At 33.4% G+C, this 223,247-nt stretch carries 195 protein-coding genes, 1 tRNA gene, 1 pseudogene, 2 riboswitches and 1 other annotated feature; of the genes and pseudogenes, 168 read left to right on the top strand and 29 right to left on the bottom strand.

The window, feature by feature from the left end; genetic code table 11:
• Positions 1 to 78: 78 nt before the first annotated feature.
• On the bottom strand, positions 79 to 909 hold the full coding sequence (locus DWV06_RS07210; RefSeq protein WP_408608141.1) for a beta-propeller fold lactonase family protein: 831 nt from the start codon (positions 907 to 909) through the stop codon (positions 79 to 81).
• Between DWV06_RS07210 and DWV06_RS18520 the strand changes: the two genes are divergently transcribed.
• The 24 genes from DWV06_RS18520 to DWV06_RS07095 all read left to right on the top strand — a co-directional run bounded on the left by DWV06_RS18520 (position 842) and on the right by DWV06_RS07095 (position 27,724).
• On the top strand, positions 842 to 1,135 hold the full coding sequence (locus tag DWV06_RS18520; protein WP_162300597.1) for a hypothetical protein: 294 nt from the start codon (positions 842 to 844) through the stop codon (positions 1,133 to 1,135). The two genes, DWV06_RS07210 and DWV06_RS18520, sit on opposite strands and share 68 nt — an antisense overlap.
• Positions 1,136 to 1,269: 134 nt before the next feature.
• On the top strand, positions 1,270 to 2,274 hold the full coding sequence (locus DWV06_RS07205) for a LacI family DNA-binding transcriptional regulator (protein ID WP_115481504.1): 1,005 nt from the start codon (positions 1,270 to 1,272) through the stop codon (positions 2,272 to 2,274).
• Between the two features lie 202 nt (positions 2,275 to 2,476).
• Positions 2,477 to 3,787, top strand: coding sequence for an ABC transporter substrate-binding protein (locus DWV06_RS07200; protein WP_115481503.1), 1,311 nt, complete (start codon positions 2,477 to 2,479; stop codon positions 3,785 to 3,787).
• Positions 3,788 to 3,851: 64 nt separating this feature from the next.
• Positions 3,852 to 4,742: a carbohydrate ABC transporter permease gene (locus DWV06_RS07195; protein ID WP_115481502.1), complete on the top strand. Its 891-nt coding sequence runs from the start codon at positions 3,852 to 3,854 to the stop codon at positions 4,740 to 4,742.
• 1 nt (position 4,743) lies between these two features.
• Positions 4,744 to 5,577: a carbohydrate ABC transporter permease gene (locus DWV06_RS07190; RefSeq protein ID WP_115481501.1), complete on the top strand. Its 834-nt coding sequence runs from the start codon at positions 4,744 to 4,746 to the stop codon at positions 5,575 to 5,577.
• Positions 5,578 to 5,589: 12 nt separating this feature from the next.
• Positions 5,590 to 6,615, top strand: a complete 1,026-nt coding sequence (locus DWV06_RS07185) for a glycoside hydrolase family 130 protein (protein WP_115481500.1) — start codon at positions 5,590 to 5,592, stop codon at positions 6,613 to 6,615.
• Between the two features lie 27 nt (positions 6,616 to 6,642).
• Positions 6,643 to 7,833 carry an AGE family epimerase/isomerase gene (locus DWV06_RS07180; RefSeq protein WP_115481499.1) on the top strand — a complete coding sequence of 397 codons (1,191 nt, stop codon included), beginning with the start codon at positions 6,643 to 6,645 and terminating at the stop codon, positions 7,831 to 7,833.
• Positions 7,823 to 8,989 (top strand): glycoside hydrolase family 130 protein, encoded by a 1,167-nt coding sequence (locus tag DWV06_RS07175; protein WP_115481498.1) that lies wholly within the window; start codon positions 7,823 to 7,825, stop codon positions 8,987 to 8,989. The genes DWV06_RS07180 and DWV06_RS07175 overlap by 11 nt, the downstream gene beginning before the upstream one ends.
• The gene (locus DWV06_RS07170; protein ID WP_115481497.1) at positions 8,986 to 10,059 is read left to right on the top strand and encodes an SGNH/GDSL hydrolase family protein; all 1,074 of its coding nucleotides are present in this window, start codon (positions 8,986 to 8,988) and stop codon (positions 10,057 to 10,059) included. Before DWV06_RS07175 ends, DWV06_RS07170 begins: the two co-directional genes overlap by 4 nt.
• Positions 10,060 to 10,061: 2 nt before the next feature.
• On the top strand, positions 10,062 to 11,144 hold the full coding sequence (locus tag DWV06_RS07165) for an SGNH/GDSL hydrolase family protein (RefSeq protein ID WP_162300596.1): 1,083 nt from the start codon (positions 10,062 to 10,064) through the stop codon (positions 11,142 to 11,144).
• A 14-nt stretch (positions 11,145 to 11,158) separates the two neighbouring features.
• Positions 11,159 to 12,532, top strand: a complete 1,374-nt coding sequence (locus tag DWV06_RS07160; protein WP_115481495.1) for a GH1 family beta-glucosidase — start codon at positions 11,159 to 11,161, stop codon at positions 12,530 to 12,532.
• Entirely contained in the window at positions 12,529 to 14,256 is a 1,728-nt protein-coding gene (locus DWV06_RS07155) for a phospho-sugar mutase (protein ID WP_115481494.1), read from the top strand. Before DWV06_RS07160 ends, DWV06_RS07155 begins: the two co-directional genes overlap by 4 nt.
• A gap of 10 nt (positions 14,257 to 14,266) precedes the next feature.
• Complete coding sequence (locus DWV06_RS07150; RefSeq protein WP_115481493.1) at positions 14,267 to 15,232, top strand: type I phosphomannose isomerase catalytic subunit; 966 nt, start codon at positions 14,267 to 14,269, stop codon at positions 15,230 to 15,232.
• Positions 15,233 to 15,420: 188 nt separating this feature from the next.
• A complete protein-coding gene (locus tag DWV06_RS07145; RefSeq protein ID WP_115481492.1) occupies positions 15,421 to 16,425 on the top strand; it encodes a glycoside hydrolase family 5 protein in 1,005 nt (334 codons plus the stop codon).
• A gap of 178 nt (positions 16,426 to 16,603) precedes the next feature.
• Positions 16,604 to 17,644, top strand: coding sequence for a LacI family DNA-binding transcriptional regulator (locus tag DWV06_RS07140; protein WP_115481491.1), 1,041 nt, complete (start codon positions 16,604 to 16,606; stop codon positions 17,642 to 17,644).
• Between the two features lie 328 nt (positions 17,645 to 17,972).
• A complete protein-coding gene (locus DWV06_RS07135) occupies positions 17,973 to 19,937 on the top strand; it encodes a glycoside hydrolase family 127 protein (RefSeq protein WP_115481490.1) in 1,965 nt (654 codons plus the stop codon).
• Between the two features lie 88 nt (positions 19,938 to 20,025).
• Entirely contained in the window at positions 20,026 to 21,372 is a 1,347-nt protein-coding gene (locus tag DWV06_RS07130) for an ABC transporter substrate-binding protein (RefSeq protein ID WP_235828912.1), read from the top strand.
• Between the two features lie 29 nt (positions 21,373 to 21,401).
• Positions 21,402 to 22,289 (top strand): carbohydrate ABC transporter permease, encoded by an 888-nt coding sequence (locus DWV06_RS07125; protein WP_115481489.1) that lies wholly within the window; start codon positions 21,402 to 21,404, stop codon positions 22,287 to 22,289.
• A gap of 1 nt (position 22,290) precedes the next feature.
• Positions 22,291 to 23,130 carry a carbohydrate ABC transporter permease gene (locus tag DWV06_RS07120; protein ID WP_115481488.1) on the top strand — a complete coding sequence of 280 codons (840 nt, stop codon included), beginning with the start codon at positions 22,291 to 22,293 and terminating at the stop codon, positions 23,128 to 23,130.
• 27 nt (positions 23,131 to 23,157) lie between these two features.
• Positions 23,158 to 24,672, top strand: a complete 1,515-nt coding sequence (arfA, locus tag DWV06_RS07115) for an arabinosylfuranosidase ArfA (protein WP_115481517.1) — start codon at positions 23,158 to 23,160, stop codon at positions 24,670 to 24,672.
• 225 nt (positions 24,673 to 24,897) lie between these two features.
• Positions 24,898 to 25,188: a GNAT family N-acetyltransferase gene (locus tag DWV06_RS07110; protein WP_115481487.1), complete on the top strand. Its 291-nt coding sequence runs from the start codon at positions 24,898 to 24,900 to the stop codon at positions 25,186 to 25,188.
• Positions 25,189 to 25,473: 285 nt separating this feature from the next.
• Positions 25,474 to 25,773 carry a hypothetical protein gene (locus DWV06_RS07105; protein ID WP_115481486.1) on the top strand — a complete coding sequence of 100 codons (300 nt, stop codon included), beginning with the start codon at positions 25,474 to 25,476 and terminating at the stop codon, positions 25,771 to 25,773.
• Between the two features lie 20 nt (positions 25,774 to 25,793).
• Positions 25,794 to 27,371, top strand: a complete 1,578-nt coding sequence (locus tag DWV06_RS07100) for an ammonium transporter (protein WP_115481485.1) — start codon at positions 25,794 to 25,796, stop codon at positions 27,369 to 27,371.
• A 14-nt stretch (positions 27,372 to 27,385) separates the two neighbouring features.
• Positions 27,386 to 27,724, top strand: coding sequence for a P-II family nitrogen regulator (locus DWV06_RS07095; protein ID WP_115481484.1), 339 nt, complete (start codon positions 27,386 to 27,388; stop codon positions 27,722 to 27,724).
• A gap of 89 nt (positions 27,725 to 27,813) precedes the next feature.
• On the opposite strand, the gene DWV06_RS07090 is transcribed toward DWV06_RS07095, so the two are convergent.
• Positions 27,814 to 28,548, bottom strand: a complete 735-nt coding sequence (locus DWV06_RS07090) for a GntR family transcriptional regulator (RefSeq protein ID WP_115481483.1) — start codon at positions 28,546 to 28,548, stop codon at positions 27,814 to 27,816.
• Between the two features lie 250 nt (positions 28,549 to 28,798).
• On the opposite strand from DWV06_RS07090, the gene DWV06_RS07085 reads away from it, so the two are divergent.
• The 16 genes from DWV06_RS07085 (at position 28,799) to nadC (ending at position 45,773) form a co-directional block, all read left to right on the top strand.
• Entirely contained in the window at positions 28,799 to 30,376 is a 1,578-nt protein-coding gene (locus DWV06_RS07085; protein ID WP_115481482.1) for an amidohydrolase, read from the top strand.
• Positions 30,373 to 31,206, top strand: coding sequence for a sugar phosphate isomerase/epimerase family protein (locus DWV06_RS07080; RefSeq protein WP_115481481.1), 834 nt, complete (start codon positions 30,373 to 30,375; stop codon positions 31,204 to 31,206). The genes DWV06_RS07085 and DWV06_RS07080 overlap by 4 nt, the downstream gene beginning before the upstream one ends.
• A 16-nt stretch (positions 31,207 to 31,222) precedes the next feature.
• On the top strand, positions 31,223 to 32,641 hold the full coding sequence (locus tag DWV06_RS07075; RefSeq protein WP_115481480.1) for a YfcC family protein: 1,419 nt from the start codon (positions 31,223 to 31,225) through the stop codon (positions 32,639 to 32,641).
• Between the two features lie 28 nt (positions 32,642 to 32,669).
• Positions 32,670 to 33,638, top strand: a complete 969-nt coding sequence (locus DWV06_RS07070) for an SIS domain-containing protein (RefSeq protein WP_115481479.1) — start codon at positions 32,670 to 32,672, stop codon at positions 33,636 to 33,638.
• Positions 33,639 to 33,656: 18 nt separating this feature from the next.
• Positions 33,657 to 34,514, top strand: coding sequence for a PfkB family carbohydrate kinase (locus DWV06_RS07065; protein ID WP_115481478.1), 858 nt, complete (start codon positions 33,657 to 33,659; stop codon positions 34,512 to 34,514).
• Complete coding sequence (gene frlD / locus DWV06_RS07060; RefSeq protein ID WP_235828911.1) at positions 34,495 to 35,310, top strand: fructoselysine 6-kinase; 816 nt, start codon at positions 34,495 to 34,497, stop codon at positions 35,308 to 35,310. The genes DWV06_RS07065 and frlD overlap by 20 nt, the downstream gene beginning before the upstream one ends.
• A 98-nt stretch (positions 35,311 to 35,408) precedes the next feature.
• Positions 35,409 to 36,263: an amidohydrolase family protein gene (locus DWV06_RS07055; protein ID WP_115481477.1), complete on the top strand. Its 855-nt coding sequence runs from the start codon at positions 35,409 to 35,411 to the stop codon at positions 36,261 to 36,263.
• Positions 36,264 to 36,692 carry a secondary thiamine-phosphate synthase enzyme YjbQ gene (locus tag DWV06_RS07050; RefSeq protein WP_115481476.1) on the top strand — a complete coding sequence of 143 codons (429 nt, stop codon included), beginning with the start codon at positions 36,264 to 36,266 and terminating at the stop codon, positions 36,690 to 36,692.
• Positions 36,693 to 36,774: 82 nt separating this feature from the next.
• Positions 36,775 to 37,596 (top strand): MerR family transcriptional regulator, encoded by an 822-nt coding sequence (locus DWV06_RS07045; protein ID WP_115481475.1) that lies wholly within the window; start codon positions 36,775 to 36,777, stop codon positions 37,594 to 37,596.
• A 60-nt stretch (positions 37,597 to 37,656) separates the two neighbouring features.
• A complete protein-coding gene (tsaA, locus tag DWV06_RS07040; protein WP_115481474.1) occupies positions 37,657 to 38,133 on the top strand; it encodes a tRNA (N6-threonylcarbamoyladenosine(37)-N6)-methyltransferase TrmO in 477 nt (158 codons plus the stop codon).
• A gap of 152 nt (positions 38,134 to 38,285) precedes the next feature.
• Positions 38,286 to 39,827, top strand: a complete 1,542-nt coding sequence (locus tag DWV06_RS07035) for an FMN-binding protein (protein ID WP_115481473.1) — start codon at positions 38,286 to 38,288, stop codon at positions 39,825 to 39,827.
• 48 nt (positions 39,828 to 39,875) lie between these two features.
• Complete coding sequence (locus DWV06_RS07030) at positions 39,876 to 41,057, top strand: cation:proton antiporter (protein WP_115481472.1); 1,182 nt, start codon at positions 39,876 to 39,878, stop codon at positions 41,055 to 41,057.
• A 40-nt stretch (positions 41,058 to 41,097) separates the two neighbouring features.
• Positions 41,098 to 41,171, top strand: a riboswitch (Fluoride riboswitch).
• A gap of 47 nt (positions 41,172 to 41,218) precedes the next feature.
• Complete coding sequence (locus DWV06_RS07025) at positions 41,219 to 42,409, top strand: cation:proton antiporter (RefSeq protein ID WP_115481471.1); 1,191 nt, start codon at positions 41,219 to 41,221, stop codon at positions 42,407 to 42,409.
• A gap of 303 nt (positions 42,410 to 42,712) precedes the next feature.
• Positions 42,713 to 43,621 (top strand): quinolinate synthase NadA, encoded by a 909-nt coding sequence (nadA, locus tag DWV06_RS07020; RefSeq protein ID WP_115481470.1) that lies wholly within the window; start codon positions 42,713 to 42,715, stop codon positions 43,619 to 43,621.
• Positions 43,622 to 43,636: 15 nt separating this feature from the next.
• Positions 43,637 to 44,944, top strand: a complete 1,308-nt coding sequence (locus DWV06_RS07015) for an L-aspartate oxidase (RefSeq protein ID WP_115481469.1) — start codon at positions 43,637 to 43,639, stop codon at positions 44,942 to 44,944.
• On the top strand, positions 44,919 to 45,773 hold the full coding sequence (nadC, locus tag DWV06_RS07010; protein ID WP_334294004.1) for a carboxylating nicotinate-nucleotide diphosphorylase: 855 nt from the start codon (positions 44,919 to 44,921) through the stop codon (positions 45,771 to 45,773). Before DWV06_RS07015 ends, nadC begins: the two co-directional genes overlap by 26 nt.
• Positions 45,774 to 45,895: 122 nt before the next feature.
• On the opposite strand, the gene DWV06_RS07005 is transcribed toward nadC, so the two are convergent.
• Entirely contained in the window at positions 45,896 to 46,090 is a 195-nt protein-coding gene (locus DWV06_RS07005) for a hypothetical protein (RefSeq protein WP_115481467.1), read from the bottom strand.
• A 264-nt stretch (positions 46,091 to 46,354) separates the two neighbouring features.
• Here DWV06_RS07005 and DWV06_RS07000 point away from each other — a divergent pair, with 264 nt between their 5' ends.
• The 3 genes from DWV06_RS07000 to DWV06_RS06990 all read left to right on the top strand — a co-directional run bounded on the left by DWV06_RS07000 (position 46,355) and on the right by DWV06_RS06990 (position 48,790).
• Entirely contained in the window at positions 46,355 to 46,750 is a 396-nt protein-coding gene (locus DWV06_RS07000; RefSeq protein WP_115481466.1) for a hypothetical protein, read from the top strand.
• Positions 46,751 to 47,190: 440 nt separating this feature from the next.
• Complete coding sequence (locus tag DWV06_RS06995) at positions 47,191 to 48,363, top strand: MFS transporter (protein WP_115481465.1); 1,173 nt, start codon at positions 47,191 to 47,193, stop codon at positions 48,361 to 48,363.
• Between the two features lie 64 nt (positions 48,364 to 48,427).
• A complete protein-coding gene (locus tag DWV06_RS06990) occupies positions 48,428 to 48,790 on the top strand; it encodes a hypothetical protein (protein ID WP_115481464.1) in 363 nt (120 codons plus the stop codon).
• Between the two features lie 108 nt (positions 48,791 to 48,898).
• Here the strand turns inward: DWV06_RS06990 and DWV06_RS06985 are convergent, their stop codons facing one another.
• Complete coding sequence (locus DWV06_RS06985) at positions 48,899 to 50,692, bottom strand: ABC-F family ATP-binding cassette domain-containing protein (RefSeq protein ID WP_115481463.1); 1,794 nt, start codon at positions 50,690 to 50,692, stop codon at positions 48,899 to 48,901.
• A 133-nt stretch (positions 50,693 to 50,825) separates the two neighbouring features.
• Between DWV06_RS06985 and DWV06_RS06980 the strand changes: the two genes are divergently transcribed.
• From DWV06_RS06980 to DWV06_RS06965, 4 genes are all read left to right on the top strand, one after another.
• Positions 50,826 to 51,752: a DUF4474 domain-containing protein gene (locus DWV06_RS06980; protein WP_115481462.1), complete on the top strand. Its 927-nt coding sequence runs from the start codon at positions 50,826 to 50,828 to the stop codon at positions 51,750 to 51,752.
• An 11-nt stretch (positions 51,753 to 51,763) separates the two neighbouring features.
• Positions 51,764 to 52,597 (top strand): metallophosphoesterase, encoded by an 834-nt coding sequence (locus DWV06_RS06975; RefSeq protein ID WP_115481461.1) that lies wholly within the window; start codon positions 51,764 to 51,766, stop codon positions 52,595 to 52,597.
• A gap of 116 nt (positions 52,598 to 52,713) precedes the next feature.
• Positions 52,714 to 53,850, top strand: a complete 1,137-nt coding sequence (locus tag DWV06_RS06970; RefSeq protein WP_408608140.1) for an iron-containing alcohol dehydrogenase — start codon at positions 52,714 to 52,716, stop codon at positions 53,848 to 53,850.
• Positions 53,851 to 54,033: 183 nt separating this feature from the next.
• Positions 54,034 to 55,704, top strand: coding sequence for a GGDEF domain-containing protein (locus tag DWV06_RS06965; protein WP_162300595.1), 1,671 nt, complete (start codon positions 54,034 to 54,036; stop codon positions 55,702 to 55,704).
• A gap of 43 nt (positions 55,705 to 55,747) precedes the next feature.
• On the opposite strand, the gene DWV06_RS06960 is transcribed toward DWV06_RS06965, so the two are convergent.
• Complete coding sequence (locus DWV06_RS06960) at positions 55,748 to 57,304, bottom strand: acyl CoA:acetate/3-ketoacid CoA transferase (RefSeq protein ID WP_115481458.1); 1,557 nt, start codon at positions 57,302 to 57,304, stop codon at positions 55,748 to 55,750.
• Positions 57,305 to 57,325: 21 nt separating this feature from the next.
• Positions 57,326 to 58,105: an enoyl-CoA hydratase-related protein gene (locus DWV06_RS06955; RefSeq protein ID WP_115481457.1), complete on the bottom strand. Its 780-nt coding sequence runs from the start codon at positions 58,103 to 58,105 to the stop codon at positions 57,326 to 57,328.
• A 433-nt stretch (positions 58,106 to 58,538) separates the two neighbouring features.
• Between DWV06_RS06955 and DWV06_RS06950 the strand changes: the two genes are divergently transcribed.
• From DWV06_RS06950 to DWV06_RS06900, 11 genes are all read left to right on the top strand, one after another.
• Positions 58,539 to 58,955, top strand: coding sequence for a MarR family winged helix-turn-helix transcriptional regulator (locus tag DWV06_RS06950; protein ID WP_115481456.1), 417 nt, complete (start codon positions 58,539 to 58,541; stop codon positions 58,953 to 58,955).
• 161 nt (positions 58,956 to 59,116) lie between these two features.
• Positions 59,117 to 59,890, top strand: coding sequence for a transporter substrate-binding domain-containing protein (locus tag DWV06_RS06945; RefSeq protein WP_115481455.1), 774 nt, complete (start codon positions 59,117 to 59,119; stop codon positions 59,888 to 59,890).
• 102 nt (positions 59,891 to 59,992) lie between these two features.
• A complete protein-coding gene (locus DWV06_RS06940; protein ID WP_115481454.1) occupies positions 59,993 to 60,685 on the top strand; it encodes an amino acid ABC transporter permease in 693 nt (230 codons plus the stop codon).
• Positions 60,675 to 61,421: an amino acid ABC transporter ATP-binding protein gene (locus tag DWV06_RS06935; RefSeq protein WP_115481453.1), complete on the top strand. Its 747-nt coding sequence runs from the start codon at positions 60,675 to 60,677 to the stop codon at positions 61,419 to 61,421. Before DWV06_RS06940 ends, DWV06_RS06935 begins: the two co-directional genes overlap by 11 nt.
• A 100-nt stretch (positions 61,422 to 61,521) precedes the next feature.
• Positions 61,522 to 62,589 carry an A/G-specific adenine glycosylase gene (mutY, locus tag DWV06_RS06930; protein WP_115481452.1) on the top strand — a complete coding sequence of 356 codons (1,068 nt, stop codon included), beginning with the start codon at positions 61,522 to 61,524 and terminating at the stop codon, positions 62,587 to 62,589.
• 76 nt (positions 62,590 to 62,665) lie between these two features.
• Positions 62,666 to 63,418 carry a nickel pincer cofactor biosynthesis protein LarB gene (gene larB / locus DWV06_RS06925; RefSeq protein ID WP_115481451.1) on the top strand — a complete coding sequence of 251 codons (753 nt, stop codon included), beginning with the start codon at positions 62,666 to 62,668 and terminating at the stop codon, positions 63,416 to 63,418.
• Positions 63,411 to 64,601, top strand: coding sequence for a nickel pincer cofactor biosynthesis protein LarC (larC, locus tag DWV06_RS06920; RefSeq protein ID WP_268877873.1), 1,191 nt, complete (start codon positions 63,411 to 63,413; stop codon positions 64,599 to 64,601). Before larB ends, larC begins: the two co-directional genes overlap by 8 nt.
• Positions 64,598 to 65,425, top strand: a complete 828-nt coding sequence (gene larE, locus DWV06_RS06915; protein ID WP_115481450.1) for an ATP-dependent sacrificial sulfur transferase LarE — start codon at positions 64,598 to 64,600, stop codon at positions 65,423 to 65,425. The genes larC and larE overlap by 4 nt, the downstream gene beginning before the upstream one ends.
• 98 nt (positions 65,426 to 65,523) lie before the next feature.
• The gene (locus DWV06_RS06910) at positions 65,524 to 67,134 is read left to right on the top strand and encodes an ASKHA domain-containing protein (protein ID WP_162300594.1); all 1,611 of its coding nucleotides are present in this window, start codon (positions 65,524 to 65,526) and stop codon (positions 67,132 to 67,134) included.
• 60 nt (positions 67,135 to 67,194) lie between these two features.
• Complete coding sequence (gene glf / locus DWV06_RS06905; protein WP_115481448.1) at positions 67,195 to 68,331, top strand: UDP-galactopyranose mutase; 1,137 nt, start codon at positions 67,195 to 67,197, stop codon at positions 68,329 to 68,331.
• A 1-nt stretch (position 68,332) separates the two neighbouring features.
• Complete coding sequence (locus DWV06_RS06900) at positions 68,333 to 69,349, top strand: glycosyltransferase family 2 protein (protein ID WP_115481447.1); 1,017 nt, start codon at positions 68,333 to 68,335, stop codon at positions 69,347 to 69,349.
• An 85-nt stretch (positions 69,350 to 69,434) separates the two neighbouring features.
• On the opposite strand, the gene DWV06_RS06895 is transcribed toward DWV06_RS06900, so the two are convergent.
• The gene (locus tag DWV06_RS06895) at positions 69,435 to 70,115 is read right to left on the bottom strand and encodes a phosphatase PAP2 family protein (protein ID WP_115481446.1); all 681 of its coding nucleotides are present in this window, start codon (positions 70,113 to 70,115) and stop codon (positions 69,435 to 69,437) included.
• A gap of 95 nt (positions 70,116 to 70,210) precedes the next feature.
• Positions 70,211 to 71,128 (bottom strand): diacylglycerol/lipid kinase family protein, encoded by a 918-nt coding sequence (locus tag DWV06_RS06890; protein WP_115481445.1) that lies wholly within the window; start codon positions 71,126 to 71,128, stop codon positions 70,211 to 70,213.
• 154 nt (positions 71,129 to 71,282) lie between these two features.
• On the opposite strand from DWV06_RS06890, the gene DWV06_RS06885 reads away from it, so the two are divergent.
• On the top strand, positions 71,283 to 72,212 hold the full coding sequence (locus tag DWV06_RS06885) for an ArsR/SmtB family transcription factor (protein ID WP_115481444.1): 930 nt from the start codon (positions 71,283 to 71,285) through the stop codon (positions 72,210 to 72,212).
• Positions 72,213 to 72,278: 66 nt separating this feature from the next.
• Here the strand turns inward: DWV06_RS06885 and DWV06_RS06880 are convergent, their stop codons facing one another.
• Entirely contained in the window at positions 72,279 to 73,202 is a 924-nt protein-coding gene (locus tag DWV06_RS06880) for a calcium/sodium antiporter (RefSeq protein ID WP_115481443.1), read from the bottom strand.
• A 200-nt stretch (positions 73,203 to 73,402) separates the two neighbouring features.
• Between DWV06_RS06880 and DWV06_RS06875 the strand changes: the two genes are divergently transcribed.
• The 17 genes and pseudogenes from DWV06_RS06875 to DWV06_RS06785 all read left to right on the top strand — a co-directional run bounded on the left by DWV06_RS06875 (position 73,403) and on the right by DWV06_RS06785 (position 93,888).
• Positions 73,403 to 74,566 (top strand): galactokinase, encoded by a 1,164-nt coding sequence (locus tag DWV06_RS06875; RefSeq protein ID WP_115481442.1) that lies wholly within the window; start codon positions 73,403 to 73,405, stop codon positions 74,564 to 74,566.
• Positions 74,567 to 74,591: 25 nt separating this feature from the next.
• Positions 74,592 to 76,091: a UDP-glucose--hexose-1-phosphate uridylyltransferase gene (gene galT / locus DWV06_RS06870; RefSeq protein WP_115481514.1), complete on the top strand. Its 1,500-nt coding sequence runs from the start codon at positions 74,592 to 74,594 to the stop codon at positions 76,089 to 76,091.
• A gap of 70 nt (positions 76,092 to 76,161) precedes the next feature.
• On the top strand, positions 76,162 to 76,914 hold the full coding sequence (locus DWV06_RS06865) for an N-acetylmuramoyl-L-alanine amidase (protein WP_115481441.1): 753 nt from the start codon (positions 76,162 to 76,164) through the stop codon (positions 76,912 to 76,914).
• Between the two features lie 149 nt (positions 76,915 to 77,063).
• A complete protein-coding gene (locus DWV06_RS06860; RefSeq protein ID WP_115481440.1) occupies positions 77,064 to 77,438 on the top strand; it encodes a TIGR04086 family membrane protein in 375 nt (124 codons plus the stop codon).
• Positions 77,439 to 77,522: 84 nt separating this feature from the next.
• A complete protein-coding gene (gene scfA, locus DWV06_RS06855) occupies positions 77,523 to 77,663 on the top strand; it encodes a six-cysteine ranthipeptide SCIFF (protein WP_115481439.1) in 141 nt (46 codons plus the stop codon).
• Between the two features lie 273 nt (positions 77,664 to 77,936).
• Positions 77,937 to 79,289 (top strand): thioether cross-link-forming SCIFF peptide maturase, encoded by a 1,353-nt coding sequence (scfB, locus tag DWV06_RS06850; protein WP_115481438.1) that lies wholly within the window; start codon positions 77,937 to 77,939, stop codon positions 79,287 to 79,289.
• Positions 79,290 to 79,323: 34 nt separating this feature from the next.
• A complete protein-coding gene (secD, locus tag DWV06_RS06845) occupies positions 79,324 to 81,468 on the top strand; it encodes a protein translocase subunit SecD (protein WP_115481437.1) in 2,145 nt (714 codons plus the stop codon).
• Between the two features lie 68 nt (positions 81,469 to 81,536).
• On the top strand, positions 81,537 to 83,297 hold the full coding sequence (gene recJ, locus DWV06_RS06840) for a single-stranded-DNA-specific exonuclease RecJ (protein ID WP_115481436.1): 1,761 nt from the start codon (positions 81,537 to 81,539) through the stop codon (positions 83,295 to 83,297).
• Positions 83,298 to 83,318: 21 nt separating this feature from the next.
• Positions 83,319 to 83,990 carry a peptidoglycan recognition protein family protein gene (locus tag DWV06_RS06835; protein ID WP_115481435.1) on the top strand — a complete coding sequence of 224 codons (672 nt, stop codon included), beginning with the start codon at positions 83,319 to 83,321 and terminating at the stop codon, positions 83,988 to 83,990.
• A gap of 85 nt (positions 83,991 to 84,075) precedes the next feature.
• On the top strand, positions 84,076 to 85,557 hold the full coding sequence (locus tag DWV06_RS06830) for a methyltransferase (protein ID WP_115481434.1): 1,482 nt from the start codon (positions 84,076 to 84,078) through the stop codon (positions 85,555 to 85,557).
• Between the two features lie 5 nt (positions 85,558 to 85,562).
• Positions 85,563 to 88,232: a sensor domain-containing phosphodiesterase gene (locus tag DWV06_RS06825; RefSeq protein ID WP_115481433.1), complete on the top strand. Its 2,670-nt coding sequence runs from the start codon at positions 85,563 to 85,565 to the stop codon at positions 88,230 to 88,232.
• A gap of 249 nt (positions 88,233 to 88,481) precedes the next feature.
• Complete coding sequence (locus tag DWV06_RS06820; RefSeq protein WP_115481513.1) at positions 88,482 to 88,997, top strand: dihydrofolate reductase; 516 nt, start codon at positions 88,482 to 88,484, stop codon at positions 88,995 to 88,997.
• Between the two features lie 304 nt (positions 88,998 to 89,301).
• A complete protein-coding gene (locus tag DWV06_RS06810; RefSeq protein ID WP_115481431.1) occupies positions 89,302 to 89,970 on the top strand; it encodes a hypothetical protein in 669 nt (222 codons plus the stop codon).
• A 1-nt stretch (position 89,971) separates the two neighbouring features.
• A pseudogene (locus tag DWV06_RS06805) lies at positions 89,972 to 90,199 on the top strand (DUF4176 domain-containing protein).
• Positions 90,200 to 90,646: 447 nt separating this feature from the next.
• Complete coding sequence (locus DWV06_RS06800; protein WP_115481430.1) at positions 90,647 to 90,826, top strand: hypothetical protein; 180 nt, start codon at positions 90,647 to 90,649, stop codon at positions 90,824 to 90,826.
• Between the two features lie 858 nt (positions 90,827 to 91,684).
• Complete coding sequence (locus DWV06_RS06790) at positions 91,685 to 92,437, top strand: C39 family peptidase (RefSeq protein ID WP_235828909.1); 753 nt, start codon at positions 91,685 to 91,687, stop codon at positions 92,435 to 92,437.
• Positions 92,438 to 92,610: 173 nt separating this feature from the next.
• Complete coding sequence (locus DWV06_RS06785) at positions 92,611 to 93,888, top strand: hypothetical protein (RefSeq protein WP_115481428.1); 1,278 nt, start codon at positions 92,611 to 92,613, stop codon at positions 93,886 to 93,888.
• A gap of 58 nt (positions 93,889 to 93,946) precedes the next feature.
• Here DWV06_RS06785 and DWV06_RS06780 read toward each other — a convergent pair whose 3' ends face one another.
• Entirely contained in the window at positions 93,947 to 95,170 is a 1,224-nt protein-coding gene (locus DWV06_RS06780) for an argininosuccinate synthase (protein WP_115481427.1), read from the bottom strand.
• A gap of 399 nt (positions 95,171 to 95,569) precedes the next feature.
• On the opposite strand from DWV06_RS06780, the gene argC reads away from it, so the two are divergent.
• The 12 genes from argC to holA all read left to right on the top strand — a co-directional run bounded on the left by argC (position 95,570) and on the right by holA (position 108,199).
• Complete coding sequence (gene argC / locus DWV06_RS06775; RefSeq protein WP_115481426.1) at positions 95,570 to 96,610, top strand: N-acetyl-gamma-glutamyl-phosphate reductase; 1,041 nt, start codon at positions 95,570 to 95,572, stop codon at positions 96,608 to 96,610.
• Positions 96,611 to 96,638: 28 nt separating this feature from the next.
• Entirely contained in the window at positions 96,639 to 97,085 is a 447-nt protein-coding gene (locus tag DWV06_RS06770; protein ID WP_115481425.1) for a GNAT family N-acetyltransferase, read from the top strand.
• A gap of 14 nt (positions 97,086 to 97,099) precedes the next feature.
• Positions 97,100 to 98,323 (top strand): bifunctional glutamate N-acetyltransferase/amino-acid acetyltransferase ArgJ, encoded by a 1,224-nt coding sequence (argJ, locus tag DWV06_RS06765; protein WP_115481424.1) that lies wholly within the window; start codon positions 97,100 to 97,102, stop codon positions 98,321 to 98,323.
• A 29-nt stretch (positions 98,324 to 98,352) separates the two neighbouring features.
• Positions 98,353 to 99,249 carry an acetylglutamate kinase gene (gene argB / locus DWV06_RS06760; RefSeq protein ID WP_115481423.1) on the top strand — a complete coding sequence of 299 codons (897 nt, stop codon included), beginning with the start codon at positions 98,353 to 98,355 and terminating at the stop codon, positions 99,247 to 99,249.
• The gene (locus DWV06_RS06755) at positions 99,236 to 100,423 is read left to right on the top strand and encodes an aspartate aminotransferase family protein (RefSeq protein WP_115481422.1); all 1,188 of its coding nucleotides are present in this window, start codon (positions 99,236 to 99,238) and stop codon (positions 100,421 to 100,423) included. Before argB ends, DWV06_RS06755 begins: the two co-directional genes overlap by 14 nt.
• Positions 100,424 to 100,500: 77 nt before the next feature.
• Positions 100,501 to 100,935, top strand: a complete 435-nt coding sequence (locus DWV06_RS06750) for a DMT family transporter (RefSeq protein WP_115481421.1) — start codon at positions 100,501 to 100,503, stop codon at positions 100,933 to 100,935.
• 102 nt (positions 100,936 to 101,037) lie between these two features.
• Positions 101,038 to 101,712: a helix-hairpin-helix domain-containing protein gene (locus DWV06_RS06745; RefSeq protein WP_115481420.1), complete on the top strand. Its 675-nt coding sequence runs from the start codon at positions 101,038 to 101,040 to the stop codon at positions 101,710 to 101,712.
• A gap of 10 nt (positions 101,713 to 101,722) precedes the next feature.
• Positions 101,723 to 102,412, top strand: a complete 690-nt coding sequence (locus DWV06_RS06740; protein ID WP_115481419.1) for a response regulator transcription factor — start codon at positions 101,723 to 101,725, stop codon at positions 102,410 to 102,412.
• Positions 102,342 to 103,829: a sensor histidine kinase gene (locus tag DWV06_RS06735; RefSeq protein ID WP_235828908.1), complete on the top strand. Its 1,488-nt coding sequence runs from the start codon at positions 102,342 to 102,344 to the stop codon at positions 103,827 to 103,829. The genes DWV06_RS06740 and DWV06_RS06735 overlap by 71 nt, the downstream gene beginning before the upstream one ends.
• 20 nt (positions 103,830 to 103,849) lie before the next feature.
• Complete coding sequence (locus DWV06_RS06730; protein WP_115481418.1) at positions 103,850 to 104,800, top strand: GerMN domain-containing protein; 951 nt, start codon at positions 103,850 to 103,852, stop codon at positions 104,798 to 104,800.
• Between the two features lie 99 nt (positions 104,801 to 104,899).
• Positions 104,900 to 107,197, top strand: a complete 2,298-nt coding sequence (locus tag DWV06_RS06725; RefSeq protein ID WP_162300593.1) for a DNA internalization-related competence protein ComEC/Rec2 — start codon at positions 104,900 to 104,902, stop codon at positions 107,195 to 107,197.
• A 21-nt stretch (positions 107,198 to 107,218) separates the two neighbouring features.
• Entirely contained in the window at positions 107,219 to 108,199 is a 981-nt protein-coding gene (gene holA, locus DWV06_RS06720) for a DNA polymerase III subunit delta (RefSeq protein ID WP_115481416.1), read from the top strand.
• Positions 108,200 to 108,256: 57 nt separating this feature from the next.
• Here holA and rpsT read toward each other — a convergent pair whose 3' ends face one another.
• On the bottom strand, positions 108,257 to 108,520 hold the full coding sequence (rpsT, locus tag DWV06_RS06715) for a 30S ribosomal protein S20 (RefSeq protein WP_115481415.1): 264 nt from the start codon (positions 108,518 to 108,520) through the stop codon (positions 108,257 to 108,259).
• A gap of 195 nt (positions 108,521 to 108,715) precedes the next feature.
• On the opposite strand from rpsT, the gene gpr reads away from it, so the two are divergent.
• The 6 genes from gpr to DWV06_RS06685 all read left to right on the top strand — a co-directional run bounded on the left by gpr (position 108,716) and on the right by DWV06_RS06685 (position 118,293).
• Positions 108,716 to 109,669, top strand: coding sequence for a GPR endopeptidase (gene gpr / locus DWV06_RS06710; RefSeq protein ID WP_115481414.1), 954 nt, complete (start codon positions 108,716 to 108,718; stop codon positions 109,667 to 109,669).
• Positions 109,670 to 109,781: 112 nt separating this feature from the next.
• Entirely contained in the window at positions 109,782 to 110,987 is a 1,206-nt protein-coding gene (gene spoIIP, locus DWV06_RS06705; protein WP_115481413.1) for a stage II sporulation protein P, read from the top strand.
• Positions 110,988 to 111,119: 132 nt separating this feature from the next.
• On the top strand, positions 111,120 to 113,174 hold the full coding sequence (locus DWV06_RS06700) for a methyl-accepting chemotaxis protein (RefSeq protein ID WP_115481412.1): 2,055 nt from the start codon (positions 111,120 to 111,122) through the stop codon (positions 113,172 to 113,174).
• Positions 113,175 to 113,350: 176 nt separating this feature from the next.
• Positions 113,351 to 115,438: a molecular chaperone HtpG gene (gene htpG / locus DWV06_RS06695; RefSeq protein ID WP_115481411.1), complete on the top strand. Its 2,088-nt coding sequence runs from the start codon at positions 113,351 to 113,353 to the stop codon at positions 115,436 to 115,438.
• 158 nt (positions 115,439 to 115,596) lie between these two features.
• On the top strand, positions 115,597 to 116,973 hold the full coding sequence (locus tag DWV06_RS06690) for an MATE family efflux transporter (RefSeq protein WP_115481410.1): 1,377 nt from the start codon (positions 115,597 to 115,599) through the stop codon (positions 116,971 to 116,973).
• Between the two features lie 21 nt (positions 116,974 to 116,994).
• Positions 116,995 to 118,293 carry a bifunctional folylpolyglutamate synthase/dihydrofolate synthase gene (locus tag DWV06_RS06685; protein WP_115481409.1) on the top strand — a complete coding sequence of 433 codons (1,299 nt, stop codon included), beginning with the start codon at positions 116,995 to 116,997 and terminating at the stop codon, positions 118,291 to 118,293.
• A gap of 34 nt (positions 118,294 to 118,327) precedes the next feature.
• On the opposite strand, the gene DWV06_RS06680 is transcribed toward DWV06_RS06685, so the two are convergent.
• Entirely contained in the window at positions 118,328 to 119,005 is a 678-nt protein-coding gene (locus DWV06_RS06680) for an energy-coupled thiamine transporter ThiT (RefSeq protein WP_115481408.1), read from the bottom strand.
• A 203-nt stretch (positions 119,006 to 119,208) separates the two neighbouring features.
• Positions 119,209 to 120,804: a CvpA family protein gene (locus tag DWV06_RS06675; RefSeq protein WP_115481407.1), complete on the bottom strand. Its 1,596-nt coding sequence runs from the start codon at positions 120,802 to 120,804 to the stop codon at positions 119,209 to 119,211.
• Positions 120,805 to 121,029: 225 nt separating this feature from the next.
• Between DWV06_RS06675 and DWV06_RS06670 the strand changes: the two genes are divergently transcribed.
• From DWV06_RS06670 to guaB, 14 genes are all read left to right on the top strand, one after another.
• Complete coding sequence (locus tag DWV06_RS06670; protein ID WP_115481406.1) at positions 121,030 to 121,692, top strand: HAD family hydrolase; 663 nt, start codon at positions 121,030 to 121,032, stop codon at positions 121,690 to 121,692.
• 15 nt (positions 121,693 to 121,707) lie between these two features.
• Complete coding sequence (locus DWV06_RS06665) at positions 121,708 to 122,580, top strand: CPBP family intramembrane glutamic endopeptidase (RefSeq protein WP_115481405.1); 873 nt, start codon at positions 121,708 to 121,710, stop codon at positions 122,578 to 122,580.
• A 211-nt stretch (positions 122,581 to 122,791) separates the two neighbouring features.
• Positions 122,792 to 124,006, top strand: a complete 1,215-nt coding sequence (tig, locus tag DWV06_RS06660; RefSeq protein ID WP_115481404.1) for a trigger factor — start codon at positions 122,792 to 122,794, stop codon at positions 124,004 to 124,006.
• A 170-nt stretch (positions 124,007 to 124,176) separates the two neighbouring features.
• Complete coding sequence (locus DWV06_RS06655; RefSeq protein WP_115481403.1) at positions 124,177 to 124,848, top strand: polyphosphate polymerase domain-containing protein; 672 nt, start codon at positions 124,177 to 124,179, stop codon at positions 124,846 to 124,848.
• A 33-nt stretch (positions 124,849 to 124,881) separates the two neighbouring features.
• Entirely contained in the window at positions 124,882 to 125,553 is a 672-nt protein-coding gene (locus DWV06_RS06650; protein WP_115481402.1) for a DUF4956 domain-containing protein, read from the top strand.
• Between the two features lie 10 nt (positions 125,554 to 125,563).
• Positions 125,564 to 127,258, top strand: coding sequence for a CotH kinase family protein (locus tag DWV06_RS06645; RefSeq protein WP_115481401.1), 1,695 nt, complete (start codon positions 125,564 to 125,566; stop codon positions 127,256 to 127,258).
• 279 nt (positions 127,259 to 127,537) lie between these two features.
• Positions 127,538 to 132,091: a glutamate synthase large subunit gene (gene gltB / locus DWV06_RS06640; protein ID WP_115481400.1), complete on the top strand. Its 4,554-nt coding sequence runs from the start codon at positions 127,538 to 127,540 to the stop codon at positions 132,089 to 132,091.
• 14 nt (positions 132,092 to 132,105) lie between these two features.
• The gene (locus DWV06_RS06635; protein ID WP_115481399.1) at positions 132,106 to 133,599 is read left to right on the top strand and encodes a glutamate synthase subunit beta; all 1,494 of its coding nucleotides are present in this window, start codon (positions 132,106 to 132,108) and stop codon (positions 133,597 to 133,599) included.
• A 302-nt stretch (positions 133,600 to 133,901) separates the two neighbouring features.
• Positions 133,902 to 135,842, top strand: coding sequence for a 3D-(3,5/4)-trihydroxycyclohexane-1,2-dione acylhydrolase (decyclizing) (gene iolD / locus DWV06_RS06630; protein ID WP_115481398.1), 1,941 nt, complete (start codon positions 133,902 to 133,904; stop codon positions 135,840 to 135,842).
• 121 nt (positions 135,843 to 135,963) lie between these two features.
• Complete coding sequence (locus DWV06_RS06625) at positions 135,964 to 136,926, top strand: DUF4349 domain-containing protein (protein ID WP_115481397.1); 963 nt, start codon at positions 135,964 to 135,966, stop codon at positions 136,924 to 136,926.
• An 11-nt stretch (positions 136,927 to 136,937) separates the two neighbouring features.
• The gene (locus tag DWV06_RS06620) at positions 136,938 to 137,939 is read left to right on the top strand and encodes a zinc dependent phospholipase C family protein (protein ID WP_115481396.1); all 1,002 of its coding nucleotides are present in this window, start codon (positions 136,938 to 136,940) and stop codon (positions 137,937 to 137,939) included.
• A gap of 192 nt (positions 137,940 to 138,131) precedes the next feature.
• Positions 138,132 to 138,416 carry a co-chaperone GroES gene (locus DWV06_RS06615; RefSeq protein ID WP_115481395.1) on the top strand — a complete coding sequence of 95 codons (285 nt, stop codon included), beginning with the start codon at positions 138,132 to 138,134 and terminating at the stop codon, positions 138,414 to 138,416.
• Positions 138,417 to 138,493: 77 nt separating this feature from the next.
• Complete coding sequence (gene groL / locus DWV06_RS06610) at positions 138,494 to 140,116, top strand: chaperonin GroEL (RefSeq protein ID WP_115481394.1); 1,623 nt, start codon at positions 138,494 to 138,496, stop codon at positions 140,114 to 140,116.
• A 224-nt stretch (positions 140,117 to 140,340) separates the two neighbouring features.
• Complete coding sequence (gene guaB / locus DWV06_RS06605; protein WP_115481393.1) at positions 140,341 to 141,795, top strand: IMP dehydrogenase; 1,455 nt, start codon at positions 140,341 to 140,343, stop codon at positions 141,793 to 141,795.
• A 61-nt stretch (positions 141,796 to 141,856) separates the two neighbouring features.
• On the opposite strand, the gene DWV06_RS06600 is transcribed toward guaB, so the two are convergent.
• Together DWV06_RS06600 and DWV06_RS06595 are read right to left on the bottom strand one after the other, a co-directional pair.
• Entirely contained in the window at positions 141,857 to 142,492 is a 636-nt protein-coding gene (locus tag DWV06_RS06600; protein WP_115481392.1) for a lactate utilization protein, read from the bottom strand.
• 61 nt (positions 142,493 to 142,553) lie between these two features.
• Entirely contained in the window at positions 142,554 to 143,423 is an 870-nt protein-coding gene (locus DWV06_RS06595) for a DegV family protein (protein ID WP_115481391.1), read from the bottom strand.
• A gap of 223 nt (positions 143,424 to 143,646) precedes the next feature.
• On the opposite strand from DWV06_RS06595, the gene DWV06_RS06590 reads away from it, so the two are divergent.
• The 17 genes from DWV06_RS06590 (at position 143,647) to DWV06_RS06510 (ending at position 165,965) form a co-directional block, all read left to right on the top strand.
• On the top strand, positions 143,647 to 145,389 hold the full coding sequence (locus tag DWV06_RS06590) for an ABC transporter ATP-binding protein (RefSeq protein WP_115481390.1): 1,743 nt from the start codon (positions 143,647 to 143,649) through the stop codon (positions 145,387 to 145,389).
• Between the two features lie 23 nt (positions 145,390 to 145,412).
• A complete protein-coding gene (locus DWV06_RS06585; RefSeq protein WP_115481389.1) occupies positions 145,413 to 146,861 on the top strand; it encodes a right-handed parallel beta-helix repeat-containing protein in 1,449 nt (482 codons plus the stop codon).
• Between the two features lie 215 nt (positions 146,862 to 147,076).
• Positions 147,077 to 148,138 (top strand): transaldolase family protein, encoded by a 1,062-nt coding sequence (locus DWV06_RS06580; protein ID WP_115481388.1) that lies wholly within the window; start codon positions 147,077 to 147,079, stop codon positions 148,136 to 148,138.
• 151 nt (positions 148,139 to 148,289) lie between these two features.
• Positions 148,290 to 149,474, top strand: coding sequence for a pyridoxal phosphate-dependent aminotransferase (locus tag DWV06_RS06575; RefSeq protein WP_115481387.1), 1,185 nt, complete (start codon positions 148,290 to 148,292; stop codon positions 149,472 to 149,474).
• Between the two features lie 29 nt (positions 149,475 to 149,503).
• On the top strand, positions 149,504 to 150,562 hold the full coding sequence (gene hisC, locus DWV06_RS06570; RefSeq protein ID WP_115481386.1) for a histidinol-phosphate transaminase: 1,059 nt from the start codon (positions 149,504 to 149,506) through the stop codon (positions 150,560 to 150,562).
• A 150-nt stretch (positions 150,563 to 150,712) separates the two neighbouring features.
• The gene (locus DWV06_RS06565; RefSeq protein WP_115481385.1) at positions 150,713 to 151,474 is read left to right on the top strand and encodes a class I SAM-dependent DNA methyltransferase; all 762 of its coding nucleotides are present in this window, start codon (positions 150,713 to 150,715) and stop codon (positions 151,472 to 151,474) included.
• Position 151,475: 1 nt separating this feature from the next.
• Positions 151,476 to 152,345 carry an Hsp33 family molecular chaperone HslO gene (hslO, locus tag DWV06_RS06560; protein ID WP_115481384.1) on the top strand — a complete coding sequence of 290 codons (870 nt, stop codon included), beginning with the start codon at positions 151,476 to 151,478 and terminating at the stop codon, positions 152,343 to 152,345.
• Positions 152,342 to 154,267, top strand: a complete 1,926-nt coding sequence (locus DWV06_RS06555) for an NAD(+) synthase (protein WP_115481383.1) — start codon at positions 152,342 to 152,344, stop codon at positions 154,265 to 154,267. Before hslO ends, DWV06_RS06555 begins: the two co-directional genes overlap by 4 nt.
• Positions 154,268 to 154,283: 16 nt before the next feature.
• A complete protein-coding gene (locus tag DWV06_RS06550) occupies positions 154,284 to 155,294 on the top strand; it encodes a GNAT family N-acetyltransferase (protein WP_115481382.1) in 1,011 nt (336 codons plus the stop codon).
• A 45-nt stretch (positions 155,295 to 155,339) separates the two neighbouring features.
• Positions 155,340 to 156,044, top strand: coding sequence for a LytR/AlgR family response regulator transcription factor (locus DWV06_RS06545; RefSeq protein ID WP_162300592.1), 705 nt, complete (start codon positions 155,340 to 155,342; stop codon positions 156,042 to 156,044).
• Positions 156,045 to 156,436: 392 nt separating this feature from the next.
• Positions 156,437 to 156,958, top strand: a complete 522-nt coding sequence (locus tag DWV06_RS06540; protein ID WP_115481380.1) for an adenine phosphoribosyltransferase — start codon at positions 156,437 to 156,439, stop codon at positions 156,956 to 156,958.
• A gap of 53 nt (positions 156,959 to 157,011) precedes the next feature.
• Positions 157,012 to 159,297, top strand: a complete 2,286-nt coding sequence (locus tag DWV06_RS06535; RefSeq protein WP_115481379.1) for a RelA/SpoT family protein — start codon at positions 157,012 to 157,014, stop codon at positions 159,295 to 159,297.
• A gap of 6 nt (positions 159,298 to 159,303) precedes the next feature.
• Positions 159,304 to 159,936 carry an MBL fold metallo-hydrolase gene (locus DWV06_RS06530; protein WP_115481378.1) on the top strand — a complete coding sequence of 211 codons (633 nt, stop codon included), beginning with the start codon at positions 159,304 to 159,306 and terminating at the stop codon, positions 159,934 to 159,936.
• A 10-nt stretch (positions 159,937 to 159,946) separates the two neighbouring features.
• Positions 159,947 to 161,407, top strand: a complete 1,461-nt coding sequence (hemZ, locus tag DWV06_RS06525; protein WP_115481377.1) for a coproporphyrinogen dehydrogenase HemZ — start codon at positions 159,947 to 159,949, stop codon at positions 161,405 to 161,407.
• An 11-nt stretch (positions 161,408 to 161,418) separates the two neighbouring features.
• Entirely contained in the window at positions 161,419 to 162,660 is a 1,242-nt protein-coding gene (hisS, locus tag DWV06_RS06520; RefSeq protein ID WP_115481376.1) for a histidine--tRNA ligase, read from the top strand.
• Between the two features lie 13 nt (positions 162,661 to 162,673).
• Positions 162,674 to 164,482, top strand: coding sequence for an aspartate--tRNA ligase (gene aspS / locus DWV06_RS06515; protein WP_115481375.1), 1,809 nt, complete (start codon positions 162,674 to 162,676; stop codon positions 164,480 to 164,482).
• Between the two features lie 106 nt (positions 164,483 to 164,588).
• A complete protein-coding gene (locus DWV06_RS06510; RefSeq protein ID WP_162300591.1) occupies positions 164,589 to 165,965 on the top strand; it encodes a S1C family serine protease in 1,377 nt (458 codons plus the stop codon).
• Here the strand turns inward: DWV06_RS06510 and DWV06_RS06505 are convergent.
• Positions 165,939 to 166,229 (bottom strand): DUF1294 domain-containing protein, encoded by a 291-nt coding sequence (locus tag DWV06_RS06505; protein WP_115481373.1) that lies wholly within the window; start codon positions 166,227 to 166,229, stop codon positions 165,939 to 165,941. The genes DWV06_RS06510 and DWV06_RS06505 overlap by 27 nt on opposite strands.
• 148 nt (positions 166,230 to 166,377) lie before the next feature.
• Here DWV06_RS06505 and glyA point away from each other — a divergent pair, with 148 nt between their 5' ends.
• The 5 genes from glyA (at position 166,378) to DWV06_RS06480 (ending at position 172,821) form a co-directional block, all read left to right on the top strand.
• Complete coding sequence (gene glyA, locus DWV06_RS06500) at positions 166,378 to 167,616, top strand: serine hydroxymethyltransferase (RefSeq protein WP_115481372.1); 1,239 nt, start codon at positions 166,378 to 166,380, stop codon at positions 167,614 to 167,616.
• Between the two features lie 215 nt (positions 167,617 to 167,831).
• Complete coding sequence (locus tag DWV06_RS06495) at positions 167,832 to 169,232, top strand: efflux RND transporter periplasmic adaptor subunit (RefSeq protein ID WP_115481371.1); 1,401 nt, start codon at positions 167,832 to 167,834, stop codon at positions 169,230 to 169,232.
• Positions 169,229 to 169,918 carry an ABC transporter ATP-binding protein gene (locus DWV06_RS06490; RefSeq protein ID WP_115481370.1) on the top strand — a complete coding sequence of 230 codons (690 nt, stop codon included), beginning with the start codon at positions 169,229 to 169,231 and terminating at the stop codon, positions 169,916 to 169,918. Before DWV06_RS06495 ends, DWV06_RS06490 begins: the two co-directional genes overlap by 4 nt.
• Positions 169,915 to 171,549 carry an efflux RND transporter periplasmic adaptor subunit gene (locus DWV06_RS06485; protein ID WP_115481369.1) on the top strand — a complete coding sequence of 545 codons (1,635 nt, stop codon included), beginning with the start codon at positions 169,915 to 169,917 and terminating at the stop codon, positions 171,547 to 171,549. Before DWV06_RS06490 ends, DWV06_RS06485 begins: the two co-directional genes overlap by 4 nt.
• A gap of 12 nt (positions 171,550 to 171,561) precedes the next feature.
• A complete protein-coding gene (locus DWV06_RS06480) occupies positions 171,562 to 172,821 on the top strand; it encodes an ABC transporter permease (protein WP_115481368.1) in 1,260 nt (419 codons plus the stop codon).
• A gap of 31 nt (positions 172,822 to 172,852) precedes the next feature.
• Here the strand turns inward: DWV06_RS06480 and DWV06_RS06475 are convergent, their stop codons facing one another.
• A complete protein-coding gene (locus DWV06_RS06475; protein ID WP_115481367.1) occupies positions 172,853 to 173,290 on the bottom strand; it encodes a hypothetical protein in 438 nt (145 codons plus the stop codon).
• Between the two features lie 181 nt (positions 173,291 to 173,471).
• Here DWV06_RS06475 and DWV06_RS06470 point away from each other — a divergent pair, with 181 nt between their 5' ends.
• The 9 genes from DWV06_RS06470 (at position 173,472) to DWV06_RS06430 (ending at position 181,921) form a co-directional block, all read left to right on the top strand.
• The gene (locus DWV06_RS06470; protein ID WP_115481366.1) at positions 173,472 to 174,233 is read left to right on the top strand and encodes a nitroreductase family protein; all 762 of its coding nucleotides are present in this window, start codon (positions 173,472 to 173,474) and stop codon (positions 174,231 to 174,233) included.
• Between the two features lie 93 nt (positions 174,234 to 174,326).
• Positions 174,327 to 174,398, top strand: a tRNA-Gly gene (locus tag DWV06_RS06465).
• A 727-nt stretch (positions 174,399 to 175,125) separates the two neighbouring features.
• Complete coding sequence (greA, locus tag DWV06_RS06460) at positions 175,126 to 175,629, top strand: transcription elongation factor GreA (RefSeq protein WP_115481365.1); 504 nt, start codon at positions 175,126 to 175,128, stop codon at positions 175,627 to 175,629.
• Positions 175,630 to 175,712: 83 nt separating this feature from the next.
• Complete coding sequence (locus tag DWV06_RS06455; protein WP_162300590.1) at positions 175,713 to 176,789, top strand: alpha/beta hydrolase family protein; 1,077 nt, start codon at positions 175,713 to 175,715, stop codon at positions 176,787 to 176,789.
• Positions 176,790 to 177,007: 218 nt separating this feature from the next.
• A complete protein-coding gene (locus DWV06_RS06450) occupies positions 177,008 to 178,312 on the top strand; it encodes a UDP-glucose dehydrogenase family protein (protein WP_115481363.1) in 1,305 nt (434 codons plus the stop codon).
• Positions 178,306 to 179,307, top strand: a complete 1,002-nt coding sequence (locus DWV06_RS06445) for an SDR family NAD(P)-dependent oxidoreductase (protein WP_115481362.1) — start codon at positions 178,306 to 178,308, stop codon at positions 179,305 to 179,307. The genes DWV06_RS06450 and DWV06_RS06445 overlap by 7 nt, the downstream gene beginning before the upstream one ends.
• A 39-nt stretch (positions 179,308 to 179,346) precedes the next feature.
• Entirely contained in the window at positions 179,347 to 179,766 is a 420-nt protein-coding gene (locus DWV06_RS06440) for an acyl-CoA thioesterase (protein ID WP_334294003.1), read from the top strand.
• Positions 179,767 to 179,891: 125 nt separating this feature from the next.
• Complete coding sequence (locus DWV06_RS06435; RefSeq protein ID WP_115481510.1) at positions 179,892 to 180,365, top strand: methylglyoxal synthase; 474 nt, start codon at positions 179,892 to 179,894, stop codon at positions 180,363 to 180,365.
• 188 nt (positions 180,366 to 180,553) lie between these two features.
• Entirely contained in the window at positions 180,554 to 181,921 is a 1,368-nt protein-coding gene (locus DWV06_RS06430) for an aldehyde dehydrogenase (protein WP_115481360.1), read from the top strand.
• A gap of 79 nt (positions 181,922 to 182,000) precedes the next feature.
• Here the strand turns inward: DWV06_RS06430 and DWV06_RS06425 are convergent, their stop codons facing one another.
• Positions 182,001 to 183,038, bottom strand: a complete 1,038-nt coding sequence (locus tag DWV06_RS06425; protein WP_115481359.1) for a PPC domain-containing protein — start codon at positions 183,036 to 183,038, stop codon at positions 182,001 to 182,003.
• A gap of 206 nt (positions 183,039 to 183,244) precedes the next feature.
• Between DWV06_RS06425 and DWV06_RS06420 the strand changes: the two genes are divergently transcribed.
• The 7 genes from DWV06_RS06420 to DWV06_RS06390 all read left to right on the top strand — a co-directional run bounded on the left by DWV06_RS06420 (position 183,245) and on the right by DWV06_RS06390 (position 189,898).
• Complete coding sequence (locus DWV06_RS06420) at positions 183,245 to 184,399, top strand: hypothetical protein (RefSeq protein ID WP_115481358.1); 1,155 nt, start codon at positions 183,245 to 183,247, stop codon at positions 184,397 to 184,399.
• Positions 184,400 to 184,428: 29 nt separating this feature from the next.
• Positions 184,429 to 185,277 (top strand): thymidylate synthase, encoded by an 849-nt coding sequence (thyA, locus tag DWV06_RS06415; RefSeq protein WP_115481357.1) that lies wholly within the window; start codon positions 184,429 to 184,431, stop codon positions 185,275 to 185,277.
• Positions 185,278 to 185,289: 12 nt separating this feature from the next.
• Entirely contained in the window at positions 185,290 to 185,781 is a 492-nt protein-coding gene (locus tag DWV06_RS06410) for a dihydrofolate reductase (protein ID WP_115481356.1), read from the top strand.
• Between the two features lie 45 nt (positions 185,782 to 185,826).
• Positions 185,827 to 186,082 (top strand) — a binding site (T-box leader).
• Between the two features lie 96 nt (positions 186,083 to 186,178).
• Positions 186,179 to 187,912, top strand: coding sequence for a biosynthetic-type acetolactate synthase large subunit (ilvB, locus tag DWV06_RS06405; protein ID WP_115481355.1), 1,734 nt, complete (start codon positions 186,179 to 186,181; stop codon positions 187,910 to 187,912).
• A gap of 9 nt (positions 187,913 to 187,921) precedes the next feature.
• The gene (gene ilvN, locus DWV06_RS06400; protein ID WP_115481354.1) at positions 187,922 to 188,419 is read left to right on the top strand and encodes an acetolactate synthase small subunit; all 498 of its coding nucleotides are present in this window, start codon (positions 187,922 to 187,924) and stop codon (positions 188,417 to 188,419) included.
• A 109-nt stretch (positions 188,420 to 188,528) separates the two neighbouring features.
• On the top strand, positions 188,529 to 189,599 hold the full coding sequence (locus DWV06_RS06395; RefSeq protein WP_115481353.1) for a branched-chain amino acid aminotransferase: 1,071 nt from the start codon (positions 188,529 to 188,531) through the stop codon (positions 189,597 to 189,599).
• 113 nt (positions 189,600 to 189,712) lie between these two features.
• Positions 189,713 to 189,898, top strand: coding sequence for a hypothetical protein (locus DWV06_RS06390; RefSeq protein ID WP_115481352.1), 186 nt, complete (start codon positions 189,713 to 189,715; stop codon positions 189,896 to 189,898).
• A 91-nt stretch (positions 189,899 to 189,989) separates the two neighbouring features.
• Here the strand turns inward: DWV06_RS06390 and DWV06_RS06385 are convergent, their stop codons facing one another.
• Together DWV06_RS06385 and DWV06_RS06380 are read right to left on the bottom strand one after the other, a co-directional pair.
• On the bottom strand, positions 189,990 to 191,255 hold the full coding sequence (locus DWV06_RS06385; protein WP_235828907.1) for a peptidoglycan-binding domain-containing protein: 1,266 nt from the start codon (positions 191,253 to 191,255) through the stop codon (positions 189,990 to 189,992).
• Between the two features lie 67 nt (positions 191,256 to 191,322).
• Positions 191,323 to 191,679, bottom strand: coding sequence for a PilZ domain-containing protein (locus DWV06_RS06380; protein WP_115481351.1), 357 nt, complete (start codon positions 191,677 to 191,679; stop codon positions 191,323 to 191,325).
• 481 nt (positions 191,680 to 192,160) lie between these two features.
• On the opposite strand from DWV06_RS06380, the gene DWV06_RS06375 reads away from it, so the two are divergent.
• From DWV06_RS06375 to DWV06_RS06365, 3 genes are all read left to right on the top strand, one after another.
• A complete protein-coding gene (locus tag DWV06_RS06375; protein ID WP_115481350.1) occupies positions 192,161 to 193,570 on the top strand; it encodes a 6-phospho-beta-glucosidase in 1,410 nt (469 codons plus the stop codon).
• Positions 193,571 to 193,672: 102 nt separating this feature from the next.
• Positions 193,673 to 195,583, top strand: a complete 1,911-nt coding sequence (locus tag DWV06_RS06370; protein WP_115481349.1) for a beta-glucoside-specific PTS transporter subunit IIABC — start codon at positions 193,673 to 193,675, stop codon at positions 195,581 to 195,583.
• A 35-nt stretch (positions 195,584 to 195,618) separates the two neighbouring features.
• A complete protein-coding gene (locus DWV06_RS06365) occupies positions 195,619 to 195,876 on the top strand; it encodes an HPr family phosphocarrier protein (protein WP_115481348.1) in 258 nt (85 codons plus the stop codon).
• Positions 195,877 to 196,053: 177 nt separating this feature from the next.
• On the opposite strand, the gene licT is transcribed toward DWV06_RS06365, so the two are convergent.
• A complete protein-coding gene (licT, locus tag DWV06_RS06360; protein ID WP_115481347.1) occupies positions 196,054 to 196,908 on the bottom strand; it encodes a BglG family transcription antiterminator LicT in 855 nt (284 codons plus the stop codon).
• Positions 196,909 to 197,413: 505 nt separating this feature from the next.
• On the opposite strand from licT, the gene purC reads away from it, so the two are divergent.
• From purC to DWV06_RS06340, 4 genes are read left to right on the top strand one after another with little or no spacing between them, the layout of a single operon-like run.
• Positions 197,414 to 198,118 carry a phosphoribosylaminoimidazolesuccinocarboxamide synthase gene (purC, locus tag DWV06_RS06355; protein WP_115481508.1) on the top strand — a complete coding sequence of 235 codons (705 nt, stop codon included), beginning with the start codon at positions 197,414 to 197,416 and terminating at the stop codon, positions 198,116 to 198,118.
• A 26-nt stretch (positions 198,119 to 198,144) separates the two neighbouring features.
• On the top strand, positions 198,145 to 199,602 hold the full coding sequence (gene purF, locus DWV06_RS06350; protein ID WP_115481346.1) for an amidophosphoribosyltransferase: 1,458 nt from the start codon (positions 198,145 to 198,147) through the stop codon (positions 199,600 to 199,602).
• A gap of 23 nt (positions 199,603 to 199,625) precedes the next feature.
• Positions 199,626 to 201,059 carry an adenylosuccinate lyase gene (gene purB / locus DWV06_RS06345; protein WP_115481345.1) on the top strand — a complete coding sequence of 478 codons (1,434 nt, stop codon included), beginning with the start codon at positions 199,626 to 199,628 and terminating at the stop codon, positions 201,057 to 201,059.
• A gap of 50 nt (positions 201,060 to 201,109) precedes the next feature.
• Positions 201,110 to 201,568 carry a beta-class carbonic anhydrase gene (locus tag DWV06_RS06340; RefSeq protein ID WP_115481344.1) on the top strand — a complete coding sequence of 153 codons (459 nt, stop codon included), beginning with the start codon at positions 201,110 to 201,112 and terminating at the stop codon, positions 201,566 to 201,568.
• A 48-nt stretch (positions 201,569 to 201,616) separates the two neighbouring features.
• Here DWV06_RS06340 and DWV06_RS06335 read toward each other — a convergent pair whose 3' ends face one another.
• Entirely contained in the window at positions 201,617 to 202,954 is a 1,338-nt protein-coding gene (locus DWV06_RS06335; RefSeq protein WP_115481343.1) for a sensor histidine kinase, read from the bottom strand.
• A gap of 3 nt (positions 202,955 to 202,957) precedes the next feature.
• The gene (locus DWV06_RS06330; RefSeq protein ID WP_115481342.1) at positions 202,958 to 203,665 is read right to left on the bottom strand and encodes a response regulator transcription factor; all 708 of its coding nucleotides are present in this window, start codon (positions 203,663 to 203,665) and stop codon (positions 202,958 to 202,960) included.
• A 166-nt stretch (positions 203,666 to 203,831) separates the two neighbouring features.
• On the opposite strand from DWV06_RS06330, the gene DWV06_RS06325 reads away from it, so the two are divergent.
• The 3 genes from DWV06_RS06325 to DWV06_RS06315 are packed head-to-tail and all read left to right on the top strand — an operon-like array spanning position 203,832 to position 206,226.
• Positions 203,832 to 204,746: an ABC transporter ATP-binding protein gene (locus DWV06_RS06325; RefSeq protein ID WP_115481341.1), complete on the top strand. Its 915-nt coding sequence runs from the start codon at positions 203,832 to 203,834 to the stop codon at positions 204,744 to 204,746.
• Positions 204,743 to 205,489 carry an ABC transporter permease gene (locus tag DWV06_RS06320; RefSeq protein ID WP_162300589.1) on the top strand — a complete coding sequence of 249 codons (747 nt, stop codon included), beginning with the start codon at positions 204,743 to 204,745 and terminating at the stop codon, positions 205,487 to 205,489. Before DWV06_RS06325 ends, DWV06_RS06320 begins: the two co-directional genes overlap by 4 nt.
• Positions 205,490 to 205,491: 2 nt before the next feature.
• Positions 205,492 to 206,226 carry an ABC transporter permease gene (locus DWV06_RS06315; protein WP_115481339.1) on the top strand — a complete coding sequence of 245 codons (735 nt, stop codon included), beginning with the start codon at positions 205,492 to 205,494 and terminating at the stop codon, positions 206,224 to 206,226.
• A 56-nt stretch (positions 206,227 to 206,282) separates the two neighbouring features.
• Here DWV06_RS06315 and DWV06_RS06310 read toward each other — a convergent pair whose 3' ends face one another.
• Positions 206,283 to 207,002, bottom strand: a complete 720-nt coding sequence (locus DWV06_RS06310) for an expansin EXLX1 family cellulose-binding protein (RefSeq protein ID WP_328587639.1) — start codon at positions 207,000 to 207,002, stop codon at positions 206,283 to 206,285.
• A 262-nt stretch (positions 207,003 to 207,264) separates the two neighbouring features.
• Between DWV06_RS06310 and DWV06_RS06305 the strand changes: the two genes are divergently transcribed.
• The 3 genes from DWV06_RS06305 to DWV06_RS06295 all read left to right on the top strand — a co-directional run bounded on the left by DWV06_RS06305 (position 207,265) and on the right by DWV06_RS06295 (position 210,156).
• Positions 207,265 to 207,471 carry a helix-turn-helix transcriptional regulator gene (locus tag DWV06_RS06305; protein ID WP_115481338.1) on the top strand — a complete coding sequence of 69 codons (207 nt, stop codon included), beginning with the start codon at positions 207,265 to 207,267 and terminating at the stop codon, positions 207,469 to 207,471.
• Entirely contained in the window at positions 207,465 to 207,887 is a 423-nt protein-coding gene (locus DWV06_RS06300; protein WP_115481337.1) for a hypothetical protein, read from the top strand. The genes DWV06_RS06305 and DWV06_RS06300 overlap by 7 nt, the downstream gene beginning before the upstream one ends.
• A 91-nt stretch (positions 207,888 to 207,978) precedes the next feature.
• Positions 207,979 to 210,156, top strand: coding sequence for a serine hydrolase domain-containing protein (locus DWV06_RS06295; RefSeq protein WP_235828905.1), 2,178 nt, complete (start codon positions 207,979 to 207,981; stop codon positions 210,154 to 210,156).
• A 60-nt stretch (positions 210,157 to 210,216) separates the two neighbouring features.
• Here DWV06_RS06295 and DWV06_RS06290 read toward each other — a convergent pair whose 3' ends face one another.
• On the bottom strand, positions 210,217 to 211,248 hold the full coding sequence (locus tag DWV06_RS06290) for a permease prefix domain 1-containing protein (RefSeq protein ID WP_115481336.1): 1,032 nt from the start codon (positions 211,246 to 211,248) through the stop codon (positions 210,217 to 210,219).
• A 1-nt stretch (position 211,249) separates the two neighbouring features.
• Positions 211,250 to 211,579, bottom strand: coding sequence for a PadR family transcriptional regulator (locus DWV06_RS06285; protein ID WP_115481335.1), 330 nt, complete (start codon positions 211,577 to 211,579; stop codon positions 211,250 to 211,252).
• A 168-nt stretch (positions 211,580 to 211,747) separates the two neighbouring features.
• On the opposite strand from DWV06_RS06285, the gene DWV06_RS06280 reads away from it, so the two are divergent.
• The 7 genes from DWV06_RS06280 to DWV06_RS06250 all read left to right on the top strand — a co-directional run bounded on the left by DWV06_RS06280 (position 211,748) and on the right by DWV06_RS06250 (position 218,521).
• Complete coding sequence (locus tag DWV06_RS06280; RefSeq protein WP_115481334.1) at positions 211,748 to 212,926, top strand: YibE/F family protein; 1,179 nt, start codon at positions 211,748 to 211,750, stop codon at positions 212,924 to 212,926.
• Positions 212,859 to 213,647 (top strand): YibE/F family protein, encoded by a 789-nt coding sequence (locus DWV06_RS06275; protein WP_115481333.1) that lies wholly within the window; start codon positions 212,859 to 212,861, stop codon positions 213,645 to 213,647. The genes DWV06_RS06280 and DWV06_RS06275 overlap by 68 nt, the downstream gene beginning before the upstream one ends.
• A gap of 108 nt (positions 213,648 to 213,755) precedes the next feature.
• Positions 213,756 to 213,869, top strand: a riboswitch (FMN riboswitch).
• Positions 213,870 to 214,097: 228 nt separating this feature from the next.
• Positions 214,098 to 215,183, top strand: coding sequence for a bifunctional diaminohydroxyphosphoribosylaminopyrimidine deaminase/5-amino-6-(5-phosphoribosylamino)uracil reductase RibD (ribD, locus tag DWV06_RS06270; RefSeq protein ID WP_115481332.1), 1,086 nt, complete (start codon positions 214,098 to 214,100; stop codon positions 215,181 to 215,183).
• Positions 215,184 to 215,187: 4 nt separating this feature from the next.
• On the top strand, positions 215,188 to 215,835 hold the full coding sequence (locus tag DWV06_RS06265; protein ID WP_115481331.1) for a riboflavin synthase: 648 nt from the start codon (positions 215,188 to 215,190) through the stop codon (positions 215,833 to 215,835).
• 12 nt (positions 215,836 to 215,847) lie between these two features.
• Positions 215,848 to 217,083, top strand: a complete 1,236-nt coding sequence (locus DWV06_RS06260; RefSeq protein WP_115481330.1) for a bifunctional 3,4-dihydroxy-2-butanone-4-phosphate synthase/GTP cyclohydrolase II — start codon at positions 215,848 to 215,850, stop codon at positions 217,081 to 217,083.
• Between the two features lie 66 nt (positions 217,084 to 217,149).
• Complete coding sequence (gene ribH, locus DWV06_RS06255) at positions 217,150 to 217,611, top strand: 6,7-dimethyl-8-ribityllumazine synthase (RefSeq protein WP_115481329.1); 462 nt, start codon at positions 217,150 to 217,152, stop codon at positions 217,609 to 217,611.
• A 28-nt stretch (positions 217,612 to 217,639) separates the two neighbouring features.
• Positions 217,640 to 218,521 (top strand): LysR family transcriptional regulator, encoded by an 882-nt coding sequence (locus tag DWV06_RS06250; protein WP_115481328.1) that lies wholly within the window; start codon positions 217,640 to 217,642, stop codon positions 218,519 to 218,521.
• Positions 218,522 to 218,573: 52 nt separating this feature from the next.
• Here DWV06_RS06250 and DWV06_RS06245 read toward each other — a convergent pair whose 3' ends face one another.
• Positions 218,574 to 219,950, bottom strand: coding sequence for a phytase (locus DWV06_RS06245; RefSeq protein WP_115481327.1), 1,377 nt, complete (start codon positions 219,948 to 219,950; stop codon positions 218,574 to 218,576).
• Positions 219,951 to 220,355: 405 nt separating this feature from the next.
• Between DWV06_RS06245 and DWV06_RS06240 the strand changes: the two genes are divergently transcribed.
• Both DWV06_RS06240 and DWV06_RS06235 read left to right on the top strand, forming a co-directional pair.
• Entirely contained in the window at positions 220,356 to 221,630 is a 1,275-nt protein-coding gene (locus DWV06_RS06240) for an adenylosuccinate synthase (protein WP_115481326.1), read from the top strand.
• Positions 221,631 to 221,644: 14 nt separating this feature from the next.
• Positions 221,645 to 222,250: an HAD family hydrolase gene (locus DWV06_RS06235; RefSeq protein WP_115481325.1), complete on the top strand. Its 606-nt coding sequence runs from the start codon at positions 221,645 to 221,647 to the stop codon at positions 222,248 to 222,250.
• Positions 222,251 to 222,255: 5 nt separating this feature from the next.
• Here the strand turns inward: DWV06_RS06235 and DWV06_RS06230 are convergent, their stop codons facing one another.
• The gene (locus tag DWV06_RS06230) at positions 222,256 to 222,489 is read right to left on the bottom strand and encodes a hypothetical protein (RefSeq protein ID WP_115481324.1); all 234 of its coding nucleotides are present in this window, start codon (positions 222,487 to 222,489) and stop codon (positions 222,256 to 222,258) included.
• Between the two features lie 97 nt (positions 222,490 to 222,586).
• Positions 222,587 to 223,135 carry a DUF6512 family protein gene (locus DWV06_RS06225; protein WP_115481323.1) on the bottom strand — a complete coding sequence of 183 codons (549 nt, stop codon included), beginning with the start codon at positions 223,133 to 223,135 and terminating at the stop codon, positions 222,587 to 222,589.
• Positions 223,136 to 223,247 lie beyond the last annotated feature (112 nt).

The following is a 223,247-nucleotide window of genomic DNA, read 5'->3' as shown; positions in this document are numbered from 1 at the left end:
ACTACTTTATAATACGAGGACAAATGGATAAAAGTGCAAAAGATTAAGCTCTTGCACTTTTATATAGGAATTTCAAAGTTACATAATGGCGACTCCATAAGGATTGTGTCCTACAGAGATTTTGACACAAACTGTATTAACAGCTGTATCTACAACATAGATGTAATCTGAATTTATAGAGGTCACATAAACAGATTTTCCGTCAGGTGTAATGGCTGCTTTCAAAGGTCCGTTGCCCATTGGTATTGTATGAATGATTTCAAAATTAGATATGTCAATAACTGTCAAGTTATTAGATAAATAATTTGTAACATAAGCTGTGCTGCCGTCAGGTGTGATAGCGATACCTCTGGGATGCTTATTAACGGGGATTATATTGGCCAGTGTATTGGTTTGGATATTTATGATATAAATATTATCAGTGTTTGTATTTGTAACGAAAAGAAAGTTGTTATCAGGAGTAACTGCTAAGCCTGCAGGGCCAAAACCGGCAGGTAAGTTGGTTGAAATGGTATTTGTTGCTGTATCAATTACGGATATATTATTATGATCGTAGTTTGCCACGTAGACAAATCTGCCGTCCGGTCTAATGGCAATACCTTCAGGTCCGCTTCCGACAGGAATTGTAAAGGTGACTTTGTTTAAGCAGGTATCAATGACAGAGACAGTATTGGAATTAAAATTTGCAACATATACATTTTTACCGTTTGGTGTAATTGCAATTCCCATAGGATTTTTTCCAACATCGATAGTACTTATCACAAGGTTGCTGTGCGTATCAATAACCGATACATTATCTGAACAACTGTTGACAGCATAGATAAATTTATGATCGGGAGTAGTGGCTAACACAGTAGGACGGACATTACTATTAATTGTTGCCGATACCTTATTGGTATTGGTATCAATTACGGAAATAGTATTTGAGTCAAAGTTTGCAACATATGCGATTTTTTCTGCCGTAGACATTCTGCTTAAAAATCTCATAAAAATCTATTCCTTTCCTTGTATTAAATTGATACAGGAGTTATTGTATGTTTCGGTTTTTATGATGGACTTTTCTCTTAAATTACTTGTACTTCATATTACAATTTATGCAGGAGAAAGAATAAAGTTCTTAAAAATAATAAATTAGTTGATTTTATAGGGGGCGATAGGACAAAATAATAGATTACTTAACAAAATGTGATTTGTAACTTAAATATCTTGCAAAGTTTAATTAGGCGTACTATAATAAATTATCATGTTTAAAACGAAGGGATAAGATTTATGAAAAAAAATATTACCATGCGAGATATAGCGAAAGAACTGAACAAAAGTACTGTTACCGTATCAAAAGCCCTTTCGGGCAGGGAAGGTGTCAGTGAAGAATTACGGGAAATAATTAAGGTAAAAGCACAGGAGATGGGGTATCGTTACAATTCAGCCGCTAAAAGTATGAAAGAAGGTGTGAATTATAATATAGGTATTTTAGTATCTAATAAATTCTTTGAAGATAATTCTTTTTATTCAAATTTATATCGACATATTGTATTAAAGTTAAATGGTACCAATTTCTTTGGCATTTTGGAAATTTTAACAGAAGAACAAGAATTATCAGCAGAACTTCCTGCTATTATTGAGAATAATAAAATAGATGGATTGATTGTAATGGGAGAGATGAGCAAGAAGTATTTGAAGCTTCTTAAAGAAACTGAAATCCCGTATGTGCTATTAGACTTTTATAATGATTCAGATATGGAATCTATTGTCAGCGATAATATATTTGGATGCTATATGCTTACTAATTACTTGATTCAGAAAGGTCATAGAGAAATTGCATTTGTAGGAAATATTTATGCAACCAGTAGTATTATGGATCGGTATCTGGGTACGCTGAAGAGTCTGTTGCAGCATCATATTCCATTCCAAAATGAGTGGCTGATTTGTGATAGAGATGAAAAAGGCAGATTTATAAAAATAGAATTACCAAGAATTTTACCGACAGCATTTGTTTGCAATTGTGATCAGATCGCTTATACATTAATACAACAGTTGAAAGAGAAAGGGTATCGTGTCCCGGAAGATATCTCGGTAGTCGGATTTGATGATTATATATATTCTACAATAAGTAAACCGCAATTGACAACATATAGGGTTGATGTAGAGCAGATGGCAGTTACAGCTGTAAAATCTATTGTTAAAAAGATAAAGAATCCGGATTACAAAATAGGACGAAAGGTTGTTTGTGGAAAAGTAATCATAAGAGATTCCGTAGCAGATATTAAACAGTAAAGGTATTTGTAAGGGCGTTTGTAACTTAACAAACGTCTTTTTTTATTTAGTGTTAAAGTTTGAGAGGTTAATATTAACAAAAAACGGACAATTTTGTTGTGCAAAACGTCAAAACCGCAAAATCTATTTGACAATTGTTAGGTTAAAATATATAATTTGATTAAAGTTAACGTTAACTTTATATTAGAGTGGAGGTTAAGATATGAAAAAGAAAAATCTTGCTGTACTTATGTGTACAGTAATAGTTGCAACTTCATTGATTGGATGCAAAGGGGCGAAGCGTACAACGAATCAAAGCCCGGATGAAATTGGTGGAGAAATCACAGTAATTACTCACAGAACAGATATTATTGATACCAAAATGGCAGATTATAAAAAGGCATTTGAAAAGAAGTATCCGGGAACAACGGTGAAGTTTGAAGCGGTTACTGATTACGAGACCGATATAGCGATACGTTTACAGACGGAAGAATATGGTGATGTTTTAATGCTGCCAAGTTCAATTAAGAATACTGATTTTCCTAATTACTTTGAATCTCTTGGAACGGTGGATGAACTAAAGAAGAAGTATGATGAAAGATTTTTATATTCAAAATTTTATGATGGAAAAGTATATGGTCTTGCATCCAACTGTAATGTGCAAGGTATGGTTTATAATAAAAAGGTCTTTAAGGAAGCGGGTATTACAAAAATGCCTACAACACCAGAAGAGTTTTTAAATTGTTTAAAACAAGTGAAACAAAAAACAAAAGCGATTCCTTATTATACTAATTTTGCAGCAGGCTGGCCTTTGGTTCAATGGCAGGATCAGTGCTGGGGGTCTGTATCGGGTGATAAAGACTATCATAACAATACAATTGTTCATGAAAAAGATCCATTTAGTGAAGGGAAACCGAATTACGTTGTACATAAACTTTTATATGATATTGTGAAACAGGGATTGTGCGAAAATGACCCTGTAACTTCAGATTGGGAACAATCAAAAGTCATGTTAAATAATGGAGAAATAGCAGTAATGGATTTGGGCTCATGGGCGATTAGTCAGATAAAAGCTGCAGGTTCTCATCCGGATGATGTGGGATATATGCCATTTCCTTGGAATATTAATGGAAAACAATATGCAACGGCCGGTGCTGATTATTGTTATGCAATTAATACTCACAGTGAAAATAAAGCAACAGCCAGAGCTTGGATTGACTATATGATAGATGAAACAGGTTTTGCATTAAGCGAAGGAAGTATTTCAATTCTGAAATCAGACCCACTACCGGATACTTTGAAAGATTTTACAAAAGCAGAGTTAGTGGTTGACGCTCCTGCCACTACAGAGAACGATGGTTTGTTTGATGTGCTGAACAATGAGTCTGAAATCGCTTTGACTTCAGATATTGAAAAGAAGCGTATTGTAGAAGCGGCATTAGGTTCTTCGGGAGAATCTTTTGATAATATTATGAAAGATTGGAATGCTAGATGGGCACAGGCGCAAAAAGATAATGATGTGGAAGTCAAATAGTAATTAGGATTTCTAAACATAATGAAATGGAACGCCTAATTATCAGAGAGAGGGGATCCTATTTATGACCTTAAGACAAAAGTTAAGTACGAGAAAATATCAGCAGAAAATTATTATTATAACATTTTTACTTGTTCCTATGTTACTCCTTATTATATTTACGTATTTACCCTTTGTAGATATGGTTAAATTCAGCTTTTTTAAGTGGAATGGAACAAGTCCAACAATGAAATTTATAGGACTAAAGAATTATAAAGATATATTCACAAAACCAGAGTATTTAGAGATGTTTAAAACCAGTTTATATTATTTGATTGGTTCTTTTATACAAATTGCTATCGCGTTATACTTTGCCACGGTCTTAAATTATAAGTTAAGGGCGAAGAACTTTTTTAAAGGAGTTATCTTTTTTCCATATTTAATTAATGGGGTTGCGATTGGTTTTGCATTTATGTATTTCTTCAGAGAGTTTGGAACTTTAGACACGTTATTGACTAGTTTGGGGATTGCGAAAAGCAATCTCCCTCTATGGCTTGGTAATCCAAAAGTGGTTAATTATTCCCTTGCTTCTGTATCGGTTTGGAGATATCTGGGACAGAACATGGTTATGTTCTCGGGCGCGATTGCATCGGTCAGTCCTGATCTTTATGAGGCAGCATCAATTGATGGAGCAAATCGTTGGCAGCAATTTAAATATATTATTTTTCCGAATATCAAAATAATAATCAGTTTAAACTTGATTCTGGCAGTGAAAGGAGCAATAAGTGTTTTCGAAATACCAAAAATTATGACAGATGGAGCGAATGGTTCCTCTACATTTGTTTTGAAAACCTTAGATACAGCGTTTACAGTGCATAAAGTAGGTCTTGCATCTGCAATGGGTGTGATTTTACTGTTAATTATAATGATTATTACATTTGTACAAAAACGTTTCTTTGAAGGAAAGGAGGCATAACATGAAGAAAAAGTTTTCAATATCAAATTTATTTATTTACCTATCTTTAATTATTTCGGCTGCGATTGCAATTGTGCCATTGCTTGTTGTGCTGATTGGGTCCTTCAAGACAGGGGAAGAATTGAATTCTACCGGTGTATTAGAATTACCAAGAAATTTTACGAATATTTCCAATTATGTAAAAGCATTTGTAGATGGTAAAATGCTTCTGGGTTTTGCTAATACATTTTTTATTCTGGCTTTTTCGATTATTGCGACTTTATTAACAGGGACAATGACAGCTTATGTTCTGAGTCGTTTTAAGTTTAAGTTCAGAAAAATTGTTAGTTCGCTATTCTTGATAGCGTCTTTAGTACCAAGCATTACGATGCAGATGAGTACTTTTCAGATTATTAATGGTATGGGATTGTTTAACACCCCGTGGTCTACCATTATTTTGTTCGCAGGAACAGATATTATTTCTATTTATATTTTTCTACAGTTTTTGGATAATATTTCTTTTAGTATTGATGAATCGGCTATTATGGATGGAGCTTCCTATTTTACAATTTTTTATAGGCTGATGATTCCACTTTTAAAGCCAGCGATCATGACTGTTTTAATACTAAAAGGAGTTACATTTTATAATGACTTTTATACACCGTATTTGTATATGCCAAAACCTGAACTGGCAGTCATTTCAACAGCATTATTCCGATTTAAAGGCCCTTATGGGACACAATGGGAAGTAATTTGTGCCGGTGTAATAATAACAATGCTTCCCGCTTTCATTTTGTTTCTTTTGTTACAAAAACAAATTTATAGTGGTATGACAGCAGGAGCAGTAAAAGAATAGAGGAGAACGATTATGATGCAAATAAAAATAACGAATGGAGAAAATCTTCCAAATATTCCATGGCAGGAGAAGCCGGAAGGATTGACAGGAGCTCCTGTATGGAGATATACAGAAAATCCTGTTATTAAGAGAAACCCAGTAGAAGGGGTGGCGAGGATATTTAATAGCGCTGTAGTCCCTTATGAAGGAGCATTTATTGGAGTGTTCCGAGGAGAACAGGTGAATGGAATACCGTACATATATTTGGGACGTAGTGAAAATGGTATTGACTGGACCTTTGATAAGGAAAAAATACATTTTGTAAATGAAAAAGGTGAAGAATTTGAACCTGTTTATGCTTATGATCCGAGGTTAGTGAAAATTGAGGATGTGTATTACATTATCTGGTGTGGTGATTTTTATGGAGCGTCGATTGGATTGGCAAAAACGACAGATTTTAAAACGTTTACCAGATTAGAAAATCCTTTTATACCATTTAACAGAAATGCAGTTTTATTTCCCAGGAAAATGAATGGGAATTTTGTAATGATGTCTCGTCCGAGTGATAGTGGTCATACACCTTTTGGAGATATTTTCTTGAGTGAAAGTCCGGATATGGTCTATTGGGGAAAGCACCGGCATGTCATGGGAAAAGGTAATGAATGGTGGGATGCAGTGAAAATAGGCGGAGGTTCGGCGCCGATTGAAACAAGTGAAGGATGGTTATTATTCTTCCATGGAGTAACAGGAACTTGTAATGGACTTGTTTATAGCATTGGTGGAGCGATCTTGGATGTGGATAATCCGTCTATTGTGAAATACCGTTGTGAGAATTTCCTGTTAACTCCACAAGAGTGGTATGAAGAGCGCGGATTCGTAGGAAATGTTTGTTTCCCTTGTGCGACTTTACAGGATTCTGATACAGGAAGGATAGCGATTTATTACGGTGCAGCAGATACTTATGTTGCTATGGCGTTTACCAAAGTGGATGAAGTGGTAGATTATATAAAAACGCATTCAAAATTGACGGAAAGTGATATAGAATTAGGAATTCGTTAAAAGAAACTAGTAAATGAGGGAAAATAAATGAATGAGAACGCGATTTTAGCAGGAGAAATAAAAAGTCATTTGACACAAAAACTGCTTCCGTTTTGGAAGCGTATGAAGGATGAAACCTATGGTGGTTATTACGGCCATATGGATTACAATCTGGAAATACAAAAAGACGCAGCTAAGGGCTGTATTTTAAACAGTAGAATTCTTTGGTTTTTCTCCAATGCATATCAGGTTTTGGGCCAGGAAGAATTACTTTTATATGCTGCCCATGCTTATCGATTTTTAAGAGAACACTTTTTGGATGAAAAGTGTGGAGGTGTTTATTGGTCTTTAAATTATGATGGAACTGTTTTGGACAGCAGTAAACATACATATAATCAGGCATTCGCCATCTATGGATTGGCATCCTATTTTGAGGTTTCGAAAGATAAAAAAGCTCTTGAAACAGCTTTTCTATTATTTGAGCTGATTGAAGAAAAGTGCAGTGATGACACAGGATATTTAGAAGCGTTTACCCGAAATTTTTGTTTGGAAGACAATGAAAAATTGTCAGAAAATGGTGTACTTGCAGAGCGGACGATGAATACACTCCTGCATGTGTTTGAAGCTTATACGGAGTTATATCGGGTCTCTGGTGAAGAAAAAGTGGCGGAAAGAATGAAGGTCATATTAGATATCTTTGCTCAGGATGTATATAATCCGATTCTAAGACGTCTGGAAGTATTTTTTGATAATAAGATGAACAGTTTGATTGATTTGCATTCCTTTGGACACGATATTGAGGCATCGTGGCTGATTGATTTGGGATGTCAGATTTTAAAAGACGAGAAATATCATAAAAAGATGTCTCCAATTACACGGACTTTGGCTGAACAAGTTTACGAAACTGCATTTGATGGAACGTCTTTAAGTAACGAATCTTGTAATGGGGGCGTAGATGATGCAAGAATATGGTGGGTTCAGGCAGAAGCGGTTGTCGGATTTTTGAATGAATATAATAAGAACCAGACCAATGCTAAATATTATGAGGCAGTTAATCATCTGTGGAATTATATAAAAAACAATCTTGTTGACAAAAGAGATGGATCGGAATGGTTTTGGAATACAGATGAGAAGAGCCGTTCTGATGATCAAAAAGGAATCGTTAGTATGTGGAAGTGTCCCTATCATAATGGGCGTATGTGTATTGAATTGTTAAGGAGATTAGGGAATGATAAGTAAAAAATATTTTGAAGAATTAGAAAAACAGGAGGCATTGATTGCCAGAAAGAATAAAAAGAAAGATTTATATAATGGAATTTTTGATCGATATATAAATCCGGTTCTGACAAGAAATCATATTCCATTATTTTGGAAGTATGACCTGAATGAAGAGACGAATCCATATTTTATGGAACGTCTTGGTGTCAATGCAGTTATGAATTCAGGAGCAATAGAATTAAATGGAAAATACTATCTGGTTGTCAGGGTAGAAGGCAGTGATAGAAAGTCCTTTTTTGCAGTGGCAGAAAGTGAAACAGGTATTGATGAGTTCCGGTTCTGGGATTATCCCATTCTTCTTCCGGACATAGAAGAAGAGACGAATGTTTATGATATGCGTCTGACGAAACATGAAGATGGCTATATTTATGGAGTTTTTTGTTCAGAGAGTAAGGATACTTCGGTAAACGATTTGTCTGCGGCTGTTGCGGCAGCAGGTATTGTTAGGACAAAAGATTTAAAGACTTGGGAAAGACTTGACAACTTGGTAACCCTAAAATCACCACAACAGCGAAATGTGGTGCTGCATCCTGAATTTGTGAAAGGGCAATATGCTTTTTATACAAGACCTATGGATGGTTTTATAGATACTGGTTCCGGCGGTGGTATAGGTTTTGGATTGTGTAAGGATATCACTCATGCTGTTATTGAGGAAGAAATGATTACCAGTGAACGCAAATATCATACCATTACAGAAGCAAAAAATGGCGCTGGAGCTGTTCCTATAAAAACAGAAAAAGGGTGGATTCATATTGCTCATGGTGTGAGAAATACGGCAGCAGGTCTCCGGTATGTACTCTATGTATTTGCAACGGACTTAAAGGAACCGTCAAAAGTGATAGCACAGCCATCGGGGTTGTTCCTTGCTCCGTTAGGTGAAGAGAGAGTTGGAGATGTATCCAATGTTGTATTTACCAATGGAGCAATAGTGAAAGAAGATGGCAGAATATTTATCTATTATGCATCTTCAGACACGAGAATGCATGTAGCGACAACGACAAAAGATAAGTTAATGGACTATGTATTTCAAACTCCGGAAGATCCGCTAAGATCCGCTTTGTGCGTAAAGCAAAGATGTGAATTGATTTCAAAGAATTTGGAGATGCTTGGCCAATGATACGTTTCGTAAAAAATGGCCGTTTGATTTTGCCTGATAATAGTAATTTGCAATATTCAGGCAGAATTGATGATACAGATAATAAAAATCCGATGTTTCTTTATCCGGCCAGCTACGTGAAGATAAAATTCAATGGTACCAGTCTACGGGTTTTATTAAAAAATCATCATAAATACTGGAATAATTATATTGGCGTAATCATTGATGGGAAGCAGAGTAAGCACAAATTATCAAATAAAGGGCATAGAGAAATACATATTCTGGGCGAAGGATTAGAAGATACTGTACATGAAGTACTACTATTTAAGCGAATGGATGGATGTCATTTTTTTGAGTTTTATGGTTTTGTTATTGATAAAGAAGCACAGGTATTTCAGGCTGAGCAGGCTAGTAAACGTAGAATTGAAGTGTACGGAGATTCTGTAAGTGCCGGAGAGGTTGCAGAAATTGAGGGATATGATGGGATAGAAGATCCAGTCCATACGGGCGAGTATTCCAACGCCTGGTTCTCATATGCATGGTTTGCTGCAAGGGAATTAAAGGCTGAGCTTCATGATATAGCGCAAGGGGGAATTGCTCTTTTGGATCATACCGGATATTTTTCGGCTCCCAATCAGTTAGGAATGGTATCTGTTTATGATAAGCTGCGATTTAATCCTGAATTAGGGGAACTTACGTATTGGAATTTTGAAAAATATACGCCCCATGTAGTGATAATAGCCATTGGTCAAAATGACAGTTTCCCTATTGATGTTATGAAAGATAATTTTTATGGAGAAAGAGCAGACCATTGGAGAAATAAATACAAAGAATTTGTGTTAATGATAAGAGGACGTTATCCCAAAGCGTTGATCATATTGACCACAACAATTATAGAACATCATGATGGATGGGATAAATCCATAGAATTGATCTGTAACGAGGTGAATGATTCAAAGATTGTACATTTTATGTATGAAAATAATGGAAAAGGAACCAAAGGTCATGTTCGTATAAAAGAAGCGCAAAAAATGGGAAAAGAATTAGCTGATTACATAGACAGTTTTGGAGATGGGATCTGGAGGAATTAATTGTGGAAGGTCTGATAAATGTAGGTAATTTATACCGTTTTAAAAAGGTATTTGAAAAAGCAGAGAAGGGGCGGAATATTTCTGTAGGATTTATTGGCGGTTCCATTACAAGAGGAGCATTATCAAGTTCCCCTGAGAAATGTTATGCCCATTTAGTGTGGCGTTGGTGGGGGAGCAAGTTCCCCACAATTACTGTCAAATATATAAATGCAGGGATTGGAGCTACTACATCGCAGTTTGGTGTTGCGCGTGTAGAGAAAGATCTGTTGGTAGAGAATCCGGATATCGTGTTTGTGGAATTTAGTGTTAATGATGAAGGAAATGAATTTTTTCAGGAAACCTATGAAGGGTTGATACGAAAGATATATGGTTATAAGAGTAAGCCTGCTATTATATTGATTAACAATATGTACTATGATACAGGAAAAACAGCTCAGGAATTTCATAATAGCGTTGGCAAAGCATATCAACTGCCGATTGTCAGTATTAAAGAAAGTCTTTATAAGGAAGTAGTAAAAGGAACTTTTCAAGTCCGGGATTTGACAAATGATATGCTTCATCCCAATGATCTAGGGCACTATTTAGTAGCTAAAATCATTTGTGAATTCCTTGAGGAGTTAGTTGAAAATACGGATAAGGAGTGGGTGGAAATGGAAATACCTGCTGTTATTACTCCGAATCGATTTGAAAACTCCATTATAATCAATAATTTATCAATACAGGCAAAAATGAAAGGATTTAAAATAGATTTACAAGAACAAATAGATATGTCAGATGTTTTTAGAAAAGGTTGGTATGCAGATGAAAAAGGGGCTTATATTGAGTTGGAAGTATATGGTTCCAATGTAGCGGTTCAATATAGAAAGACCATTAATAAACCGGCTCCTGTGGCCAGTGTTTCTTTAGATGGATGTGAAGTGTGTGAATTGGATGGCAATTATGAGGAAGATTGGGGAGATTGTTTGTATTTGCAAATGATTTCAACTGATTTAGAAAGGTGCAATCACAAAGTGCGATTTGAAATAAAGAATGTTAATAAAGAAAATATTACGCCATTTTATATCGTCTCGCTGATTGTTTCGTGAAAGGAGGAATAAGTATGTTTTCAAAAGATTTTGCATGGGGCGCAGCGACCAGTGCTTATCAGATTGAAGGCACAGCACCAGCAGATGGGAAAGGAATGCATATCTGGGATGTGTTTTGTGCAGAACCGAATAAAATATTTGATAATCATGTTGGAAAATATGCGTGTGATCATTATCACCGCTATAAAGAAGATGTTCAAATTATGAAGAAATTAGGAATTAAGAGCTATCGATTTTCTATAGATTGGACCAGGATTCTGCCAAATGGCACGGGAAAAGTAAATGATGAGGGGATCCGATTTTATAATAATTTAATAGAGGAGTTGTTAGAGAATGGAATTGAACCTTACCTCACGCTATTTCATTGGGAATTTCCTTATGAACTTTATAAAAAGGGAGGTTGGCTCAATAGTGAATGCGTGAATTGGTTTTCAGAATATGCGAAAATTGTGGTACAAAATTTCTCGGATAAGGTAACAAAATTTATTACAATGAATGAGCCGCAGTGCTTTCTTGGATTAAGCTATCTTAGAGGAGAGCATGCTCCAGGACTTTTGCTTCCTCTTCGGGATACGTTTCATATGGCGCATAATGTGTTAAAAGCACATGGAATGGCGGTTAAAGTATTACGGGAGTATGCGAAGCAGCCGATTCAAATAGGAATAGCTCCGACTTGTGGGATGACGATTCCATATTCCGATAAGGAAGAAGATATTAATGCCGCCAGAAAAGCTTTGTTTTCAATGAATCAAGATATCTATAATTGGACTTGGAACGTTTCTTGGTTCAGCGACCCGATCTTTCTAGGGCATTATCCGGAAGAAGGGATGGAAAAGTACGCATCCTATCTGCCTGAAATAAGTAAAGACGATATGGAGTTGATTTCTCAACCATTAGATTTTATGGGTGAAAACATTTATAATGGCGTACTGATAAAAGCCAAAGACAATGGAGAGTTTGAAGTAGCAGGCCGGGAACCGGGATATGTGAGAACGGCAAATAATTGGCCGGTTACACCAGAATGTCTTTATTGGGGACCCAAATTTTTATATGAAAGGTATCAAAAACCGATTTATATTACTGAGAACGGCTTTTGTTGTCATGATGTGGTTTCGGCAGATGGAGAAGTTCATGATCCCAATCGGATTGAATTCACAACTCGTTATCTTCGTTACCTGAAAAAAGCAGTAGAAGAAGGAGTCGATGTCAGAGGCTATTTCCATTGGAGTTTGTTAGATAATTTTGAATGGTGCCAAGGTTATAAAGATAGGTTCGGTTTGGTTCATGTAGATTTCAAAACGCAAGAACGCATTATAAAAGATTCGGGATATTGGTATCAGAAAATCATTGAAAGTAATGGAGAAATTCTGGAGGATAACAACATATGAAGGATTACATAAAAGAGTATGAAAACTGGTGTTTTGATGAATATTTTGAGGAAGAAGACCGAAAAGAATTGTTAGGCTTAAAAGGACAGCAGGAAGAAATTCAAGACCGGTTTTATAAAGACTTAGAATTTGGAACAGGTGGGCTTAGAGGAATCATAGGAGCCGGAACTAATAGGATAAATATTTATACGGTTCGCAAAGCGACTCAGGGCTTGGCAAATTATATTTTGAAGCAGGAAAAAGAAGAGAAAAGTGTGGCCATAGCCTTTGACTCTAGGAGAATGTCTTCTGAGTTTGCTATGGAAGCGGCTCTATGTCTTGCGGGAAATGGAATTAAGGTCTATTTGTTTGAAGAATTGAGGCCAACACCGGAATTATCGTTTGCAGTACGCCATCTTGGGTGTATTGCAGGTATCGTCATTACAGCAAGTCATAATCCGCCAGAATATAATGGCTATAAAGTTTATTGGGAGGATGGGGCTCAGATAACGTATCCCAAAGATGTTGAAATTATTGCAGAAGTAAATAAGGTGAATGATTATAAAACAGTAAAAATAATAGATAAAAATGAAGCTTTGGATTCGGGTTTGCTAATTTTCATAGGTAATGAAATCGATTCCTTATATATGCAGGCTTTGAAAAGGCTGGTAATAAATCCCGATTTAGTAGAACAAGTAGGAAAAAAACTAAAAATTGTTTACACTCCAATTCATGGAACAGGAAATGTGCCAGTAAGAAGAATTCTCAAAGAGCTGGGTTTTGAACATGTTTATGTAGTACCTGAACAGGAAATGCCGGATGAGAATTTTTCAACTGTAAAATATCCCAATCCAGAAGATAAAGAAGTATTCAAACTGGCTCTCGAGTTGGCAAAGAAAGTTGATGCGGATATCATACTGGCAACAGATCCTGATGCGGATCGGTTAGGAGTATATGCCAAGGATAGTAAAACAGGCCAATTTAAAGCCTTTACAGGCAACATGTCCGGTGCACTTATTTGTGAATATCTATTTTCACAGAAAAGAGAGAAAGGAAGATTGTCTTCCAAGGGAGCATTGGTTAAAACTATTGTTACTACGAATATGGCAGATGCCATTGCTAAAAGATATGGGGCAACGTTAATTGAAACATTAACAGGATTTAAATATATTGGAGAACAGATAAAGTTATTTGAGCAAAACAAAAAATATGAATTTGAATTTGGTTTTGAGGAAAGTTATGGATGTCTTTTAGGAACGCACGCAAGAGATAAGGATGCTGTTGTTGCGGTGATGACATTGTGTGAAGCCGCAGCTTATTATAAAAACTTGGGAATTACGTTGTGGGATCAGATGATTCGTATGTATGAGACCTACGGTTACTTTCGGGAGGATTTGCATACAAAGACATTCAAAGGCGCAGAAGGGGCAGTGCAGATACAATCTTTACTGGATTCTCTTAGAGAAAACCCTCTTAAAGAAGTAGGGGGGTATCAGGTTAAAAGTATCTCAGATTTTTTGACGGGAGAAAAAAAGTATCTCGGTGATGGGAAAGCTGAAAAAATCAAATTGTTAAAATCGAATGTATTGTACTATGAATTAGAGAATGATGCTTGGTTTTGCGTACGTCCTTCCGGAACTGAACCAAAGATCAAATATTATTTTGGTGTAAATGGATTCGGATTCGAAGATTCCGAAAAAAAATTGGAGCAATTAAAACAAGGCGTTTTGTCCTTGGGTGAATAGGAGGTAGCATATGGCTGTTATTAAACTGACACCTTGTTATAAGGATTACATATGGGGCGGAAATCGTTTGAAACAAGATTATCATAAAAAGTTTGATGGGGATGTACTGGCTGAATCATGGGAATTATCCTGTCATGTTGATGGAAAATCTATAATTTCACAGGGCAGTTTTGCAGGCAAGACATTACAGGAATATATAGAATGGGAAGGGAAGAAAATACTCGGAAAAAACTGTATGCAGTTCCAAAACTTTCCGATCTTAATTAAATTTATAGATGCAAAAGATAATCTGTCCATTCAGGTTCATCCAAGTGATGAGTATGCGTTATCGAATGAAGGACAAAATGGAAAAACAGAAATGTGGTATGTAGTGGATTGTTCTGAGGAAGCCTTTTTATACTATGGATTTTCAAAGAAGATAGATAAGAACGAATTCGCTAAAAGGATCAAGGAAGATACGCTTCTTGAAGTCTTGAATAAAGTGCCGGTAAAAAAAGGGGATGTATTCTTTATAGAAGCCGGGACGATTCATGCAATTGGTAAGGATATTGTAGTGGCGGAGATACAACAAAATTCAAATGTAACGTATCGGGTATATGATTATGGGCGTGTAGGTGCAGATGGGAAACAAAGGGATCTGCATATTGAAAAAGCTCTTGAGGTAACGAATCGCAATCCCAAAGTTCGAAGTGATTCTTTTGAACCGCATTTGGGAAGCTGTAAATATTTCACAGTAGATAAACTGGTTCTGGATGGGAAATTTATGCGGAAAATGTTTGGTAAGGTAGATGAAGATTCTTTTCTACACATTTTGGTGATTAATGGAAATGGAACGATTGTAAATACAGAGGAAGTTTCTTTTGAAAAAGGGGATAGTATTCTACTTACTGCTTCGACCGGCGAATTCGAGATATCTGGAAATTGTGAAGCTTTATTAACAACAATTCCTTATGAAAAAAGTGGTATAAAAAAGTAATCTAATGCGAAAGGGGGTTTAGCATTACGATAGATAAATCAAATAAGATTGGGGTTTGCTAAAAACGATTGAAAGGAGGTTAATTTACAAAGGATAAATTGATAAAGAAAGGGGGTATTGCATTTATAATTCAAAATGACACCTTGTAAACGTATTATAAATGAGCTTAAAAGAGAGGGTATGATTTTATGAGTAAAAATGGGATGTTACGTTTTGTTTTAGCAATACTATTTACTGTAAGTAGCTTTTTGGGGTTTTTGTCAACAGAAAAAGGCAATATTGTTATGGCTGCTGAGCCTGGTTTTCATGTAAATGGAACAAAACTTTATGATGCGAATGGGAAAGCGTTTGTAATGAGAGGGGTGAATTATCCTCATGCATGGTATCGTGATAAGTATCAAACTGCGATTCCTGCAATTGCATCGAAAGGTTTTAACAGTGTCCGTATTGTATTATCAGACGGACAGCAGTGGGGAAAAACCAGTCTACAGGAAATAAACACCTTGGTAGAATATTGCAAAAGGTACAAAATGATAGCTGTTTTGGAAGTTCATGATGCAACCGGTAGTGATGATTTTAATAAGCTTAATCAAACAGTTAATTATTGGAAAGAGATGAAAAGAGCTCTGATAGGTAATGAAAAATATGTAATCTTAAATATTGCAAATGAGTGGTATGGTACTTGGGATGACGGGAACAATTGGAAAAACGGTTACATTTCAGCAATTAGAAGTTTAAGAAATGAAGGCATTAAAAATACGATTATGGTAGATTGTGCTGGTTGGGGGCAGCAGCCAAAAAGTATTTTTGATCATGGCAAGGAAGTGGCGAATGCAGATAATTTAAGAAATACAATGTTCGCAATCCATATGTATGAATACGCCGGAGGGAATGCAGATACTGTTTATTCCAATATAAGCAATGTATTGAACCAAAATCTTTGCTTGTCTATTTCGGAATTTGGTGGATACCATACAAACGGAGATGTGGATGAAGATGCTATTATGAGATGTTGTCAAGAAAAAGGTGTTGGCTGGCAGGCATGGTCATGGACTGGAAATAGTGGTAATTTAAGCTTTTTGGATCTTTCTAAAGATTGGGAAGGCAAAAACCTTACTGAGTTTGGCCAACGTATCATATTTGGTGCGAATGGAGTGAAATCGACTTCTCAAATTTGTTCCGTATTCAAATAGAAAAAATGAAATAATGTTTAAGTAGTTTAAGTAGTTAGAACAAGCTGATCTTTCTTAGAATGAAAGGTCAGCTTGTTGTTTTTTATTGACAGAATGACACTTGTTATGGCACAATGTCAATAAGGTTAAACGTTTTATATAAAATATGTTAAATATTAAAGATAGAGGAAATAGTAAGATGGCGACAATTAAAGAAGTTGCGAAAGCATGTAATGTTTCTACGGCTACCGTTTCAAATATATTAAATGGAAAACCGGGAGCAAGTGAAAAAACCATAGAAATGGTAAAAAAAGCAATTAAAGAACTTGATTATACCCCGAATCATGTAGCTAAAAATTTAAAGATGAAAAATACAAGAAGTATTGGTGTAATTGCAGAGGATATGACGATTTTCAGTATTCCGGATATCATTGATGGTATAACAGAATATTGTGAGGAAGTAAATTATCAAATATTGCTAACAAACCTGAGATTATTCAAGAAATACGAAGATAGTTATTATAATCGTAAGGATTATTTTGAAGTTGTGCAGCAAGAAATACGAAAATTAATGTCAAAACAGGTGGAAGGAATTATTTATGTAGCAGCCCACGAGCGCGTGATCCAATGTATACCGGATAATTTATCGATTCCTGCCGTGATGGCATATGGATATACAAAAAGTGCGAAGATTCCTTCTGTAGTTGTAGATGAAGTGGATGGAGCCTATCAAATCGTGCAGCATCTTATTGAGAATGGACATACTAGGATAGGCGTTATAAAAGGAAAAAGTGATAGTATTCATGCCCAGAATAGATTGAAAGGCTATCAAAAAGCTTTGTTTGAAAATCAAATTCTGTATAATCCGGATTTGATCTGTGAAGGGGATTGGACGAGGCATTCTGGATATGATAAAGTAGATTTTTTGCTTAATAAAAGTATTACTGCTATATTTTGTATGAATGATATTATGGCAGGTGGTGTTTATGATCGGTTGGATGAACTGAAACTAGAAATTGGTAAGGATATTTCTGTAGCAGGATATGATAACCGTGAATTATCAAGTTATTATCATCCACCTCTGACAACTGTGAATCTGCCACTTCACGATATTGGTTATTGTGCAAGTGACGTTTTGATTAAAATGTTGGAAGGTGACAAAACGTTACAAGAAAATGAACGTATATTTGAAGTTAAGTGTGAAAAATTATTACGTAAATCAGTAAAATTAATGAATTAAAAAAACTGCTCAATATAATCAAATTTGATATTGAGCAGTTTTTTTATGTTTTAAGCAGTTTTAGGCACCGAAATAATTATCATTTCAATTAGATTGTATAAAATGACATGTTAAACGTTTTAAAAAAGTATTAATATTGTGAAAAAATACTTTACAAACAAAAGATAGTGTGTTATAACAAAGTAAATAGACGTAAAAATGATACTATAGTTAAATCGAACAATAAAAAAGTGTCGATAATGTAACATGAATCGTATAAAAAAAGAAGATAAATATAGTTTTGCTACTTATATGTTAAACGATTAATAAAATCAAAGGGGAAAGAAATATGATAAATAGTGACTATAAAAAATTAGAAAGTATAACTTTAGATCCTATTCAAATTAAAGATTTAATTTGGAAACATTATGTCCGTCTTGTGAAAGATGTCATTATTCCATATCAATGGGGCATTTTAAATGATAGGGAAGATATTGAAGAACCGAGTCATTGTATAAGTAACTTTAAAATTGCGGCAGGAGAAATGAAAGGTGAATTTCAAGGGGCAGTCTTTCAAGATACCGATATCGCAAAGTGGTTAGAAGCAGTAGCTTATGTTTTGGCAGGTGACAGGGATGAGGAACTTGAAAGAATTGCAGATGAAACAATCGATTTGATAGGCAGGGCACAAGAAAAGGATGGATATTTAAATACATATTTTACGATAAAAGAACCTGAACAAAAGTGGAAAAATTTAAAAGAAGGTCATGAATTATATACGGCAGGGCATATGATTGAAGCTGCTGTAGCTTATTATCAGACGACAGGAAAGGATAAGTTTATTAAAATTGTCTCCAAGTTAGCGGATTTGATTTCAGAGAAGTTTGGTCCCCTAAAAGGACAATGCCATGGTTATCCGGGTCATCAGGAGATAGAATTGGCATTAGTGAAATTATACAGAGTCACTAAAAACTTAAAATACTTAGAAACTGCAAAATATTTTATTGATCAGCGTGGTATAGGAGATAATTATTTTTTGCAGGAAGAAAAGAAAGAGTCTTATAAACAAATTTTTCCGGACTTTCATAATTATGATGTGAAATATTCTCAATCTCATCAACCTGTTAGGGAGCAGCAGTCTGCTGAGGGGCATGCAGTCAGGGCAGTGTATATGTATAGTGCAATGGTAGATTTAGCTTATGAATATAACGATAAAGAGCTTTTAAGCGCGTGTCAGAATCTTTGGAATAATATTGTTCAAAAGAGAATGTATATAACAGGTGGAATCGGTTCCTCTGGTATATTGGAAAGATTTACAACAGATTACGATCTTCCAAACGATTCTAATTATTCAGAATCTTGTGCTTCCATAGGTTTAGCATTGTTTGGTCTGAGAATGGCTCAAATTACAAGAGATGCAAGATATTATGATGTTGTTGAAAGAGCTTTATACAATACGGTTTTATCTGGTATTGGAATGGATGGAAAGAGCTTTTTTTATGTGAATCCTTTAGAAGTATGGCCCGACAATTGTTTGGAACGTACATCAAAAGAACATATTAAAGCTAGGCGCCAAAAGTGGTTTGGAGTTGCATGTTGTCCCCCGAATATAGCCAGAACGCTGGCATCCTTAGGTCAATACATATATGGTATCGATGATTCTTCACTTTATGTAAATTTATATATAAGTAACCAGGTAACGGCAGATTTAAATGGAAACAGATATCAGATAGAAATGGAAAGTGAGTTTCCAAAGGACGGTTTAATTAGATTTACGATAGAAAGAATAGCAGGTGAACAAAAAGAAATTAAAATTGCATTTCGGATTGTGGGTGAGGCTAGAGATTTCCAGGTCTTTCGTTGCGGTAAAGAATTAGAGAGTATCAAAATAGAGAAAGGTTACATGGAAATTGAAGATTGCTTTATAAAAGAAACAATTACGATAAAATATAATGCAAAAGCCAGGTTCATACGTGCAAATCCCTCTGTACGAGAGGATGCGGGTAAAGTAGCTGTTATGAAAGGACCTTTTGTTTATTGTTTTGAGGAAGTAGATAATGGTACAAATCTAGCATCTATTTATATTGATACAAAGCAGAAACCAATGGAACGTTTTGAATCAGAATTAATGAATGGAATATGTGTAATTACCTGTAAAGGAAAGAAAATATCAAAAGCAAATTGGAAGGAACAAGAACTTTATGCTTCCAGGGAAGTGGAATTTGAAGACATTGAATTAAAAGCTGTTCCTTATTATTCGTGGGGAAATCGAAAAGGCGGAGAAATGATGGTCTGGATGAAAGAAATACTATAATGTATCAGGCAGATGGGGAGTTTAGGAAAATTGGTCATCTGATTTGATAGAAGTAACTGTCAATAGGTTAAAGATTGGAGGAGAAGGTTTGAAAAGGAGAGTATTAGCAGCATTATTAAGTGTAACTATGACAGCAGCATTTCTCATGGGGTGTGGGAAAGATGCAAAACGGGAGACCGTAGCGACGAATGAAATGGAGGTTGAAGGGGATGATGTGACAACATTAAAAGTCTGGACTTTCATAGAATTTCATCAAAAATTCTACACAGACATGGCAAAGAAATGGAATCAGGAGCATCCTGATAAGAAGGTTAAATTGGTATTAAGCAATTTGTCTTATGATGATATGCACAATAAATTATCACTTGCATTGGAATCGAAAGAAGGAGCACCTGATGTCGTAGATATTGAACTTGGAAAATTTCCGGCATTTATGGTAGGTGAAGTTGGTCTTAGGGATTTGACAGATGTAATTGAACCTTATAAAAAAAGTATCGTAAAGTCAAGACTTGATATTTATTCAAAAGAGGGAAAAATTTACGGACTTCCTACTCATGTTGGAGCAACGGTAGCTTTTTACAATACAGATTTATTGAAAACTGCAGGTATCAATTATGAAGATATTAAAACCTGGGATGACTTTAAAGAAGCAGGGGTCAAATATTATAAGGCTACCGGAAAATCTTTTGCCACGATTGAAACGACGGCACAGTGGATGATTAATTTAATGCTTGCCCAAAAAGGAGGAGACTATTTAAAAGAAGATGGTAGTTTGAATGTGAATAATGAAATTATGGCAGAAGTACTTGAGTACATAAAAGGAATGCAGGATACAGGTGCATTTTCTGTAATACCTGGGGGGCAGCCGGATAATGAAGAAGCTTATCCTTGTTATAACAATGGTGAGTATGCGGTTCAGATCATGCCGTTTTGGAATACTTCACGTTTTGTAAATTACATGACAGATTTAGCAGGGAAAGTAGCGATTGCACCAACGCCAGTTTGGAAAACATCAGACAAAGAATTTGCTTCTATTGGAGGCGGAGGTACAGGTACTGCAATTGTCGCTTCTGGAAAGCATGCAGATCTTGCAGCAGAGGTCATGGCCTATATTAAATTGTCTGAAGAAGCGAACAAAGAAGTTTGGAATGTATTAGGATTTGATCCGGTAAATACTGAGGTTTGGTCTGATACTGAGATTACTCAAAACGCAGATAATCAATATGTAAAATATTTTTCTAATTATCCATTTGATACGTTAAATAAAATAAAAGATAATATAGGGTCACTTGGAAGTTTGACAGATGAAAAATGGCCTTCTATAAATAATGAATTTTGCACGGTCACATTAAACAATATTTTTGAAAATGGTATGGAAGTAAAAGAGGCATTGAAAGAATCTCAGGCAACCCTTGAGAATGAATTTAAAAAATGAGACGCTAAAGAAGAGAGGAGTACGATTGTATGCTGAAAAGATTCTTTTACTCAAAAAAAATTGCACCATACATTTTTGTATTGCCTTTTATCATAACAGTACTTTTATTTTGGGCAGCTCCAATAAGCAATGGAATTTTATTAAGTTTCCAAGATATTCTAAAAGACCAATGGGTTGGAACTCAAAATTACGAAAGGCTGTTAAGTGACAAAATATTTCTAAAGGCAATTTTTAATAGTGTGAAATATATGCTGGGTACTTTGATATTACTGATACCATTTCCATTACTTTTTGCCAGCTTATTAAATAGTAAACTGATGAAAAAGCCTGGACTATTTAAATCAGCTTATTTTATTCCGGCATTAACATCAGTTGTAGTTGCAGGAACTGTATTTCGATTAATGTTCGGGGAAGCCGCTGGTTCTTTAGCGAATCAGGTAATTGGATTTTTTGGTTTTTCTCCAATAAAATGGCTTAAAAATGCAGAAACAAGTTATTTTATATTACTGCTTGTTGCTTGTTGGAGATGGACTGGAGTTAATATTCTTTATTTTCTGGCAGGACTTCAAAGCATTCCTTCAGAACTATATGAAGCAGCAGCAATAGATGGTGCAAGTAAATGGCAGCAGTTTACGAAAATTTCAATACCATTAGTGAAACCAACGTCGGTTTATGTACTTACAATTAGTATATATGCAGGTCTGTCCATGTTTCTTGAGAGTTATATGTTGTTTAAAGGGAATAATTCACCGAATAACATTGGTTTGACGATTGTTGGTTATCTTTACAGGCAGGGGATTGAAAAGAGAGCTATGGGTTATGCGTGTGCAGTGGGCTGTATTCTTCTGCTTATTATAATGGCAGTTAATTTAATTCAATTAAAATTAACAGGTGCCTTTGGCAAGGAGGAGAAATAGTATGGGTTCAAGAAAAAAGAAAGATAAGGCTGCCTCCATTGCGATGATTATACTATTTTCAGTGTTAGCAATTCTTATTGTTCTTCCTGTTTTTACACTCTTTATAGCGAGTTTTAAGCCGGGAGGAGATTTATTACAGTATGGCTTGAATCTGGATTTAAAATTAGAAAGAATGAGTCTGGATAATTATGTTCTGCTGTTTACAGGAAATCATGATTATTGGAGGTGGTTTTTAAACAGTATTGTTTTAACAGTATTAACAGTTTTTTGCACTTTGTTTGTTAGTGCATTTGTTGGATATGGTTTTGCAGTTTATGATTTCAAAGGAAAAAATTTTCTATTTATTATTGTATTAATTATTCTTTCCATACCTCTTGAAGTTGTAATGCTGCCTCTATATAAACAAATATCCGGCTGGGGAGACAATTATGCTGCGATAATACTGCCATTTATGGCACATGCATCTACGATTTTCTTTTTTAGGCAGTATTTATTTGGAATACCCCAATCAATACTGGAAGCAGGGAGAATTGATGGAGCAACAGAGTTTGGGATTTTCTTCCGCTTGATTATCCCGGTCATGAAGCCGGCATTTGCGGCTATGGCAATTTTAAATGGTATGAATGCATGGAATAATTATTTATGGCCGTTATTGGTAATCCGTTCTTCTAGCAAGTATACATTAACTTTGGGATTAAATACGTTGATTAATCCTTACGGAGATAATTATAGTCTCCTGATTGTAGGATCATTTTTCTCGATTGTTCCGATATTTATATTATTCGTATGCTTCCAGAAGTATTTTGTTGAAGGTATGACAGCAGGGGCAGTAAAAGGCTAAAAAAATTGAAGGAGACATGATATGACGATGAAAAAAGCAAAAATGGTGATTGACAGAGAGTATAATATTTCAAAAGTAGATGAGAGAGTCTATGGTTCTTTTATTGAACATCTGGGGAGGGCTGTATACGATGGGATCTATTGTCCGAAACATAAGACTACGGATGAAATGGGATTTCGAACAGATGTTATTGAGTTAGTGAAGGAATTAAATGTACCGATCATCCGTTATCCAGGAGGTAATTTTGTTTCTAATTTTTTCTGGGAAGACAGTGTAGGACCAGTTGAAGAAAGACCAAAACGTTTAGATTTAGCATGGAAAAGTCTGGAAGAAAATAAAGTAGGTCTTAATGAATTTATTTCCTGGTCAAAAAAGGCAAATTCCGATGTGATGATGGCTGTCAATCTTGGGACTCGTGGGATAGCAGATGCTTGTAATATTTTGGAATATTGTAACCATCCAGGTGGAACAAAATATAGCGATCTACGAATAAAACATGGATTTAAGGATTCACATAATATTAAAACATGGTGTCTTGGGAATGAGATGGATGGACCTTGGCAGATTGGTCATAAAACAATGGATGAATATGGCCGTTTAGCAGAAGAAACAGCCAAAGCAATGAAAATTATTGATCCGACAATTGAATTAGTTTCATGTGGAAGTTCTGCGCTTGATATGCCTACATTTCCGAAATGGGAGGCTACAACACTAGAGTATACATACGATCATGTAGATTATGTATCATTACATCAATATTATGGAAATAGAGAGGAAGATACAGCAGATTATCTGGCAAAATCTGATGATATGGATGCTTTTATTCGTACAGTGATAGCAACCTGCGATTATGTAAAAGCAAAAAAACGAGGAAAGAAAAATATAAATTTGAGTTTTGATGAATGGAATGTCTGGTTCCATTCCAATGCATCAGATGAAGATATTATTCACAATCATCCATGGCAGGTGGCACCCCCAATGCTGGAAGATATCTATACATTTGAAGATGCATTATTAGTGGGCTTAATGCTTATTACATTATTGAAACATGCAGATCGGGTAAAAATGGCTTGTTTAGCACAGCTTGTTAATGTAATTGCTCCGATTATGACAGATGAAGACGGTGGTGGTGCATGGAAGCAAACGATATTTTATCCATTCATGTATACCTCCAAATATGGAAGGGGAGTAGCACTTCTTCCAGTAATGAATTCACCAAAACATGATACAGCAAATCATGAAAATGTTACCGACGTAGAATCTGTTGCTGTATTTAATGAAGAAAAAGAAGAAGTGACAATATTTGCAGTAAATCGAAATATAGAAGAAAATATAGAACTTGAAACAGATATTAGAAGTTTTGAAGGATATCAGGTTGTAGAGCATCTGGTTTTAGAATCGGATGATTTCAAGGTGGTAAATGGTTTTGGAGCTGAAAGAATTAAGCCAATCGAAACCACACGTTCCTCAATAGATGACGGTATACTAAGAAGTCTGCTTCATAAAGCTTCTTGGAATATGATTCGTTTTGCAAAACGGTAGAATCCATAATTTGGTTTAAAGTTGTGCCAGCCTCAAAAGTAATTGACTTTTGGGGCTGTTGTACTTTAAACTAAAATTAAATTCATATTTATTTCGTAATTGTGAAACCATATTTTAGTATTCATTTATTTTTGAAATATGAGCCTATTAGAGCAATATTAAAAAAGAATCTTAGTAATATTAAAAAAGAATTTTAGTAATATTTAAGAAGAAGGGAGAATTACGATGGAATGGAACGTTGAAGAAAATAGATTATATAGTCAAGAGGAAAATGGTGAATTAATAGCTGAAGCTACATTTGAGCGTAAAGAAAATGGAGATATCAATATAAATCATGTTTATGTAAATCCCAAAATGAGAGGTCAATCTCTGGCAGATAAAACGATGAAAGCAATGGTCGATTATCTAAGAGAAGAAGGTTGCAAAGCAACAGCTACCTGTACTTATGCGGATTCGTGGTTTGATAAGAACAAAGAATTATGCAAGGACATTCTTTCAAAGTATAAAGAAATGTAGTTATTTTCCTACTGCTTAATAATTTAAGGAATTAAACGACAAATAATCTGATAAAACGACAAAATTATAAAATTTAACTATTGCAATTATAAAAAAAATATGCTATAGTCATACTAAATTATTAAAACATTGAATTAGACGACGAAGTCAAATCCATTTTGGGTTTGACTTTTTTTAATAATTTGAATACTCTGCAGAGTTTTATAATAATTATATTAACAACCCCAACAAAGAAGTTGAAGCGGATTAGCTTTAACTTTTTTTTAATTTTTAGGAGGGATGAGTGTGAACAAGAAATCAAATGTATCCTTTATGGATAAACATAAGAATCTCTTTATTAAGGTTCTATACGCAATTGCTGTGCTTATAATGTTTTTAGGCTTATTTTTCAGTTTCTATAGCATTATTAACCATATAGCAATTCCAATTTTAAGTACATCGGTCCATGGAATGGTTTTAGGACTATTAGTATTTTATCTTGGACTAAGAAATTATTTGTCAGTAAGTAAGCTTCAGAAAAAGCTCAGTTTAAATACATCAAAATTCTTATGGCAGAATTTTAGAAAAAATATTAAAGAAAAATAGAAATATTCGGAGGTAGTTTTATGAAAAATTCAAAAAGTATTATTGGAATTATAGTTGGTATAGCCATTGTTGCCCTTATACTTGCACTTTCTGTTTCTTCTAAAAATGGTGCAGATCCAACAGGTGCTTCCTATACAGCAGTAACTGGGAATGAAACATTAGGTGAAGTAGCATCTGTGGCTAATAAAGCGTATTATGGTACGAATTATGTTTGGATCATGATCACAGGATTTATGGTATTCTTTTTTCAATGTGGTTTTGCTATGGTGGAGACCGGTTTCTGCAGGGGGAAAAACGCAGCTCATACAATGACTATGAATTTTATGGTTTTTTTGGTGGGCGCAATTGGTTACTTTTTGGTTGGTTTTGCAATTCAATTTGGAGGCAGTGGAGGTGCTGCCGGACTGGGAAGTGGTGGCAGTGCTCTGGATGCGTTGTTAACAATACCCGGATTTGGCGGCATTATGGGATATAAAGGTTTTTTACTATCTAGTGGTGGAATTTATGATGCAGGAATTTATGCATTATTCTTTTTCCAAATGGTATTTATGGATACAACAGTAACAATACCAACAGGTTCGATGGCAGAACGTGTTAAATATTCAGCATATATATTTATTGCATTATTCATTTCTATGTTTCTATATCCATTCTTTGGAAATTGGATGTGGGGCGGTGGATGGTTATCAACATTAGGTCAGAATTTTGGTCTGGGTCATGGTGCAGTTGATTTTGCCGGATCAGCAGTAGTCCATGCAATGGGAGGCATGATCGCTTTATCTGGTGCCATCGTGCTTGGACCAAGAATTGGTAAGTTTAAAAAAGATGGAACAAGCAGAGCTTTTCCAGGGCATGATATTCCTATGGCCATTATTGGGACGATTATTTTGTTTTTCTGCTGGTTCGCATTTAATGCTGGTTCGACTTTAAATGCAACTGATTTCCGAATTGCAATCGTAGCAACAAATACTATGATAGCCGGTGCTGTTGGTGGGTTAGTAGCTATGTTTTATATGTGGGTCGCATATGGAAAGCCGGATCCTTCTATGACAGCAAATGGTGCGCTTGCCGGGTTGGTCGCGATAACAGCCCCATGTGCTTTTGTTAACGTAGTATCTGCATTTTTTATTGGAATTGTAGGTGGTTTGTTCGTATGTCTTGCTGTACCATTTGTTGAAAATAAATTAAAAATCGATGATCCTGTCGGAGCTATTTCAGTTCACTGTGTAAATGGTGTATGGGGAATTATTGCTTTGGGATTGTTTGCAGATGGAACGTATGGTGACGGAGTTAATGGGATTTCAGGTGGAGTAAAAGGTTTATTCTATGGTGACGCATCTCAATTAGCTGCACAGTTCATTGTAGTACTGGTTCTGATTATCTGGGGATTTGGAGTATCATATGTATTTTTCAAGGTTCTTGATAAAGTCTGGGGATTACGTGTGGATCCGGAAGCAGAACTGGAAGGTTTAGATATACCTGAAATGGGAGTCTTAGCTTACCCGGATATTCAATTGGTTAAAAATGATTTGGATTTTGAATCAGAAGATGATTTACCCATAAAGCAGCTCGCCAGATTCCAAAAAAATAAAAATTAAGGAGGAGATTATTTATGAAAAAATTAGAGATTATCATAAAACCCGAACGTTTAGATGATTTGAAAAAGATTTTGGATGCTAATAATACAAATGGTCTTATGATTACAAATATTATGGGGTATGGAAATCAGAAAGGATATAAACATATTTATAGAGGAACAGAATATAATGTCAATCTACTATCTAAATTAAAAGTAGAATCTGTAGTTTCATCAGAGGATGCAGAAAAAATTATTGAAGAGGTTTTAAAAGAAATCAATACAGGGCATTATGGTGATGGTAAAATTTTTGTTTATGATGTGGAAGATGTCATCCGTATCCGTACCGGTGAACGTGGACCGGATGCATTATAAAGAAGAGGATTTGAAATTTTTTAAAGGAAGTAAAGACTGCTTATTTCAAAAAGAAATGAAAATAAGCGGTCTTTTTTATTGGTATCATTTTATTCATGTGTATAGTCTTCCAGATAGAAGCGGTATCTTTCGCTTATTATATACTGTTTTCCAATGTGGATAAGGTTTTTATCGGCATCATAAATTTGACAATGAAGATAAAACAAAGGCTCTCCATTTGAGACCTGAAGGCTTCTTGCAATTTCACCACTTGCCCTGACGACATCGATAAAAGAGTTTGTAGAAATTTTTACTTTAATCTTATATTTTTCTTCCAAAAGACGATAAAGAGATCCATCTAATGATTCATTTAGTAAAAAAGAAAACCTTTCATAAGGAAAAATGTTATTTTCACACATAATGGGAACTCCATCAGCAAGGCGCAGACGTTGAGTAAAGACAGCCCGGCTGCCGCTGGCTGATCCCATTTCTTTTGCCTGTTCATCTGATAATAGAATTACTTCCTTTTTGGTAATAATGCTGGAAGGTACCATGCCATTTGCTTCACAAGCTTCACTAAAACTCATTAAATGTTCAATTTTTCGTTGTATTTTATGTTCCTGTACAAAAGTGCCTTTTCCTTGTTTTTTAGAAAGATAGCCCTCTCGAGCCAATTCTTCAATAGCACGTCTGACCGTTATTCGACTCACTTTATATTGTGAACTTAATTCAGGTTCTGTAGGTATTTTTTCTCCATACCTTAATTGACCTGTTCGAATCGAGTTTTTAATATCTTCCTTTAATTGTTGATATAAAGGAATAGAATTATCTGGGTTCAATTTCATTACTTATTCTCCATTAACCTTAAATTAAAAATGTACTTTCTTTGGTAACTATACTATATAAAAAAAAAAATAACAAGTCCTAAAATGTTGTTTGTTAAAAAAGAAAATTATTGAAAATTGTATAAAATGCACAAAATAATCGTATATAAATTATAAAAAACATAGAATCGTCATAAAACATCATGCTCGTATTGTATATAACGTTATAATATGATATAGTCATTTTAAGAAACAGAAAGGAGCGTAAGAAATGAAATATGAGAAGGCAGATATTGTTCTTATCTCTAATAACATCTTTACTGGTAGAGATGACAGCCCTATCAAAGGTTACATTGTAATTCAAGGTAACAAAATCAAAAAAGTAGGTACAGGGAATCAATATCAAGAATATGTTCAGGAAGACACACAAGTAATTAATGTAGGCGATCGACTCATCACTGCCGGATTTGCAGATGTTCATACCTTTTTTACAGGGTATGCCATTTATCACATTGGTGTAGATTTTAGCGGAATTGAAACGATTTCTCAATTTATCGAGCATTTAGAAAAAAATGTAAAAGCCAAAGAAAATCATGCAACTATTTTCGGCCATGGTTGGAATCATCAAAAAGCAAAATTAGATGGATTAGAAAAATTACTGAATCAGGAATACCCTGATCGTGGAATCATTGTTTTTGCAGCGGATAGAAGTACTTGCATTATGAATAAAAAAGCAAGAGAACAATATCTATTTACTCCAGATGAATGTTATCCGGAAGCATATTATAGAATCATGAAAGAATATTTAAATGACGCGTCATTTATAGAAAAAGAATGGAAAGATTACATGTTTCTATTAAATAGCAAGGGTGTTACCAGTGTCAAAGAGATGGGATTCGATGATTTTTATGGATTCGATGATTTCTTAAAACAGAAGGAAGAGAAGGAAGAATTGAATCTAAGAGTGCACTTTATGTCTCAGCCGGTAGGAGAAGGAATGAATATCCAGCATGGTAAGAAAATGCGAGAGAAATTTAGAGGAGACTTTGTCCGTTTTTCTGGCTATAACAGGATGACAGACGGTACAATTTCTAGTATGCAGGGAGATTTACTGGAACCTTATGAAAACACAAATATAAATTGCAGTATAGAAATTGATTATGATTTGCTTACAAAAGAAGTATTAGAAGCGGATAAGAATGATTTCAGATTTTCTTTACACGCACAAGGAGATGGGGCAGTACGAAAAGCTTTAGATATCTATGATAAATGTAAGAAAATAGATGGAAAACTGGTAAACAGACATGCAATTACAGATATGGAATTTTCCAACCCAATCGATCTAAAAAGAATGGGACAACTAGGTGCAATAGGAGAAATTTATTTTCAAATAATGTCTTTAGATCCTGCTGAAATAGTAAAAAGTAATATTGATAGAACCATAGGAAGGGTAAGGAGTCAATATTATTGGAATAGGCGGGGAATGATTGACAGTGGAGTGGTTTTAAGTGGAGCGACTGATTTACCATTAATGATTCCAGATATTCCTGAAGCAGTTTATCATAGCTGTGGCGGATATTTTCCGGAAGGAGGAGAGGCGTTTAATAAGAATAATACGATTGAACTTTCTGAGTTGTTAAAAGCATTTACGATTGGCGGACAAATCAACTTAGGAATGGAAGACAAGCTTGGCACACTTGAAGAAGGAAAATTAGCAGATATTGCAGTACTGGAAAAGAACCTTTTTGAGGTAGCGATGGAAGAAATAAGAGATGTAAATGTTGTTTTAACAATTGTAGATGGAAAAGTTGTATATGACAACCTGAAAAATGGGGGAAATGAATTATGAAATTGTTAAACATAGACCAGATTGCAGCTATGAATATCCATTATCTATATTACTCATTTGAATATTTTCTTAATACACAGGAACGGCTTGGAGTAAAAACAATTGAATTGTGGACAGGCTCCCCTCATTTTTTTCTGGATTCCATGACTTATTCTGATTGTAAAAGAATCAGACATTTAATAGAAGAAAGAGGAATGCAGGTCAAAATTATTACGCCAGAAAATTGTATTTATCAGTATCAGTTCGCATCACAGGAAGCCGATATTTATGAAAAGAGTTTTCAATATTTTTCAAATGCGTTGAAAGCAGGAGCAGAATTGGGTTGTGAAACAATGGCAGTCAATTCTGGCTGGGGCTATTGGCATGAAGATAGGAAAGAAGCCTTAAAACGTTCTGCAAATATGCTTGCCAGATTATCTGATGTGGCACAACAAGAAGGCTTAAACCTTGCAATGGAATCCTTGAGGCCACAAGAATCACAATTAGTTACAACATTAACAGATGCTAAAAAAATGTATGATGAGATTAATCACAAGAATTTTAAAATAATGATTGATACGACAGCAATGGGGGTTGCAGGAGAAACAATCGATCAATGGTTTGATGTATTTGGAGATGAGATTGTTCACATGCATTTTATAGATGGAAATCCTTATGGTCATCTAATCTGGGGGGATGGGAATCATAATTTAGAGGCATGGTTGAAGACATTGGCTGAAAAGGGTTATAAAGGTTACTTGGGTCAGGAAATAACAGATTTTGAATATTATAATGATCCTGCGTCACATGATGTTAGAAATATGATGGCGTATCAAAAATTTTTCGATTGATTGAGAGGTAATGATTATGGAGCAAAAAGCAAAAAAGTTTAGTTTACCACACGTTTATACATTAGCATTTATATTAATTATATTGTTTGCAGTAATGACATGGATAATACCAAGTGGTCAATTTGAAAGAGAGACCATTGAAACTCCAGCAGGAGAAAGAGATGTTGCAATTGCAGGCAGTTATTCTACGGTAGAAAAAATTGATGATGAGGGTGTTGACCTTCGTCAGGGAATTATGGAAGTATTGATGGCGCCGACCAAAGGAGTTCAAGCAGCAGCAGATGTTGTGGCATTTATTCTTTTACTGGGTGGTACCTTTCAAATATTAGCAAAAACGAACGCGATGAATGCGGGTATTAAGAAATTGATAGTTAGACTGAAAGGAAAAGAAACGCTGATTATCCCGTTACTAATGCTCTTATTAGGATTGGGAGGTTCTACTTATGGTATGTCAGAAGAGGTACTGCCTTTCTATATTATGCTGATGCCGATTATGTTTACCATGGGATACGATTCTATGACAACTTTCCTCGTATGCTTTTTGGCACCGCAGATGGGATATGCAGCTTCTACAACGAACCCATTTAATGTATTGATTGCGCAAGGAGTTGCAGGCATTCAGGGAAATCCGCAATTAGGTTTCCGATTTATACAATGGATCGTAATGATGGGTCTTACAATTGGTTTCGTATGTTGGTATGCAGCCAGAGTGAAAAAGAATCCGAAGAAGTCAATTACATATCTGGATGATTTGAAGAAGCGGGAAACGTTCAAAGAAGAAGAAGGAGCCAATGATGAATTTTCTATCAGACAAAAACTGGTTCTAGGCGTTTTTGCTTTAGGAATGGGAATTATTGTGTATGGACTTTTGAAGTACGGCTGGTATATGGATGAAATCTCCATGGTATTCCTTGGCATGGGTATTGTAATGGGTATTGTTGGTGGATTAAGAGAAAAAGAAATTGCTGAAGAATTTGTTCTTGGAGTTAAAGATATTGCATTTGCAGCAGTTATTGTTGGTGTTTGTAGAGGTATTTTAGTAATTGCAGAGAACGGAATGATTATTGATACCATATTAAATAATTTATCCAATGCATTAGGCAACGTAGGAAGCTTTGCATTTACATCAATTATGTATGTAGTTCAATCCCTGATTACTATTCTTGTACCATCTTCATCAGGTTTGGCATCTTTGACAATTCCAGTTATGTCACCACTTTGTGATTTACAGGGATTAAATCCGGAAGCTAGTGTTACTGTTTTACAATATGCTAACCAATTGACAAATATGATCAGCCCAACAGCTGGGATGACAGTAGCCGGACTTGCTGTATGTAAAATCAGTTTTGGACAATGGTGGAAAACGATTTGGAAATTCTTCCTTGTTGTAACTGTAGTTGCATTAGTATTCTGTGCAATTTCAGCTCAGCTATAAAAAAATAACATTCAGAGGAGAGAAAGAAATGAACGCAAAAAAAACTATTTTAGAAATATTAGAGAAACATGATGAAATAAAAGATGTATATTTTTTAGCTTGTGGAGGTTCGTTAGTTGATCTGTATCCGGGATTTTACTTTATTCAGGCTGAATCGGCTACGATGCATGCAGCTTGGCTTCCGGCTAGAGAATTTACGATTGCACCACCGAAACATTTAGGGAAGCATAGTTTGATTATTGCCTGCTCTCATGGTGGGAATACGAAAGAGACCGTGGATGCGGTAAGATTTGCTCATGAAAAAGGGGCAGCAGTAATTACGCTTACCCATAATAAAGATTCTGCTTGTAATGACAGTACAATGAATCCAATTATTTATGATTGGGCAGAGGAAGTAGATGAAAAGGAAAAACCACAGGGCATCGTTCTTGATTTATTGAATGAATTAATGAAGGCACAAGAACCTGATTATAAACTCTATGATACGATTGCGGAAGGTCTCTTAAAAATAGACAGAATAGTAAAAGCCGCTGTTAAAAAGGTTCAAAACCGCACATGGGTGTTTGCAGAGAAGTATTATAAAGAACCGTTCCTATATATTATGGGATCAGGAGCTTCATTTTCACAGGCTTATGGATTTTCTATCTGCTCTTTACAGGAAATGCAATGGATGGATTGCTGCTATTTACATTCAGGCGAATATTTCCATGGACCATTCGAGGTAACAGACGAAGATCATTTATACATATTATTAATGAGTAAAGGCTCCAACCGCATTATGGACGAAAGAGCATTAACATTTTTACAAAAATATGCAAATAAATATGAAGTTATCGATGCCGAAGAACTTGGAATTGGGGAAATTGATGACTCATGTGTAGATTATTTCAATCCTATTTTGTTTTATGCAATGAGTGTCGAATACAGAAAAGGATTACAGGACAAACGCCGTCATCCATTAGATATGCGTCGTTATATGGGTGTTGTTGAGTATTAATTAAGGAGACAGAAAATTATGGAAAAATATGATGTGGCAGTATTGGGATTTGGTGATAATGTAGTTGATAAATATGAGCATATAAAGACCATGTATCCGGGCGGAAATTGTGTTAATTTTGCTGTATATGCGAAACGGTTTGGAACAAAACGAAGTGCTTATATGGGATACTTTGGCAATGATGCAGAAGCAGAACATGTTATTGACACTTTGAGAAAAGAGGAGATCGAGACTGTAAAATGTAAACAATTAGAAGGTGAGAATGGATGTGCAAGGGCTACGCTTGTAGATGGCGACAGAGTATTTCTGGGATCAAATGAAGGTGGAATCCGAGGTGAGACACCATTTATTTTAGATCAGTTCGATATTGAATATATGAAGCAGTTTGATATTGTTCATTCAGGTAACTATTGTTTTACAGAAAAAGAATTAAAAAAAATAAAAAAAGCAGGAATTTATATTTCATTTGATTTTTCAGATGATTCTGAAGAGGAATATTATAAACAAGTCTCAAAAGATGTTGATTTTGCCTTCTGTTCTTTTGAAGGAACGGATGAAGAAGTGAAAGAACATTTAAAGAAAATAATATCATATGGGCCTAAATTAGCGACGGCTTCAAGAGGAGCAAAAGGATGTATTTTATATGATGGCAGAGAATTTTTTGAACAACCGGCTGTACCTCTTTCTCAGGTAGTCGATACAATGGGAGCAGGCGATTCTTTAATAACAGCTTTCTTGGTTGGCTATATAGCTCGATTAAAGAATAATGCAGATAGTAAGATTGCTATCCGTGAAAGTCTGAAAGAAGCGGCAGAATTTGCTGCATCCATATGTGGCATTGAGGGGGCTTTCGGTTATGGTAAACTCTATGAATAATGGACCTTCTGCAATTGGAGTTGGCTTTTCCTGTGCTGATGTTTACGCGAAGCTTGCAAAATTTTATCCAACAGGGAATGGTGTGGACTGGGGCGTACATTTAAGTCGTATGGGCATACCTGTCAGCATTCTCAGTGTTGTTGGAACCGATAAGTACGGAAAACTAATGAAAGAAGCACTTATGGAAGAAGGAATTGATATCTCCCATCTTCATGAAAAAGAGGGTGAGACCTGTAAGATGATGATGGACATCAAAAATGGAGTCGACAGAGTACATTTGGAAGAAATTCCGGGAGTTATGGAAGAGTTTGATTTGACAGAAGAAGATAAAGAATATATCAAACACTTTCAGTATATGCATACAGATCTGTTTGGTAAAATATTAGAGTATCTTCCAGAATTCAGGAAAGCCGGTGTAAAGGTAGTGATGGATTTCTCCATTTATAGTGATGATCCGGAGTATTGCAAGGAAGCGTATTTTACGAATGTAGATTATGTATTTTTGTCCTATAAACAGGAAGATGATTATATTATTAATCACATGAAAAAGATAAAAGCACTTGGTCCACAGATCGTAACAGTGACATTAGGAGACAAAGGCAGTATCAGCTACGATGGCAATACATTTTATCGAGAAGGTATTGTTAAGGCAGAAGTAGTGAATACCGTCGGAGCCGGTGATTCTTATATTGCAGGATTTACTTATGGCATCATCAATGGCTATTCTATTCCGGAATGTATGAAACTGGGGGCCCAAATAAGTGCTCAGGTGGTTTCAAAATTTGAACCGTATTAATGGAGTATACGAAGATGTGGTAGATTTTTTACCACATCTTTGTATTATACCAAGGTCATTGAATGAATTTTATTTATGTAAAAGAAGAGAGGTAAACTATGATTATTGATATGCATGTACATCCAATTTATTATAAAGCAATATGTAAAGATGAGAAGGAAGAAGCATTTCGTTCAGAAGCTTTTGGGGTTTTTAAACAATCCCCTTATGATTATGATGAAATATTTGTAGAAATGAAGTATGCAAAAGTTGATATGGCGGCATTATTACCCCTTGATGTTACGACTACAGAGGGTGGCGTTATTGTCAGCAACGAACAAGTAGCCAAAATCGCTGCGGATTATCCTGAACGTTTTATAGGATTTGCCAGTGTGGATCCAAGACGGAGTGATGCTCTCGAAATTTTGGATTATGCTTTCTCCACATTAAAATTAGAAGGATTAAAGTTAAATCCCGCAAAACAACATTTTTATCCCAATGATAAAATGATGGATCCAATTTATAAAAAATGTTTGGAATATAATAAACCAATTATTTTTCATGCGGGTCTTAGCTGGGAACCTAATTCAATAACTGAATATGCACATCCATTAAAATTTGAAGAGGTTGCTGTGAAATTTCCTCAATTACGCATTTGCCTTGCCCATTTTGCCTGGCCGTTTGTAAGAGAAATGGTAATGTTAATGATTAAATATAGTAATGTTTATACGGATACATCAGTTCTCTATTTAGATTCACCTGAAGAATCAATGAAAAGATTGTTTACAGTAGATATGGGATCTCTTTGGGTTGACAGGGCATTGCACAAGCAAATTATGTTTGGGTCCAATGGACCTAGATTCAGGCAGTTCAAACTATTAAGAGCGTTGGAACAGATTCCTATGAGAGAAACTTCTAGAGATAATATCTATTATAGAAACGCATTAAGATTTATTGGAAGGGAGGAATTCTAAATGGTGGAATTACATACGATTAATTGGATGAGCGAAAGGCCGGAACAATTTCATATGATTACGAAAGAAGTACATCAAATCGTGGAAAAGAGCAGCATTAAAAATGGGATGGTCTTAATTGTAACGGCTCATACTACAACAGGTATTATGGTGAATGAAGGACTTCCTTGTGTCGAAACTGATATCGCAGATACTCTGGATAGAATTGCACCTGTAGATGCTGAGTATGTACATGCTCATTTTTTACCATCTTATGGTGCCACGGGAAATAATTCTACCGGGCATATAAAAAGTTTGATTTGCGGGAATCACTGTGCTTTTCCAGTAATTAATGGAAAAATAGTATGTGGTGGAGCGCAGGATATATATATAATAGAATTTGATGGTCCACAGACAAGGAAAATATATGTTGAGATTATAGGAGAATAATATTACATTTATATTTACAAGTGGCAGCACTTTACGTTAGTATAGTAATTAGAAAAAATATGCTAATGATAAGGAGGCTGCCATGTTTAAAATTGGAGAATTTTCTAAGCTGACTCAAGTCTCTATACGCATGTTAAGATATTATGATGAGACCGGGCTTTTAAAACCAGCAAAAATTGATCCATTTACCGGTTATCGTTTTTATTCTGTCGAACAGATACCTATTTTGCACAAGATAATATTTTTAAGAGACACTGGCTTTAACGTTGCAGAAATTTTAGATGCATTACATAATTGGGATGACAACTTTATTACGCAACAACTGATAAATAAAAAGCAGAGTATACAGGAGCTAATGAAACAGGAGCAAGAAAAGATCAATAAAATAGATATTGCCATTCATGACATTTGTCAACAAAAGATAGGGATACATTGTAATGTTGTTTTGAAAAATATTCCGAGTTATAAAGTGCTTTCCCTTAGGCGGACGATTCCAAACTATTTTTGTGAAGGATTGCTTTGGCAGGAATTGAGTGCTTATGTTACAAAAGAAGAACTATCGATACCTAGAGATACTATTGAGTTTGCAATTTACCATGATAGTGATTACAAAGAAACAGAAGTTGATGTTGAAGTTTGCATCGTGGTGAAAAAAATAGGAAAGAATAAGTCTTCTTATCGTTATCGAGAGACAGAACAGATAGATACCATGGCTTGTGCAATGGTTTACGGACCATTTGAAAATATTGCATCAGCATATTTAAGTTTTGCGCATTGGTTGATGCAGCATAAACAGTATCGAATGATTGGTCAAAACAGACAGATATGTCATAGAGGACCTTGGAATGAAGTTGATCCAGATAATTATCTTACCGAAATTCAAATTCCTGTAGAAAGTTGTTGACTCTCACACAATGGCAGGTATTACAGTATATCTGTAAAACAAAAAAACGGAGGTTATTGTATGAAAGAATTTAAAGTGAGATCAATTGGAACAATTAGAATCAATAAGGAAGGCATGTTTGTTGAGCTGGATGAAAATTATTTACCGGCACTTAAAGAATTGGAAGGTTTTAGTCATTTGAATGTCATATGGTGGTTTCATGAATTTGATAGTCCGGATGCCAGGAGTATTCTTGAAACAGACTCCCCTTACTGTAAAGGACCGAAAAATATGGGAATATTTGCGACTCGTTCTCCAATCAGACCGAATCCAGTTGCTTTATCAGTAGGACAAATTCTTAAAATCGATTATGAAAAAGGCAGGATTCAGCTGGCATATATTGATGCCAACGATGGTACACCAGTAATTGATTTGAAACCATATACACCAAGTCTGGATAGAGTGGAAGCTCCAAAGGTACCCCAGTGGTGTCAACATTGGCCGAGTAGTATAGAAAAATCAGGAGAATTTGACTGGGAAAACGAGTTTAATTTTTAATTCATTACAAATTTCTATTATGGTTAATCAATATCACTGTCTGTGAAAAAAATACAGCAAAAGTATTTATTTTTACAATCTCCATTAATTCTACACATTTTCTTGATAATATTAGTCAGATAAACTATTATATTTGAAAGGAAAATTATAAAATGTGTAAAAATGTAAAAAATATAAAAATTAATTCCACTTGTAAAATTATACTTCAAATTATATTTTTTTTAACATTACCAGGACTGTACATAAATGCTTTTGCTGGAATTAAAGAAATCTATATTGGCATTTTGAATCAGACATTTCATCTTAGAAATTCACTTCCAATTCTTATTGAAGCCATCTCAATTTTTCCAATTACAATTTTAATGGGAAGATTTTTCTGTGGATGGATGTGTGCTTTTGGCTCTTATGGTGATTTTATTTACTTTATATCTCAAAAAGTATTTCATATTAAATTTAAAATTTCAGAAAAAGCAGATGCCAAACTAAAATATTTTAAATATGCAGTTTTAGTTTTCACTATAATAGCAATATGGACTTTTGATATTAAAGTTTTTGATTCCATCAATCCCAATAATGTATTTGGAACTTTGGCAGATTTTCATGGAATTCTTAATATACAATATGTTTTTAAAGAATTGTTAGTTGGATTTGTAATATTTTTTCTAATAACAGTTGGTTCTCTCTTTGTAGAACGATTTTATTGCAGATATTTTTGTCCGCTTGGAGCTGTTTTTGTTTTAATTTCATCCTTTAGATTTTTCAAGATCAAAAAAACAAGAGATAATTGTGGTTCTTGTACTCTTTGTACAAAATCCTGTAAAATGGGAATTCCGATGTACAAACATGATAAAATATCATCAGGTGAGTGCATTCAATGCAATAAATGTATTTCAGCCTGCCCAAGAAGTAATACGAAATTATCAGTTAGAGATCATAAGTCTCCTTTATGGTTATTCGGTATATTAGTACCAATCACTATAACAATACTGTATGTTGGTGGATTAATAGTTACTAATAAGAGTACAGCTGATTATTCCTCTTCGATGGAAGCGAAAGATACAATTTCTGAGGATGTTACTTCAAAAACACAAGCAAAAATATATAAGAACGGTACTTACGAAGGTTCTGGCAGCGGATTTAGAGGAGGTATCACAAAAGTTAATGTAACCATTTCAGATGACCGGATTACTGATATTGAAGTAGTATCTTATCAAGATGATAAACCTTATTTTGAAAGAGCCTATAGCTCTATTGTAAGCAGTATTTTAGAGTCACAGTCTACTGATACTGACTCTGTTTCAGGAGCCACTTTTAGTTCAGAGGGCATTAAAGATGCAATTGATGATGCATTAAGTAAAGCACAGTCAGGAACCGCCACTACATCAGAAAATACAGATAAAACAAATGGACAAGAATCAACGAAAGAATCTCAAGCTTATGCAGACGGTACTTATGAAGGTAACGGCAGTGCCTCGACCAAATTGAATGTTACTATAAAAAATGGACAAATTACAGTCATAGAACATATTTCACATAATTATGATGAGCCATATTTTAGTAAAGCCTTCAATGAAATAGTAAGTTGTATCATAAAGACACAGACAGATAGAGTAGACTCCGTTTCAGGTGCTACTTCCAGTTCAAAGGGAATTAATGAAGCTATCTCCGATGCTTTAAGTAAAGCGCAAAACTAATAAGTTTAATAGGGTTATCCACTTTTGATTTTGAAGAAAGGAGCATATATGTTAACAAGTCTAGCTCTAATATTTTTAGTAGGATTAACTTTGGGTTCCATTTTTCAGAAGTTAAAGCTTCCAAGTTTAGTAGGGATGATTATTACTGGGATTATTTTAAGTCCCAATGCCTTAAATCTATTGGATGCTTCTCTTATTGAAATCGCACCATCTTTAAGAAAGCTTTCCTTAGTCATTATCTTAACAAGGGCAGGGTTGTCTTTAGAGGTAGAAGATTTAAAAAAGGTAGGAAGACCTGCGATATTGATGTGTTTTGTTCCTGCCTGTTTTGAGATAATAGGAATTATACTGGTAGCTCCTAAACTGTTAGGAATCAGTGTGTTGGATGCAGCGATTCTGGGCTCCGTCATAGCAGCTGTTTCTCTTGCTGTAATTGTCCCTAGAATGCTTAAAATCATGGAAGAAGGATATGGAAAGAAACACAGTATTCCTCAATTAGTTTTGGCAGGAACTGCTTTGGATAATGTTTTTGTTATTGTAGTTTTTTCGGCATTTATTTCTTTAGCAAAGGGTGAAGATATATCACCAATGAGCTTTGTTCAAATTCCTATATCTATAGTGACAGGAATTCTTTTGGGGATTATAGCAGGTGTTATTTTAGCTACATTTTTCAAACGATTTCATATGCGGGATTCTGTAAAAGTCATAATAATACTTAGTCTTTCATTTTTGTTCCTAGAATGTGAAAATCAATTAAAAGGAATCCTGCCTATGTCTGGACTTTTAGCAATTATGAGTATGGGAGTATTCCTGAATCGATCTTACAAAATACTTTCGAAACGTTTATCTGCTAAGTATAATAGGTTGTGGGTGGCAGCTGAAGTTCTGTTGTTTGTCTTAGTAGGTGTAACGGTAGATTTACGATATGTTAGAGAAACTGGTATTTGGGCGGTATTAACTATAGTTGTTGCTTTGCTAATACGAATGGCCGGAGTTTTTGTTTCATTATTAAAAAGTAGATTGTCAAAGAAAGAAAAGTTGTTTTGTATGATGGCATATACACCGAAAGCAACTATGCAGGCAGCGATAGCAGGTATTCCTTTATCATTAGAACTTTCATGCGGGAAAATAGTACTAACAGTAGCAGTAATAGCAATATTAATTACAGCTCCGTTTGGTGCAATTTGTGTGGATAAAAATTATAAAAAATTATTAGAAAAGAATGGCTAAAAATACATTGTTCTTGATTCTGCTAAATAATTGTGTTAAGATTTAGTGAGGGAATGAAGGTCTCCCATGGTATTATACCAAAACCGCAATTTTGCTGATGACTTCTATGATTAAAATCATAGGAGCATCAGCTTTTTTTGTTTTAAAAGAAAGGAGTGTATATGTTAACAAGTTTAGCACTAATATTTTTATTAGGATTAATTTTGGGGTCTATTTTTCAGAAGTTAAAACTGCCAAGTTTATTAGGGATGATTATAACGGGGATTATTTTAAGTCCAAATGCCTTAAATCTATTGGATGTGTCTCTTATTGAAATTGCACCATCTCTAAGGCAGCTTGCATTGGTCATTATTTTAACAAGGGCAGGGTTATCTTTAGATATAGAGGATTTAAAAAAAGTAGGAAGACCTGCGATACTGATGTGTTTTGTACCAGCATGTTTTGAGATATTAGGAGTTATTCTGATAGCCCCTAAACTGCTAGGAATTAGTGTATTGGAAGCAGCGATTCTAGGCTCTGTCATAGCAGCGGTATCTCCTGCGGTAATCGTTCCTAAAATGCTTAAAATTATGGAGGAAGGATATGGAAAGAAACACAGTATTCCTCAATTGGTTTTGGCAGGAGCCTCCGTAGATGATGTTTTTGTTATCGTAATTTTTACGGCATTTATTTCTTTAGCAAAGGGTGAAGACATATCAGCAATGAACTTTGTTCAAATTCCTATTTCTATTGTAATTGGAATTCTTTTGGGAATTATTACAGGCGCAATTTTATCTTTATTTTTCAAACGATTTCATATGCGGGATTCTGTAAAAGTTATAATAATACTTAGTATTTCTTTTTTGTTCCTAGAATGTGAAAATCAATTAAAAGGATTTCTACCTATGTCTGGACTTTTGGCAATTATGAGTATGGGAGTTTTTCTGAATCAATCTTATAACATTCTTGCGAAACGTTTATCTGCTAAGTATAATAGATTGTGGGTTGCAGCTGAAGTTTTACTGTTTGTCTTAGTAGGTGTTACAGTAGATTTACGATATGTTAAAGAAGCTGGTATTTGGGCGGTATTAACTATAGTTCTTGCTCTGGTAATACGAATGGCCGGAGTTTTTGTTTCATTATTAAAAAGTGGATTGCCAAAGAATGAAAAGTTATTTTGTATGTTGGCATACACACCGAAAGCAACTGTGCAAGCAGCGATAGCAGGTATCCCTTTATCGTTGAATCTTTCTTGCGGTAAAATAGTATTAACAGTAGCAGTAATAGCAATATTAATTACAGCCCCATTTGGTGCAATTTGTGTGGATAAAAGTTATAAAAAATTGTTAGAAAACAATAGGCTGAAAGATTAATAAAAATTTAAATATTAAATAAAGAAAAGAATATGATATCAATCTGGGAAAAGTCTGTAAATAGAATAAGGTATATTTAAATTGGTTAAAATACACATATCTAAAGCGAATTCGTAGGTTAGTTCTATTATTTTTTGTAATGACATTTTAGAACAATGATTATTGGGGTAGAGCATAATTGTGTTCTGCCCTTTTAAAATGACAGAAAATTACAATAGGTGACAAGACAGACGATTGACAAAATAAATGATTTGTGACATACTAAAAGCTGTTATCTGTTATTTCGATAAAGGAGAATAAATTATGACATCAATCATAGAAAAGATAGAAAAACTTAAAAAAGAAAGAGACGCAGTGATTGTAGCTCATTACTATGTAAATGATGAAGTACAGGAGATTGCAGATTATATAGGAGATTCCTACTATTTAAGTAAAATTGTTACAACAATTCCTCAAAAAACCATTGTTTTTGCAGGGGTTTCTTTTATGGGCGAAAGTGCTAAAATTCTGAATCCGGAAAAGACAATTCTTTTGCCAGATGAAACAGCAGACTGTCCTATGGCACATATGGTAGATACTGATAGAATAGATGAACTTCGCAAAGAGTATGAAGATTTAGCAGTTGTATGTTATATTAACTCTACTGCAAAAATTAAAGAATACGCAGATGTATGTGTAACCAGTTCTAATGCATTAAAAGTAGTGAAAGCACTTCCTAATAAGCATATTTTATTTATTCCGGATGAACATCTGGGTCGTTATATTGCATCATTAGTTCCTGAAAAGGAATTTATTTTTAACGAAGGATTTTGCCATGTTCACACTAGTATTTCTAGAGAAAACTTAGAAAAAGCAATAGAAATGAGGCCGGATGCTGAAGTTTTGGTACATCCTGAGTGTAAATTAGAAATTTTAGAATTAGCTGATTATATTGGAAGTACATCCGGTATTATAGATTATGCAACAGAAAGTGATCGTAAAGAGTTTATTATTTGTACAGAAATGGGTGTATTCTTTGAATTAAATCAGAAGAATCCGGATAAAAAGTTTTATTCTGTAGGACATAGACAGTTTTGTCCAAACATGAAAAAAATTTCCTTAGAAAAGATTGCACAATGTTTGGAAACAATGAGTCCAACGGTTGAATTGAACGAAGAACAAAGGACAGCATCATATAAGCCTTTGATACGTATGTTGGAACTGGCTAAATAAAGGAGAATATTACAAATGAATAATAGTTATGATGTGATAATTGTCGGTACCGGTGCAGCGGGCCTTTATGCTGCATTGACTTTACCAAATGATTATAACATATTAATGATAACAAAAGATAGTTTGATAAATAGTGATTCTTATTTAGCCCAGGGTGGTATATCTACATTACTTAACGAAAATGACTATGATAGTTATTTTGAGGATACCTTGAAAGCCGGTCATTACAAGAATGATAAAGAGTCTGTAAGAGTAATGATACAAAAATCAAATCAGATCATTGAAAATTTAATTAAATATGGAGTAAAATTTGATCTAAAAAATGGTGAATATGATTATACAAGAGAAGGCGGACATAGTGCAAATCGAATTTTACACAAAAATGATTCTACCGGTGAGGAAATTGTTACAAAGCTGATAGTAAATGCTAAAAAGCGTGACAATATAAACATACTTGAATATGCAACGATGACAGATATTATTCAAGAAGACAATGTATGTTATGGTATATATTTAAAGTATAAAGAGGAATCGATTCAACCAATTTTTGCAAACTATGTAATTTTAGCAACGGGTGGATTAGGAGGTCTTTTTAAAAATTCAACGAATTTCTCTCATATTTCCGGAGATAGTTTTGCTATAGCAATAAAAAATAATATAGAATTAGAAAATATTAATTATATTCAAATACATCCGACTGCGCTTTATTCTAAAAAACATGGAAGACGATTACTGATTTCGGAATCTGTACGAGGTGAAGGTGCTGTTTTGTTGAACGAAAAGAAAGAACGTTTCGTAAATGAATTATTACCCAGGGATGTAGTTGTGGAGGCAATATTTGCAGAAATGAAGAAATATCATGTGGATCATGTTTATCTTAGGCTAGAAAATATGACAAGCGAACAAGCAAAGAAACGATTTCCCAAAATATATGAGTATTGCTTAGAAGAGGGGTATGTACTAGGAAAAGATGATATCCCGGTTACTCCAGCACAACATTATTTAATGGGTGGAATTAAAACGAATCAAAAAGGGGAAACAAGTATGAAACATCTTTATGCAGTCGGCGAAACGGCTTGTAATGGTGTTCACGGAAAAAATAGACTGGCAAGTAATTCGTTGCTAGAAAGCTTGGTTTTCTCCCAAGAAGCGGCGAATGCAATCGTACATTCAGATAAAACCAGAATAGAAAATGACACTGTTATAAAACATCAATTACCCATCACTGATATAGAGACAACAGATTATAATAAAATAGTGTTAGACGAGATTAAGCGAAAGGATATAGATTTTTATGATAAATGGTGTAACGATGAAGACTAATATTGATACCTATCTTTTAAGTGCATTGAAAGAAGATATCACCAGTGAGGATGTAACAACAAATGCTGTCATGAGAGAATCAAAAAATGGGCAGGCGCAATTGATTGCCAAAGAAGATGGAGTCATTTGTGGTCTTTTGGTATTTCAGAGGGTTTTCGAGCTTTTGGATGAAAATACGGTGTTTGAAACACAGTTTAGAGATGGAGATTTTGTTTCAAATAAAACAGTGATTGGTACTATAAAAGGAGACATTCGTGTTTTGCTATCCGGTGAGAGAACAGCGCTTAATTATTTGCAGAGAATGAGTGGAATAGCCACTTATACCAAAACATATGCAGATATATTAAACGGTTATAAAACGAGATTATTGGATACCAGAAAAACGACACCAAATATGAGACCATTTGAAAAGTATGCAGTGACAGTAGGTGGAGGCTGTAATCATCGTTATAATCTTTCAGATGGTGTTTTACTTAAAGATAATCATATAGGAGCTGCAGGAAGTGTTGCTAAGGCTATTAGTATGGCTAGAGAATACGCACCTTTTGTACGGAAAATAGAAGTAGAAGTAGAAAATCTTGAGATGGTGAAAGAAGCTGTTGAAGCAGGTGCGGATATTATTATGTTGGATAATATGGATAATGAAACTATGAAAGAAGCAGTTAAGATCATCGGAAATAAAGCACAGACAGAATGTTCCGGTAATGTAACCAGTGATCGGTTAAAAGAAATTGCAGAAATTGGTGTAGACTTTGTATCAAGTGGAGCTTTAACGCATTCAGCTCCAATTCTGGATTTTTCATTAAAAAATTTAAAACCTGTCAGTTAATATTTCAGTTAATACAGTATAATAGAAAAGTGAGCATCGCTCCTGACTTTTTATAGTCATATAGCGATACTCACTTTTTTAGAGTTCAACTATAGAAAGTTTAAAGATAACACTTTCTATTTTTAGAAAGTTCCATCTTCCTTTAATTTATTTCTTACCGGACGTGGCAGGAAATTATAAAGTTCTTCATATGAATTTATTTCTGAAGAACTTTGAGGAAGAGAAGGGATTAATCCTGTGCAATCCTGTGTTGAATTAGAAACAAAATAATCTTCATCTAATGGATCCACAGTGTCTTTTACTTCGTTATCCTTCATAAATATCACGCCTTTCTATAGGGTTGATAATTTGAATACAGATGTATTCGCATTTATATGAATTCAGTTTACAAATTTCTTTAAAAAGTAAAAGAAAAGTAAGCTGATACTTTAGTATGATTCAAAATTCAACAAATTATTCTTTTTATGTCGTTTTAAATCTGGAATTTAATTAATTTTAATTTTATTTTTAATTTATGGTATTTTTAAACTATTATGTTAAAATAGCAAATAGGCTATCAAGCAATAGAAAGGTTGGGTTATATGAAAGAAAAGTTTGTACGATTTATGCAGGGAAGATATGGAACAGATAAGTTAAATAGATTTCTTTTAGTTAGTGCGGTTGTTGTATCATTAATAAGTACAATTGTAAGATTAGAATTTTTGTTTATAGTCAGCTATATACTGCTTGGTTATATTTTATTTCGTACACTATCAAAGAATACATATAGAAGATATCAAGAAAATCAAAAATTTTTAATGCATTATAATAAAGTAATACAGTGGTTTCAAAAGAAAAAGAAACGTATGCAAGAAAGGAAAACATATAGTTTCTTCAAATGCCCTAAGTGTAAACAAATGGTCCGTGTACCAAAAGGTAAAGGAAAAATTGCTATTACATGTCCCAAATGCAGGGAGGAGTTCATTAAACGGACCTGAACAACAATCATTGTCCAATAAATAAGACACAGAACTTTTTTTATGTAAATTGATGTTTCTATTCCTGAATGTTATGGTATAATATGGAAAGTGGGAACGGTTAGTCCCTCTCTGTGGTTACTCGATAACGATAGCGTTATTTGTTAATCGGGGAAGGGGGTGTTGCCAATGACATATGTAAGCTATAGTGATTTATTCACATTTGTTCTTATGTTAGTTGGTTTTGCGACACTAATAATAGCGTGTTGCAAAAAAAAATAACCGCCCCTCGCTAAAGCCGGCGGTTATTTAAACTTAAGACTAATGCAGAGGGGTACTAACTCAGTACCACTCTTTATATAAGTATTATAGCATATGTCTATTTAAATAACAATATACAACAAAAAAATTTATATGGTTGGAAAGCTGGACAAATAAAGACTCGGGACTTGAGAGACAAAATGAAAAGAAATTTTAATTTTATTATATTTATAATAACTAATATTATATCCTCGTTAGGAGATTATATATACGACATTGGAATTATAATATATTTATATAAAATAACAGGTTCATCGATTGTAATAGGAGGGTATTTTATTTTTCAATTTATACCTTCTTTATTTTTTGTACCTATCATTGGAACACTAATTGATAAGATAAATAATAAATTCATATTATTTACTTCAAATATAATAAGAGCAGTTATATTAATCATACTTTTATTTAACATTTCTAAAATACCAATATTTCTAGCATCGATCATATTAGGAATAAATGATGAACTAAATAGGGCAACCAATAATACGATATTGCCTAAAATTATAAACACAGATGAGATTACAAAAGCTAACTCATTTTTGTCTGTTTCTGATTCGATTACTATGATAATCGGTCCGATTATAGCAACTTTGTTATTAAATGGTTTTGGAATAAAAGGCAGCATAGTAATAAATTCTATATCGTTTATAATTGCTGCTATTCTTGTATTAACATTGAAAGTACATAAAAATATTTCCATTGTAATAAAAAATAATTTTTATAAAGAAGTAAAGTTAGGAATTAAATTTATTTTTACAGATCTATTTATAAGAAAAATTATTTACATTTGGGGCTTATTATTAATGGGAGTAGGGATTAGCAGTTCATTGATTATTGTATTCATTTCTAAGAATATGAATTTAAGACCAGATATGTATGGTTGGATAACTGCTGCCGAAGGTGTTGGAATTATTATTAGTTCTAGTATTATTATCAAAAAAAAATTTATTGATACTAAAAAATTAATTAAATATGGTTTACTAATTTTGGGAGTTGGTACTTTATGCGTATCTCTTACAAGTAACCAATATATTTTACTGTCTAGTTACGTATTAATAGGTATTGGTGCAGGATCAGCACCAAATGGAATACGATCTATGATACAAAAAAATGTAGAACAAACTATGTTAGGAAGAGTTTTTACCAGTGTAAGATTTATAGTAACAAATTTAAGGACTTTATCTATAACAATTTTTAGTATACTTGCTGAAAATTTAAATTTAAGGATTATATTTATAATAGCTGCTATATTTATATTTTTGGCCTGTTTTATTAGTAATCATTTGATAATTGAATCAGCTAAAGAGAAATAATGTACATATCGAATTTATGGTTGCCCTCAATCCAAAGAGAAGGGAGATTTAATAGGTAAGTAAAATGAGAAAAAAAACAATTATCATAAGTGTACTCATAATAATTATAGGAATTATAATATCTATTAAAATTTTTAAAAATGATACTGAAGGTTTTAAAAGGGGTAAATCATCTGATGTATATAGACTTAATTCGAAAGGAACTGTTATAGCCATTGATAAAAAAAAGAAAACATTAGTAGTATCAATAATTAATGATGAATTATTTAAAGATGGTCAAACAACTTTGAATTGTGAAAATGTGTATGGATTTGAAAACTTGGATTTAAAAGTAGGGGATAAAATAATATTTTACTATTTTTCTCATAATAATTATAACAATGAACCTTTTAAAATAGAGGCTATTGAAACAAATAATCAATCATAAGATATTAGCAATTCTTTTATTTAATACTTTTATATAGAGATTCTATAAAATGTTAGACATATCAGTTGTAACACAAAACATTTTATAGAATCCATGAAAAGAATCCCTTTACTTTTCACTATTAATCTTAGCATCTAAATCATTAAGGTACACCCATCTTTCGTATTTAACTTCTAATTGCACCTCTAACTCTTTTTTTTGATTCATAAGTTCATTCAGCTTAGTATATTGACTTGCATATTCTTCCATTTCGGTTTCGAGTTGTTGTATGTTATTTTCTAAGACAGCAATGTCATCATCAATTGTATCAAACTCACGTTGTTCTTGAAAAGTAAATTTCAATTTTTTGACTTTTGGTTTTTGCGTTTTTTCTGACTTTTTCTTTTCTTCTTTTACATTTAAAGTTTCATTATCGTTTCTATTAGCGGTATTATAATAATCTGAATAACCTCCTTCATATTGTTTGAGGTCTCCATTTGCTTCGAAAGCAAAAATACGGTCTACAATACGGTCAAGAAAATAACGGTCATGAGAAATTGTAATAACGATACCTTGAAATGTATCTAAGTAATCTTCAAGAATTGTCAAAGTAGCTATGTCTAAGTCATTGGTAGGCTCATCTAAGATAAGCACATTAGGGGAGGTCATAAGTACTTTTAATAAATATAGACGTCTTTTTTCGCCTCCGGATAGTTTTGAAATTGGTGTCCATTGCATAGATGGGGTAAATAAAAATCTTTCTAACATTTGAGAAGCAGAGATAGTGCCGTTAGAGGTAGTAATATATTCGGCTTCGTTTTTGATGTAATCAATAACTCTTAAATTAGAATCCATATCATCAATTTCCTGGGCAAAATATCCGATTTTTATTGTACTTCCGATTTCAACATTACCAGAATCAGGTGATAAGTTTCCAATTAAAATTTTCATGAGTGTAGATTTACCGCAACCATTTGGCCCAATGAAACCAACACGTTCATCCCTTAAGAAGATATGAGTAAAGTTATGAATCAGTGTTTTGTCAGGGAATGCTTTTGAAATATTAGTCAATTCAATTGTTTTTTTACCTAAGCGACTGCCTAAAGAATCAATTTCCACCTTTTCGTTAGGTTTTGGCGATTCAGTTTGTTGAAGCTCATCAATTCGTTCAATTCTTGCTTTTTGTTTTGTAGAGCGTGCTCTTGCACCACGTTTTAACCATTCCAGTTCCGTTTTTAAAATACTTTGTCGTTTTCGGTCAGAGGCTGCTTCCATTTCCATTCGTTGCCTTCGAAGTTCTACAAAGCCGGAATAGTTTGTATTATAATTGTAGATATTTTGTTGATCAATTTCTACCATTTTATTCGTTACACGGTCAAGAAAATATCGGTCATGTGTAACCATTATGAAAGCACCCCTAAATTTTTTTAAGTAATTTTCAAGCCAATCAATCATTTCTAAATCTAAATGGTTTGTTGGCTCGTCTAAAATAAGTACATCAGATGGCAAAACGATAGCTTTTGCTAGCGCTATTCTCTTTTTTTCTCCACCGGATAAATGTTCTATTGATTGATCGTAGTTCCAAAAACCTAGTTTGTTTAAAATAGATTTAGCTTCACCTTCTACATTCCAATTTTTGGTTTGAATATTCTTATCTGCTAAAATATATTCCAGTATAGTACAGTTAGTTTCAAAAACAGGATTTTGTGGAAGATAGGTTACAGTAATATTGTTGTTATAGATGATATTTCCCGAATCCGTTTGTTCAAGCTTCGCTAAAATCTTTAAAAAAGTTGTTTTTCCGGTACCGTTTATACCGACAACTCCAATTTTATCATTCTGATGTATACCAAAAGTCACTTGATTGAGTAGAATACGGTCTGAGTACCCCTTTACTATATTATCAGCTAATATTATATTCACAATGAAAACTCCTAACTAATTTATGATATTATTTCATCAAGAATCATATCATAGAAAATAGAAAAAACCAATGATTACTTAGAGCAGGATAATCTTTTTTTCATATAGTAATAGTAATAGAGAAGGGAAGAAGATGATTACTGTGAAATCTTATATATATCCTGGGTGCGTTATTATAATAGTAGTACTCTTACTTTTACTTATAAGATTATGGCTTCAAGATAGTAGAAGAAGAAGAGCATTTTATAATTTGCTCCATAATAAAAAATATAGTGAAAAAGTAAATCAGCTTAATGAATTGTTAAAACCATATGGTTATATGTACAATACAATGTGGGATTGCATATCGAGTAGAACGGATGCTTGGCAGAAAGATTTCGGATATTCCAAATTATATGATGAGATGGCACCATTTTTTAATATGATTTTTGATTGCGAGCCAATTCATTTTGAATATGATGAAAAATTATGGCTGGTTGAATTCTGGAAAGGGCAATATGGATTGACAGCTGGTGCAGAAGTAGGAATATATAATAGAAAAAAATCAACGGATGGAATTATTAATAAAAACGTATATAAGTCATTGAATGAAGATGATTTTCTACCCATAGGGATGACTATATGGAACAAAGAAAATATTCTATTTGAACAGAAAAAAAGACATTGGTGGCTGGCAAACTTTGCAGTAGGAGAGTTTGTAGATCCGCAAGATCTACATGGTGAAATTGAAATTGTATTTCCGAATCAAGAGATGTGTATGGCATTTTTAAGGGGAGTTCAGAAGGCAGGATATGAGGGTAAGCAGATTTACATTAAAGGATACACTGTCTTTGTTACTTTTGATGTTCCTTATGCAAAACAACCAAGAGATAATAAGAAATTTTTAGTTAGACTGAAACAAAAAGAGAACAAAAAAAATTGTAAAATTTATAATAGAATCACGAAAGATTATGATAGTACGTTAGATAAAATTTTATATCTAACGATGGAATATCCATTATTATTTGATGTCACAATGAAAATAGGGAAGACCAGGGAAATATTCAAGTTATTGGATTAAAGGGGGCTCTTATGTTTCGAATGCAAAGATTGACCCAAGTGTTTCAAACGGCACCGGAAATTAAAATTGATGAAAAAGAACCTATTGTAATTATGAGTGATTGTCATAGAGGTGTTGGCAATTGGAGTGATAACTTTGCGCATAATCAAAACATTTACAAAGCTGCTTTACAATATTATTATAATAAATATTTCACTTATATTGAATTGGGGGATGGAGATGAACTCTGGGAGAACAGCAATTATCAGGATATAAAAAATCAATATAAGGAAATATTTCAGATATTAGAGAAGTTTTGTAATAAAAATAGAATGTATGTTATATACGGTAATCATGATGAAATTAAAAAAAAGATAGGAATGGGTAAAGAGTTTTGTAATTGTCCGGTTTATGAAGGATTAATTTTAAAAGAAGCTGATTATAGTATTTTTTTGGTTCATGGACATCAGGGGGAATTGTTTAATGATTATCTTTCTGGAATTTCCAAATTTTTAGTGAAAAATTTTTGGAGAAAGCTTGAAAATTTTGGAATGCATGATCCGACAAGTCCTGCACAAAATAATAAGGCTAAAAAAATAACTGAAAACGAGTTGATTAAATGGAGCTCAACACATAATCAAGTAATAATTACAGGACATACCCATAGACCTATGTTACCAAAACCAGGCGAATACAAATATATTAATGCTGGATGTTGTGTACATCCTTATGGTATTACCGCTATAGAGATACATGATAAGTCCATATTTCTTGTTAAATGGAGCTTAGAAATAAACGATAAAGGAGTTATTTGTGTCAGTCGAAAAGTATTAGTAGGACCTGAAAGACTTATGGGCTATTTTTAATTAACTATTGATTAACTATTGACATATGTTTGTCAAATTGATAAAATATAGACAAAGTGATATACAAATTTTATTTGAAAAACATAGGAGGAAATATTGTGGGAAATCAATTTATAATGCCAAAAAAAGTAGTAACTGGAGAAAATGCATTAAAAGACGCTGAACAATTTTTCAAAAGCTATGGTAAAAAGGCTTTGATTGTTACAGATAGTGTAATGGTACAACTGGGAAATTGTGCAAAAGTAGAAGAAGCATTGAACAACCAGGGAGTATCATATGTAGTATATGCTGAAATTAATGGTGAACCTACAGACATAATGATTGAAAAAGGTTTAGAATTATATAAAAATGAGGAATGTGACTTTTTAATTTCTGTAGGTGGCGGCAGTCCAATCGATTCCATGAAAGCTATTGCTGCTTTAGTTACAAGTGGTGGAAAGATTTCTGATTATATGGGTAAAGTTATTGAAAAAGAAACACCTCCAACTGTTGCAATTCCGACTACAGCAGGTACAGGTTCAGAAGCAACGCAGTTCACTATTATTACTGATACAAAGAAAGATATTAAAATGTTACTAAAAGGACCTGTTTTAATGCCAAGTTTAGCAATTAATGATCCACAATTTACAATGACAGCTCCAGATTTTATTACAGCTGCAACAGGTCTAGATGCTTTAACACATGCAGTTGAAGCATATACATCAAGAAAAGCGCAGCCATTATCTGATGTATTTGCTGTTTCTGCAGTTAAGAGAATTTTTAAATATTTACCAATCGCTTATAAAGAAGGTACGAATGCAGAGGCAAGAGAACAAATGGCTATCGCAGCTTTAGAGGCTGGTATAGCATTTAACAACGCGTCTGTAACTGTAATTCATGGTATGAGTAGACCAATTGGAGCATTATTTCATATTGCTCATGGTTTATCAAACGCAATGTTATTAAAAGAAGGGCTTAGCTATGTACTTGATGGTGCATATGATCGCTTTGCAGTTTTAGGTAAGGAAATAGGTGTAGCAACAGATTCAGATTCAGATGAGACAGCAAGTAAGAAATTTTTAGATGCACTTGCAAATATTGTAAAGGAATTAGATACTCCTTCATTAGCTGAAAAAGGCATAGATAAAGATAAATTCTTTGCATCAATTGATAAAATGGCATCAGATGCAATAGCTTCCGGAAGCCCTGGAAATACAAGAAAAGAGCTTACAGCAGAAGATTTAAAAGTGATATATAAAAAACTTTGGGATTAAAAGAAAATATATTTTTTAATATAAAGTGGCACTAGAAGTGAATTTCTAGTGCTATTTTTTCTAATTTATTATTAATTAGCAGAAAATATTTGATGGAAATTGGAAGAAAATGAAAGAAACAATTGAATAATTCTTAAAAATAAATTAATATGTTAATATGAGCGTATGAGAAAGGAAAGGCAAATGAAAGAGATACCTTTAAAGATATTTGGTGCCGAGGTCATAATTACTCTTGTATTACTTGTTATGATTATTTTCTTTAATCAAAGTGAGAGATATGAAAAGTATAATGGGAACATACAAGATTTTAAAAATGGCTGGTCATATGATAATGGTAGTGAAATTTTACCTATAAAAGAGGGAACACAAAAGGTTGAATGGACAGCAGGCAAAACTCTTACCTTATATAACAAAATACCGGAAAATATAAAAGAAGGAAATGCAATTGCTTTTTTTACAGTTCATGAAAACGTAGAAGTTTATGCAGATAATTCTTTGATTTATTCCTTCAAGACTTTGGAGAATAGTTTTGTTAAAAGTCCGGGAAATGCATGGAACATTGTATCAATACCAAGAATGTATTTTGGGAAAGAACTTAAGATTTGCATAACTACCAATTATCCATCAGACGCCGGCATTTTACCAGAGTTTAAAATGGGAACCAAAAATCTTTTAATTAATGATATTTTGAACAGAAATCTGTTGACATTAATTATAGCTTCTACAATTATGATGAGTGGAATTGTACTGCTTGGTGTTTATTTTGCATTAAGAAAAGTCTATGAATGGGATGAGTCTGTATTATATGTAGGAGTATTGGCTCTTTTAATGGGTATCTGGTCAGTTATTGAAACACAGATCCTGCCGATTTATTTAGGGCATAATTTTGCTTTTAGTCAGGCTGCATTCTTAAGTTTAGTTTTAATGCCTTATACATTTATGAGGTTTTTCCGTCTTACGTATGCTGTGGAAAATTATCGTTTTCAGAAAGTAGCTGCTACAATTGTCCAGATATTAACAGCAACAGTATTTATATTAGCAATTTTTAGAATTGCAGATTTTAAGGAAACATTGTTTTTAATTCATTTTTCAATGGGGATATCATTTGTGGTAATGACTTGTGGAATAATAATGAAAATGCGTACTTTTGACCGTGAGCAGAGAAGATTAGGTAAATTTCATTTAATATGTCTTTTCGTAATGTGTTTAAGTTTGGGATTTTATTTTCTTGATTATTACTTAGGAGATAAACAGATGAGCACATTTATAATTGCACCGGTAGCAATGTTAACAATTCTTTTGACCAATATGAAAATACGTAATACCTTATGGTTGGCCCGAGTTGGGAAAGAGGCAGAGCAAATTGAAAAAATAGCTTATCATGATGTTTTGACAAATTTAGAGAATAGAGCCGCGTATACGAAAAAAGTAAACTCAATACCAAAAGAAGAGTACGCTAAATACGGAATTGTAATGATGGATTTAAATAATTTAAAAGGATTTAATGATGTCTATGGTCATAGTATGGGCGACTATTATATTATCATTTGCAGTGAAATTATGTATGATATCTTTGATAGTTATGGAAGTATTTATCGTATAGGTGGAGATGAATTTTGTGCATTGATAAAAGATTGTGATATGGCCACATACAATGTGTTGGGAATGGAAGTGAAAAAGAAATTAGAGAAATTAAAGGTTCCAAACACACAGATGCAAATGGGAATTTCTATAGGATATGCGAAATTTGATTCGGATATAGACAAGAATTTGTTTGATACTATGAATCGAGCAGATGAATTGATGTATGATAATAAACAAAAACTTAAAGTTAATGGATATTATAAAGAATAGAAAAGCTATTGGATCTTATATAGTAAGTTCCAATAGCTTTTTTCTAATTGTTTAAGCCCATTTTTTCATCCTTAAAGATGCGGAGATCCATTAGTTTAGGTTCTCCATCCATTTTAGGTTTAAACTCCATTAAATCAAAGATTTGAGTTTGGATATCTATCCCTGGAGCAACTTCTGTTAAGTAAACGCCGTCATCGCGTAATTCAAATACTGCTCTTTCTGTGATATACATTACCGGTTGACCGGTTTTGTTCGCATATTTGCCACTAAATGTGATCTGTTCTACGTGATCTATGAACTTAATTGACTTACCTTCTTGAAGAATAACAAGTTTACCGTCATTAATTTCAGTTTTTAAACCACCAGCTGTGAAGGTTCCACAGAAGAAGACTTTCTTTGAATTTTGGGTAATATTTATAAATCCACCGCAACCGGCAATTCTTGGACCAAATTTACTAACATTGATATTTCCTTCTTTGTCAGCCTGTGCAAGTCCTAAGAAGGCTAAATCAACGCCGCCGCCATCATAAAAATCGAACTGGGTAGGTTGATCAAGAATTGCTTCTGGATTCACCGCACCTCCAAATTTTGCTCCGCCTTGAGGTACACCACCAATAGGACCGGCTTCAACAGTTAAAGTCATATAGTCACAAATTCCTTCTTCATTTGCAACCATAGAGATGTATTCCGGAATTCCAATACCTAAGTTCACAATAGTGTTAGGGGTTAATTCCATGGCAGCTCTTCGTCCAATGATTTTTTTGGGACTCAAGGAAGGATATCGAATACCACTTAATGGAATTCTATATTCTCCAGTCATGGAAGCATCAAAATCGCAGCCAATGCATTGTTGATGATTTTCCGGAGAATCAGCAATTACGACTGCATCAACATAAATCCCAGGTATTTTTACTGATTTTGGATCCAATGTGCCATTTTGAACAACTTTTTTTACTTGTACGATAACTTTACCACCGCTGTTTTTTACAGCTTGAGCAACTGCAGTCGCTTCAAGGGTAGCAATTTCTTCATCCATAGAGATATTACCTTGTTCATCAGCATATGTGCCACGAAGAAATCCCATATTAAGAGGGAACGATTTATATAATAATCTTTCTTCACCTAAAATATTAACAACTTCTACAATGTTCTCTGTTGTGATACTGTTTAATTTACCACCTTCAATCCTTGGATCGGCAAATGTATTTAAACCAACATGTGTTAAGGTACCTAATTTATGACCGGCAATGTCACGGCAAAGTTGAGAGAGCGTTCCTTGAGGTAAATTGTATGCTTCAATTTTATTTTCTAAAGCTAATTTTCCTAATTCAGGTGCCATGTTATAATGACCGGCAATTACTCTTTTTAGCATTCCTTCGTGAGCGAAGCGATCTGCTCCGCTGCCATCTCTGTTTCCTTGCGCTGCTGCATAAAAAAGTGTCAGGTTCTTAGGAGAACCGGTTTCTAAAAATCTTTTTTCTATTGCCTTAGTTAATGTTTCAGGCATGCCGCTGGCTACAAAACCTGAGGTAGTAACTGTCATGCCATCCTGAATCATTTCAGCAGCTTCAGCGGCAGTAATAATACTTACTTTATTCATAATTTTTTTCGTCTCCTAAAATCAAAAATCTTTGAAATTTTTTTCTTTTCTTTTTTCAAGGAAAGCTGTCATTCCTTCTTTCTTGTCGTAAGTAGAGAAGGAAAGTCCAAATGCATCTGCTTCAAATTTTAAACCACTTGCAAGATCCGTATCTAATCCGGTATTAATAGCAGCTTTTGCTAATGAAACTGCATAACTTCCGTTAGAAATAATTTTAGCAGCCATTTTTTTACAGTAATCTAATAATTCAGCTTGAGGAACTACTTTATTTGCCAGACCAATTCTATAAGCTTCTTGTGCATCGATCATATCACATGTAAAAATCAATTCTTTTGCCCGTCCTTTTCCGACCAAACGAGGAAGTCTTTGTGTACCACCGAATCCAGGCAAGATTCCAAGACCACATTCAGGCTGACCGAATTTTGCATTTTCAGATGCAACACGGATATCACAGGCCATTGATATTTCACAACCACCACCAAGAGCAAAACCATTAACAGCAGCGATTGTAACTTGTGGCATATTTTCTAATTTTGCAAATGATTCTGCAGCCAGAAGAGCCATAGTTCTGCCCTCAGCAGGGGATGCGTTTACCATTTCTGAAATATCTGCGCCTGCAACAAAAGCTTTTTCGCCTGAACCTGTTAAGATAAGAACTTTAACGTCTTTTCTTTTTTCGATGTCAGAGAAAACTTCCCCCAATTCTGCAAGTGTTTCGCTGTTAAGAGCATTAAGTGATTTTGGTCTGTCGATTGTGACTACAGCAACTTCGTTTTCAATTGACAATGTAACGTTGTTCATAATGAAAAACCTCCTAATATAGAATAAAGAATTTAAAAGTTTGGGTTGCATTATTAATGCAATCTCTCTTATTTAATAATGTAAACAATATTAAAGAATATGTCAAGAGTTTATCAAAGATTCTATAGTAGTTTTTGAAAAAAGTAGGTCACATTATGGTGATGTTAACAAATAAATAGAGATAAAAGTAAAAATATGACAACAATTTAACTATAAAGTTGTTAAAATTAAGTTTTATTACAAAAAAATACCAATAAAACGACTAGCATGCAAGATATTTAATAGACAAACTAATAAGAGTCATAAATAACATCTTAACTAATATACCCAATTCTTTTTGAAAATATAAGGAAATAATGAAAAATCTATTGTCTCTTTTCGATTATTCTGCTAAAATAATGTCTGATAGTCACGAAAATTGGAGGAATGACATGTGGAATTAACACAATGTATCAATTATTTACTCACAACTGCTCAACATACGGTCTCACAAAATTTGAGCAATCGTTTAGGAGAATATGATATTACACCAAGTCAATATGCTGTATTGAGATGTTTATGGGATATGAATAAAGCAAATCCGAAAGAAATAGCCGAAGCATTAGGCATCGAAACTTCAACAATCTCTGGGGTCTTAGACCGCATGCAAAAGAAAGGGTTGATTGTCAGAACGATTAGTGAAGAAGATCGACGTTTTATTTTGGTAGAAATTACAGAAAAAGGGAAAGCTTTAGAAGAACCTATTATTAAAATTGTAGATGATGTGAATGAAGAAGTTCTACAGTTCTTGTCACCTGAAGAGAGGGACAAATTGAAAAATAACTTGCGTAGAATTGCATTAGGTGAATAAAAATTAAATTCTAAAGGAGGGAGGATAGTTTAAAATCCCTCTTTTTTAGATTAAAAATACAAAGTTTTTTATTATTTATGCAAAAGCATGCTTGAGTTTTGTGAAAAACATGATAAAATACTTTATAAGATTGTTTATATGATTAGGAGGATATATTTATTATGAAGAAAATATTAGCTACCATGTTAATTGCTGTTATGGCTTTTTCGCTGTCTGCATGTGCTAAAAAAGAAAAAGCAGTGATTAATGGACCAGATGATTTAAGTGGAAAAAAAGTAGGCGTACAGACAGGAACTACTGGAGATTTATTAATTTCTGATGAGGATTCCATTAATGTTGAACGATTCAATAAAGCTGTTGAAGCAGTACAGGCATTAAAACAGGGAAAAATCGATGCAGTTGTTATTGACGATCAACCCGCTCAGGTATTTATTAAAGGAACCAAAGGTCTAAAAATTTTAGATACGGAATATGTAGAGGAAGATTATGCGATTAGTATAGCAAAAGAAAATGAAAATTTATTAAAAGATATCAATAAAGCGATTAAAGAATTAAAAGACGATGGAACATTGGATCGCATTGTAGATTACTATATAGGTCAAAATAAAGATGCGAAAAGATATGAATCTCCAGCAGATATAAAATACAGCGGAACTTTAGTTATGGCTACAAATGCAGAATTTCAACCTTATGAATATTATGAAGGAAAAGAAATTGTGGGGTTAGATGTTGATTTTGCAAAAGCAATTGCGGATAAATTAGGAAAAGAGCTTAAAATTGAAGACATGGCTTTTGATTCAATCATTGCTGCAGTTCAAAGTGGAAAAGCAGATATTGGTTGTGCGGGTATGACTGTTACTGAGGATCGTTTAAAATCAATTAATTTTACGGATAGTTATTATACAGGACGTCAGGTTATTATTGTAGCTGAGTAGTAAGGAAAAGGATTACAATTTAGATGAGGTGCTTTGTCATAAGTGCCTTATTCTTTTTATAGGAGAAGTTTTAGAAGTAGCTATAGCTAAACGGAGGAAGGAATCTTGAGTGGATTTAGAGATAATTTTGTTAATAATTTTATAGATGATCAAAGATGGAGATATATTTGGGATGGATTAGGAGTAACATTACAGGTCACTTTTTTTGCTTTAATATTGGGAGTGATCTTAGGCTTTTTATTAGCTGTTATCAGAGCAACTTATGATAAAACAGGAAAACTAAAAGTATTAAATTTTATTAGTCAATTATATATTACTATAATACGAGGTACACCGGTTGTAGTTCAATTGTTAATTATATTTTTTGTAATATTTGGTTCCGTTAATATTAGTAAAATAATTGTTGCTATTTTAGCTTTTGGATTTAATTCATCCGCATATGTAGCAGAAATCGTTCGATCAGGAATTATGTCAATAGATAAAGGACAGTTCGAGGCAGGAAGAAGCTTAGGATTTAATTATGTACAAACCATGATTTATATTATATTGCCGCAGGCATTTAAAAACATACTTCCCGCTTTGGGAAATGAATTTATTGTATTGTTAAAAGAGACATCCGTTTCAGGTTATATAGCGTTGCAAGACTTAACTAGAGGCGGGGATATAATTAGGAGTCGTACTTATAATGCGTTTATGCCGTTAATAGCGGTAGCACTTATTTATTTAACGATGGTTCTTATCTTTACCAAATTGGTAAATATGCTGGAAAGGAGGCTGCGTAATAGTGAGCACTAATCAAAATACATTATTTAGAGTTGAAAATTTACGAAAAGAATTTGGAAAAGGTTTTTTTGCTTTAGATGGAATTACGGAAGAATTTCACAAAGGTGAAGTAGTGGTCATTATAGGTCCCTCCGGTTCAGGAAAATCTACCTTTCTTCGCTCTTTAAATTTGTTAGAGATACCTACAGAAGGGAAAATTTATTTTGAGGGTGTGGATATTACTGACAGCAAAGTAGATATTAATATTCACCGCCAGAAAATGGGAATGGTTTTTCAGCATTTTAATTTATTTCCGCACATGACAATTCTGAAAAATCTATGCATTGCTCCTATGAAATTGCAAAACAAAAGTAAAGAAGAGGCAGAAGAAAATGCAATGAAATTATTAAAAAGAGTTGGTCTTGAAGGACGTGCGAATGACTTTCCGTCTCAATTATCAGGAGGTCAGAAACAACGTATTGCAATTGTTCGGTCATTAGCGATGAATCCGGATGTTATGTTATTTGATGAACCGACTTCTGCATTAGATCCGGAGATGGTTGGAGAAGTGTTAGAGTTGATGAAAGATCTTGCAAAGGATGGAATGACAATGGTGGTTGTTACTCATGAAATGGGATTTGCAAAAGAAGTAGCGAATCGGATTCTGTTTATTGATAAAGGACAAGTCATAGAACAGAATCAGCCAAAAGAATTTTTTGAAAACCCACAGAACTCCAGATTGAAAGAATTCTTATCAAAAATATTATAAATCCAATAAAAGGAATCCTCATTGAAAACCATTATGTGTTATGATAATACATGATGAGAAACAATGGGGATTTTGTTAGTTTGAAATTGTGAGGTTAAAGATGAAGAAGGAAATAAATTTAAAGCTTGTTGTACAGCCATTACTTGATTGGTATGATGATCATAGAAGGATTCTTCCATGGAGAGAGGAAGCTACGCCTTATCGTGTATGGGTTTCTGAAATAATGCTGCAACAGACGAGAGTAGAGGCAGTGAAACCATATTTTGAAAGATTTGTAGGGGCATTGCCTACCATTGAGCATTTAGCGAACTTAAATGAAGATGCTTTGATGAAACTATGGGAAGGTCTTGGTTATTATAATCGAGTGAGAAATATGCAAAAAGCGGCAAGGGTCATTATTGAAAAGTATAATGGGAAAATGCCGGGTGATTATAAGCAGTTATTAGAATTACCAGGGATTGGTTCCTACACAGCAGGAGCAATTGCATCCATAGCATTTCAAATTCCGGTACCTGCAGTAGATGGAAATGTATTACGGGTCATCTCTAGATTAACGGCTGATGAAAGTGATATCATGAAACAATCGGTTCGAAAAGATATGGAAAATAAACTTCTTCAGGTAATGCCACAAAAAAGAGCCGGAGATTTCAATCAAGCGCTTATGGAACTTGGAGCAATGGTCTGTATCCCCAACGGTATGGCAAAATGTGAAATGTGTCCATGGTATCATTATTGTGAAGCTAGAAAACAAGGGATTGTCATGGAATTGCCCAAAAAGCAGCCTAAGAAAAAGAGAAAAATAGAAGAGCGTACAGTCGTTATACTACAGGACAGAAATAAAGTTATGATACAGAAAAGACCGTCAAAAGGTTTGTTGGCGGGACTTTATGAATTTCCTAATTTTTTAGGAAGTCTGTCAGAGGAAGAAGTACTGAATTGGGTGAAAGAAAAAGGTCTTTTACCAATCCGGATTCAAAAGCTAGAAGACTCGAAACATATTTTTTCTCATATAGAATGGCATATGAAAGGTTTTGTCGTCAGGATTGAAGAACCGCAGGATATGAACTTTAAAGGGTATTTGTTTGTAGATCCGGATCAGACGAAAAAGGAATATTCTATCCCATCTGCTTTTGCTGCCTATACAAAATTCTCTAAATATTTATTTTAACAAGATTGCTTTTTTTTCCAATATATAATATAGTTTTGATAAGTGGGAAGATTCTTCGAGAAAGGAAGAAGGATAATTGAATATTTATGAAATACTAGAAAGAGTAAAAAGGGAAGAGCTTTCAATAGAAGATGCAGAGAAAATTTTGAAAAAACTTCCTTATGAAGATTTAGAATTTGCGAAACTGGATCATCATAGAAAGAGCAGGGCAGGTTACGGAGAAGTTGTGTATTGTGAAGGAAAGACAAAAGAACAGACGGCTTCTATTTTCTATCATCTATCTTTGGAGAATGATAATATTCTTGGAACAAGAGCAAGCGAAGAGCAGTATGAAATTATAAAAGCACAGATTTCGGAGACTGATTATGACCCTCTGTCCAAAATAGTAAAAGTAGTACGAAAGCCTATTGAACAAAAAGGTCTTATTGCTATTTGTACAGCCGGTACAGCAGATATTCCGGTGGCAGAGGAAGCTGTTTTGACAGCCGAGTTTTTTGGGAATAGAGTTTATCGTTGTTATGATGTTGGAGTGGCTGGAATACATAGGCTTTTGAATCATGTGGAGAATTTGAATCAAGCGAATTGTATTATAGCAGTTGCCGGGATGGAGGGAGCATTGGGCAGTGTCTTGGCCGGATTGGTGAACAAACCGGTAGTTGCAGTGCCTACCTCTGTTGGTTATGGGGCCAATTTTGGAGGAGTTTCTGCTCTATTGACTATGATAAATTCATGTGCAAATGGAATCTCAGTGGTAAATATTGATAATGGATATGGAGCTGCTTATGTGGCTTCTCAAATAAACAGATTGGTGGTTGAGGCGAGTGAGTAAAAAAACATTATTTCTTGAGTGTTATTCTGGAATAAGTGGTGATATGACAGTTGGCGCTTTTCTGGATTTAGGGGTAGAAAAAGATTATTTACAAAAAGTGTTAGAAGAACTTCCTTTATCAGGTTATGAAATTGAAATTAAAAAAGAAACTAAAAAATCAATTGAAGGTACCGCTTTCCGGGTAATATTGAAAGAAGAGCCTGTATCTCATAGAAATCTTACAGATATTTATCATATTATTGATGAAGCAAATCTTTCGGACCGTGTAAAACAAAGTGCGAAAGGTATATTTGAAATTGTAGCGAAAGCAGAAGCGAAAGCTCATGGGATTTCAATTGAAAAAGTGCATTTTCATGAAGTTGGAGCAATCGATTCTATTATTGATATCATAGCAGCAGCTGTCTGTGTGGAACGATTGGGAATTGAGCATGTTGCAGTTTCTGTTCTATATGAAGGACAGGGTTATACAGAGTGTCAACATGGTAAGATTCCGGTTCCGGTACCTGCAGTTGTGAATATTATACAAGAATATAACCTTCCTATTCAAATTACAAATTGTCAAGGCGAAATGGTTACACCTACAGGAGCTGCGATAGCGGCCTATTTAAAAAATTTGGAACAACATTCTTATGAAGGAAAGATAGAGAGAGTAGGTATTGGTATTGGATGTAAAGAATTTGAACATGCTAATATTTTGCGTGCGATGATTATAGAAGAAAATAAAAATTCTGAGGGAGATTTATGGATCTTAGAGAGCAATATCGATGACAGTACAGGAGAAACCTTATCCTATACGATGGAAAAGTTGTTTCAGGCAGGGGCAAGAGATGTATATTATATACCAATTTTTATGAAGAAAAATCGTCCTGCATATCTATTAAATGTAATCTGTCAGATGTCAGAAATTGAAACGATGGAAGGTATCATTTTCTATCAAACGACTACGATTGGGATTAGAAAATTCCCTATAAAAAGAAGAATCCTAGATAGAAAGATGTTAACAGTCAATACTCAATTTGGAATCACGAAGGCAAAAATATGCTATTTTGAAGAGCAGACTTTCTGCTATCCGGAATATGAAAGCGTAAGAAATATATGTGAGGCTCATAATATTGACTTTCAGAGTGCATATGCCATGATTCAGGATAATGCAATACAACAGTTAGAGGATAATATAAGATGATAAAGCAAGAAGATTTAGAACAAAAGAAAAACAAATTGGTGCAAATAATTAAAAGTTATAAAAAAGCAGCAATTGCATTTTCAGGCGGTGTTGATTCCACTTTTTTATTAAAAATTGCAAAAATAGCAATTGGTAACAACTGCTTAGCATTCATTATACAAACGAATCATATGCCCAAAAGAGAGTTAAAAGAAGCGGTTGAATTTTTGGAGAAAGAAAATATTCATTATAAAATTTGTGAAATGAATGAATCCGACATCAAAGGATTTTCGGAAAATCCAGAAAATCGTTGTTATCTATGTAAAAAAGAGTTGTTTCTAAAAATGAAACAGGAAGCGTTGCAACATGGTATTCCATATGTATTGGAAGGATCAAATTTAGATGACATGATGGATTACAGACCAGGATTAGCTGCTTTACAAGAATTGGAAATAAAGAGTCCTCTAAGAGATACTGAGTTATCAAAACAAGAAATCCGCCTACTTTCCAAAGAACTAGGATTGAATACATGGCAGAAACCTTCTTATTCCTGTCTTGCAACAAGAATTCCTTATGGAGAGTTGATTACCAAAGAGAAGCTTCATATGATTGAGCAATGCGAAAATTATTTAATGGAGTTAGGCTTCTCACAAATTCGTGTAAGACATCATGGTACATTGGCAAGAATTGAAGTTGAGAGAAATGAAATGGAAAAATTATATGATGAGAAAATTCAAAATGAAATAAGTAATTATTTTAAGAAAATTGGATTTTTATATACGGCTCTTGATTTAGGCGGATATAAGATGGGAAATATGAATCAAGTCCTTCATGAACGTAATTGAGTCGTGTAAATAGAATAGAAGGGTGCCTCATAAAATGAGTCATCCTTTTTTCTTCTAACGATAAGATGCTAATAGTTGTGAAAGGAGGAGCATGTATTATGAGTGGTAAGATAAAAATTTATGTATACAATGAAACTCAAATGAATCAGGGAACATTGATAGAAATAAAAAAAGGACAGAATCTTCTAGAAGGGCTAAGACAAGCTGGTATTGCTCAAGCCACTTATTGTGGAGGGGTGGGTCTATGTGGAAAATGTAAAATTTGTTTATTAGATGGGAAATTAGAAATATCAATGGAAGATAGGAAGTTTTTTAGTTCTGCTGAATTAAAGAAAGGTTACCGTCTGGCTTGTAAGGCAGTACCGGTTGATGAATGTAAAGTATTGCTATTACAGGAACAAGAGCAAGAGTTTTCAATTATTTCTCACTATGAAAAAAAGTCTGAAAAAAATGAATTTGAGTATGATAATGAATATGTGATTGGAATAGATATCGGTACGACTACATTGGTTTTTCAATTAGTTGGAAAAAATACAAAAAAAGTGCTTCATACACATACTGCAATGAACCATCAAAGAGATTTTGGTGCTGATGTGATTTCCAGGATCAAGGCTTCCAATGAAGGAAAAAAGGAGCAATTGTGTAAGATTATTCGCAGTGATTTAAGAAAAGGTATTCAAGAACTATTAAGTAATAAGGAATTTAAGAAGGAAAACGTAAAGTCTATAGCTGTTGGAGCAAATACAACAATGGTTCATCTGCTTATGAATTATTCTTGTGAAAGCTTAGGCGAGTATCCATTTACCCCGGTAAATATTTCAACAATTAGAACAGATTGCAGAGCATTATTGGGTATGGAAGATATAAAAGCTGAAATTATTATACTTCCAGGTATATCAACATTCATTGGAGGAGATATTATATCAGGGTTGTATAAATACAATTTCTATAAAATGGATGAGACATCAGTTTTCATTGATCTTGGTACGAATGGAGAAATAGTAGTTGGTAATAAAAATAGAATTTTATGTACTTCAACAGCAGCAGGTCCTGCTTTTGAGGGCGGCTATATTTCTTGTGGAGTAGGAAGTATTCAAGGAGCAATCTGTAATGTTGATATTACAAAAGAGGGGTTAGACATTAGAACGATTGGAAATAAGCCGGCAGTTGGAATATGCGGAACCGGAGTAGTTGAAATTGTGTCAGAGCTTGTTAGGGCAGGACTAGTGGATGAAACAGGACTTTTAGAAAGTACTTATTTTAAAGAGGGATATCCATTAGGGTCAGACAGACAGAGAAGAAAACTTAATTTTACACAAAAAGATATCAGAGAATTACAATTAGCGAAAGCTGCTGTAAGAGCAGGAATAGAAATACTACTAAAAAGATTTGGTGTAACATATGAACAAATAGATAAGATCTATTTAGCAGGAGGATTTGGGTATAAAATTGACATTAAAAAAGCGATATTAATTGGATTGCTGCCAGCTGAATTTTGTGGGAGAATACAAGCAGTGGGAAATAGTTCTTTGGCAGGAGCGGTGGAATATCTATTTGATGAAGAAGCCGGATTAAAAATCGACAAAATGATTGATGTTGCAGAAGAAATCAGTCTTTCTAAGGACGATGATTTCAATGAGTATTACATGCAATATATGATGTTTGAAACCTGTTGCAGAAAGGTTAAAGAAAATACAGATTTTCTATAGAAATTAATTGGTAAACATTATATAATAGTGGTTAATGTAGAAAATTATGGGAGAAATTAAATGTACGATACGATTATAGCTGGTGCAGGAATTGCGGGCTCTGTTATAGCAAGAGAATTAGCAGAAGGGGATGGACAAAAAGTCTTAGTTTTGGAACAACGGAATCATATTGGAGGGAATTGTTATGATCGGGCGGATGAACATGGTATATGGATTCATCAATACGGACCTCATATCTTTCATACCAATAATGAGGATGTGTTTTCCTATTTATCAAGGTTTACAGAGTGGAATTTGTTTGGACATGAAGTAGCAGCTAATATTTGGGGAACACTAATACCGGTACCTTTTAATCTTAATACGTTATATAAAGTATATAATAGAGAAAAAGCAAATAAATTAGAAAAAAAATTAATTCAATTCTATGGGATGGAGTCAAGAGTTCCCATTCTAGAATTAAGAAAAAATAAAGACAAAGATATCGTTGAGATTGCTGATTATGTTTATAAGAATATTTTTCTATATTATACAATGAAGCAATGGGGGAAGAATCCGGAAGAAATCGATGAGGCTGTTACAGCAAGAGTGCCGATTGTCATCTCATATGATAATCGCTATTTTGCAGATAAATATCAGGGAATGCCTTTACACGGCTATACCAAAATGTTTGAAAATATACTGGATCATCCCAATATTGAGGTGAAATTAAATACAAGGTTTACTGGTCTTGATAGTTTAAGTGAAGGTGCAAATTTAGTATATACAGGTGCTTTGGATGAGTTGCTGAATTATAAATTTGGTACATTGCCTTATCGTTCCTTGGATTTTAAGTTTGAATATTATGAACAAGAATTTTATCAGCAAAATAGTGTAGTAAATTATACTGTAAATGAAGATTTTACAAGGATTACTGAATTTAAACATTTAACGGGACAAATGATAAAAGGTACAACCATTGTAAAAGAATATCCAAAAGCATATACTGGGATGCAAGAAGAAATTCCATATTATGCAATTGAAAATAAAGAAAGCAGAAAAATTTACGAACAATATAATTCGATTGTTAAAGATTTGGATAACTTTTATTTGTTGGGCCGGCTTGCTGAATTTAAATATTATAATATTGATGCAATGGTTGAAAAGGCTATTGAGCTGGCAAAGCGAATGATTCAAAAGAAAAATCATAGGAGGAATTGATATGAAAGTATTATCAATTACAGTTCCATGTTATAATTCGGAACAATATATGACAAAGTGTATTGAGTCATTACTTGTTGGTGGAGAAGAAGTGGAAATTATAATTGTAGATGATGGTTCTAAAGATGGAACCGCCCGGATTGCAGACGAATATGAGGCCAGATATCCTGGTATTGTAAAAGCAATCCATCAGGAAAACGGAGGTCATGGAGAAGCCGTTAATACAGGAATACGTAATGCAACTGGTTTGTTTTTTAAAGTAGTGGATAGTGATGATTGGGTAAAAGAGGAAGCCTATAAAAAAATATTAGAGGTCTTAACTGAGAAAGCAGGTGAAAATCCTGCACTTGATATGTTGATCAGTAATTTCGTTTACGAAAAAGAGGGTGCGAAGCGTAAGAAAGTCATGCATTATCGTAAGGCATTTCCAGTAGAACAAATTTTTTCCTGGGAAGAAGCAGGACAACTGCGCAAGGGGCAATATATATTGATGCATTCTGTAATTTATCGTACAAAGTTATTGCAGGAATGTGAATTAGAATTACCAAAACATACATTTTATGTTGATAATCTGTTCGTTTATAAGCCCTTACCTTTTGTGAAAACGTTGTATTATGTGGATGTGAATTTTTATCGATATTTTATTGGGCGAGATGATCAATCTGTAAATGAAAATATAATGATAGGCAGGATAGACCAGCAAATTAAAGTAAATAAGCTTATGCTGCAATCATTTGATTTAAGAAAAATTGCAAATCGGAAGTTAAAAAAGTATATGTTTAATTATTTGGAAATTGTAACAAGTATATCTTCAATTATGTTGATTCGATCAGGAACCAGTGAAAATTTTGATAAGAAAAAGGAATTATGGAATTATATCAAAACAACAGATCCCTGGTTATATTATAAACTAAGAACCAGTATTATAGGCAGAACCTTAAATTTACCCGGTAAAAGTGGAAGAACGGTTTCAGTAGCAGCCTATAAGTTATGCCAGAAGTTTTTTGGATTTAATTAAAAAACAGCCTTTCCATACCAGAATTAGCTGGTAAGGACAGGCTGTTTCCTCGTTCTACTATAAATTGTAGATCTAAATATATAATTTAAACACGATCTGGTTCACGGGTAGATTTCACACGTAAGAAATCCAAAGCATTACCATATACAATTTGATAAACAACAATAGAAAGCACAATCGAAGCAATTAAGTCAAGTATAGAGTGTTGTTTAATAAATACTGTTGAACAAACGATACTAATCATCAGAATAAATGAACCAATCTGAAGTCCTTTATATTTTTTTAAAGTTTCGTTTCGAGCAATTGCTATATGTGCACCTATAGAATTGTAAGTGTGGATACTTGGAAAAATATTAACCGGCCCATCTGCTGTATATACTTTCTGTATCAGCATAGTGAATATATTTTCATTGGCAAATTCGCTAGGACGTAAATTCTGACCATTTGGATATATGGTAGAAATAATCAAAAATAAAGTCATACCTGAAAATAAGAAGAAGCATAATTTATAGAATCCTTTTACGTCTTTAAAAAAGAAATATGCCATTGTTCCTGCTACATATACAAACCATAAGAGATATGGAAGTATGAAAAAATCAATAAAAGGAATTTTATCATCAATTGGTACATAAATAATATGATATTTTTCTAGAGATATTTTTTCGTTATAAAGAAACCAAGGAAAATAAACAAATCCATATAGGAGCAAAAATGCATGTTTATATTTTTGAAATATTGACTTAATCATAAAAATTAGACCTTTCATTTTTTGTTTTTTAACTATATCATAACACGTTTTAATAAACAACCTATATTTATAAATAAGTAAGAGATTTTTTAATATAATTAATATAAAATTAATTAATTCGTAAGAAATTGTATTTTCTTAGGATTACATGATATATTTATAGAATTCTGCATTCCACAAGGTTCCCCATCTACATGAACAGCAAGTGGTTTTTCCATTTGAATTTCTATCTGACGTCCTTTCATAACATGTACTCCGCGATGTTTTATATGATTTCCTTTAAACGCAGATGGAAGCAAAGATAAAATTTTCAATTTAGGGATATTTTCAATGATACAAACGTCTAGTATTTGATCAACTGCTTTAGCATCCGGGCAAAACATAAATCCACCTCCTTCATATTTATGATTTTGTATCGATATAAATAATATGTTAGAAAATTCAAATTTTTTCATATTATCTAAAGTAATGGTTCCATATTGTGGTTGATAAAACAGAAGCTGCTTTAAAGCTATTCCTACATAAGTTAATTTGCCCAATTTAAGTTTATTAAAAACCTTTTTTATTTTAGAAGTCATGGCTTCGTGACAAATAGCTGCATCAAAGCCAATACCACAGCTAACCATAAAATTTCTTTTTAGTTCATTACATTCTAATTTTCCTATATCATGAAGTAATATATTTTTGGAATTCAAAATAGTCTCTAATGCATTCAATGGAAGAGGAGAAATTGAAAGGCTTCTTGCTAAATCATTACTGGATCCTGCTGGAATATAACCAAGTGTTATATTATCATTTGGTATTAATCCATTAATTACCTCATTCACAGTACCATCTCCGCCGACCGCAATTATATTTCTTGGTTCTGTATGTAAAGAAAGCTGTTTCGCAAGTTCCGACGCATGAGAAGGATATTTTGTAAAATAAGAACAATAAGGAATTCCTTTTTCTTTCAAAGTTTTTTCCACTAAGAACCAAATTTGTTTTCCGCGACCGGAACGTGCTTTTAAATTTATTATAAAATGATACATAATGCAGACTCCTTTATCTAGTATTTATCATTATTTGTTTCGATACTATTGTATCAGGTTATTCATGGTAAAGAAAGAAAAACTTGACTAACATTTTCACTATGATAGAATAAAGTTAAATAAAAAATGACAATTGAATGTAATGGGAAAAGAGATGGAAAAAGGACTAAATAAAAAATTAAATTTATATAAAGAGAAAGAATTGACAAGAATAGGAAAAGCTTTGTCATCACCTGAGAGATTAAAGATTCTAAGATTATTAAACACTGCTATATTTAATGTTAATGAAATTGCAGAGAAGCTTCATATTCCTGCATCGACTACAGCTTTGCACGTGAAAGTATTAGAAGAAGCGGGGTTGATTTATACAGAACTTTTACCGGGTGTACGAGGATCGAAAAAGTTATGTCATAAAAAAGTTGACAAATTAAGTATTGAATTAGGCTGTGAAAAAGAATCTCATGAAGAAATATTTAGCATGCCTATTGGAAATTTCGTTGATTATAAGGTAGAGCCAACTTGTGGTATTGTAAGTGAAACAGGGCATATCGACGAAGAGGATGAACCACGATGTTTTTACAATCCCAATCGTATAGCTGCGAAGTTGATTTGGTTTGGGAATGGTTATGTAGAATATCGATTTCCTAATTATTCCTTCCAAAATAATGAAGTAGAATCTGTAGAAATATCAGCAGAATTATGTTCTGAAACTGCAGATTATGATATGGATTGTCCCTCTGATATCACTTTATTTGTGAATGATTTAGAAGTTGCTACATGGAATTGTCCCAGTGACTTTGGAGGAAGACGCGGGAAATTGAACCCGGATTGGTGGCCTTCAAAGAATACTCAATATGGGAAGTTGAAGAAATGGGAAATAAACAATCAGGGAAGTTTCATTGATGGAAAAAAAGTTTCTGATAATAAATTAGAAGTTTATCATCTGGCTCAAGAACCATATGTTTCTGTACGGATTGGTATCAAAGAAGATGCAAAACATATTGGAGGAGTTAATATTTTCGGAGATGCATTTGGAGATTATCCGCAAAATATAGAAATGAAAATAATATATGATAACAAATAAAATATTGAATAATTACTAAATGGCACTGGTTGATTAGAATCCAGTGCCATTTTTATCATATACAAATTATCTACGAAGATAAATATAAGAAATATAAATTATATATAAAGAAGTTAATATAAACCCTTCAATTCGTGAAACTTTTTTCTGAGTATAACAAAAAACAAATAAAAATAAAGTTAATATAATCATAACAACTAAGTCAATCATAAATTTTGAATTAAACGTAATTGGTGTAATAATAGAAGAAATTGAAAGTATAAATAAAATATTAAATATATTACTGCCTATAATATTACCAACTGCAATACTGTCTTCTTTCTTATAACAAGCAACTAAACATGTGGCTAACTCAGGTAATGAGGTTCCAAATGAAACAACTGTCAAGCCAATAAATGCTTCGCTAAAACCAAGAATTTTGGCAATTTCGACACTGGAATTTAATACTAAACGTCCTCCTAATACTACACCGACAATGCCTATGAGTAAGTTAATGAAAATTCTATGTATTTTTATTTCCTTCTTCTTATTATCTTCCATTTTTTTACAACTTGATTTGCTTAATAACCATAAATAATTTAAATATAAAAAAAGGAGGATTCCTAAAATCAAACCGTCACTTTTTGATAGCCCATCTAAGACAAGAAGGCCAAATATTGTACTACTCATAAAAGCGTATGGAATATCAATACGAATTGCAGACCAGTCTGATTTAACCGTAAAAATTAATCCGGCAATACCTATTACGATTCCAATGTTTGTTATATTGCTTCCAATGATATTCCCGAGTGTAATATCGCTCTTATCATGTAGAGAAGCAATTATATTAATGGCAGCTTCTGGGGCACTGGTTCCAAAGGCTACTACTGTCAAACCAATTACTAATGGAGAAATTCTTAAATAGTAAGCTAATTCTGCAGCTCCATCAATTAGCATATCCGAAGACTTAATTATAAGAATAAAGCTAAAAATTAATATTATAAATAACATTATTGTTTTCTCATTAATTTAACTATTGATATAGAGTATTTTATAACATAAATAATTATTCTAATAAACTATCAAATTTAAATTTTCCTATTGCTTTTTTACAATATAACTTTACAAAATTATTAGATATGATATAATAAAAACATAAAAGCTGTTATAAAACAAGAAAAGTAAAACATATAAAGAAAGAAGGGGAAAAAATGAAGGAAAAATTAATTCGGGAATTTAAAAATATTTTTAAAGAAGAGGAGGGAATTCGTTTATTTTTTGCTCCAGGAAGAGTAAATTTGATAGGAGAGCATACAGACTATAATGGAGGACATGTTTTTCCGTGTGCATTAAACATTGGTACTTATGCAGCAGTAAAAAAACGTGATGATAATAAACTTCGCTTTTTTTCAGGAAACTTTGCAGAATTTGGAATAATAGAGTCTTCGTTAGAAGATTTACTATACAAGAAGGAAGCGTTATGGACGAATTATCCCAAAGGAGTTTTATGGGCATTAAATGAAAAAGGTTTCAAAATTGAGACCGGATTTGATATGTATATCTGGGGTAATATACCGAATGGTTCCGGCCTTTCATCTTCCGCATCGGTTGAAGTTTTAACAGGTTATGCTTGTAAGAATTTATACGGATGTTCTATTACATTAGCTCAGATTGCACATTTGGCTCAATATGCGGAGAATAAATTTAATGGTGTCAATTGTGGTATTATGGATCAGTTCGCGTGTGCAATGGGGAAAAAAGATAATGCTATATTTTTAAATACAAATAACTTGTCTTTTGAATATCTGCCATTTAAATTAGAAAACTCAAAGATCGTTATTGCATGCAGCAATAAGAAAAGAGGGTTGGGAGAATCTCAATATAATAAAAGAAGAGAAGAATGTGAAAAGGCGCTAATAGATATTCAGAGAGTTAAAAAGGCAGATAGTCTTGGTTCCCTTACGGAAGAAGAATTTGAAGAAGTCAAGGAATATATAAAGGATCCGATATGCCGGAAAAGAGCTCGTCATGCTGTTTATGAAAATCAAAGAACTCTTAGAGCAGTAAATGCATTAAAAGCCAGAGATATAAAAGAGTTTGGAAGATTAATGAAAGAATCTCACATTTCCTTAAGAGATGATTATGAAGTTACAGGTATAGAATTAGATACATTGGTTCAATCAGCATGGGAAATAGAAGGAGTCGTAGGTGCACGTATGACGGGAGCAGGATTTGGCGGATGTACAGTTAATATCGTAGAAAATCAAGCAGTGGATACGTTTATAGAAAAAGTAGGAACGAAATATTTTGAAACAGTTGGTTATCGTGCAGATTTTTATACAGTAGATGTAGGCGGAGGGCCAACCGAACTTTAAATTATTAAGAGGAAGGATGATAGTTATGAGACTCTATATAGCAATAAAAAAATTAGTACAATATGGATTGGAAAACCAATTGATTTCTATAGAAGATAAGATTTATACTCAAAACCGTTTGTTAGAATTGTTTCAAGAACAAGAGTATCAAGAACCCGAAGAAGAGTATCATAATATAGATCTGCCTTCTGTTTTAGATGAGTGTATTCAAATTGCTTACGAAAGAAAACTGATACAAGATATGGGAATCGTGAGCCGGGATTTATTTGATACCAAACTGATGGGATGTTTGACAGGAAGACCAAGTGAAATAATAAAAACTTTTTGGGATAAATATAAGATATCTCCGAAAGAAGCAACCGATTTTTATTATAAGTTCAGCCAGGATACCAATTACATTCGAAGAGACCGAATTGAAAAGGATATTAAATGGAAGGTACCGAGTCAATATGGACAAATTGAGATTACCATTAACCTTTCTAAGCCGGAAAAAGATCCAAAAGCTATTGCAAAAGCTCTGCAAATGAACAAAAGTACATATCCAAAATGTCAGTTATGTATGGAAAACGAAGGATATGAAGGTCGTTTGAATCATCCTGCCAGACAGAATCATCGTATTATACCGATAACTATAAAGAACGACAAATGGGGATTTCAATATTCTCCTTATGTTTATTATAATGAACATTGTATCGTATTTAATGGGGAACATGTTCCTATGAAAATAAATAGAGATACATTTGTTAAGCTATTTGATTTTATTAAATACTTTCCACATTATTTCATTGGCTCCAATAGTGATCTGCCAATAGTAGGTGGCTCTATTTTAAGTCATGATCATTTTCAAGGAGGGAATCATGAATTCCCTATGGCTAAGGCTTCTATTGAAAAAAGATATACGATCGAGAAATTTTCAAATGTTGAAGTAGGAATTTTAAATTGGCCTCTTTCTGTCATACGACTTCGTTCAAAAAGTGAAGAAGAACTAATTGAATTAGGAAATTATATATTGGAAAAGTGGAAAGAATATACAGATGAAAGTGCTGGTATTTATGCAAGTACAAATGGTGAAAGACATAATACAATAACTCCAATTGCTAGAAAAAAGAAAGATATGTTTGAGTTGGATCTAGCTCTTAGAAATAATATTACTACAAAAGAGCATCCTATGGGGCTGTATCATCCACATGAAGAAATCCATCATATCAAGAAAGAAAACATTGGTTTGATAGAAGTTATGGGAGTAGCTATCTTACCTTCCAGACTAAGAGATGAAATGAAACTGTTGGAGGAATATATACGCGAGGATAAAGATTTTAGTTCTCATGAATTATTAAAAAAACATGCAGAGTGGGCTCAGAATATTTTGAATAAGTATCCGGATATTAAATCAGAGGATATACAAGATATATTAAAAAGTGAGATTGGAAGGACTTTTATTATCGGATTAGAACATTCCGGAGTATTTAAATGTACCCATAAAGGCAGAGGAGATTTTGATAGATTCATGAAGTTTCTAAAATGATTCTCAAGTACCATTTTACCATTTTTGCATATTTTATTGTAAAGATGTAAAAGGAGCATTTGAGTTTTTTATGGCCAAATTAGTATTAGACGCAGGGCATGGGGGATTTGATACTGGAGCAACTTATAACGATCGTCAAGAGAAAGAAGATAATCTGAATTTAGCGCTTAAGGTTGGAGAAGTCTTGAGTAATATGGGGTATGAGGTTTTATATACAAGAATTTCAGATATTTATCTTTCTCCATTTGAAAGAGCGCAGATTGCAAATAACAGTAATGCAGATTATTTTATAGCGATACACAGAAATTCGTATCCTGAAGATAATGTTTATTCCGGTGTTGAAACCTTAGTATATGATGAATCAGGAATTAAAGCAGAAATGGCGAAAAAAGTTAATCAAGAATTAGAAAAAGTAGGATTTAAGAATCTAGGTATTAATGAGAGACCGGATCTAATCGTTCTTCGAAGAAGTAAGATGCCGTCTATTTTATCAGAAGTTGGATACATTGATTCAGATATAGATAATAAATTGTTTGATGAGAAATTTGATGAAATTGCAGATGGGATAGCAAAAGCAATTAGTGATACGATTCAAATGGGCTCTACGCCAATCTATGGAGTACAGATTGGTCTGTTCCAGAATCTCGGGAATGCTCAATTTTTGGTAGAACAGGTTATGAATCAAGGCTTTAATGCAGAAGTTGTATACCAGGAACCTTTTTATAAAGTATGGGTATTGGACGGAAATACTTTGGATTCAGCAGTAGAATTACAAAGCAGATTAAAAGATTTTGGATATGATACATTAGTCGTTAATCGTTGAAGGATAGAATAAAAGAGGATAACCCTAGAGCAATAGAGATATCCTCTTTTAGAAAACTCTTTCTCCAAGAAAAATTACTTTATTTTTATGCATTTTGCAATTATTAGTTGAATATAGTGCAAGTAGGAATGTATATTAAGGAGGTAGACATGGAGAAAGTAGAAAAAAACAAATCAAGATTATCCATGGTATTTAAAGCATTATTTCTTGCATACATAGTAACAGGGATTTTGTTGATTGTCTTAACTGCATTATTATTTAAAATGGAATTAAGAGAAGGACAGGTTACAGTAGGAATTATGGCTATTTACATTTTTGCCGGATTTGTTGCCGGGTTTGCTATGGGTAAGAGTTCAAAGAGTCAAAAATTCTTATGGGGCCTGATGTTGGGCGGCGCTTATTTTGGTATATTAGTAGCAGCTTCCTACTGTATAAACCGTGGATTAGATGGAGATTTAAAAGAAATTGTAACTACATTTGTGATGTGTGTAGGTTCCGGTATGCTTGGCGGTATGGTCAGCTGATCAGAAGTAAAAAAGGACTTTCTTTTCATAATAAGATATGTTATAATGTCCATTAATTAGAGAACTTAGGAGGATTTGGAAGACATGAAGCATATAAAAACATTAAATACAAAAAGATTACAGAATACAATAAAAAAAGGCGGATGCGGTGAATGTCAGACTTCTTGTCAATCAGCTTGTAAAACTTCCTGTACAGTAGGAAATCAAAGCTGTGAGAACAAATAAGAAGGATTCATTAAGCGTTTTATAAGCAGCGACAGAGTCGCTGCTTATTATTTGTGCAACAGTTCAGCCATGCAGAAATGATTGTACAAACTGACCGTGAGTGCTTGCACTCTAAGGACAGTTTGTATAATCATTTCTATAGGGCGGACGCCCTACATGAATAATGTGCCAGCCCATTAGTAAAAAATGGTAAATTTATATATTCTGGCACATTATGAATGACATAGCTGAGCTGTAACTTATTTGTATAGAATTTTGAAAGGAGAAATTGTCGTGGTACATCAATATAAAAGTAATGGTTACAACATTGTTTTAGATGTAAATAGTGGAGCTGTACATGTAGTAGATGATATTGTTTATGATATGATACCGCTAGCGAAAGAAAGTTCATTTGATGAAATTGCAGATCAATTGAAAAATAAGTATCAGGAAGATGCATTGAAAGAGGCCTTTGAAGAGATTAAAGAGTTGGAAAAAGAAGGTCTGCTTTATACAGAAGATATTTATCAAGACTACATAATGGATTTTAAGAAGAGGGAGACCGTAGTAAAAGCATTATGTCTTCATATTGCACATGATTGTAATCTGGCCTGCAGATATTGTTTTGCAGAAGAAGGAGAATATCATGGAAGAAGAGAATTAATGAGTTTTGAAATTGGGAAAAAAGCATTAGATTTTTTAATCCAAAATTCCGGTAATAGAAGAAATCTTGAAGTAGATTTTTTTGGCGGAGAACCATTAATGAATTTTCAAGTTGTAAAGGATCTCGTAAAATATGGAAGAGAGCAGGAAAAAATTTATAATAAGAATTTTCGATTTACCCTAACGACGAATGGAATTTTATTAAACGATGATATTATGGAATTTGCAAATAAGGAAATGGCAAATGTGGTACTTAGTATTGACGGAAGAAAAGAAGTGAATGATAAAATGCGTCCGTTCCGTAATGGGACAGGCAGTTATGCTCTTATAGTACCTAAGTTCCAAAAGCTGGCAGACAGCCGCAACCAGACAGAATATTATGTTCGAGGGACATTTACACATCATAATCTTGATTTTTCAAAAGATGTACTGCATTTAGCAGATTTAGGTTTTAAACAGATTTCAGTTGAACCGGTGGTCGCACCAGAACAGGAAGCATATGCGATACAAGAAGAGGATGTAAACAGGCTTTTAGAAGAATATGATTCATTGGCAGCTGAAATGTTAAAGAGAAATAAAGAAGGAAAGTCTTTCAATTTCTTTCATTTTATGATAGATTTAGAAGGTGGACCATGTGTTGCAAAAAGATTATCAGGATGTGGTTCCGGAACAGAGTATCTGGCAGTTACACCTTGGGGTGATTTGTATCCTTGTCATCAATTTGTTGGGGAAGAACAGTTTCTGATGGGGAATGTATATGAAGGTGTGACAAAGACGGATATTAGAGATGAATTTAAGCTTTGTAACGTATACGCAAAGGATAAATGCAAGGATTGTTTTGCTAAGTTTTACTGCAGTGGCGGCTGTGCAGCGAATTCGTTTCATTTTCATGGTACAATTACAGATGCCTATGATATAGGATGTGAGTTGCAGAGGAAACGAATCGAATGCGCCATTATGCTGAAAGTTGCCCAGGCAGAATAAAGAATAAGGTATAGACAGAAAGGATGAAAGTAATATGAAGAAGAATAGGGGACGCTTAATTCTTGCTCTTGCAGCAATCGTAATTCTATTTTTTGGTTTTGTAGCAATCAAAGGTATGGGACCTACCGGAACAGGTGCAGCGAAGAACATAAAATTAGGACTAGACCTTTCCGGCGGTGTAAGTATTACATATCAGGTGGAAGGTGTAACTCCGTCTCAATCTGATATGGACGATACGATTTACAAATTGCAAAAACGTGTTGAGGGCTATAGTACGGAGTCTTCCGTTTATCAGGAAGGAAATAATAGAATTAATATTGAGATTCCGGGAAAGACAGATGCGAATGCAATTTTAGAGGAACTTGGAAAACCGGGTTCGTTAGAGTTCCAGTTAGAAGACGGTACAGTAATAATGACAGGTAATCAGGTAGATTCTGCAACGGCTGGTACCGCAAATAATAATATGGGAAATTCTGAATATGTTGTTGATTTAAAACTTAATAAAGATGGAGCAGCAAAGTTTGCCGATGTAACTTCAGCCAATCTTGGAAAGAGAATTGCAATTGTTTATGACAAAGAAGTTATCAGTGCTCCGACAGTAGAATCTGCGATAACAAACGGTCAATGTCAGATTACTGGAATGGAAAGTTTCGAAGCGGCTGATAATCTTGCAAGCCAAATACGTATCGGTTCTTTATCTTTAGAATTGAAAGAATTACGTTCGAATGTAGTAGGAGCTCAATTGGGTGAACAAGCTGTTTCTACCAGTGTAAAAGCCGGTATAGTTGGTTTAGCATTAGTAGCGGTATTTATGTGTGCGGTATACTTAGTACCCGGCTTTGCTGCTTCTATTGCTTTGATTATATATACATTATTAATTCTTATTACGTTAAATGCTTTTAATATTACACTTACTTTACCAGGTATCGCTGGTATCGTTTTATCCATTGGTATGGCAGTGGATGCAAATGTTATTATCTTTGCAAGAATCAGAGAAGAATTGGCATCTGGTAAGTCTGTAAATTCTGCGATTCAATCTGGATTCCATAAAGCCTTATCTGCAATCCTAGATGGAAATATTACAACTTTAATCGCAGCTTTTGTATTGAACATAAAAGGGTATGGAAGTGTAAAAGGTTTTGCACAGACATTAGCAATTGGTGTTGTATTATCAATGTTTTCAGCATTAGTCATTACGAAATTGATTTTAAATGCTCTGTATGCAATAGGATTGCAGGATGCGAAATATTATGGAGTACAAAAAGAAAGAAAAGTTATTAATTTCTTAGGTAAAAGAAAACTTAGCTTTGCCTTGGCAGCCTTGGTAATTATAGGTGGATTTGTTACAATGGGTATTAACAGCTCTCAAGATAAAAGAGAACTTAATTACAGTTTAGATTTCATGGGAGGTACTTCAACCAACGTAACCTTTAAAGAAGATTATACTATTGATGAAATTGATGCAAAAGTCATACCGGTAGTGGAACAAGTAACGAAAGACGGCAATGTTGTGCCTCAGAAGGTAGCCGGTGGAAATCAGGTTATTATTAAGACACGTGAGCTGAATGTGAAAGAAAGAGAACAATTAACTGAATTATTAGTTAAAAATTTTAAAGTAGATAAAAATCTGATAACAGCAGAAAGTATAAGTTCTACCGTTAGTTCAGAAATGAGATACGATGCTTTATGGGCCGTGTTGGGGGCAACATTCTGTATGCTTCTTTATATATGGTTCAGATTTAAGGATATCCGGTTTGCAACGAGTGCTGTATTAGCCTTGCTAATTGATGTATTTGTTGTATTTGCATTTTATGCAATTGCCCGTGTTCCGGTTGGAAATACTTTTGTAGCTTGTATGTTGACGATAGTAGGTTATTCCATTAACTCAACAATTGTTATTTTTGACCGAATCCGTGAAAACATAAAGACAGTTAAGAAAAATGAATCATTAGCTGAGCTGGTTAATCAATGTATTACGCAGACACTTTCAAGAAGTATCTATACCAACTTAACAACATTCATTACCATAGCAGCATTATTTATTATGGGAGTATCTTCTGTTCGTGAATTTGCATCTCCATTGATGGTGGGGATTATCGGAGGAGCATTTTCTTCTATATTTATAACAGGTGCACTATGGTATGTGATGAAGACTAAATTTATTAAAAAAACTACTTAATAAAAATACAAGAAGAATGATGAGAGTGCTGGCCTTGAGCACTCTCATTTTAGAAGGAAGAAATAGATATGGAAAAATGGTTCATAGCAGCGAAAAGAGCTGATTTTAATCAAATAAGTAAACGTTTTGGGATATCTCCGGTAACAGCAAGAATACTACGGAATAGAGATTTGCTGGAAGAAAAAGAAATTGCTTTTTATTTGAACGGTACTTTAGAAGATTTGCATAATCCGAGAGAAATGAAAGATATGGAATTGGCAGTCACTATTTTAAAAGAAAAAATAAAGTCCAAGAAAAAAATCAGAATAATCGGAGATTATGATATTGATGGTGTAAATGCTACACATATTTTATTGACAGGATTACATAAATGCGGAGCTTTGGCAGATATTGAGATACCTGATAGAATGAAAGACGGCTATGGAATAAATGAAAATCTGATTCAGTCAGCTTACGAAAAAGGGATTGATACAATTATAACTTGTGATAACGGGATAGCAGCAATTGATCAAATAGCATTTGCCAAGGAATTGGGTATGACTGTGATTGTTACCGATCATCATGATATTCCTTATATCGAAGTGGCTGGGGAAAAGCAATATTTACGTTCTAAAGCAGATGCAATTGTGAATCCAAAACAGTTGGAATGTTCCTATCCTTTTAAAAATCTTTGCGGTGCAGCAGTTGCATATAAACTGGTTGAAACTTTATATCAAGAATATAAAATTGAGAAAAGCTGCCTTTATGAATTACTGGAATATGTTGCGATAGCTACCGTAGGAGATGTTATGGATCTGCAGGGAGAGAATCGAGTTCTTGTTAAATATGGACTTGAAAACTTGAAACGTACCAGAAATTTGGGATTAAAGGCTTTAATTGGAATCAATCAACTTGATTGTGAAAGATTATCTGCTTATCATATCGGTTTTGTATTGGGACCCTGTATTAATGCAAGCGGTCGTTTAGATACAGCAAAAAGAGCCTTTTCGCTGTTACAGGCAGATAATATGGCAGATGCGAATCGTATTGCCGGAGATTTAAAGGCGCTAAATGACAGTCGTAAAGAAATGACGATGCAGGGGTTAGAGAAAGCGATAGAAATGGTAGAAAATTCTTCGCTTATAGAAGATAAAGTACTGGTAATTTATCTACCCGATTGTCACGAAAGTTTAGCTGGGATAATAGCTGGCAGAGTCAGAGAAAAATATAATAAGCCCGTATTTGTTCTTACCAAAGGAGAAGAGGGAATAAAAGGCTCCGGACGTTCGATAGAAAGCTACCATATGTTTGAAGAAATGAATAAATGCAAAGAGTTATTTACAAAGTTTGGAGGGCATCCGATGGCGGCGGGGCTTTCTATGGAAGAAAAAAATATTGAGTTGTTGAGAGAGACGTTAAATACAAATGCAGCTTTGACAGAGGAAGATTTTGTATCTAAAATTATGATTGATGTTCCTATGCCGATTGATTATATTACAGAAGAATTCATAAAAGAGTTGGAGATTTTAGAGCCTTTTGGAAAAGGAAATACAAAACCTGTTTTTGCAGAAAAAGATTTAAGAATTATTTCTTTGAAAGTTTTGGGGAAGAATAAGAATGTCTTAAAAATGTTAATAGAAAATGGAAAACAAATCAAAATGGAAGCTTTATATTTTGGAAATACAGATGATTTTTATGAATATTTGTGCTGTAAATATTCAAAGGAGAAAGTAGATTTTTTATACGAAGGAAAACCAACAGATTTGTCTTTATCATTAACTTATTATCCTTCAATAAATGAATTTAACGGAAGAAAAACACTTCAAATAATAATCCAAAATTACCAATAACAAAGGATTGAGGAGTTTAAAATGAATACCAAAAGAAGAAAAAAAAGAAAAGTTACAAAATTCCCAATAAAAATAGGAGCAATCGGTTTACTAATAATTGTAATCCTTTGTATAGTACTCTTTTTTTGCAGTAAGTCTGTTAGACAGAAGTTTCTTGGCAAAGAAGTTCCTTTCATTGAAGATAAGCCTCAAATAAATGTACAATTGTTATCAGTCAATGAATATTCCAGACCACAGACACCGTTGAAAAAGATCAAAGGGATTGTAGTTCATTATACAGGCAATCCGGGAACAACAGCTATGCAGAACAGAGATTATTTTGAGGGATTAAAGAAAAGTAAAATTACAAAAGCAAGCAGCCATTTTATTATAGGAATTGAAGGCGAAATTGTACAATGTATTCCTACTTCAGAGATTTCATATGCTTCTAACCATAGGAATTCCGATACAATTTCTATAGAGTGTTGTCATCCGGATGAAACTGGGAAATTCACGAAAGAAACATATGATTCTTTGATAGAACTGACTGCATGGTTGTGTAGTAAGTTCCAAGTACAGGTAGATGATGTTATCCGTCATTATGATATTACAGGTAAAAATTGTCCCAAATATTTTGTGGAAAATACAGATGCATGGAAACAGTTCAAATTAGAGGTAACGAATTATATAAAGAGTCATGGAAAGCAGAAATAAGTTGCATTAATGCCCAAATTAATGTAAAATGAAGTTGTATTTTTGGGTGAACTATCTAAAAAACTAAGTTGATGGGGATGAATTTATGACAAATTATTTAGAAGAAATTCTTGCTGGGAAAAATATCAGAGAAAACTTAATTAAATTAAAGCAAGAATTAAAGATAGAAGACCAAAAGCAGGAATTAGTATGCGAAATTAAAAGTAAAGGGGAAGCTATTCTGCAGTTATTAAAATCAGAAGATGCAAAAGTCAGAAAAAATACAGCTTTCATACTAGGAGAATTAAAAGAACCCGATTATTTAAAAACACTGTTTGATACCTATGTTAAGGAAAGTCAGATGTTTGTAAAGAGTGCATATTTAATTGCTATGAGCAAATATGATTATCGGGTCTATTTAGATAAATTAGAGGAACGTCTTTCTTTTTTACGTGTTTCTGATATCGAAGAAAGTGCAAAGAAACATGTTGCAGAAGAAATGAAGGTTCTTCAAAATATGATATGGAAATATAAAGAACCAAAGAAACATGAATTTGTAGAACCGAAACAGAAATTAGAAATTATATTAACAACTCAAAAGAATTATAGTGAAGTAACATCTGGTCAGTTAAAAGAAACGACTTTTAAAAATTTGAACGCAGGAGTGAAGATTGTTACGAATCGTTTGATGAGTGTTTTGCCCATACGGACTTATAAAGAACTATTATTTACTTTAAATTGTGATAAAAATCTAGAAAAAGATGTTAGTTTCATTGCGGAAAAATTAGTCCAGAGTAATTTAATGTCCATTTTGAAAGACTGTCATAAGGGCGAAGCTCCTTTTTATTTTAGAATTGAATTGAAAAGCAAGATGTCATTGGATAAAAAAAGTAGTTTTGCTAAAAGAGTCGCATTAGAACTGGAGTCTCTTTCAAATGGACAATTGATCAACTCAACTTCTCATTACGAAATTGAAATAAGGCTAATTGAAAGTAATGCAGGGAAGTATTATCCTTGTTTGAAATTATTTACAATACCTGATGATAGATTTTCATATCGTCAAGATGTAATTGCTGCATCCATTCATCCAACGACAGCAGCATTATTAGCTGAAATATCGAAAGAATATATGATGAAGGGAGCACAAATATTAGACCCGTTTTGCGGTGTTGGTACAATGTTGATAGAACGAAATAAAGCCATTGAAGCTGGCACAATGTATGGAATTGATTATTTTGGCGATGCCATAAAGAAAGCCAGAAACAATACAGAACGAGCCGATATGGTAGTGAATTATATTCAAAGAGATTATTTCCAATTTACACATGAATATTTGTTTGATGAAATCTTTACGAATATGCCGGTACAAGGCAGGATGGGAAAAGAGGAATTGAATCTTCTATATGAAAGATTTTTTCAAAAATCAAAAGAAGTTCTAAAGGCGAATGGATTGATTTTTATGTATTCTAATGAGATGGGTTATGTTAAAAAGCATTTAAGAATCAGGAAAGATTATTCGCTTATTCGAGAATTTTGCATTGATGAGAAAAAAGGATTTTATTTATTCTTAATAGCCGTAAAGGAGTAATTTGAATGGCGGAACCTATTAATCCTACGAATATAACCGAATATAGTTCTCAGGGACATTTGTTTGATATTATAGAATTGCAGGAAATACAGGATAAATTCAGTAATTCCTGCGGTGCTCTTGTTGCGTGCGTAGACGCAGATCGTGGAGTTTTGACAAAGTTCTCAGGAACGTATGAAGAACGTCAGCAAATAGAAAAGTTGCTAGGTCTTGATAGCTTTTTTGAACTTTTAAAACAGGCACAAAGCAATGAAATTGAAGAGTTGATAGTGGAAGAAACGCAATATCCAAATGTTAAGATAGCAGCTATTAAAATAGAAGTAGCTAAAAGACAGATTTTATCATGGCTAGTCTGTGGAATCTTAAATGATGTACAAATTTCAAATGAATATGAAAGTGGTTTTGAAGTTTTTACTCACACGATGAAGGAAGAACAATTTTATAAATCCATTGAGTTATTGATGCAGATTTCCAAAAAATATTTCTCTTTGAAGGTGTCCATAATGAGTGCCAGTGCAGAAATACAGAAAAGCAGGCTGGCAGAAAAAAAGATGGAAGATGAATTGAAGCGAAATGAAACAATGGCAGAGGTCGTACAACTTCTTGAATCAGAAATAAGTTTTGAGGATCTGATACGAACGATACTGCAGATTGTAGGAGTTTATTTCGAAATAAGCGATGCTCATGTTTTGCGGGTCAATAAACGGGATGATACGATTGATATGATAGGGGAATGGAACAATGATGATGTGGATTCTCTATTTGATAAATTTCAAGGTATTGCAAGAACGAGTCTCCCGTTTCTAGGAAAAAGACCGTATACCTTATCAAGTGATACCCCATTGCCTGAGAATTTTGCCAAAGTTTTCAAAGAATATGATTTGAAAGCAATTATTACACTACCGATTGAGGTCAATAATCAAGTCATTATGTATGCAAATTTTTTAGAACGCAGGTATTCCCGCATATGGGATATCAATACGATCAAATTCTTAAATGATGTAAAAAAGATTATGCAAAGTATTGTAACGAAAAGGATTACAAAAAATTCTCTTGCAGGTTCTTATGTATCATTAGAAGCAATACTTGAAAATATCGGTTGTGGCATTTTTGTGAAAGATAAAACGACAGAAGAAACATTATTTGTAAACAAAAAAATAAAAAGTTATTTTGCAAAAGCAATACATGCCGGTAAGTTCGACGAACTAATTTTAAAAGGACAAGCAGTCAGTCTTAATAAAGATTATTATGAGATGTTCTATGAAGAAGAAGGACAATGGTATGACGTACGTTTCAAGGATATTGTATGGGTCGATGGAAGAGAAGTTTCCTTATGTACCGTTTATGATGTAACAGACAAAAAATTGTACCAGCAAAAGATTGAACAACAGGCTAATAATGATTTTTTAACAGGTCTATATAATCGGATGAGATGTGAAGCTGATTTGGGAGTTTTTCTGAAAAACGTACAAAGAAAAGGTGGAAATGGAGCATTATTGTACATAGATTTAGATGATTTTAAACATATCAATGATGGCTTGGGTCATCACTATGGAGATGTTCTTTTGAAATCTATTTCACATAGTCTACAAAGAATCAAAGGAATTGAAGATAATTGTTATCGCATGGGTGGAGATGAATTTATCATCTTGGTAACAAGAGAAGAATATAAAAATCTGGATCGGATTTTGAATGAAATCCAGCTTATTTTTAATAAGCCTTGGTTTTTAAAAGGTTCCGATTATTATTGTACTATGAGTATGGGAATTGTATCTTTTCCTAAAGATGGAGAAACAGTACAAGATTTGATACAAAAAGCAGATATAGCTATGTATCAGGCAAAAAAAGACGGAAAGAATCGATTAGAATTTTACGATAATAATTTTGATGGCACATCATACAAAAGACTTGATTTGGAAAAAAATATGAGAGATGCAACTTCTAATGCTTGCAAAGAGTTTGAAGTATATTATCAACCTATCTTTGATGTTGGAAAGGAAGGAAATCAATGTACAGGTGCAGAGGCATTGGTACGCTGGAATAGTGAAAAACTGGGTTTTATTTCTCCTGGAGAGTTCATCCCTTTGGCAGAATATCTTGGATTGATTAATCCAATAGGTCAATATGTTTTGGAGCAGGCCTGTTATAATTGTAAATATTGGAATGATATGGGGCATCCGGATTATAAAGTAAATGTAAATTTATCTGTCGTTCAATTATTGCAAAATGATATTGTAGATGTAGTATCAGATGTAGTTAAAAAAGTAGGTATAAATCCCCAGAATCTGACCTTAGAAGTAACAGAAAGTTTAGCTATCAATGATATGAGCAGAATGAAAAATATTTTAGGAGAAATCAGAAAATTAGGAATAAGAATTGCTTTAGATGATTTTGGAACTGGATATTCTTCATTAAACCATATAAAGGAGATTCCGTTGGATGTAATTAAAGTAGATCAAAGTTTTGTGAATGATATTGAATCAGATGAATATGCTCATTCCTTTGTAAAACTGGTTTCTGAACTAGCAAGTGTGATAGGAGTTAAAGTTTGTATAGAGGGCGTGGAACATGCAGGGCAATATCAGATATTAAAGGATATGAAAGTAAGATTAATTCAAGGATACTACTTTTCAAAACCACTACCTTTGGAAGAATTTGAGATTAAATATTTATAAAAAGCAAAAAATCACGATTATTAAGTAGTGTTTAGGGAAAATTAAAGAAAATTTCAAAAAAATAAGCAAAAAACCAATGGTAATTTTTTGATAATACAAGTATAATACAAGAGACTTAACAATATTAGTAAAAAAAATATGTATTTGCTTAAAAAACAGAAGAATGCGTCGCACCCGCATTCTTCTGTTTTTTTTGATTTTTTTAAATTCAATATGTTTTTGGATGCAACAAATAAAGGAGATTTTAGAATGAAAGCATTAATAGTAGCATATTCAAAAAATAAAGTTATTGGGAAGAATGGAATGATACCTTGGAAAATAAAAGGTGAGCAAAAGAGATTTAAAGAACTTACTACAGACAATGTTGTAATTATGGGTAGAAGATCATACGAAGAAATTGGAAGACCATTGCCAAATCGATTAACAATAGTAATATCAAGAACTATGCATATAAATGAAGAAAATTGTGTAGTAGCACATTCACTAGATGAAGCATTAAAGATAGCAGAAAACAAAAACGTCTACATATCAGGTGGAGCTCGTTTATATGAAGAAGCAATAAATATTGTAGATAAAATGTATATAACACAGATAGATCAGTGCATTGAAGGTGATACATTTTTTCCTGAATTCGATGAAAGTCAGTGGGAAATACAGATTGATGCTGAATTTGTGGGGGATCTATCATATAAATATTTGACCTATACAAGAAAAGGGGACAAGACCAATAGACAAAAAGAGAATTTATACAAAAAAGAAAGGTAATCAATGTTAAATAAAATATCAACAATATTAATAATATTAGGAATTATATTTGGGATATTAGGTTATTTAAGTTCTGAAAATATAATGTTATCAAGAAGTCAAACTTACACTATATGCAATATTTCTTTTATGTTTATGATAATAGGAAATATTTTAGGTCTTATTACTGCGATAATTAAATATAAAAAAGATAAGCAATAAATGTTCACGTTATGGATGAGATTTCTTACTATGTAATTCTGTTGGAAATGCGATTGCTAAGTGGTGCTCTTTTGCATAAAGTATAAAAAAGGAGAGGAAATATATGGTTGTAAATGAAGAAGAAATTGTTATGTTAATGATAATGGCGTATAAAGGAATGTATCCATCACTTAGAGGAATTCCGTCAATTTTGCCTTTTGGTGTAAATAATGTACTAAAAAGGAAAAACCAAATAGGTATGGATAAAGTAGCGGAAAAAGTAAAGAAAAAATTTACTTCTCAAGATTTATGGTGGGGAAAAGAAAAATTTGAAAAAATAATTATGTCTGTAGCAGTACATAAGCTTCAAATTGCATTTAAAAATGGTGAGGGTTATTTAAAATCATTTTTTCAATCTGAGTATGGATATGCATTTTTAGAATTTAAAGAGAGAGGTCTTTTTGAAATTAGAGTAGTAAATAATAAAGAGGAATGGATGGAAGAATTAAAGGAATTTTCTAAAGCCTTTTTTAAGAATTACATATCTGAAATGAAACATACAGAGATAGAAAAACATTTAAAAGAATCAGAAGCAAGGATTTGTTTGAAGAAATTTATTAATAATAAAAGTGTTTATGAAACAATATTTTTAAGTAAAGTTGAAGGAAAAATACCATATAAAAAAGTAAATAAGAAACTATTACATGAAAAGACTATTAGTGAAAATGTAATTGATATTAATAATATTAATGAATTTTTAAAAAAAGAAATTATTTTACAAGGAGATAACTAGTATGAAAGACTATTTACCAATAGGATCTGTTGTATTATTACAGGGTGGCAAGAAAAGAGTAATGATTTATGGACGTAAACAAATTCAGAAAGAAAATGAAAAGGAATGGGATTATATAGGATGCTTATATCCGTAGGGAAATATAAGTGAAGATTATATGTATTTATTCAATCACGAAAATATTGAGAAGGTATATTTCCTTGGTTTTCAAGATGAAGAAGAATTTTAATTTGTGCAGGATAAATTGATGAATTAAGTGGTAAGTAACCCCGTCTGTTTTGTCTTTGTTTTCATACATTAAGGGAATCTAAGTCCTGACTAAAGCATCCATTTTCAGAACTAAGATTCCCTAAATGTATTAAAGAAGGCGAGAAAACAGACGGGGGACTTTTGGTCAGCGGCTGTTGTACTTTTACTTAAAATTACATTTTTAACATTTTTAAATTATCAAAATAGTTAGTTGGAGATAACTTTAGAAAGATAAAACTATTCTTATTAGAAATAAAATATTTTCATAACTGCAACTGTATGATTTCTTTAAGGGGATGCAATATAAACTTAACACAGTCTTAATACATTTTAATATTTGCTTAATGCACTTGACATAAAATGTAATGAATAGTAACCTGACATTGTTAACATAAAACATATAATCATAAATGAAAAGGAGGAAAAAATGATTAAAAAACTAAAGAGACATTTTGCAGGAGCGCTATTAATGACAATGTTAGCAACATTAATGAGTGAATATGCGCCGGTAAATGCAGAAACATTAAAGGAGGCTACATTAAGCTTAAACAGAAGAGATCAAAGTAAAGATCAAAGTAGAGATCAAGCATTGTGCAGGATAAATTGATGGATTAAGTGTTATCCCGTCTGGTTTCTCTTTGTTTTCATACATTAAGGGAATTTATGTCCAGACTAAAGCATCCATTTTTAGAACTAAGATTTTCTAAATGTATATAAGAAGGCGAGAAAACAGACGGGGATACTTTTGGTCTGTGGCTGTTGTACTTTAAATTTTATTTAGATTTATTTTTTAATACTTTATATATTATTAAAATGGTTAACACAAAATAACTTAAAAAAGATAATATTATTCCTAATAGGAATAATATATAATTAAAATCCAATAGAAATGCCCCTATTAAGGCTAATAATGCTAATAAAGGTATTATAGTTAGAATTATCTTTACTAATTTAAAATTCATATTCGTTTCTCCTTTTTCAGTATTTATTTAAGGATTCAATCAATATATTTTAAATAATAGCATAGTCCAATTTAATAATTTGTAGAAAATTGTAGAAAACAGTATTCCCATCTGTTTTCGTGTTGTTTCATGAAGAAGGAAAATTAATTGATGATTATACGTTATGCAGAATCCAATCAAAGTATAACAAAATCGAAAACTTACGATAAATATTCCTGTACAATAGATTGTGGAAACGTTTATGCCATGGAAATGAGACTTAAAACGAATAGAAGGCTTTCCTGATATTCGTTTAGTACTTAAGGCTCATTGGAATGTCTGGCATAATCGTTTCCACAATCTATTGTACGGGAATATTTTCACAACTGAAAACATGCAAGAGTTTTTTTGAAAACGTAATACAATCTTAATATTATCTTAATGCAATTGACATAATATAAATTAAGTAGTAACTTAATATTGTTAACATAAAGCAAAAACAGTAAATGAAAAAGGAGGAGAAAATGATTAAAAAAATACGGGGTCGTTTAACTGGAATGTTCTTAATTATAATGTTAGCAACATTAATCATTGGATACACGCCGGTACATGCAGAAACATTAAAGGCTACTACTAGTACATATAGTACAGCATTAAACTTAAATACTAGTAATCAAACATTAAATCCTAGTTGGGGATTAGGGTATTATCAAACAGAATATGTAAGTAATAATAGGCCGTATGATTGGTATATAGATCAGAAAAATACCGGTACATATGCTAACAATAATTGCGGACCATCTAGTGTTACAATGGCATTAAAATGGAAGAATGGATACTTTAATAAAACTGCTGAAGATGCCAGAAATACATATCCTAGAAATGGTGGTTGGTGGTCCACAGATGACATAGCAAAATATCTTGATTTATATGGTGCAAAATATCAAATACAACCAATAAGTCAAAATAATTTAAAAAGCATTTTAAAGCAAGGTAATATTGCAATACTTTGTATTAATACCTCTTACATCCCATATAATGGAAATACGAATCAAAGAGTAGGCAGATTTTATAACTTCGGAGGAGGACATTTCATTGTAGTTAAGGGGTATCGAGTTGTAGATGGAAAAACTTATTTTGAAACATATGATCCTAATAGTTGGAATGAAAGTTATCAAGATGGTCAACTAAAAGGAAAAGATCGTTATTATCAATCAGATTATTTAATGAATGCAGCAAGAAGATGGTGGAGTTATAGTATTGTAATACAACCTTAACGATAAATGAATAAGGATATATTAGGACTGAATCTGTTTGAAACGGATTTCAGTCCTATTTTCATTATATTAACAACTGTTGGATATTTTGAATATTTTATATAGAGATTGGGTTGTCAATATAGCTTAAGAATTGAGGTGAATACTCAATTAAGTTTTAATTGGGTTAATTAATGAATAAATTAAAAAAAATAATTTTATTGTTTTCTTATTTACCAATAATGTTTCTATTATCCTGTAATGAATTAAAAGCAGCGAATGAATGTCCTGAAAAAGTTTGGGAAAAATTCTATGGTGGAACTGATTACGATGTTTGCGCAGCAAGTACCAAAACAACAGATGGAGGGTATTTGTTTGTGGGTTCAACAAAATCTTACGGCGCAGGAAATTATGATGGTTACTTTATTAAAACAGATAATAATGGTAATCTTTTGTGGAGTAAAACTTATGGAGGAGCAAAAGACGATACTTTTTATGATGTTGAGCAGACCCAAGATGGAGGATTCATCGCTTTCGGAACCAGTACTTCATATGGTTCTGCAAGAGGGAAATTTTATCTTGTTAAAACAGACAGTAATGGAAATATGGAGTGGTTTAAAACTTACGGACATAGTGATTATACACAAGGATTTGGTGTCGAACAGACAACAGATGGAGGATATATTTTAGTTGGTAACAGCACTCAGACTGATCCTTGGCTGGATATTAGATTAACTAAGGTCGATGGTCTGGGGAATGAGCAATGGACAAAGTTTTTTTCTAGAAGTCTTGATGATACAGGGTATGATGTAAAAGAAACGTCAGATGGAGGTTATATCATAACCGGCTTCTCGGGTGGCTGGTCATCTAGTGTAAGGATATGGGTGATTAAAACGGATGGAAGTGGAAATAAGACCTGGGATCGTACTTTTGGTGGTTCACCTGATATATGGGATCGCTCTTATCAAGTAGAAGAACTTAGTGATCATAGTTTTGTTGTAGTTGGTAATATTTATAATGCTGGTAATGTAGATGCGGCTTTGATAAAAATGGATAATACCGGTAATCATATATGGACTAAATTGTATGGTGGAGTTAATAATGATTTTGGCAGGAGATTTGTAGAGCTTAGCACCGGTGGATTTATGATCGCGGGATATACTGACTCTTTTGGCGAAGGAAGTTTTGATGGTTATCTGATAAAAACAGATAATAATGGTAATGAGATATGCAGTAGAACTTTTGGAGGAACGCAACAAGACTATTTTAATAGTATTTTATTACTATCTGATAATGATTTTATTTTGTCAGGACAATCTGATTCATATGGAGAAGGAAGTTTTGATGTATGGATAAGCAAAGTTTCTTCGAGAACACCATATATAAGTATATTTATTTTTAGTTGCGTATTTTTTGGTTTTTGTGGATGTGTAATTGTGTATATAGGTATTAAAATTTGGATTCATAAATAGAACAGATTTTAGATAGTGGTCGGAATACAATCATAATATTCCGACCATTTTTAGTATTTTATTTATTTTTCTCAACGTTCTGCATTTTCATTGCACGAACCTTTAATGGAAGACCGAATAAATTAATGAACCCTTCAGCGTCATGATGATCATAGAGTTCACCAGTAGTGAAGGAAGCTAACGATTCGCTGTATAAGGAATAAGGAGAAGTAGTTCCGGCTTTGATAATATTACCTTTATAAAGTTTAAATTTCACCTCTCCCGTCACATATTGCTGTGTGGATTCAATGAATGCTTGAACAGCTTCACGTAAAGGAGTGAACCATTTTCCTTCATAAACAATGTCTGCAAACTTGTTGCCCATTTCTTTTTTCACAGTATAGGTAGCACGGTCAAGGATTAATTCTTCTAATTGTTGATGCGCTTCCATTAATATCGTTCCGCCCGGAGTTTCATATACTCCACGTGATTTCATACCAACAACACGGTTTTCTACGATGTCAATGATACCAATGCCATGTTTACCGCCAAGTTTATTTAATTCCTTAATAATATCTGAAACTTTCATTTCTTTACCGTTTAAGCTGGTAGGAATTCCTTTTTCAAAAGTCATAGTCACATATTCAGCTTCTTCAGGTGCTTTTTCGGGAGATACACCTAATACTAAAAGATGATCATAATCCGGTTCAGCGGCAGGATCCTCTAATTCTAATCCTTCATGACTGATATGCCACAAGTTTCTATCGCGGCTATAGCTTGAGTCAGCTGAGAATGGTAAGTCAATGCCATGGGCTTTACAGTATTCGATTTCTTCCTCACGGGAATTCATTCCCCAAGTTTCATTACATCTCCAAGGTGCAATGATTTTCAAATCGGGAGCAAGTGCTTTAATACCTAATTCAAAACGAACCTGGTCATTGCCTTTGCCGGTAGCACCGTGACAGATAGCAGTAGCTCCTTCTTTGCGTGCGATTTCAACTAACTTTTTGGCAATGATAGGTCTTGCCATAGAAGTTCCTAGTAAATATTTGTTCTCATAAACAGCATTTGCCTGGACACAAGGCACTACATATTCATCACAGAACTCATCGATAACATCCAAGATATACAATTTTTCTGCGCCTGATAATTTGGCTCTTTCATCTAATCCATCTAATTCACTTTCCTGTCCTACATCAATACAACAGCAAATTACATCATAATCATAGTTTTCTTTTAACCAAGGGATTATTGCAGTGGTATCAAGGCCGCCGGAATATGCCAAAATAACTTTTTCCTTCATAATAAAAACCTCCTAATAAATTACGTTTTTTGTAGTAATAAGATATAAACAATAATGCAATACAAATAATATACATCATTAAATATAATTATGCAAGTGTAATAATATACATAATGATGATTAAACATGCACACAAAATGCATGAAAAGTGCATAAATAGTTATTAAAAGTAAACTTTTGAACAAAAAGACGTAAATAAGTAATTTAAAAAATACAAATTTTGTAAAAAAAACACTTGAATAATATACATACAAGATGTATAATTATACAATATATTTCTTAGGTAGTGAATAGAGTTAAATGCCTTTGCGAATAATTGGAGATATATTAGTGTTAAATAAAAAATATAGAAAGAATATTTATAATAGAAACGAAAGGTTATGAGAAAGGATGAATGATATGATTAAAGTTGGAATTATAGGAGCGACCGGTTATGCAGGCGGTGAGCTGGTACGTTTGTTATTAGGACATAGACAGGCAGAAATCAAATGGTTTGGTTCTAAAAGTTATATTGGGCAGCAATTTAGTCATATTTATCAGAATATGTTTCAGTTAGTTGAGGAGAAATGTCTTGATGATAATATGGATGAACTGGCAAAACAGGTAGATGTCATTTTCACAGCGACACCACAGGGATTGTGCGCTTCCTTATTAAATGAAGATATTTTAAATAAAGTGAAAGTCATAGATCTAAGTGCCGATTATAGAATCAAAGATGTGGAAACTTATGAACAGTGGTATGGATTAAGACATGCCTCTCCCCAATTGATTGAAGAAGCCGTTTATGGATTATGTGAAGTAAACCGTGAATCAATTAAAAATGCTCGATTAATAGCGAATCCGGGCTGTTATCCAACTTGCAGCTTTTTATCTGTTTATCCATTAGTAAAAGAGGGAATTATTCAAACGGAGACTCTTATTATAGATGCAAAATCAGGAACTTCAGGTGCTGGAAGAGGAGCGAAAGTAGATAACCTCTATTGTGAAGTCAATGAGAACATGAAGGCATATTCAGCAGCAAATCATAGACACACACCGGAAATCGAGGAACAATTAAGTTATGCGGCAGGCAAAAAAGTGGTGATGAACTTTACACCGCATTTGGTTCCGATGAACCGGGGGATACTGATAACGGCATATGCTTCTTTAAAAGAGGAGATGACCTACGAAGAAATGAAAGCAGTTTATGATAAATATTATGAAAAAGAGTATTTTGTAAGAGTGTTGGAAAAGGATGTCTATCCTCAGACAAAATGGGTAGAAGGAAGTAATTTTGTGGACGTAAATTTTAAAATTGACACTAGAACAAATCGTGTAATAATGATGGGAGCTATGGACAATTTGGTAAAAGGAGCGGCAGGTCAGGCTGTACAAAATATGAACCTTATGTTTGGGTTGGAAGAAAGTATGGGATTACAATTGGTACCAATGTTTCCATAAGGATTAAATAGAAATAGGAGGAGAACAAATGATCAGAGTTATGACCATGGAAGATTATGACAGCTTGTTTCAATTATGGAACACGATAGAAGGGTTGGGAATTCGAAAAATTGACGATTCCAGAGAAGGTATTGAACGGTTTCTAAAACGAAATCCAACTACAAGTGTAGTCGCGGAAGAAGATGGAAAAATTGTTGGTGGAATTCTTTGTGGTCATGACGGACGAAGAGGCTGCTTTTATCATGTGTGCGTGGCAGAAGATTATCGGCATAAAGGAATAGGAACACAAATGGCATTGAAGGCAGTTGAAGCATTACGAGAAGAGAAAATCAATAAAGTCAGTTTAATTGCATTTCGCAGAAATTTCGGAGGTAATGCGTTTTGGAAAAAAATGAAATGGGAAGAAAGAACGGAATTAAATTATTATGATTATTCATTAGATGAAAATAATGTAACTATATTTGTGGAAGGTTAAATTGGAGGAATAGTATGAAGATTTTAGATGGTGGAGTCACTAGTCCAAAAGGATTCTTGGCTGCGGGTATTTCGGCAGGAATTAAAAATGAAAATAAGAAAGATATGGCTATGATATATAGTGAGAAGCCTTGTGAGTCAGCAGGGACATTTACTACGAACATTGTGCAGGCCGCACCTGTGAAATGGGATAAAGAACGTGTTTATAGCAAAGAAAAGGCACAAGTAGTTGTGATTAATAGTGGTATAGCCAATGCGTGTACCGGTGAAAAAGGTTTCCATTATTGCAGACAGACTGCATTAAAAGCATCGGAAGTTTTACAAGTGAAAGAAGGTAGTGTTTTGGTAGCATCTACAGGTGTGATTGGAAAACAGTTACCAATGGATTGTTTGGCGAAAGGGATAGAGCTGCTGGTTCCGGAATTAAAGGATTCGATCGAAGGAGGAAATAATGCCGCTCAAGCAATTATGACAACAGATACATGTCCAAAAGAAATTGCTGTAGAATTTGAAATTGGTGGAAAAACAGTTACAATTGGTGGAATGTGCAAGGGTTCGGGCATGATACATCCTAATATGTGTACTATGTTAGCATTTGTTACCACTGATTTGGCAATTTGCAAAGAATTACTTCAGGAAGCTTTGAGTGAAGTTGTAAAAGATACTTATAATATGGTTTCTGTTGATGGAGATACCTCTACAAATGACACGGTGCTATTATTAGCGAATGGATTAGCAGGTAATCAAATAATTAAAGAAAAAAATGAAGATTATAATCTGTTTTTAGAAGCTCTGAACTATATAAATACGATATTAGCGAAGAAAATTGCTGGTGACGGGGAAGGGGCAACTGCTCTATTTGAAGTGAAAGTTGTGAATGCTCAGACAAAGGAACAGGCAGTCACATTAAGCAAATCCATTGTTACTTCCAGTCTTACAAAAGCAGCCATTTATGGACATGATGCAAACTGGGGACGCATCTTGTGTGCTATGGGATATGCCGGAGTCACTTTTGAACCGGAAAAGGTAGATTTATTTTTTGAGAGTAAGGCAGGTAGGATAAAGATAATAGAAAATGGTGTTGCAACAGATTATAGTGAAGAAGAAGCAACCAGAATTTTATCTGAAGAAGAAGTTTCTGCAATTGCCGATATAAAAATGGGAGCTGCTGCTGCGACTGCATGGGGATGTGATTTGACTTATGATTATGTCAAGATTAATGCGGATTATCGTTCATAGAGTTATTTTGAGAGAAGAGAGGTAATAAAATGGGAATGGAGAAATATTTAGAAAAAGCGGAAGTATTAATAGAAGCACTTCCTTATATACAACGATTCAAATGTAAGATAATAATTGTGAAATATGGTGGAAGTGCCATGTTGGATGAAGAGTTGAAAAAAAATGTGATTGAAGATGTCACTTTATTAAAATTAGTTGGATTTAAACCGATTATTGTTCATGGAGGCGGAAAAGATATAAATAAATGGGTTAAGAAATCGGGTATGGAGACTCAATTCATAAATGGATTACGTGTTACGGATGATGCTACTATGGAAATTGCTGAGATGGTATTAAATCGAGTAAATAAAAGTCTGGTTCAAAAAATTCAATCTCTTGGAGTAGGAGCTGTTGGTATTTCAGGGAAAGACGGCGGTCTTTTAAAGGTTGAAAAAAAGTATTCAGATGGAAAGGATATTGGATTCGTAGGAGAAATAAAAGAAGTAAATCCTAAAATATTAAATGACTTAATAGAAAAAGATTTTATTCCGATTATTTGTCCAATTGGTTATGATGAAAATTTTGAAACGTATAATATAAATGCAGATGATGCTGCTTGTGCGATCGCAAAATCATTAAAAGCAGAAAAGTTAGCTTTTTTAACGGATATTGAAGGAGTTTATAAAGATCCGAAAGATGCATCTACTTTAATATCAGAACTTACAGTTTCAGAAGGGAAGTGTTTATTAGAAGAAGGAAATATTGGTGGAGGGATGCTGCCAAAGTTGTATAATTGTATGGATGCAATTGAAAATGGTGTTTCTAGAGTGCATATTTTAGATGGTAGAATTCCTCATTGTCTCTTATTGGAAATATTTACGAATCGTGGGATAGGAACAGCAATTTTAGGTGATGAAGAAAGGAGATATTTTAATGGAAAATCATAATTATATAGAAGAAACAGATAAGATATTAGTAAAAACATATAATCGTTATCAGATTGTGATTGAAAAAGGAGAAGACGTTTATCTTTACGATATTAATGGTAAAAAGTATCTCGATTTTGCAGCAGGTATTGCAGTGAATGGATTGGGTTATAGTAATGAAAAGTATAAAAATGCTTTAAAGGAACAGATAGATAAGGTTACACATGTATCGAATTTATATTACAATGTACCGGCTTATGAAGCAGCTCTCAAATTTAAGAAAGCATCTGGTATGGATAGAGTATTTTTTACAAACAGCGGTGCGGAAGCGATCGAAGGTGCCTTAAAAATTGCAAGAAGATACGTATACAAAGAAAACATTACAACAATCCATGAAATTATAACCATGAGAAGATCTTTTCACGGAAGAACACTTGGTGCGTTATCGGTAACACATAGTCCAAAATACCGTTATCCTTTTAAACCGTTAATTCCGGGGGTAAAATTCGCAGATTATAATGATATCTTAAGTGTGAAGGAACAAGTGACGGAGCAGACATGTGCAATTATAGTAGAACCGGTTCAGGGTGAAGGCGGAATCCATCCCGCAAGCCAATACTTTTTAAAAGAGCTTAGAAAGTTGTGTGATCAAAGAAAAATATTACTTATTTTTGATGAAGTCCAGTGTGGAATGGGAAGAACTGGCGATATGTTTGCATGGCAGGGATATGGTGTAAAACCGGATATATTGGTATCGGCCAAAGGATTAGGATGTGGAATTCCGGTCGGTGCATTTGCAATGACGGAAGAAGTTGCTCAAAGATCGTTAAAACCAGGAGACCATGGGACTACTTATGGTGGAAATCCATTTGCCTGTAAAGCTGTCAGTACTATATTTGATATTTTTGAAGAAGAGAATATTTTAAAAAATGTAAAAGAGGTAAGTTCTTATTTAGAAGAAAAATTGGATATGTTAGTAGAAAAATATCCTGAAATCGTGGAACGTCGTGGGAAAGGTTTATTACAAGGATTGGAATTTAATAAACCGGTTGCTCCGATTATTGAAAAAATCATGCAAGAAGGAGCTTTCGTTATACCAGCAGGAGAAAAAGTACTCCGATTTGTACCACCATTAGTAATAAAAAAAGAGCATGTAGAGGAACTGATAGTAATTTTAGAAAAAAGCCTCTCTTAAGCTTAAGTATAAAATCCCAATTATAGAGAAAACTATGAAGTATAACGAAAGATTAGGTTATTGAGGAGGTTTTTTCTATGATTGGGATTTTAATTGCTCTTTTATCGGGAGCACTTATGAGTATACAAGGTGTTTTTAATACACAGGTAACAGACAAAACGAGTTTGTGGGTTGCTAATGGCTGGGTTCAATCAACAGCTTTACTGGTCTGTTTGTTAGCCTGGTTTGTTACAGGTCGTGAGAGTATCGAAGGATTAATGAAAATACAACCAAAATATCTATTGGCAGGCGGGATAATTGGAGCTTTTATTACCCTTACTGTTGTAAAAAGCATGGAGTCCTTAGGTCCTGCAAAAGCTGTAATGTTAATTGTAATATCACAGTTAGTAGTAGCCTATTGTATTGAATTGTTAGGTTTATTTGGTGTTGAAAAGGAATCTTTTGAGTGGAAAAAAGTAGTAGCTGTAGCATTATCAATATTGGGATTTATAATTTTTAAATGGAATTCATGAATTACTATTGTAATAAGAATTAATTTTAGTTACAATAGTATAGTCTAGGTATGTATAAAGGCTCTTAATAATTAATAAATAATTAAGGAGACTTATACAAAAATGAGCGATTCAAAAAAATTCAAAGTATTTTCAGTAATACTGTTTTTGCTTTTATTTTTTTGTATGGGCTGTAATAAAAAGGAAAATGTACTTTTTGAAGAGGAATTTCAAGAGATACGTGAAAAGCAGAATGCCAATACAGAACAAGAAATAAAAGATACGAAAGAGGATACTGAAAAGACAAATGATTTAAAAGAAGATGCCAAAGAGAATCAACAGGATAAAAATCAAAAGGTCTGTGTTTATGTTTGTGGAGCAGTGAATAATCCAGGAGTCTATTGCCTGGAGAAAGGCAAACGAATTGCAGATGTCATCGAAATGGCAGGTGGTCTGAAAGAAGAAGCTGATTTGGATTATATTAACCTCGCAGAAATATTAACAGATGCCCAAATGATCAAAGTCCTGACGGTAGAAGAAGCGCAAAATGAGAAGACAAAAGAAAATACAAATGCGGATTCAGAGTTAAAACAAAAAGAAAAAAGTGTGGTGAACTTGAACACTGCAACTTTGGAACAATTAATGACAATTCCTGGAATCGGTCAGAATAAAGCAGACAGTATCATTGCTTATCGCGAGGAACATGGCAGCTTTCATGCAGTTGAAGATATTATGAACATACCAGGAATTAAAGAAGGAGTTTTAAAAAAAATTAAAGATTATATAACAGTTGATTGAGGTGAAATACATGGGAAAAAGGGTACTCGTTGTTGATGATGAAAAGCTAATTGTAAAAGGAATCCGATTTAGTCTTGAACAAGACGGAATGGATGTTGATTGTGCATACGATGGGGAGGAAGCTTTAAATTTAGCAAAAGAAAATGAATATGATATTATTCTGTTAGACGTAATGCTTCCCAAATTTGATGGATTTGAAGTGTGTCAGCAAATTAGGGATTTTTCTAGTGTTCCAATTGTAATGCTCACTGCAAAAGGTGAGGATATGGATAAAATTCTAGGGTTAGAATACGGTGCAGATGATTACATAACAAAACCATTTAATATTTTAGAAGTAAAAGCCAGAATTAAAGCAATTATGCGCAGGACCAAAAAAGATGTAAAGAAAGAAGAAAATCCAAAGAATATATCTATAGGTGATTTGCGTATGGATTGTGAGAGCCGTCGTGTTTATATTGCAGGAAAAGAAATTAATCTGACTGCAAAAGAATTTGATGTACTCGAATTACTTGTGTTGAATCCAAATAAAGTATACAGCCGTGAAAATTTACTAAATATCGTTTGGGGCTATGAATATCCTGGAGATGTAAGGACCGTGGATGTTCATATACGAAGATTAAGAGAAAAGATTGAAACGAACCCAAGCGAACCAAAATACGTTCATACAAAATGGGGAGTGGGTTATTATTTCCAGAATTAGCATAAAAAATAAATTTTTGAGAAGCCTTCGGTTTCGGATTCTGGTACTTGTGCTTGGAAGTGGTATTATTCCCAGCATACTTGTTTCTATTGGTATGCAGAGTGGTTTTGAAGAGCGTTCTGTATCTTTGAAAATTAAAGAGGTTCAAGTTCAAACAAAAATTTTAGCAAATCAGATAAGCAGCTATGACTATTTAAATGATACTTCTATTGAAGTTATAAATGGGGAATTGGCGCAATTATCAAATTTATATAATGGGCGTATTATGGTCATCGATAAGAGTTTTCGCATAGTGAAAGATACATATTCTCTTGAAAAAGACAAAACGATCATTTCAGAAGAAGTTGTGAAAAGCTTTCAGGGAGAAGATTCATCTTATTATGACAAAAAGAATGGATTTATAGAAGTCACTGTTCCAATTATAGACTCTTTAAAAGATGATAGAATTGGAGTAATGGTGGTATGTGTATCAACCGCAAATATATTAGATAGTATAGAAGCAATGAAGGAGAAAAGTCTGATTGTACAGATTGCAGTTTATATTGTGATATGGGTTGTTGCGGTCTTCTTTTCTACCAAATTGGTAAAACCTTTCGGAAGAATTTCAAGTGCTATCGAGGGACTTTCTGATGGTTACCTGGATGAAAATATTTCAGTTGCAGATTATACAGAAACGGAGCTTATCTCACAAGCATTTAATAAGATGTTGGGACGGATAAAGGTTCTTGATGATTCGAGACAGGAATTTGTTTCCAATGTATCCCATGAACTTAAAACACCGATTACTTCGATGAAGGTATTAGCTGATTCACTTTTAATGCAGGAAGATGTACCGGTAGAGCTTTATAAAGAATTTATGACAGACATAGCAGAAGAAATCGACCGTGAAAGTAAAATAATCAATGATTTGCTTTCATTAGTCCGTATGGATAAATCTTCTGCAAATTTAAATATTAATTTAGTTAATATTAATGAGATGCTTGAGTTAATATTAAAGAGGCTGCGACCTATAGCAGCGAATCGTAATATTGAACTTGTATTTGAAAGTTTCCGCCCGGTTACTGCAGAAGTGGATGAAGTGAAGTTAACACTAGCGTTTTCGAATTTAGTAGAAAATGCAATTAAATATAATAAAGATGATGGATGGGTACATGTTTCGTTAAATTCAGATCATAAATACTTTTTTGTAGAAGTTGCAGATTCTGGAATCGGAATTCCGGAGGAATCTTTAGAACATATTTTTGAAAGGTTCTATCGTGTAGATAAATCTCATTCTACAGAAATCAGTGGCACTGGTTTGGGACTAGCTATTACAAGAAGTGCTATTTTAATGCACCGTGGTGCAGTTAAAGTCTATAGTAAAGAAAATGAGGGTACTACATTTACTGTCAGGGTACCTTTGAATTATATTACTTAGGCATAGAGAAGAGGTGCACAATGAAAAAGTTTAATAAGATAATGATTTTGTTCATTCTGATTAGTATTAGTTGTATTGCCTGCAAAAATCAAAAGACAGAGAAGGCAGGAGCAATTGATATCTATTATATTAATAATCAAATAAGCGGGTTAGTTCCTTATGAACATGTGTTAAAAGGAAAGTCTCAGGAGGAAAAACTGAAAGAAGTCATCAAGATGATACAGGATGATCCAGTCAGTATTGATTGCAAAAGAGCATTTACAGAAAATATTAAAATAGTAGATTATATTTTGGATAATAATCGATTAGAGATTACATTTAATGATGCATATCTTGGTATGGAAACGACAAGAGAAGTACTTTGCAGAGCATCTATTGTGAAAACGGTTACGCAGTTGGATTTTGTGCAATACGTAGTATTTAAAGTTCAAGATGCACCATTAACGGATTATAAAGGGAACCCAATTGGAGTTATGACAAAAGACAGTTTTATTGATAATACCAAAGAACAAATAAATTCTGTTCAAGCAGCCACATTGAAGTTGTATTTCTCGAATAAAAAGGGTGACCAACTGATAGAAGAAATTCAAGATGTCCACTATAGTAGTAATATGCCTATAGAAAAGGTAGTGGTTCAGCAATTAATTGCTGGTCCTGCCGGGGATAACGGATATCAGTCCATTTCACCGGATACCAAGATAATCAGTATTTCTCAAAAGGATGGAGTTTGTTATGTAGATTTTAATGAAAAATTTCTTGAAGGAATTGATGGAGTTTCCAAAGAGATCGGTGTCTACTCCGTAGTGAATTCTCTATCAGAAGTACCGGGCATTAATAAAGTTCAAATATCAATTAATGGAGATACAAAAGTATCTATTAGTGACAAAATAAAATTAAATAATATGCTGGAACGTAATTTAGATTTAATAGAATCAAAAGATTCTATTAAAAATGAAGTGGAATTACCTTAGAAGGGAGCGATTTTTTTCGTAAGTAAAAGACCACTTTTGTTTTGTGGTATTTTTTTCTGCTTTGGTATCCTGATAGCAAAAGAGGATGTAACCATTATTTTGTTTTTCGTATCAATTTTAATGATGATATGGATATATTATAAAAGGAACAAGCTTCCTCTTTTGCTTATTACATTTTTGATAGCTGGTTATATAAGGTATGGACAGGCAATTGAGCTTGAATCACCGTTATATAGAATGAATGATAATCAGAATGTTTTAGCAGCAGGAAAGATATACAAAACAGAAGTAAAAAATAAAAAAGAATATTTATATTTAAATGATGTTCAAATGATGGTAGGAAGTCGAAAGTTTCCTGCAAATTCAATTCTAATTATTTCTAATTATCACGTGAGTTCTCACATTGGAAATCAAATTAAAATAAAAGGAAAATTTAAGAAATGGAAGAATGCAAAAAATCCAGGGGCTTTTAATGAGTCTCAATATTATCATACATTAAACATAGGTGGAAAAGTTTTATTAAATAGTTATACTATGATAGATGATACTACAGATTATTTAGGAGAATGGCTTAAAAAGCTTCGCACTAAAACACGTCAGACATATGAAAAGCTCTGTACAGATAAAGATGCAGGTGTGTTATGTGCTATGATATTAGGAGATACGACTAAACTTGAGGATACGACAAAAGATATATATAAAGATGCAGGAATCATGCATATATTAGCAATTTCGGGGTTACATATTTCAATGTTAGGGCTGCTTTGTTATCGTTTATTTCGAAGACTGGGAATAGGAATCTTAAGTAGTAGTGTGATTGCTAGTTTTATTGTAAGTAGTTATGGGATTCTTACTGGTTCTAGTATTTCTACTCATAGAGCGGTTTTAATGTTTTTAATATTTATGGGAGCTCAATTGTTAGGGAGAACTTTTGATATGTTTACTGCCGTTTCCCTTACAGCGTTAGTTATGTTGTATGGGAATCCTTTTGTAATGTTTCAGGGAGCTTTTTTACTCTCATATGGGGGAGTTATCATAATAGCTTTCTATCAAGAAATTGAGCAGATAAGGACAAGTGATAAATGCGAGCAACCTGAGGAGGTGAAAGTCAAGAAAACCCAAAGAATAAAAAAATGCTTGGATTTTCTTACAGAGGGAATTAAGAGTAGTTTTTTCATTCAAATTGGTCTATTGCCTATTATTGCGAACTTTTATTATGAATCGCCTCGTTATGCAGTTTTTACCAATCTTTTCGTTCTAATTTTGGCTCCTATGATTTTACAGTCAGGGCTTTTGGGCGGTATGGTAGGAAATGTCTGCCCATATCTGGGGAGAGTTATATTACAAGGCTGCTCATTCATGATTGATCTTGTTGAAAATATCTGTAAGTTTTTCCGGTTACTCCCCTTTTCCCAATGGATTATTGGAAAACCACAAAGCTGGCAGATATTCATATATTATTTATTCTTTATTATCTTTATTTCAGGGATTATTTTATGTAAGAAAAAAGTTTTGAGATTTGGAATTTTTGTAATCTTCTCGAATATTCTGTTTCTAATAATCAGTCTGCACATACATTCTGAAGTAGAAGTCACCATTTTATACGTGGGGCAGGGAGATGGGAGTTACATTCGCGGACCTGCTGGTAAGCACTATTTTATTGATGGCGGCAGTAGTGATTTGAAGGAAGTAGGAAAAAATCAAATTTTACCTTTCCTGAAATCGAAAGGAGTAAAACAAATTGATTATTGGTTTATTAGTCATTCGGATGAAGATCATATTTCGGGACTTAAGGAGGTTCTAAAGGATAACTATCATGTTAAGTGTTTATTTCTGCCTAAGATGAAAATAGATAACAGTAAATATAAGGAACTGATTAGTTTAGCAAAAAAAGCGGGAACGAAAGTAATGTATATACAAAAGGGTAATATACTTCAAGAAAAGTACAAGGAGAAAAAGATGGTTCTAAAATGTTTATATCCTTGTATAGATAATTTAATCTCTGAAGAGTCATGTAATGAAAACTCGGCAGTCATGAGTTTGGAATTTTTTAATATAAAAGGTCTGTTTACCGGAGATATTGGTTTTCAAGGAGAAGAGATTTTATTACAGAATAAAAATCTTCTTTCGGATTGTGACTTTTTGAAAGTAGCTCATCATGGATCTAAAAATTCAACTTCAGACAAATTTCTGCAAGTAGTCAAACCAGAGATTTCTCTTATTTCGTGCGGTGAGAATAATTCTTACGGTCATCCACATAAGGAACTGCTCAGTCGCTTATCTAATATGAAAAGCAGGAGTTATATCACATATCAGGAAGGTGCGGTCACAATCAAAATTTTTAAGAGTTATGATAACAAAGTGAAGATGGTAGTTGAAAAGTTTTCCCCACACTGATACAATGGACAGGGTGATAAAATGAAAAGTATAAACGAAGATATAAAAAATAATGATTTTAAGCAAGTTTATTTGTTATATGGAGAAGAAGCCTTCTTAAAAAAACGGTATAAGAAGAAGCTGCGTCAAGCATTGGCGGCAGAGGATGATACGATGAATTGTTCTAGTTTTGAAGGAAAAGGTATTAATCCAAATGAAGTGATAGATCTGGCAGAGACACTACCTTTTTTTTCAGAAAGACGAGTGATTATAATAGAAGATAGTGGTTTTTTTAAGAATCAAAGTCCAGAGATGGCTGAGTATATGAAGGAAATAGCTCCCAGTACATATTTTGTATTTGTGGAAGAGGAAGTTGATAAACGAAGTAAAATGTTCAAGGCAGTTAAAACAGCGGGAAGAATCGTGGAATTTCCGAGGCAGGATGCGCAAACATTGACAAAATGGATCATTGGATTATTGAAAGCTGAAAATAAAAAGATAACGCAGCCTACGATGCATTTGTTTTTAGAAATGGTAGGCAATGATATGGAGAATATTGAAAAAGAAATAGAAAAAATCATTTGTTATATAGGGGACCGGGAAGTCATTGAAAGTGAAGATATTAAAGCAGTATGTACTTATCAGGTAACCAATCAGATTTTTGAAATGATAAGCTCTATTGCAGAGCGAAAGCATAAGAAGGCATTACAGCTTTACTATGATTTGCTTGCATTAAAAGAACCACCAATGAGAATTCTTTTTTTAATCGCAAGACAATTTAATTTACTTATGCAGGTCAAAGAATTGAAAAAATTGGGATATGATTCAAAAACAATCGGACAAAAAACAGGCTTATATGGTTTTGTTGTAGGGAAATATATTTCTCAATCGAAACATTTTACGATAGAACAATTAAAGGAAGCATTGCAAGATTGTGTTGAAATGGAAGAACAGGTAAAGAGTGGAAAGATCATTGACCGTATATGTATTGAACTTCTTATTGTAAAATATAGTCAGGATTAACTGTATAAATTAAAAAAGCAACCAACATGACGGTATTGGTTGCTTTTTATTATTTAATTATGCAATTTTGTTAACCGCTTGTGTTAAACGAGAAATTTTTCTTGAAGATGTGTTTTTATGATAAACACCCTTAGAAGTTGCTTTATCAATTGCTGAAATCGCATTGATTAATGCAGCATTGGCAGCTACCTTATCATTAGCAGTAACGGCAGCATCTACTTTTTTAATCATAGTTTTTACGTTAGATCTGATTGCTTTGTTTCGATCTGCTTTTGTTTTGTTTACTAAAATTCTCTTCTTTGCTGATTTAATATTAGCCAAGATAATACCTCCAAACATAAATGTAAATTTGTTAATTTTGAAATTTATGTTTCATTAAAGCCGGACACGGTCGTTTCTAATGTAAACATACTAATTAATCATAGTCTAATAATGGAAATATGTCAATACATAATTCTGAAAAAAATGCAAAAAATAAGTAAATCAAAAGTTCAAAGAAACGTAGGAGTGAAAAACATGAGTAAATTTCAAATGAGAACAGATCTGGCACTTGAAACACGTGAAAAGTTTCAAGAAGATAATGTGGAAATTAAGGGAGTTACAATCGATGAATATTATATTGATAACTCAGAAATTCAAATTACTGAAGTTAACATTGAAACAGAAAATGCAGCAAAAGCAATGGGAAAGCCCAAAGGGGCTTATATTACATTAGAAGCTCCGAATATGATGGAACCGGATGAAGGGTATCATCGGGAAATATCAGACGAACTTGCAAAACAAATTCAGAAATTATTACCGAATCAGGGAAAAGAACAATCGGTTTTGGTAGTTGGTCTTGGAAATCGCCAAGTGACTCCAGATGCGTTGGGGCCTTATGTGGTTGATAATCTTTTGATAACAAGACATGTAGTAAAAGAATATGGGAAATATGCGATGGGAAAAGAAGAAGTAAATACAGTAAGCAGTATTGTACCTGGTGTAATGGCTCAAACTGGAATGGAACCGGTTGAAGTGATTGGCGGAATTATAAAGGAGACTTCTCCGGATGTTATTATTGTAATCGATGCATTAGCAGCCAGGAATACGAAACGTTTAAACCGCACAATTCAAATTACAGATACAGGAATTAATCCTGGTTCAGGAGTTGGAAATCATAGAAGTGGAATTAATCAGGAAAGTATAGGCATTCCGGTAATTGCCATTGGCATTCCAACTGTAGTAGATGCTGCGACTATCGTTCAAGACACAATGAAAAATCTTGTAGATGCAATGGAAGAAATTCAAGGAGGAGAAAAATTAGGAACTGCATATGATTCTTTAAATGATTTTGAAAAATATCAATTGATACAAGAAGTTATTTCACCACATTTGAATGGGATGTTTGTAACACCAAAAGATATTGATGAGACAATTAAAAGATTAAGCTTTACTTTGTCAGAAGGATTAAATATTGCATTACAGGTATAACTATAAAAATATATAGAGAGAGAATATTATTTTTATCAGGAGAATATAAATAATAAGGTACCATACGAATTAGGACGCAAAGCCTAATAGAAGGTGAAAGGTGGAGCCGGTGATGAAAGTGCAAAAAAAAAGAAGATATTTAGTTCAAAAAACGATACTTTTAATCATGATTATTTATTTTGCCTGGTTTGCATATAGAACAAACGAATCTATACATTATACAAGAACAATTCTACAGGTTTCAAATCATCTGCAGAATAAATTATACCAATCTATTATTCAAAATTATTGTATCGGCATGTATTATGACTTCGAGGCAGAAAAAGACAAGCAGACATTCGACTATTTGGTGATTACTTTAAAAGAAATACTGCCGATATATGATTTTGTTTCAGAGTCGACATCCAATCAAAAAGAAATTGAAAGTGCTTTAACTTATAATATGATAATTGCTCAAGAAGGACAAGATGAAAATCATAAATCAGAGATAAAAGATAAAGAGCAGAAGAAAGAACAAAAAGCGGTAAAGAAGGATAAGGATAAAGAAGAAACGAAAGAAGCAGCGAATTATTCTATTGATAAATTAAGTGATTTTGATTATCTTTTAAGTAGCTTTTATGTTGTGGATAGAACAACAACTATAGATAGTTCACAGTTAAATGCAAAAGCGTTTTTAGAGAAAGATATGAAAATGAGCCATGATAATAAGAACCCACAGATTTTGATTTATCACACGCATTCCCAGGAAGCATTTTCAGATTCAAGACCAGGAGATAAGACTATGTCTGTTGTAGGAGTAGGGGACTATCTTACATCTTTATTAACAGATAAATATGGATATAATGTAATTCATCACAAAGGCGAGTACGATTTAGAAAGCAGAGATTATGCATATACTTTGGCAGCTTCTGCAGTAGAAAAAATATTGAAAGATAATCCTTCTATTGAAGTTGTTATAGATTTACATAGAGATGGAGTAAATGAAAAAACGCATTTGACTACCAATGTTAATGGAAAGTCTACTGCACAATTTATGTTTTTTAATGGTCTTAGCAGAACTACCAAAAACGGAAACATAGATTATTTATATAATCCTTATATTTCTGATAATTTAGCGTTTTCTTTTCAGTTGCAATTAAAAGCGAATATGAAATATCCGGGACTTGCTAGAAATATTTATTTGAAAGGTTACCGATATAATCTGCATTTTCGTCCTAAGTCCATTTTGATGGAGGTGGGTGCTCAAACGAATACATTTGATGAAGCAAAAAATACAATGGATCCCATAGCCGACATTCTGCATCAAGTACTTCAGTAATTTACTAGAATAAAATGCCAAAAAAAATGGGAAAATACTCAAAATAGTGTGATAATATTGAAAAAAATATTTAAAAGTGATATAATTCCTTATGGTTGAACAAAAAAATTTATATAAGGGAGAGGAGCAACTATGAGGTTTAAAAAAATAGGGATTCGAATTTTAAGCTGGGTTTTACCGGTTGTAATTATTGGAATGGCTGTTTTGGCCATTATAAGCAGTTATTCAAGCAGAAATATAATGAATCAACAAATACAGGCTACGATGTCAGCAGAGTTAAGAGCTCAGATGGAAAAAATCAACAAGGAGATGGGGGAAGTTGAATTGTTGGCTGACGCTATTTCAAAAACGGTAAGTGCTTCCTATCAAGATACAAAATTGGAAGAATATGAAGTAATGTTAGGGGATATGATCTATACCAATGATTTGATATTAGGAAGTGGAATATGGTTTGAACCTTTTGTATATGATGAAACGCAGAAATATGTTGGGCCTTATGTATATAAAGATGGTGATAAACCAGTCGTAACAATGGATTATAGTAATGCAGAATATAATTATTTTGGATATGAGTTTTATACAAATGTAAAGAAAGAAAATGCAGAGCCAATGTTTACGGAAGCGTATTATGATGAAACTTCTGATACCGTAATGTCTTCCTGTTCTGCGCCTATTTATGATAGTAACAAAAAATTTATCGGTGTAGTTACAGTTGATATTCAGCTGGCATCAGTACAGGCATATGTTTCAGAAATTTCGGTCGGAAAAACAGGAAATGCGTTTTTACTGAATAGAGATGGTTTATATTTAAGTTCTCAAGATGCTGAAAAACAAATGAATGTAAATATTAAAGAAGATCCCAGCCAATCTCTAAAAGCAATTGCAGGTGAAATCCTTTCAGGTAAAGCGGGTAATTCTGAATATACTCAAAATGGAAAAAACTATAATGTGTATTATGATATAATACCTGGATTGAATTGGACTTTGGTAATTCAAATGGATCAAGGTGAATTACAGGCGCCTATCAGTGAGTTGATTGTTAAATTAATTATTGTTGCAATGATATCTATTGCATTAAGTATTTTAGTAATACTTTATCAAGTTGTTCATCTAACAAAAACAATGAAGCAGGTAAGTATTTTTGCAGAAAATCTGTCACAGGGAGATTTTACGGTGGAACCTGTTATCGTAAAAGAACAAGATGAATTAGGACATATGGGGGAAGCTTTAAATACGATGTACTTAGAAAATAAGAGTGTGATTGCTACTATTTCTAAAGAATCAGGGGAAGTACAATTCTCAAGTGAGCATTTAAGTAAAATATCACAAGAATTATTGAAAGGTTTTAAAAATATTAAAGAAACGATAGCTTCTGTTAATGAGGATATGATGACTTCCAGTGCAGCAACGGAAGAAATCACAGCATCTGTACACGAAGTTAATAATTCACTTGTACAATTGGCAGCTCAAACAGTAAAAAGCAGTAATATGTCAAACGAGATTCGTGATAGAGCGAAAGATATTGAGACGAATAGTGCAGAATCATTTGAAAGTGCAATTACACTTACAAAACAATATGAAAATAATTTAACAAAAAGCATTGAAAAAGCTGAAATTGTTGATGAAATAGGAGTGATGGCGGAATCTATTTCATCCATTGCGGAACAAATTAATCTTCTTGCTTTAAATGCATCAATTGAAGCTGCTAGAGCAGGAGAACAAGGAAGAGGATTCGCAGTAGTTGCTACTGAAATCGGAAAATTAGCTGGAGATACAGCTAAAACAGTAGATGAGATAAAAGAAACGATTCAAGAAATTCAGGTAGCTTTTAATAGTTTATCGGACGATGCAAGGAATTTACTTGATTTTATTGAAAAAACGGTAACACCTGATTATAATTCTTTTGTACAAGTAGGTAAACAATACGGTAAAGATGCACAAAGTATTGAATTAATAGCAAAAGAATTAACAAATATGGCAGAATCAATCAAATCTACAATGGGAGAAGTCGAAGAAGCGATTGATAATATCGCGGAAGCTGCGCAGAATACAGCAGACAGCAGTTCGACAATTATGGAATATACGGAAGATGTAACCGTTAAAGTGGACGAAGTTGCAGAAATGTCAGAGCATCAGAAAGTAGTATCAAATAAATTAAATGATTTAGTTCAGAAGTTTAAGCTATAATTTTGTTCCTTATCATTATTTTATAAAGATTTAATAAATGTATGAAAGCCTTAAAAATGTAATGTTGTTAGCACTCTTGAAAGAAGAGTGCTAATTTTCTCTTGACAATTTATTTTTTGGGTATTAATATTATTTTTAGATGAAAAAAGAAAAATAGTGAAAAAGGAGTGTTTTATATGGCTAAAACCCAAGGTAGTCTTTCAATTAATAGTGAAAATATTTTTCCAATTATTAAGAAATGGTTGTATTCAGATCATGATATTTTTTATAGAGAATTAATTTCAAATGGTACGGATGCAATTACTAAATTAAAAAAATTAGAAATGATGGGAGAGTATGAGTTCCCAGAAGATTATGAAGCGAAGATAAAAATAATAGTGAATCCGGAAGAGAAGACTCTTAAGGTTATTGATAATGGATTAGGAATGACAGCTGAAGAAGTAGAAGAGTATATTAATCAAATCGCTTTTTCCGGTGCAACTGATTTCTTAGAAAAATATAAAGATAAAACAAATGAAGACCAAATTATTGGTCATTTCGGGTTAGGTTTTTATTCTGCTTTTATGGTAGCGGATGAAGTTCATATTGATTCATTATCATATAAAGATGGTGCCAAACCTATTCATTGGGAATGTGATGGTGGAACAGAATACAATATGGATGAGGGAAGCAAGGAAGGTGTTGGAACAGAGATCACCTTATTTTTGAATGAAGACAGCCTCGAGTTTGCAAATGAATATCGTGCCAAGGAAATAATTGAGAAATACTGTTCTTTTATGCCTGTTGAGATTTATTTAGAAAAAGCAAATGCTGAACCTGAGTATGAAACAATTCTACCGGAAGAAAAGACAGATAAAGATACTGTTATAGAAACCATAATAGAAGAAGCCAAAACTGAGGAAAAAGAAAATGAAAACGGTGAAAAAGAGATTGTAGAAATATCACCGAAGACGGAAAAACTTAAAATTTTGAAAAGACCGGTCGCATTAAATGATACGCAGCCATTATGGACGAAACATCCAAATGAATGTACAGATGAGGATTATAAGAAATTTTATCGCAAAGTCTTTATGGATTATAAAGAACCACTTTTCTGGATTCATTTAAATATGGATTATCCATTTAATTTAAAAGGAATTTTATATTTCCCAAAAATTAATACGGAATATGATTCTATTGAAGGTATGATCAAATTATATAACAATCAAGTATTTATTGCTGATAATATAAAAGAAGTAATTCCAGAATTCTTAATGTTATTAAAAGGTGTTATTGATTGTCCGGATTTACCGCTTAATGTATCTAGAAGTGCTTTACAAAATGACGGATTTGTAAAGAAGATTTCTGATTATATTTCAAAAAAAGTTGCTGATAAACTTTCAGGGATGTGTAAGACTGACAAAGAAAATTATGAAAAGTATTGGGATGACATTAGTCCTTTCATCAAATTTGGTTGTCTGAAAGATACAAAATTCTGTGATAAAATTAATGATTATATTTTATTTAAGAATTTAGACGGAAAATATTTGACATTACCGGATTGTCTTGAAATTAATAAAAATAGTGAAGAAGAAGCTGAAGTAGAACCTGAAGTAGAAGCTGCAGAAAATAAGAGTGATGAGACAAAAGAAAGTGATGACAAAAAGGAAGAGAAAGAACCTAAGATTATTTTCTATGTAACTGATGAGCAGCAACAAAGTCAATACATTAATATGTTTAAAGAACAGGGTATGGATGCAGTCATTTTGACTCATAATATCGATTCTGCATTCATTTCTCAATTGGAACAAAGAAATGAAGGAATTAAATTCCAAAGAATTGATGCTGATTTGACAGAAAATTTAAAAGAAGAAGTTGACGCAAATGATGAGTCCATAAAAGCGGCTATGGATTCCTTAACAGAAATTTTCAGAAAAGCCTTAAATAAAGAAAACTTAGAAGTGAAAGTAGAGAAACTTAAAAATGAAAATATTTCATCCGTAATTACTTTATCAGAAGAAAGCAGACGTATGCAGGATATGATGAAGATGTACAGTATGGGTGGAATGGATCCAAATATGTTTGGTACGAGCGAAACCTTAGTACTTAATTTAAATAATAAGTTAGTTAATTATATTATGGATCATAAAGATTCAGAAAATGTACCAATGATGTGTGAACAGTTGTATGATTTAGCAATGTTAAGCCATCATCCACTCTCTCCGGAAGCTATGACGAAATTCATATCTCGTAGCAATGAGATTATGCTGTTAATGGCAAAATAATATAAATAATTCATATAAATCCCTTACTTTTTGAAGTTTGGGATTTATTTTTTGCAAAAATAATACTGAAAATGATTAATTCTGTATTAAATTGTTGTTGCATTTTGAGAAAAAAGGTCTATAATAGGTAACGGAATAATTACAGAGAGGATAAAAAAATGAACACAGATTTAACAACAGGGAAGACAAGTCTGGTATTATGGAAATTTTCATTACCAATGCTTTTGAGTGTGCTTTTTCAACAGCTATACAGTATTGCAGATAGTATGATAGCAGGGAAGTATGCAGGAAAAGACGCTTTGGCTGCGGTCGGAGCTTCTTATCCGGTTACTATGATCTTTTTAGCGATTGCAACAGGAATCAATATTGGGTGTAATGTAATCATTTCGAGATATTATGGAGCCAAGGAATATGAAAGAGTTAAAACAGCAGTATATACAGCTCTTATTTCTTCGCTCGGTATCGCTATGATATTAACGGGAGTAGGTTTACTTACATGTAATCGAGTACTTAAATTGATGAATACACCTGAAAATATTTTAATAGATTCAGCGACGTATTTAAAAATATATATACTAGGTATGTTATTTTTGTGTTTATATAATATATGTACAGGGATTTTTACAGCATTAGGTGATTCTAAAACACCACTTTGCCTTTTGATGTTTTCTTCTTTAGGAAATGTTGGGTTATCCATTTTCTTTGTAGTGAAGTTTCGTTGGGGCGTGGCAGGGATAGGATGGGCAACATTTATCGCTCAGGGTATTTTCTGTATCATCGCATTTATTGTGTTATTATTTAGAATAAAGGATATCAAAACGACAGGGTATTTTCAATATTTTTCTTTTGGTACTTTGAGGCAGATTAGTTTAATTGCAATTCCAAGTATTTTTCAACAAAGCTTTGTTTCTGTAGGAAATCTTTTTGTACAAGGTTTAGTGAATAGTTTTGGTTCTGATGTTATTGCAGGATATTCAGCTGCGATTAAAATTAATACTTTTGCAATGGTTGGTTATAGTACTTTAGGAAATGCCATCTCAAGTTTTACCTCACAAAATCTGGGAGCCAAAAAACATGAAAGAGTACGAGAAGGAATGAAAGCTAGTATCTGGATGGTAATTATGATTAGTATTCCTTTTGTTGTAGCAAATTATTTTTTTGCAAGCACATTTCTAAGACTATTTGTCGATGCGAAAGATGCCGCAGAGGTAATTGAAACAGGAAGAATATTTTTAAAGATAGTATCCCCATTTTATATTGTGGTTGCTATAAAAATAGTATTTGATGGGATTCTAAGAGGGGCAGGAGCTATGTGGCAATTTATGTCTACAACTTTTTTAGATTTAATATTACGGGTCATATTAGCATTTATTTTGTCCAGATTTATGGGGGCAATAGGAATATGGAGTTCATGGCCTGTAGGATGGGTATTGGCCTCGTCATTGTCAATTTTTTTCACTGTTACCGGTGCATGGGAGAAGGGTGCATTTTGCACAAATATAAAAAATAAAGGAAAGGAGACCCCATTAAACTAATATAGTTTATTCGAAATAAAAATGAAATCATATCAAGAAGCAAGAGAATATATAAAAAGTACACTAAAATTCGGAAGTATACTGGGATTAGAAAATATTAAGGAACTTTTAAATCGGTTGGAAAATCCTCAAGAACATTTGCAATTTATTCATGTTGCGGGAACGAATGGAAAGGGTTCCATTGTTTCGTATTTATCAGAGATTCTAAAAGAAGCTGGTTATCGAACGGGTAAATATATATCTCCAACGATATTAGATTATAGAGAATTTATTCAAGTTGATAATTCATGGATTGAAGAAGAAAATGTAGTTTTAGGAATTGAAATAATAGAAACAAAAATAAGAGAAATGCTGGAGGAGGGACTTCCACACCCAACTACGTTTGAAATAGAAACAGCATTAGCTTTTTGGTATTTTAAAAAGAAAAAATGTGATATTGTAGTTTTAGAGACGGGATTAGGCGGAGCATTAGATGCTACGAATATTATATCCAAAGCGATTTGTTATGTGTTTGCCTCCATTAGTAAAGATCATACCCCGTTTTTGGGAAATACGATAGAAGAAATTGCTACAAATAAGTCAGGAATTATAAAAGAAAATGGCGTAGTAGTTACATGTGAGCAAATTCCATCCATTATCAAAATTCTGGAAAGTAAAGCAATAGAGAAATCGTGTACATTTGTAGTAGCAGGAATGGATAAAGTTTCTAAGATAAGTCGCACACCCAATGGTCAGTCGATAGAGTATCGAAAAGAGGGACAGGAACAAATGAAAATTCATATCCCATTTTTAGGCACTTATCAAGTTCAAAATGTAGTAACATCTATTGCTGCAATTGAAGTTTTGCAAAAAAAGAATTTTTTCATTACAAACAGTCATATTATAAACGGAATAGCGAATACCAAATGGTTTGGAAGATTTACGAAAGTGAATGAAAAACCATTATTTTTTGTAGATGGTGCTCATAATTTAGATGCTGCGAAAAATTTAAGAAATACTCTTTTGACTTATTTCGCAGGTAAAAAATTTATTTATATTATTGGTGTTTTTCAAGATAAAGATTTTCAAGGGATTTTGGAGCAGACAATGGATTTATGCAAAAAAACCTATACGGTAACAGCACCTGGACCAAGAGGTCTGCCAGCAGAAGAGTTAAGAAGTATAGTAGAAGAATATCATGAAAATGTGGAAGCAGTTCAGAGTGTAGAAGAAGCTATTGTTAAGGGGTGCGATTCTGCCAGCGAAGAAGATATTATCATTGCGTTTGGGTCACTTTCGTATTTAGGAGATATATATCGTTATTTTAATAGAAAAGTATAAAAATATGAACGGATGCATTTTGGCATCCGTCCATTTATTGTACCGTAAGCTTCTTTACATTATTTATCGCATATCTCATTGGTGGCAGAGTAATTATTATAAGAGTAAAAGCGGCTTCTGGAATAAGGTATGAACCATTATATAGCAGAGCATAAATGACAGGGTTAAAATTCTTAGGAGCAAAATTTGCAAAGAAAATGATACCAGATAAAAAGGAGAAAATATATCGTCCAAGTACACCTAGAATATAACCAGAGTATAAGCCATATTTTTTGTTATGCATGAATCCGGACAGACCCAAAGCTCCATATGCCAAAATATAGTCTAAGATTAGTTGAGGAAGACTTAAAATATAAGGTTCAATAAATAGTTGAAGTAATCCATATCCAACACTGGTCATAATTCCTATTTTCGGACCGAACCAGTAACCGACTAAACAAATAAACAGCATACTGAACAACGTTATCGAACCACCCATAGGAAGATTGTAAAATTTAATAAAAGATGCTACGACTCCCAAAGCTATGGCTAAGGAAGAAAAGATCAATTGTTTTGTCTGTAATTTTTTTGTAGTTTTATTACTCCTAATTAGGCTGATTAAAATCAGAAGTGTAGATATAATCAGTAATAGAATAATATATCCGATCGTGTTTGGGATATAGTAATATCCACCGTTCCCATTCTCCATTTTTGTTACAAAGTAATATAACATATATAATGGCCTCCTCTAAGGTATGAAATAAATTCATTATGTAATAGCAAGTCTTTCCTATATTAAAAAAAATATTTCTAATAGCGCAAATTATATTAATTATAATAATTCTTAACACATAGGTCAAGAATTAATTAAATTACTTATGAAATAAAAAAGGACTGTACTTCAGATTTATTACTAAAGTCACAGTCCTTTCATTATTAATGGACAGATAATACAGTATTCGTAGAATTGCCTTTGTTATATTCAAATGTAATTTGATCTCCTTCGCTGAAGCTGACTACATTTATAAAATCTAATAGTGGAATGTCGAAGATTTCATTGGAACCTTTAAGCATAATATAGTAGTGGGTATTCCCTTCAATAACTCCTTGTGATATTTTTGAAATTATTCCTTTTTTGGTTAATGTACTACTGCTTTTGGCGTTTGAAACTCCATTTGTGTTCAATAATTTAACATATTCTTTCTCACACGCGGCTACTGTATCTCCGATAGCAACTAATTGATATTTTTGTACGTCGACCATTGCATATTTTTTGACTAATCCGGAAGCATCTTTTAATGCGATAAAGTATGTTGGTTCATTTGCAATATTTAAAAGCAAAGGGAAAGTAGCTGAATATCTTAAGTGCTGGACCTGCCCTTCTGCAGATGACATTGCAGAATCTTCAATGGCTCCCGAGATAGAATAGTATCGGGTTTCCATAGTTCTTTGATTGATTAGAACGAAACCAACATTAGCTTGGTCACTATTTACAGAGGTAACTCCAGTATATAACCAGACATCATCTTCTAAAGCAATGTAATTATATCCATTGGTAGTCTTCATACAATCTTTTTGTCCAAAGATACTGTTAAAGAATCCGTGTTTTAAAGTACCATAATAATCATAATAAGAAATTAACAGTTCAGAAGAATAAACGCGGTCTACCCAGCTAGGTACATCTTTCACATCCAAATCAGTAGTTTCTCCCGTTATGGCATTACATATAACAACACGCCCAACGGTTTCGCCGCCGAATAGTCCAATCGTAAATTTTTTTACAGGACAAATCCAGTAAGGAGTACCTTCATCATCTACTTCAAAATTAATATCACTAAATATATAAGTTGGATATTGAAAACGTAAATGACGATAAATATTTCTTCCAAAGTATTCACTGTCAGAATACTTAATTCCTTCTTTCAATGTGACACATTCTGTATCTTGAGTTGCCATATCAATTTTAATATAGGCAGGGATTCCTTCGTTCCGGTTAGAAAACCATTTTATAAAGCTTGCATAGGTGAGTGGACTTACTCTGACAGGAGTATTGTTTTGATTAATTTGAGTGTAATGATTCGTGTCTGCTTCAAACTGAGAGACCATGTCAACCATACTGCCCATTTTCCTGTCACCTAATAAAATAGAAGAATCCTTATCTAGTATTGGGATCTGATTATACGAAATTTCTTTAATATCTTTCGTAAATTCTCTTGTGGTTACTTTCAACATGTTCTGGTATTTTTTTGCATTGATGATTGGAGAGGATAATACATACCCAATTACAAAAACTACAATGATTCCTCCTATTATTATAATTCCGAGACGAATCACTTTTGATTCCTTCAAGGCAGAAGGCTTTTTTATTCTTTTAACCGCATAAATTACTAAAAGAACAGCTATAGCAAGCACAAGGAAGAACCAAAATCCTACCGAATGGATATTTATGGCAGGCAAAGTAATATAGTAATAAATGAATGCAATGATAAATAAAAGAATGAATGAGATAATATAATTTCTTATTTTTTTCATAATATTTCCTTTCTAAAGTATTTGATTTACATTTAGTGTTGCATTTTGAAATCAAATTGATTTATTGCGTTTAAATATATGTTTTGTATTACGAATATAATACAATAGTACAAAAAAAGTGTCAAGGAGAAAGACAATTGATTTTATTTTTGAGATAAGGTAAAATGTAAAACATATCTTTTCTTAACTAATGTTAAAGACATCCGCGTAACTGAAAGGAGAATTATGTATCATACAATTTTATTTGATTTAGATGGAACACTGACAGATCCTAAGGAAGGTATTACAAAATGTGTGCAATATTCACTTAAACATTTTGATATTGAGGAAGAAGATCTGGATCAATTGGAACATTTTATTGGACCACCGTTGATGGAGCAGTTTATGGAGTGTTATGGATTTGATCAAAGGACAGCAGAACTGGCAGTGGAAAAATATCGTGAGAGATATTCAAAAATCGGGATATTGGAAAATCAAATTTATCCAGGAATAAAAAAACTATTAGAAGAATTAAAATATGCAGGTAAAGTGATAAGTTTAGCCTCTTCCAAACCAACAGTTTATTGCAAAGAAATAGTAGAGCGTTTTGGTATTGCGGACTATTTTCAAGTAATTGTCGGAAGTGAATTGGATGGAAGGAGAACAAATAAAGCAGAAGTGATAGAAGAAGCTTTGAACTGTCTGCAAATAAAGGAAGAAGAGAAATATAATGTTATAATGGTAGGAGATAGGAGCCATGATATTATAGGCGCTAAAAAAAACGGTCTTACAACAATCGGGGTGAAGATTGGATATGCAAAAGAGGGGGAACTTGAAGAAGCAGGAGCCGATTATATCGTGGAAAGTATCGATAAATTGCATGAATTGCTTTTTAAAATAATGAAATAAAAGAGGAGGAACTGTATGAAGCAGGAAAATATAATAGTTAAAATTTGGAGAATCTTATATCCATTAGGGATTTACTTCGGGATTACGCAAGTGGTATCTTTTTTGAGTGCATTTATTATCATGATATTTATCTACTATGAAAGTATGAAACGTGGGATAACACTTAATGTGATAAATGCATCGGATCAATTGTCTGAAAAATTGATTCAAAATGGATTATATATTACTTTGATAGCTGCAATTATAACAATACCAATCTTATTGATTTTTTATAAAAGAGATAAAAAGCGTTCATTTTTTATAAATGAATTACCGGCGAAGATTAAGATAAACGATTTTGCTGTGGTTCTTCTACTTGCAGTTTCTGGTTGCATTTTTTTTAATGGTTTAGTTACAATTTCTAATATAGCACAATATTCAAAAATGTATCAACAAGTAAGTAAGATTATTTTTGATTCTGGCATAATTGTAGAAGTTTTAGCAGCAGGAATTTTTGCACCAATTGTTGAAGAAATATTATTTAGAGGTATTTTGTATAAGAGATTAAAAGAATATATCAATCCAATAGCAGGTATAATTATATCTTCTTTGTTATTTGGAATCTATCATTTTAATTTGGTACAATTTGTTTATGCTTCTTTATTGGGCTGTATATTAGGTTATCTAATGGAAAAATATAAAAATATTAAAGTTCCTATTCTTGCGCATATAGGTGCGAATATGACAGCAATATTACTTACAGAATGCAAACCAGTCAGTGATTTGTATAAAATACAATCCGTTTTTTTGGCAGTTACAATATGTGCTTTTTTCATTTTAGTTTTATCTGCCTTGTGGATAAAAAAAGGAAAATTTACATATGGTGATATAAGTCGTATAGAAGAATAAATCCAAAAAATAAGTCCGAAATTTAGGACTTATTTTTTGGTTATGCTAACAAATCAGGGTGATAGAGGTATGAAAAATTTTGTTCTTTTTATAATAACAATTTGATAAAAAAGATTAAAATAAAGTAAATTGGTATAAAAATAGTTTCTTTTTTTGTTAGAGTATGTTATAAATATACAATGAACTTGCTATTAAATTTAAGGAGGAAATAATGAAAAAGAAAGTATTATTAGGAACATTAGCGATATGTATAGCAGCAACTATGGTTGGTTGTGGAGAAAAAGTTGTAAAACAAAAAGATAAAGATTATAAAGTGTCAGAATATGTAACTTTGGGTGAATATAAAGGAATAAAAGCAGAAAAACCTGAAGTTGTTGAGGTGACAGATGAAGAGATACAAAATAATATTGATTATGATTTAATGGATAATAGAAGCCAAGAGAAGATTACAGATCGTGCTGTACAAGAAGGAGATACGGTTAATATAAATTGTAGTGCAATAGTAGATGGAAAAGAATATGAAGAGGGTTCTTTTGAAGAATATGATTTAGAAATTGGAGCAGGAGATTTTTTCGAAGGATTTGAATCCGGTCTAGTTGGTGCCAAAATTGGAGATGAAGTGGAACTGAATCTAAAGTTTCCTGATGATTATGATACGTTTGAAGGTGAGATTCAGTCTGGCGATGAAGAAGGGTCAGAATCTGTTGCTGGAAAACCAGTTCAGTTCAAGGTGAAAATAAATTCGATATCAGTTTATACAACGCCTGAATTAACGGATGAATTTGTAAAGAAAAACACAGAATACAAAACGGTAGATGAATATAAAAAAGGCTTACGAAAGTCTTTAGAAGAGCAAAATAAAAAAGTAGCAGAAGATTCAGCTCAAGAATCTGTTTTTGAAAAAGTAATGGAAAATGCCAAAGTCGATGGATATCCGGAAGAACTATATAATGAGTATTATGATATGGTTAAAAGTTCTTATGAAGAAATGGCGGAGCAGTATGGTATGGATATGGGAGTCTCAGAAGAAGATATAAAAGAAGAAGTTATTATGCAGGTTCAAGAATGTTTGGTATTGCAGATGATAGCTGAAAAAGAAAAAATTGATTTGTATGAATCTGAATATGATAAAGGATTAAAAGAATTATTCGAAGAAAATTCAGAAAATGATGAAAGTTTAAAAAAACCGGCAGATTTAGAAGAAAGTTATGGGAAAGAAGAGATAGCAGAAGAGTTGTTATTTCGTAAAGTGAAAGAATTTCTTGTTAGTAAGGCAGAGATCAAAATAGTTACTATTGATGAATTTAATAATTCGGGTAGCGAAGTGATTGAGACAGAAGATGAAGCTGCTGAAGAAGAAATGATAGAAGAAGAAGAAAATGCTCCAGATGAAATAGACGAAAATGATATACAAAAAGTAGAATAATAATAAAAAACTGCGAATGGATGTTTTAACATCATTCGCAGTTTTTCTATTATAGAGAAATACGCTCAAAATGTTCAGAATTTCATCACTTACCAAACACAATGAAAGCACAATCATCAGAGATAATGTGATAGTGCTTTTGTTAAATAACTAAAGGAGGTGGTGAAAGGATGAAATTTAGGCATGAATATAAACATTTTTTAAACTATAGTGATTATTATTCTTTACGTCAAAAACTAAAGAAAGTCTTAAATCAAGATAATTATGCGAATGAGGATGGAGAATACAAAATTCGTAGTTTGTATTTTGATAATTATAAGGATAAAGCATTACAGGAAAAAATAAATGGTATTAATTACAGGGAAAAATTCAGGATACGCTGCTACAATGATGAGGAAACCTTCATACGTCTTGAGAAGAAAAGTAAGATCAATGGTTTGACTAATAAAATTTCAACGTTACTTACAAAAGAAGAGACGCAGAAAATAATAGCTAGTGATATTCAATGGATGTCTGAAAGTTCAGATGGATTATTAATTGAATTTTATAGTAAGATGAAATCTCAATTATTGCGTCCGAAAACAATTGTAGATTATGTGAGAGAGCCCTACGTTTTCAGGGCTGGAAATGTAAGAATTACGTTTGATAAAGAAATCCGGTCAGGTATCTTTGGGATAGATTTTTTTAATGAACAACTTCCTACAATCGGAATTGGAGATGCAGCAATTATTTTGGAAGTGAAATATGATACCTTTTTACCTGATTTTATAAGAGATATCATTCAAACAAATCGTAATATGTCATGTGCTTTTTCAAAGTATGCGGCATGTAGAATTTACTAATAAATAAACTAATTACTATTTCAGGAGGATATTATGACTTTTAATGATATATTTAAATCAAGTTTTCTAAAAAATGCTGGAAGTGTTTCGATTGTAGATATGGTATTAGCAATGGTGCTGGCCTTTGCTATAGGTATGCTTATCTTTTTTGTTTATAAAAAAACGAATAGTGGACTTATGTATTCTTCAAGTTTTGGTGTAACTTTAGTTGCATTAACTATGATTAGTACTTTTGTGATTTTGGCAGTGACCAGTAATGTAGTTTTATCCTTAGGTATGGTTGGTGCACTTTCTATCGTTCGTTTTAGGACGGCAATTAAAGAACCGATGGATATTGCATTTTTGTTTTGGAGTATTGCAGCCGGTATTGTATTGGCTGCAGGATTAATTCCATTGGCTGTATTTGGTTCGGTGCTTATTGCAATTATGCTATTTGTTTTTGTAAATAAAAATACATATGATAATCCATATATTGCAGTGATTTACTGCGAAAATCAAGAAGCTGAAAAAGTGATGGATACATTTTTGGGAAAAAATGTGAAGAAAAAAATAATCAAAAGTAAGACGGTCACAAAAGATAATATCGAATTAAACTATGAAATAAGATTAAAAGGAGACGACACATCATTTATTAATCAACTTGCTGATATTTCAGGCGTAAAAAATGCAATTCTGGTAAGTTATAATGGAGAATATATGGGATAGGAGTGAATAAATGTCAAAACATAAATACATTGACAAAATCTGTTGTGTAATTATAGTACTGGCTATTTTTGGAACTGTGGTATTTATGAGCTTTTGTAATTCAGAAACAGTTACAGATAAAAACTCCGTACAACAGGCCTACGATGAAAAAATATTTTCGACAGATACGGTTCATTCGATTGATATTATTATGGATGAAAATGAGTGGGATGAGTTTCTAAAAAATGCGGCATCAGAAGAGTATATGAGCTGTACGCTTGTCATTGATGGAGAAACTTATAAAAACGTTGCAATTAGAGCCAAAGGGAATACATCTTTAACCAGTGTTGCAAGTTATGGAAACAATAGATATAGTTTTAAAATAGAATTTGATCATTATACAGATGGAAATTCTTATTACGGACTTGACAAATTGATACTGAATAATATGATACAAGACAACACATATATGAAAGATTATCTAACTTATCAATTAATGAATTCTATGGGAGCAGATGCCCCACTTTGCAGTTATGCAAATATTAGTGTTAATGGAAATCAATGGGGGCTTTATTTGGCCTTAGAAGCAGTAGAAGATTCTTTTCTTACAAGAAATTATGGTTCCGATACAGCTGGTGATTTATATAAACCGGATAACATGAATATGGCTGGAAGCAAAGATGGTGCAGAAAAGTTTAAACCGGGTGAATCAAAACCAGATACTGACTTTTCAGCAAAAGAAAGGAATCAAAAGCCTCCAAATGAAATGCAGCAAACAGTGGATCAGGCTCAAGCTCCACCAGGAGATGATAGTAGTAAACAGATGTTTGGTCCGGGAGGAGAACGAGGGAAGAATGGAAATAAGATGGGTATGGGAAGTGATGATGTATGTCTCGTATACACAGACAATGACTACAGCAGTTATTCTAATATTTTTGACAATGCAAAAACATCAGTTTCCAATACGGATAAAGAGCGTTTGATATTATCGCTGAAACAGTTGAACGAAGGAGATAACCTAGATGAAGTAGTTAATATAGATGAGGTTCTGCGTTACTTTGTTGTGCATAATTTTGTGGTAAATTTCGATAGTTATACAGGAAGTATGATACATAACTATTATTTGTATGAAGAAGAAGGAAAGTTATCTATGATTGCCTGGGACTATAATTTGGCATTTGGAACTTTTTCAGCCGGCAAAATGGGCAGAGGTGATGCAGGAAGTAATGCTGTTGAAAATACAGGAAATGTAACAAATACTTCAACTTCAATGGTAAACTATCCCATTGACACACCGGTTTTTGGAGGTGACTTAGAATCCCGTCCGATGATAGCAAAATTATTAGAAAATCAAGAATATTTGGAAATATATCATAAATATTTTGCGGAATTTATTTCTGAAAGTTTTGATAGTGGACATGTAGATGATTTAATAGATAAAACAAAAGAAATGATTTTACCTTATGTTAAAGATGATGCTACAGCATTTTGTACCTATGAAGAATTTTTAGCAGGAACTGATACATTGAAAGAATTCTGTAGTCTAAGAGCTGAAAGTGTTTCAGGACAACTTGCAGGAACGATTCCTGCAACTACAAATGGACAGAATGATGAAGCAAGTAAATTGATTGATGCTTCTTCCTTAAATTTAACAGAAATGGGAAGTATGGGAGGTCAAAATAGAGACATAAAGGAAAATAAAAACGATAAAGAAATAAAAAATTAGTAGAAAAAAGATGGGTCTTCACCTAGAAGTCCATCTTTTTTCTATATACCGGACTTTTCCATTTTGATAAGAAACAAGGTATAATTAAACAAAAATACATTAAAATATCAGACAAAACGAAAATAAAAGCGCTAAAAACAAATAATCAGACAATTAAAACAAAAAAACTATTTACAAATATTAAAAAACGTAGTATAGTAGTTAGTGCAAAAATAAATGAAAAATAAAAAAATATATCATTTAAAACAACAAAAAAGAAATAAAAGAAAGGACGAGACTATGGTTGGACAATTTAACAAAGCCAAGACTCGTTATCCGGGACTTTATGATCCTAGATTCGAGCATGACAACTGTGGTATTGGTGCAGTTGTAAATATCAAAGGTGTGAAGACGCACCAAACAGTGGAAGATGCACTGAAGATTGTTGAAAATTTAGAACATAGAGCAGGCAAAGACGCCGAAGGTAAAACAGGTGATGGAGTAGGAATCTTATTACAGATTTCACACAAATTTTTCTCCAAAGCTGTGAAACCTCTCGGTGTCTTTTTAGGTTCAGAAAGAGATTATGGAGTTGGTCAGTTTTTCTTCCCTCAAGATGAGTTGAAAAGAAATCAGGCTAAAAAGATGTTTGAGATTATTGTTGAGAAGGAAGGAATGGAATTTCTCGGATGGAGAGAAGTACCTACAGAACCTGCAACATTAGGAAAAAAAGCAGTTGACTGTATGCCATATATAATGCAGGCGTTTATCAAGAGACCAGCAGATGTGAAACAGGGATTGGAATTTGACAGACGACTTTATGTTGCAAGAAGAGTATTTGAACAAAGCAATGAAGATACCTATGTCGTTTCGTTATCAAGCAGGACTATTGTATATAAAGGAATGTTTCTTGTAGATCAATTACGTTTATTTTTCAAAGATTTACAAAGTCCAGATTATGAATCTGCAATTGCAACGGTTCATTCAAGATTTAGTACAAATACCAATCCAAGCTGGGAAAGAGCGCATCCAAATAGAATTATCGTACACAATGGAGAAATTAATACAATTCGCGGAAATGCCGATAAAATGCTGGCTAGAGAAGAGACCATGGAATCTGAGTATCTAAAACATGAATTGCATAAGGTGCTTCCTGTTATCAATGCAGAAGGTTCTGATTCCGCAATGCTGGATAATACTTTAGAATTTTTGGTAATGAGCGGCATGGAGCTTCCTTTGGCAGTTATGATTACGATTCCGGAACCTTGGGATAATAATGGTACGATGTCTCAGAAGAAAAGAGATTTTTATCAGTATTTTGCAACTATGATGGAACCATGGGATGGACCGGCATCAATTTTATTTAGTGATGGTGACATGATGGGCGCCATTTTAGACCGTAACGGGTTAAGACCATCCCGTTATTATATAACAGATGATGATAGACTGATTTTATCATCAGAAGTAGGTGTTTTAGATATTGATCCTACAAAGATTATAGTGAAAGAAAGATTACGTCCGGGAAAAATGTTGTTGGTAGATACGATTCGTGGAAAAGTAATTGATGATGATGATCTGAAAGAAGAATATGCAAATAAGCGTCCATATGGAGAATGGTTAGATAGACATTTGATTTCATTGACAGATATACCAATTCCAAATCAAGGTGTTCCAAAGTTAGAAGATAAAGAAAGAGCAAGAATGCAGAAAGCGTTCGGCTATACGTATGAAGAGTTTAAATCTTCAATATTGCCAATGGCTGAGACAGGAAAAGAAGCGATTAGTGCAATGGGAATAGATACACCGATTCCGGTACTTTCCAATCAGAATCAGCCATTATTCAATTATTTTAAACAACTGTTTGCGCAGGTTACCAATCCACCTATTGATGCGATTCGAGAAGAAATCATTACTTCTACTACTGTATATATAGGAGAAGATGGAAACCTTTTGGAAGAAAAGGCGATTAACTGTCAGGTGCTGAAAGTAAATAATCCAATATTAACCAATACGGATATGTTGAAAATTAAGAACATGAAGGTTCCTGGTTTTAAAGTAGAGGTTATTCCTATTATTTATTATAAGAATACAAGTCTTGCAAAAGCAATCAATCATTTATGTGTGGAAACAGACAGGGCATACCGTGAAGGTGCAAATATTCTGATTTTATCTGATAGAGGCGTTGATGAGAATCATGTTGCTATTCCTTCGTTGTTAGCAGTATCAGCACTTCAACAGCATTTGGTACAGACGAAGAAAAGAACATCTGTGGCTATGATTTTAGAAAGTGGAGAACCTAGAGAAGTTCATCATTTTGCAACCTTGTTAGGCTATGGTGCGTGTGCAATCAATCCATATCTGGCACAAGAAACGATTAAGCAGTTAATTGAAACGAATATGTTGGATAAAGATTACTATGCAGCTGTTAATGATTACAATAGTGCGATTCTTCATGGTATAGTAAAAATTGCATCCAAGATGGGGATCTCAACAATCCAATCCTATCAGGGAGCTCAAATATTCGAAGCAATTGGTATAGATGAAGAAGTGATTGAAAAATATTTCACAAATACGGTAAGCAGAATTGGAGGAATCAAAATTCAAGACATTCAGGATACAGTAGAAAAATTACATTCTACAGCATTTGATCCGCTGGGACTTGAGTTAGATTTGACTTTGGACAGTATTGGTCAGCATAAAATGAGAAGTGGTGCAGAAGAGCATCTTTATAATCCACAGACCATCCATCTTCTACAAGAAGCAACAAGACGTGGAGATTACAATTTATTTAAAGAGTATACGGCGAATTTAAATGAGGAAACAAGGACATCCAATTTAAGATCGTTATTAACCTTTAATTATCCCAAAAAGGGAATACCAGTTGAAGAAGTAGAAAGCGTGGCTTCTATCGTACAAAGATTCAAAACAGGTGCTATGTCATATGGTTCTATTTCACAAGAAGCTCATGAAGCATTAGCGATTGCAATGAATCAATTAAAGGGAAAATCCAATTCGGGTGAAGGTGGAGAAAGTTTAGAAAGACTAACGGTTGGTCCAAATGGTGTGAATCGTTGTTCTGCAATTAAGCAGGTTGCTTCCGGAAGATTTGGTGTAACTAGTAAGTATTTAGTTAGTGCCAAAGAAATTCAGATAAAAATGGCACAGGGAGCCAAGCCGGGTGAAGGAGGACATTTACCAGGTAAGAAAGTATATCCGTGGGTTGCGAAGACCAGACATTCAACTCCGGGCGTAGGGTTGATATCCCCTCCACCACATCATGATATTTATTCAATTGAAGACTTGGCGCAGCTTATTTACGATTTAAAAAATGCTAATAAAGAAGCCAGAATTTCTGTGAAATTAGTTTCAGAAGCAGGAGTAGGTACCGTAGCAGCCGGTGTTGCGAAAGCAGGTGCGCAGGTAATTTTAATTTCAGGTTATGATGGAGGAACGGGAGCTGCACCTAGAAGTTCGATACAAAATGCAGGACTTCCATGGGAGCTAGGACTGGCAGAAACACATCAAACATTGATTATGAATGGTCTTCGTAACAAAGTCCGTATTGAGACAGACGGTAAACTAATGAGCGGTAGAGATGTAGCAATAGCAGCCTTACTGGGTGCCGAAGAGTATGGATTTGCGACTGCTCCACTTGTAACATTAGGATGTGTTATGATGAGAGTATGTAATCTGGATACTTGTCCGGTCGGTGTTGCGACTCAGAATCCTGAACTAAGAAAGAACTTTAGAGGAAAACCGGAATATGTAGTAAACTTTATGCAGTTCATTGCACAAGAGTTAAGAGAATACATGGCGAAACTAGGTCTTCGTACCATTGATGAATTAGTAGGAAGAACTGATTTATTAAAGGTAAAAGATAATAGAAGTGAAAGAACTGCAAAAGTGGATTTGTCTCGTATTCTAAATAATCCATTTGTGGGACAAAATGAAAGAGTTACTTATGATCCAAAACAGGTTTATGATTTTAAATTAGAAAAAACATTAGATGAAAAAGTTTTATTGAAAAAGTTAAAACCAGCTCTGGATGCAAAACAAAAGAGAAGTATTGAAATAGATGTTACCAATACGGACCGCGCGTTTGGAACGATTTTTGGCTCAGAAATCACTAAGAAATATTATGATACATTAGAAGCAGATACTTATACAATAAAATGTAAAGGTGCAGGAGGACAAAGCTTTGGTGCCTTTATTCCGAAAGGACTTACGCTTGAATTAGTAGGTGACAGTAATGATTATTTTGGAAAAGGACTCTCAGGAGGAAAGTTGATCGTTTATCCACCAAGAGGAATTAAATTTAAACAAGATAAAAATATCATTATCGGAAATGTAGCTTTATATGGTGCGACTAGCGGAGAAGCTTATATCAATGGTGTAGCCGGGGAACGTTTTTGTGTTAGAAATTCAGGAGCAAAAGCGGTTGTCGAGGGTGTAGGCGATCATGGATGCGAATATATGACAGGCGGTTGCGTTGTAGTATTAGGAGATACAGGAAAGAACTTTGCTGCTGGTATGAGTGGCGGAATTGCTTATGTTTTGGATGAGAAAAGTGATTTATATACAAAAATCAATAAAGATATGGTTTCATTAGAAGAAGTAAGTTCAAAATATGATGTACTTCAGTTAAAAGATATGATTAAAGAACATGTGGCATTAACTAATTCTGAAAAAGGAAAAGAAATCTTAGAAAACTTTGGTGATTATCTTCACAAATTTAAAAAGATCCTTCCTCATGATTATGCACGTATGCTTCATACTATCATGGTAATGGAATCGAAAGGTCTTTCAAGAGAACAAGCTCAAATAGAAGCATTTTATGCGAATGCGAAAGGATAGGAGGAAAAAGAATAATGGGAAAACCAACAGGATTTATGGAATACAAAAGAGAAATTAGTAAAGCCGAAAAACCAAAAGTCCGTATAAAACATTTTAATGAATTCCACGTATCCTTACCAGAAGAAAAACAACAGTTACAGGGTGGGCGCTGTATGGAGTGTGGTGTACCATTCTGTCAAGCAGGTACAATGATTATGGGAATGGCTTCTGGCTGTCCATTACATAATTTAGTACCGGAGTGGAATGACCTGGTTTATCGCGGAAATTGGGAAGAGGCTTTCAACCGTTTGAAAAAGACGAATAATTTTCCTGAATTCACTTCAAGAGTATGCCCTGCATTATGTGAAGCAGCTTGTACCTGTTCTTTGAATGGGGAAGCTGTTGCCACAAAAGAAAATGAGTATGCAATTATAGAAAATGCATATGAGAAAGGGTATGCTAAGGCAAATCCACCAAAAGCAAGAACAGGAAAGAAAATTGCAGTCATTGGTAGTGGACCTGCCGGTCTTGCAACGGCAGACCAGTTGAATAAAAGAGGACATTCAGTGACAGTATATGAACGAGAAGACCGAGTTGGCGGATTATTAATGTATGGAATCCCTAATATGAAATTAGAGAAACATATTATAGATAGAAAAATTGATGTAATGCAAGAAGAAGGCGTTAAGTTCGTTACTGGCGTGGAAGTTGGTACCGATTTGAAAGCATCTAAAATACTAAAAGAGTATGACCGGGTCGTATTGGCTTGTGGTTCTGCAAATCCAAGAGATATTAACGTACCGGGCAGAGATGCAAAAGGAATTTATTTTGCAGTCGATTTCTTGAAATCAACGACTAAGAGTTTGCTTAATTCCAATTTAGCAGATAATAAATACATTTCTGCAAAAGGGAAAAAAGTGATCATTATTGGAGGCGGTGATACCGGAAATGATTGCGTGGGAACTTCAATACGTCATGGAGCAGCGTCAGTAATACAATTAGAAATGATGCCGAAACTTCCGGATAAACGTACTGATTTAAATCCGTGGCCGGAGTGGCCCAGAGTCTGCAAAACAGATTATGGTCAGGAAGAAGCGATTGAGGTATTTGGAAAAGATCCGAGAATGTATCAAACAACAGTAAAAGAGTTTGTGAAAGATAAAAATGGAGCTTTATCAGCAGTAAAAATCGTGAAACTGGAGAGCAAAATTGATGAAGCTACCGGGCGCATGAATATGGTGGAAATAGCCGGAAGTGAGATGACATTAGAAGCAGACATAGTATTAATTGCTGCTGGCTTCTTAGGTGCTCAAAAATATGTAACCGATGCATTTGGCGTTGAATTAGATGAAAGAACCAATGTAAAAACAGAACAAGGCAGATATAAAACTAATATAGAGAATGTATTTGTGGCAGGAGATATGCATAGAGGTCAGTCATTAATAGTATGGGCTATTCGAGAAGGAAGGGAAGTAGCGAAAGAAGTTGATTTTAGTTTGATGGGCTATACAAATTTATCAGTTCAATGATGAATAAATAATTACAAACAGTTTATTATAATAGTGAATTAAGAGTATAATCTCTTGGAACCCTTAAGGCGGAAGAATGAAGCTGGTTTCAAGAGATTTTATTTATATTTGTTTTGGGCAAATCCATAATACATGACCAAAATATAATCAAAACATAATTAACAAAAAAGCATTTATAGTGGTGTTCCTATTGACAATTGTGTATCTGTTTGTTATACTCAATTTAAAATACACAGGGGTCTTTGCGCCCAAAGTGAAAGAAGCATATTATATAATTTATATTACTTTAGGAGGGTTTCTAGATGAGTACAGTACGTTTAACAGCTAGTCAGGCATTGATTCGTTTTCTTGAGAATCAATATGTAAATTTCGATGGTGAAGAGACTAAATTTGTAAAGGGTATGTTTTTATTGCCGGGACATGGAAATGTTATCGGACTTGATAATGGTATCGATGAAGAAATTAAAGATATCGAATTATTTCAGGGGAAGAATGAACAAGGGCAGGCACATGTTGCCATGGCATTTGCGAAACAAAAACATAGAAAACAAATTCTTGCTGTTTCTTCCTCAGTAGGACCTGGAGCATGTAATATGATTACATCTGCCGCTACTGCAACAGCAAATAATATTCCAGTTTTATATATTCCTGGTGATATCTATGTTTCACGTCAGCCAGACCCTGTTCTTCAGCAAATGGAACAACCATATGACTTATCTATTTCAACAAATGATGCATTTCGTGCAGTATGCCGTTATTGGGATAGAATTCAACGTCCGGAACAGTTAATGACTGCGATGATTTCAGCAATGCGTGTATTGACGGATCCGGCTGATACAGGTGCTGTTTGTATTTGTATGCCTCAAGATGTACAAGGGGAAGCTTACGATTATCCGGAATATTTCTTCCAAAAGAGAGTGTGGAGAATTGAACGTCGTCCGGTAGCAGATTATTCAGTGCAAGAAGCTTGTGATGCGATTATGGAAGGTAAAAAACCTATAATGATCTGTGGTGGAGGTGTCCGTTACTCAGAAGCAGCAGATGTATTCTTGAAATTTGCTCATGAATTTAATATCCCATTTGGAGAAACGCAAGCGGGTAAATCAGCGATTGAATGGACAGACGAATTAAATATGGGTGGTATTGGTATTACAGGAACCGGTGCAGCGAACGAATTAGCTCATAAAGCTGATTTGGTAATTGGTGTAGGTACACGTTATACAGATTTCACAACTGCTTCAAAATGGTTATATACAAAAGCTCAAAAATTCGTTAATATTAATGTTTCAGAATTTCAAGCTTTCAAAATGGATGCAGTTCCAGTAATCGCAGACGCAAAAGTTGCTTTAGAAGCAATTGCGGCAGAACTACGTAAGAGAGGTTACAAAAACGAATATACATCAGAAATCAAAGATGCAAAAGATGCTTGGGTTAAAGAACTTGATCGTCTTGATAATATTGAATATACAGGGAAAGACTTTGAACCTGAAGTAAATGATGAAAACCGCGAGTGTATTGAGCACTTTATAGAAGCTAATGAATCTTGTTTAGCGCAGACTACTGTTTTGGGTGCTGTCAATCGTCTAATTGCAGATGACAGTATTGTAATATCAGCAGCAGGATCTCTTCCGGGAGATATGCAGAGAATGTGGAGACCATCTGTGAGAAATACTTATCATATGGAATATGGTTATTCTTGTATGGGATATGAAGTATCAGGTGCTTTAGGAATTAAATATGCCTGCCCTGATAAAGAAGTATATGCTATGGTTGGTGACGGTTCATTCAATATGTTACATTCAGAGTTGATCACATCTATTCAAGAAGGTATGAAGATAAACGTAGTACTATTTGATAATGCTGCTTATGGATGTATTAATAATGTTGAAGTATTACAAGGTAATTTGACCCGTTTTACAGAAATGAACATGCGTGCCGAAGGTGCTCCACATGATGGAATGCATAAAGGAAAAGCGTTTACAATTGACTTTGCCGGTATCGCTTCTGCATATGGTTGTGATGTTTGGAGAGTTAAAACAATGGAAGAATTAGAAGCTGCAATCGAAGCATCTAAAAAATCAAAAGTTTCTACACTAATTGATATAAAAGTTCTTCCAAAAACTATGTCTGAAGGATATCAGGCTTGGTGGAGAACTGGAGTTCCAGAAATTGCGAAACGCGAACAAGTGAAAGCTGCAAGAAAAGATCTTGATCAAAAATTATCAGAAGGTCGTCAATATTAGAAATATTAAATTTAATTAATGGGGTTGTCGCAAAAATTGCGGCAACCTTTTTGTGCTAAGTCAAATTATTCTTTTAAGTAAATGTAGAATGTAGTATTATTTTAAAAAGGAGGTAATTGATATGAAATGGAAATTAAGGAAAAAGTTACTAATAATAGTTGGAATTTTGAGTATACTATTAGCAGGGTGTTCAGGTACAAATAGTAAATCAGAGGAACCAATTACAGACAAGGCGACACAAGCTGAAGAAGCTGGGTTTGAACAAGGAGGCTCTACAGCATCTACAGCAGATATAGCGAAAGAACAAGCATCAACAAATGATAAGTCTGGATCAACGAAGGAAGGAGTGAAAACTCAAGATACGAAAAGAAAATTAATAAAAAACGCTGATTTGAGTGTTGAAACGAAAGAGTTTGACGATTTTATAAATAATTTAGAAAAAGAAATTAATACTCTAGGTGGTTATACACAGTCTTTGGATATGCAGGAAAATGGAAAAAAATCAGTAGATAATCGTTATGCGACTATTGTAGCCAGAATTCCAGTTGAAAAGTTATCAGATTTTATCAATAAAGTCTCAGATACTGGTAATTTGACGGATAAAAACATAAATGTAGAAGATGTTACACTTCAATATGTAGATATGGAAAGTCACAAAAAAGCTTTAGTAGTTGAGCAGGAACGATTATTAGAGATTCTTAAAAAGGCTGAGAAATTAGAAGACATCATTGCAATTGAAAACAGATTATCAGAGGTTAGATATCAGATAGAATCCTATGAGTCACAAATGCGCACTTATGATAACCAAATAAATTACAGTACAGTTACCATTAAAGTAACAGAAGTAGAAAAAGAAACACCAGTCAACAAGCAGACATTTTTTGAAGAAATAAAGATAGGTTTTGTTAACAACACAGATAAAATTGCGATTGGAATAAAAAGTTTATTTATATGGTTTATTGTAAATATACCATATTTTGTAATATTAGCAATTATAACTGTTGTAATTATAATTCTTATTAAAAAGTATTCAAAAAAAGGAATGATACAGAAGAACGAAGAAATAAAAGAAAAAAAGAAGTAAGGAGATAATTTATGCCTGGATTTATCATGCACTATTTATATGGTATCAAATGTGTGAAAGAATTTCAAGCACAGTATTTGGAAAAAGATATTGAAAAGCATAAAGGGGTATTTGCATTAGGAACTCAAGGCCCCGATTTGTTTTTTTATCATTTCCCCTCAAAATTTTTGTATGAACAAAATCCAGGCTCTATTATGCACAAAGAAGAAAGTGGAAGATTTTTTTTGAATTTCATTCGTAATATTGATATCATGTCCGGTGAAAAAAAAGAAACAGCTATTGCCTATTTATGTGGTTTTTTAGCACATTATTCATTGGATCAGTATTGTCATCCGTATGTATATGCAAGAACAGGCTATCATGGAAATGAGAAGGGTTATTTAGGAAGGCATATAGCGTTTGAAACTCAAATGGATATAGAGATTTTGAAAAGATTAACTGGAAATAAGCCATCCGCTTTTTCTCAAGTAAAAGTAATAAAGATGAACTTATATGAAAAGAAAGTTGTTGGAGATCTCTTATATAAAACGTTAATACAGACATATTCTAATAAAAAAATTCACTACCTGACAGCTCTGAGTGCTGTTTATATGTTTGGTTGGGCTTTAAGAGTCATACAAGACAAGAACTGTTGGAAGAAGCCTTTGGTCGGAAAAATAGAGAAAAAATTTTATGGCTATGAAACAATTTCTGCACACATTATGAATGATAAAGTGGATGATTCAAAACTAAATCAGAATGATGTATTGAATCTGCAAAAGAATAAGTGGCAGCACCCATGGGACGATAGTCTGGTCTCGGATGAATCTGTTATTGAGCTATGGAATAAAAGTAAAAATTTTTATGAGAAATTAATGAAACCTTTAGAAGAATATTTTTTTTCAAGTAAGGAATCTGATAATTCTTATTTATTAAATACGTTACTCGAAAGAATTGGAAATAAATCTTATCATACCGGATTTGACTGCGGTTTTAAAAATTATAAAAAAAATATTAAATCAAGTAAATTGTGATAAAGTGAGAAAAAGAGAGTAAAATATTAAAAAAAGAGAGTATTATAGAGTAAATAAATAAAAATGAGGTAATTGAAGTAGTTGCAATAAAGAAACAAATTAACTAATATATGATTACCGGTTAGCACTCGCTTTAAAAGAGTGCTAATAAATAAGAAAATCGAAAAAAGAAAGTAATAAGGAGGAATAATAATGAAATTAGTACCATTAGGAGACAGAGTTGTATTAAAACAATTGATAGCAGAAGAAACAACGAAATCTGGGATTGTCCTACCAGGACAGACCAAGGAAAAACCTCAACAGGCTGAAGTTGTAGCAGTTGGTCCTGGAGGAGTTGTAGATGGAAAAGAAATCAAAATGGAAGTTAAAGTTGGAGATCAGGTCATTTATTCTAAGTATGCTGGAACTGATGTTAAAATTGAGGATGATGAGTTCATTATTGTGAAACAGAATGATATCTTAGCAGTTATTCAATAATTTCATGTTATATTTCCAGAAATATTAATTTATAAAAACTAAAATGAAAGAATTAATTATATAGGAGGAAGATTATAATGGCAAAACAACTTAAATATGGTGCAGAAGCTAGAGCTGCGTTAGAAACAGGTGTAAATCAATTAGCAGATACAGTTAAAGTTACATTAGGACCAAAAGGAAGAAATGTAGTATTAGATAAATCATTTGGAGCTCCACTGATTACAAATGATGGTGTTACAATAGCAAAAGAAATTGAATTAGAAGATGCTTTTGAAAATATGGGAGCTCAATTGGTAAAAGAAGTTGCTACGAAGACGAATGATGTAGCAGGAGATGGTACAACAACAGCAACTGTATTAGCGCAGGCAATGATCAATGAAGGCATGAAGAATCTTGCTGCAGGTGCAAATCCAATTGTACTTAGAAAAGGAATGAAAAAAGCAACAGAAGTTGCAGTTGAATCCGTTCTAAAAATGGGAAGTACATTGAACGGAAAAGAACATATTGCACGTGTTGCAGCAATTTCTGCCGGTGATGATGAAGTTGGAGAATTAGTTGCAGATGCAATGGAAAAAGTTTCAAGAGATGGTGTTATCACAATCGAAGAATCCAAAACAATGTTGACGGAATTGGATTTAGTTGAAGGTATGCAGTTTGATAGAGGATATATCTCAGCTTATATGGCAACAGATATGGATAAAATGGAAGCACTTTTAGAAGATCCATATATTTTGATTACAGATAAGAAGATCAGTAATATTCAAGAATTACTACCTCTATTAGAACAAATCGTACAATCCGGTTCTAAATTATTAATTATTGCAGAAGATATTGAAGGTGAAGCTTTAACAACATTGATCGTAAATAAATTACGTGGAACATTTAATGTAGTAGGAGTGAAAGCTCCTGGGTATGGTGACAGAAGAAAAGCAATGTTAGAAGATATTGCTATCTTAACAGGTGGCCAGGTAATTTCTGATGAATTAGGATTAGACTTGAAAGAAACAACTTTAGAACAATTAGGTCGTGCTAAATCAGTAAAAATTGCGAAAGAATTCACAGTAATTGTAGATGGTGAAGGAGAAAAATCAGCAATTGATGCAAGGATTAAGCAAATAAAAGGACAAATTGAAGAAACTACTTCAGATTTTGATAGAGAAAAATTACAAGAAAGATTAGCTAAATTATCTGGTGGAGTAGCTGTTATCCGTGTTGGTGCTGCTACAGAGACAGAAATGAAAGAAAGCAAATTACGTCTTGAAGATGCTCTTGCTGCAACAAAGGCAGCTGTAGAAGAAGGTATTATAGCAGGTGGAGGATCTGCATATATTCATGCGGCAAAAGAAGTTGCAAAATTGTCAGATACATTAGAAGGAGATGAAAAGACAGGAGCGAAAGTAGTATTAAAAGCATTAGAGTCTCCATTGTTCTACATTGCTGGAAATGCTGGTCTTGAAGGTTCAGTAATTATTAATAAAGTAAAAGAATTAGAACCAGGATTTGGATTTGATGCGTATAAAGAAGAATATGTTGATATGGTAAAAGCAGGTATTCTTGATCCTGTAAAAGTTACTAGAAGTGCATTGCAAAATGCAACTAGTGTAGCAGCAACATTCTTAACAACAGAATCTGTAGTTGCAAATATTAAAGAAGATGCTCCGGCAATGCCAGCTGGTGCTCCAGGAATGGGTATGATGTAATTTCATAGAATAAATGAAAACTGTCGTAGGGAGTTTCCCGCGGCAGTTTTTTGGTTACAATATTAAAAATTGTATTAAGTAAAATTTTGCACCAATGAGAGTGCGAAAAAAGTAAAATTATTGTTAAAAATCTTTATTGACATGCTGTTAAAATTTTGTTAAACTTGTGAACAATAATCTGATTTATTAAAACGTATTTAAATAGAAGAAACGGAGGATGAACGATGGGAACAATTATAGGTGAAGGAATTACTTTTGATGATGTGCTTTTGGTTCCGGCGTATTCAGAAGTAATTGGAAACCAGGTTGACCTAGCAACAAATTTGACAAAAAAAATTAGACTTAACATTCCTATGATGAGTGCAAGTATGGATACCGTTACTGAGCATAGAATGGCGATAGCAATGGCTAGACAAGGTGGAATAGGTATTATTCATAAGAATATGTCAATCGAAGCGCAGGCAGATGAAGTAGACAAGGTGAAACGATCGGAAAACGGTGTTATTACGGATCCTTTCTATTTATCACCTGAGCACACATTACAGGATGCAGATAATTTAATGGCAAAATTTAGGATTTCCGGTGTACCTATTACAGAAGGAAAAAAATTAGTTGGTATTATAACAAATCGTGATTTAAAATTTGAGACAGACTTTTCTAAAAAAATAAAAGAGTCCATGACTTCTGAAGGTCTCATCACTGCCAAAGAGGGAATAACTTTAGAAGAAGCAAAAGAAATTTTAGCAAAGGCAAGAAAAGAAAAACTTCCTATCGTAGATGATAATTTTCACCTAAAAGGTCTTATTACAATAAAAGATATTGAAAAACAGATTAAATATCCATTATCTGCCAAAGATGATCATGGAAGACTTCTTTGTGGAGCCGGAGTAGGTATTACAAATAACATTATGGATCGTGTTGATGCATTGGTGAAAGTGCAGGTAGATGTTATTGTTATAGATTCAGCCCATGGTCATTCCGCCAATATTATTAATACAATAAAAATGATAAAGAGTAAATATCCGGAATTACAAATAGTCGCAGGTAATATTGCAACTGGTGAAGGTACAAGAGCATTAATTGAGGCAGGTGCAGATGCGGTCAAAGTTGGTATTGGACCGGGTTCTATATGTACGACACGTGTAGTAGCAGGCATTGGTGTTCCTCAGATTACTGCTATCATGAATAGCTATGAGATTGCCAAAGAATATGGAATACCAGTAATTGCGGATGGTGGTATCAAATATTCGGGAGACATGACCAAAGCCATTGCTGCAGGTGCCAGTGTATGTATGATGGGTAGTATTTTTGCAGGTTGTGATGAAAGTCCCGGAACCTTTGAATTATTCCAAGGTAGAAAGTATAAAGTATATCGTGGAATGGGATCTATTGCAGCTATGGAAAATGGTAGCAAAGACCGTTACTTCCAAAATGATGCAAAAAAATTAGTTCCTGAAGGTGTAGAAGGTCGTGTAGCTTATAAGGGTACTGTAGAAGACACAGTATTTCAGTTAATAGGAGGTCTTCGTTCGGGTATGGGATATTGTGGAACGAAAACCATTGAAGAAATGAAATGTAATGCAAAATTTGTTAAAATAAGTGCTGCTTCTTTAAAAGAAAGTCATCCTCATGATATACAAATTACAAAAGAAGCTCCAAATTATAGTACAGATCAATAAGTAATAAAAAAAACCAGTTCCGAAACTAAAAAAGCCTACGGAACTGGTTTTGTGTTATATATTAATATCCTAATTCTTCTCCAACGAGAATCACTTTGATACGTCCTTGAATACCTGAACGTCTTGTAATTACGATTTGACTGCAAATACTATCAGGTGAATAACAGTCTCCGCAACGTCCGGTAGAAGCACAAGGGGTTTTTTTATCAAGACGGACACAGTTTGGAGGAGCGGCAATATTTCTGGTTCTATTAATACCTTCCTCTACATCGGTAGTAATTTTATTCATACCTGCAATAATTATCACGTTTTCAGGACCTGCGATAAGACAGGCTACACGATTTCCAAAGCCATCAATATTGACTAATTCACCCTCTAATGTAATCGCATTTGTACTCATGAAGTAATAATCAGAGCAGACTATTTTTCCATATAGTGCTTTTTTTTCTTCCGGAGTTTTTGCGGTTAAGCGGTCAATAAGGGTATGATTAGAGTTTTTTAATGTATCAATGAGCCCGGTTTCTACAAGAGACATAGAACCGCCCCAGGAAATTACAGAGTGTTCCGGCATAAGTGACATAGCTTTTTTTACCGCAGATTCAGAATCCGGACAATAAAAACCTTCCATGTTACGTTTTTCTAGATTTTTAATTATAGTTTTGCTTAAGGTTTCATAGTAAGTTTGTTTTGGTGTCATTTTTATACCTCCTAATAAAATGACCGATAACAAGGTATTTAAATGTTATCGGTAATAATGGTTATAAAGTAATTTTTTTTGAACAAGCGACCGCAAGTGTTCCAGGTCCGACATGACAAGAAATACTGAGTGATAGTGGATCCATATGAATTGAATAGTTTGGATATATAGCTTGTAGTTCTTCCTTAAACTTGGCAGCGGCTTCCTCGTTGTTAGAATGGGCGATCTGCAACCAAACTTTATTTTGTGTTCCATCATCGTTAAACCGTACGGCCATATCATTTTTAATGGCATCTAACATAATTGTTTTGGCCTGTTTAATGGTCCGGGCTTTCGCAAAAGCGTCTAGTTTTTCGCCTTGGATCTGAAGGACTGGTTTTATTTTTAATAAAGTACCAAGAGCAGCAGCGGCAGGTGTGATACGCCCTCCTTTTTTTAGATACTTTAAAGTATCTACCATAACATAGATACTTGAATCTAATTTAATCTGCTCTAAAAATTCACGTATTTCAAGTGCTGATCTGCCTGATTCTGCAAGTTGTAATGCATCTAGTACAGATTGGCGCTGCGTAACGGAGATTCTTTGGTTGTTTACTACTTGAATCCTGCCGTTATAATCATTAGCGAGTGCTAATGCAGTGGAACAAGAGCCACTTAATCCGCTTGACATAGGAATATGTACAATTTCATCATATTCATTTAGCAGCTTATCCCACAGATTCATTACAGAATCTGGTGAAGGTTGTGAAGTTGAGATATCATTCCCATCTTCCAGCCTGGAATAAAACTCTTCTTGAGATAAATCAATGTCCTCAAAGTAGGTTTTATTATTAATCATAAAAGGCATTGGTAGAACATAAATGCCTAATTCTTGAGCTTGAGATTGTGTTATACCACTATTACTATCTGTGATAATTGCAATTTTTTTCAAAAGGACTCTCCTCCTATAAACCAACTTTTATTTACAATAGAGAATAAAAATCTATTTGTAAATAACTAAATAGATTCTAACATTTCCATAAAAAAAAGTAAAGTGATTCAAGAAAAGTGATTCAAGTCTGTTCATAAAATGGGAAAAGAGAGATGTTACACAGAAGTTTTTATGCTATAGTATTATAGAAAAATGTAAAAAAAGATAAAATGTGGAGGAAATCATGAGACAAAAATGGAAAAAACTTATTTCATATTACAAACCATATAAAGGATTATTTATATCGGATACACTGTTTGCTATTATAGGGGCGGGAATTTCATTAGGAATTCCTCTGATTGTCCGTTATATTACAAATAATATTATACATCTATCACCAGAAGAGGCTTTTGAAGGCATTTTGAAGTTAGGGATATTGATGATTGTATTAGTATTGGCAGGAGCATTTTGTAATTTTTATATTTCGTATTTTGGACATATGATGGGAGCCAAGATTGAGTATGATATGAGAAGTGAAATTTTTCAACATTATCAAAAGCTTTCATTTTCATTTTATGATAATCAAAAAGTTGGACAACTTATGTCCCGTATTACAAATGATTTATTTGATATCAGTGAATTGCTTCATCATGGTCCTGAAGATGCTGTAATTTCTTTTATAAAGCTGATAGGATCATTTAGTATTTTATTTTTAATTAATTGGAGACTTGCATTTATAGGGTTAGCTTTGATTCCAATCATTTTAATCTATGCAATTTTATTTAACAGAAAGATGAAAAAGGCATTTAAAAGGAATCGTGTTAAAATTGCTGATATTAACGCTCAAATAGAAGATAATCTTTCAGGTATCAGGGTGGTAAAATCATTTGCGAATGAAAATATTGAAAATGAAAAATTCAAAATTGGTAATGACGGATTTCTTAGTGCAAAACGAAATAGTTATCAATATATGGGTGGATATTTTTCTGGTATGGAAGCATTTACGACTATGATTACGATTGTTGTATTGATAGCAGGAACGTTATTTATTACACAGAACGTAATTCAGGTAGTCGATTTAATCACATTTTTATTATATATTAACAATTTTACAGAACCAATTAAAAAATTGATTACTTTGACGGAGTCATTTCAAAATGGTTTTTCCGGGTATGAACGCTTTTTAGAGATCTTAGATATTGTACCGGAAATACAAGATGCAGCTGATGCAAAAGATATAAAACAAGTAACCGGTGATATTTCTTTTGAAGATGTTTCTTTTCGATATGAGGAGAATACTCAAAAAGTTTTAAGTCATGTCAACTTAGAGGTGAAAGCGGGAAGTTATGTTGCTTTGGTAGGTTCGTCAGGAACTGGTAAAACTACCCTGTGCAGTTTGATTCCACGGTTCTATGATGTGACATCAGGAGTTATTAAAGTTGATGGAATTGATATTAGGAAAATAACATTAAATAGCTTAAGAAGTGCAATAGGAATTGTACAGCAAGATGTTTATCTATTTACAGGCAGTGTTATGGATAATATAAAATATGGGCGTCCAGGTGCTAGCGATGAAGACGCTATAGAAGCAGCAAAATGTGCCAACGCTCATGATTTCATAATGGGATTACCAAATGGATATGATACAGATATCGGGCAAAGAGGGGTGAAACTTTCAGGAGGTCAGAAACAGCGGCTTTCAATTGCAAGAGTATTTTTGAAAAATCCATCGATTCTAATTTTTGACGAAGCAACATCAGCTTTAGATAATGAGAGTGAGAAAGTGGTTCAGGAATCCTTAGAATTATTGGCTAAGAATCGAACAACTTTTGTAATCGCCCATCGATTATCTACGATCAGAAATGCTCAAAGAATTCTAGTCTTAACAGAAAATGGGATAGAAGAAGAAGGGACTCATGAAGATTTGATAAAAATAGATGGAGTATACAAAAACTTATATAATTTACAATTTACTAGAATTAATTAAGCTGAATTGGGAGGTTAAAGTATATGTATTGTAAAAATATAAAATGGATAAAGTTTTTTTTTACAACATTAATGATAGTATTTATAAGTTTATCACAAATTAATATAGTGAATGCAGAAGCATCTTTTGGCCATTTATATGGGGACAAAGATTTTAAAAAGAAGATGATAGCTGTAATGGGAAATGTGAATGAGTCAGTTCCAAAAAAATCTGTGGTATATGTATCGAAAAATGGCTCAGATTCTAATAAGGGAACGAAGAGAAAACCTTATAAATCTTTTAAAAGAGCAATTTCAAAATTAAGACCGGGAGATACTTTGGTAATTCGAAAAGGAACTTATAAGGAACCCCTTAATTTGCTTCTAAACGGTAAGAAAAATGCTTATATTACCATTAGAAATTATCCTGGAGAGAAAGTGATTTTAGATGGGACAGGAAAAGGCAATGGAACAATAATGGTAAATTTAAATAATTCATCTTATTTAAGAATACATGGACTTGAGATTAGAAATATAAAAGGCCTAGATGTAGCTGGTATTCGTTTAGAAAATGGATCACATCATATTTTTTTGACCAAAAACAGAATTCATAATGTTAAGGTATCCGCTGATAAAAAAGATGCATGTGCCAATGGAATAATCTTGTGGGGGGAGAATGAGAAGAAAGCGATTCATAATATCTTTATTTTTGCTAATACTATTTATAATTGTAAAACGGGATGGGCAGAATGCATTTCTATTACAGGAAATAATAAGTACGTAAATGTAATTAAAAATACAATTAAAAATACTGGCAATATAGGGATTGATTTTTCAGGGAATTATGGGTATTGTTCAAAAGCATCTGTTGATTTTCCACGCTATTGTGTTGCAAGTGACAATAATGTGGTCAACTGTGTATCAAAATATGCAACATCATATGGATTATATGTAGATGGAGGACAAAATATAGTTTTAGAAAATAATACAGTAAGGGCTTGTGGTGGAGGAATAGAAGTAGGAGCCGAACAAGTGGCGTCAAAAAAGAAGTATGCTGTTAGAAATATTAAAGTACAAAACAACTATTTAGTAAATAATAAAGAAAATGGATTAACTGTTGGTGGTTATGCGACCAATCTTGGTAATGTTTATAAAGTTCTACTGAAGGATAATATTTGTATTAATAATGGAAAGAGAGGTGAGAATCTTACAATTTCTAAAGCTGAAGATGTTTATATAAAAGGAAATGTATTTTCTAATACAAAAAGTAATGCAACTATCGTATACATGCCGTTTTCTTCAAAATATACCAGAAATATTACCTTTAAAAAGAATCGATACTATAGTGCGGGAGGAAAGAAAAAAGCTATTTTTTATTTTAAGGGAAAAGAGTATAAATCTTATGCAAAATGGCTTAAAGTATCAAAAGAAAAAGGAAGTGCTTTTAAAAAGTATAATAAAAAATCGAAAAGTGATAATTTTAAGTATAAATAAAGATTAAGTTGGAGAAGATTGTTAAAGGAATGATTAAATTATATACATTTTAAGTCTATATAGTAAGAAGTAAAATGGTAAATGGATAATTATTGAGCAAGTGTGCTTGATTTTGTGCATAAAGTGCAAAAAACCGTCTTGACAAGTAATCAAAAAGTGTATAATATTAAATTATACTTTACGATCAAAAAATAGTATAAATGGAGGAATTAGGAATGGGTGAATATTTAGGAAAATTGCATGAAACTGTTGTTAAATTTCCAAACACAGATATTTGGATGGATTCATGTGGTGAAGCAGAGCTTGATTATGGTTTGGAAAGAGGAATTGTGGGAGCAACAAGTAATCCTGTAATCATTGGTCAGGTAATTAAAGATGAACTTCCTATTTGGGAAGGACGTATTAAACATTACATTGCTGAAATGCCAACAGCTACTGAAGAAGAAATTGCATGGGAAGTGGTACATGAATGTACGAGAGAAAGAGCAAAAAAATTACTTCCGGTTTTTGAAGCAACGAATGGTAAAAAAGGTAGACTTTCAGCACAAACAAATGCGAAGTTTTATAGAAGTCCTGAAAAGATGGTAGAACAAGCAGTATATTTAAGTTCATTGGGTGATAACATTCAAATTAAAATGCCAACTTCTGAAGCTGGAATCAAAGCGTTTGAAGAGGTTACATACCAAGGTGTGAACATTAATGCTACTGTGTCTTTTACAGTTGCTCAGGCAGTTGCAGTTGCTGAAGCTGTAGAAAGAGGATTAAAACGTAGAGAAGCAGAAGGACTTTCAACAGAAGACATGACACCTATCTGTACGATTATGATTGGTAGAACAGATGACTGGGTGAAAGAATCAGTGAAAGGTATCGCAGTAGATCATCCGGATGCTCTTGAATGGGCTGGTGTAGCTGTTATGAAAGAAGCTTATAGAATCTTTAACGAAAGAGGTTATAGAACAAGATTATTAACAGCAGCTTATAGAAATGTGTACCATTGGTCAGAGTTCATTGGTGGTGATATATCAATGACTATTCCTTTCGGATGGCATAAAAAAATCAATGCTTGTGATGTTGAAGTAGTAAGTAGAATCGACAATCCTATTCCAGAAGAATTCATGAATACATTAAAAAAACTTCCTGAATTTATCAAAGCTTTTGATGAAAAGGCTTTACCGGTTGAAGAATTCGTAAATTTTGGTGCGTTTAGAAAAACAATTAACGGATTTATCAGCGGATATGAAGATTTATTAAAATTAGTAAGAAGTTATATGGTATAATGAAAAAAGGACCTGCAGAGAAAATGTAGGTCCTTTTATTTGTAAACCTAAAAACTTTAGTAGTTGACTTCGCTAAAGTGTTTTGTTATGATAAGGATAATACTTTTGGAAATTAATAGTATAATTTTAATAAAAAAATGTAGGTGAGAGAATGATTTCAGAGGCTATGATAAATTTAGTAAGTAAAAGTTCGGCTATTAGAGAAATGTTTGAAGAGGGCAACCGTTTAGCTGCTCAGTATGGGGCAGAAAACGTATTTGATTTTAGTTTAGGTAATCCCAATGTTGCAGCTCCGAAAGAAGTGAATCAAGCAATTAAGACCATTATTGAACATGAAGAATCAACATCTTATCATGGATATATGAATAATTCGGGCTATGAAAATGTTAGAGAATCTGTTGCAGCTTCTATTAATAGAAAACAAGGTACTCATTTTAATCAGAATAATATCATTATGACAGTAGGTGCTGCCGGAGGGTTGAATGTTATTTTTAAGACTCTTCTTAATCCGGATGATGAAATAGTTGTATTTGCTCCTTATTTTGGAGAGTATAAAAATTATGCCTCCAATTTTAATGCTCGTTTCGTTGTGATTCCGCCGGATATCCCAAGCTTTCAGCCAAACTTGGAAGCGATGAAAAAAGCGATTACTAAAAAGACGAAAATTGTATTGGTAAATACACCCAATAATCCAACAGGTGTAGTTTATACAGAAGATACGATCAAAGAACTTGCCGCTATTTTAGAACAAAAACAAAGAGAATTCAAAAACGAAATTTATATTGTTTCGGATGAACCATATCGGGAATTAGTTTATGATGGAGTCATAGTTCCATATCTGACAAAATATTATAGTAATACGATAGTTGGATATTCATTTAGTAAATCACTGTCTTTGCCTGGTGAAAGAATCGGTTATTTGGTCATTCCCAATGAAGCTGCTGATTTTGATTCCATAGTTTCTGGTGCAAATGTTGCAAACCGTATACTGGGATTTGTAAATGCACCATCTTTATTACAAAAAGTGATAGCTAAATGTGTAGATGTAGAAATAGATTTGGAATATTATGACAGGAATAGAAAAACGCTTTATGGAGCGCTGACGGAATATGGTTTTGAGTGTGTAAGGCCTCAGGGAGCATTTTACCTTTTTATGAAGTCGCCCATTGAAGATGAAAAAGAATTTTGTCAGGCTGCCAAAAAGTATAATATTTTGATAGTGCCGGGCAGTTCGTTTGATTGTCCGGGTTATGTCAGGATGGCTTATTGTGTGTCTTATGAAACGATAATGAATTCCTTGCCTGGATTTAAAAAATTAGCACAAGCATATAAATAATTCAGTAAAGATGAAAAGGAAGTTGACCTATGAGAATTTGGGAATCTAATATACGTAAAGTAGTACCATATGTACCAGGCGAACAGCCGGATAAAGAAAATATGATAAAGCTTAATACAAATGAAAATCCATATCCTCCAGCTCCCGGTGTGAGAAAAATTATGGACGAATTCAAGGAGGATACATTAAGGTTATATCCAGATCCTTGTGCAGGTATGTTAGTGAAGGAAATTGCGAATTATTATAAGCTTAAGCCGGAACAGGTTTTTGTAGGAGTTGGCTCGGATGATGTTTTGGCAATGGCATTTATGACATTTTTTCAATCTAAAAAACCTATTTTGTTTCCTGAAATCACGTATTCCTTTTATGATGTATGGGCAGAATTATTTAATATACCATATGTAAGATGTTCGTTAGCAGATGATTTTTCTTTCGTTATTGATGATTACAAGAGAGAAAATGGAGGAATCATTTTTCCTAATCCTAATGCCCCGACAGGTTTGTGTGAGAGGTTAGAAACAATTGAAAAAATCATCAAATATAATCAGGATGTTATCGTGATTGTAGATGAAGCTTATATTGATTTTGGTGGCGAATCAGCACTTTCTTTGCTTGATAAATATGAAAATTTGCTTGTAGTTCAGACTTTTTCAAAATCACGTTCAATGGCAGGAGTGAGAATTGGATTTGCAATGGGAAGTCCGACTTTGATTAAGTATTTAAATGATGTTAAATATTCATTCAATTCCTATACATTAAATCGATTTTCATTAGAAATTGGAGTTGAAGCCATTCGAGATGAAGTCTATTTTAAATCAGTAAATGAAAAAATTATAAGTACAAGAGAAAGAGTGAAAAATGAATTACTCCAATTAGGATTTACCTTTCCGGATTCCAAAACAAATTTTGTTTTTGCTACACATGAAAAATATAATGCCAAGGATATTTTTTTGGCATTAAAAGAGAATAATATCTATGTCCGGTACTTTGATAAACCTAAAATTCATAATTATTTACGGATAACCATCGGTACGGATGAGGAAATGGATGCCTTATTGGATTTTTTAAAACATTATATAGGCAAGTAAGCTTTTAGCGCTTTATAAAAGAAAATTTGGATGCAAAATAAAAAAATGCATCCTTTTTGTTACTCTATATATGAAAAATATCAAGCTTGCTTTTCAATAAAAAAGTTGTTAGTATAATTGTTGTAAGGATAAAATAATAGGAGATAACAGATGGAAGCATACACAAGTTTTGCGCAGGTATATGATATATTTATGGATAATATTCCTTATGAAAAATGGTGTCAGTATTTAATTCGTCTCTTAAAAGAACATGGTGTAGACAATGGATTGATTCTTGAATTGGGTTGTGGAACCGGAAAAATTACAAGGATTCTTTATGAAAATGGCTACGATATGATAGGGATTGATAATGCAGAAGAAATGCTCACTGTTGCCCGGGAATATAGCGAAGGTATGGAAGGGATCTTATATTTGCTGCAGGATATGAGAAATTTTGAATTATATGGAACAGTTAAGGCTGTCGTAAGTATTTGTGATTCAATGAATTATATCCTTGATGAAGAAGAACTGCTCCAAGTATTTTATCTTGTAAACAATTATTTAGATCCCGAAGGAATTTTTATTTTTGATATGAACACATTATATAAATATGAGGTTTTATTAGGCGAGACGACAATTGCAGAAAATCGTCCGGAAGGCAGTTTTATTTGGGAAAATTATTATGATAGTCAGGAGAATATCAATGAATATGATTTGACTTTGTTTATTAAAGAAGGAGAATTGTTTCGGAAATATGAAGAAACGCATTATCAAAAGGCGTATGAAATAGAAAGAGTAATTAAGCTGATTGAAGAATCAGGTCTGGAATTTATTACAGTTTATGATGCATTTACGAAAGAAACTCCTAACGAGAAAAGTGAGAGAGTTTATTTTATTGCAAAAGAAAAGGGTAAAGAAATAAAGGAGAAATAAAATGTCAGATTATATTGTCAGAGCAACGGCAGCAAATAATCAGATCCGTATATTTGCTGCGACTACGAAAGAAACGGTGGAAAAAGCAAGAATAGCACATAATACAAGTCCGGTAGCAACTGCTGCATTAGGAAGGCTTTTGACAGCTGGAGCAATTATGGGAACTATGATGAAGGGAGATAAAGATATTTTGACCCTTCAGATAAAAGGTTCAGGACCAATAGAAGGTATCACTGTAACAGCAGATTCTAAAGGAAATGTAAAAGGTTACGTTAATGAACCTAATGTTCTAATACCGGCGAATAATAATGGAAAATTAGATGTTGCAGGTGCAGTAGGTGAAGGAATTTTAAATGTTATAAAAGATATGGGAATGAAAGAACCATATGTGGGACAGACTGTATTACAGACCAGTGAAATTGCAGAAGATCTTACATTTTATTTCGCAAATTCTGAACAGATTCCTTCTTCTGTTGGATTAGGAGTCTTAATGGAAAAAGATAATACCGTGAAACAAGCCGGAGGTTTTATATTACAGTTAATGCCTTTTGCAGAAGAAAGTGTTGTTGAATATCTTGAAGAATCGTTAAAAAATATAACCTCAGTTACAACACTTTTAGAGCAAGGTTATACACCGGAGCAATTAGTTGAAAAAATAGCAGGCGATTTGGGTGTAGAAATAATGGATAATATTCCGACCCGGTTTTATTGTAATTGCAGTAAAGACCGCATTTCGAAAGCTATTATAAGTATCGGGAAAGAAGAAACTCAAAATATAATCGATGAAGGAAAGCCAATTGAAGTGAAGTGTCATTTTTGTAATACGAATTATGTTTTTGAAATAGATGAGTTAAAGGAGCTTTTAAAATGAGACAAGGATTTGTTAAAGTAGCAGCTGTAACACCCAAAATAAAAGTTGCAGATACTCAATATAATACAAAAGCTATTTGTAAAGAATTAGATTTGGCACAAAAAGCCGGTGCTAAAGTTATTGTATGCCCGGAATTGTGTATTACAGGTTATACTTGCGGTGATTTGTTTTTACAAGAGGTTTTGTTGGATGGTGCATTGAACGCATTAAGTGATATTAAAAATCATACAAAGGATGAAGATTATATTTGTTTTGTAGGATTACCAATTGTATTTCGGCAAAAACTATATAATGTAGCTGCAGTAGTCAGCAAAGGAGAAATATTAGGTTTGGTACCTAAGTCTAATATACCAAATTATTCAGAGTTTTATGAATCTAGACATTTTACGCCCGGTCAGGAAGATTTGGGATGTTATGAGATGGATAAAGAAAGGATTCCATTTGGTACAGATATTTTATTTCAATGTGCTGAATTACCATTTCTAAAAATCGGAGTAGAGATATGTGAAGATTTATGGACTGTAAATCCTCCAAGCATCCGTCATACCATGGCAGGTGCTTCACTAATCGTAAATTTGTCTGCCAGTGATGAAATAACGGGGAAGGATTTTTATAGACAAAATTTAGTATCAGGACAATCAGCCAGACTGTTATGTGGTTATGTTTATGCAGATGCAGGAGAAGGGGAATCCAGTACAGATCTTGTTTTTGCAGGACATAATATAATTGCTGAAAATGGAACTGTATTAGTAGAATCAAAACGATTTGAAAATGAAATGATCGTTGCCGATATTGATTTAAAACGTATGCAATCAGAAAGAATACGAATAACAACATTTAAAGCTTTAGATGAAAATTGTTACACGTTGGTACCATTTTCATTAAAAGTAGAAGAGACAAAGCTAAATCGTTTTTTCAATTCCACACCATTTGTTCCGGCACAAAAAAGTGATAGGGACAGAAGATGTGAAGAAATATTGTCGATACAGTCAATGGGACTGAAAAAAAGGCTAGAACATACAAATTGTAAGAAAGCAGTAATTGGGATTTCCGGTGGATTAGATTCTACGTTGGCTTTATTGGTTACAGTTAGAGCATTCGATTTACTTGGACTTTCCCATAAAGGTATTATAGCAGTTACAATGCCTTGTTTTGGAACAACTGACAGGACCTATAATAATGCTGTGAATTTAATCAGACAATTAGGTGCTGATTTTAAAGAAATAAATATAATGGAAGCTGTTAAGTTACACTTCAGAGATATTGGGCATGATAGTAATATTCACGACGTAACTTATGAAAATGCGCAGGCTAGAGAAAGAACGCAGATATTAATGAACATTGCCAATAAGACTGGGGGGATGGTAATCGGTACAGGTGATATGTCGGAACTCGCGTTAGGATGGGCGACATATAACGGGGATCATATGTCAATGTATGGTGTTAATTCATCGGTACCCAAAACATTAGTAAGACATTTGGTTCAATATTTTGCAGATGTATGTCAGGATGAGAAATTGACAAACATACTTATAGATGTTCTCAATACTCCGGTAAGTCCCGAGCTGCTTCCACCTAAAGATGGGGAAATATCGCAAAAAACGGAAGATATTGTAGGTCCATATGAGCTACATGATTTTTATTTGTATTATGTTATGCGGTTTGGATATGAACCAAGCAAAATATACCGGATTGCAAAATTAGCATTTAAAGATTTATATACAGAGGAAATTATCTTGAAATGGTTAAAGATTTTTTACCAACGCTTCTTTTCCCAACAATTCAAACGATCCTGTTTACCGGATGGACCTAAAGTTGGTACTGTTGCAGTTTCACCTAGAGGAGATTTACGTATGCCAAGTGATGGATGCGTTACTTTATGGAAGCAAGATTTAGAAAAATTATCGGTTATTAAAAATTAGTAGATAGGAGAGAAATATGCTAAAAAATGTTATTATTCATTTAGAAGATATTATAACTCAAGGAAGAGCAAATGATGATCAGCTAAGAGAGGGCATTTATGCAATGATTAACAGTTTGGTATCCGACAATAAAAAAATTGTAGTAATAACCGAAAGAGAAAAAGATAAAGCTTTTGAAGTGTTGAAAGAGCTAAAGCTTGATAAATTTACAGATGAAGTGTATTCCAAAAAAGAAGCTAAAGACGGACATTCCGTACATTTATTGGAAGTTTTAAATAGACAGAATATCTTTTTGTCAATTATAGATGAGACGAATACAAGTGCTGATGATTATCTGGCTATTGTAGCCAGAGAAGAAGATGTCAGAGCAGCAAAAATGGCCAATATACCATCTATCGGGTATATTGATAAACGTCATGCAGGATTTTCTGAATCACAAGTCCTAACAGAGGGTTTTGATGAGATAGACAGTATTTATATTAATCGAGTTTATCAAAGGGCACATAAAATTCCCTGGAAGATTACAGAAACAGAGCGTTGTATCATAAGAGAATTAACAGTGGAAGATATTGATGCCTTATATGAAATTTATGCAGAACCTTCCATTACGGAATTTATGGAGCCGTTGTTTCCTAATAAACAAGATGAAATTGAGTATCAAAAAGCTTATATTGAACGTGTATATGAATTTTATGAATATGGCATGTGGGCTGTCATACATAAAGACACCGGACAACTAATTGGAAGAGCTGGTATAAGTAACCGGGAGCTTAAAGGATTTATAGAATTAGAGTTAGGTTATTTAATAGCAGTTCCTTATCAAAGACAGGGGTATGGGTTTGAAGTATGTAATGAAATAATAAGATATGCGAAAGATAAGTTTGGTTTTGATACGATTCATTGTTTTATACAAAAAAATAACATTGCATCCATTAAGCTAGCAGAGAAATTAGGGTTTTGTTGGAAAGAAGAAGTCTCATTTGGAGAGGAACGTTTACAACAATATATCCTAAAACTCAAACAATAGAGAGGATGTTACTTCCTATTGTCATGTATGGAAGAGGTGAGGGAAATGAATATTGTAGTTTGTGATGATGATGAAGTAATTCGGAAAAAGATTATACAAATGTGTTTTAAATTTCAAAATGAGACACATATAACTGGGGAAATTATAGAAATGTCTTCTGGAGAAGACGTGCTTAATTATCATGAACAAATTGATGTACTAATTTTAGATATAGAATTACCTGGTAAAAACGGAATTCAAGTAATGAGAGAAATTGAACAAGAGCAAAGTTACGATTATATTGTATTTGTATCAAGTCATCAGGAAGCAGTTTGGAATTCTTTTAGCTGTAAAACAGTAGGATTTATCCGCAAACCAATTGAGTATGAACAATTACGCAGGATTTTGAAAAAAGTTGCTGAGTTAAAGAATGAAGAATTTTTGATTGAAATTGATACGGATCAAGGAGTCTGTGTAGTGAAATCCAGTGATTTGATTTATATAAAAGGTGAAGGTTCCTATACTCGTATTGTAACAAAAAATGAAAGTTTAATTGTTAGAAAGACATTGAGTCAATGGGAAAAACAATTGACGGGCATGAATATGTTAAGAGCACATAAATCATATTTCATTAATATGGAGTACATAAAGAACATTAAGCAAAATGTAATTTTGGATACAGGTGAAGAAATTAAAATAAGTCGATTACGAAAAAGCGAGCTATTAGAAAAGTATCATACTTTTCTGAAAAAGAAAGCGTTCTTTCTTTAAGTTTTAGTCCTATAAAATAACAAAAATATGCATTTCACATCAAAATATTGCATTTCGCATCATTTTTATTGCATAATATAGTAGTAAGTGTTACTTTAAATATGCAAGGGGAAATGTAAAAGGGGAAAATAATTACCCACCGTTTTTATGAAATCTTTTCATAGTCGCTATGGAATATTTTGTAAAAAAAAAGAAGAAGCCTTTCGATGGAGGCTTCTCTTTTTTTGTTTAAAATATCTGGTTCAAAAACATCTATCTTATACATAAAATGATCTTTTATCATCCTAATCTTAAAAAATCACCTATTTTCAAAAAGCGTCATATTGTAAATCAAATAAAATAGTGATATACTTAGAAAATATATGGAAAAGTTTACGATTGGAGAGAAATGGATGAAATTAGAAGACTATGTTACAAGTATTCCTGATTTTCCAGAAGAAGGGATTATATTTAGAGATATTACAACAATTTTAGAAAATGCAGAAGGATTACAATTAGCAGTTGATTCAATGCAGGATTTTATTGCAGATACAGAATTTGATGCAATAGTAGGTGCAGAATCCAGAGGATTTATTTTTGGAGTACCACTTGCATATAATTTAAAGAAACCTTTTATTTCGGCACGTAAAAAAGGAAAGCTTCCAAGAGAAATCGTATCAAAAGAGTATGATTTAGAATATGGAACTGCAGCAATTGAATTGCACAAAGATTCAATTAAAAAAGGTCAGAAAGTTGTAGTTGTAGATGATTTAATAGCTACTGGTGGAACAATTAGGGCTATTGTAGATTTAATTGAAGAATTAGGCGGGGAAGTTGTGAAAATAATTTTCTTAATGGAACTGAAAGGTTTAAATGGAAGAGAAAAATTAAAAGGTTATGATATTCAAGCAGCAATTAGTTATGAAGATAAATAAAGAAAACGGATAAAGAATCAAAAATAGAAAAAGTACGTAAAGACGGTGGTACTATGGAACAACAAAAATCAGCAAAAAAAAATATAAGATTACAAGATAGAAGTATTAAAGTAATGGATGATTTCACCAGCAAAGAATTGTTATATCATGAATTAATTGATAGTGTGCAAAAATACCATCCTTCTGCAGATTTATCGATTATAGATAAGGCATTTAAAGTTGCAGATGCTGCACATGAAGGACAAGTAAGAAAGTCTGGTGAACCTTATATCATTCATCCTCTTTGCGTGGCAATAATATTAGCAGATTTAGAATTAGATAAAGAAACGATTGTAGCTGGTATTTTGCATGATGTTGTAGAAGATACGGTGATGAGTGAAGAAGAACTAACAAAAGAATTCGGTCTTGAGGTTGCATTGTTGGTAGATGGTGTTACGAAATTAGGTCAATTATCTTATGATGCAGATAAAGTAGAAGTACAGGCAGAAAATTTACGGAAAATGTTTTTGGCAATGGCGAAAGATATTCGTGTTATTATGATTAAATTAGCAGACAGACTTCATAATATGCGTACATTGAAATATATGAGACCGGATAAGCAGAAAGATAAAGCCAGAGAAACGATGGATATTTATGCACCTATAGCTCAGAGGCTGGGTATATCTAAGATAAAAGTAGAGTTGGATGATTTATCACTGAAGTATTTGGAACCGGATATTTATTATGACTTAGTTGAAAAAATTGCGGTTCGCAAAAGTGTCCGGGAAGAATTTGTAAAACAAATATGTGAAGAAGTTAAGAATCATATAAAAAATGGTGGAATTGATGCCCATGTAGACGGACGTATCAAACATTTTTTTAGTATTTATAAAAAAATGAAAAATCAGGATAAAACAATCGATCAAATTTATGATCTATTTGCAGTTCGTATTGTTGTAGAAACCGTTAAGGATTGTTATGCTGCTTTGGGAATTATTCATGAAATGTATAAACCTATTCCAGGCAGATTCAAAGATTATATTGCAATGCCAAAACAAAATATGTATCAATCACTGCATACGACTTTAATAGGACCAAATGGCCAGCCATTTGAAATTCAAATCAGAACATTCGAGATGCATCGTACAGCTGAATATGGTATTGCAGCTCATTGGAAATATAAAGAAGCATCGGATGGGAAAAATACAGATAATAAGGAAGAAGAAAAATTAAGCTGGCTTCGTCAAATTTTGGAATGGCAGAGAGACATGTCAGATAATAAAGAATTCATGAGTCTATTAAAAAGCGACCTTGATTTGTTCTCTGAAAATGTATATTGTTTTACGCCCACCGGAGATGTGAAAAACCTGCCGAATGGCTCGACCCCTATAGATTTTGCTTATAGTATTCATAGTGCTGTTGGGAACAAAATGATAGGCGCAAGAGTAAATGGTAAATTGGTTACAATTGATTATGTCATTCAAAATGGAGACCGCATTGAGATACTAACATCACAAAATTCCAAAGGACCTAGCAGGGATTGGTTGAACATTGTAAAAAGTACACAGGCCAAAAGCAAGATCAATCAATGGTTCAAGCAGGAGTTGAAGGAAGATAATATTATCAAAGGGAAGGATATGATTTCCCATTATTGTAAAAATAAAAGCATTATTCTCAGTGATATCTTAAAACAAAAATATCAGGAAGCGGTCATGAGAAAATATGGCTTCAGAGATTGGGAGTCCGTATTAGCGGCTATTGGTCATGGCGGAATTAAAGAAGGTCAAGTAATTAATAAAATGCAGGAAGAGTACATTAAAGATCATAAGAAAGAAATTACAGATCAAGATGTACTGAATAGTGTCGCACAAGGGAAAGAAAAAGTTCAGGTTGCAAAATCAAAGAATGGAATTATTGTAAAAGGAATTCATGATGTTGCAGTGCGATTTTCAAAATGTTGTGGTCCATTACCTGGGGATGAAATTGTAGGATTTGTGACAAGAGGCAGGGGCATTTCCATTCACAGAACAGATTGTATCAATGTTTTAAATATGCCGGATATAGAAAGAGCTCGACTGATTGAAGCAGAATGGCAGGAAGAAGGCGAAAGCCAAAATGAGTTGTACGCGGCAGAGATTAAAATATATGGAAATAATAGGACCGGATTGCTTGTTGACATTACCAAGACTTTTACAGAAAAAAAAATCGATATTACTTCCATACATTCCAGAACGAGCAAACAAGGGATCGTAACGATGGATTTAAGTTTTATGATTCGTGGTAAAGAAGAATTAAATCGTTTAGTTGATAAAATCAAAACAATTGAAAGTGTACTTGATATAGAAAGGACAGCAGGTTAAAGAACTATGAAACAGATTAATATAGAACAATATGTGGTAGGAATGGTACAGACAAACTGTTATATTGCAGTAAATAGTATAACGAAAGAAGCAGTTATTATTGATCCGGCCGATCAGGCGGAATTACTTGAAAAGAAAATCACGGAAAAAGGAGTAAAACCGGTTGCAATTCTTTTGACCCATGGTCATTTTGATCATATTTTGGCTGCTGAAGAATTGGCAGGTTCTTATAAGATTCCGGTTTATGCGCATGGAGATGAATGTGAAATTTTAAAAACCCCTTCTTTGAATTTGTCAACAATGTCACATAGAGAAGTGAAGATGGAACCGGATGTAATTTTGAAAGATAATCAAGAAATTGAGCTTGCAGGTTTTCAAATTCGAGTACTTCATACCCCCGGTCATACGAAAGGCAGTGTTTGCTACTATATGGAAGAGGAAGAAGTTCTTTTTTCAGGCGATACCTTATTTCAGCAATCAGTAGGCAGAACAGATTTTCCAACTGGAAGTTCCGTTGAAATCGTTCGTTCTATTAAGGAAAAACTTGCAATTTTACCGGATAGTGTTCAGGTATATCCAGGGCATGAGGGAATTACTTCGATAGGTCATGAAAAAAAGTTTAATCCATTTATAGCATAGGTAAATACTTATGATTATGATAATATTGAATGAAGCTAATTTTGAATATGATATATATTCCTTAGTCAAGGCTTTTTATCCGGAGGAAGAAGTTAGTATTGGCGTAGAGGATACTCAAGTAGAATGTGTAACACCTTGCATCTATTTGAAAGTAAACTATAAGGATAATTTAATAAGGATTCAATTTTTGCAAAACAAGGAAGTCATTCTTGCAAATGATACCATTGTGAATCAGGCGGATAGGAAAGATACAAAAAATCGCTTAAAAAGACTTCTTTATAGAATGCTAAATGAATACAGCAGAAAAGAATTGCCATGGGGAACATTGACCGGCATCAGGCCGACTAAAATTCCAATGGCATTTTTGGAGAAGGGGATTTCTAAAGAGAAAGTAAATCAAATTCTGAAAACTACTTATTTGATCAGTGATGAAAAAGCTGATTTGTGTATAGAAATTGCCAAGAGAGAGTTGGAAATCCTAAAGAATATTGATTATAAGAATGGTTATAGTCTTTATATAGGAATTCCATTTTGCCCAAGTACATGTCTATATTGTTCTTTCACCTCCTATCCTGTTTCAAAATGGAAAAATCGAATGCAGGAATATTTGGAAGCATTAAGTAAAGAGATTTTATTTACTGCAAAGGCATATGCAAATAAAGTTTTAAACACCATTTATATTGGTGGTGGAACCCCAACATCTTTATCAGCAGAACAATTAGATTATCTGCTCACACTTTTGGAAGAAAACTTTGACTATTCCAATTTACAAGAGATGACTTTGGAAGCAGGAAGACCGGACAGTATAACAAAAGAAAAATTAGAAGTGATAAAGGCACATAAAGTGACTAGAATTTCAATCAATCCCCAAACGATGAAACAAGAGACTCTGAAATTAATAGGAAGACATCATACCGTTCAAGAGACGATAGAAGCTTTTCGCTCAGCAAGAGAATTAGGGTTTGACAATATCAATATGGATTTGATTGTCGGGCTTCCGGAAGAAACGCAAGAAGATATCTGTCATACAATGGAAGAGATAGCCAAATTAAATCCGGATAGTGTAACAGTTCATACGTTAGCAATCAAAAGAGCAGCAAGGCTTCGCATGGAGCAGGAACATTATAAGGAACTAAAAATTAGCAAATCTCCAGAAATGATAGAACTTACAGAAAAATATTGTAGAAATATGAATATGGTACCTTACTATCTTTACCGACAAAAAAATATGACAGGAAATTTTGAAAATGTAGGTTATGCCAAATGGGGGAAAGAAGGTATTTATAATATATTAATTATAGAAGAAAAGCAGACAATTGTTGCATTAGGAGCCGGGACAAGTTCAAAATTCGTATTTTCTGAAGGAAGAATAGAACGAGTGGAAAATGTAAAAGATGTAGACAATTATTTAGCAAGAATTGAAGAAATGATAGAGCGAAAACGTAAGATCATGACTGAGAAAAAAGAATAGGAGGAAGTGATATGATAACAAAAGCACCAAGAGGAGTGGAAGATTGGTATGGTGAAAGAATGTATAAGCGTACCGTCGTTGAAAAGATTGCAAGAGATATTGCAAAAACATATAACATAAAAGAAATTATCACACCTGTATTTGAACATACTGTTTTATTTCAAAGAGGCGTAGGAGAAACAACGGATGTTGTTCAAAAAGAGATGTATACGTTTTTGGATAAAGGAGAACGAAGTATTACATTAAAACCGGAAGGAACTGCCGGTACAATGAGGGCTTATCTGGAACACAACATGTATGCAGAACCGGGACCTACGAAATTGTTTTATGTAACGCAGGCGTTTCGTTATGAAAAGCCTCAAAGTGGTCGTTTGAGACAACATCATCAGTTCGGTGTTGAATTTGTGGGATCCAAAAGTCCTTTGGCTGAAGTAGAAGTGATAACTCTGGTTATAGAGATGATTAACAAGCTAGGGTTAAAGGATGCAAAACTTCATATTAATAGTATTGGCTGCAAAAACTGTAGAGAAACTTATAATGAAGCGTTATTAAAATATTTAAAAGAACATGAGGATAAATTATGTCCGACCTGTCGTGAAAGAATGCAAAAAAATCCTCTTCGGGTAATTGATTGTAAAGTAGAAGACTGCAAAAAGATTGTTGAGAAAGCCCCTAGAACAATCGAGTATTTAGATGAAGAATGCAGAGAACATTTTGAGGAATTACAGTATTTGTTAAATCAACTAAATATACCATACGAAATCGATACTGGTATTGTTAGAGGTTTAGATTATTATACGAAAACAGTATTTGAATTTGTAAATGAAGATGGATTTACACTTTGTGGTGGCGGCAGATATGATGGACTTATTCATGAGATAGATGAGAAACAGGATATTCCTTCTGTTGGATTTGGAATGGGAATTGAAAGAATTCTATATTTCTTAGAAAAAGAAGGGGTTGAATTAGAAGCAGAAGAACCGGTAGCTTTGTATGTTGGGATTTTAGGAAAAGAAGCAAAGGCGAAAGCATATCAATTGGTTAATAATCTCCGTAAACAAGGGGTAATTGTAGAGACTGACTATATGGAACGAAGTGTAAAAGCACAAATGAAATATGCCAATAAAATTGGAGCGAAAAAAACAGTTATAATCGGAGAAGATGAACTTCAAAACAATATAGCCAGAGTTAAAGATATGGAAAGTGGCGAACAAACTGAGATTGCATTAGAAAAGATAGCAGAATTATTTTAGGAGGAATTGAGACATGGCAGAGGCAATGAGAGGTTTAAAAAGAACCCATAGATGTACGGAAGTTTCAAATCAGATTATTGGTGAAACAGTTACAGTAATGGGTTGGGTACAAAAAAGAAGAAATCTTGGAAGCTTAATATTCGTGGATTTAAGAGACAGATCAGGTTTGTTACAGGTAATCTTTGATGAAGACAATATTGGGACGGAAGGTTTCGAAAAAGCAGGATCGTTAAGAAGTGAATATGTCGTAGCAGTCGTAGGTAAGGTGGCAGCACGTTCCGGAGCAGTGAATGAAAATTTAGTAACCGGCGATATTGAAGTAATTGCAACAGAACTTCGTATATTATCAGAATCTGAAACGCCTCCTTTCCCAATTGAAGAAAACAGCCAGACAAAAGAAGAATTAAGACTTAAATATCGTTATTTAGATTTGAGAAGGCCAGATATTCAAAGAAATTTAATCTTAAGAAGTAAAGTTGCTACAAGAATCAGAACCTTTTTAGCCGAAGAAGGATTTTTAGAAATAGAAACACCCATATTAAATAAAAGTACACCGGAGGGTGCCAGAGATTATCTTGTGCCAAGCCGTGTGCATCCGGGAAATTTTTATGCTTTACCACAGTCGCCTCAACTTTTGAAGCAATTACTTATGTGTTCAGGGTATGACCGATATTTTCAAATTGCAAAGTGTTTTCGGGATGAGGATTTAAGAGCGGATAGACAGCCGGAGTTTACTCAAGTTGATATGGAACTTTCATTTGTTGAGGTTGATGATGTAATTGAAGTGAACGAGAGATTACTTGCTGATGTATTTAAAGAGGCTATCGGTGTGGAGATATCACTTCCAATTCCGAGAATGACATGGCAGGAAGCTATGGATCGATTCGGTTCAGATAAACCAGACACACGTTTTGGAATGGAATTAAAAGATGTTTCAGATGTAGTTAAAAACTGTGGATTTGGTGTATTTACAGGTGCTTTAGAAGTTGGGGGAACAGTACGAGGTATCAATGTAAAAGGTCAGGGATCCATGCCTCGAAAAAAAATTGATGCACTAGTAAATTTTGCGAAAGATTTTGGTGCGAAAGGTCTTGCATATTTAGCAATAAATGAAGATGGCACATATAAATCTTCTTTCATGAAATTTATGACAGAGGAAGAATTAAGCAAATTAGTAGAAGCTATGGAAGGTACCCCTGGAGATTTGTTACTATTTGCTGCTGATAAAAATAAAGTTGTATATGATGTATTGGGAAATTTAAGGTTAGAAATAGCCAAAAATTTAGATATTATTGATAAAAATAAATTTGAATTTTTGTGGATTACAGAATTTCCTTTATTGGAATGGTCTGAAGAACAAGAGCGTTTTGTTGCTATGCATCATCCATTTACAATGCCGATGGATGAGGATTTAGAGTATCTTGATACGGATCCCGGAAAAGTACGTGCCAAAGCCTATGACATTGTTCTGAATGGAACTGAGCTTGGTGGTGGCAGCGTTAGGATTTTTCAAAATGAAATCCAAGAAAAAATGCTGCATATATTAGGGTTTTCAAAAGAAGATGCATATGCACAATTTGGATTTTTATTAAATGCATTTAAATATGGCGTACCGCCTCATGCAGGGCTTGCATATGGTTTAGACCGCTTGCTGATGCTTATGGTAAAAGCGGATAGTATCCGTGAAGTCATAGCGTTTCCTAAAGTAAAAGATGCCTCTTGTTTAATGTCAGATGCTCCTAACACAGTAGATAAAAAGCAGATAGATGAATTACAGCTCTCTATAAAATCGTTTAAAGAAAAAGAAAGTGAGAATTCATAAAATAAACACAATTTCAACATTTTTTCACCATAAAAATTCATTACAATGTATTCATAGAAATGAATCATAACATACTTTATAAATGTATGCGAAAGGAGAGTTTACTATGTTGTACAATTATAATGATGATAACGATACCCCAAAAAATGCAGATGATTATTTAAGTCATGAGGATCCTATTTCTTATACAAATAAACAGAAGAAAAAAAGAAATAGAGTCATTCCGATAACTATTTTTACATCAGCAGTGATATTAGTAGGTGTTGTATCAGGAGCTACTGTTTATGGGCTGGATAGGTATTTAAGTGAAAAGGAATCTACCAAAGTTGCTCAGGTAGAAACAGTGAAAGACAATAATGAAGCAGGAAAAGCGGACAATAGTTCTGCACAGGTGAGTACCGTCGCCACAAATTCAAATAGTGCGGTAAAAAATGTGGATGTATCCAATGTTGTTTCCAATGTAATGCCTTCTATTGTATCTGTAACAAATTCAGCTTATATTTCCAATAATGGTGATTTCTTTGGATTTGGAGAATATGGAATGCCTGGAAATCCGGGACAATCACAAGAAGGTTCAACTGAAAAAGACTCTAAAGGGAAATTGCAGGAAGCTTCAGCTGGTACGGGAATTATAGTGAAACAAACAAATGATACTTTGTATGTAGTGACCAATTATCATGTTATAGAAGGCGCAGATAAGTTAAGTATAACCTTTAATGATGAAAAAACAGTCGATTGTGAAGTAAAAGGATCTGATTCTGATGCTGATTTAGCGGTGCTGGCAGTTCCGATTAAGAATATTCCTTCAGAGACATTATCTAAAATCAAAGTAGCAGTGTTAGGAAATTCAGAAAAAGTAGCAGTTGGAGAGGCTTCTATAGCGATTGGTAATGCATTAGGTTATGGGCAGTCTGTTACAACCGGTGTCATCAGTGCAGTGGCCAGAGAAGTTCAGTTAACAGATTCTACTATGACATTATTACAAACAGATGCAGCGATTAATCCGGGCAACAGCGGAGGAGCCTTGTTGAATGCAAAAGGTGAAGTGATAGGAATTAATACAGTAAAATATTCTTCAGAAGAAGTAGAAGGAATGGGCTATGCAATTCCGATTTCAGATGCTAGTCCAATTATAGATGAATTGATTAAAGCGGAGACGATTCCGGAAAATGAACAAGGATATCTTGGAATTACCGGTGTAGATATTGATGCCCGATATCAAGAATTATATGGTATGCCGGCAGGTGCTTATGTATCTTCCGTAGTAGAAGGATCTCCTGCAGATAAGGCAGGAATCAAAGAAGGAGTCATCATCACAAAAATTGCTGATAAAAAGGTTACTTCAATGCAGGGCTTATCAAATTCCATTAAAAAACATCGTGCTGGTGACAAAATAGAACTTACGATTGCGATCGCTGATAACGGTTCTTATTCAGAAAAGACAGTTTCTGTTACATTAGGAAGTAAAGCTAAAGAACAGTAAAGATAATAAAAGTATTTGAAAAAATAAAATGATTGGCATACCGATTATAAAGTGAAGATGCTTGGTTTTATGATGAAAAATTCTCATACCAAAGATAGAACCAACACTACCGCCCAAAAGAGCCAGGATAAAGAGTGTTTTTTCCGGAATACGCCATTGATGTTTTCGGGCTTTGTCTTTATCAAGTTTCATAGATACAAAAGCAGTCAGGTTCATGCCAAATAAGTAGGCAAATATAATAGTATAATAAATATTAGTAGACATAAAATTACTTCCTTATAGTTATAATTTAATAATTATAAGGGAGTTTTGTGTATGTGTCAAATATTCGTACTTTACATTTGAAGAACTTATGCTATAATTTACATTGGAAATAAATTAGAAAATTTAAATAAATGGAGGTAGTGATCAGATGTATTCTTTAGATGAAGTTAAGACAGTGGACATTGATGTTGCGAATGCGATTACAGAGGAATTAGCCAGACAAAATAGTCACATTGAATTAATCGCTTCTGAAAATTGGGTGAGTAAGGCTGTTATGGCTGCAATGGGAAGTCCAATGACAAACAAATATGCCGAAGGATATCCAGCGAAAAGATATTATGGTGGATGTGAATGTGTTGATATTGTAGAAGAGCTAGCAATTGAAAGAGCGAAAAAATTATTCGGATGTGATTATGTCAATGTACAACCACATTCAGGTGCACAAGCAAATATGGCAGTATTCTTTGCTATGTTAAAACCCGGTGATACTGTAATGGGAATGAATCTGGATCATGGTGGACATTTAACACATGGAAGTCCTGTGAATATGTCTGGAAGCTACTTTAAAATAGTACCTTATGGGGTAAATGACGAAGGTTTTATCGATTATGATGAACTAAGAAGAATTGCTTTAGAGGCGAAACCTAAAATGATTATTGCAGGAGCGAGTGCATATGCCCGTTCTATAGACTTTAAAAAATTCCGTGAAGTGGCAGATGAAGCAGGCGCTTATCTAATGGTAGATATGGCACATATTGCAGGACTTGTTGCTGCAGGACTTCATCCGGACCCAATGCCATATGCGCATGTTGTGACCACTACGACACATAAAACTTTAAGAGGACCACGAGGTGGAATGATTCTCGCTAATGAAGAAGCAGCGAAAGAGTTTAATTTTAACAAAGCTGTTTTCCCAGGAATACAGGGAGGACCTCTAATGCATGTTATTGCAGCAAAAGCTGTTTGTTTTAAAGAAGCTTTAGAGGATAGTTTCAAAGATTATCAGCAAAATATCATTGACAATGCGCAAGCATTATGCAAAGGCTTATTAGCAAGAGGAATTAAGATAGTCTCTGGTGGAACCGATAACCACTTAATGTTAGTGGATTTGACGAACTTCAATTTAACAGGTAAAGAAGTTGAAAAATTATTAGATTTGGCACATATTACTTGTAATAAAAATACGATTCCGAATGATCCGCAGTCACCATTTGTTACCAGTGGTATACGTCTTGGTACTCCGGCGGTTACCTCAAGAGGGATGAATACAAAAGATATGGATGTTATTGCAGAAGCAATTTCATTGATGATCAAGAATGGAGAAGCTAGTACAGAAGAAGCTAGATCCTTGGTAAAATCTTTAACAGATAAATATCCATTGGAATAAAGAATAACGTATAAAACGCCACCGGCATAATTGCCGGTGGTTATTAGATTATAGAAAGAAAGTCCCTATCTGGTAGGGGATTTAATTAAGAATTAATTAAGTTTAACTTTAAAATCAATTATGATATAATAGTTAAGATTTATTATTGTGTCAGTTTTTGGAAAACAAATAGAGATTAAGTTTTATTTAAATTATAAGAAAATCGGAGGGTAAAAATGAAGAAGAAATTGAGTAAAAAGGTGAAAATTATAAGTGCAGTAGTCATAATTGTTCTTATAATTGCAGGAATAGGCATTTGGTATGCATTTTCCGGCTTTGGGGTTTCGGAAGAAGATAAAGTGTATGTAGAGTCAGTAGCAGAAGTTGCAGGATTAACGGGTGTCAATGGTTCACAGAATCGATATTCAGGAGTTGTAGAAGCACAGGAAACTTATAAAATCGAGAAGGATGCGGATACAAAAGTAAAAGATGTCTTAGTAAAAGTTGGGGATACCGTTAAAGTAGGACAAGAATTATTTACATATGACGTGGATCAATTGCAGACTCAAATAGATACTAAGAAATTAGATATTGAAAAAATGCAAAGTGAAATCAGTGGGAAGTATAATGAAATTAAAGGATATGAGAATGATAGAGCATCAGCTACAGCAGATGACAAATTTCAAATTACAGTTTCAATAAATTCTGCGAAAACAGAAATTAAACAAAAAGAATTTGATATTAAAAAAGCTCAGAAAGAATTAGAAAATTTGGAAAAGAAAATACAGACTTCTTCCAAAAAGAGTGAAGTTGAAGGTGTTGTAAAATCGATTAATAATACAGAAAATACGGATGTTTCAGATGAATCAGAGGATTTACCGATGGATACGCAGGATGGTTCTGGTTCTGCATTTATGACAATTTTAGCAACCGGTAATTATCGGGTAAAAGGAATAATAAGTGAACAAACTGCCCAGTCTTTAGGTGAAGGAAGCGAAGTAATCATACGTTCCAGAATCGATGAGCATGCGACATGGAAAGGAACAATTAATAAAGTAGACTTAGAAAACAAAGTTCAAAGTAATACAGATCAATTTTCAGACGAATCATCTTCTGCTAATACTGCGACGAAAGTACCTTTCTATATTACCTTAGAGAACTCAAAAGGGCTTATGATGGGACAGCATGTTTTTGTTGAATTAGATCAGGGTCAGAATGAGAATCAAGAAGGTATCTGGTTAACAGAGAATTATATCATACAAGAAGGTGAAACTGCTTTTGTATGGGTTTCCAACAAGCATAAGAAATTGGAAAAGAGAACAGTAACACTGGGAGAATATAACGAAGAACTTGCTAAATATCAAATTAAAGAGGGATTGACTGAAGATGATTATATTGCATTTCCAAGAGAAGAATTCAAAGAAGGTATGCTGACTACGACTGAAAAGGCAGAAGAAGCGGAAGCAGAAGAAGAAATTCCGGATGATATGATTCAGTCTCAAGATTTTGAAGGAGCTGAAACAGAGATACCGGATGGAGAAGAAGCATTGACCGATGATGCTGCAATGAAGGATGAAAGTATGCCGGCAGAAGGAGAAGATACAGAAGAAACAGATTCTGCGGAGGTGGAAGAATGATACTGGAATTAAAGAATATCTTCAAGAATTATCAGCAAGATAAAATGGTAGTTCCGGTTTTGAAGGATGTTAATCTTGAAGTAGAAGAAGGAGAATATGTAGCGATTATGGGACCATCGGGGTCGGGAAAGACAACATTAATGAATATCATTGGATGTTTGGATCAACCTACGTCAGGAACTTACCATTTGGGAGAACAGAATGTACTGAATCATAGTGATAAAGTCTTATCAAATATAAGATTGAACAGTATAGGATTTGTATTCCAAAGCTTTAATTTACTGCCAAGACAATCTGCTTTAGAAAATGTAGAACTTCCCTTAAGCTATGCAGGAGTTCCCAAAAATGAGAGACATGAACTGGCAGCACGGGCTTTGGAACGGGTTGGTCTGGCAGACAGAATGAAATTTAAACCGACTCAATTGTCAGGAGGTCAACAGCAAAGAGTTGCTGTTGCAAGAGCTATTGTAAATAACCCTAAAATTTTGTTGGCGGATGAGCCGACCGGAGCTTTGGATAGTAAAACCGGAAAGCAGTTGATGAAATTATTTGACAAGCTAAATGAAGAAGGGGTTACAATTGTTATGATTACTCATGACGCCCACATTGCCAATTATGCCAAAAGAGTAATTATGATACGAGATGGTGAAATTGTTTCCAATTCCGGAGAGGAGGAAGCAGAATGAAAAAAAAGCTTATTATTATCATTAGCGTTATCATTGTAATAACTTTAATTGTTGGAAGTATAGTTATTTTTATGATAAAAAAAGGTTCACGCAGATATGCGGAGGTATATTCTGTTGATAGTATAATTCAAGAGTCAGGTCAAATGGAAGAAAGTATGGGAATGGTAACGAATAATGTTTCTCAGAATATTTATCTTGAAGAAGATCGTTCTGTTGGGGAAGTGTTTGTAGAAGAAGGACAGAAGGTGAAAGAAGGAGACAGGATATTCTCATATGATATTGAGGAAGCGAAGTTGGAATTAGAGATAAAAGAATTAGAACTTCAAAATGCAAAAGATCAGTTAGAGAGTGATAATAGAGATTTAGTAAAATTGAAAAATACGACTCCTGTTGCTGATGAACCTGTTGAAGAGCCAACGGAAGAGCCAACGGAAGAACCGACTGAAGAACCAACGGAAGAACCTGTAGAAGTAAAACCGAAAGATGGTGAAGCTTACAATATTCTCGATACAAAAGCAAAAGCTTTTGAAGGGAATGGTGCAGGAAAAACACCATATCGTTACTTGTGTACGGACAGTTCGTATATTACAGGAGAATTGATTAATATTTTAGCAGGCTATAATAAAGAAGGAACTAAGAAAAAAGGAGAGCCTAAAACTGCTATCTTTGAAGTTCATAAAGGAAATAAAGAAAAAGGTAAAATTATTTATTCCTGGACTTTTGTAGGGAAAAACAATAAACCTGTAGACCCTGCGGTGAAATGGAATATTAAAGGTTCTGAAGTTGAAGAAGAGAAAACAGAAGAAGAACCAATTGATGATACACAGGAGGAAACAGAACCTGTGGATGATGATTCAGCCAATGAAGGAGAGAATACATCTGACGATACCATGGAGTATGACAGTCAAACTTTAAAAAGTGAGATAGCGGAAACAGAGCAAAAGATAAAAGATGATCAAGTAGAAGTAAAAGAGGCTGAGTTGAATTATAAAGAAGCCAAGAAGAAGGTAGATGCCGCTGAAGTAACTAGTAAAATAAATGGAGTTGTAAAAAAAATAAATGGAGAAAATTCTAACGGCGAGCCTTATATAGTGATTGCAGGTTCAGAGGGATTATATATCAAAGGATATATAAATGAATTACAGTTGAATGAAGTACAGACCGGTCAAAAAGTAACAGCTACGAATTTTGAGACAATGGAAAACTTTGAAGCCGTAATCAAAGAAATAGCCAAATATCCGGCAAGTAGTGAAAATATTGGCTTTGGAACCGGTAATCCCAATTCTTCTTATTATCCATATATTGCATACGTAGATAACGCTAAAGGATTAAACAATGGTGATTACTTATCTCTTAAATTGGAAAAAGGCGCAGATTTAGCCGCATCAATAGAAATTCCTGCTCCATTGGTTCGTAATAGCGGAAGTAATTACTATGTTTATGTTGCAGACAAAAACAATAGATTGAAAAAAAAGAGTGTAAAAATAAGTGCAATTAATACAGATATGGGTTCTATTGAGGTAGAAGCAGGATTAACAATGGAAGATAGAATTGCTTTTCCTTATGGTCCAACAGCAAAAGAAGGAATGAAAGTAAAAGATGCAGAATTTGACATGGGAATGGAAGAATAGGGAGGTAATGATATGATCGAAAATATTAGGTTGTCCTTTCAGGGGATATGGTCACATAAAATGAGATCCTTCCTTACTATGTTGGGAATAATTATAGGTATTGCAGCTATTATTGCTATTGTATCCACTATCAAAGGGACAAATGAAAGAATCAAAGAAAATATAATAGGTTCAGGAACGAACACAGTAAATATAAATCTATTTCAAGGAGATAATGAATTTTATTTAGATGAGATGTCTTCAGTTCCAAGCGGAGTTAGCGTTTTGGATGAAAATTATAAAAAAGAAATATTGAAAGATGATTTAGTTCAAAATGCTTCTTTTTATAATAAAAGAGAGATTTATCAGGAAGCATTTTATAAAAATGCTCATTCAGGAAGTAAAGTATTAGGTGTTGACAATAGCTATTTTGATACTTGCAGTTACATATTTAAGAGTGGTAGAGGCTTTTCAGAAAGTGATTTCAACAAATTTCGAAAAGTAGTTATTCTAGAGTCTTCTGTAGCTACATCACTTTTTAAAAGTGAAGACCCGATAGGAAAAACTATTGAAATAAAATCAGAGCCTTATGTAGTAATTGGTGTTGTAGAAAAGTCCAAAAAGTTTGAACCAGTCATTAATACAATGGAAGACTATTATGAATATATGACCAATATTAGTGGTGGCAGTATCTTTATTACAAATGCCACGTGGCCTATCTGCTTTGGATATGATGAACCAAAACAAGTGGTTATAAAAGCTTCATCTACAGACAATATGTCGAAGGCCGGGAAATTTGTAGCAGATTATTTAAATTCAAATGCGATTACAAAAGAAGCAGTAGATATGAAGTATAAGGCTGAGGATATGATGGAAGAAGCTCAGAAGAAACAAGAGTTAAAAGAACAGACGAATAATCAGCTTCTTTGGATCGCCAGTATTTCTCTTTTGGTAGGAGGAATTGGTGTCATGAATATTATGCTTGTATCTGTTACAGAGCGTACAAGAGAAATAGGATTAAAAAAAGCAATAGGAGCACCCAAAACGAAAATATTAGCTCAATTTTTGACAGAAGCAGCTGTTCTAACGAGTATTGGCGGTTTGATAGGTGTTGTAGCAGGAATTATTTTGGCACAAGTCATTTCAAAAGTAGCCAATGTACCAGCTGCGATTAGTATTCCAGCAGCAGTTGGTGGTGTAATATTTTCTATGTTGATTGGAGTTGTCTTTGGAATTTTACCATCTTATAAGGCAGCGAACTTAAATCCAATCGATGCATTACGATATGAATAACAGAAAATCCACGGGCGATCCGTGGATTTTTTTATTTTTTTTCTGCTTTAGCTAATGCAGAATCAATTGCTTTTAACAAAATTGCTGATGTATATTGATTAGTAGGCGAATAGGAAATGTCTTCTAAAGATTGATTTTTATATATTTGCTCACATAGTTCATCTAATGCAGGTTGCATAAGTGGATACATTGTCGTAGTAGTTTCGTCTAAATTGCTTAGACTAATAGAATTTATATGATTATTATCAACTACAACTTTCAGGTCTAATGTATGATTATTCAAATCAATGGAGGAAGTATAAACTCCGGCTATGTATTGTGAAGTTGGAGTTGTTTGTGGAGAAGTTTCTTTTTCAGGGAGAAACATAAAAATAAGGAGAACAATTAATAAAATTCCAAGGACAATAAATATTCCAGTATAAATTAACTCCTTTAAATGCAGAACTACAATTTTAGTTTTCGAACTCATAAAAAACCTCCTGTCGGTTCATTTACTATATTCTATTAAGTCACAATTGAGTTTATGCGTGAAAAAATATTTATAAGTTTTTAAGAATAAAAAATAATAAAAATTTAAGCTTTTATAGAATATAAATATGATATAATTAAAAAAATAATGCGTATAAAGTAAAGATAAAAGGGTGAGAGTTATGACACTATTTGAAACCATCTATAATAGACAATCTGTTCGTAAATATATTATGGAAGATTTGAGCGAAGAAAAGCTTGAATCAATTAGAAGATATAATGAAGAAATCATACCATTATATCCTGAAATTAAGACTAGAATGGAGATTGTTTCTTATAAGGAAAGAAAAAATAAAATGAACGGAATATTTGCTCTCAAGGCACCTTATTATTTGCTCTTTTATTCTGAAAAAAAAGATGGTGATTTGCTTAATGCGGGCTATATGCTGGAACAGATGGTTTTGTATCTGGCTATGAAAGGGCTCGGAAGCTGCTATTTAGCTAATATGAAGAGTAAAATTGACAGTGTCGGAAATCGGCTTATTATAATGTTAGCATTTGGGAAACCTGAAGGAAAAATAGGACGAAGTGAGAAAGAGGCGAAACGTTTAACGTTGGACAAATTATGTGTTTTCAAAGAAGATGTAAACCGCAGTTTTTTAACAATGTTGGAAGCAGCGAGATTAGCCCCGTCTTCTTTTAATAGACAACCTTGGAGATTTGTTGTATACAATAAACGTATGCATATGTTTTGTAAAAGACCATTACTTCCGATAAAATATACCCAAGATATTTCTAAAATCGATATGGGAATTGCTTTAGCCCATATAGCAATAGCAGCAGATGATTTGTGGGTAGATATTCAGATTAAACATTTGGAAAATCTAGCATCGATTCCGATTGCAAATAATGAGTATATAGCAAGCATTACGTTAGAAAATTAATTTCCTAGAAATGAAGAAAATAAAAAAAGTATAAAAATAATTGACAAAAAGAAATCTTTATAGTATATTATTGCTTGTGTCTGATAGACAAATGCGCGAGTGGCTCAGCGGTGGAGCACCTCCTTGCCAAGGAGGGGGTCGCGGGTTCGATCCCCGTCTCGCGCTTTTTTTTATTATCGCTCAAACCTATATTGTGTGGGTTTGGGCGATTTGTTTATCCTATTGAAAAGATTTTCTTATAGATGATAATTTTATATTTAGTTGGAATCGTTGCAGTTATAATAAAAAATTTTACTAATAAATAGAAAGCAGGAAAAAATGAAAACACCGATATTAGAAACTAGAAGATTAATATTAAGACCTCTTACCATCACAGATGCCCAAGAATTGCAAAGTCCAATCTTGCATCAGAAAATGTTTTGAAAAAATTAGGATTTGTATATAAAGAGGACTGTCCATATGAATGTAATAATGGAACAATAAAGGTGGAAGGAAAGGAAAACTAAGTGTGTTAAGTTTTGAGTAATAGTAAAAAATGAATTATTACATAGAAAACCGTTCGAAAATTCGAACGGTTTTCATTATTAATAAATATCAAAGAGAACCTTTCCCGGAATGATATTTCTGGAGCATTTAGAAGTAATATTATTTACAGTAGAGATCACAATATCTCGTATATTTTGAATTTAAAATACCTCCTTTAAATTTGATTTTCGTAAATGCTACATTATAATTACAAACCAATACAAATACATTATAATAATATTGCAAAATTATTACAAGGAAATGTTATCGACATTAGTACAACGAATATTTATCTAATTGAAGTTTATAAGTATAACAGAATGTAGTATAATGATAGAAGTAAATTTAAAATTAGCGGGGATAAATTATGTTTGATAAAGTAACAGAAAAAGATATCAAAAAAATGAAAGATGAAATAGAACATCGTAAGTTAGTAGTACGAAAAGAAGCAATCAGAGATGTTCAAGAAGCAAGGGCACATGGTGATTTAAGTGAAAATTTTGAGTATAAAGCAGCGAAGCAATTTAAGAATCAAAATGAAAGCAGAATAAGATATTTAGAGAAGATGATAAGAACAGCACAAGTGATACCGGAAGATTCCAATGACGACGAGGTGGGACTTAATGATCAGGTAACGATTTATGTTCCGGAGGATGATGAAGAAGAGGTTTACAAGATTGTGACGACTGTAAGAGCGAATTCAACACAGGGGCGGATCAGTATCGATTCACCATTAGGAAAAGCATTACTTCATCATAAAGTTGGAGATACAGTAAGGATAAAAATAAATGAAAATTTTGAATATGATATCATAATTCGAAAAATAGATAAGTTGAAAGATGACGGAACGGATGAACTTCGAAAATTTTAATAATATCAAGAAAAATGAAATTAGGAATAGTTTTTGTTCCTTAAAAATATTATATTTTACAGATGAAATTAAGGAGAACAAAGATGAAAGAAACTGTAAACGGCAGAGGAAAATTTATTAAACTTTTTATTGTCAGAACAGGTATTGTTATTGTAGTATTTTCAATTATTAGTATGATTATAGTCAAAAAGCTGTATGATAGTAATTTTCCCAGATTTAATAGACCTGAATTTTCAACCGAGATAAAATATAATGAGATATCTAAAAATTATAAGAGGTCATCATTTCAATTTCCATCGGGGAAAAATCAACTGCAGGGTTATATTTATGGACAGGAAAATACAAAAGGATTAGTAGTAGTAGCTCATGGAATTAGTGCCGGTTCTGATAGTTATCTGCCTCAAATCATGTTTTTGGTGGATCATGGATGGAGGGTACTGACATATGATTGTACAGGAAGTTATGATAGCGAAGGAGAAAGAACCAGAGGATTTCCGCAGTCTATCCTAGATTTAGATGCAGCTCTTACATACATAGAAAGTAATAAGGAATTAAATACCTATCCGGTAATGTTGTTTGGTCATAGCTGGGGAGGGTATGCAGTTGCCAATGTATTGAATTTGAATCATAAAGTAGATGGGGTTATAAGCGTAGCAGGTGTGAATACAGCATATGAAATAGCTATGGAAGAATCTCATAATATTATGGGGCCTTTTTCTTATATTTTGGCTCCTTATATATCATTATATCAAACAATGCTTTATGGGAAAACAGCGTCTTTCAGTGCAGTAAATGGAATTAACCGTTCCAATGTACCGGTTATGATCGTTCACGGTGATCATGACACCCGGGTTTTATTTAATGGAAGTTCTATTATTGCCCATGAAGATAAGATTACCAATAAAAATGTTCGTTATTTAATTTGCAGTAAAGAACATCATAATGGACATGGAGATTTCTTTTATTCTGATACTGCGCTAAAGTATGGAGCAGAGATAAATAAACAGTATTTAGAATTAAATAAAAAATATAAAGGGAATATTCCATATGAGATAAAGAAAGAATTTTATGATAGAATTGACAGGCTGTTAATTAATGAAGTAGACTTCGAATTTATGACAAAGATAAATGAATTTTTAAATAAATGTTTAGAGAAGTAAGGACAAATTATCCTATTATGATATGGTTTCAATAAAATCGGGCTGAAAATATTTAAAATTCAATCCTTAATATTGAATTAATAATTTGTAAATCTTACCTTTTTATTGTAAAATAAAAAAAGATTGTTTTTGACCTGACCAAGATTAAAAACTATTATGAATAGGGAGATATATAATAAAATACTAGTATTGATAAAGTAATAAGGAGGAAATGTACGATGAAAATAGCAGTTGCAGGAACGGGATATGTAGGGTTGGTTGCTGGTGTTTGCTTTGCAGAAGTAGGGCACAATGTAACTTGTATTGATATAGATGAAGAAAAGGTGAAATTGATGAAATCAGGTGTTTCGCCAATCTATGAAGAAGACTTAGAAGAGCTTATGGTAAAGAACTATAAGGCTGGTAGAATCGATTATAGTACAGATTATAAAACAGCATATAAAAATGCGGATGCCATTTTTATTGGTGTAGGAACACCGGAACTACCTGATGGATCTGCAAATATGGAGTATGTTGCGACAGTAGCAAGACAGATTGCTGAAAATGTAGAAAAAGATTGTCTTGTAGTAGTGAAGTCAACAGTTCCAGTGGGAACTAATGATAAAGTGGAGCAGTTTATTAAAGACTCTTTGGTCAGAGATGTTAAGGTAGAGGTTGCCAGTAATCCGGAATTTCTGGCACAGGGAACTGCAGTCAGAGATACACTGCATGCTGCCAGAATTATTATTGGTACAGAGAGTAAAGAAGCAGAGGAATTATTGAGAAAAATTTATGAACCGTTTCATTTACCGATCGTATCAGTAAATAGAAGAAGTGCTGAAATGATTAAATATGCATGTAATGATTTTTTGGCTTTAAAAATATCTTATATGAATGATATTGCAAACTTATGCGAGTTGGTAGGAGCTGATATTCAGGCTGTTGCAGAAGCTATGTCGTATGATGATCGTATCGGAAACAGATTTTTAAATGCAGGCGTAGGTTTTGGTGGAAGCTGCTTTCCAAAAGATACCAAAGCTCTAAGTTATTTGGCAGAACAACATGGTTATGAATTAAAGACCATTAAAGCAGCCATTGAAGTGAATAAAAAGCAAAAAACAGCATTGTATAGAAAAGCTTGTAAGAGATTAATTACATTTAAAGATCTGAAAGTGGCAGTTTTAGGTCTTGCTTTTAAGGCAGGAACTGACGATTTACGGGAAGCTCCTTCTTTAGAAAATATACCGCTATTATTAGAAAACGGAGCGGATATCTACGCATATGATCCAGTTGCTGCTGATAATTTTAAAAAGAGATATCCGGATCAGATTACATATGTGGACAAGCCAGAGGAAGCTTTAAAAGATGCACAGGTGTGTTTTGTGTTTACGGAATGGAATGAGATTAAAAATATTGCACCAGGAACTTTTAAAGAGCTGATGCGTACGCCTCTTGTCTTTGATGGACGAAATTTATATGATGTAAAAGAAATGAAATCTACAGGTATTGAGTATTATGCAATTGGACGAGGTGGAATATGTTAAAAGCTTTAGATCGAACAAAAAAATATCTAGTAACCGGTGCAGCCGGTTTTATAGGTTATTATTTAAGTAAAAGATTATTAGAAGAAGGTTGTTGTGTTATCGGTTATGACAACCTTAATGATTATTATGAAGTTTCATTAAAAGAAACGCGTCTTGATTTATTAAAGAATTATGATAAGTTCACTTTTTATAAAGGGGATCTAGCAGATAAAGATTACTTGGAGAACGTATTTCAACAAGAGAAGATTCAGGTTGTTGTGAACTTGGCAGCGCAGGCAGGAGTGCGATATAGTCTGGAAAATCCGGATGCATATATTCAGTCGAATCTTGTTGGCTTTGCTAATATTTTGGAAATGTGTCGAAATTATAAAATTGAACACTTGTTATTCGCTTCTTCCAGTTCGGTCTATGGAAATAGTGATAAAATACCTTTTTCTGTAGAAGACAAGACAGATCAACCAGTAAGTTTATATGCTGCGACCAAAAAAGCAAATGAATTATTGGCATATTCTTATAGTCATTTGTATTCTATACCGGCAACAGGTCTTCGGTTTTTTACGGTTTATGGTCCAATGGGCAGACCAGATATGGCATATTTTTTGTTTACAAAAGCAATTTCAGAAGATAAATCGATTAAAGTTTTCAATAATGGAGATTTATATCGCGATTTCACATATGTGGATGATATCATTGATGGAATCGTAAGATTGATAGAAAATTCAATTGTACTTAAACAAGAGACAAAACCACCATTTAAAGTTTATAATATAGGAAATAATCAGCCTGAAAAATTGATGGATTTTATAAAATATTTGGAAGAGTGTTTGGGAAAAGAAGCCAAGAAAGAATTCTATCCTATGCAGCCAGGGGATGTTTATCGGACTTTTGCGGATGTCTCTGATTTAGAAAAAGATGTTGAATTCAAACCAAATACATCATTAAAAGCTGGATTACGTTATTTTGTAGATTGGTATAAAGAATACTATTCAATATAATATTTATCATCTAAGGAACAGGAAGTGAGAGTAGAAATGATAATAAAGCCATATGAGAGACTGGCACAATATTATGAAACGGATCAAATGAAAATCATTCATCATTCCAACTATATACGTTGGTTTGAGGAAGCCAGGCTCAATTTTTTGGAACAGATCGGTCTCAATTATGATAAAATGGAATCAAATGGAATCATTATTCCGGTATTATCAGTAAATTGTGAATATAGATCTATGATTCGATTTGCAGAGATTGTTTTGATTCAAATAAAAATACTATCTTATAATGGGATTAAAATGAAGATTGGTTATGAAATCAGAGATAAGAAAACGAATGAATTAAAAACCATAGGTGAAACGAGTCATTGTTTTTTTAATGAAGAGTATCAACCTATTTCATTGAAAAGAGAGTATCCAGAGGTAAATAAGATATTTCAGGAAATCATGAATTACAATTAAGTTATAATACTAATTTGTAGTTGTTTATACAAAACACCTTGGATTTTTATAATTTTATGTTATAATAACATAGAAGTTATGAATTGTACAAAAGAAGTAAAAGAAGGGATTTGTGTAAGATGGTTATGGATGATTATATTACATTTACATTAGGAAAGCAAAAAAATATTGCATTGATTGCACATGATAGTAAAAAACCGGAACTTATTAGATGGTGTGATGAAAATAAAGAAATTTTAAAGCAACATTTTTTATGTGGGACAGGTACAACAGCAAGAATGATTGCTGATCAGACCAATTTACCGGTTAGAGGATATAATAGTGGTCCTTTAGGCGGAGATCAACAAGTTGGTGCCAAAATTGTAGAAGGAAAAATAGACTTAGTTATTTTCTTTTCTGATCCCTTAACGGCTCAGCCTCATGATCCGGATGTTAAGGCTTTATTGAGAATTGCACAGGTTTATGATATTCCTATTGCTAATAATAAGGCTACAGCAGATTTTATTATATCTTCAAAGTTTATGAATGAAGAGTATAATCATAAAGTGATGAATTTTCAAAAAAATGTACAAAATCGTGCTAAAACATTACAAGAATAAATAGTATTTATGATTTGCCAGATAGACTAGAAGTCTGTTTGGCAAATTTTATTATAAAAGGTATTTATTTTTGTATAATACAAATACTTTTTATATTGTATATAAATCTTTTTTGAGTAATAAGTATTAGTCATAAGAACTAATTAAAATATTTGATAATTGTTTTTACGATAGTAAGGAGGGATATCATGGAAAAGATTTTAGAAAAGCAAAACCAATTTTTTCAAAGTCAAAAAACAAAAGATATTTCATTTAGAATTAGGCAGTTAAAAAGATTAAAAAGGGAAATCATTCGTAGGGAAAGCAAAATTAAGCAAGCATTATATGAAGATCTGGGAAAACCCGAATTTGAGTCTTATATGACAGAGATATATACTTCAATATTAGAAATTCAAGATATGATTCATCATTTGGAAAAATGGGCGAAGTGTAAAGAGGTATCAACACCTCTTATTTTAGCATTTGGGAAAAGTGAAATCAGATATGAGCCGTTAGGCAGTGTATTGATTATGGTGCCTTTTAATTTTCCTTTTTTATTAGCGATCTCTCCGTTAGTAGGAGCAATCGGAGCTGGTAATTGTGTTGTTTTAAAACCATCCGAGCATGCTTCCAAAACTCAAAAAGTATTAGAGCAGTTAATCAAAGCATTATATCCTCCAAACTATATAGAGATAAAGACAGGCGGCATAGAAACGGCTCAGGAGTTGTTAAAATTACCGTTCGACCATATATTTTTTACAGGAAGTTCTAGAGTGGGCAAAATTGTAATGGAAGCGGCGGCCAAAAATCTAACACCGGTTACACTTGAGTTAGGAGGTAAAAGCCCGGTTATTGTTGAAAAAACAGCTGATATTAAAAGTGCAGCTAAAAGAATTGCATTTGGGAAGTTTTTAAATGCAGGGCAAATTTGTGTAGCACCGGATTATGTGTATGTACAAAAAAGTATAAAAAAACAATTTGTAAAGGAACTTAAAAAAGCAATCCAAGAATTCTATGGCCAAAAAGCGGTGAATAGCAAGTCGTTTGGAAGAATTATTAATAAAGAATATTGGGATAGAATAAATATAATTTTAGAGAAAGATCGAGAGTATATAATTTATGGAGGGAACAGTAACAGGAAACATTGTTTTATTGAACCGACCTTATTGGATATACCTTCTTGGAGTGCGGAGTGTATGCAAGAAGAGCTGTTCGCACCATTACTTCCTATTTTGACATTTCAATCAATAGAAGAGGTAATAGAAAATATTAATAGGAAGGAAAAGCCTTTAGCCTTATACTTGTTTACACAAAATAAAAAAGTAAAGGAAAAGGTTCTTTCAGAAACTTCGTCAGGAGGGGTATGCATTAATGATACCATTTTACATTTAATGAATGCAAATCTGCCTTTTGGTGGGGTCGGTCATTCTGGAATGGGAAGTTATCATGGAATACAAAGTTTTCGAACGTTTTCCCATGCAAAATCGGTTTATTGTAGAATGAATAAATGTTGCTTATCAATGTTATTGCCACCATATAATAATAGTATTTTAAATATATTGCAATTATTGTTTTAGAAAGGAGAACCTATGAGTAGTTCTCCTTTATCCTATTTGCATTCTTTGTGCTAAATCCCCTTATATTCTATTAATTAATTTATTTAAACTTCAAATTATAATACCCAGAGGATTTTTTATTGCCACGTGCAATTTTAATATAGTATGTTTCCTTTTTTAAAGCATGAAGACTAATGATATTTCGTTTGAAATTAGCATCATACACATAAGGTGCACTATATAAAATAGATTCCCCTTTTGAATTGTATATTTGAATGTAAAATTGGTCATTTGTAGAGCCGGTGAGCGTAATTTTGATTTTCTTTGGACTACGCAGTTTAAATTTATACCAATCAGTAGTTTTTTTATTCGCAATAATTAGACCAGTTACTTTTTTGCCGGATTTCAATTTATAAGCTTTGGATCTTTTAGAACCACTTTTGTCTATAACGCTTTTGTAAGTGTACTTTAATGTGAGTTTTGGACAGTTTATTGATTGGAGTTTTAGATAATAAGTAGTCCCTTTTTTAACACCATATACCACTTTTTTATAAGATTTCATCTTAGGATTGCTATAATTTTTTGAAGATAATGATTTTTTTCTAGAATTACATAAGGTGATAAAACAAGTGGAATTCTTTGGAGAAAGAGCAAGATAACCATCTTTAGAGGGTTTGATTTTATAATATATTTTCTGCTTATTTGTTGCAGGATACGCATTAAAAATTTTGGCAGAGTCGAGCTGCATATCAGTAGAACATAAATAATTAAAGGAATAATTTGCTGCTTTGGCAGAATAGGTTCCTAAACGATAAGTACCTTTTTTTACAGAAAAAGTTGCTTTATAATCTGAATTTTTAGTAACAGTGGTAGAATCAAGTAATTTGTTAGAGTTATTGTATAATTTGTAAACGGTATCAACGGGTTCCTTTGTTTGAAATGTAAGATATCCGTTTGATGGTACAACAACCGTAAAAAAGGTTTCCTTCTTTGTGTTACAGTCTACATAGGTATAGGTTTTTTCGGTTAATAGATTATTTTGAGCTTTTACATGAAAACCTGAAATTAAAAAACAAAATATCATACAGAAAATTGTTGTCAAATAGTTACGATTTAAAAATATTTTTTTATCCTTCATTTATTTTCCCCTTTTCAAAAATTTTATAATAACCGAGTTAACTAGGCTAGTTATTATAATAATATTTTACTCAAATGGAAGAATATGTCAACAAGTAAACAAATTTATATAATTAAGTAAAAATTTGCCTTTACATTTCTATAAAAAATGGATAAAATAAAAACGATGTGAGTAATTATTACACTTTCTAGAAAAGGGGAAAACGAATGAAAAAATTAAAAATGTTATTATGCTTAATGTCAATAACTGTTGGTTTGTCAGCTACACAGTTACAGGCAAAAGCGGCAAAAGAACAAACAGGAATTGAAGTTACCAAAGAGACAAAACAGGAATCGACAGCTCAAAGAGCAAAAGCTCAATCAACTAAAAATGATCGGTCTGTTAAAGAAATGAGTATACCTAAAGCAAAGATTTCAAGTATTAGCAAAAAGATGGACTTAAGTGGTTATTATTATTACAATAATGTCAGCTATACATTAAAAACTCCAGGTCTTCTACATATTAATACAAACAATATGGCAGATTATGTTTATGTATATAATGTAACAACGGGTAAAGTGGCTTATTCATATGCAGACAGCTCTTCCGGTTATCATGCTACATTTTCATTGGGTAAAGGAACTTATCGTGTATTAATTTCAGGATATGATTATTTAAATGGTCTTCGTTATACTTCAATTAGAACAGAAGTACCACAATTTTTGCCGACTAAGAATAAAACTGTAGTTAGAGATGATAACTTTTATTTTAAGAGTACTTATTATGTGAAAGTAAAAGCAAGAAAGACTGGAGTTCTTACAATCAAGCCGCTGGCAAATTCTATGTATGTCAAATTGGTTAATGCAAGAAAAAAAGCTCTTTCAACAGATCAGTATTATTATAAAGGCTCTAGTGCAAGCTATGGAATAAAAAAAGGTGCTACTTATTATGTAAAAGTAACGTCAAGTATGAGAGCAAGATATGCAATGAAATTTACTTCAATTAAAGAAAAAAGCGGAAGTAAGAAATCTAAGGCTGCCAAATTAAGCAAAAAGAATAGATGGTCACACGGAACATTGTTGGCAGGTTCTAAGACAGCAGATTGGTATAAAATCAAGTTAAATAAAAAAAGTAAACTTAATATCATTCTAAAACCACAAATTTGTAATGTACTAAAGTTATCTGTTTATGGACCAAATGGTAAGAGATGGGGCGATGTAGCAAAAATTACACCTTATTCTAATGGAACAGAACGAAAATTCCAATTATATACTTCAAATTGGATTAGTAAGAATTATAAGATTGATGCTGGTACATACTACGTTAAGATTGAAAGAGGAAGTAAATATACTTCAGGAAGTTATTCAATTAAATGGAAATAATATAAAAAATAAAACCTAAGGAGGTCAAAATGAGTATAGCAGACGGAATTTTTATCGATATGTGCAAGGACATTCTGGAAAATGGTGTCAGTACGGAAGGAGAGAAAGTTAGACCTAAATGGGAAGACGGTTCTGATGCTTATACAATTAAACGATTCGGAGTAGTGAATCGTTATGACCTCTCAAAGGAATTTCCGGCATTAACATTAAGAAGAACAGCAATCAAAAGCTGTGTAGATGAAATGCTTTGGATTTGGCAGAAAAAGTCCAATAATATCCATGAATTAAATAGCCATATCTGGGATAGTTGGGCAGACGAAACGGGCTCCATTGGAAAAGCATACGGATATCAGATGGCAGTAAAGCATCAGTATAAAGAAGGTTTGATGGATCAGGTGGATCGTGTAATTTATGATTTGAAAAATAATCCTTATAGTAGAAGAATTATGACAAACTTATATGTACATCAGGATCTAAGTGAAATGAATCTATATCCATGTGCATATAGCGTTACATTTAATTGTACGAAGGAAAAAGATAGTAATCAATTTACTTTGAATGCTATTTTAAATCAAAGATCTCAAGATGTTTTAGCAGCCAATAACTGGAATGTGTGTCAATATGCAGTGTTGGTGCATATGTTGGCACAAGTATGTGATATGAAAGTTGGTGAGTTGGTACATGTCATCGCAGACGCTCACATTTATGATAGACATGTACCATTAATCCAAGAATTAATTCAAAGAGAACCTATGGATGCACCTGATTTTTGGCTTAATCCTGATATAAAAGATTTCTATGAATTTACAGTGAATGATGTCAGACTTGATAACTATCAAACGGGACCGCAAATTACGAATATTCCGATTGCAGTATAAGGAGAAAATGTTATGAATTTAATCGTTGCAGTAGATGAGAATTGGGCAATTGGTTGTAACAACAGATTATTAGTCAGCATTCCCAATGATATGAAATTTTTTCGAGAAACAACTACTGGGAAAGTAGTTGTAATGGGAAGAAAGACTTTAGAGAGTTTTCCGAACGGATTGCCTTTGAAAAATCGTACCAATATTGTATTGACTTCCGATGAAAACTATAAAGTAAAAGATGCTATTGTTGTTCATAGTCTGGAAGAATTGCTAGAGGAACTCCGTAATTATGAAAGTCAGGACATCTATATAATCGGAGGCGAAAGTATATACAGACAGATGTTAGAGTATTGTGACGTAGCACATGTAACTAAAATTCATTATGTTTATAATGCAGATACATTTTTTCCGAATCTGGATCAAATGAAGGAATGGGAAATAACTGCGGATAGTGAAGAACAGACTTATTTTGATTTAGAATATGAGTTTTTAAAATATGAAAGAAAAAAATAGTTGACAAAAGTTTGATACACTTGTATAATTACCGTAATTATTATTTTTAAAGCGTTGATAAGGAGGAGTACATACTCTTCGAATCTTTAGAGAGAAGATGGTTGGTGAAAATCTTTGAGGAGAAAGTATGGAAGTAGCCTTTGAGCTGTGGATGGAACGAGAGAATTCTTTAGTAGAGTCCACCGGATTTCCACCGTTACAGGGAATAGAATATCGGATAGTAGATATCCCGTATTTAAAGAGTGCAGGGAAAGTTTTCCTGAAATTAGGTGGTACCGCGGATAGTATATTCGCCCTAAGCTGAATTATTTCGGCTTAGGGCTTTTTATTTATCTTTTGGAAATGAGTTACATTTTCGATAGAAAGAAACAAAATAATAAAGAAATAGGAGGTTCATATGAAAGGTTCAGGAGCAAAATTATTTGTAAAAGCTTTAATGGAAGAAGGCGTAGAAACAGTATTTGGTTATCCGGGAGGATATGCAGTCGATCTGTTTGATGAATTATATAGACAGGATTCCATTCAAATTGTCTTACCTAGACATGAACAGGGTTTGATACATGCAGCAGATGGATATGCCCGGTCTACCGGGAAGGTTGGCGTGTGTTTAGTGACCAGCGGTCCGGGTGCTACGAATCTGGTAACTGGGATTGCAACGGCCAATTACGATAGTGTGCCTCTTGTTTGCTTTACCGGTCAGGTACCATTAGGGTTAATTGGTAATGACGCATTTCAAGAAGTTGATATCATTGGAATTACTAGAAATATCTGCAAATATGGTATTACAGTTCGGGATCGAAATGATTTAGGAAGAATCATCAAAGAAGCTTTTTACATTGCAAAATCAGGAAAGCCGGGTCCGGTAATTATAGATTTACCTAAAAATATACAAACAGAATTAGGATTCCTTGATTATCCCGATGAAGTGAATATAAGAGGATATAAACCGAATATCAATGTTCATATTGGACAATTGAAGAAAGCATGGAAAACACTGAAAAATGCGAAGAGACCTTTAATTTTAGCAGGTGGGGGCATTACAAGAGGAAAAGCCTACGATTCTTTACAAAAATTAATCGATAAATCCAACATTCCGGTAGTTACAACAATAATGGGGAGAGGAGCAATTCCGACAGACCATCCATTGTATATTGGAAATACAGGTATGCATGGTACCTATGCATCCAATAAGGCTGTTTCAGAATGTGATGTACTGTTTTCCATTGGTACTCGATTTAATGATCGCATTACAGGGGATTTAAATGAATTTGCACCAAAGGCTGCTATTATACACATTGATATTGATACAGCATCTATTTCAAGAAATGTAAAAGTTGATATTCCAATTGTTGCTGATGCCAATATAGCAATAGAAAAATTGTTAGACTGGGTGGAACCATTTGAAACTCAGAAGTGGTTGGAAAAAATAAAAGCCTGGGATGAAGAAAATCCATTAGGAATGAAAAAGGGAAAAGGAATGAACCCTGAAATAATTATCAATAAAATAAACGAAATATTTGAACATTATACAGTAGTTTCCGATGTTGGTCAAAATCAAATGTGGACTTCACAATTCTTAAAGATGAATAAAGAGCGCAAGTTTCTTATGTCAGGAGGATTAGGGACTATGGGGTTCGGTTTTCCGGCAGCATTAGGAGTTCAGATTGCGCATCCGGAAGAATATGTTATATCTATAAGCGGTGACGGCGGAATACAGATGAATATTCAAGAGCTGGCAACCGCAGTAGTGGAAGAATTACCGGTTATTATTTGTGTTTTTAATAACAATTATTTAGGTATGGTTCGTCAAATGCAGTACTATTTTTATGGGAAACGATATGCAGCAACTTGCTTACGACGTAGAAGCAGTTGTCCGTCAAATTGTAAAGGACCAAATTCTGCCTGTCCTCCTTATACTCCCGATTTTATTAAACTTGCAGAAAGTTATGAAGTATTAGGGATTCGTGTTACATCTGAAGAAGAAATTGAACCGGCTTTTAGAAGGGCATTGATGAATCGTAAAAAGCCAACGTTAATCGAGTTTATGATTGATAATGAAGAATTGGTATTGCCTATGGTTAAGGGTGGAAATCCAATGAGTGAGATGATTTTACCAACAGGTAAAAGATAGGAGGCAGAGATGGAGAAAAGATGGATTGCATTATATGTAGAGAATGAAGTGGGCGTCTTAGCGAAGATAGCGGGTTTGTTTTCTGGAAAATCTTACAATCTGGAAAGTCTGACAGTCGGAACGACAGAAGATAAGACAATTTCTAGAATGACGATAGGAGTCAAAAGTGATGACATTACATTCGAACAAATAAAAAAGCAGTTAAACAGGTTTGTAGAAGTAATAAAAGTAATAGATCTGACCGATGTTCCGATGCATAGAAAAGAAATATTATTTGTAAAAGTTAAAAACTGTACCACACATGATAAGACAGAACTTTTTCAAATTGCAAATGTATTTAATGTTCATGTTTCTGATTATGGGAAAGACAGTGTTTTACTTGAATGTATGCTCCCCGACCGAAGAAATGATGAATTGATACAATTATTAAACTTACATTTTAAAACAATTGAAGTAGTAAGAGGCGGAAGTGTTGCGATAGAGTCGATTAGTACCTCCTGTATATAATAAAAATATTGACAATAAATGTCATAAGTATAATAATAATATAAAATGTGCAAGGAACATGCTGAAAGAATGTATTAAATTAAAATAGTTTTAGGGAAGGAAGAACAACATGTTAAATATCAGAATTGAAAAAACAAAAAATCCGAAACCATTGCCAGCGGCAGATGATCCATTAAAGTTTGGAACTATTTTCACCGATCATATGTTTATTATGAATTATGAGACCGGAAAGGGTTGGTTCGATCCGAGAGTAGTACCCTATCAGAAAATTGAATTAGATCCTTCCGCAATGGTATTTCACTATGGACAGGAAATGTTTGAAGGCTTAAAGGCTTATCGTTCAGAAGACGGAAAAGTCTTACTATTCCGTCCAGATAAAAATATAGAGAGAGCGAATAATACAAACAGAAGAATTTGTATTCCTGAAATACCGGAAGATATTTTCCTGGAAGCAATCAAAACGGTGGTAAAAGTTGATGAAGCATGGGTTCCAAGCAAGCCTGATACTTCTTTGTATATTAGACCGTTTATCATTGCAACAGATCCATATTTAGGTGTAAGACCGGCAGATACTTATTTATTCATGATTATACTGTCACCGGTAGGTCCTTATTATCCGGAAGGGTTGAATCCTGTTAAGATCTGGATAGAAGATGAATATGTCCGTGCAGTGAAAGGGGGCATTGGAGAGGCGAAGACAGGTGGGAATTATGTAGCAAGTTTAGCTTCACAAGTGAAGGCACATGAAGAAGGATATTCACAAGTTCTTTGGTTAGATGGTATTGAACGGAAATATATCGAAGAAGTAGGAGCAATGAATATATTTTTCAAAATAAATGGAACCGTTATTACACCAAAATTAAATGGAAGTATTTTACCAGGAGTTACCAGAGATTCTTGTATTCAGTTATGTAAAAAATGGGGTCTTACTGTTGAGGAGAAGAAAATTTCAGTAGATGAAGTTTTTAAAGCAGCTGAGGATGGTACCCTCGAAGAAGTATGGGGTACAGGGACAGCAGCAGTAGTATCACCTGTTAGTCATCTTCGATGGGAAAATAAAGTATCAAAAATCAAAGATGGAGGAATTGGAGAACTTAGTAAAAAACTGTATGAAAACATCACAGGAATACAATTAGGAAAAATTCAAGGGCCGGATGGATGGATTGAAGTAGTGAAATAATCTATAGAAAATCTTAAGAAAGTCGTAAAAAAATATCTAATCATTGCATGCTAAAATACTTAATGTAAATATGAGAATACATTTAGATAAAGTATTAAGGAGTGTGTGTTAATATGAAAAGAAGCGAATTCCATTCCATTGATGGAAAACATACCAATAAACTGAATTGGTTAATGATTGCCTTTGGTATACTTGCCATTTGTATTACAGGATTTTGTTATACAGCTCATTTACAGAATAAGAACAATCATGTTATAAAATATGTAAATAGAGCTGAACCATATTCAGAAAGGATTTAATTATAATTTTTGATAAATAGCAAAAAGATGAGAAGAAAATTTGTATTGTTTTTCTTCTCATTTCTTTTATTAAAAAAGACTTCTTTAAAAATTAATTTAATTCTGCGATTCTTGTAACCGCTACATAAATCTCAGAAATTTTGTACCATGTTTTGTAATCTACGATACCATTCGCCGGTAATCCAAATACGGATTGAAATTTTTCAACCGCAGCTTTGGTTTGGAGTCCAAAAATACCGTCTGTAGATAGGGTTGGAATGGCAGGATATGATTTAGCAATTGCATTCAACTGTTCTTGGATATGTTTTACATTATCTCCGGTCGTACCTATCTGCAAAGTTGTTTTTGGCCAAGACATTGGTACTCCTGATACTTCTTCTGTTGTATTAATAAATACATCACTTCCATAGTAATAGCGTAAAATATCGATAGGTGTGTAATTTTGCTCTCCTAAATCTTTTGATCCCCATTGGGACAACCAGTTACTGCATGTGACTCTATATCCATCGCAATACTGTGTCAGGATAGGTTGTTTTACATTAGGGCGAGATATAAAATTGGTAAAAATATTATCAACTACAGAAGAAATGGTATCAAATATATTTCTTCCGGGCATAAATTTGTGATCAAAGGCAGTAGAAGATGTAATTGTAAAGTTGAACCCTTTATTTCGATACCATTCTGTGAAGACACGATTCAGTGTAAAAGACATAATAGCGAAAACGTTAGCTTGAATCGTAGATTCGGGCCAAGTAGCATAAATTTCACTTGATGCCACATTTTTAATATAATCCTTATATCTTACATAATAATCTTTTGCAGTTGTATCGGTAGGAACCCCATCGTGAACTATTACAAATTCCGGAATTACTACACTTCTAAGGACAATTTCACCACTTTCCTGCATAGGCTTAATTTCCGCTTCTGGAATTTTAGGCGGGTAATCTCCATATAATGTGTGATCTGGAATAACGATTTGATTTTCACTCATTTCCGGAACTTCTGTAGGTTCCAGCAATACATTTTGAATAGCAGTAATTGTAGGAAGAATTTCAACACCGGATATTACAATTTCGTTAAAACCTTTAGCCGAAATTTTTAAAGTATATTCGGAATATGGTTGCATATTTTGGGGGGCAAGACTTAATTCAAGAGGAGGAGCTTTTAAATCAAGTGACTCTGTTTGACCAGACATATCAGTAGAAACTGATTCTAAAATATTAGTCGGGTCACCGGTAAAAGAGATTTGTATGGTAGCATTTTGAATCGGATTGTAGTTTGATGCAGAATTTATATTAATTTTTAATTGACCTGTATCAATATTATTAGCTTTTTGGGCATAAATTGAATTTGTCAACTTCCCTACCTCAAATTTAATTTGTTTTTAAATTATATGTATCAGTATCCAAAAGATGCTATTCTACTTAGGAAGAACTTTTATATAATCTAACAAAGTTTTCGATTAATAATGCATTTTCAGGAGTAAGATCAGTGAATTCAGCACCATATCGATATTCAGATTTGTTGATAGGTGAATTATGAATGATTTTTACGATTGTAAAGACCGGTTGCTCAGATTTATCAATGCTTAGTTTGGCATTAAAATAAAAACCAATAGGAAGTATACATTCTGAAATAAATCCTATTCCATATTTGGAAATATTTATGACTTCAATTGGTGAAGAAAGATTATGAATTCCTTGATTATTTTGGTTATATAGATCGGATATAGTAAGCTTTATATTAACAGGAAGGCGTTGGCTGCGTCTTTTTTCAATCATGATAGACTCTCCTTTGATTAAAATAATAATATTACTTCTAATTATAACTAATTTACTAGTAACAGACAAACTATTTTTTTTACAATAGAAAAATTATGTTATCCTATTTGACACCATGGTATTTATCAACTGTGAATTGTGTAGACACAAGTTAATAAAATAGAACTGATATAACGGATTGTGCAATGTGCATAATAATTGAGTATATCAGTGGTTTGAAATATACAAAATATAGTTTTGGTATTGACTTGAGTAGAGACGTATGATATTATTTGCACATAAGGAGCCGTGAGGTTCTACATATTGATAGGATTGTTACTGGTAAGCAGGCAAAACCAACTGAGATTTGTGAATAATATATCACATTCTAGTTGGTTTTTTTATTTATCAAGCAAAACCTAAGTGCCTTAATTTATTTAAGAATCTAATCTTGAATTATATTATTCGGTGCTTAGGTTTTTTTAATAAAAGGAGGAATAATATGGTCAAGAGTTTTACAGAAGGATTTTTATGGGGAGGCGCCGTTGCGGCGAACCAGTGTGAAGGAGCTTATAACTTAGATGGCAAAGGTCTTAGCATTCAGGATGTAACACCCAAAGGAGTGATAGGACCAGTAACAGAGGAACCTACAGAGGATAACATGAAACTAGTAGGAATTGATTTTTACCATCGTTACAAAGAGGATATTAAGCTTCTGGCAGAAATGGGATTCAAAGTATTTCGTACTTCGATTGCTTGGACTAGAATCTTTCCAAATGGAGATGACAAGGAACCAAATGAAAAAGGGCTTCAATTTTATGATAATTTGTTTGATGAGTGTAAAAAATATGGTATGGAACCACTGGTAACCATTTCTCATTATGAAACACCACTTCATTTGGCAAAAGAATATAATGGCTGGACTGATCGTCGGTTAATTGGATTCTTTGAAAATTATATAAGAGCTATTTTTACACGCTACAAGGGGAAAGTGAAATATTGGCTGACATTTAATGAAATTAACTCTATTATACACATTCCTTTACTCGGAGGGGTTATGACTCCGAAAGAAGAATTGTCGGCGCAGGATTTATATCAAGCAATTCACCATGAATTAGTGGCAAGTGCACTGGCAACAAAAATTGCACATGAGATTATGCCAGATGCAAAAGTTGGATGTATGGTAATTGCAGCTCCTGTTTATCCATTAAGTCCGAAACCGGAGGATGTGATTCAGGCACTACAGACTGAGCATGACACATTATTATTTACGGATGTACATGTAAGAGGTAAATATCCATCTTATGCAAAGAGAATTTTTAAGGAAAAAAATATCACGATTCAAATGGAACCTGGTGATGAAGAAATTTTAAGTCATACTGTAGATTTTATTTCTTTCAGCTATTATATGAGTATTTGTGAAACAGCGGACAAGGACAAAAAAGCAGGAAAAGGAAATCTAATGGGTGGAGTTCCAAACCCATATCTTGAAGCAAGTGAATGGGGTTGGCAGATTGATCCAAAGGGTCTTCGCCATGTACTAAATACCTTGTATGACCGTTATCAGAAACCATTATTCATCGTAGAAAACGGATTGGGAGCTGTGGATCAATTAGTAGAAGATGAAAATGGAAATAAAACGGTAATTGATGATTATCGTATTAAATACTTAAATGACCATTTGGTGCAGTTAGCAGAAGCGATTGAAGACGGAGTTGAAGTTATGGGATATACCACTTGGGGATGTATCGATCTAGTAAGTGCCTCTACTGCGGAATTAAAAAAAAGATATGGTTTCATCTATGTAGATCGTAATGACGATGGAAGAGGAACATTGGAACGATATAAGAAAAAATCATTTTATTGGTATAAAGAAGTCATTGAAAGCAACGGAGCATCACTGCAAGAGTAGAAGCGATGAAGGAGAAATTACCTTGCTTACATTAAGCATGGTGTTGGGATTACGCAAATTGGTCAGAGAACTTGACCTGGGAGAAGAATAGGAGAAGAAAGTATGGCAAGTAAGTATGATGCATTAGCAAGAATTATTATTCAAAATGTGGGTGGGAAATCTAATGTAATTAGTTTATCCCACTGCATTACCAGACTTCGTTTTAAATTGAAGGATGTAAGCAAGGCAAATACCGAAGTATTGAAAAGAACAGATGGTGTTGTTACAGTAATCCAAAGTGGTGGACAGTATCAAGTGGTTATCGGAAACCATGTACCAGATGTTTTCGAGGCGGTGAATAATATTGGTGGTTTTGGAACCGGTGCAAGTGAAGAAGTTTCAACAGAACACAAAGAAAAACAAAGCCCTGGAGCTGCACTGATTGACATTATTTCTGGTGTATTCCAACCTACACTGGGTGTATTAGCTGCAACTGGTATGATCAAAGGATTATTGGCACTGTTTATATTCTTTAAAGTTATGTCAAATACCAGTGGTACTTATCAGTTACTTTATTCGGCAGCAGATGGTTTTTTCTATTTCTTACCGATTTTCTTGGGATTAAATGCTGCAAAGAAATTCAATATGAATCAATTTACTGGTATGGCAATAGGCGCATCCTTATTATATCCATCGATCGTTGCATTATCCAGCGGTAAAGCACTGATCACTGTGTTTACAGGTACTGCATTTCAGACTAACGTATATACTGAGTTTTTAGGAATTCCTGTTTTACTTCCGGCCGGTGGTTATGCTTCTACCGTAGTACCAATTATTTTTGCAGTATTTATTGCTAGTAAAATTGAAAAATTTTGGAAGAAAATTATTCCAGATGTAGTTAAAACATTCGTAGTACCTATGCTTACGTTAACAATTTCAATACCTTTGACTTTCTTAGTAATTGGGCCAATTGCTTCCATTTTATCATCAGCGGTAGGTTTTTCAGCAACAAATGTATACAATTTAAGTCCAATCTTAGCAGGTATTATCGTTGGTACTTTCTGGCAGGTATTAGTAATCTTCGGATTACACTGGGGACTTGTTCCAATTTTATTCATGAATTATAGCTCATTGGGATATGATTCTGTATTATCCGGATTTTTTGCACCATCCTTTGCACAGACAGCAGTTGTACTTGCAATTTTATTTAAAACAAAAGACAAAAAGATCAGATCACTTGCGATTCCAGCAGCAATATCCGGAATTTTTGGTGTAACAGAACCAGCAATTTATGGTATTACTCTTCCAAAAAAGAAACCATTTATTATTTCCTGTATCGCAGGCGGAATTGGTGGCGGAATTATGGGACTAGCTGGATGTAAATCATACATGCTTGGTGGACTTGGTATATTTGGATTCCCAAATTACATTAATTCAAAAACAAATGATGCATCTAGCATGCTTTGGGCAATAGTAGCGGTTGCAGTTGCAATGATAATTGGTTTTGTACTTACCATGATTACATACAAAGATGATGTAGTAGAAGAAAGCGCTGTAGTCCATGATATTGCTGGCAAGGAAGAAATTATTTACAATCCAATTAAAGGTGAAGTAATTGCATTAAGCTTGGTTGAAGATGACGCATTCTCCACAGGTGCACTTGGAACAGGTGTAGCAATTAAACCAACGGAAGGCGTTGTTGTTGCACCAGTAGATGCTGTTGTAAGCGCATTATTCCCAACGGGTCATGCCATTGGATTAACAACGGAGCATGGTGCAGAAATATTAATTCACGTAGGTATGAACACTGTTAAATTAAATGGAAAACACTTTACTTGCAATGTAAAAATGGGTGAAGCAGTGAAAAAAGGACAAATTCTACAATTATTTGATAGGGATGCGATCAAGAGTGAAGGATATTCAACTATCACACCAGTTATTATCACAAATACAGATAAATTTGCAGATATTTCATACAGTACTGGAAAAACCCTAAATCAACAGGATGAATTAATGTCCTTACTGCATAAATAAAACCTGTAACAGAGAGGAAGAAAGTGGTGAAATAAATGAAAAATTTTAATTATAAGATAACAGATGACCTTGGCATTCATGCAAGGCCAGCAGGGCTCTTGGTAAAAGAAGCGGGCAAATATAGTAGCAAAATTCAATTGATCTGTGGAGAAAAATCCGTAGAAGCGAAGAAACTATTAGGTGTTATGGGAATGGGGATTAAATGTAAACAGACCGTAACAATCACAGCAGAAGGCGAGGATGAAGCAGCGGCAATCGAAGGAATGAAAGCATTTTTTCAAGAAAATTTATAATGTTATCCCTCATTCTAACCCATACCTCAGATTAGAAAAATATAGAAATCCTCATAAAAAAACAGAGCCTCTAATACAGGCTCTGTCAGATTGTTATGGGAAAATTCAATATGGCCAAGGATGTTTAAGCAGGCACACACAGCCTAAAGAAAAGGCTCTGTGTGCTTGCTTGCAGGACTATTTCAAAGATTCTTCTGTCTCATTCTTTTGGGTGGTAATACGCTTAATGTGAACGGTAAGATAAGTCATCTCTTCTGGAGAAACAGCAAAGTGAAATTCGCTTTCAATAAAGTGTTTGATTTTCTCAGAACACTTATACTCTTTGGGGTACTTGCTTTTGATGATCTCATGGAGTTCCATGTCGTCCTCATGTCTACTGTTGGTAACGACCCTCAGGGCGAAGAATTTTAGGTGGGTCAGGAATCTTTCGTAACTTAAAGATTCTTGATCAATTTCAATGTTAAAGGAATAACTTACAATTTTAAATACAGTCTGCACAATTTTTGTAACATCAATGGTGTGAGGCATATCCGTTCCTAATTCAGCATTCACGAAGTGCATGGCAATGGAAGCTGCTTCATCCTCGGTAAGTTGCGTATCACAATGAGAATTAATCATGGAAACGGCATTACATCCAGCTTCAAATTCTTTGGCATAGTATTTCTTGATTTCCCATATGAGTGGGTTTTTGAAATTGATGTTCTCCCTATAACGTAGAATGGCGTAATTCACGTGATCGATTAAGGTAATATAAATATTCCGGTTCATTTTTCTCTCAATAATTTCTTTGGATTGTTCAATAATCTGATTCACCAACTGAACATGCTCCAAGGGGATTTCGGCTAAAAGATCCTGAAGCTGCCTGGTTTCTGCATTACTTTCCATTCTGAAAACTTTTTCTACCTTACTTTCGTCAATGGTCTGCCCGACCTTGACCTGAAACCCAAGGCCTCGCCCCATCACAACCAATTCCCTTCCTTTTTCATCGGAAGAGCTTATGATGTTGTTGTTGATAATTTTCATGATTTCCATGTTTTATAACTCCTTTTTATCAATAAGCTGTACCAGTTCCAAAATTATATAGAAGAACTTCATGCCAATAAAAAAACCACTTTTCCTAGAGTTACAATATGCTACGTAACTTAAAAAAGTGGTTTAGCCTGCATTACCAGTAACCATCCATGAAGTATGAACAATACTTGTTAAACTTGTATATTAATCATATCATAGACCTAGATTTGTGTCAAAGAGTTTGCACACATTTGTTATAAAAATAATGGATAAACTTAAGAAGTTATAAGATATATACAAAGTATCTACATTCTTGAAAGAAAAATCATATGAGAGTTTACAGTTGAATTAGGAAAAAAATACCATAAGCATTGAAACAGGTTTCTTTTTTTACCAAATTTTCAAGTTCATACAGCAAACAATTTTTTTTACAATGGTTGACTTTCAACGTTGTCATGTTTATAATTCATGTGTAGTTTGTTTCAAAATATACAGTAAATTAAGATGAAAAGGATAGGTGTGAATGATGCAAAAGTTAGATATGTTATACGAAGGAAAAGCTAAAAAAGTATTTAAAACAGATGTAGAAGATGTCTTAATTGTAGATTATAAAGACGATGCAACTGCATTTAATGGTGAAAAAAAGGGTACTATTGTTGGAAAAGGTGTTATTAATAACCGAATGTCAAATTATCTTTTCCAAGTGTTAGAAAAAGAAGGAGTACCGACTCACTATATTGAGGAACTAAGCGATAGGGAAACAGCAGTGAAAGCAGTCGAAATTGTACCTCTGGAAGTGATTATACGAAATATAGCTGCAGGAAGCTTTTCCAAAAAACTAGGCATTGAAGAAGGAAGACAATTATTAACACCTACATTTGAATTAAGTTATAAAGATGATGCGTTGGGCGATCCTATGATTAATGATTATTATGCGGTCGCTATAGGAGCCTCAACGAAGGAAGAGATTGAGAAAATAACCAATTATGCTTTTAAAGTAAATGAAGTGCTCAGTAAGTTTTTTGCAGAAGCAGGAATCGAATTGGTTGATTTTAAGATTGAATTCGGAAGATATAAAGGTGATATTATTTTAGCAGATGAAATATCCCCGGATACTTGTAGACTATGGGATGCAAAAACACATGAAAAATTAGATAAGGACCGTTTCAGAAGAGACATGGGGAATGTTGAAGATGCATACCAAGAAGTTTTTAAACGTATTGGATTATAACAATATTAGTTAGAAAGAGGTAAAAGATGCAGAATAAAAATGTCCATGAACAATTTGAAAATATGGATAAATTGAGTGAAGAATGCGGTGTCTTTGGTATCTATGATTTTGATGGAGGAGACGTTGCATCTACTATATATTATGGTTTGTTTGCATTGCAGCATAGAGGTCAGGAAAGTTGCGGTATTGCGGTAAGTGATACCAAAGGTCCGAAAGGAAAAGTGTTATCCTATAAAGGTATGGGGCTGGTTAACGAAGTCTTTACTCCTGAAAATGTAGATATAGATGCTATGAAGGGGGATATCGGAGTAGGTCATGTACGATATTCTACTGCTGGAAGCAGTACGAGAGAAAATGCCCAGCCTTTGGTTATAAATTATGTAAAAGGAACTTTAGCATTAGCGCATAATGGGAACTTAATTAATGCAATTGAATTAAGGAAAGAATTAGAATATACAGGAGCTATTTTTCAAACAACAATAGATACTGAAGTAATTGCTTATTATATTGCGCGAGAAAGATTGAATTCCAAGACAGTAGAAGAAGCAGTCGGACGAGCAATGGATAAGATAAAAGGAGCTTATTCTTTGATTGTTATGAGCCCTAGAAAATTAATTGGAGCAAGGGATCCGCTTGGATTCAAACCATTATGTATCGGGAAAAGAGAAAATGCATATATAATTACTTCAGAAACGTGTGCTCTAGAGACGATAGGAGCTGAATATGTTCGTGATATTTTGCCTGGTGAAATTGTTACGATTACACCAGAAGGAGGAATTCAATCAGACACCTCTCATTGTTTAAAAAAAGAAGAACAGGCCAGATGTGTATTTGAATATATATATTTTTCAAGACCGGATAGTCACATTGATGGTGTAGGTGTTTTCCAATCAAGAATGCAGGCAGGACGATTTTTGGCTATTGATTCACCCGTCGAAGCAGATGTGGTAGTAGGGGTTCCGGAATCTGGAAACGCAGCGGCACAAGGGTATGCATTAGAAGCAGGGATTCCATATGGAACTGCTTTTGTAAAAAATGGTTATGTCGGACGTACTTTCATTAAGCCAAAACAGAGTAATCGTGAATCCAGTGTTAGGATTAAACTTAATGCTATGAAAGAAGTAGTGAATGGAAAACGAGTGATAATGATTGATGATTCCATAGTCCGTGGCACAACTAGCGATCGTATTGTAGGAATGTTAAAAGAAGCTGGAGCAAAAGAAGTACATGTGAGAATCAGTTCTCCTCCATTTTTATGGCCATGTTATTTCGGAACTGATGTACCTGCAAGAGAACAGTTAATCGCATATAATCGTTCTGTTGAAGAAATATGTCAGGTGATTGGTGCCGATTCTTTAGCATACTTAAAGATTGAGCGTCTGAAGGAAATTGTAAACAATTTAGATATTTGTAGTGGATGTTTTACTGGAAAATATCCTTTAGAACCTCCTAAAGAGGACATTCGCGGTGAATATCAAAAATAATTAGTATAAAGAAGGAGAGACTTATGACAACGGATAAATATCAAAGTCCACTATCTGAGCGTTATGCAAGTAAAGAAATGCAATATATTTTTTCGCCGGATATGAAGTTTAAAACGTGGAGAAGACTTTGGATCGCGCTTGCAGAAACAGAAAAAGAACTTGGATTGCATATTACAGAAGAACAAATAGAAGAATTGAAAGCGAACAAAGATAATATTAACTTTGAAGTAGCGAAAGAACGTGAAAAATTGGTACGTCATGATGTAATGTCACACGTATATGCATATGGTGTACAATGTCCAAAAGCAAAAGGGATCATTCATTTAGGAGCAACTTCCTGCTATGTTGGAGACAATACAGATGTTATCGTTATGGCAGAAGGGCTAAAATTAGTAAAGAAAAAACTAGTGAATGTACTTTCAGAACTTGCTGTATTTGCTGAAAAATATAAAGCCTTACCTACTTTAGGGTTTACTCATTTTCAGCCGGCGCAACCAACTACTGTAGGAAAAAGAGCTACTTTATGGATGCAGGAGTTTTTATTAGATTTAGAAGATTTGGATTATGTAATAAACAGTCTAAAATTGTTAGGTTCCAAAGGTACAACTGGAACGCAGGCAAGTTTTTTAGAATTATTCGATGGAGATCAGGAAAAGATTGATAAGATTGATCCTATGATCGCAGAGAAAATGGGATTTCAAGAATGTTATCCGGTATCAGGACAAACTTACTCTAGAAAAGTAGACACAAGAGTTCTGAATGTACTTGCAGGTATTGCAGCAAGTGCACATAAGTTCTCCAATGATATCCGTTTATTACAACACTTAAAAGAAATTGAAGAACCTTTTGAAAAAAATCAAATAGGTTCCTCTGCGATGGCTTATAAGAGAAATCCAATGCGTAGTGAAAGAATTGCATCATTGGCTCGTTATGTTATGGTAGATGCTTTAAACCCGGCAATTACTTCAGCGACTCAATGGTTTGAGAGAACTTTAGATGATTCAGCTAATAAAAGATTAAGTATTCCGGAAGGATTTCTAGCAATTGACGGTATTTTAGACCTCTGCTTAAATGTTGTTGATGGTCTTGTAGTATATGATAAAGTTATAACGAAACGTTTAATGTCAGAATTACCTTTTATGGCAACGGAAAACATTATGATGGATGCGGTAAAAGCAGGTGGCGACAGACAGGAACTGCACGAAAGAATACGTGAACTTTCCATGGAAGCCGGTAAAAATGTGAAAGAAAAAGGAGTGGATAATAATCTTTTGGAATTAATTGCTGCAGATTCTGCATTTAATATGAGTTTGGAAGATTTGCAAAAGACAATGGATCCTTCAAAATATGTAGGCAGATCAAAAGAACAAGTAGAGTCATTCTTGAATAAAGTAGTGAAACCTGTTTTGGAGCAGAATAAGGAATTACTAGGAATGAAGGCAGAAATAAATGTCTAATAATGTTAAGCTAAATTAAGGATTAATATCAATGAGCATAATAAAAGAAAATTGCTATTGTTTCTTGCTTGGACACTCGTCTGACTCAATTATTACCTGAGGCACTTGGTATAAAAAATGGAGATGCTAAAATAATTAAAAATGCAGGAGCAGTTATTTCCCATAAATTTGGCAGTGTAATGAGAAGCTTGCTGATAGGTATTTATAATTTAGGCATAAGTGAAATTTTAGTAATCAGTCATACTGATTGCGGAGTACAGTATATTGATAATAAGATAATGATTGAAAAAATGTTGGAACGAGGAATTTCCCAATCAAATCTAGATATGGTTAAATACTGTGGGGTTGATTTTGATTCATGGCTTAGTGGATTTGAGGATTTGAATACTTCTGTTTTAGAATCGGTAAATTTAATTCAGCAACATCCACTTGTACCGGAGGATGTGAATGTTTATGGATTGGTTATTGATTCCGTTACAGGAGAGTTGGAAATAGTAAACGATAAATAGACAATATTATTAAGGCAGCTAAAATATTAGCTGCCTTAGTTTTTTGCTTTACAAAGGCATTTTTATGATAATTTGTTCATTTGAGAAAGTTATTTCACTATTATGTGCCAGGATAATCTGTTTTACAATTCTTAATCCCATAATGTGAGTTTTTTCATCGGGTTCAGAATCAGTTTTTAAAAGTTCAATGATTTTTTTGGGAATGCCTTTTCCAGAATCACAAAAGCTTATAGAAACATAACTTGATTCTAAAATAACAGAAACATTAATATGGCATCCATTTTTGTTATGTTTGATGCTGTTTAAGATAATATTTGAATAAGCACGATATAAGAGATTTGTATCACCAAGGAGAAAAATATTTTCTAAAGAGGAAGGCAAATCAATATAAATCTGATACTTATCATCCATATCTTGATTCAAAAAGTCGGTAACTACTTTTCTTAAAAGAGCAGATAGTTTGTATTTCGTGAAACGTAACGGATGCATATTGTATTCTAATTTTGAAGTAAGATTTAAGTCCTCAATCAATTTTTTTATTTGAAAACTTTGTTCTTCGATAGTAGAGATCTGCTTTTTTTGTTTTTGGGATAAGGCAGCATCCGACTTGAGGCAATCTGTGTATCCCATAATGATAGAAAGTGGAGTTCGAATATCATGGGAAACACCACTAATCCACCTGGTTCGTGCAGAATCCCTTTTGGAAAGAAAATCATTTTGTTTATTTAAGAGAGTTGCTGTTTGATTTAAGTGCTTGGCCAATAATTCAGTCATACCTTTTTCGGGAAGCGGGGTATAAGATTGGTTAGCAAGTCCCGCGATTCCATTTGTAATAATACGCAAAGAACGATAAAATCGATACCCAAATAATAAGGAAAGTAAAAGTATAAATATAAAATTAATTATTAGAATACTTAAAATTATGACAGGGAATTTGTATACTGCAGTTGTTGGAATTTCTAGACTTGATTTCCAAAGGCTGCGTTTCGGAGAACCTACAATTAATAGACCATATTTTGTGTTCCAGCCATTTACAGGGTAATCTTTTAAATACCATTTGCTAAAAGAAGCAATATCAGAACTTGTATAAGTCTTAAAAAGGTCACTTGGTAACTGCCAGTCCCAAATAATATTCCCATTGTCATCCAGTAACATTGCCCATGAATATTTTGACTGCAATAGATCTAAACCATTAGAGGATAAGGATACGCCAGAATTTGATTGTGTTAATTCTTTTGCAATTTTATCTAATGAAATGTTAGATTTAGAAGTTGAAAAATAGAATACAAAGCAAGCGTAGATACAGAAATTAAAAATAAGTGTAATTAAGATAATCAATAGTGCAGTTAAAATAAAATTAGATAGAATTTTTCTTAAACTTTTCAAAACTTAGTCTCCTTTCATCAATTTGTAGCCAAGTCCCCTAAATGTTAAAAGCCACTTTGGCTCAGATGGCATATCTTCAATTTTTTCTCTTAACCTTCGAATATGAACCATTAATGTGTTTTCATATCCATAATAATTTTCTCCCCAAACAGCATCAGAAAGTGAATCGAAAGTTACAATATTACCTCTATTATCATTTAGTTTTTTTAATAAAGTGAGTTCTTTTGCAGTAAGGGCAATCGTTTGAGTAGGAGTAGTGACAACTCCACTGCTAAAATTAATATTACGTATTCCAAGTGTTAAGGTTTGGGTGGTTATGTTATGGAGCGGTAAATAGGTTCTCTTAAGTATTGCGGACAATCGAAGTAATAGTTCCGTAGGAAGGAAAGGTTTCGTAATATAGTCATCTGCACCCAGACCAAGACCTAACAGGCGGTCATTGTCTTCATCCTTAGCGGAAAGGAATAAGACGGGAGCATCTGAAATTAGGCGGAATGCCCGCATTAATGAGAAACCGTCTCCATCTGGAAGCATGATATCCAGTATCACGATATCAGGTACATAATTCTGAAAGCAATTGGTAGCTTCTTTACAGTTTTTTGCTGTCATGAGACTTTGATAACCTTCTTTTTTTAAAAGGTTAAATAAAAGATTCCGTATTTCATCATTATCATCTACCATTAAAATTTTACTTTTCAATATATTATTCATAAAATCACTCATTTCTTTTATCTTTAAATCAATTATAATGCAATTTTAGCTTTTTGTAGAGAGGATATAATAAAGTTAAGGTAAATGTAAGGTTAGTGTCAGGTCTTAGTAAGGCAGATGATATAGAATTAAAGAATGAAATCAATTAAAAGAGAGTGGAGGAAATATGAATTATATTATTGAAACAAAAATGCTGAGTAAACAATATGGAAATAAATATTCCGTAAAGCAACTAGATTTAAGAGTTCCTGTTGGTAGTGTATATGGATTTTTAGGACCAAACGGGGCAGGGAAAACCACAAGTATGAAGATGGTTCTTGGTTTAATTAAGCCGACAGAAGGTAATGTTAGAATTTTGGGAAAACAGCTTTGTGAAAAAAATAGAATTACAATCTTAAAAAATACAGGTTCCCTGATTGAGTCTCCTTCTTATTATGGACATTTAACAGGAGGAGAGAATTTAGAGATTGTTCGAATATTGAAAAATGTTTCTAAATCTGAAATTGGAAATGTTTTAAAAATAGTAAGATTAGAAGAAGAACAACATAAGAAGGTTAAAAATTATTCGTTAGGAATGAAGCAAAGACTGGGATTAGCTGTTGCATTGATTGGGAGGCCTAAATTACTTCTTTTGGATGAACCAACCAATGGATTAGATCCGGCCGGAATTCAAGAGATGAGAGAATTAATTAAAAGTCTGCCACAAAAATACGGAATGACAGTGATGGTATCCAGTCACTTATTAAGTGAGGTAGATCAAATGGCTACCAATGTTGGAATCATTGATAATGGAGAATTGATATTTCAAGATAATCTTAGTCTGCTTCATCAACAGGCGAGTAAAAAAATTCATATCCGTACCTTAGATCAGGTAAAGGCTTTTGAGGTGTTAAATCAAAATGCTATAAAGTATAAAGTAGAGCAGGAGAATATTGTATTACCAATACTTGCAGAAATAGAAGTGGCAAATATTGTTTCCTTATTAGTAGAGAATGGAATTGGTATTACAAGAGTAATAGAAAAGCAGAAGAGCCTTGAAGAAATATTCATAAGTCTGACAGGGAAGCAGGTGAGTTTGTGAAGCTATTAACCACCGAAATAAAAAAAACCAGATATCGCAAAATTTGGCTGCTATTACTGGTGCCGCTTGCAATTCAAGGAATATGGATGTTATTTATAACATCGCATACGAATCAGGCACAATTAAACATGGGTTATTCTAATTTGCTATATTTTATGTCTACGATGAATGTGATTATCATACCAATTGTTATGGCAATGCTCGCAAGCCGTTTATGTGATATAGAGAATAAAGGGAACACACTGAAATTACTATATACGTTAGAAGAAAAAGGTAAAGTTTTTGATTATAAGCTAATTCTTGGCAGTATCTATATATTAGGATTTACAATATTACAGATGATATGTATCAAACTTGTAGGTGGTATTTTTAAGTTCACACAGATGTTAGAAACACACATGTGGATAGAATTTATAGTATCAACATTTACGGTAAGTGTAATATTATTCTTAATACATCAAATATTATCATTTCAATTTAAGAATCAGGTCGCTTGTCTAACAGTAGGGATTGGAGGTACTTTTTTCGGTTTATTTTCAATGTTTTTTCCTGCTCCATTCCCTTATTTTATTATATGGGGTTATTATTCTATTCTTAGTGGTTTTCGTTTTAGGAATGTACCGGCAGGAGTCATGAAGGTATACGAGATTCCATATAAAACCGAAGCATTGTTTTTCTTAGCTGTTTTAGGGATTATTATTTATTTAGTTGGAAAGAAATTATTTTTAAGAAGGGAAGTGTAAGTGTGTTATTTAGATGTATACAGGTGGAACAAAAAAAACTAAGAAAATCTTATTTATGGTTTGTATTTTTATTAATTCCATGCATACCTGCAATTATGGGAACTTTTAATTATTTACAAAGTCTAGAGACTTTAAAATCAGAATGGTACAGCCTTTGGACACAACACACTTTATTTTATTCCAGTTTTTTCTATGCACCATTAATTGCTGTTTATTGCTCTTATCTATGGAGGCTTGAGCATTTAAATCAAAATTGGAATTTTGTTATGACTGTGCCTGTTCCTAGATTTTGTTTATTTCTCGCAAAGTTTTCAATGGTTTTTTTTATGACAATATTAACTCAAATCTGGGTAGGGATTTTATTTTATATGAGTGGAAAATTTGCAGGCCTTTCAGGAACTGTTCCAATAGAGATATGGACATGGATTTTACGAGGAAGTATTGCGGGGACTGTGATAATTCTCTTGCAGTTATACTTATCTATGATAATCCGCAGCTTTTCTGTTCCTGTAGTAATTTCTTTAATTGGTAGTATTGTAGGATTAGTTATTAATAGTATGGGGATTGGATTTGCTTGGCCTTATTCATTATTGTTAATAGGTATGAATGCTAATAGAGAAAATGAGATGTTGGGAAATAGAAATTACATTTTCATATTGAGTTGTCTTATCTTCTGTGTCATGATAATAGGGATAAGTATGTTTCGGTTAAAGAAAAAAGATATTAAGACATCGTAAAAGATAAGGTTGTGACGTTAGTTTAAGTCACAACCTTATTTCCGTTAAGCTTACTTTTAATTCGCATCAGGAAATTGTACATTTCCCGGTACAATATAAGCATTGGAAGTTCCGGACTGCAGGAGCCCTGAAAGAGTATCTGTAATAGTATTACCGTTGATATCTGTCATTCTTATTTTTACTGGTCTTGTTCCCATGTTTGTAGAAATGAAATGATTCCATTCAGTCTTTTCCATATTGATCCACTGGCCATCTTTCAAATATTCCATTTTCAGTACAGGATATTTGTGATTTCGAACCTGAATAGCAGCCCAGTACTGGCTGCTTCCTTCCTTAATTCGATAAGATACATTTCCACTAATGGGTGCTTTAACTATACGCCAATTCACATTGATTTTACCAGCTGACATGTCTCCGATTTTCGCAAATGAAGTAGGGCATAAGTCTAAACCTCCCTTTGTAGCCTCTGGATATAAATCATTTACATAGACAATAGTGCGGCCTTTTGGACCTTTCACTTCTAAATATGCACCAGCTAAAGCTGCTTTTACGCCAAAACGATTATAGTCTGTTGGGTTTAAAGCTGTAATTTCCATATTGGATGGAATAGGATCCAAAAGTGCAGCTCCTCCAGAATAACCAGAACCGGTATAGGTAGCATAACCGTAATTGGTTTCAGTTCCTGCAGCTAAGACTGGTAAAGAGACACATATTAGTAGAATCATTGCGATAATACTAGAAATACAGAATTTGATTTTGTAATAATTGTTATACATTATAACCTCCTTAAGTGAAATCTTTGTAGTTAATAAGTGCTATAATGTAACAATTACGAATTTTTCAACTGCCAAATCTGTTTTAAATTTTTTTAATTTGTATTGGAATGTAAAACTTATTTTAGTATAGCTGGTAAGATATGTCAACCATGTTTCTTTATAATTATTACAAAAAGAATGGAAAGCATGCTTGACATTTGCACTGGTAAGTGGTATTTTTATATGGAAAGCATACTTTCCAAAATGTTGAAAGGAGGATACTGTGAAAAATAGATTAGAGGAAATACGAAAGCAAAGAGGAATTAAGCAAGAAGAATTAGCAAATGCTTTGGAAGTATCGAGACAGACCATAGGTTCTTTAGAGAATGGACGATATAATCCATCGATTATTTTAGCATTTAAAATTGCACGATTTTTTGAATTGAGTATTGAAGAAATTTTTATTTACGAGGAGGAAAAACCATGTTGAAGAAAAAATCTGTTTATGTAATACAAATTTTGATTGGAGTTTGCCTAATTGGAGTAGCGTTGGCATTTAGAGTATGGGGAGGAGGTTACAAAAACTTGGAAGGCGTTTGTATTGGTATAGGAGCTGGATTGTTTGGAATAGGTATTTCAAATTTTTTTAAAAGAGAATTCGAAAATAAGAATCCAGATTTGCGCAGAAAAAATGAAATTGAATATAAAGATGAGAGAAATACAATGATTCGAAATAGAGCGAAAGCAAGGGCAGCAGATATTATTCAATGGTGTATATTGGGATTAGCATATATTACAATTCTTATTAATGCAGCTATTTGGGTCACATTGGTAACCACTTTGGTCTTTTTAGTATATCACATTTTAACAATATATTTTATGAATCGCTTCTCTAAAGAGATGTAGGGAAAGTTGACATAAAAGGATTTTTATTATAATATTTAATCACGTATTTAAAGAAAACAATAAGGGGTTTATAAATAAGGAGGAGACAAAAGTGAATAAACGTACCTATGCTTTTTTGTTGTCTATGATATTTAGTATATCAACAACTATGACAACTTTTGCTACAGACAGGAATTTAACAGGAGTATTGCCAGAAAAAGTCCAAATGATTGAGGGAGCAGAAATCCAAAGTGCAGATACTTCGAACCAGGAAAAAGTAAATAATAATCAGGTAAATGCTGAATCCGGTTATGAGAATACAAAAGCCGTTGCAATTCAAAAAGCTTCCAGTATTATTAATGATTACGGAAGTACAAGCGTTCAGTATGCATTAATTGATAACGGAAAAATTGTACTTTCCGGGAATTCCGGAGTATATTCAAAAGAAGACAATACCGCTTTAACAGCGGATACGATGTACGGTACAGGTTCAGTTAGTAAGATGTTCGTTACGACCGCTGTTATGAATTTGGTGGATAAAGGTAAAATTGAGCTAGATGCACCAATTACAAAGTATATAAAAGAATTTAAAATGAAGGATAAGAGATATAAAAAGATTACAGTAAGAATGCTCTTGAATCATTCGTCAGGGATAATGGGAACAAGTATTCGTAACTCAATGCTTTTTGGAGATAATGATTCTTTTGCACATGATACTTTGTTAAAACAGCTAAGATCACAACGTTTAAAGGCTGATCCAGGAGCTTATTGTGTTTATTGTAATGATGGATTTCATCTTTCAGAAATACTGGTAGAGCGTGTGACAGGAATGAGTTATACAGATTATATAACAAATACAATTTTAAATCCTCTCAAAATGAATAATACAAAAACACCACGTAGTTCCTTTGATAGAAACAGGCTGGCTAAGGCATATGCTGCTGGTATTTCAAATCCTTTACCAGAAGAAAATACAAATGATATTGGGTCCGGTGGAGTTTATTCCAGTGCGGAAGATTTATGTGTTTTTGCCACTACTTTCATGAAAAATTCTAATGGACTCCTGACAGAAAAATCCAGAAAAGAAATGGAAAATAAAGAATATCTAAAAGGAATTTGGCCCAAGGATACAAATAATATATTAGGTTATGGATTGGGCTGGGATTGCGTAAATCTTTATCCTTTTAACCAATACAATATCAAAGCATTAAATAAAGGAGGAGATACGGCTGCTTATCATAGTAGTTTCATGATTTTACCGGAACAAAATATGGCGTTAGCAGTAGTGAGTTCCGGAGGAGTTAGTTCTTATAATATGGTAATGGCTCAAGAAATTTTGTTGAATGCATTAAAGGAAAAGGGTATCATTAGTCAAATTAAACCGGATAAAACATTTCATACCCCCCAAAAAGAAACGGTTCCAGAAACAATGAAGAAATATGAAGGTTTATATGTATCAAGAAAAGGATTACTTGATATCAAAATAGACGAATGCGGTACATTAAGTATCAATTCTCATGATAAAGCACAACAGGGTACAGAAACTTACGTTTATACGAAAGATGGAACCTTTGTATCACAGGACGGAGCAATTAGTTTAAAATTTGTAGACGAAAAGAATGGAAGAACTTATCTTCAACAAACAGAATATGGAACCATACCATCTTTAGGCCAAACAGTAAGCGACTTGTATATAGCACAGAAAGAAAATGGAAATGATTTATCAGAAATGGTATCAGTTTGGGCAAAAAGAAATGGAAAGAATTATTATTTGTTAAATGAAAAATATTCTTCAAGTTTATACTTGACTCCTTATTATAATTTTCAAGTTAATTTAGAAAATGAATTAGGATATCTTATATCAGATATTCTTATAAATAAAATAGAGAATAAAAAATCTGCCATTTCTATTTTAGATGGACCTGGTACATTGTCGCGTGATTTATATGACGTTAATTTTTATAAAAAAAATAAGTTTGAATATTTAAAATCTGGTGATTCTATTTTTATTGAGGAAGATGCGATAAAAACTCTTTCTACAAAGAATAAGTTCAAATGTACCATAGGAAAAAAGGGATATGCAAAATGGTACAAAATAGGAAGCGGTTCAGCAGGAAAGGAAATAACGGTAGACTCACCTAAAAATTCTAGCTTTGTTGTATATGATAATAATGGAGCTTTGGTAAATAATTCTTGGATTACAGGAAATACAAAAGTGATATTACCGAAAAATGGTAAAATAGTATTTTTAGGTAATGCAAGCACTAAATTTAACATTCAGTACAAATAAAGTATTGACCATAAATTTCAAGTATTAACTTGAGATTTATGGTCAGAATCTAATTCTCTATTATTTAATTCTGTTTTCTCTGCTAAGAGTATTACATATTGTACTAAAAGCACCGAATAGGATACCAGTTATTGGAAATACGACCCATGAAATATCCCAACGTTGTTTAAAAAAACCTAAGTAAAAGAATACACAAACGGTAAGAGGCCAGACAACAGAAGCGACAGCACCGATAATTTTGCTGCTTTTTGAGTTTTTATGTTCTGGTGAATATTCTTCCAATTCTAATAATCGATTATATCCTTCTTTCATATTTCCATAAATGATAAAAATATATACGGCTACAGTAACGATTATTAGTAGAAGAATAACACCAAAAGAAGAACTATTTTTAATAATAGGAATAAAACTGGCATTTGAAATTCTATTATCTTCTATAAGAGAACCTGCAATGACCGGTATAACTGATAGAATACATAAACTTACTCCGATAATGATAGCGCGGTTAAAGGTAGGAAGAAAATCTTCAAATTTTGTTTTCAATTGTTCTTTTACATAAGGGTCCATTTGAAATGGATTTTCCAAGTAATTATATTTTTCCAGGCTTGTTCCAGAGTAGATAAATAATGCAACTGCAGGAACAATGAAACAGATAAGTGCAATTACACCAAACATGGAAGCTGTATCTTCTGAAAGAGATCCAAGAATGCCAGTTTCAGCAAAAGTGCTAAGGCATATTAGTAAATTTACACCAATTAAGATTAGTGCAACGCCGATTGCAATAAGACGTCCGAATTTATTCTTTTCATCGAGATAGGTGAGAGCGGTTTCCAGTGTAATAATTGGATGGTTTTTTTGTTGTGTTTGAGAGGTAGAATTATTTGAAATTCCAAATTCATTCATCAATTCATCAATGTTTCCAAATTCAGAAATCACAATACCAATGGCTTCATTTTCAGATTTTCCTTCATTTTTTAGTTCATGATATTTTTCTTCCATATTGGATAGTAAATCCTCTTTAATTTTAAGTGTTTCAGGTGTTTGGGGTATTTGAGCAAACATTGTTTCTAAATAATTTTTAATGGTTTCCATATTAATTCATCTCCTTAATAAATTTTTCAATAATTTCTTTTGTTAAAATCCATTCTTTACATTTTTCCTTGTAGTATGTAATACCTTCAGGAGTAATTTTATAATAAGTCCGACGTTTTCCCTGGGTTTCGGTTCCATGATAAGAATCGATATAACCGTTTTTTGATAAACGGTTAAAAGCTGAATAGAGTGTCGTTTCTTTCATGGTAAACTTTTCATCTGTCATTTCCTTGATTTTTTTTGAAATTTCATAACCGTAGGAATCATTTTCGAGTAATAAATATAATATAATTGTGTCGCTGTAGCCACGGATCACATCACTGCTTATCATAGTACTCCTCCTTTCAAACTATATTATCAGACGTACTATATCTGTCGTAGTAATAATGTTATACCATAATTACTACGACAGGTCAAGTAAAAAAATAACATTGACGTACTTTATTTTCTGTTTTAGACTAGTAAGTATTAAAAAACAGGAAGATAAGGAAGCGTTATTATGGCATTAATAAAAAAATATTGGAGCAATAAGAAAGTTATTATAGCAGGAATTGTAATTATACTTTTTTTAGCTGTATTGATTTTAGCAGATAATAATTATTGCTTTTATCATAAGACAATAGCTAGTGTAAAATCAGTCCAAGAGAAATATATAGAAAGTCAAGAGGGACCGAATGGAGAGCAAGAAAAGTATTATATACAAAGAGTCAAGGCCGTTGTCAGAAATGGAATTTATAAAGGTAAAGAAATCAATTTTAAAAATACATATTCATATTCAGGAATAAAAAATGAAAAATATCAGTCAGGTGAAGATATATTCATTGAAATAAGTGAAAATGATGGTAAGTTATCTGGAACAGTTTCGGGAATAAAGAGAGATAAGTATGTGGTATTTTTAGTCGGTCTATTTGTAACTGCATTAGTTCTTATAACAGGTAAGCAAGGACTTCTTACGTTATTATCGTTGCTAGTAAATATTTTAATATTCATATTGGCAGTCGGTTTTTATTCGAAGGGAAAAGATTTTGAAATTCTTTGTTTTGTTATGGTCATTCTTTTTAATTGTCTGACTTTACTTATTTTAGGTGGAATTTCGCGAAAGACCATAGGAGCCATGGTATCAACATTGTTAGCAGTGGCCGCCACTTATTTTATCTATACAATTGTTACATTTATAGAACATCCTTCCTATGAGTTGATGGATTATATTGTAGCTCCTAATGACTTAGGTAAGATTTTTATGGCTGGAATCATTATTGGGTGTCTGGGTGCTATCATGGACGTTGCAATAACAATGAACTCGGCTGTACATGAATTTGCCCATACAGCAGAACATTTAACATGGAAATCATTGATTAAATCAATTCAAGAAATTGGTTACGATATTATGGGAACTATGATCAATGTATTACTTTTTACCTATATTAGTGGGAGTCTGCCGGGAATTATTTTAAAAATAAAAAACGGTTATTCGTTAAATACATTGGTACAGTTCAATATAGTTTTTGAAATAATAAGATTTTTAGTTGGATCCATTGGTATCATATTGGCAATTCCAATTTCAGGTTTTATTGCAGTAGTATTTTTAAAGAAAGAAGGCATAAACGGAAATGTTAGTAATCTTAAGCATTATATTTTTAATTTTAATTGTTTTAGTAGGTGGAGAAAGAGGCGTTAAATCTCTTTTATCTCTTTTAGGTAATATTATAGTATTGGTTATTTGTATCTATGTAATAACGTTAGGAATGCCGCCAATTGTAATTACTTTTCTAGGTTCCATTACATTTTGTTTGATAACAGTATTATATCAGAACGGAACAAATTTAAAGTCTTATAGTTCCTTAATCGCTGTTTTTTTGGTTATTTGTATTCTGAGCATTGTAGTTGCGATTTTAGGACATTATTCTCAAATGGCAGGCTTTAATGAACTGGAATTATGTGAAGATATCAGCCAATTATCAACTGATATTAAAATAAATATGCAGAGCCTGATGATTACTGTGATTATGTTAGGGTTATTAGGTGCAGTTATGGATACATCGATAGCTATCGCTACATCTATTTTTGAAGTATATCAAAATAATAAAGAACTCGAGTTACATGATTTGATGAAATCAGGAAAATCAGTGGGAAGAGATATATTGGGAACAACAGTAAATACACTTTTTTTCGCTGGAATTGGTGAGACTTTGATGATGTCTGTTTTATTTTCAAAGTTTGGTTATTCATTTGAAAAGATTATAAATTCTAAAGTTTTTTTTCAAGAATTTTCTATTATTGTTATTGCCAATATTGGATGTTTAATTATTATACCTATTACTACAATAATAATAAGCAATCTTTTAAAATCCAAGAGTGCTGTTGCTGTTAAGATAAGAAAATTATGTGATGAAGTTTAGCTGTTTTATAAGTTAAAAACTAAGTTATCAGTATGTAAAATAAAAAAAGATATGTCAAATACTTGTAAAATTTAATTTACTATGTTAAACTATATATCGTAAATTTAATAAAATCTTCAGGGCAGGGTGCAAGTCCCTACCGGTGGTAAAGCCCACGAGCCGCAAGGTTGATTCGGTGAGACTCCGAAGCCGACAGTATAGTCTGGATGAAAGAAGAATGATATAGTGATTAATATAGTTCTTAATCTAAGAATTGTTCAATTAAGTATATTTGTAATGCTTGCTCTGAAATGAAGTTTCATTTCAGAGTTTTTAATTATAAAATGGTATTTAATTTTATTCTAAGAACAGAATGCCCCGAAGATTTCTTGGGGCATTTTTTATTGAAATGGATCTGGGAGTTGATGAGTCGTACTTTATTAAATTAAATTTAAGAAAGGGGTGCTATTAATGGATGAGCATTACATGAGAATAGCTCTTGAATTAGCTAAGAAAGGTTGTGGATGGACCAATCCAAATCCTATGGTCGGAGCAGTGATTGTAAAAGATAATCAAATTATTTCAAAAGGGTATCATGAGAAATATGGAGAATATCATGCCGAGAGAAACGCAATTTTATATTGTATGGAATCCATGAAGGGGGGCACCATGTATGTTACATTAGAACCTTGTTGTCATTACGGGAAGACTCCACCATGTACAGAAGCAATCATAAAAAATGGTATCAAGAAAGTAGTTATTGGTTCGGTTGACCCAAATCCTGCAGTGGCTGGGGGCGGAATTAAGATTTTGAGGGAACATAATATTGAAGTTGTAACCGGAGTTTTGGAAAAAGAATGTTTGGAATTGAATCATGTATTTTTTCATTATATCAAGACAAAACTTCCGTATGTAGTTATGAAATATGCTATGACCTTAGATGGAAAAATAGCAACTTATACAGGGGAATCGAAATGGATTACTGGAGAAAAAGCTAGAAATCATGTGCATAAATCAAGAAATCATTATTCTGGTATTATGGTAGGAATAAATACGGTGATAAATGATGATCCACTGTTGACCTGTAGGTTATCAAATGGGAAAAATCCAATACGAATTATTTGTGATAGTAAATTGCAGATTCCATTAGAATCTAAGATAGTTCAATCTGCAAATCGGTTAGAAACATATATTGCGACCGGTTCAACGGATAACGGAAAAATAAAGACTTTAGAATCCTTTGGCTGTAAAGTTCTCATCATTCCTTTGAAGAATGGGCATATTGACTTAAGAGAATTAATGAAACGAATAGGTGAGGAAGGTATTGATAGTATTCTTCTAGAGGGCGGTGGAACATTAAATTATGCTGCATTAACAGAGGGAATTGTAAACAGAGTGCAAGCCTATGTAGCTCCCAAAATTTTTGGCGGTATTATGGCAATCAGCCCGGTTGGAGGAAGAGGAGTAGAGTTTCCGAATGATTGTATAAACCTGGAATTAATAAATCAGGAACGGTTTGATCAAGACTTGCTGTTAGAGTATATCGTAAAGAGGTGAAGGAATGTTTACAGGAATTATAGAAGAAATGGGTGAAGTAATAGAAATCAAAAAAGGAGTAAATTCATCACATTTAACATTAAAGGGAAATATAATTTTTGAAGATTTGAAATTGGGAGATAGTGTAGCTGTTAATGGGGTTTGTTTAACAGTGACTGATTTGAAAAAAGATACTTTCACAGCTGATGTTTCAGGAGAAACTTTGAAAAGAAGTTCTTTAGGCAGGCTGAAAATTGGAAGCAAAGTAAATTTGGAGCGGGCGATGGCGGCAAATGGCAGGTTTGGCGGTCATATAGTTTTAGGACATGTTGATGGTACTGGAGTGATAGCTAAGAAAGATATGGATGGAATTGCAACCTGGATTACAATTCATGCATCTCAGGAAATATTAAGATATATAATTCATAAAGGTTCTGTTACAGTAGATGGAATCAGCCTTACAGTCTCCTCTGTTGATGAAAAAGGATTTTCGATAACAATTATTCCCCATACAGGGAATGAAACAACACTTTTGCAAAAAAAAATAGGTGATATTGTAAATTTAGAAAATGATATGGTAGGAAAATATATAGAACAATTTTTAATGCAACCTGCAAAAGAAGAGAAAGATAGTAATATTACACTTGATTATTTAATAAAAAACGGATTTTAAGGAGATGATATCATGTTTAAATATAATACAATACTTGAAGCGTTAGAAGATTTAAAGGATGGAAAATTAATTATAGTAACAGATGATGAAGGAAGAGAAAATGAAGGAGATTTAATTTGCGCTGCTGAATTTGCTACAACAGAGAATGTGAATTTTATGGCCGCAAAGGCAAAAGGATTAATTTGTATGCCTATGAGCCAGCAAATTGCAGACAAGCTTTTTTTGTCACAAATGGTGACCAAAAATACAGATAATCATGAAACTGCTTTTACAGTTTCGATTGATCACATAGATACAACAACTGGAATCTCTGCAGAAGAGAGAGGAATTACTGCTAGAAAATGTGTGGAAGAAGGGGTAAGACCTGAAGAGTTTAGAAGACCGGGTCATATGTTTCCATTAGTTTCCAAGCCTTATGGTGTTTTAGAGCGTGATGGTCATACAGAAGCAACGGTTGATTTATTAAGATTAGCGGGCTTAAAAGAATGTGGGCTATGCTGCGAGATTATGGCAGAAGATGGAACAATGATGCGTACTTCACAGTTAATAGAATTTGCACAACAATACCAACTAAAATTTATTACAATTAAAGATTTAATAGAGTATAGAAAAAGTACAGAGATTTTAGTTGAACGAATCGTAAAAGCTGAGATGCCGACTAAATACGGCAAGTTTGAAATTTATGGTTATGTTAATAAAGTAAATGGTGAACATCATGTAGCATTAGTAAAAGGTGATGTGGCTGATGGAGCACCTGTACTTTGCCGTGTACATTCCGAATGCCTGACAGGCGATACATTTGGCTCTTCCCGCTGTGATTGTGGAGAACAATATGCAGCAGCAATGAGACAGATTGAAAAAGAAGGCAGAGGCGTGTTACTGTATATGAGACAGGAAGGTAGAGGAATAGGTCTTATTAATAAGTTAAAAGCTTATCATTTACAAGACCAAGGAATGGATACAGTAGAAGCGAATCTTGCACTTGGTTTTGAAGAGGATCTAAGAGAATATTTCATCGCAAGTCAGATGCTCAATGATTTAGGAATCAATCAGGTAAGACTTATGACGAATAATCCGGATAAGATATCACAGTTAAAGAATAGTGGTATGAATGTTGTGGAAAGAGTTCCTATTGAAATGAAACCAAATAAGTTTGATGCTTTTTACTTACGAACCAAAAAAAAGAAAATGGGACATATTTTAGAAATCGATGATTCAATACAAGAATCTATACATCAAATATTGTAATCATGCAGGTATAAATGATAAATAATTAGAACTGATAACAACAAAAAAGGAAAAAGGAGAAAGAAAATGAAAGTATATGAAGGAAAATTAGTAGCAGATGGAATGAAAGTGGGAATTGTAGCAGCCAGATTTAATGAATTTATTGTATCTAAATTGTTAAGTGGAGCAATTGATGGTTTGACAAGACATGATGTAAAAGAAGAAAATATTGAAGTAGCATGGGTTCCCGGTGCATTCGAAATACCTTTAGTTGCCTCCAAAATGGCAAAAAGTAATAAGTATGATGCGGTTATATGTCTTGGAGCAGTTATCAGAGGTGCAACTACACATTATGATTATGTTTGTAATGAGGTTTCTAAAGGTGTTGCGCATGTAGGATTAGAAACGGGAATTCCGGTTATTTTCGGTGTTGTAACAACAGAAAATATTGAACAGGCAATTGAAAGAGCGGGAACAAAAGCAGGAAATAAGGGATATGATTGTGCGTTATCTGCTGTAGAAATGGTGAATTTACTAAAAGAAATATAAATTTTACGTTTAAGGTTCGGTACAAAATATGTATGTTAATTTAGAGTACTATAAGATTTTTTATTATGTAGGAAAGTATAAGAGCATTACGATAGCAGCAGAAGAATTATCAATATCTCAACCAGCAGTAAGTCAGGCAGTAAAACAATTGGAAAAGGCATTAGGAAGCGCACTGTTTGTCAGGACGTCCAAAGGTGTGCATTTGACTTCAGAAGGAGAAGTTCTGTATTCTTATATCAAAAGAGGATATGAAACCATTTTGTTGGGAGAGAAGAAATTTCAGGAATTACAAGAGTTAGAAGCTGGAGAAATTAGAATAGGAGCAAGTGATATGACACTTCAGTTTTACTTGCTTTCTTTTTTGGAAGTGTTTCATGAGAAATACCCTAAAATTAAAATATCTGTGACAAATGGACCTACCCCTGAAACATTAAGTTATATCAAAGAAGGTAAAATTGATTTTGGGGTGGTAAGTTCGCCTCTATTAGAAACACAGGATTTAAAAATACAAAAAGTAAGAGAAATAGAAGACGTTTTTGTAGCCGGGTCCAGATTTAAACATTTACAAGGTAAAAAACTAAGCTATAAAGAATTAGAAAAATTACCAATAATCTGTTTAGAAGGGAATACGAGTACAAGAGGATATGTAGATAAATTTCTAAAAGAGAATGATGTAATTTTATATCCGGAATTTGAATTTGCTATCAGTGATATGTTAGTTCAATTTGCATTGAAGAATTTAGGAGTTGCAGGGGTAGTCAAGGACTTTGCACAAAAATATATTGATTCTGGAGAACTGTTTCAACTTAAATTTGAAAAAGAGATTCCTAAACGTGATTTTTGTATCGTTACTGATGAAAAACTACCAATTTCATCAGCAGCGACGAAACTGCTTCAATATTTGGTTTGAATATGAAAAGCCTCAAGCGTAAGAACAGACTGCTTGAGGCTTTTTTCTGATATTATTTTGTAACTTTGATTTCTACGGATTCATCATCAATTTCATATCCATCAGTTACTACAAATTTAACTTTATGACTGCCAATTTGATTTGCATTAGGAGTCCAGCTGAATTGTTTTGTTTTTTCATTAAATACGGCACCTTTAGGCAAGTTGAGTACGTAATGATCCAAATCATGATTATCAGGATCTGAAGTCTTTATATTTAATGAAAGTGTATGATTTGCCTTAACTGAAGTATCTTTGATATCTTCCATCTTCGGAGCTTTGTTGGTTCCTTTCGTTGGATCATAATCAGATTTTTCATTTAATTTAAGTGCTTTTGCAATAGACTTCCATGGTACTACTTTATGATTTGAAAATTCTGTACCATCATTAGAATGGTCATGACATATGAACATACCATTTGAGAAATGACCGCCAAAATCGACATTACTAACATCGCAACCGTCTGTTTCTGTTGTTTCATCAATGGTATTTGTAGCCCCTACCGTAAAAGCTCCAAGAAATTTATTGCTTTTTCTATCGTAAACTTGGAAGGTATTATTTCCTTGACTTGAGCAGATAATGTAACCTTTATCTTTGTGGTCACCATAATATAATGTGACACCTTCTACGTCTGCCGTCAGATGACCTCCTGCAGAAGCATTTACGTTATCCACAGAAGTTCTCTTATCTCCATCGCTAGGTTCGGCACCATATTTCCATAATCCAACATTTTCTTCACCAATGTAAAAGCTGCCTAATTCATCATCTGCAACACATCCTTCAACTTGGCTTCCTACATTAAATGTACGTGCAAGATTTCCTTTTATTGTTCCGTTGTCACCGTTAATTTCCCATTGTTGTACGGTACCATCTTTCCAGTTTACAAAAAAGTAAATTTTACCGGTTTTTGGGCTTTTGTACATACAGCCCCCATAAGGTTTTTCTTTGTTAAGAGCAATGTCTCCAACTTTTGCAACTTCTCTTGTAACGGAATTGACCTTATAAAAACTTAGGCATTTATCAGATTCGTCTACAGCACCAACCAGTGCGACTAATTGATTTCCCAACTTAAAATTATAACGGATATCTAAGTTGTTCAGATAACTTTTTGCGTCTAGATATTGATTTTCCGTACCATCTAAATTCCATGTTATAAGACCGCCGTGTTTATCATCACCTATAATTAAGCTGTCTTCTTCATCATCTGGATTGACCCATACACATGTGTCATCCGCATTATCACCAATATTGTGCGCAGGAGTTGTTTCTACTACAGGATATACAGTTTTGACATCATCGCTGGCAAATACGGGTGGTTTCGCAATTAAGCATGTCGCAGTAAGCATACTTACTGTAACACCTAGTTTCCAATACATTCTTTCTTTAAACATTTAATTCCTCCAATCTAGTTAATAGTATTGTGTTGTGAATAGTTTCTAGTGTGAGCACTCACACATTTATGTTAATAGTATATATTTAGGTAGGGGGGTGATTGTAATACCTAAATATATGGAAAATATTAACACAAGGAATATTATATGTTAACCATAAGAAGTATTTTGAAACAAATAATTAATATTTTGTAAGTAATTTTTTAATATTTACCTTAAATAAGGATGATAAAATCATATAAGTGTAAGTTAAATGACATAGTGCATAAGTTATAGTTATATCAAGTATAATCTATATTGATTTTACTTATGGTCAAAATTATAGTATAATTTAGAAGCAAAACAGAAAACTATATCTATGCATAATGTAGAGAATATTTTAAATTGATAAATAGGAGGCATTTTATGGTAAAAGCAGTTGTAGGTGCAAATTGGGGCGATGAAGGAAAAGGAAAGATTACAGATATGTTAGGAAAGGAAGCGGATATTATTGTCCGTTATCAGGGCGGGGCGAATGCTGGTCATACGATAGTAAATGATTATGGTAAATTTGCATTACATACCCTTCCTTCAGGTGTATTCTATGATCATACTACAAGTATTATAGGTAATGGAGTTGCATTAAATGTACCGGTACTATTTGAAGAAATTAAAGAAATCGTGAAACAAGGGGTACCGATGCCTAAAATATTAGTATCAGATCGAGCTCAAATTGTTATGTCGTATCATATTTTATTTGATGAGTATGAAGAAGAACGTTTGGCAGGAAAGTCTTTTGGTTCTACGAAATCTGGGATTGCACCATTTTACTCTGATAAATATGCCAAAATCGGTTTTCAAGTAAGTGAATTATTCGATGATGAATTAATAATTGAAAAAGTGAACAGAATTTGTGAGACCAAAAATGTACTATTAGAACATTTATATCATAAACCGCTTCTGATTCCGGAAGAGATCGTAAAAGAATTAAAAGAATATAAAGATATGATTGCACCATATGTTTGTGATGTTTCTGCATTTTTAGATCAAGCAATCAAAGAAGGAAAAGAAATTTTGTTGGAAGGTCAGTTAGGTTCTTTGAAAGATCCTGATCATGGTATTTATCCGATGGTTACTTCTTCGTCTACTTTGGCAGCATACGGAGCAATTGGGGCAGGAATTCCTCCTTATGAAATTAAAAAGGTAATTACTGTATGTAAGGCGTATTCAAGTGCAGTAGGGGCTGGAGCCTTTGTAAGTGAAATTTTTGGTGAAGAGGCAGATGAACTGAGAAGAAGAGGAGGAGATGGCGGCGAGTATGGTGCGACCACAGGTCGTCCAAGACGTATGGGCTGGTTTGACTGTGTTGCTTCAAAATATGGATGTAGAATTCAGGGTACCACAGATGTAGCATTTACAGTATTGGATGTATTGGGATATTTAGAAGAAATTCCTGTTTGTGTAGGATATGAAATTGATGGTAAAGTGACGACCGATTTTCCAACGACATACCTTTTGGAAAAAGCCAAACCTGTATTTGAAATTTTACCCGGCTGGAAACAGGATATTCGTGGAATTACAGAATATAAGGAATTACCAGAAAATTGTAGAAAATATATTGAGTTCGTAGAAGAAAAAATAGGTTATCCTATAAAATTAATCTCAAATGGACCAGGAAGAAACGATATTATATATAGATAAAGGAGAAGATACAAATGATTGATACAATAGTTTTTGATATTGGAATGGTAATGGTAAATTTCTGCTGGGAAAAGTATTTAAGGTCTTTTCAATACTCAGAAGACTTGTATCAATCAATTGCAGAGGCTATGTTTTTAAGTCCACAATGGAATGAATATGATAGAGGAGAATTAACAGACCAAGAGATGTTAGCGCTTTTTATCAGAAACAGACCAGAGTATAAGAAGCAGATAAAAGAGGTTTTTGCCAACTTGGGAAAAACCATAGAAGTGTATGATTATACAGAAAACTGGATTCGAAGACTACGAGCAAAAGGCTATAAAGTATACTACTTATCGAACTTTTCAAAAAGAACATTAGTACAGGGAGAAAAAGAAATGAAATTCCATAAAGAGATGGATGGAGGTCTTTTCTCTTTTGATATAAAAAAGATAAAACCGGAAAGAGAAATCTATCAAATTTTTATTGAGAAGTTTAATATCAAGCCGGAACGTGCTGTTTTCTTAGATGATAATAGGAAGAATTTAGAAGGTGCAAAACCTTTTGGGTTTCATACCATTTTATTTACCTCTAAAGAAAAAGCAGAAAAAGAGCTGCATAATCTCGGTGTAGAGTGGTAAAACTTCTATTTTTGATTATCAATATTTTCTTTATCCTTACCATAATATTTTTTGATTAATTTGTATATATAAGTATAGATATAAATTAGTGTTGGAATGGCAATAGTAGAAAATAAACTAGCTTTAAATAATAGCTTTGTACTATCGTTATCAAAAAGTGCGAAAATGAATGTTAATAAATAAAGACCAAGCAGAAGTATTAAACCAATTAATGCTAAGATTCGTTTAATATGTTTCACAAAATCACCTCCAATGTTTTGACATATATTGTAACATAAAAAGTAAAATAAAAATAGTATAAAAAATAGATGCATAATTTTGCATCTATTTTTTAGTTCATTTGTTTGAACGTATTTGAAAAACTCCATAGGTATCGGTAACTGGATCTAGAAATAGATTTAACTTAGGAGGACTAAATGTAAAGAGTATGAATATGGATAACAAGAAAAATATAAGAGCAAGGCCAGTTTCAGGTAGAAATTTAGAAAACATTCCTTGTATGGTAAATTGATAACCTAATCCATAAGTCAAAATCACACTGAATATAAAGATAAAAATGTCTAAGAATAGATAATTCCTGCCAAGGATACCTGTATAAGTATAAAAAAGTACTATGATAGAAAGCAAACCAATTAAAAGACTGACGGCATTCGACATTAACAAATTTGGGTACTCATTACCCAATACAAAATATTCAAAAATAGAAAATAGAAGAAATGGGATTAACAAAAGTTTTAAATGTTCCCATACGGATTCATTTACAGGACTAAATAGCGCTACAAATGGATGGAAATCAGACCATTCATAGGCAAAGTGTAATAATGTACCAAAAATTATTGTAAATATAATTCCAATGATTTGATAGTATTTTAATTTACTATTCATAATTAACACCCCGCATTATGTATATGATTTGTTTATTCTTGATATGAATAAAATATAATTTTGTATAGTAAAAATGGTTAATTAATTATCATCTGTCAAGCATTTTTGACTA

It is taken from the genome of Anaerosacchariphilus polymeriproducens (assembly GCF_003363435.1).
Taxonomy (GTDB): domain Bacteria; phylum Bacillota; class Clostridia; order Lachnospirales; family Lachnospiraceae; genus Anaerosacchariphilus; species Anaerosacchariphilus polymeriproducens.
The sequence above is the reverse complement of the archived record's forward strand: the minus strand, read 5'-3'. Positions and strand labels throughout refer to the sequence as shown.

What these genes read in the sequence shown, in the direction of transcription:
- DWV06_RS07205 (WP_115481504.1), top strand. Translation starts at nt 1,270, where the DNA reads ATGAAAAAAAATATTACCATGCGAGATATAGCGAAAGAACTGAACAAA.
- DWV06_RS07200 (WP_115481503.1), top strand. Translation starts at nt 2,477, where the DNA reads ATGAAAAAGAAAAATCTTGCTGTACTTATGTGTACAGTAATAGTTGCA.
- DWV06_RS07195 (WP_115481502.1), top strand. Translation starts at nt 3,852, where the DNA reads ATGACCTTAAGACAAAAGTTAAGTACGAGAAAATATCAGCAGAAAATT.
- DWV06_RS07190 (WP_115481501.1), top strand. Translation starts at nt 4,744, where the DNA reads ATGAAGAAAAAGTTTTCAATATCAAATTTATTTATTTACCTATCTTTA.
- DWV06_RS07185 (WP_115481500.1), top strand. Translation starts at nt 5,590, where the DNA reads ATGATGCAAATAAAAATAACGAATGGAGAAAATCTTCCAAATATTCCA.
- DWV06_RS07180 (WP_115481499.1), top strand. Translation starts at nt 6,643, where the DNA reads ATGAATGAGAACGCGATTTTAGCAGGAGAAATAAAAAGTCATTTGACA.
- DWV06_RS07175 (WP_115481498.1), top strand. Translation starts at nt 7,823, where the DNA reads ATGATAAGTAAAAAATATTTTGAAGAATTAGAAAAACAGGAGGCATTG.
- DWV06_RS07170 (WP_115481497.1), top strand. Translation starts at nt 8,986, where the DNA reads ATGATACGTTTCGTAAAAAATGGCCGTTTGATTTTGCCTGATAATAGT.
- DWV06_RS07160 (WP_115481495.1), top strand. Translation starts at nt 11,159, where the DNA reads ATGTTTTCAAAAGATTTTGCATGGGGCGCAGCGACCAGTGCTTATCAG.
- DWV06_RS07155 (WP_115481494.1), top strand. Translation starts at nt 12,529, where the DNA reads ATGAAGGATTACATAAAAGAGTATGAAAACTGGTGTTTTGATGAATAT.
- DWV06_RS07150 (WP_115481493.1), top strand. Translation starts at nt 14,267, where the DNA reads ATGGCTGTTATTAAACTGACACCTTGTTATAAGGATTACATATGGGGC.
- DWV06_RS07145 (WP_115481492.1), top strand. Translation starts at nt 15,421, where the DNA reads ATGAGTAAAAATGGGATGTTACGTTTTGTTTTAGCAATACTATTTACT.
- DWV06_RS07140 (WP_115481491.1), top strand. Translation starts at nt 16,604, where the DNA reads ATGGCGACAATTAAAGAAGTTGCGAAAGCATGTAATGTTTCTACGGCT.
- DWV06_RS07135 (WP_115481490.1), top strand. Translation starts at nt 17,973, where the DNA reads ATGATAAATAGTGACTATAAAAAATTAGAAAGTATAACTTTAGATCCT.
- DWV06_RS07125 (WP_115481489.1), top strand. Translation starts at nt 21,402, where the DNA reads ATGCTGAAAAGATTCTTTTACTCAAAAAAAATTGCACCATACATTTTT.
- DWV06_RS07120 (WP_115481488.1), top strand. Translation starts at nt 22,291, where the DNA reads ATGGGTTCAAGAAAAAAGAAAGATAAGGCTGCCTCCATTGCGATGATT.
- arfA (WP_115481517.1), top strand. Translation starts at nt 23,158, where the DNA reads ATGAAAAAAGCAAAAATGGTGATTGACAGAGAGTATAATATTTCAAAA.
- DWV06_RS07110 (WP_115481487.1), top strand. Translation starts at nt 24,898, where the DNA reads ATGGAATGGAACGTTGAAGAAAATAGATTATATAGTCAAGAGGAAAAT.
- DWV06_RS07100 (WP_115481485.1), top strand. Translation starts at nt 25,794, where the DNA reads ATGAAAAATTCAAAAAGTATTATTGGAATTATAGTTGGTATAGCCATT.
- DWV06_RS07095 (WP_115481484.1), top strand. Translation starts at nt 27,386, where the DNA reads ATGAAAAAATTAGAGATTATCATAAAACCCGAACGTTTAGATGATTTG.
- DWV06_RS07090 (WP_115481483.1), bottom strand. Translation starts at nt 28,548, where the DNA reads ATGAAATTGAACCCAGATAATTCTATTCCTTTATATCAACAATTAAAG.
- DWV06_RS07085 (WP_115481482.1), top strand. Translation starts at nt 28,799, where the DNA reads ATGAAATATGAGAAGGCAGATATTGTTCTTATCTCTAATAACATCTTT.
- DWV06_RS07080 (WP_115481481.1), top strand. Translation starts at nt 30,373, where the DNA reads ATGAAATTGTTAAACATAGACCAGATTGCAGCTATGAATATCCATTAT.
- DWV06_RS07075 (WP_115481480.1), top strand. Translation starts at nt 31,223, where the DNA reads ATGGAGCAAAAAGCAAAAAAGTTTAGTTTACCACACGTTTATACATTA.
- DWV06_RS07070 (WP_115481479.1), top strand. Translation starts at nt 32,670, where the DNA reads ATGAACGCAAAAAAAACTATTTTAGAAATATTAGAGAAACATGATGAA.
- DWV06_RS07065 (WP_115481478.1), top strand. Translation starts at nt 33,657, where the DNA reads ATGGAAAAATATGATGTGGCAGTATTGGGATTTGGTGATAATGTAGTT.
- frlD (WP_235828911.1), top strand. Translation starts at nt 34,495, where the DNA reads ATGGTAAACTCTATGAATAATGGACCTTCTGCAATTGGAGTTGGCTTT.
- DWV06_RS07055 (WP_115481477.1), top strand. Translation starts at nt 35,409, where the DNA reads ATGATTATTGATATGCATGTACATCCAATTTATTATAAAGCAATATGT.
- DWV06_RS07050 (WP_115481476.1), top strand. Translation starts at nt 36,264, where the DNA reads ATGGTGGAATTACATACGATTAATTGGATGAGCGAAAGGCCGGAACAA.
- DWV06_RS07045 (WP_115481475.1), top strand. Translation starts at nt 36,775, where the DNA reads ATGTTTAAAATTGGAGAATTTTCTAAGCTGACTCAAGTCTCTATACGC.
- tsaA (WP_115481474.1), top strand. Translation starts at nt 37,657, where the DNA reads ATGAAAGAATTTAAAGTGAGATCAATTGGAACAATTAGAATCAATAAG.
- DWV06_RS07035 (WP_115481473.1), top strand. Translation starts at nt 38,286, where the DNA reads ATGTGTAAAAATGTAAAAAATATAAAAATTAATTCCACTTGTAAAATT.
- DWV06_RS07030 (WP_115481472.1), top strand. Translation starts at nt 39,876, where the DNA reads ATGTTAACAAGTCTAGCTCTAATATTTTTAGTAGGATTAACTTTGGGT.
- DWV06_RS07025 (WP_115481471.1), top strand. Translation starts at nt 41,219, where the DNA reads ATGTTAACAAGTTTAGCACTAATATTTTTATTAGGATTAATTTTGGGG.
- nadA (WP_115481470.1), top strand. Translation starts at nt 42,713, where the DNA reads ATGACATCAATCATAGAAAAGATAGAAAAACTTAAAAAAGAAAGAGAC.
- DWV06_RS07015 (WP_115481469.1), top strand. Translation starts at nt 43,637, where the DNA reads ATGAATAATAGTTATGATGTGATAATTGTCGGTACCGGTGCAGCGGGC.
- DWV06_RS07005 (WP_115481467.1), bottom strand. Translation starts at nt 46,090, where the DNA reads ATGAAGGATAACGAAGTAAAAGACACTGTGGATCCATTAGATGAAGAT.
- DWV06_RS07000 (WP_115481466.1), top strand. Translation starts at nt 46,355, where the DNA reads ATGAAAGAAAAGTTTGTACGATTTATGCAGGGAAGATATGGAACAGAT.
- DWV06_RS06995 (WP_115481465.1), top strand. Translation starts at nt 47,191, where the DNA reads ATGAAAAGAAATTTTAATTTTATTATATTTATAATAACTAATATTATA.
- DWV06_RS06990 (WP_115481464.1), top strand. Translation starts at nt 48,428, where the DNA reads ATGAGAAAAAAAACAATTATCATAAGTGTACTCATAATAATTATAGGA.
- DWV06_RS06980 (WP_115481462.1), top strand. Translation starts at nt 50,826, where the DNA reads ATGATTACTGTGAAATCTTATATATATCCTGGGTGCGTTATTATAATA.
- DWV06_RS06975 (WP_115481461.1), top strand. Translation starts at nt 51,764, where the DNA reads ATGTTTCGAATGCAAAGATTGACCCAAGTGTTTCAAACGGCACCGGAA.
- DWV06_RS06970 (WP_408608140.1), top strand. Translation starts at nt 52,714, where the DNA reads ATGCCAAAAAAAGTAGTAACTGGAGAAAATGCATTAAAAGACGCTGAA.
- DWV06_RS06965 (WP_162300595.1), top strand. Translation starts at nt 54,034, where the DNA reads ATGAAAGAGATACCTTTAAAGATATTTGGTGCCGAGGTCATAATTACT.
- DWV06_RS06960 (WP_115481458.1), bottom strand. Translation starts at nt 57,304, where the DNA reads ATGAATAAAGTAAGTATTATTACTGCCGCTGAAGCTGCTGAAATGATT.
- DWV06_RS06955 (WP_115481457.1), bottom strand. Translation starts at nt 58,105, where the DNA reads ATGAACAACGTTACATTGTCAATTGAAAACGAAGTTGCTGTAGTCACA.
- DWV06_RS06945 (WP_115481455.1), top strand. Translation starts at nt 59,117, where the DNA reads ATGAAGAAAATATTAGCTACCATGTTAATTGCTGTTATGGCTTTTTCG.
- mutY (WP_115481452.1), top strand. Translation starts at nt 61,522, where the DNA reads ATGAAGAAGGAAATAAATTTAAAGCTTGTTGTACAGCCATTACTTGAT.
- larE (WP_115481450.1), top strand. Translation starts at nt 64,598, where the DNA reads ATGATAAAGCAAGAAGATTTAGAACAAAAGAAAAACAAATTGGTGCAA.
- DWV06_RS06910 (WP_162300594.1), top strand. Translation starts at nt 65,524, where the DNA reads ATGAGTGGTAAGATAAAAATTTATGTATACAATGAAACTCAAATGAAT.
- glf (WP_115481448.1), top strand. Translation starts at nt 67,195, where the DNA reads ATGTACGATACGATTATAGCTGGTGCAGGAATTGCGGGCTCTGTTATA.
- DWV06_RS06900 (WP_115481447.1), top strand. Translation starts at nt 68,333, where the DNA reads ATGAAAGTATTATCAATTACAGTTCCATGTTATAATTCGGAACAATAT.
- DWV06_RS06895 (WP_115481446.1), bottom strand. Translation starts at nt 70,115, where the DNA reads ATGAAAGGTCTAATTTTTATGATTAAGTCAATATTTCAAAAATATAAA.
- DWV06_RS06890 (WP_115481445.1), bottom strand. Translation starts at nt 71,128, where the DNA reads ATGTATCATTTTATAATAAATTTAAAAGCACGTTCCGGTCGCGGAAAA.
- DWV06_RS06885 (WP_115481444.1), top strand. Translation starts at nt 71,283, where the DNA reads ATGGAAAAAGGACTAAATAAAAAATTAAATTTATATAAAGAGAAAGAA.
- DWV06_RS06880 (WP_115481443.1), bottom strand. Translation starts at nt 73,202, where the DNA reads ATGTTATTTATAATATTAATTTTTAGCTTTATTCTTATAATTAAGTCT.
- DWV06_RS06875 (WP_115481442.1), top strand. Translation starts at nt 73,403, where the DNA reads ATGAAGGAAAAATTAATTCGGGAATTTAAAAATATTTTTAAAGAAGAG.
- galT (WP_115481514.1), top strand. Translation starts at nt 74,592, where the DNA reads ATGAGACTCTATATAGCAATAAAAAAATTAGTACAATATGGATTGGAA.
- DWV06_RS06865 (WP_115481441.1), top strand. Translation starts at nt 76,162, where the DNA reads ATGGCCAAATTAGTATTAGACGCAGGGCATGGGGGATTTGATACTGGA.
- DWV06_RS06860 (WP_115481440.1), top strand. Translation starts at nt 77,064, where the DNA reads ATGGAGAAAGTAGAAAAAAACAAATCAAGATTATCCATGGTATTTAAA.
- scfA (WP_115481439.1), top strand. Translation starts at nt 77,523, where the DNA reads ATGAAGCATATAAAAACATTAAATACAAAAAGATTACAGAATACAATA.
- secD (WP_115481437.1), top strand. Translation starts at nt 79,324, where the DNA reads ATGAAGAAGAATAGGGGACGCTTAATTCTTGCTCTTGCAGCAATCGTA.
- recJ (WP_115481436.1), top strand. Translation starts at nt 81,537, where the DNA reads ATGGAAAAATGGTTCATAGCAGCGAAAAGAGCTGATTTTAATCAAATA.
- DWV06_RS06835 (WP_115481435.1), top strand. Translation starts at nt 83,319, where the DNA reads ATGAATACCAAAAGAAGAAAAAAAAGAAAAGTTACAAAATTCCCAATA.
- DWV06_RS06830 (WP_115481434.1), top strand. Translation starts at nt 84,076, where the DNA reads ATGACAAATTATTTAGAAGAAATTCTTGCTGGGAAAAATATCAGAGAA.
- DWV06_RS06825 (WP_115481433.1), top strand. Translation starts at nt 85,563, where the DNA reads ATGGCGGAACCTATTAATCCTACGAATATAACCGAATATAGTTCTCAG.
- DWV06_RS06820 (WP_115481513.1), top strand. Translation starts at nt 88,482, where the DNA reads ATGAAAGCATTAATAGTAGCATATTCAAAAAATAAAGTTATTGGGAAG.
- DWV06_RS06810 (WP_115481431.1), top strand. Translation starts at nt 89,302, where the DNA reads ATGGTTGTAAATGAAGAAGAAATTGTTATGTTAATGATAATGGCGTAT.
- DWV06_RS06800 (WP_115481430.1), top strand. Translation starts at nt 90,647, where the DNA reads ATGATTAAAAAACTAAAGAGACATTTTGCAGGAGCGCTATTAATGACA.
- DWV06_RS06790 (WP_235828909.1), top strand. Translation starts at nt 91,685, where the DNA reads ATGATTAAAAAAATACGGGGTCGTTTAACTGGAATGTTCTTAATTATA.
- DWV06_RS06785 (WP_115481428.1), top strand. Translation starts at nt 92,611, where the DNA reads ATGAATAAATTAAAAAAAATAATTTTATTGTTTTCTTATTTACCAATA.
- DWV06_RS06780 (WP_115481427.1), bottom strand. Translation starts at nt 95,170, where the DNA reads ATGAAGGAAAAAGTTATTTTGGCATATTCCGGCGGCCTTGATACCACT.
- argC (WP_115481426.1), top strand. Translation starts at nt 95,570, where the DNA reads ATGATTAAAGTTGGAATTATAGGAGCGACCGGTTATGCAGGCGGTGAG.
- DWV06_RS06770 (WP_115481425.1), top strand. Translation starts at nt 96,639, where the DNA reads ATGATCAGAGTTATGACCATGGAAGATTATGACAGCTTGTTTCAATTA.
- argJ (WP_115481424.1), top strand. Translation starts at nt 97,100, where the DNA reads ATGAAGATTTTAGATGGTGGAGTCACTAGTCCAAAAGGATTCTTGGCT.
- argB (WP_115481423.1), top strand. Translation starts at nt 98,353, where the DNA reads ATGGGAATGGAGAAATATTTAGAAAAAGCGGAAGTATTAATAGAAGCA.
- DWV06_RS06755 (WP_115481422.1), top strand. Translation starts at nt 99,236, where the DNA reads ATGGAAAATCATAATTATATAGAAGAAACAGATAAGATATTAGTAAAA.
- DWV06_RS06750 (WP_115481421.1), top strand. Translation starts at nt 100,501, where the DNA reads ATGATTGGGATTTTAATTGCTCTTTTATCGGGAGCACTTATGAGTATA.
- DWV06_RS06745 (WP_115481420.1), top strand. Translation starts at nt 101,038, where the DNA reads ATGAGCGATTCAAAAAAATTCAAAGTATTTTCAGTAATACTGTTTTTG.
- DWV06_RS06740 (WP_115481419.1), top strand. Translation starts at nt 101,723, where the DNA reads ATGGGAAAAAGGGTACTCGTTGTTGATGATGAAAAGCTAATTGTAAAA.
- DWV06_RS06730 (WP_115481418.1), top strand. Translation starts at nt 103,850, where the DNA reads ATGAAAAAGTTTAATAAGATAATGATTTTGTTCATTCTGATTAGTATT.
- holA (WP_115481416.1), top strand. Translation starts at nt 107,219, where the DNA reads ATGAAAAGTATAAACGAAGATATAAAAAATAATGATTTTAAGCAAGTT.
- gpr (WP_115481414.1), top strand. Translation starts at nt 108,716, where the DNA reads ATGAGTAAATTTCAAATGAGAACAGATCTGGCACTTGAAACACGTGAA.
- spoIIP (WP_115481413.1), top strand. Translation starts at nt 109,782, where the DNA reads ATGAAAGTGCAAAAAAAAAGAAGATATTTAGTTCAAAAAACGATACTT.
- DWV06_RS06700 (WP_115481412.1), top strand. Translation starts at nt 111,120, where the DNA reads ATGAGGTTTAAAAAAATAGGGATTCGAATTTTAAGCTGGGTTTTACCG.
- htpG (WP_115481411.1), top strand. Translation starts at nt 113,351, where the DNA reads ATGGCTAAAACCCAAGGTAGTCTTTCAATTAATAGTGAAAATATTTTT.
- DWV06_RS06690 (WP_115481410.1), top strand. Translation starts at nt 115,597, where the DNA reads ATGAACACAGATTTAACAACAGGGAAGACAAGTCTGGTATTATGGAAA.
- DWV06_RS06685 (WP_115481409.1), top strand. Translation starts at nt 116,995, where the DNA reads ATGAAATCATATCAAGAAGCAAGAGAATATATAAAAAGTACACTAAAA.
- DWV06_RS06680 (WP_115481408.1), bottom strand. Translation starts at nt 119,005, where the DNA reads ATGTTATATTACTTTGTAACAAAAATGGAGAATGGGAACGGTGGATAT.
- DWV06_RS06675 (WP_115481407.1), bottom strand. Translation starts at nt 120,804, where the DNA reads ATGAAAAAAATAAGAAATTATATTATCTCATTCATTCTTTTATTTATC.
- DWV06_RS06670 (WP_115481406.1), top strand. Translation starts at nt 121,030, where the DNA reads ATGTATCATACAATTTTATTTGATTTAGATGGAACACTGACAGATCCT.
- DWV06_RS06665 (WP_115481405.1), top strand. Translation starts at nt 121,708, where the DNA reads ATGAAGCAGGAAAATATAATAGTTAAAATTTGGAGAATCTTATATCCA.
- tig (WP_115481404.1), top strand. Translation starts at nt 122,792, where the DNA reads ATGAAAAAGAAAGTATTATTAGGAACATTAGCGATATGTATAGCAGCA.
- DWV06_RS06655 (WP_115481403.1), top strand. Translation starts at nt 124,177, where the DNA reads ATGAAATTTAGGCATGAATATAAACATTTTTTAAACTATAGTGATTAT.
- DWV06_RS06650 (WP_115481402.1), top strand. Translation starts at nt 124,882, where the DNA reads ATGACTTTTAATGATATATTTAAATCAAGTTTTCTAAAAAATGCTGGA.
- DWV06_RS06645 (WP_115481401.1), top strand. Translation starts at nt 125,564, where the DNA reads ATGTCAAAACATAAATACATTGACAAAATCTGTTGTGTAATTATAGTA.
- gltB (WP_115481400.1), top strand. Translation starts at nt 127,538, where the DNA reads ATGGTTGGACAATTTAACAAAGCCAAGACTCGTTATCCGGGACTTTAT.
- DWV06_RS06635 (WP_115481399.1), top strand. Translation starts at nt 132,106, where the DNA reads ATGGGAAAACCAACAGGATTTATGGAATACAAAAGAGAAATTAGTAAA.
- iolD (WP_115481398.1), top strand. Translation starts at nt 133,902, where the DNA reads ATGAGTACAGTACGTTTAACAGCTAGTCAGGCATTGATTCGTTTTCTT.
- DWV06_RS06625 (WP_115481397.1), top strand. Translation starts at nt 135,964, where the DNA reads ATGAAATGGAAATTAAGGAAAAAGTTACTAATAATAGTTGGAATTTTG.
- DWV06_RS06620 (WP_115481396.1), top strand. Translation starts at nt 136,938, where the DNA reads ATGCCTGGATTTATCATGCACTATTTATATGGTATCAAATGTGTGAAA.
- DWV06_RS06615 (WP_115481395.1), top strand. Translation starts at nt 138,132, where the DNA reads ATGAAATTAGTACCATTAGGAGACAGAGTTGTATTAAAACAATTGATA.
- groL (WP_115481394.1), top strand. Translation starts at nt 138,494, where the DNA reads ATGGCAAAACAACTTAAATATGGTGCAGAAGCTAGAGCTGCGTTAGAA.
- guaB (WP_115481393.1), top strand. Translation starts at nt 140,341, where the DNA reads ATGGGAACAATTATAGGTGAAGGAATTACTTTTGATGATGTGCTTTTG.
- DWV06_RS06600 (WP_115481392.1), bottom strand. Translation starts at nt 142,492, where the DNA reads ATGACACCAAAACAAACTTACTATGAAACCTTAAGCAAAACTATAATT.
- DWV06_RS06590 (WP_115481390.1), top strand. Translation starts at nt 143,647, where the DNA reads ATGAGACAAAAATGGAAAAAACTTATTTCATATTACAAACCATATAAA.
- DWV06_RS06585 (WP_115481389.1), top strand. Translation starts at nt 145,413, where the DNA reads ATGTATTGTAAAAATATAAAATGGATAAAGTTTTTTTTTACAACATTA.
- DWV06_RS06580 (WP_115481388.1), top strand. Translation starts at nt 147,077, where the DNA reads ATGGGTGAATATTTAGGAAAATTGCATGAAACTGTTGTTAAATTTCCA.
- DWV06_RS06575 (WP_115481387.1), top strand. Translation starts at nt 148,290, where the DNA reads ATGATTTCAGAGGCTATGATAAATTTAGTAAGTAAAAGTTCGGCTATT.
- hisC (WP_115481386.1), top strand. Translation starts at nt 149,504, where the DNA reads ATGAGAATTTGGGAATCTAATATACGTAAAGTAGTACCATATGTACCA.
- DWV06_RS06565 (WP_115481385.1), top strand. Translation starts at nt 150,713, where the DNA reads ATGGAAGCATACACAAGTTTTGCGCAGGTATATGATATATTTATGGAT.
- hslO (WP_115481384.1), top strand. Translation starts at nt 151,476, where the DNA reads ATGTCAGATTATATTGTCAGAGCAACGGCAGCAAATAATCAGATCCGT.
- DWV06_RS06555 (WP_115481383.1), top strand. Translation starts at nt 152,342, where the DNA reads ATGAGACAAGGATTTGTTAAAGTAGCAGCTGTAACACCCAAAATAAAA.
- DWV06_RS06550 (WP_115481382.1), top strand. Translation starts at nt 154,284, where the DNA reads ATGCTAAAAAATGTTATTATTCATTTAGAAGATATTATAACTCAAGGA.
- DWV06_RS06545 (WP_162300592.1), top strand. Translation starts at nt 155,340, where the DNA reads ATGAATATTGTAGTTTGTGATGATGATGAAGTAATTCGGAAAAAGATT.
- DWV06_RS06540 (WP_115481380.1), top strand. Translation starts at nt 156,437, where the DNA reads ATGAAATTAGAAGACTATGTTACAAGTATTCCTGATTTTCCAGAAGAA.
- DWV06_RS06535 (WP_115481379.1), top strand. Translation starts at nt 157,012, where the DNA reads ATGGAACAACAAAAATCAGCAAAAAAAAATATAAGATTACAAGATAGA.
- DWV06_RS06530 (WP_115481378.1), top strand. Translation starts at nt 159,304, where the DNA reads ATGAAACAGATTAATATAGAACAATATGTGGTAGGAATGGTACAGACA.
- hemZ (WP_115481377.1), top strand. Translation starts at nt 159,947, where the DNA reads ATGATTATGATAATATTGAATGAAGCTAATTTTGAATATGATATATAT.
- hisS (WP_115481376.1), top strand. Translation starts at nt 161,419, where the DNA reads ATGATAACAAAAGCACCAAGAGGAGTGGAAGATTGGTATGGTGAAAGA.
- aspS (WP_115481375.1), top strand. Translation starts at nt 162,674, where the DNA reads ATGGCAGAGGCAATGAGAGGTTTAAAAAGAACCCATAGATGTACGGAA.
- DWV06_RS06510 (WP_162300591.1), top strand. Translation starts at nt 164,589, where the DNA reads ATGTTGTACAATTATAATGATGATAACGATACCCCAAAAAATGCAGAT.
- DWV06_RS06505 (WP_115481373.1), bottom strand. Translation starts at nt 166,229, where the DNA reads ATGTCTACTAATATTTATTATACTATTATATTTGCCTACTTATTTGGC.
- glyA (WP_115481372.1), top strand. Translation starts at nt 166,378, where the DNA reads ATGTATTCTTTAGATGAAGTTAAGACAGTGGACATTGATGTTGCGAAT.
- DWV06_RS06495 (WP_115481371.1), top strand. Translation starts at nt 167,832, where the DNA reads ATGAAGAAGAAATTGAGTAAAAAGGTGAAAATTATAAGTGCAGTAGTC.
- DWV06_RS06490 (WP_115481370.1), top strand. Translation starts at nt 169,229, where the DNA reads ATGATACTGGAATTAAAGAATATCTTCAAGAATTATCAGCAAGATAAA.
- DWV06_RS06485 (WP_115481369.1), top strand. Translation starts at nt 169,915, where the DNA reads ATGAAAAAAAAGCTTATTATTATCATTAGCGTTATCATTGTAATAACT.
- DWV06_RS06480 (WP_115481368.1), top strand. Translation starts at nt 171,562, where the DNA reads ATGATCGAAAATATTAGGTTGTCCTTTCAGGGGATATGGTCACATAAA.
- DWV06_RS06475 (WP_115481367.1), bottom strand. Translation starts at nt 173,290, where the DNA reads ATGAGTTCGAAAACTAAAATTGTAGTTCTGCATTTAAAGGAGTTAATT.
- DWV06_RS06470 (WP_115481366.1), top strand. Translation starts at nt 173,472, where the DNA reads ATGACACTATTTGAAACCATCTATAATAGACAATCTGTTCGTAAATAT.
- greA (WP_115481365.1), top strand. Translation starts at nt 175,126, where the DNA reads ATGTTTGATAAAGTAACAGAAAAAGATATCAAAAAAATGAAAGATGAA.
- DWV06_RS06455 (WP_162300590.1), top strand. Translation starts at nt 175,713, where the DNA reads ATGAAAGAAACTGTAAACGGCAGAGGAAAATTTATTAAACTTTTTATT.
- DWV06_RS06450 (WP_115481363.1), top strand. Translation starts at nt 177,008, where the DNA reads ATGAAAATAGCAGTTGCAGGAACGGGATATGTAGGGTTGGTTGCTGGT.
- DWV06_RS06445 (WP_115481362.1), top strand. Translation starts at nt 178,306, where the DNA reads ATGTTAAAAGCTTTAGATCGAACAAAAAAATATCTAGTAACCGGTGCA.
- DWV06_RS06435 (WP_115481510.1), top strand. Translation starts at nt 179,892, where the DNA reads ATGGATGATTATATTACATTTACATTAGGAAAGCAAAAAAATATTGCA.
- DWV06_RS06430 (WP_115481360.1), top strand. Translation starts at nt 180,554, where the DNA reads ATGGAAAAGATTTTAGAAAAGCAAAACCAATTTTTTCAAAGTCAAAAA.
- DWV06_RS06425 (WP_115481359.1), bottom strand. Translation starts at nt 183,038, where the DNA reads ATGAAGGATAAAAAAATATTTTTAAATCGTAACTATTTGACAACAATT.
- DWV06_RS06420 (WP_115481358.1), top strand. Translation starts at nt 183,245, where the DNA reads ATGAAAAAATTAAAAATGTTATTATGCTTAATGTCAATAACTGTTGGT.
- thyA (WP_115481357.1), top strand. Translation starts at nt 184,429, where the DNA reads ATGAGTATAGCAGACGGAATTTTTATCGATATGTGCAAGGACATTCTG.
- DWV06_RS06410 (WP_115481356.1), top strand. Translation starts at nt 185,290, where the DNA reads ATGAATTTAATCGTTGCAGTAGATGAGAATTGGGCAATTGGTTGTAAC.
- ilvB (WP_115481355.1), top strand. Translation starts at nt 186,179, where the DNA reads ATGAAAGGTTCAGGAGCAAAATTATTTGTAAAAGCTTTAATGGAAGAA.
- ilvN (WP_115481354.1), top strand. Translation starts at nt 187,922, where the DNA reads ATGGAGAAAAGATGGATTGCATTATATGTAGAGAATGAAGTGGGCGTC.
- DWV06_RS06395 (WP_115481353.1), top strand. Translation starts at nt 188,529, where the DNA reads ATGTTAAATATCAGAATTGAAAAAACAAAAAATCCGAAACCATTGCCA.
- DWV06_RS06390 (WP_115481352.1), top strand. Translation starts at nt 189,713, where the DNA reads ATGAAAAGAAGCGAATTCCATTCCATTGATGGAAAACATACCAATAAA.
- DWV06_RS06380 (WP_115481351.1), bottom strand. Translation starts at nt 191,679, where the DNA reads ATGATTGAAAAAAGACGCAGCCAACGCCTTCCTGTTAATATAAAGCTT.
- DWV06_RS06375 (WP_115481350.1), top strand. Translation starts at nt 192,161, where the DNA reads ATGGTCAAGAGTTTTACAGAAGGATTTTTATGGGGAGGCGCCGTTGCG.
- DWV06_RS06370 (WP_115481349.1), top strand. Translation starts at nt 193,673, where the DNA reads ATGGCAAGTAAGTATGATGCATTAGCAAGAATTATTATTCAAAATGTG.
- DWV06_RS06365 (WP_115481348.1), top strand. Translation starts at nt 195,619, where the DNA reads ATGAAAAATTTTAATTATAAGATAACAGATGACCTTGGCATTCATGCA.
- licT (WP_115481347.1), bottom strand. Translation starts at nt 196,908, where the DNA reads ATGGAAATCATGAAAATTATCAACAACAACATCATAAGCTCTTCCGAT.
- purC (WP_115481508.1), top strand. Translation starts at nt 197,414, where the DNA reads ATGCAAAAGTTAGATATGTTATACGAAGGAAAAGCTAAAAAAGTATTT.
- purF (WP_115481346.1), top strand. Translation starts at nt 198,145, where the DNA reads ATGCAGAATAAAAATGTCCATGAACAATTTGAAAATATGGATAAATTG.
- purB (WP_115481345.1), top strand. Translation starts at nt 199,626, where the DNA reads ATGACAACGGATAAATATCAAAGTCCACTATCTGAGCGTTATGCAAGT.
- DWV06_RS06330 (WP_115481342.1), bottom strand. Translation starts at nt 203,665, where the DNA reads ATGAATAATATATTGAAAAGTAAAATTTTAATGGTAGATGATAATGAT.
- DWV06_RS06325 (WP_115481341.1), top strand. Translation starts at nt 203,832, where the DNA reads ATGAATTATATTATTGAAACAAAAATGCTGAGTAAACAATATGGAAAT.
- DWV06_RS06310 (WP_328587639.1), bottom strand. Translation starts at nt 207,002, where the DNA reads ATGTATAACAATTATTACAAAATCAAATTCTGTATTTCTAGTATTATC.
- DWV06_RS06300 (WP_115481337.1), top strand. Translation starts at nt 207,465, where the DNA reads ATGTTGAAGAAAAAATCTGTTTATGTAATACAAATTTTGATTGGAGTT.
- DWV06_RS06290 (WP_115481336.1), bottom strand. Translation starts at nt 211,248, where the DNA reads ATGGAAACCATTAAAAATTATTTAGAAACAATGTTTGCTCAAATACCC.
- DWV06_RS06285 (WP_115481335.1), bottom strand. Translation starts at nt 211,579, where the DNA reads ATGATAAGCAGTGATGTGATCCGTGGCTACAGCGACACAATTATATTA.
- DWV06_RS06280 (WP_115481334.1), top strand. Translation starts at nt 211,748, where the DNA reads ATGGCATTAATAAAAAAATATTGGAGCAATAAGAAAGTTATTATAGCA.
- DWV06_RS06275 (WP_115481333.1), top strand. Translation starts at nt 212,859, where the DNA reads ATGTTAGTAATCTTAAGCATTATATTTTTAATTTTAATTGTTTTAGTA.
- ribD (WP_115481332.1), top strand. Translation starts at nt 214,098, where the DNA reads ATGGATGAGCATTACATGAGAATAGCTCTTGAATTAGCTAAGAAAGGT.
- DWV06_RS06265 (WP_115481331.1), top strand. Translation starts at nt 215,188, where the DNA reads ATGTTTACAGGAATTATAGAAGAAATGGGTGAAGTAATAGAAATCAAA.
- DWV06_RS06260 (WP_115481330.1), top strand. Translation starts at nt 215,848, where the DNA reads ATGTTTAAATATAATACAATACTTGAAGCGTTAGAAGATTTAAAGGAT.
- ribH (WP_115481329.1), top strand. Translation starts at nt 217,150, where the DNA reads ATGAAAGTATATGAAGGAAAATTAGTAGCAGATGGAATGAAAGTGGGA.
- DWV06_RS06250 (WP_115481328.1), top strand. Translation starts at nt 217,640, where the DNA reads ATGTATGTTAATTTAGAGTACTATAAGATTTTTTATTATGTAGGAAAG.
- DWV06_RS06245 (WP_115481327.1), bottom strand. Translation starts at nt 219,950, where the DNA reads ATGTTTAAAGAAAGAATGTATTGGAAACTAGGTGTTACAGTAAGTATG.
- DWV06_RS06240 (WP_115481326.1), top strand. Translation starts at nt 220,356, where the DNA reads ATGGTAAAAGCAGTTGTAGGTGCAAATTGGGGCGATGAAGGAAAAGGA.
- DWV06_RS06235 (WP_115481325.1), top strand. Translation starts at nt 221,645, where the DNA reads ATGATTGATACAATAGTTTTTGATATTGGAATGGTAATGGTAAATTTC.
- DWV06_RS06225 (WP_115481323.1), bottom strand. Translation starts at nt 223,135, where the DNA reads ATGAATAGTAAATTAAAATACTATCAAATCATTGGAATTATATTTACA.